The organism is Alkalispirillum mobile (genome assembly GCF_003664325.1).
GTDB classification, from domain to species: Bacteria; Pseudomonadota; Gammaproteobacteria; order Nitrococcales; family Halorhodospiraceae; genus Alkalilimnicola; species Alkalilimnicola mobilis.
In genome coordinates this window covers 280,992-509,396 of the sequence record NZ_RCDA01000001.1, presented here as the reverse complement: position 1 = coordinate 509,396, position 228,405 = coordinate 280,992, and the positions used below count along the sequence as shown (strand labels likewise).

Genomic DNA, 228,405 nt, shown 5'->3' with positions numbered 1-228,405 from the left:
TTCCTTCGTCCCTGACGCCCGAGCGGGTACAATGCCCGGCTTATTCCATTTCCCAATACAAGAAGCAAAGGCATGCTGGATACACGCAAACTGCGACAGGATATCGAGGCGGTGGCCGGGGCCCTGGCCCGGCGCGGCTACACGTTGGATGTGGCGCACTACCGCGACCTGGACGAGCGCCGGCGCGAGCTGCAGGTGCGCACCCAGGAGCTGCAGAACGAGCGCAATACCCGCTCCAAGTCCATTGGCCAGGCCAAGGCCCGCGGCGAGGACATAGAACCGTTGAAGGCCGAGGTGGCCGACCTGGGCGCGCAGCTGGAGGCGGCCAAGCGCGAACTCCAGGCGGTGCAGGACGAACTCCACGAGATCCACACCGGCATGCCGAACCTGCCGCACCCCGACGTGCCCGAGGGTGACGACGACAGCGAAAACATCGAGGTGCGCCGCTGGGGGACGCCGCGGGAGATGGCCTTCCGGCCCCGCGATCACGTGGAGCTAGGCGAGATCCTGGACGGGGGGCTGGACTTCGAGGCGGCAGCCAAGCTCACCGGTGCCCGCTTCGTGGTCATGCGGGGCAGGGTGGCCCGTCTGCACCGGGCGCTGATCCAGTTCATGCTCGATATCCACACCGCCGAGCACGGCTACCAGGAGATCTACGTCCCCTACATGGTGAACCGGGACAGCCTCTTCGGGACCGGGCAATTGCCCAAATTCGCCGAGGACCTTTTCCACCTGGACGCCGAGCAGGACTATTATCTCATTCCCACGGCCGAAGTACCGGTCACCAATATGGCCCGGGATGAAATCATTGACGCGGACCAATTGCCGCTGAAGTTCGCCTGTCATACCCCCTGTTTCCGCTCTGAAGCCGGCAGTCATGGCAAGGATACGCGGGGGATGATTCGCCAGCACCAGTTCGAAAAGGTGGAATTGGTCCAATTGGTGGAACCGGAGGCCTCCTGGGATGCGCTGGAAACCCTGACGGGTCACGCAGAGACCATTCTGCAGAAACTGGACCTGCCCTATCGGGTGGTTACCCTGTGTTCCGGCGATCTGGGCTTCTCCTCGGCCAAGACCTACGACATCGAGGTCTGGTTGCCCGCGCAGGAGACCTACCGGGAGATATCCTCCTGCAGCAACTTCCTGGACTTCCAGGCCCGGCGCATGCAGGCTCGCTGGCGCAACCCCGAGACGGGCAAGCCCGAGCCGCTGCACACGCTGAATGGTTCGGGGCTGGCCGTGGGGCGCTGCCTGGTGGCGATCCTGGAGAACTACCAGGAGGCCGATGGCCGCGTTACGGTGCCGGAGGCGTTGCGGCCCTATATGGGTGGTATTGATCGACTGTAAAAACGGTCTGAGTTAATAACCGAACGGCCCACTCAGGAACTGGCTATCCGGGTGGGCCGTTTCTATACTGGCCCCAGATGGAAAGCGCACGTTAACTGTTTAGGATAGTCAAAATACAATTAAATCTCCATTTTGGTTGACGTCGTGGGCGTATGACCCCCATCAGCGGTGGCGGAATGCCCCGGTTTGCTAACGTTTGCGCTGGGTAAGCAGGAGGAAATCATGGCTAAGCGCGAGACGACGGACATGGTGTCGGACCTGATGGAGATGGCCCACAGGAGTTGGCAGCAATGGATGGAGTTCGGGCAGCAGTGGGGGGTGCAGCCCGGACAGACCCCGGACAACCTGGACAAGGCGTGGCAGGACAACCTGGATTCCATGGAAAAGCTGGTGCAGGACGCGCTGCGGGTGCAGGGGGAGTGGATCAAGCTCTGCCGGCACGCCGGGTTGGGCGATGAAAACGCGCCGCGTCCGCTCAGTGATATGAACGAGACCAGCTGCAACCTGATGGAAAACTGGCTGGAAGCGCGCTCGGCCCTCTGGGAGCGCTGGTTCGAGCAGGCACGACGGCTCGATCTCAACCGCTCGGACCTGCCCTTGCAGGGCGACGAGGCCCGGGAACAGTTCTTCGATGTCTGGCGGAACATGGTCGACACCATGATGAAGAGCCAGCAGGCGTTGATGCATCAGGTAGAGGAGATTGCCGAAGAGCAAGGCGTTGCGCCGGCGGCCATCGGCGAGAAGTCGCAGGTCGCGGAATCAACCGCCACCCGCACTCGGCGTCGCGGTGGCGGCAACTCCGAGGGGGAGGGTGACGCAGCAGGTGGCAGTGAGGCCGCATCCGGCAGTGCGGCCAAGGGTGGCAGCAAGCCCACCGGCCAGGCCGCTCGACAAACTGCGAGCCGAAGGTCTACTTCGGCTAGTGGGTCGGCGGCCAGTGGGTCGGCCAGCCGGCAAAAGCCCGCCAGCCACTGACTGGGGTGGTGCCCATCCGGGGCGGCGCCGGTACGCCGGTTGCCTGCTCCGGCTTGTGGCCCGGGGTGGCTTACGCCTGCCGAATCAACGGCTGCAACTCGGTGAGAAAGGCCTCCCGTTCCTCAGCGGAGCGGGTCTGTATCGCCCGCTCCACCACCTCGCTGGTCAGGTGGGGGGCGAACAACTCCATGAACTCGTACATGTACCCCCGCAGGTAAGCCCCGCGCCGGAACCCGATGTTGGTGATGCTGTCCTGAAACAGGTGGCTGGCGTTCACGGCGACCAACCCCTCGTCCCGCTCCGGTTCGAAAGACATGCTGGCAATAATCCCCACGCCCAGGCCAAGTCTTACGTAGGTCTTGATGACCTCGGAGTCCGTGGCCGTGAACACCACGTTGGGCTCAAGCCCCTCGTTGTCGAAAGCCTCGTCCAGCTTGGATCGTCCGGTAAAGCCGAAGACGTACGTGACCAGGGGCCACTCGGCGATGGCCTCCAGGGTCAACGGCTTGACCTGGGTGAGTGGGTGGTCCTCGGGAACAATGACGCTGCGATTCCAGCGGTAGCAGGGCAGCATCACCAGGTCTTCGAACAACTCCAGCGCCTCGGTGGCGATGGCGAAATCCACTTGGCCGCGGGCCGCCATCTCCGCGATCTGCATGGGCGTGCCCTGATGGATGTGTAGGCTGACGTTGGGGTAGCGCTCCCGGAACTGGCCGACTACCCGCGGCAGCGCATGCCGTGCTTGCGTATGGGTGGTGGCTATACTGAGACTGCCGCGCTGTTCGTCCACGAAATCAGCGGCGATGGAACGGATGTTCTGAACCTCGCCCAGGATGCGTTCCGCAGACTCGAGGATGGCGCGCCCGGCCGGGGTGATGTGGGTGAGATGCTTGCCGCTACGGGCGAAAATCTGCACCCCAAGCTCATCCTCCAGCAGTCGGATCTGCTTGCTGACGCCGGGTTGAGAGGTGTACATGGCGTCGGCGGCCGCGGAGATGTTCAGGCCGCGTTTTGCCACCTCGGCGATGTAGCGTAACTGGTTCAGTTTCATGTGGGCACCTGCTAACGCTCAGCGTCATTATTAAATTAATGCATAAAAACTTGCAAACACTGTTGTCTAACGGTGTAAGCGGTTGCGCGCACAAACCTGACCCCGTCGCGGTACAATGAGCCTACCAATCGCTCTGGCTTGAGCTGAACAGCAAGGTGGTGAATGTCTGAGCAGGGTTCGAATATCGGCGTGGCGGACTACCAGGAGCGCCCTGGTACCAGCGGCCCGCGACGGGTACCGCCCACGGCGACCGTACTGGTCATCGACGATGAGCCGGGGGTCCGCAATTTCCTTGAGCGTGCCTTGGCCCGGCACTTCCGCAACGTGCGCGCCGCCGCCAACGTCAAAGAGGCGGAGCAGGCGCGGGCGGAGGGCCACTATGACCTCATCATCTCCGATATCCGGCTGCCCGGCGTGAGCGGGGTCGACTGGGTGGAGGCGGTGCGGACGCAGGGCGACCCTACCGACGTCATCTTCATCACCGCCTACGCGGACCTGGAGACGGCCATCGCCGCCCTGCGCGCGGGGGCGAGTGATTTCATCCTCAAGCCCTTCCGCATGGACCAGCTCTACACCGCCATCGACCGCTGTTTTGAGCGCCGGAGCATGCAGCGGGAGAACTACCTGTTGCACCGTCAGTTGGCGGCAGTGCGCCCGGACACCGGGCTGGTGGGCAAGAGCGAGCTGATGCAGCGCGTCTGCCAGGTGCTGCGGCGGCTGGCCGCTGCGCCCAGCACCGTGCTGATCCGTGGTGAGTCGGGCACCGGTAAAGAGCTTGCGGCCCGGGCCCTGCACCGCTGGAGCGGTCGCGAGGGCCCCTTCGTGCCGGTCAACTGCGGGGCCATCGCCCCGGAACTGATCGAGAGCGAGTTGTTCGGGCACGGCAAGGGGGCCTTCACCGGGGCCCAGGAGGCGCGGGAGGGGCTTTTCTCCCACGCCCGCGGCGGCACGCTCTTTCTGGACGAGATCAGTGAGATGCCCCTGGCCATGCAGGCAAAACTGCTCCGGGTGCTGGAGGACCACCGGGTGCGCCCGGTGGGGAGTGACCGCGAGGTACCGGTGGATGTCCGAGTGGTGGCGGCCAGCAACCGGGAGCTGGCAGAGGATGTGAACGAGGGGCGGTTCCGCAAGGACCTGTATTACCGCCTGGATGTGGTCAGCGTCGAACTGCCCCCGCTGCGCGAGCGCAGCGAGGATATCCAGCCCCTGGCCGAGTACCTCATCCAGACCCTGGCCACCGAGCTGGGCGTGCCGCCCATCGTCCTCGGCCGGGAGGACCTGGCGGCGTTGCACCGTTACCCCTGGCCCGGCAACGTGCGCGAGCTGCGCAACGTGATCGAGCGGGCCCTGTTGCTGGGCTGCCCGGCGGCGGATTGCATCAGCGGTTCGAACATCCCGGTGCCGGACAGTGCCGACACCGGGCCGGCGGTGCCGGACGCCCCGCCCGGTAACGCCTGGACGCCACTGGACGAGGTGGAGCGGGTCCATATCCTGCGTGTGCTCAATGCCTGCGACAACAATAAGTCGGAGGCGGCCCGGCGCTTGGGCGTGGCCCGCAAGACGCTGGATCGTAAGCTGGCCCGCTGGCAGGAGGAGGGCCGCCTGTAACCGGGGCGCCGAACGTCATGCGTTGGCAATTGCCCGCCCTCTCGGTCCGGCACAAGCTCCTCTTGCTGGTGCTCTTCCCGGTGTTGTTGCTGATGCCCGCGACCCTTTTCCTGGTGGGGTACTGGGTCCACAAGATCAGCGACGACCAACTGACCATGAAGGTCAGCACCGATCTCAGCGTGGCCAACGACGCCTTCCAGCGCCTGGCGGATGACCACCTGGACCGCATTGCCCGGCTTGGCGAATCCCACAGCTTTCGACTGGCATTGGAAGCCGAGGACACGGAGGCGCTGGGGGATGCGGTTCATGACTGGCAGTCGGAATACGGATTAACCTTCCTCAACCTGCGTGCGGCGGATGGCCAGGCCCTCTATCGCCAGACCCTGCCGGCGCCCGAAGAATCTCCGGCCCACCCACTGCTCCGCGCGGCACTGAGCGACGAGCCGCGGAGTGAGATTGAGATCTACGGCGAGGAGCGGCTTCGCGCGCACTCCGAGGACCTCGCCGAGCAGATGCGCCTGCCCATCCTGGAGACTGCCCGCGCCGAACCCACCGACCGGGAGCTGGAAACCCGGGCCATGATGCTGCGCGCGGTCTACCCGGTGCGCGGTCCGGATGGGGAGGTGCTGGCGCTGTTGGACGCCGGCCTGCTGCTCAACGGCAACTTCGACTTCGTGGACGCGATTCGGGAAGTGGCCTACCCGGAGGGCAGCCTGCCCGATAACCGGCCGGGCACGGTGACACTCTTTCTGGATGATGTGCGCATCAGTACCAACGTGCCTCTTGGCCCGGGGGAGCGCGCCCTGGGCACGCGCATCTCCCGGGAAGTGGGGGACAGTGTGCTGCGCGAGGGCGATGTCTGGATTGGCCGCGCGTTCGTGGTGAACGACTGGTACATGTCCAGCTACCAGCCGGTGGTGGATGTGCACGGAGAGCGGGTGGGGATGCTCTATGCCGGTTTTCTGGAGGCCCCGTTCCGGGCCGAGATCACTCGCGGGCTGCAGGCGCTGGGGGTGCTGTTCCTGGTGCTGATTCTGTTCGGCACGGCCATCGCCATCCGCGGCGCGCAGTCGGTGTTTAGTCCCATCGAGCGCATCGCGCGGGTGGTCCGGGCCACTGGTGCGGGGCAGGCGCAGCGGGTGGGCCCGATCAACAGCCGCGACGAGCTGGGGGAGTTGGCTCGGGAGTTCGATGGCATGCTCGACCTGCTGCAGGCGCGCAATGCCCAGATCCAGGAAGCCGCCGACCGGCTGGAGGAAAAAGTGCGGGAGCGCACCGCCGAGCTGACCGCCCGTAACGAGGAGTTGGAGCGCACCATCCGGCTGCTGCGCCGCACCCGCCAGCAACTGGTGGTGGCGGAAAAGCTGGCGGCGCTCGGTGAGTTGACCGCCGGCGTTGCCCACGAGATCAATAACCCCACCGCGGTCATTCTGGGCAACATGGATGTCCTGATCGAGGAGCTGGGCGAGGACGTCGCCCCGGTGCGCCACGAGGTGGAGCTGATCATCGAGCAGGTCTACCGGATCAGGGACATCGTGGACAACCTGCTGCAGTACTCCCGCCCCGGCGATTACGTGGGGACGCTGTCCGATACTGACGTCAATTCGCTGGCCCAGCAGTCCGTGGACCTGGTGGGCCACCTGTCCCGGCGCCGGGCGATCGAGGTCACAACGCGCCTGGATGCCGGGCGGACGGTGCGCATCAGCCCGCGGGAGTTGCAGCAGGTGCTGGTCAACCTTCTGCTCAACGCGTTGCACGCAGTGGCCGATGAAACCGGCCGGGTCACCGTGGAGACCGCCGACTGGGATGAGCGCGGGGTGGTCATTACCGTGACCGACAACGGGGTCGGCATCCCTCAGGAAGTGGTGGATCAGATCTTTAACCCCTTTTACAGTACCCGCGACGAGGGGGAGGGCACCGGCCTGGGCCTGTCGATCAGCTACGGTTTGATCCGCCGCTATGGCGGGCAGATCACCGTGGATTCCCGCGAGGGGGCAGGCAGCCGCTTCCGGGTCTGGCTGTTGAGTGAGCCGCGTCTGGCCGACGAGCGGGAGCTACTGGAGCAATTGGATGCAATCAGAGAGGGAGACTAGCGAGGGCACGCCAGGACCAGCGCTGCCAGCGCCGCGCCTCCAGGACAGCACCCTGACCACCTGGCACTGGCTGATGGGCGGTGCTGCGCTGGTAGTGCTGCTGGCCGGCCTGAAGGCCGCTGCCGGGGTGGTTACCCCGTTGCTGCTGGCCGCCTTCCTGGCGGTGGTGTGCGCGCCGCCGTTGAGCTGGATGCGCCGCCGTGGGGTGCCGGGGCCGTTGGCGGTGCTGGCGCTGTTCGTCGCCGTGGGCATGGGGTTTTTCCTGCTGTTCCTGGCGCTGCAGGGGGCGGTGGAGAGCATGGCGCGGCAGGCACCGCATTACCAGGTGCGCCTGCTCAGCATGTTCGACGAACTGATGGTCTGGGTTGTCGGGCTGGGGGTGCCGGAAGACCTGTTGCCGGAACAGCCGCCACTGCCGGAACTGGCGGACCTGACCGGCCTGGCCCGGGCGGTAGCCGGTGGCCTGGGGCAGTTCACCGCCACCACCTTCCTGGTGCTGCTGGCCTTCATGTTCCTGCTGCTGGAGGAGACCTATCTGCCCGGCAAGCTGCGCGCCGCTTTTCCCAGGAGCCGCCGCGGCGGAGTGCGTGCCCGCCGATTTCTCCGCTCCGTCTACCGCTACGTCCTGATCAAGAGCGCGACCAGTCTGGCCACCGGTGTGCTGGTGGGGGTAGGCCTGGCCGTGATCGGCGTGGACTTTCCGGTGCTCTGGGGCATCCTCGCCGGCTTGCTCAACTTCATCCCCACCGTGGGCTCCATCGTGGCGGCGGTGCCGGCGGTGATGATCGCGCTGCTCGGCCTCGGGCTGGTGGAGGGGCTGCTGACCCTGGCGCTTTACGTGGCGGTCAACGTGGTGATTGGCAGCGTGCTGGAGCCCCGCTTCATGGGCCACACGCTGGGCCTGTCGCCACTCGTGGTACTGGTGTCGTTGATGGCCTGGGGGTGGGTACTGGGCCCGGTGGGCATGTTACTCTCCATCCCGCTGACCATGATCGCCAAGCTGGCGCTGGAGGCGCAGCCCGGCACCCGCTGGCTCGCCATCATGATGAGCGACCGCGCCCGCGGCCACTGACCGCCGCGTCCGCTCAACCCACCTGCTTGCGCATGGCGGCGAGCCAGTCCTCCGGGCTCGCCGGGGTTTCCCCGTCCAGCACCTGGGCGGCGGCGCGGACGGCCGCCCGGTTGTCCACGTGTGCCAGGGCCGGTCCGGTCTCCAGTTCAACCAGGAAGGGGGAGAGCTCCGCCGCGCTCACTCCCTGACCGTCACCCCGGTCGATGCGGTCTGCGTGGTGGAGGGTGACCCGGTTCTGGCCCCGGGTGATGGCCACGTAGGCCAGGCGCCGCTCCTCCTCCAGGTTGTCCACCCGTCCGTCCCGGGCCAGCGGCATCAGCCCCTCCGTGAACCCGAAGATATGGACCTCCGACCACTCCAGGCCCTTGGCGCCATGCACCGAGCAGAGGGTGACGCAGGCCTGGTCGGCATTGCTGTCATCGGAGGCGCTGGCCGCAATCTCCAGGGCGCTCATCCAGCGCTGTGCCGGGGGTGGGTCGCCATCCATCGCGGCCAAGCGGCGGTTGACCGCCCGCTGGACGGCGCCCAGGCGGGCACGCGCCGGCTTCAGTGCCTTGTCCATGGCCTCCGGGGCGGGCCGCAGGCCGTCGCGCTTGAGGGCCGCCCGCGCGCGGTTGTTCAACCACTCCGCGAACTGCGGGGTCTGGAGACACCACTGGCTGAGGGCCTGCGGCCCGAGGCGGAACAGGTTGTCCAGTGCCTGGCGCAGGCGCTCCACCGCCTGGCCGGCCTGGGGCGGCAGTTGGTCGGTGGCGGCCAACGGGTCGTCGGCGCTGTTGATCAGGCGGCTGACCCCCCGCGCCCCCAGCCCCGGCACGAGGTCAGCGAGCCGGGACAGGGCGCGCACGTCCCGGCGGTTGGCGGCGAGCCGCCCGGCAGCCAGCATCATGCGCACATCGGCGTGGCCGAGCAGGTCCATCCCGGCCTTCACCCGGTAAGGGATGCCGTGGCGCAGCAGGGCACCCTCCAATGGGCGGGCGAGCCGGTTCTTGCGGTAGAGCACCGCCACGTCCTCGGCGCTGAGGCCGGCGCGCAGCCGGTCGCGGATATCCGTCACCACCGCCTCGGCCATCTCCTCCGCCTGGGTATGACGGACCAGGGTGATCGGGGCGGGCCGCTCCGGTTGGCGTACCGCCCAGGGGTTCTTCTCCAGCCGCTGGCGGTTGTGCCGGACCAGGCTGACGGCACCGTCCACGATGGGCGGGGTAGAGCGGTAATTGCGCTCCAGCCGGTAGACCGTGGCCCGCTGTTCGTCGATAAACTCCCTCAGGTTGGCCGGCCGGGCGTGCCGCCACTCGTAGATCGCCTGATCGTCGTCGCCCACCAGCATCACGCTGCGGTTTTCCGGGATCAGCAGCCGGAGCAGCCGGAACTGGGCACCATCGGTATCCTGGGCCTCGTCCACGGTGACATCCTGCAAACGGGCGCGCAGTCGCCGCTGCAACTCCGGGTTACGCCGCAGCAGCCGGGCGGGCAGCAGGATCAGGTCGGAGAAATCCATGATCGCCGCCCGGCGCTTTTCGCTGTCGTAGCGGCGCAGGCGCTGGACAAGCCGGGCGGTGGCGCCGGGACCGAACCCTTGCGCCTCCAACTCATCGCGCATGGCCTCGAGGTGATCGGGCTCGGTCGGATCCAGGCCGGCGGCGGCCATGGCATCCTGGGCGTCCATGGCCCGCTGTCGCCGGGCCCGGTCGGGGAACGGGCCGGCGAGCAGGGCGTCCAGCATGCGGCGGCTGTCCTCGGCGTCCATGAGGGTGGCGTTGCCGGGCACGCCGATGCGCTTGCCGTGGTCGCGGATCAGTCGGCTGCCGAAGCTGTGGAACGTTCCGATCCAGGGCAGGTCCACTCCCTCGGGCAGGCGGGCGGAGAGCCGCTCCCGCATCTCTGCGGCCGCCTTGTTGGTGAAGGTGAGCAGGACCATGGCGTGGCCGGGGACACCGCTCTCGGTGAGCCGGCGGGCCGCGCGCTCGGTGGTGCAGCGGGTCTTGCCGGAGCCGGCGCCGGCCAGTACCGCCGCCGGTCCCTCTTCGTGGGCCACTACCCGGGCCTGATCCTGATCCAGCATGGGCGCTTCCCTGGTGGAGACTGTTTGCAACCGGGCTGCGGATTGTACCCGGAATCGGGCTAGAATGCGGGGCAGGCGATCGATCCAGCGGTTGACGGAGATGCGGAACGGATGGTCAAGAAGGGAGGAAGAGTGCCGGCGGTGAGGCTGTGGCTGGTCACAGTGCTCGTGCTGCTGTTGCCGGGCATCGCGTCGGCGGACTCTCTGCCTGGCCCGGTGGCCCGCGTGGTCGACGGGCTGGGGGTGGACCGGAACCACGTTAGTGTCTGGGTGCAGCGCCTGGGTGACTCTGAGCCCCTGTTGGCGCACCAGCCCGATACCCCCCGCAACCCCGCCTCTGTGCTCAAGCTCGCCACCAGCCTGGCCGCCCTGGAGGGGCTGGGCCCGGACTACCGGTGGCGGACGGAACTCCACGCCCTGGGCCCGGTGCGCGACGGCGTACTGGAAGGCGACCTGTTGATTCGCGGTGGTGGCGACCCCTTCCTGGTCACGGAGGAGTTCTGGAAGCTGACCGGTGCCTTGCGACGCAAGGGCGTTTCACAGATCACCGGTGACCTGGTGCTGGATACCCGCTATTTCGACCTGCCGGCCGAGGATCCCGGCGCCTTTGACGGCCGGCCGCGGCGCGCCTACAACCAACCCCCCCATCCCTTGCTGGTCAACTTCAACGCGGTCAGTTTTGAAATCCAGCCCACCGGGGAGGGCAGCCCACGGGTGGCCGCGGATCCGCCTCTGCCCGGGCTGGCGTTGAGCAATCGCCTCGCATTGCAGCCGGGTGCCTGCGGCGGCTTCCAGCGCGGTGTGGCGTTCCACGTGCTCGAGAACCCTGGCGGGAGTCTGCCCGGGGTGCTGTTGGAGGGGCGTTACCCGTCCGGTTGCGATGACTGGCGTTTGGTGCGGACGGTGCTGCCCGTCGAGGACTATGTGCACCAGCTGTTCGGGTTGTTGTGGTCGCAGTGGGGCGGTGACTTTGACGGTGGCTGGCGCCTGGGCCAGCAGCCCGAGGACGATGCGGCGCCGCTGGTGGTGCACGAATCGCCGCCCTTGGGGCAGATACTGCGCCTGGTCAACAAATACAGCAATAATGTAATGACGCGTCACCTCAAGCTGACCCTGGGGGCGGAGCGGTTCGATGCACCGGCCACCTCCGAGAAGGGGCGCGTGGCGGTGCTGGAGGTGTTGCAGGAGCTCGGTATGGATACCGACGGTGTGGTGATGGATAACGGCGCGGGCCTGTCCCGTAACACCCGTATCACCGCCCGCCAGGTGGCCCAGCTGCTGGCGCTGGCCTGGGAGCATCCGTGGATGCCGGAATTTGTCTCGTCGCTGGCCATTGCGGGGCTGGACGGCACGCTTCAGCGCCGCTTCGACGAGGGGCCGGAGCGGGGGCGGATGCATCTCAAGACCGGCAGGCTTAATGACGTGGCAGCGGTCGCCGGCTATGTTCGTCCGGATGAGGGGGGCGAGCCGCTGCTGGCGGTGGTGCTGGTCAATCACCCCGGTGCCCATCAGGGGCCGGGCCAGGAGATTCAGGAGGCCGTGCTTCGATGGGCATTTCGGCAGTAGTCGGGCCACAAGCCGAGGCGCCTGGTATCGCCCTTGGCGAAGGGGGAATCGCTTGACGGTGCGCGGCGTGTCCCGTGGGCTGCGAGCAGCCCTGCTGCTGGTGTTATTGCCGTTATTGGTGGTGGCGATGCTGGCGGCCAATATCTGGTGGTTTGGTCATCGCGACGACAACGCCCCCGCCGATGCGGCGATCATTCTGGGGGCCGCGGCCTGGAACGGGCGCCCTTCTCCGGTTTTCCGCGAACGCATCCGGCACGCTGTCAGCCTGTACGAAGCGGGGCGGGTCGAACTGCTCATCTTCACCGGCGGACAGGCGCCGGGCGAGCCGCTGGCCGAATCGGTAGCCGGTGCCCGCTACGCCATCCACCACGGGGTGCCGGCAACGGATGTCCTCTGCGAACAGGCCTCGGCGGATACCCTGAATAACCTGCGGGGCGCGGCCGCGATTGTGGAATCGGAGGCCATCGGGCGGGTGCTGGTCGTCAGCGACCCGCTGCACCTGCGCCGCGCCGTGACCATGGCGCGGGACCTGGGCCTGGACGCCCATCCGTCGCCCACCGCCACCAGCCGCTTCCAGGGGATGCGTGCCAAGAGTGATTTTCTCTGGGCTGAGGTTCGCCAGTATGGGGGGTACCTGTTGCAGCGGCCTTTCCTCGACCCCAGCGCCAACCCCTCCGCTATCGGGCCGTGTGAGCCGTTGGATTAGGCCGGGCCACACCGGAATTCGCGGCGCGGCACAACAAAAAAAGCCCGGCCGGAGCCGGGCTTTTCAGAAGGGCCGGGTAGGCCGTTTCGGGCCGGTTAATCAGGCACCGAACTTGGCCTTGGCCTCCTGGCGGCGGCGGTGCAGGACCGGCTCGGTGTAGCCGCTGGGCTGTTCCTTGCCCTTGAGCACCAGCTCGCAGGCCGCCTGGAAGGCGACGCTGCCGTCGTAGTCGGCGGCCATGGGCCGGTAGCTGGGGTCACCGGCGTTCTGTTCGTCCACCACCTTGGCCATGCGCTTCATGGTCTCCATGATCTGCTCCTCGGAGCAGATACCGTGGTGCAGCCAGTTGGCCAGCAGCTGGCTGGCGATCCGCAGGGTGGCACGGTCCTCCATCAGGCCGACGTTGTTGATGTCCGGCACCTTGGAGCAGCCGATGCCCTGGTCGACCCAGCGGACCACGTAGCCGAGGATGCCCTGGCAGTTGTTGTCCAGCTCCTGCTGGATCTCCTCGGCGGACCAGCTGGGGTTGGCCTCCAGCGGGATGGTCAGCAGGTCATCCAGGGCGGCGCGCCGCTGACCGGCCAGCTGATCCTGCACCTCGGCCACGTTGACCTGGTGGTAGTGGATGGCGTGCAGCGCAGCCGCGGTGGGCGAGGGCACCCAGGCGCAGTTGGCACCGGCCTTCGGATGGCCGATCTTGGCCTCCATCATGCCCTTCATCAGGTCCGGCATGGTCCACATGCCCTTGCCGATCTGGGCGCGGCCGCGCAGCCCGCACTCCAGGCCGATATCCACGTTCCAGTCCTCGTAGGCGTTCAGCCAGCGGGAGCCCTTCATCTCGGCCTTGCGGATCATCGGGCCGGCCTCCATGGAGGTGTGCATCTCGTCGCCGGTGCGATCCAGGAAGCCGGTGTTGATGAAGATGATGCGCTCTTTGGCCTCGCGGATGCAGGCCTTGAGGTTGACGGTGGTGCGCCGCTCCTCGTCCATGACGCCGATCTTGAGGGTGTTGCGCTCCATGCCCAGCGCATCCTCGATGCGACCGAACAGCTCCACCGCAAAGGCCACCTCTTCCGGGCCGTGCATCTTCGGCTTCACGATGTACATGCTGCCGGTGCGGGAGTTGCGGTACTTGCCCAGGCCCTTCAGGTCGTACAGGGCGACCAGGGCGGTGACCATTCCATCGAGGATGCCCTCGGGGATCTCGTTGCCGTCGGCGTCCAGGACGGCCGGCGTGGTCATCAGGTGGCCGACGTTACGGATCAGCATCATGCTGCGGCCGGGCAGGGTGATGGCGCGGCCATCGGCGCCGATGTAGTCGCGGTCGGCGTTCAGCTTACGCTGGATGGTCTTGCCGCCCTTCTCCAGGCTGGTCTCCAGGTCGCCGTTCATCAGCCCCAGCCAGTTGCGGTAGACCTGGGTCTTGTCCTCGGCGTCCACCGCGGCCACGGAGTCCTCGCAGTCCATGATGGCGGTCACCGCCGCCTCCATGACCACGTCCTTGACGCCGGCCGGGTGGTCTTTGCCGATCAGGTGATCGCGGTCGATCTGGATTTCCACGTGCAGGTTATTGTGACGCAGCAGCAGGACGGTGGGATCGTCCTCGGCACCGTTGTAGCCGGCCAGGGCTTCGGGGTCGGCCAGCCCGGTTTCGCTGCCGTCGGCGAGCTTGGCCTGCAGGCGCTTCACGCCCGCCTCGTCAGCCAATTTGTAGGCGACCACATCGCCGTGCTTGCCCTGGGCCAGCGGGGCTACCTGGTCCAGCACCTGGCCGGCGTACTCCATGACCTTCTTGCCGCGCACCGGGTTGTAGCTGGTGCCTTTCTCCGCCCCGCCGTCCTCGGGCAGCACGTCGGAGCCGTACAGCGCGTCGTACAGGCTGCCCCAGCGGGCGTTGGCGGCGTTCAGGGCAAAGCGGGCGTTATTGATCGGCACCACCAGCTGGGGGCCGGCGATCTCGGCGATCTCCGGGTCAACGTTTTCCGTGGTGGCCTGGAAGTCCTCGCCCTCCGGCTGCAGGTAGCCGATCTCCTCGAGGAACGCCTTGTAGGCGTTCGCATCGTGGGCCTGGCCCTTGCGCTCCAGGTGCCACTTGTCGATGGCTTGCTGCATTTCGTCCCGCTTTTGCAGCAGCTCACGGTTGCGGGGGCCCAGATCGCGTACGATGGCGCCCAGGTGGGTCCAGAAACCATCCGCGTCCACGCCGGTGGCCGGAGCGATCTCCTTGGCAACCAGGTCGTAGAGTTCTTGGGCGACTTGCAGGCCGCCGACTTCGATACGTTGAGTCATGGGTCTCCTCGCTAGATTGGGCGTTACTCACCGGGGCTGCTGGGCACGGCCCCAGGGGACGTGCGACAGGTGGTGCAGCACCCATCGGAACACTGAAGTGTAGCGCGCCCGCTCCGTGGGCGCGCAACCATGAGCCTTAGTTTTAACCCGCATGTCGATGGGATGCAAGAAAATGGAATCGGTTTCCACAAAATAAAACCCGCCATTAGGCAGGGGCGTTCTGTGGTACCCTCGGCCACTCCACTATGGATTTATTCAAGCTCAAGAGAGGACGCCGCGAGCCCCGATCGGCTCACCGTGATATGTGGAGTCTGCGCAAGACCAAAGCCCTCTTGGGCTGGCAGCCCTTTTACCTCTCTGTCCTGGCCATCCTGCTGATCGCGGCTAGTGCAGTGTGGTACGTCTGGGCCGACTGGGACACCCGTCGCGACCTGCTGGTCGGCGAGCAGGTCGCTGCGCTGGAAACCGCCGTAGACGCGGCAACCGGGGGCAGCGCGCTGGCCAGCGAGTTGCTGCACGAGGGGGTGGTCCTGCAGCCTGACTTTACCGGGGCCGTAGCGGCCGCGAATGTTGCCGATGAGCAGGGCCGCCAGGCGCTGCGGGCCTGGATTCAGGCCGATCTGGAACCGATCTTCACCCAGTTGCAGGCCCGCGGCCTGGACCAGATGCAGGTGGTGCTGGCGGACGGCACCAGCCTGGTCCGCCTGCACGCCCCGGAGGCCCACGGGGATGAGCTGCTGCCTGAGCGGGTGGACATTGCCCGGGTGCTGGAGGAGCAGCGGCCGTTGCAGGCGGCGGGGCCGGGCCGCTATACCCAAGGCCTGCGTTACCTGAGCCCGATCGTGCACCAGGGCGAAGTGCGGGGTGTAGTGGAGACGGGCATGTCGATGGCCGCGCTCCACCACCGGCTCGACGAGCTGATGCCCGCCAGCGGCTTTCGTATCCTGCTCCGCCGGGATGCGGTCACTCCCGTTGTCCAGGAGGAGGTGCTGGCCGCTTACCAGACCAGCCCGCTGTCCCCGGATTTCCTGCTGGACCATCCCCACGACCCGGAGCACTGGTATCCCGCTAATGGCACGGCCTTCGCCGAGGTGGAGGCCGAGGTGGCGCAGCAGCCCGGGTTGGAGGAGAAGCTGGCCCGAGGTGAACCCTTCGGTTTTGCCGTGGAGGCGGGCGGCGGGGGCCACATCGTGGCATTTGTCCCGCTTACGGACGCCCGGGGGGAGCCCCTGGGTTACGTGGTCAGTCTGCGCGCCGTCAACGCGCTCGGCAGTCTCAACCAGCACTTTTACGTAGGGGCGGTTTTTGCGTTGTTGCTGGTGGGTGGCGCCGGGGGGCTGTGGTTGCGTTTCCTCGGCCTGCAGCGGGAGCGGCTGGAAGAGCGGGCCCAACTCCGGGCGATCTCGGACACCATGAACGAGGGCATGTACGTCTTCGATGGCGATGGCCTGATCACCCACGTCAACAGTTCCGCCGAGGAGATGCTCGGGTATTCGGCCCGCGAGCTGGTCGGTCAGCGCGCGCATGAACTGTTTCATGCCCACGGCGATGACCATTACCTGCCGGCTTCGGCGTGCCCCATCTACCATGCCGCCATGCGGGGCGAACACCTGCGATTGGACGACGAGTGGTTCTGTCGACGCGATGGCCAGCGCTTCCCCGTGCAGGTCTTTGGCGCGCCGATTGCCGAGTGGCGGGAGCTGGAGGCGGGTGATCGGCATCCGGTTTACGTGGTGACCTTCGCGGACGAGACCCACCGCCGGGCCGAGCGGGAGGCCTTGCGCAAGCTCTCCGCCGTGGTCGAGCAGGGGCCGAGCTCGGTGATGATCACCGACCGGCGGGGAGTGATCGAGTACGTCAATCCCGCCTTTGAGCGGACCACGGGGTACAGCGCCGACGAGGCGTTGGGCGCCACGCCGAAAATCATCCGCTCCGGGTTGATGCCGCAATCCTGGTACGAGGACCTCTGGGACACCCTGGAGGCGGGTGAACCCTGGTGGGGTGAGTTCCACAACCGGCGCAAGAACGGGGAGCTCTTCTGGGAGGCCGGCGTCGTCTTCCCGCTGCGGGATGACGACGGGACGGTCAGCCATTACATCGCCATCAAGCAGGACGTAACCGGGCGGAAGGACGCGGAGCGCCGGCTGGAGTACCACGCGACCCACGACACGGTGACCGGCCTGCCCAACCGGGCGCTGGCAATGGACCGCCTGGACAATGCGGCCCGGCGGCTGGCGCACCGGCGGGGGCGCGGCTCCGGGGCGGTACTGGTGCTGGACCTGGACCAGTTCCGAAAGGTCAACGAAAGCCTGGGCCATGAGCCCGGCGATGAGCTGCTCCGGGCGGTGGCCGCCCGTCTCAAGGCGGCGCTGGGGCCGCAGGACACCCTCTGTCGGCCGGGGGGCGACGAGTTCCTGGTGATCCTGCCGGAACTGCGCTCGGTGCGCCAGGCCGAGCAGGTGGCGGAACGACTCCTGGGGTCGCTGCAGGACCCGCTCTGGCTGCAGGGCCAGGAGGTGTTCATGGACGCGAGCATCGGCGTGACCCTGTTCCCGGATGACGGCACGGATAGCAGCGTGCTGCTGCGTAACGCCTACGCGGCATTGTCCCAGGCCAAGCAGGTGGAGCGGGGCGGCTTCCATTTCTTCAAGCCGGAAGTCAACGAGAAGGCGCACCGCTGGCTGGCGCTGGAGTCCCGACTGCGGCGGGCACTGGAGCAGGAGACCCTGCACCTGGCCTATCAACCGCTGGTGGATGGCGCCACGCTGAAACCGGTGGGTGTCGAGGTGCTGCTGCGGTGGACGCTGGAGGAGCACGGCCCGGTCTCGCCCGGTGAGTTCATTCCCATGGCCGAGGAGACGGGGCTGATCATTCCCATGGGCGAGTGGGTGCTGCGCAAGGCCTGCCAGCAGGGGGTGCAGTGGCACGCGCAGACTGGTCAGTGGCTGCGCATAGCGGTCAACGTCGCCCCGAACCAGCTGGTGCAGAGTGATTTCGTAGGTGCGGTAAGGCGGACGCTGGCACGGACCGGCTTGCCCCCGCGGTGCCTCGAACTGGAGATCACCGAGCGGATATTCCTGAGCGGTGAGAAAGGCGTGATGGAGAGCCTGCGGGCCCTGCGAGACCTGGGCGTGGGGCTGTCCCTGGACGATTTCGGCACCGGCTACTCGGCCCTGAGCTACCTTCGCCAGCTGCCTTTCTCGGTGCTGAAGATCGATCGCAGCTTCGTGGCGGACGGCAGCGCCAGTGAGCGGGGCGCTCAGCTGCTGCGGTCGATCATCGGCATGGCCCACGGGCTCGGCCTGGAGGTGGTCGCCGAGGGGCTCGAGACGGAGGCCCAGGTGGCCCTGGTGCGCGCCGAGGGGGCCGACCTGTTGCAGGGCTTCTACTATGGGCGTCCGATGCCTGCCGATGCGCTGACCGCGTGGCTGCCGGCGGTGGCTGAAAGGCCACAGGGCGACGGCGAGGCCTGAGGCGGATCCACCCCGTCAGCGGTGATCGATCCGGGACCAGTCCAGCACCGCGTCCATGGGGGGCAGCCAGTCCGGATCGTGGCTGACGATGATGGCGGTCCGCCCCCGTAGCCAGTGCTGCAGGCGGGCCGCGAGGGCCCGTGCACTGTCGCCGTCAAGGCCGGCGGCGGGTTCGTCCAGCAGCACGATGTCCGGGTCGTGGAGGATCACCCGGGCCAGCGCCAGGCGCCTGGCCTCGCCACCGGACACGGTGGCACCGGCCTCCCCCAACCAGGTCGCCAGCCCTTCCGGCATGGCCCGCACCCGTTCATCCAGGCCGGCGATCCGCAAGGCCTCCCACAGGCGCTCCTCGCCGGCGTCGGGCGCGGCCACGCGCAGGTTTCCCGCCACGCTGTCGCTGAACACCGGCGCGTGTTGCTCCAGCATGCCGATGCGTTGGTGCCAGTCGGTGAGGGCAAGCTCGCGGAGGTCAACGCCGTCGACCCGGATCGTGCCTGCCCACGGGTCATCGAGCCGGGCCAGCAGTTTCAGCAGCGTGGTCTTGCCCAGCCCGCTGGGGCCGGTGATAGCCAGCTGCCGGCCTTGCGTGATATGCAGGCTGTAGTTGCTCAGCACCGGCCGGCCGGCGTGGTAGCCGTAGGTGACCCGGCGCAGTTCGATGTCAAAGCGCTCGGGCATGCCCTGCGGGCTCCGCGGGCTGTGCACCTGCACCGGGTGTTCGGCCTGTTCCAGCAACCGGGTGGCCGCCGACCGGGTCCGGCCCAGGAACTGGAAGGCCAGGGGCAGGGGCGCCAGGGCCTCGGCCAACCCCATCAGGGCAAACAGGGTCAGGACCCACTGTGGCCCAGTGATAGCCTGCTGCTGGTGCAGCCACAGGCCCAGGATCAGGGCGGCAAACAGGGCCAGTTGCCCAGCCAGCCCGTTGAGCGCATTGCCCACGCCGGTCAGGTGCGCCATGCGCCGTTGCAACTGGGACCAGGCACGGCCGTGCTGGCCGATCAGGCGCCGCTGACGCTCGCCGCCGCCGTAGACCCGCAACTCGGCCAGGCCCCGCACGCCCTCGATGATCACGGCCCGGAAGCGTGGCTGCAGGTGGCTCATGCGCTGGCCGCTGCGCCGGCCCCGTCGCGCTGCGTCCCAGGTCAGCAGGGCACCGACGAGCAGCAACCCCAGGGCCACCAGCGCCATGCGGCCGTCCACCCAGCCGAGCAGGGCCATGGCCACCAGTCCGGCAAGCAGTGCCGCGATGGTCGGGCCGATGACCCGGATGTAGAGGTTGTCCAGCGCCTCGATATCCGCGGTCAGCCGGTTGAGCAGATCGCCGCCGCGGAGCCGACCGAGCGACAGCGGGTCCTGTTGCGCCAGCCGCCGGAAGAGCCAGCAGCGGATATCGGCCAGCAACCGGAACGTGGCCTCATGGGTGACCAGACGCTCGCCGTACCGAGAGAGCGTGCGGGCGAGGGCGAAAAACCGGATGCCGCCGCCCGGTACGTAGATGTCCAGCCCGACGATCAACCCCAGCCCGGCCAGTGCGGTGGCGGTGATGAACCAGCCGGAGAGGGACAGCAGCCCGATGTTGGCCAGCAGGGTGGCCAGGGTGAGCAGGGTGCCGGCCAGCATCCACGGCCAGCGGTGCAGAAAGAGCCGGGCGAAGTGGGTCAGCGGCCGTTGTAATGCCTTTGGGGCCTCGTGGTTCATGCCTGACACCCCCTCAGTCGGCCGTCGTGCATCTCCAGCACGCGGTCGGCCCAGGCCATGCCGGCCGGCCGGTGGGTGGTCATGATCACGGTGCGCCCGCGCGCGACCTCGGCCAGGGTGGCCAACAGGGCCTGCTCGTTCTCCGGGTCCAGGTGGGCGGTGGGTTCATCCAGCAGGAGCAGCGGGGTGCTGCGCAACAGGGCGCGAGCCAGGGCCACCCGCTGGGCCTCGCCGCCGGAGAGCCCTTCGCCCCGTTCCCCTACCCGGGTGTCCAGCCCCGACGGCAGCAGATCGCTGAAGGCGGTGACCCGGGCCCTGCGGGCAGCGGCCTCGACCTGGTCGCGGGGCGCACCCGGGTACCCCAGGGCGATGTTGTCGGCCAGCGTGCCGTGGAACAGTTGGGCCCGTTGCCCCACCCAGGCCACGTGCTCCCGCAGCCAGTCCGGGTCCAGTTCCCGCAGGGGGTGACCGTTCAGATGGATCTGCCCCTCGCCGGCCACTAGGCCGAGCAGCAGGTGGATCAGCGTGGACTTGCCACAGCCGCTGGGCCCTGCGATCACCACCCGCTCTCCAGGGGCGACACTGAGCGACAGCTCCCGCAGGGGCCGGGTGCCGCCGGGCAGTTCGACGGTCACCTTCTCCAGCTGCAGCGCGGGCGGGCCGTCTATCACCGGGCGTTGCTTCCCGTTTACCGGGCGGACCGGCGGCGTTTCGAGCAGTGCCATCAACTCGCCGGCGGCGCCGATGGCACCGGCGCGGTCGTGGTAGTGGGTGGCCAGGGTGCGCAGCGGCTGAAAGAACTCGGGCGCCAGCAACAGGATGAACAGCCCGGTGAACAGGGTGAGCTCCGCCGAGGGACCGTAGGTGATATAGCCCAGCAGACCCAGGCCGATGTAGATGGCCAGCATGGCGATGGCCACCGAGGCGAAGAACTCCAGCACCGCCGAGGAGAGGAAGCCCACCCGGAGCACCTTCATGGTGCGTGCTCGGAAATCGTCAGAGGCCTCGCGCAGGCGGTCCTGGTCATGCCGGGTATGACCGAACAGGCGGAGGGTAGTGAGGCCGGTGATGCGGTCGAGCATCCAGCCAGACAGCCGCCCGAGGGCGACCAACTGCTTTTGCTGCAACTGCTCCGCGCCAAACCCCACCAGCGCCATGAACAGCGGGATCAGGGGCGCGGAAAAGAGCAGCAGCAGGGCGGCTAGCCAGTCCATGGGAAAGACGGTGACCAGTATCAGCAGGGGCACCCCGAGCGCGATAATCATCTGCGGATGGAAGCGGGCATAGTAGCCCTCCAGTGCCTCCACCTGCTCCAGCATGGCGGTGGACACGGTGCCGCTCTGGCGCGTGCCCAGGCCGATGGGGCCGAGTGCCAGTAGGTGGGCGTAGAGCTCTTCGCGCAACCGGTCCTTGATGCGTGTTGCCGCCTGCATGCCCGCCACCTCCTGCCCCCAGGTGCAGACGGCCCGTGCCAGGAAGACCAGTGGGAGGGCGAGGATCACCGGCCACAAGGTCTGCAAGGGCGTGGACTCGATCACCGCGGCATGGACCACGTGGGCGATCAAGGCGGATTGCAGTATGATGAGCACACCCTGCGCCAATCCGGCCCCCGAGGCCAGCGCCAGCAGGCGCCGCGCGGGTTGCGCACGCCGGTTCAGCCACTGGCGGGCCTTTCTCTTGTCCAGGTTCTCACTCACGTCCGGGCAGGTCCTTCAGCTTCGTTCGCCAGCACAGCTCCTCATTTTCATTAGGATAGCGCTAGGTTATTTATGGCATCCTGTGGTGCTTTGTCGCGGAGGCAGGCGGTCCTGCTCATGAACCCGTTAGTATGCAGGTAAACAGACTCGTGATTGCCCGGATGCAGGACACACTCAGGTTCAAGCCTCAACAGGTGCTACGGATACTCATGTGGCTGCGGCTTTACGCCGTACTGGGCCAGGGTATCACGGTGCTGGGTGTCCACTACCTGATGGACATGGCTCTTCCGGTCACCGCGATGCTGGCCTGCGTGGGGTTGTTAGCGCTTTTCAACCTGGGCGTGTTCCTGCGGCTCCACCTGATCAAGGAGGCCAGTCACCTGGAGGTCTTCCTCCACTTGATGGTCGACTCGCTGGTGTTGACGGCCTTGCTGTTCCTCTCCGGCGGGCCCACCAACCCGTTTGTCTCCCTGTACCTGGTACCAATCGCATTGGCCGCCGTGGCCTTGCCCAGCGCCTACGCCTGGTCGGTGGGGATCGCCAGCGTCATTTTGTACGGGTTTCTGCTGGTCTGGTTCCTGCCCATGGATGATCCGCAGGAGGTGATGGCCGGCGATATCAACCTCCACCTGTTCGGAACCTGGATCAATTTCATCCTCAGCGTCATCCTGATCACGGTGTTCGTCAGCCTCATGGCCGCGACGCTGCGCCGGCAGGACATGAAACTGGCCGAAGCGCGCGAGAACACCTTGCGCAATGAGCAGATTGTCGCCATCGGAACCCTGGCGGCCGGGGCGGCCCATCAACTGGGCACCCCTTTGTCGTCCATGTCCATGGTGGTGGGTGAACTCCGGGACAACCGCCAGGAGGACGACGAGTTGCAGGAGGACCTGGACATCCTCGACTCGCAGATCCAGGTCTGTAAACAGACGCTCTCCGAGCTGATGGAGGCGGCTGGTAACGGGCGCGCCCAGAGCGGTGGGCAGGCGACGCTGCGCCAGTTCATCGGCCGGATCGTCAACACCTGGAGCCTCATGCGTCCGGAGGTGCGCCACCGGCTGCGCTTCCAGGAGCCGTTCGAAAACCCCTGCCTGTTCGCCGAACAAACCCTGATGCACGCCATCGTGAACCTGCTCAACAACGCGGCGGATGCATCGGTGGAGAACGGTAAGGACCGGGTGGACATCGACGTGACCTGTCGTAACGGCGAGATGACCCTGACCATCGTGGACGAGGGCCGCGGGCTGGACCCGGAGGCGATGGAGCGTGCAGGACGGGTTATTCACACCACCAAGCCTGATGGCATGGGGATTGGCCTGGTGCTGTCCAATGCCACCCTGGGCCGTTTCGGGGGCAGCGTTACACTGATGCCGGCGCAGAAAGGGGGGGTTGTCTCCTGTATCTGGCTGCCGCTGGACGATCTGCGGGTCGGTGATAAATTATGCAGTCATGGCGCGGGTGACGAGGATGTCGATGCCGGAAGTGCTGTTGATCCTTCCAGAGACAAGCAGGGGGTAGCTACGTGACCGACCAAGAAACCGGGACGCGAGTCCTGCTGGTTGACGATGACGAGGTCTTCTGCTCGGTCCTGGGGCGGGGGCTGACCCGTCGCGGGTACTCGGTGGAGAAGGCACACGATGCCGAGCGGGCGCTGGCGGTGGCGCGCTCGCACCAGCCCGAGCATATCGTGCTGGATCTCAAACTGGGGGATGACTCCGGGCTCAAGCTGATCCAGCCGATGCTGGAAACGGTGCCTGAAACCCGGATCATCGTGCTGACCGGCTATGCCAGCATTCCTACCGCCGTGGAGGCGGTGAAGCTGGGGGCGGCCAATTACCTGCCCAAGCCGGTAGATGTGAACACGGTGGTTGCCGCTTTCAGCGGCGAGCACGACGAGCAGGAGCCGGTGGCCGAACCGCCGACCCAGCCCATGTCGCTCAAGCGGCTGGAATGGGAGCAGATTCAACGGGTGCTTGCCGAGCACGATGGCAACATCTCGGCCGCGGCCCGCGCCCTGGGGATTCACCGCCGCACGCTGCAGCGTAAGCTGGGTAAGCGCCCGGTCAAGCGGTGAGTCCCGCTTCGCGGCCTAGAGGGTGATCCCCTCGGGAGCGCGCTCCCGGTGCCGGCGGTCGGGGATGTCGGTGGACAGCCGGGCGCGTTGCTCCTCACCCTCCTGCCACCAGAGCACTTCCACCTCCTCGCCGCGGGCGGTCCCGCGTACCTGGTTCAGGAAATCCATCGGCCGTTCCAGCGTCTCGCCGTTAACCTCAAGGATAAGGGCCCCGGCGCCGATTCCGGCCTCGGCGGCATCGCCAATGGCATCGCTGACCAGCACGCCGGGCTGGTCAGGCAGCCCCAACGCATCGCGCAGCTCGTCGGTGGCCTCTACCACCGTGATACCGAGTGCGGCGACCGCCTGGTCATCGTGCAGCGGCTCGTACTGCAGATCCTCGCCCGCCTGCAGGACATCAGGTGCCACGTGTATCGACGCCCCGGTGCGGGCCGCCAGCGCGATCGCGTCGCTGGGGCGGGCGTCCACGCGCACCGGATCGTCCTGGCCGGTCACCGAGAATTCCATCACGCCCATGTAGGTGCCGGCCAGCAAGCCGTCCACGTAGACCCGCTCCAGGGTGCCACCCAGGGCGGAGGTAATATGGCCCAGCAGATCGTGGGTCATGGGCCGTGGCGGCCGTTCGCCTCCCAGGGCCTGGAGGATGGCGCGGGCCTCGTTGGGCCCGATAAAGATGGGGACCACGTCGCCGGAGTCGGGTTCGCGCAATAGCACCACCGGTACGCCGCCGGGCTGGGCAATGCCCACGGTGGCCAGTTCCACCGCCACCAGTTCATCGCGGTCGGTTAGCAGATCCCTGGCCTGAGCGGAGGTGGTGGTCACCAGCAGGCAGAGGAGAACCAAAAGAACGGCGCCGGCCGGGTAGCGGCCTGTCGGGCTGTGCATGCGGGGCCTCACGCGATCGACTGTATCCATGTTCCAAGCATCGCACCTCGGCGGCGCGACTGCCACCTTGCCGACCCCGGCATACTGCGCCTGTTAGACTGTCCGGCTCCAACGGACCTGTCGAGAAGGCCGAACCCCTATATGACCACCGAGGAAATGCTGCGTGTGGGCCTCGGCCGCACGCTGTTCCGGATGACCTGGCCCATGCTCTTCGGCGTGCTGGCGCTGATGAGCTACCAGCTGGTGGACAGCGTGTTCATCAGTTACCTGGGCGTGGAGCCGCTGGCAGCGCTGGGCTTCACCCTGCCGGTGGCCCAGGTGATCATCGGGGTGCAGGTGGGGCTGGGGATCGCGACCACGGCGGTGATATCCCGGAGTCTGGGCGCGGCGCACCAGGAGCGCGCCCGGCAGCTCGGCGGGCTGGTGATCCTCGGTGGTGCCGGCATCATGGCGCTGCTGGCGGTGTTGCTCTGGCTGGTCCGGCATCCGCTGGTATTGCTGATGGGGGCGGATCCGGAGCTGCTGCCACTGATCGACGCCTACTGGGGGCCGTGGCTGCTGGCCACCTGGCTGGGGGCACAGCTTTATTTTGGCTACAGCGTCTGTCGCGCCCACGGTGATACACGTCTGCCCGGACTGCTGATGGTACTGAGCAGCCTCATCAATGTGGCCCTGGATCCGCTGTTCATCTTTGTCTTCGGTTGGGGGTTGCCGGGGGCAGCGTGGGCGACTGTGGTGGCCTTCGGGGTATCGCTGCTGATCGTGCACTGGGCGCTGCACCGTAAGGTCCGGCTGCGATTCCGGATGCGGGCGATGAATCCGCTGAGCGCGGCGAAGGAGCTGGGGGGCATTACCGGGCCGGCGACGGTCAGCCAATTGCTGCCGCCGGTCTCAGCCATGGCTGCCACGGCGCTGGTGGCCGGTTTCGGTTCCGCTGCGGTGGGGGCGTGGGCCATAGCCACCCGGCTGGAGTTCTTCTCCATTGTCGCGGTGCTGGCATTGACCATGGCGCTGCCGCCCATGGTGGGCCGGTTCCGCGGCGCCGGCGACCTGGACAGCATCCGCCGCGTGGTCGGTATCGCGGTGCGGTTTGTCCTGCTATGGCAGCTAGGCATCGCCGTGCTCTGGCTGCTGCTCTCCTTCTTCCTCCCGGGCCTGATCAGCCGTGATGCCGACGTGGCGGGGCTGCTCACGGATTACCTGCGGCTGGCACCCTGGAGCTATGCGGCGCTGGGGACCTGCATGCTGATGGTTTCGGTGTGTAACGCACTCGGCATGCCGTTGCGGGCACTCGTGATCGCGGTCCTGCGCCTGTTTGCCTGTTACCTGCCCGCACTCTGGCTGGGGGCGCAACTCGGCGGCATGATGGGTCTGTTCGTGGGCGTGCTGGTGGGTAATATCCTCGCAGGCGTCTCTGCCTGGCTGGCCTACCGTCAGGGCCTGGCGCGCCTGCAGGCCGAGGTGGCGGGGGCGGAAGAGGCCGCCCCCGCATAGGGCGTTACAGCAATACCTTCTCGACCCCGCCGGAGTTCGCCCGGTCGATGAAGTCCTTCTGCCAGCCCTCGCCCAGCAGGTGCTTGGCCAGCTCAATGACGATGTAGTCCGCGTCCACGTTGGTGTCGTCGCGGTAGCGGGACAACCCCTGCAGGCAGGCCGGGCAGGAGGTCAGCATCTTGACCTTGTCCTTTTCCGGCTTGGCATCGCTGCCGGTCAGCTCGCGGGTGCCGCCGACGATTTCCTCCTCCTTGCGGAAGCGGACCTGGGTGGCGATGTCCGGCCGGTCGATGGCGAAGGTGCCGGCCTCGCCGCAGCAGCGGTCGTTCAGCGGGACGTCCTTGCCCATCAGGGTGCTGGCCACCTTGGTGCTGTCGTAGGCCTTCATCGGCTCGTGGCAGGGGGAGTGGTACATGTACTGCACCCCGTCCACGCCCTCCAGCTTGTAGTCCTTCTCCATCAGGTACTCGTGGATGTCCAACAGGCGGCAACCGGGGAAGATCTGCTCGAACTCGTATTTCAGCAGCTGATCCATGCAGGTGCCGCAGGAGACCACCACGGTCTTGATATCCATGTAGTTCAGGGTGTTGGCTACCCGGTGGAACAGCACCCGGTTCTCGGTGGTGATCGCCTTGCCCTTGTCCACGTCGCCGCCTGCGGTCTGCGGGTAGCCACAGCAGAGGTACCCGGGCGGCAGCACCGTGCGGGCGCCCGCGTCGTAGAGCATGGCCAGGGTAGCCAGGCCGATCTGGCTGAACAGCCGTTCGGAGCCGCAACCGGGGAAGTAGAACACCGCATCGGAGTTCTCGTCCGCCTTTTGCGGGTCGCGGATGATCGGCACGTACTTGCTGTCCTCCACGCCGAGCAGGGCGCGGGCCGGCTTTCGGGGCACATCCGGCATCGGCTTGCGCATGAAGTGCACCACCTGTGCCGGGATGTCCTGCTTGCCGGTGGTCTTGGCCGGGCGGTCCTTCGGCGTGTTTTTGTTCCTTCCGCTCACGCCCAGCTTGCGCGCCACCGAGGTGGCCATCCGCTGGGCGCCGTAGCCCCACTTGATCATGCCTTCGCGCATGGCGTTGATGGTGCGCGGGTCCTTGGCGTTGAGGAATGCCATGGAGGCCATGCTGGTGGGCTTGAAGGTGCGCTGTCCCCGCTTCTTGAGGATGTGGCGCATCTTGATGGTCACATCGCCGAAGTCGATGTTCACCGGGCAGGGCTTCTCGCACCGGTGGCAGATGGTGCAGTGGTCGGCGATGTCGTTCGCCTCGGCGAAGTGTTCCAGCGAAATGCCGCGCCGGGTCTGCTCCTCGTACAGGAAGGCCTCGATCACCAGGCCGGTGGCCAGGATCTTGTTGCGGGGCGAGTAGTGCAGGTTGGCCCGCGGCACGTGGGTGGTGCAGACGGGCTTGCACTTGCCGCAGCGCAGGCAGTCCTTGATCTCGTCGTTGAGCTCGCCCAGCTCGCTCTGCTCCATGATCAGCGCTTCCTGCTGGACCAGGCGCAGGGATGGGGTGTAGGCCCGCTCCAGGTTGGTGCCCTTCATGAGCTTACCGCGGTTGAAGCGCTGTCGCGGGTCGACCCTTTGCTTGTACTCGGTGAAGCGCTCGATCTGCTCCTCGTCCAGGTACTGCATCTTCGTCAGGCCGATGCCGTGCTCGCCGGAGATGACCCCGTCGAGGCTGCGGGCCAGATCCATCACCTGGTCCACGATGCGCTCGGCCTCGTTCATCATCTCGTAGTCGTTGGAGTTGACCGGGATGTTGGTGTGCACGTTGCCGTCGCCGGCGTGCATGTGCAGCGCGACGAACAGCCGGCTGGTGAGCACCTGGTCGTGGATGGCGTCGATGCGCTCCACCACCGGCTCCATGCTGGCGCCGTGGAAGATCTCCTTTACCGGTTTCTCCACCTCGGCGCGCCAGGACACGCGCAGGCTGTGGCGCAGTATCAGCTGGACCAGCGGCTCATCGCCGCGGGCATCGGCCCGGGCCGCATCGTCCAGCAGGTCCATGTGCTGGCTGACCGGGTCATCCAGGTGCTCCAGTATGCCGGTCCAGCGGTCATGCACGGCCTGCACGTGCTCCCGGGCCAGCTTGACCTTGCCCGCCAGCATGGAATCCCCTTCGGCGCTCTCCTCGTAGTCGGGCAGGCGCTTGCGCTCGGGCATGTCGCCGTCCAGGTACTCCAGTGTGGCGGCGGTCATGGCCAGCTTGTTGCGAATGGACTGGACGATGTTGATCCGCTCGATGCCCTCGCTGTACTCCGCCAGCTTGTCCAGCGGAATGACCACGTCCTCGTTGATCTTGAAGGCGTTGGTGTGAGCGGCGATGGCGGCGGTGCGCGAGCGGTCCGCCCAGAAGGTGCGCCGGGCCTCGGGGCTGATGGCCACGTAACCTTCGGCATTGCGCGCATTGGCGATCCGGATCATGCGCGAGGCGGCATCGGCCACGGCCTGCTCGTCGTCGGAGACGATATCGCCGATCAATACCATCTTGGGCCGCTCGCGGCGGGTGCCCTTCGGGGTGTATTTGACCGCCCGGACGTAGCGCTCGTCCAGGTGTTCCAGGCCGGAGAGGAGCACCTGGTCATCCGCGTCCAGGTCGTCCTTGATCTCCACGATGGCCGGCACGGCCTCGCGCAGGTCCTTGCCGTAGAACTCCAGGCAGACCGTGCGGATGTGCTCGGGCATGCGGTGCAGCACGAACACCCCGGAGGTGATCAGGCCGTCGCAGCCCTCCTTCTGCACGCCAGGCAGGCCACCGAGGAACTTGTCGGTCACGTCCTTGCCCAGCCCCACGTGGCGGAACTTGCTGCCGGGGAATTCCAGCACCTCCGGCTCGCCGATCTGGGTCTTGTTGTCGGCGGCGTAGCGGGTGATCCGGAAGCGCACCGTCTCCTGGTCGTGGATCTTGCCCAGGTTGTGGTTCAGCCGCTCCACCTCCAGCCAGGTGGCATCCGGCGTCACCATGCGCCAGGAGACGAGGTTGTCCAGGGTGGTGCCCCAGAGCACGGCCTTCTTGCCGCCGGCGTTCATCGCGATGTTACCGCCGATGGTGGAGGCGTCCTGGGAGGTGGGGTCCACGGCGAAGACCAGGCCGTGTTTGCCGGCCAGGTCGGACACCCGGCGGGTGACCACGCCCGCCTCGGTGCGCACGGTGGGCACCTTGTCGCCGTCGCGATCCGGCAGCTCACGCCAAATGACGTCGCTGATGCCTTCCAGCTTCTCGGTGTTGATCACCGCCGAGTCCTCGCTCAGCGGGATGGCCCCGCCCGTGTAACCGGTGCCGCCGCCGCGCGGGATAACGGTGAGGTCCAGGTCGAAGCAGGCCTGCACCAGCCGCGCCATTTCCTCTTCGGTGTCGGGGCAGAGGACCACGAAGGGCAGTTCCACGCGCCAGTCGGTGGCGTCGGTGACGTGGGATACACGGGAGAGGCCGTCGAAGCAGATGTTGTCCCGCCGTGTGAGGCCGCGGAAGCGCTTCAGGGCGTCGGCCCGGCGCTGGCGCATGGTGGGGAACCAGTCCTCGAAGCGCTTGACCGCGGCGCGCGCCTCTTCGGCCAGTTTGAGTGCCTCCTGGTTGCCCTCGGCCCGCTGGACGATCTGGTCGAGCCGATGGTGCATGGCGTGGACCAGGTTGTCCAAGCGCTTGCGGTGCTTGAGCAGGTCATCCTGCAGATAGGGGTTGCGACACACCACCCAGAGATCCCCCAGCACTTCGAACAGCATCCGGGCGCTGATACCGGTGCGGCGCTCGCCACGCAGGCGGTTTAATCGCTCCCAGGCATCCTCGCCGAGAAAGCGGATCACGATCTCGCGATCGGAGTGGGACGTGTAGTTGTAGGGGATCTCGCGGATGCGGGTCATGCTCGTCATGGAGTGGTGGTCCGTGATCACTGCGAAAATGGCTGCTTATGATAACAGGCCTGAGCGGCTAGAAGCATAGTGATGGACTCAGGAAAGGGTGAAATGAGTCGCACAGGGATACGGTTGTCTCTAAGGGCATGGAGGGTAGGGCGGGACTGTTGACAGCCCCGGTCTGGATCTGGATAATGCGCCCCACTTGTCGAGAGGCAGGTTGCTAGTCCCCTTCGTCTAGAGGCCTAGGACACCGCCCTTTCACGGCGGCGACAGGGGTTCGAATCCCCTAGGGGACGCCAACACTGAAAAGCCCGGTTGCCGGCAGGCAGCCGGGCTTTTCTTTCATCTGTACCGGGAGTGTGGACAGGCGGGTTGGCGTTGCTCTGTTAGACTGCAGATTGTGTCTGCCAGCGACAGTGCGGAGCTTCACAGGGAATGAGCGAACAAGAGTTCAGGGCCTTCCTGCCTCCGGCCAGCCTCCACCGGCTAGGCCTTTTGGAACAACCCTTCGGGGACCGTCCCCACGGGCCAGCGATATTCGAGGATGCGGCCTACCGCACCCAGGTGAACGTCGCCCTCAACCTGCTGCAAACCGGCGAGCGGATGCTCCTCATCCGCGGCGAGCCCGGCCTGGGCAAGACCACCTTCATGCGCAAACTGCTGGACTCGGCCCAGCCCGGGCTCGACTTCGAGCCCTGCGTTGCCGACCCGGATCTGCTTTTCAGCGACATCTGGCTGGAGTACCTGGGCCGGCTCGATCCCAGCACCGACTACGGCGATCACATCCGCCATACCCAGCTGGTCAACCTCATCCAAGGGATGAACCGCCGGGGGCAACGGCCGGTACTGCTGATCGACGACGCCCACGACCTGGCGGACGACACCTCCGGCCAGTTGCTGGATTTCTGGCGTGAAATGGCCGAGGCCCGGGAGGCGTTCGGCCTGGTGGCGGCCGTGGACCCCGGGGTGGAAGGGAGCGAGGAGGGCTACCTGGCGGGTACCCGGCTGGACGCTTCCCGCACCTACAACATCACCCTCTACCCCTTCGACCTGGACCAGACAGAGCGTTACCTGCAGCACCGGTTGCAACTGGCGGGTGGTGAGAGCAGCCTGCTGACCCGCAAGGACGTGGAACGGATTTACGAACGCTCGGGTGGTCGCCCCGGGTTCATCAACCTGGCGGCCCGCGATGTGCTGCAGGAGAAGGCAGCGCGGGGGGGCAAGGGGTTCTCCCTGGCCCTGCCCGGCTTACCGGGTCTGCAGGCCCTCAAGGGTTTGCTGCCTGCAGGCCGGGCGCGGCACGCACTGGCCGGCGGTGTGGCCGTGGTTGTGGGTGGGCTGTTGGTGGTCAACCTGTTCCCCGGCTCTGGTGACGAGGATGCCGAGATCGTTGACGACGAACTGCAGCTGGAACTGCCGGCGTTGACGCAGGCGGAACCTGACGCCGACGAGCCTGAGTCCACGGACCATCTGCCCATGGGTATGACCCGCGACGAGCCCTCCGAGGAAGCCCCGGACGTGCCGGTGCCCGACGAAGCGGAAGCGGAGCCGGCGCCGGAACCGGAACCGGCACCTGAGCAGATACCGGACGTGGAGGCCGAGCCGGCACCCGAGCCGGAAGTGGAGCCCGCGCCTGAGCCCGAGCCCGAACCCGAGCCGGCGCCTGAGGACCCCGCCCCCGAGGAGGAGGTGTCCGAGCTAGAACCGGATGAGCCCGTCGATGCGGAGGCGGCCGAGCAGAGTCCTGTCCAGCAGTGGCTGGATGAGGCGCATACGTGGGTGCGCGAGCAGCCGGACGGTCATTACACCATTCAGGTGCTGGCCGCCGGCAGTCCCGACACGGTGCTGCAGTACATGCGGCAACATGACTTGGACGAGCAGGGCCACCTTGTACGAACCCAGCGGCAGGGTAATGACTGGTACCTGGTGCTGGTGGGAAGCCATGCCGATCGGGATGCCGCCCGGGATGCGATTGAGGACCTGCCCGACGCGGTCCGGGCAGCCGGGCCCTGGGTTCGCAGTATCGAATCCGTGGCCGAGTCCATGCCCTGAGCGGTGGCGGTGATCGTCCGTGGCGGTCATTAAGTCGCGGTCATTAAAAAGGCCCCGCACCGGCAACGGTGACGGGGCCCTTCTTTTACCGGCCGGCCGCGGCGGGCAGGCCGGTTCGCGTCACTCTAGTCGCTGTTCATCACGCCCAGGATGTTCAGCAGGCTGATGAACAGGTTATAGATGGCCACGAACAGCGTCACGGTGGCCATGATGTAGTTGGTCTCGCCACCGTGAATGATGTTGCTGGTCTCCCACAGGATCAGACCGGACATCAGGAGCACGAACATTACGCTGACCGCCAGCGAGAGCATGGGCATCTGGAAGAAGATGGCCGCCAGCCCCGCCAGGAACGCCACGATGATACCGGCGAACAGGAAGCCCCCCATGAAGCTGAAGTCCTTGCGCGAGGTGAGCGCGTAGGCCGACAGCGACAGGAAGATGGCCGCCGTGCCGCCAAAGGCCTGCATGACGATCTGACCGCCATTGGGCAAGGCCAGGTAGGCGCTGACGATCGGCCCCAGGGTAAAGCCCATGAACCCGGTGAGCGCGAACACCGCGGGCAGCGCCCAGATGCTGTTACGCAGGTAGCTCACCAGGAACAGCAGGCCGAAGTAACCCACCAGGGTGATGATCAGCCCGGGGTGGGGGACCTGCAGCACCATGGAGACGCCGGCCATGGCCGCGCTGAACAGCAGCGTCATGGACAGCAGCATGTAGGTGTTACGAATGACCTTGTTGGTGGCCAGCACCGACTCCGCCGGGCGGGCGGGTGCCGGGGCCTGGTAACGGTCTGTCATCGTCGTCCTTCCTCCTTGTTGCGTCACTTGCCGGCGCGGCAGCCCTGTTGCCTGCTCAACGCACGGTGGCAATCGCGGGGTTAACCCGATCCGGACACAGTCTAAACCAGGTCACGGCCAATGACATCAATGCGCGTTGCCCGTGCCCCGTGCGTGTGGATGGTGCGTTGCAGCGCGCAGTGCCGCCATTCCGGGAAGCTTGCGTCTGTCCGTCAAAATGAATAAGTTGGGCCCCGCCGCCGGCAGGGGTGGCGATTCCGCGTTGCAACACCAACAGAGGGTGCCGTCTTGAATATCGTCTGCCTGGATCTTGAAGGGGTGCTGGTGCCCGAAATCTGGATCGATTTCGCCGACCTCACCGGTATTGATGAACTGCGCGCGACCACCCGCGACGTGCCGGACTACGATGAGCTCATGCAGATGCGCCTTGCGGTGCTGGAAAAGCACAACCTCGGGCTGCCCGACATCGAACAGGTGATCGACCGCATGCAGCCTCTGGAGGGCGCCAGGGCCTTTCTGGACGGGCTGCGCGAGCGGTACCAGGTAGTCATCCTCTCCGACACCTTCTACGAGTTCGCCCGGCCGCTGATGCGGCAGCTGGGCTGGCCGACGCTCTTCTGCCACAAGCTGGGCGTGGAGCAGGACGGCCGTATCAGCAGCTACCATCTGCGCCTGCGCGACCACAAGCGCAAGGCGGTGGAGGCCTTCCGTGCGCTCAACTTCAACACGGTGGCCGCAGGCGATTCCTACAACGACACCACCATGCTGGGCGCGGCCCATGCGGGCATCCTGTTCCGGGCGCCGCAGAACGTGGTGGATGAATTCCCGCAGTTCCCCGTGGTGCACGGCTACACTGACCTGCGCGCCCGGGTGGACGAAGCCCTCGCCAGTATGGATGGATAACCCCATGGCCGAGCAGTCGCAAGGGCAGGACGCCCCGAAGACCGAGGACCAGGCCCGCACCCTGCGAGTTGCCATCGTGGCCGATACCCACGGCTTCCTCGACCCCCGTATCGGAGACGAGATCGCCGAGTGTGACCTGGCCGTGCACGCCGGGGATATCGGTGGCGCTGCCGTGCTCCTCGCCATGCAGCCGAAAGAGGAGCTGGTGGCGGTGAAGGGCAACGGCGATGTGCCGGAGACCTGGCCCTCCCACGAGGTTCACATGCTCGACACCTTGCCCGAGGAGGTGGTGCTGGACCTGCCCGGCGGGCAGCTGGCTGTTGTGCACGGGGAGCGCGCCGGCCGGCCAGAAGCGCGCCACCGGAACCTGCGGCGGGACTACCCCGATGTGCAGGCCATCGTCTACGGCCACAGCCACGAACTGGTGATCGACGACGCGGAAACGCCCTGGGTGTTGAACCCGGGAGCGGCCGGGCGGATCCGCACCAAGGCCGGCCCCTCCTGCCTGATCCTGGAATGCGGGGAGGCGGGCTGGAAGGTAGAGCCGTTGCAGCTGGAGCCGCGCAAGTACAAGGCGGTGTGACGTCGCCCGTGGCCCGCCCCGGACGGGGTCCGCCCCGGCGGGCTCCTACCGTGGCGGGTAGTGCCTTACAATGCGCCGCATGACTGCCAGAGCACGCCAGACCCGTAGTATTCCCGAGCCCCTGAAAGCCCTGCGCCCCCGGATCGACCAGGCCTTTGGTCCGGAGCGGCCCGGGCTGCGCAAGCGCCTCGCCGGCCTGGAGCGCCGGGCCCACGCCGGCAAGCCCTTCGACAAAGGGCTGGAGAAGCTCGAGCGCGATCTCGCCCTGGCCTGCCAGCGGGCGGAGGCGCGCGCCGTCAGCCTGCCCACGCCCACCTACGACCCCGACCTGCCCGTCAACCAGCGCCTGGATGACCTCCGCGAGGTGATCCGCGACAATCAGGTGGTGGTGATCTGCGGGGCCACCGGCTCCGGCAAGTCCACCCAGATCCCCAAGATCTGCGTGGAGCTGGGGCGTGGGGTGCACGGCTGGATCGGCCATACCCAGCCGCGGCGCCTGGCCGCCCGCACCCTGGCCCAGCGAATCAGCGACGAGTTGGGCACGCAACCGGGCGACGCCGTGGGCTACAAGGTGCGCTTCACCGATCGGGTAAGCGAACGTACTCACCTGAAGCTGCTCACCGACGGCATGCTGTTGGCTGAGATCCAGGGTGACCGCCATCTGGATGCCTACGACACCCTGATCATCGACGAGGCCCACGAGCGCAGCCTCAACATCGACTTCATCATGGGCTACCTGAAGCGGTTGCTGCCGCGGCGGCCCGACCTGAAGCTGATCATCACCTCAGCCACCATCGACCCCGAGCGCTTTTCGAAGCACTTCGACGACGCCCCCATCGTGGAGGTCAGCGGCCGCACCTATCCGGTGGAGGTCCGGTACCGCTCCATGGTGGACGACGAGGACGAGCGCGACGAAGACCTCCCCGGGGCGGTGGTGGATGCGGTGCAGGAGCTGGCCCGGGAGCCGGGGCAGGGGGATGTGCTGGTCTTCCTCTCCGGCGAGCGGGAGATCCGGGAATGCACCGAGGCGCTGCGCAAGAAACACCCGCCCCATACCGAGGTGCTGCCACTCTACGCCCGGCTCTCCGCCGCCGAGCAGCAGCGGGTGTTCAACCCCAAGGGGGGCGGGCGCCGGGTGGTGCTGGCCACCAACGTGGCGGAGACCTCCGTGACCGTACCGGGGATACGCTACGTGGTGGACTCCGGCTACGCGCGGATCAACCGCTACAGCTACCGGACCAAAGTCTCGCGCCTGCCGGTGGAGCCCATCAGCCGGGCGTCGGCCAATCAGCGGGCCGGCCGCTGCGGGCGGGAGGCGCCGGGTGTGGCCATCCGCTTGTACAGTGAGGAGGATTTCGCGGGGCGGCCGGAATTCACCGACCCGGAGATCCTGCGCACCAACCTGGCCGCGGTCATCTTGCAGATGAAGGCCCTGGGGCTCGGCGACATCCAGCGCTTCCCCTTCGTGGAACCGCCCGAGCACAAGTTTGTCAACGACGGCTTCAAGCTGCTGCACGAGTTGGGTGCGGTGGACAGCGGGCGGGAGCTCACCCCGCTGGGCCGCCAGCTGGCCCGCCTGCCGCTTGACCCACCGGTGGGCCGCATGCTGCTGGCGGCGCGCGACCAGGGGGTGCTGGACGAGGTGCTGGTCATTGCCGCTGCGCTCTCGGTGCAGGACCCCCGGGACCGGCCGCTGGACGCCCAGCAGGCGGCGGACAGCGCCCACGGCCAATGGCGGCACGAGAAGAGTGACTTTCTCTCCTTCCTGCTGCTCTGGCAGGCCTACCACCGGCAAAAACGAAAACTCAGCAACCGGCAACTGCGCCAGTGGTGCCGTGAGAACTTCCTGAGCCCCCACCGGATGCGGGAGTGGCTGGATATTCACCGCCAGATCCGCGAACTGGTGGCCGGGCTGGAGGGGGCCAGGGGCAAGCCGGGCGCGGACAAACCCCGGCCCCTCCAGGCACTGGACGATGCCCCGCTGCGCGAGCACCTGGATGCACAGTACCAGGCGATCCACGAGGCGCTGCTCACCGGGCTGATCAGCAACGTGGCCCACCACCAGGAGAACAAAGAGTACCTGGGCCCCCGCGGCGTGAAGCTGATGATCTTCCCCGGGTCGGGGCAGTTCAAGCGCAACCCGAAATGGATCGTGGCCGCCGAGTTCGTGGAGACCAGCCGCCTGTTTGCCCGGACGGTGGCCGAGGTCAAGCCGGACTGGATCGAGCGTATCGGCAGCCACCTGATCAGCCGCAGCTACTCCGAGCCCCACTGGGAGAAGAAACCGGCCCAGGTGGGTGCCTTCGAGAAGGTCACCCTCTACGGTCTGGTTCTGGCCAGCCAGCGTCGGGTGAACTACGGGCCCATCGATCCGCCGACCGCACGCGAGATCTTCATTCGGGAGGCACTGGTCCAGGGGGAGTACCGCACCCGCGCCCCGTTCTGGGCGCATAACCGCCGGTTGATCGAGGAGATCGAGCGGCTGGAGGCCAAGGCGCGCCGCCGCGATGTGCTGGTGGACGAGGAGGCGCGCTTTCGCTTCTACGAGCAGCGGATACCGGAAGGGATCTACAGCGGCGCCGCCTTTGAACGCTGGCTCAAGAAGATCGCCCGGGAGGACCCGAAACGGCTGCACATGAGTCGCGAGGCGCTGATGCGCGACGATGCCGACGTGGTGTCCGGTGAGGCCTATCCCGACCGGCTGCGCTTGCCCGGCGGGTTGGAGTTGCCGCTGGAGTACCACCTGGAGCCGGGCAGCGAACTGGACGGCGTGGTGGCCCGGGTGCCCGTGGCAGCGCTCAATCAGCTGCGCCCGGAGCCCTTTGAGTGGCTGGTCCCGGGGCTGCTGCAGGAGAAGGTGGTGGCGCTGATCCGTGCGCTGCCCAAGGCGGTCCGGCGTAACTTCGTGCCCGCACCGGACTACGCCCGGGCCGTGCTCGAGGCGATCCCCCACGGTGAGGGCTCCTTGACGGATGCCGTGGCCCGCCACCTGAAGCGCATCACCGGTGTGGACATCCCGCCCGGTGCGCTGGACGCGGTGGAACTGCCGGTGCACCTGCGGATGCACTACCGGGTGCTGGACGAACAAGGCAAGACCCTGCGCACCGGGTCCGACCTGGCCAGGCTGCAGGCGGGGCTGGGCGACGAGGCCAGTCAGCGCTTCGCCGAGACAGGCGGTGGCACGGAGGCGTGGTCGAGAGACGGCATAAAGACGTGGGATTTCGGCGACCTGCCCGAAACTGTTGAGATTGAACGTAATGGCCTCACCATTCGCGGTTATCCTGCCCTGATCGAGCAGGAGGACAGCGTGCGGCTGACCTTGTCGGATAGCCCGGACGAGGCCGAGCGGCAGAACCGAGCCGGTATCCGCCGTCTGTTCATGCTGGCGCTGCCGCAGCAGGTGCGGTACCTGCGCCGCGGGCTGCCGGGCCTGGACAGGCTGCGGCTCGCCTACCGCGGCTTGGGGTCGGACGAGGACCTCAAGCGGGAGCTGGTTCACGCAGCCATCGACCGGACCTTCCTCGGGGAAGCACTGCCGCGTACCGAGGCGGCATTCCGGGAGCGCCTGGAGCGGGGCCGGCCGCAACTGGTGGAGAACGCCCAGCGGCTGGTGGACGGGCTGGACGAGGTGCTGGGCCGCTACCAGGCGGTCCGCAAGGCGCTCAAGCAATTCAACGCGTTGGCCCTGATGGACAGCCTGAAGGACCTGCAGGAGCACCTGGACAGCCTGGTATATCCCGGTTTCCTGCGGGAGACACCACCGGAGTATCTGGCGGAGTTGCCCCGCTACCTGCGCGCCCTGGAGCGGCGGGTTGAAAAACTGCGTCAGGACCCGGGTAAGGACCGGACGCCCTTGCGCAGTGTGCGGCCATGGTGGGAGAAGTGGCGGGAGCGCCGCGAGCGTCGCGAGGCGCAGGGCAAGCCGGATCCCGCCCTGGAGCGCTTCCGCTGGCTGCTGGAGGAGTACCGGGTGTCGCTGTTCGCGCAGGACGTGGGGGCGAAGGAGAAGGTTTCGGAGAAGCGGCTCAAGGCGGCCTGGAAGGAGGTGGCCTGAGGCCGCGCCGGGTGAGGCTGGCGTGGCCCCGGCGCCCGGTCAGTGGGCCACCAGGCGGTCTCGCCCCTTCTGCTTGGCCTGGTACAGACGCCGGTCGGCCAGTTGCAGCAGGTTCTCCACGTTGCGTTGATCCTGCGGCAGCTCGGAGATGTCCGCCAGGCCGGCGCTGGCCGTCAGTGGCATCACGGTACCGTCATGGCTGAAGCTGAACTCGCGGGTGGCCTCGAGCACCCGGCTGGTGATGGCCCGGGCCTGCTCCATCTCCGTCTCCACCAGCACCACCACGAACTCCTCGCCGCCATACCGGGCCACAATGTCGAATACCCGGTGGTTCTCCCGCAGGATGCCGGCAAAATCCTGAAGGGCGCGATCGCCGGCCAGATGGCCGTGCTCGTCGTTCAACTGCTTGAAGTGGTCCAGGTCCAGCAGGCTCAGGCAGAAGTTGCGACCGGTCCGCTCGTACTCCTCGATCAGCGCCACGAGCCTTGCCCGCAGGAAGCGGCGGTTGAACAGCCCGGTCAACGGATCGGTGACGGAGAGGCCGCGCAACTCCTCCTCCAACGCCTTTCGTGCCAGGGCTGCGGCGAGCAGGTTGCCCAATACCACGAGCAGGTCCCCCTGGTCCCGGCGCCAGTCCCGCGGCGCCAGTGAGTCAAACCCGAGGAAGCCGATGACCCGGTCCGGGGTGGCCACCGGGACGCAGTACAGTGTGCGCACCCGTTGGTCACGTAACAGGGCCTGCTCGGCGGCGGCTTCCGGCGGTAGCGCGTCCACATCCTCGATGAAGACCACATCGTGGCGATTGCGCAGGGCCTCCATGCGCTGTCGCCACCAGGGGTAGCCGTCGAGCGACACCGCCTGGCTCTTCTGAATCATCGAGTCGACCCCGGGGGCGCACCATTCGTGGGTGTTGCACAGGGTGGTCCCATCATCCGAGAACATGTAGAAGTAGGTGCGGTCCACCCCGAAAAACCGCCCGGCCCGGGCCAGCATGTCGTTGATCACCGAGTCAATATCCTCGGCGTAGCTGCGCACGAAGCGAGTGGACAGGTCGGCGACCAATTCGGTGAAGCGCAATTGATAGAGCAGCTCGCCCTCCATGGACTTGCGATCCGTGACATCGCGGGCAATGCCCACGTAGGCCTCCACCCCGCCGTTGTCGCCATACAGCGGGGAGGCGTTGGAGGTGTGCCAGCGCCACGTCCCATTGGCGTGTTTGACCCGGTATTCAATCCCGCTCTGCTTCTTGCCCGTGAGATAAAGGCGTTCCAGGAATTCCATGCAGGCCGGCAGGTCGTCCGGGTGGACGAATTCGGCGATATTGCGTCCGGTGACGGTTTCCGCCTCGTGCCCGAGGAGTTCCGGCCAGTTGGGCGAGACGTAGGTGAGGACGCCTTCGGGTGAGACGGTGTAGATGATGTCGTTGACGTTCTCCACCAGCTGGCGGTATTTCGCCTCGCTGTGGCGGAGTGCCTGCTCGAGTTCGTAGCGCCGGTTGATATCGAAGAGGGTGCCGATAATCGCCGGGTGCCCATGGTGCTGCACCCGCCCCGCGCTCAATTCCACCCAACGGGGGCTGCCGTCCTGGCGGATGATCCGGATGGCATACCGCGCCGGCACCCGGTCCCCGCGCAGGCGAGCCGCCGCGCGGGCCTCCACGGTCGCTCGGTCTTGCGGGTGGACCAGCGCCCGCCAGTCCATGCCGATGAGGGTATCCTCGTTGCGCCCGAGGATCTCACAGAGCGCCGGGTTGACGGCCACCAGCTCGTGCAGCCGGGCGATGAAGATACCGGCGGCGGTGTTATGGGAGAGGGTGCGGAAAAGTTCGCGCTCGTCGTAAAGCTGCCGGGTGCGGCTTTGTACCTCGTCGGCTAACCGGTGCCGTTGTCGCAGTTGCAGGATCAGGGCCAGAACGGCTGCCATCAGCGTGGCAGGGATCAGGACAATAAAGAGCCAGTTTGGCAGCACGGCGATCTATGGCCTCCGGCTTCTCCCCGGGAGGGAAGCAACAGCGCACGTGCCTGCCATTCTAGGCGGGAAAACCCCACGCGCAAGCTTAAAATCAGTCGTGGGGGTCCCAGCTGAAGGCGTACGTCCCCCGGCCTGCGGCCTTGGCCCGGTACATGGCGTGGTCCGCGGTCTGAACCAGGCGGCCGGCGTGCACACCGTCTTGGGGGCATAGGGCGATGCCGACGCTGGCGCTCAGGTGCAGGGTTGTGTCGTCGAGCTGGAAGGGCGCCTCCAGCGCCTTGATCAGCTTTTCCGCCACATGGGCGGCGGCGTCGGCGCAGGTGATATTCTCCAGCACCAGCACGAACTCATCCCCGCCGATACGGGCCAGCAGGTCCCCGGCCCGGACCGAGGCATTCAGGCGGACGGCCACCTCGCGAAGCAACAGGTCACCGGTGGTATGGCCCAGGGTGTCGTTGACGACCTTGAAGCCGTCCAGGTCGAGGAACAGCACCGCTACCTTCGCGTTCCGCCGACTTGCCCGGGAGAGCGCCTTGCGCAGCTGGCGCTGCAGTTCGGACCGGTTGGGGAGTTCCGTCAGCGGGTCGAAGTGCGCCAGGTGATCCAGTCGGGAGAGGGTCTCGCGCCACTCGGTGATGTCCCTCAGCATGGCCAGGCGTGCCTGCTTTTTGCCCCACGGGATGCGGGAGGTCAGCATCTCGGCCACCACCAGGTCACCTTCGGGGCGGATGATGTCCACTTCGTTGCGTTCGCCCCCGGTGGGCAGCCCGAGTGGGCGGCCCAGGAGTTTTTCCACGCGGCGCCCGAAGAGCTTTGCCGCCGCGGGGTTCGCATAACGGACCAGGCCCTGGTCATCGGTCACCACGATGGCATCGCTGGAGTGGCGAACGATGATCTCGAACAGCTGGTCCTCCTCGGGGCCGTCCCCATTTCCGGAATGCCGAAAGGCGGCCAGCCGGCGGTTGCACACCGGGTGCGGGCGGTGGGGGCTCGGGGTGTTGTTCTTTTGCGATACGTTTTGCATGGTTTTCTTGATGGCGGGTGTCAGGATTTCGGACATCGTGCGCAAAAAGCTTTCCGAAGCGTAGCAAATACGCGCCGGACCTGATGCCTATTGCGGCTCAGTCCCGCCCTTTGGCGAGGATGGGCAGCAGCTCCAAGTCCTCCAGGACCTGCTCGTGATCGGCCAGGTCGCCGACGATACGCCTGACCGGGTGGGGTAACTCGCGTATCAGCGTGGGCGTGGCGAACACCTGCTCGCGGGCTGCCGCCTGGGGGTCGAGCAGGATATCCACGATCTCGAGTTCGTAACGGCCACCGAGCTCCTCGGCGCAGATCTGCTCCAGGTTTTCGAGGGCGCACCGGGACCGGTCGGTGTGATCGGAGATGAACAGCCGGAGGAGATAACGTTCGGTCATGGCGGTGCCCCCGTTTCGAGTGGGAATGCGCACGGCATTCCACAATTTGTCTACTAGTATACGGTGTCCGGATCACGGGCCCAAGCGGATGCAAAGCGGCGAAGGGTCGCGGTAGGCTAGGCGGGTGTTGCGGATAGCCACGATGCGATAACGAAACCGAAGGAGGCTGATATGGGTTTTGCACTATCCGATCTGAACCTGACCACCACTGCGTTTACCGACGGCGGCGCGATTCCTGCCCGCTATACCGGTGAGGGCGAGGACGTCTCGCCGGCGCTGGATTGGAGCCAGGCGCCCGAGGGCACCAAGGCCTTTGCGGTGATCTGCCACGACCCGGATGCGCCGCTGGTCAGCCCGGGTGGCACCTACGGCTTCGTGCACTGGGTGCTGTACAACATCCCGGGAGACGTCAACCAGTTGGAGGAGGGCACCCAGGCGTACACGCCAGGCAAGAACGATTTTGGCAACGTCGGTTATGGTGGCCCCATGCCGCCGGACGGCCACGGCGTGCACCGCTACTATTTTTGGGTGCTGGCCCTGGATACCGATGAGCAGTTGCCCTCCGGCCTGAGCCTCTGGCAGATGCTGGAGCGGCTGGAGCCGAACATCATCGGGATGAACCGGCTGGTCGGTACCTACCAGCGCGACTGATGGGACGGCGCGGGCTGGCACGGCCGGCGAGTGCCGGTTGTGCCAGCCTCCGCTCTGGTCTCCTTCAAACAGGGGTCAGATGCCCGCCAGCGCCTGCTCCAGGTCGGCGATCAGGTCCTTTGCGTTTTCGATGCCGGCCGAATAGCGGATCAGACTCTCCGGGATGCCCGCCGCCCGGCGCTCCTCGGCAGTCAGTTCCACGTGGCTGGTGACCCGAGGTGGGCCCACGAGGGTGGAGACCGAGCCCAGGCTGGCGGCCTTGTGGGCCAGACGCATCCGCGGCAGCAGCCGCTTGACCTGCTCGAAGTCGCCTTTCAGTGAGAAGCTGAGCATGCCGCCGTAGCCGTCCATCTGCGCCTTGGCGATGGTGTGGTTGTGGTGGTCCGGGAGCCCCGGGTAGAAAACGGCCTCCACCTTGTCGTGTTCATGCAGGTATTCGGCCACACGCTGGGCGTTCTCGTTGTGGCGCTGGATGCGCAATTCCAGGGTCTTCAACCCGCGCAGGATCATGTAGGCGCTGTTGGCGTGGAGGGTGGCGCCGTTGATCTCCCGGTAGTGGAAGACCCGGTCGACGATATCCTTCGGGCCACAGAGGATGCCCCCCATGGCGTCAGAGTGGCCGTTCAGGTACTTGGTCGCGCTGTAGAGGACCAGGTCAGCCCCCAGGTCCAGCGGCCGCTGATTCACCGGCGTGGCAAAGGTGTTGTCCACTACTACCAGCGCGTGGTGTTCGTGGGCCACCCGGGACAACCGTGCGATGTCCACCACCTTCAAGGTGGGGTTCGTGGGGGTCTCCAGGTAGAGCAGCTTGCAGCCCTTGCGGATCTCGGCCTCGATTGCGTCGAAATCCAGCGTATCGCACAGGGCCACGTCCACCCCGGCCCGGGGCAGGAACTCGGTAAAGATCTTGTTGGTGCCGCCGTAGGTGTCCTTGATACCCACCACCCGGTCGCCCGGGGCCAGGAGGGTAAAGAGCGTGTTGCTGATGGCGGCCATGCCGGTTGAGAAACTGACGGCCTCACCCGCGCCCTCCAGTGCGCGCATGGTCAGTTCCAGCGGACGCACGGTCGGGTTCTTGTTGCGCGAGTAGATGTAGCCGGGCCGTTGATCCAGGGCGACGTCGAACCACTCGTCCACATCCTCGTAGGAGAAGGTGACACTGTGGTGGACCGGTGTGGCCACATCCTTGCGGTGCAGGTCTTTCGGTTCGCCGGCCCAGATGGCCCGGGTGCTGAAATGGCGGTTGCTGTCCGTCATGGCTGCGCCTCCCCCTGCTGGTTTTTGTGATCTCGATAACGGGCAGGGTAGCCCGCCGGCACAGGGCTGATAAAGCACCCGCTACCCGGTCCCTGGCTGTCGGCCATCAAATGCGTTGATCCGCAGCAGCGATCGGTTTCCCCGGGGCGGGGCGTATCCAGTCGATGGGCGGGGAGAGAATGCTTAACGGGCCTCCATCGGGCTGTCGTTCGGGCGCGCGGGGACCCTGCGTGTCTGCCGGTCAGTAACCCGTTGCCTCGCGCTCCCGCGGCCAGCTGCCTAGGAGGTTTACGGCGTCACGGCCGTTTATGGGACGGCTGAAATAGTAGCCCTGCATATAGCCGCATTTCAGGCGCCGCAAATAGTTGAGCTGACGTTCGGTTTCGACCCCTTCCGCCACCACCCGCAGGTCCAGCCCCTGGGCCATGGCGATGATGGTTTCCACCAATGTGCCCTCGTCCTGGCCCTCTCGGATGGCCTGAATAAAGGACTGGTCGATCTTGAGGGTATGAATCGGCAGGCGCTGCAGGTAACTGAGCGATGAGTAACCGGTGCCGAAATCGTCGATGGCCACGGTGACGCCCAGCCGGCTGAGGGTGCGCAGTTTCTCCACTACCGAATCCACGTCGCGCATCAGCAGGTTTTCGGTGATCTCGAGATCCAGTCGCGAGAGCGGAAACCCCGTGTTCCCGCAGATTTCGCCTACTCGCTGCACGAAATCACGCTGGTTGAGTTGCAACGGCGACAGGTTGACCGCCAAACGCAGGTGCTCGGCGCCGGGCCAGCGCAGCATCTCTTCGCAGGCGGTGTGGAGCAGCCAGTCCCCGATGGGGATGATCAGGCCCGTCTGCTCGGCCACCGGGATGAATTCGCCGGGGCTGATCTCGCCGGCCTCCGGGTGTTGCCAGCGGATCAGGGCCTCCATGGCGGTGATCGCCCCGGTCTCCACGTCCACCTGGGGCTGATACACCACCCGGAATTCCTGGTTGTCCAGTGCCTGGCGCAGGCCGGTCTCGATGTTCAGGTGGCGATCGATGCGGTTGCTCATGGCCGCATCGAAGAAGCTGTAATGGCCCTTGTGCTCGTCCTTGACGTGGTACATCGCCACGTCCGCGTGCTTGATCAGCACCTCCTGGGTTTCGCCGTGCTCCGGGTAGACCGCGATGCCGATGCTCACACCCAGAAATAGCCGGTGGTCGTGGACAAGGAAGGGGGCCTCCAGGGCGCCGATGCATTTCTCTGCCACCCGCTCGGCGGCCCGCCGGTCGGGAATGGCTGGCAGCAACAGCGTGAATTCGTCGCCGCCCAGGCGCGCCAGGGTGTCACCTTCGCGCAGGCAGCCGCGCAGCCGGTGCGCAACCCGTTGCAGCAATTCATCGCCCACCGAGTGGCCGAGGCTGTCGTTGACCACCTTGAAGCGGTCCAGGTCCAGGAACAGCACCGCCACCTCGCTGTTGTCGCGACGCGCCTGCGCCAGGGCCTGGCCCAGACGGTCCTTCAGCAGTGCGCGGTTGGGCAGGCCGGTAAGCAGGTCGTGGTGGGCCTGATAGTGGACGATGGACTCCGCCTGCTTGCGTTCGGTGACGTCGCGGGCGATCCCGTAGGTACCCAGGTACTGACCGGGTTGGTCGCTGTCGGTGTCGGCGTAGATGCCCATGGCCGTGAGGTCCACGGTGCGCACCGGGTTGCGGGCTCCGCCCGGCTGCGCGCAAAGGCGCAGTTCCAGGTTGTGGGTGGCGCGATGGCCAGTGCGGCGTTCGTTGAAACGGAATTCCGCCACCTCGCGATCTTCGGCGAGCACCACCCTCTGGAAATGCTCGCCAACTAGGGCCTCGGGCCCGATGCCCAGAAGCTTTTCGGTGCTCCGGCTTGCGAACGTGAAGCGCCCCTGGGCATCGAGCACGTAGATAAAATCGGGGGAGTTCTCAACAATGAAGCGGTAAAGCCGTTCCGAGCGCTTCAGCCGGTGACGGATCTGTTCGTTCTGCCGATGCAGGCGCCGCCGTTCCAGGGTGTTCTCCAGGGTGGCGAGCAGGGCCTCCGGGGCATAGGGCTTGCGAATGAATTCACTGGCGCCGCGACGCAGCGCCTCTATCGGCGCCTTGCAGGTGGGGTCGGCGGTGAGCGCGATGACGTCCACGGCGCCGTGATGTTCGCGCAGCCACTCCATCAAACCCAGGCTGGTCTCGTCCCCGCCCTGCATCTCCACCAGCGCCAGGCCGTAGTCGGTATCCGCCAGCAGCGCCCGGGCCTCGTCCGGTGTCTCGGCCGTGTCGAGCGGGATACCCCGGGCGCTCGCGAGCAAGTCCAGGCTTTCCAGCAGGCGCGGATGGCGGTCTACTGCCAGGATACGTTCGCTCCGCTCGTAGGCCGGTGGCTGTAAGGGGTCGTCCTCGTTGGGCGTCGGCGGTATGGCTTTCATGGCGTTTTATCATTGTTGTAGGCGTGCGGCTTGCGAATCCATCAGAGCCCCGATGCGCGGTCGCATGGCGCTTCCCCCGTGGACTCTGCCTCCAGGCTTGATATCAGCTCCTTGATACGCTCGACTTCGTCCCTGAGGGCGGACAACCCGCCCTGACCGGGGTGATCCTGCTCCAGTTGCTGCTGCAGCACCCCCAGGTAGTTCTGCATGACGGTGATCGGGTTGGCGGCCTCAGTGACCAAACGTAATTGGCGCTCTTGCTGTTCGGCGCGCGCGGACTCGCGGCTGGCGCGCAGGGCGCGCGCCTCCTGCTGCTGGCGCGCCAGCAGGGCACCGGCCTGGTCGGCAAAGGCGCGGAGCAGCCCGGTTTCCTGCTGCAGCGCCGCCGTTTGCTCCCGGCGCAGGCCCAGGACCAGCAAGCCCACCGGTCTTCCGCTACTGAAGAGCGGCAACGCCAGAGCGGTCTCGCCATCCAGCCGGTCCAGCACCTGGCAGTCGGCCACCGGCAGGGTGCCGCCTTGCCTGGTGGCTTCCAGCGTGTCTATCCGGTTGTGCAACAGACAGCTCGCTATCGGGCTGGCTTCAGCATCCAGTGGCAGACTGAGGTCGGCGATACCGGGGTGGGCGGTGGGGGTGGCCGTGCCCCGCAGTTGCTCTTGGTCGTCATCGACCTGCAGCACCAGCAGGTGCCGAACGCCGAACAATAGGGCGACACACATGATGATGTTGTCGATGGTTTCACCCTCGGCCAGGGTCGCGCCCAGCCCCCCGGCCAGGGCCGCGGTCCGTGCCTGCTTTCCCAGCGCCCGTAGGGTCTGCTCGTTGGCCTCAGCCGGGTCGGCGTCGGCATCTTCACCGAACGCGGCCCGGGTTTCCGCCAGTTCCCGGTATGCCACGTCCAGCAAGGCCTGTGCATCGGCGCGGCCGAGGTCTAGCAGGCGGGCGGCGGCCTGGCGGCCGGTTACGTCCACTTCCGGATAGCGGCTGAGGAGGTTGGCCAGGGCCACGCATCGGACCAGTGGGTGGGCGTGTGCCAGGTCGGCTACGGGCTGGTGGTGGTACCGCACCGCATCGGTGATCAGCGCCGGGAAGCCCCAGTAGGCCAGCAGCTCCGCACCCACGCCGCTGTGGTCCAGGCCCCACTGACGGTGTTCCAACCCGTGCAGGCTGACGTCCGAGCACTCCGCCTTTTGCAGAAGCCGGTCGTAGGCATCCGGATAGGCCAGGGCGAGTACCGGCTTGCCCAGGTCGTGCAGCAGACCGGCCAGATAAGCAGCCTCAGGACAGGCGCCGCGGACACGGGCCAGTTCCCGTGACAGCACTGCACAGAGCAGGCCATGGTTCCAGAGGTTCGTCTGCCACGTGGGTTGGCCCTGGTCCAGGGCGCGGAAGTAACCGCGCACGGCAGCCGTGACCGCCAGCGTGTGGACACGGGTTAACCCCAGGCGCGAGATGGCCTCGCGCAGGTTCCCGGCAGGCGTCCCGCGCGTCAAGGCAGCGGCATTGGCAGCCCCGAGCAGCCGCGTCGTCAATGTACTGTCCCGCCTGATAATGGCCTCGACGTCCCGGGGTCCGGCATCCCCCCCTGACATCACCTCCAGAAGCGAGAGCACCACGGCCGGAAAGGCCGGCAGTTCGGTGACGCTGTGCTGATGAACGAACTCATTCACAGAATCAGTCATGTTGGTCAGTTTAGTTGACCCAGTAAATAGTCAAGTTATGCGCGCGCAGGGGTCCGGGTAACCAGAGGGGGGACACCTTCATGATGTGCCACGATCCACCGGTTTGCCGGCAAGAGATGTGCAAATCCCCGATAGCTGGTATAGTCCGTCCCGTTGATGCGCACCGGTCGGCGTCACGCTTTCGCGGTACCCCCCTTCAGGGCCCCCCGAATTCACCTCTTTATTCTGCCTGGACCGGGCCCCGCTGCAGCGGCTGATGGCCGTGCGGGTAGGCACCCCAGGAGTATTCCTATACATGTCTTTTGATTCTCTCGGTCTCTCGGCCGTGCTGCTCCGTGCTGTTTCCGAACAGGGTTACAGCGATCCCACTCCGGTTCAGGCCCAGGCCATTCCTGCCATTTTGCAGGGTGATGACGTCATGGCAGCTGCGCAGACAGGGACCGGCAAGACGGCCGGTTTTACCCTGCCCATGCTGGAACGGCTGACCCAGAGCCAACGTGAGGGGGGGCGCCGCCGCGTGCGGGCACTGATCCTGACCCCGACCCGCGAACTGGCTGCCCAGGTGCGCGACAGCGTTCGGACTTACGGGTCCAAGCTGCCCCTCAAGACCGCCGTCATCTTTGGCGGGGTGGGGATGAACCCCCAGATCCAGACCTTGCGCCGTGGAGTGGACATCGTGGTGGCCACGCCAGGCCGGCTCCTGGACCACCTGCGCCAGGGCACCGTCGACCTCTCCGGTGTTGAGATGCTGGTGCTGGACGAAGCCGACCGCATGCTGGACATGGGCTTCATTCGGGATATCCGCAAGGTTATCGCCGAGGTGCCGAAGCAGCGCCAGACGCTGATGTTCTCGGCCACGTTCTCCAAGGAGATCCGGCAGCTGGCCCAGGGCATGCTGCAGAACCCGACCCAGGTGGAAGTGGCGGCCCGCAATACGGCGGCCAAAACCGTCCGCCAACGAGTGCACCCGGTAAGCCGGGGCGAGAAACGGGCGCTGCTGAGCAATCTGATCCAGGACGGGGATTGGCAGCAGGTGCTGGTCTTTACCCGCACCAAGCATGGTGCCGACCGCCTGGCCCGGCAACTCGACCAGGACGGTCTGGCATCCGCGGCCATCCATGGCAACAAGAGCCAGAACGCCCGTACCAAGGCCTTGTCCCAGTTCAAGCAGGGTCGGGTCCGAGTGCTGGTGGCAACGGACATCGCCGCCCGCGGGCTGGATATCGACCAACTGCCGCACGTGGTCAACTTCGAGCTGCCGAACGTGCCGGAAGACTACGTCCACCGTATCGGCCGCACCGGGCGGGCGGGGCGTGGTGGTGAGGCCGTGTCCCTGGTCTGCGTGGATGAGCACAAGCTGCTGGACGGCATCCAGAAGCTGCTCAAAAACCCCATCGACCAGCACATCGTCCCGGGGTTCGAGCCGGACCCGAGCGAGCGGCCTCAGCCCCTGTTCAAGAAACCGGCCGGTCGCAAGGGCGGGGGCAGGCGCCCCAACGGCGGACATACCGCCAACCGGCCGCCGCAGGGTGGTCGTCGTCGTAACGGTCGCCCGGGGCAGGGCGCCCGTCAGGGCTGAGGACCATCGCTCGTGCGGGCGTTTTCGGGGCCCGACCCCGGGCAGCATAAGGGAGCCTGCCCATGACCATCTGGGTGGATGCCGACGCCTGTCCTGGCGTCATCAAGGAGATCCTGTTCCGGGCCGCGGAACGCACCCGTACGGCGCTGGTCCTGGTGGCCAACCAACCCGTCCGGGTACCGCCTTCGCGGTACATCCGGCGGGTGCAGGTCGCCCCCGGTTTCGACGTGGCCGACAATGAAATCGTCCGCTGCGTCGAACCGGAGGACCTGGTCATCACCGGCGACATCCCGCTGGCCGCGGAGGTCATCGAGAAGGGGTCGCACGCCCTCAACCCCCGCGGCGAGCGCTATACCGCCAGCAATATCAAGTCGCGTCTCAACATGCGGGACTTCATGGATACCCTCCGTGCCAGCGGTGTGGATACCGGCGGAGCACCTGCCATGAGCCAGCGGGACCGACAGGCCTTCGCCAACGAGCTGGACCGGTATCTGACCGCCAACCGTTGAACGCAATGCCGGCTCACGCGTGTTGGTTTTTACGCGGTATCTGACCCAAAACCGCAGTGCCCCCACCGCAGATTCACCCAATCCCCCTACCTATACTTTGAGCGGGAAACTGCCGCGGCAGGCGTGCCGACGCTCACGCGGATCCGCTCCCGTGTCGCTGTGATCGTGGCAAGCGCATTGCCGCAGCCCCCCAGCGGCGACGGCCGTCGCCGCTGCCCCGCGCCTGTGTGCGCCATCATTGGGAGGGCACCTGCCATGAGTCAGATCAGCGAGGGGGTTGCGGCCCCCACCGAGTACGTGGAATTCTGGAATGACACGTTGGCAGCGAAGTTTAACCGCTTTCGCCATATCCTCATGGACGGGCTGAGTTATCACAGCCGGGTACCGCTGGATGCGCTGCGGTTGGAACCCGGGACACGGGTGGTCGATGTCGGCTGCGGCTGGGGGGATACGGCCATCGCCCTGGCCCACAAGACCGGCCCGACCGGCTACGTTCTGGGCGTGGACTGCGTGGATGCGTTTCTCGATCGCGCCCGCGAGGAGGCGCGGAACCAGGACCTGGAGAACGTGGAGTTCGTGGCCGGGGATGTGGAGCGCTACCCCTTCGACAACGCATTCCATATGGCCTTCTCCCGGTTCGGGATGATGTTCTTTGAAAACCCCGTTGCGGCCATGCGAAATGTCCGTACCGCCCTGCGACCGGGTGGCGAGCTCATGTTCATCGTATGGCGTGAGGCGAAAGACAATCCCTGGTTGGGTATGGCCAAGGAGGTGGTCCTCGACTTCCTGCCACCCCCCGGGGGAGGACGCCCGGACGTGCGGGCCCGGGCCCTTCTCCATGGCGAACCCGGACGTGGTCAGCCGACAGCTGGAGATTGCCGGGTTCCGGGAGATCCAGTTCGATCGCATCGACGGGCCGGTCACGGTGGGCGACTCGCTGGAGGACGCCGTCAACTTCCAATTGGCCATCGGACCGGCCGGCGAGGTCTTTCGCGAGGCGGGGAAGGAGGCAGAGCAGAAACGCACGCAGATCGAAGCTGCCTTGAAGGAGGCACTGCACCCCTACTTGGAGCAGGGCAGGGTGGTGATGCCCTCCAGCTCCTGGTGCGTTACCGCACGACGGGATTGACCGGCCAGTCAAGGCGGGCACGGTCCGGTCCAGGTAGCAGGAGGCGTGGCCGGACCCGCTGGCCGGGAGCGGGTTTGTGGTGCTGCGGTCAGATGACCGATGATAGCGGGATGCTGAAGATCTCCAACGCCGTCGTGCTGGCCGACTGGGAAATCCAGTTGAGCCAGGTCCGGGCCCAGGGCGCCGGTGGCCAGAACGTGAACAAGGTCGCCACAGCGGTGCACCTGCGGTTCGATATCAACCGCTCGACACTGCCGCCGTTCTACAAAGAACGGCTTTTGAGCCTCTCCGACCAGCGCATCAGCAAGGACGGGGTGGTCATCATCAAGGCGCAGCAGCACCGCACCCTCGAGCAGAACCGCCAGGACGCCCTGGAACGCCTGCGCGAGCTGATCCAGGAAGCGGCACGCCCGGTGAAAAAGCGCCGTGCCACCCGGCCCACGCGGGGCGCCCGGAAACGGCGCATGGACAGTAAGAAACAACGTGGACGCCTGAAGCAGCTGCGCGGCAAGCCGAGTAAGGACCAGTAACGGGGCGGCGGGCGGTTAATGGCGGAAATGCACGAATAACCGCCCGGGGTTTTTCGTGTCCTTCTCCACCCGGTGATAGCGGGCCTTGATTTCCGGTTGTTCCAGGAACTTGAGCACGCGTTTTTTTAATTGCCCGCTGCCCCGGCCGTGGATGATCTCTACCTGTTTCACCCCCTTGCGGCAGGCCTGTTCCACCGCGTCGTTCAGCGCGCGGTCGATTTTTCTGCCGTCATTGAAGCAATCGTGTAAGTCGATTTTGATCTTGGCCATAAGCTGCACACCACATCCGGTTTTCAGTTATCCTATTGTTGCTCAATAGGAACACACCCGTCGGCAATCCGGAACAGCCATGGCAGAAGATCCCACCCGAACGCTCGTCATCCTGAAGACCGGTTCCACCTTCCCCAAGCTTGCGGCCGATCAGGGTGATTTCGAGGACTGGATACGCCGCGGTCTCGGACCGGTGAGCCTGCCGGTTGAGGTGCTGGACCCGCGCGATCGCGGCCGGCTGCCTGTCCCGGAGTGTTTGGCTGGGGTGGTCATTACCGGTTCTCACGGGATGGTGACAGAAGGAGAGCCGTGGACGCCGGCTGCCGAGACCTGGCTTCAGGAGTTGGTGGAACGAGAGGTGCCGGTGTTAGGCATCTGCTACGGCCACCAGTTGTTAGCCCAGGCTCTGGGCGGCGCGGTGGATTACCGTGACCAGGGCGTGGAAATCGGTACCACCACGGTGCACCGCACCGAGGCCGCCACCGCCGATCGTTTGTTCAATCGCTTGCCGCCCGCTTTTCCCGCGCAAGTGGTGCACAGGCAGTTCGTCCGCCACCTACCGCGAGGCGCTGTCGTACTCAGCCGCAGCCCGTTTGAGCCGCACCACGCCTTCCGCGTGGGCCAACGGGCCTGGGGAGTGCAGTTCCATCCGGAGTTTTCCCCGGCCGTGATGCGGGCCTATATCGGCCACCTGGACCCCCAGCTGCGGATGGAGGGACAGGACCCGGAGAAGCTGCTCCACGCCGTGCGTGGCACGCCCGCAGCTGCCCGGCTGCTGCGCCGGTTCGGGGCCCTGGCACAGCGCTGGGTTCATAACGGTGGTGAGCGGCCAGTGAGTGCGGCGATCCCCGCGTGAGGGAAGGCGGTGGCGCGAACGTGTGGTTGCTGTCGGCCTACCGGGCGGACAGCCATGCCGCTTGGGCAGACTGGGTGGTGGAGAGCCGACCCGACCTGAAATGGACTCGGCGGGAACTGCCCGGCCGTCACTTCAGCTGGCGAATCCGCGGGAATCCGCTTTCCTGGCTGGATGCTCTGCCCGAGCACACCCCGGACCTGATACTCGCCACGTCCATGGTGGACCTGGCCACCCTGCGGGGCCTCCACCCCCGGCTGGCGCAGGTGCCGGCCTGGTACTATTTTCACGAGAACCAATTTGCCTACCCGGTCAGTCCCCGCCAAGTCCGCAGCGTCGAACCGCAGATGGTGCAGCTTTACGGCGCACTGGCCGCCCAACGGTTGTTGTTCAACTCCGCATGGAACCGGGACAGCTTCCTGCAGGGCGTGGCGGCGCTACTGCGCAAAATGCCCGATGCGGTGCCCGCCGGCGTGACGGAGCGCCTGTCCCATGCCTGTGAAATCCTGCCTGTGCCCGTGCCACCCCTGGCGCCGGAGGCGCGGGATCCGCGCCTGATCCTGTGGAACCACCGCTGGGAGTACGACAAACAGCCGGAGCTTTTCACCCGGGCAATGCTGGCACTGGCCCGGCGTGGCGTGGACTTCCGGCTGGCCCTGCTGGGGCCGCGCCCCGAGCCGGTGCCCCGGGCGCTGGCCACCCTGCGGGCGGCGCTGCCGGGGCGGATCGTGGCGGACGGGCGGGTGGATCGGGCAGAATACCGGCGGCTGCTGGCGCGGGCCGGTGTGGTGGTCAGTACCACCCGGCACGAATTCCAGGGGGTCTCAATGCTGGAGGCGGTGAGCGCGGGGGCCTGTCCGCTGGTGCCGGACGCGCTCTGTTATCCGGAGCAGTACCCGGCTGCCTTCCGCTACCCCGTCGGCGATGAGGACGCGCTGGTCGGGCGGCTGGCCCATTGGCTGACGAACGGGCTGCCCATGGCCCCCGATGTCAGCGACTGGCTGGCACCCGCGCTTACATCGCGCTGGCAGGCCCTGTTGACACCGCCATTTTGAGGGAACCATGAGCAAAACACTGCCCGCCGATCATCCCTGGCAGGCGCTGCTGCCGGCCTCGGCCCGGGTGCCCGTTGTCGGCTTCGCCGGCTGGAGCGGGTCGGGCAAGACCACATTGCTGGAGGGGGTGATTGCCCACCTGAGCGCCGCCGGTCTCCGCGTGGCCCTGGTCAAGCATGCCCATCACCGGTTCGACGTGGACAAGCCGGGCAAGGACAGCCACCGCTTGCGCGAGGCCGGCGCCGGGCAGGTGCTGCTCACCTCCGGGCGCCGGTTCGCGCTGATGGTGGAGCGGCCGGCCGAACAGCCCGACCCGGTATTGCTGGAGGAACTCGCACGTCTGGATCAGGACAGCATTGACCTGATTCTGGTGGAGGGCTTCCGACACGAGTGTTTCCCTAAGATCGAGGTCTACCGCCCGGCGTACAGCGAACGTGCGCTCTACCCCGAGGATCCCGCGATCGTGGCGGTGGCGACGGATGCGCTCGGCAGGGTGCGAACCGACCGGCCCGTCCTGCCATTGAATGACCCGGCGGCAGTGGCCCGCTTTCTAATTCAGCAACTGGATGGCGGGGGTGGCCGGATAGAGCCACAGTGACAGTCGGGCCAGTCCGTAGCCGATGAGGGCGCCCACCAGTACATCCGAGGGGTAATGCAGGCCGAGCACCACCCGCGACAGGGCGACGAGCATCACGAACCCGAGGAGCGGCACGGCCAGTGCCGGGAACCAGGCCATGGCCACGGTGCTGAATAACACTGCCTGCAAGGTATGCCCGGAGGGAAAGCTGTAGCGGTCGAGCGGGGCGGCCGCGCATCGGATGCCACCATGACTAATGAAGGGGCGTTCCCGGACCAGCGTCCCCTTCAGTACCTTGTAAACCACCACCCCGACCAGCGCGGTGGTACCCATCTGAAGGGCGACAACACTGCCCTGCAGCCCTTCGAACAGCATTAACGTCCCCATGAGCGCATACCAGAATAGGCCGTCACCCAGTCGGCTGACCAGGGCAAAGGAATGGCGTACGGGGCGCCGCTGCGCCTGCTGGTTAAAAAAGCGGCAAACGGCGACCTCCATTCGGTCGAACCGTGCGAGGGGGCGAATGATGCGCATGGACTGTCCTCGGTGCGTGGGCTTGACGGCGAGCGTAGGGGGCCGATGCGCCGATCGGGTTACCGTCGGGTTGCAACGCGATGACAATCCTCGTGCCTGTGAGCCGGCGCTTGACGCTGTCATACCGCTGTCACCGGCGGATCTCGGTCCTGTCATGACGGGCTTGCACCCTTGCCGCCATGAAAATTGCTATCTGCACTGACGCCTGGGTGCCCCAGGTCAACGGCGTGGTCACCACGCTGACGCATACCGCGGAACATCTCCGCCGCCAGGGGCATGAGGTGAGGGTGGTCGCGCCCGATCACGAGGGCATGCGCACCATCCCGCTGCCCGGCTACCCTGAGATCCGGCTTGCCTGGCGGCCCCGGTCCCGGGTTAATGAACTGTTGGACGGGTTTGGGCCCGACTGCATTCATATCGCTACCGAGGGGCCTATGGGGCAGGCGGGACGGGGTTGGTGCCTGGCACACAACCGGCCTTTTACCACCTCGTATCACACCCGTTTTCCGGAATACCTCCGGGCGCGCCTGCCGGTGCCAGAGGGGGTCAGCTACGCTTGGTTGCGCCGTTTTCACGCCCCGGCCGAAGCCGTCCTGGTGCCGACACCTAGCGTCTGTTCCGCACTGGCGGAGCGCGGTTTTGGACGCTTGCAGCTTTGGTCCCGCGGGGTAGATACCGAACGCTTCCACCCGGACCAGAGGATGGATCTCGGGTTGCCCGGTCCCGTCTGGGTGTATGCGGGGCGGTTGTCGGTGGAGAAGAATCTGCCGGCGTTTCTGCGGCTCAACCTGCCCGGGACGAAGCTGGTGATTGGTGACGGGCCAGCCAGGGCCGGGCTGGTGCGGCAGTTCCCCGATGTGGTTTTTGTTGGGTACCGGCGGGGCGATGAATTGGCCCGTTACCTGGCGTCAGGGGATGTCTTTGTCTTCCCCAGCCGGACGGATACTTTTGGCCTGGTGATGCTTGAGGCAATGGCCAGCGGCTTGCCGGTGGCCGCATTCCCGGTCACCGGCCCGCTGGACGTGGTCAGGCCCGGCTTAACCGGCGTCCTGGACCATGACCTGCGTTCGGCGGCGCTGTGTGCTTTGCGGCTCGACCGGTCGGCGGTGCGCCAGGCGGCGCTGGGGTTCGGCTGGGATGCCTGCACCCGCCAGTTCGAGGCTCTGTTGCAGCCGGCCTGAGCGCGTTCACTCTGGCTCCGGCGCATCCGGACGTGGGAGTTCATCCCGGAGGTCCCAGCGCTCTATGGCTCGCGGGTCCTGCACCTCGGCGCCGTCCAGCAGGTTGTAGTCCAGCATGTAGCCGGTCACCGCATCACTCACCCCATTGATCACGAACTGGATGGCGAGCACCGCCAGGATCAGGCCGAAGATCTTGGTGAGGATCTCCTTGCCCGTCTCGCCGAGGAATTTCACGATGTAACGCGAGTAGATCATCGCGAAATAGCAGGTGATGGTGCAGGTGAGCACCGCCAGGTAGACCAACGCGGTGTGGTAGATCGTAGGGGCTTCGCTGGTCAGGATCATCACCGTTGCAATGGAGCCGGGCCCACTGATGAAGGGGATGGCCAGCGGGATGACCGAGACGTCATCGGTGATCCGCCCCTCGTCGCTGCGTGCCTGCTCGGCCGCCTCCGCCTCCTTGGGCAGGGTCTGTCGGATCATCGCCATGGCCACCCCGAAAAGGATCAGCCCGCCGGCGATGCGGAAGGCGGCCAGGGTGATCCCGAAGATCTGGAAGATCAGCCCGCCCAGGGTGGCGAACAGGAAAAACAGCGCTGTGGCGATGATTGTCGCCCGTCGGGCAATAGCCCGGCGCCGTTTGACCGATGCGGTGGGCAGCAAGGCCATGAAAACGAACGACGTCGTCAGCGGGTTGACGATCACGAACACCGCGACGAAGGTAATAATCAAGTATTCGAGCAGTACCAGCATGTTGTTCCTCCCGGGTGTTATTATCGGCGCCAGTGACGAAATTTGGGAGGCCCCATGCCGCTATTTGAAGTATTAGGCGACGGTGTGATTTTTATCCTGGCGCCGTTGGTCATTCTCTTTCTGGTCATGCTCGGCTATGCCATCAAGACCCTGTTCTTCGGTTGGAAGGATGACGACGAGTAGCTGAGCAGGCCCCTGTTGCCCGTCCGGGGAGGTGCCGATGAGCGCATCCACAGTGCCTGAACTGCTGTCCTTGCACGCCGCCGACGGAGTGGCTGCGGTTGCCGTCACCCGCGACGGTGTCGAGGAGTGCGGCCGCTCCGAGTTGCTGACCCGCGCTGGCCGCTTCGCCAGTGGCCTGACCGAACAGGGCCTGGGGAAGGGCGACCGGGTGGCCCTGGTGGCCCATAACAGCATCGACTGGGTGGTCGCCGCGCTGGGGGTGATGCAGGCGGGCGGAGTGCTGGTGCCGCTGGACACCCAGATGCCGCTCAAGGAGTTCCACTACGTCCTGCACGACGCCCAGCCGCGCTGGGTGCTGACCACCGAGGCATTAGTCGAGCGGGTCAAAGGTGCCGAGGTGGAGCCGGCGCCGGCGATCTACCGCATGGATGCGCCAGCGGAGGCGGAGGACTGCTGGCACAGGCTCTGGGGCGATGAACCGTTGGCCCCGGACGTCCAGCCGGAGGACCTGGCCACCATGTTTTATACCTCCGGTACCACCGGGGCGCCCAAGGGCGTGCCTCTGACCCACTATAACCTGGCCAGCAACGTGGCCTCCCTGGTGCGCCAGGACGTTGCTGGTAGCGAGGACCGGGTGCTGGTGCCCCTGCCGTTCCACCACGTCTACCCCTTCACGGTCGGTATCCTGGTGCCGCTGCGGTTGGGGGCGCCGCTCGTCCTGCCCTTCTCGCTGGTTGGCCCGCAGATCGTGCGGGCCATGCAGCTGTGTGCCCCCACTATCATGCTCGGCGTCCCCCGCCTCTACGACGCCGTCTGGGCGGCGCTGGAGGACCGGGTGGCGGGGCGCGGGGCGGTGGCTGCGCGCCTGTTCCACGGCATGCTGCGTCTCTCGATGTGGGCCCGGCAGAAGCTGGGCTGGCGGCTGGGCCGCAAGCTCTTCCGTAGCCTGCACCAACGCCTGGCGCCCTCCCTGCGGATGGTGGTCTCCGGTGGTGCCGCGCTCGATCCGGGGCTCGCCGAAAAGCTCCGTGCCCTGGGCTGGGAGGTGGCCACCGGCTACGGGCTTAGCGAGACCGCGCCGATTCTCACCTATAACCCGGCGGAGGCGCTTCGGGTAACCAGTGCCGGCAAAGCGCTGCCGGGTGTTTCCCTGCGCATCGATCCGCCGGGGGAGGTGGGCGAGGTACTGGCAAAGGGGGATAACGTCTTTCACGGCTATTGGAATCGTCCCGAGAAGAGTCGCGAGGTGCTGGAGGAGGACGGGTGGTTTCGTACCGGCGACCTGGGCGAGTTGGACGACGATGGGTTCCTCTACCTGCACGGTCGCCGCTCGGCGATGATCGTGCTGCCCGGGGGCGAGAACATCGACCCGGAGCGGGTAGAGGCGACTCTGGTGCAGGGTGAAGGCGTCCGCGAGGTGGGCGTGCTGGAGTATGGCGGGCGCCTGGTGGCGGTGGCCGTACCGGAGCCGTCATTGATGCGGGCCCACGAAGGGGAGGCGCTGCGCGAGCACCTGATCAGTGCGGTTCAGTCCGCCGGCCGGGGGCTGCCCAGCCACCATCGGCCCGGGAAGTTGCAAGTCTCCATGGACCCGCTGCCGCGCACCCGGCTGGGCAAGTTGCGGCGGCATGAACTGCAGGGCCTTTACGAGGCACTGGCCGAGCAGGGGGGGATGACGGCCGCCCGGGCCGAGCCCATGGCCCGCGAGGCGATGGCGCCGGAGGACCAGCAACTGCTCACCGACCCGTCCGCCGAGGCGACCTGGGAGTACCTGGTAAAGAAGTATCCCGATTTCCGCCTGACCCCGGATACCAGCCTGTCGCTGGACCTCGGGCTGGACTCCCTGGCCTGGGTCAACCTCAGCCTGACCCTCAGGGACCGGATCGGGATTGAACTGGATGACGAGGCCATCGGCCGCATCGAGACCGTCCGTGACTTGCTGCGCGAGGCGGCCGGGGTCGGCCAGCGGGACACCGCGGGCGAGGGCGCGGAGGATACCGCCTCCGCCAGCGATCTGGTCGGCGTGCTGAAGCGTCCGGATGAGCACCTGCCCGAGCACCTGCAGCAGTGGTTGCAACCGCGCAGTGCGGTCAGTAAGGGGTCGGCCCGTCTGCTCTGGTTGATCGCCCGGCTCTTCACCCGGTTGTGGGTGCGCGTGGAGGTGCGTGGTCGCTTTCCCACCGAGGGGCCGGTGCTGATTGCCCCGCGCCACCTCAGCGTCCTCGACCCCATCGTGCTGTCCCGTGGCATGGGCCTGCCCTTCATGCTGCGGCTGCGCTGGGCCGGTTGGACCGGGCTGCTGTTCCAGGGGCCGGTAAGCCGCTGGTTCAGCCGCGCCGCCGGGGTGCTGCCCGTGGATCCGGCGACCGCACCGCGCCGCAGTCTGGCCCTGGCGGCGGCCGCGCTCCAGCGACAGGACAGCCTGGTGTGGTTTCCGGAAGGTGCCCGATCGCCGGACGGCACCCTGCAGCCTTTTCAGCCCGGTGTGGGCTTGTTGCTTCGGGCCTGGCCGGTACCGGTAGTCCCGGTCTGGCTCGAAGGCACCCGCGAGCTGATGCCCCAGGGCCGGCGGTTTCCGCGGCCGGGCCGGGTGACACTGGTGGTGGGGGAGCCTATCAGTGTCGAGCGCCTGCAGTCGGCGGGTGACGACGAGCAGGCCATGGTGCGGCTGATCCAGGACGAGGTGGCCGCCCTGGCGCCACGACAGGACAAGCAGTGAACGGATCGCGCCTCTCCCGCGGCTGGCAACGGCTCATGGACGCGGTGATCAGACCGGAGCGTGCCGATTTGGATCAGGCGGAGATCGCGCGGCAGGCGCGGGAGCAGGCCCCGGTGCTCTGGCTGTTGGGCAAGGTCCAGTCCGGCAAGACGTCGATCGTGGGCGCCATCACCGGCGACAGTGCGGCGGCGATCGGCGAGGGGTTTCGCAGCTGCACCCGCAGCGCGCGGGTCTACGACTACCCGGCAGAGGCGCCGGTGCTGCGTTTTCTGGATACCCGCGGGTTGGGGGAGGTAGGCGGCGGTCCGGGTGACGACCTGGCCCGACTGACCGAACGCGCCCACATGGTCGTGGCCGTGGCCCGCGCCATGGACCTGCACCAGGACGAGGTCCTGGAAACCCTGCGCGCGGTCCGCCGCCGTCACCCCGACTGGCCCGTGCTGCTGGTGCAGACCTGCCTCCACGAGGGCTACCCGGACGACCGTGATCACCCGCCGTACCCGGCCCTGGACGCCGCCCCCGGCCTGGAGGACCTGGCCCGCTGCCGCCGGCAACAGGCCGATGCCTTTCGCGCCCTGCCGGGCAAGGGCCCGGTGGTTGTGGTGCCGGTGGACCTGACGCTGCCCGATGAGGACTATACGCCGGTGTTTTACGGCCTGCCCGCCCTGCTCGATGCGCTGGAGGCGCAGGCCCCGGGGCGGCTGGCCGCCATCCTGCAGGCATTGCGTCGCCCGGCGGACGACCCCCGGGCCCGGCGTGCCCGCCCACACATCCTCGGTTATGCCAGCGCGGCAGCGGCCAGCGATGTGGTGCCGGTGTTGGGCGTGGTCTCGGTGCCTGCGATGCAGGGCAAGTTGTTGCACAGCCTGGGTCGTATCTACGGGGTGCCCTGGGACGCCGGCAGCCTGAGGGCGTTCACTGCCGCCCTGGGCTCGGGCACGCTCGCCGGGCTGGGGTTAAGCCATGGCGCGCGGCAATTGGGGAAGCTCATCCCCGGTTACGGCCAGACCGCCGGAGCGGCAGCAGCAGCGGCCGCGACCTTCGCGGTCACCTACGCGCTGGGTATCGCGGCCTGCACCTATCTGTCGCGGACCCGCGACGGCCGTGATGCAACGGAGGGTGTGGAAGCGGCCTACCGGCAGGCCTTGCGGGAGGCGCTGGACCTCGCCCGGCGGCGGGCCGAAAGCCGGGGCGCAGCCGAATGAAGTCGGGGTTGCCCCGCCCGCAGGCACTGTTGCTGGTGCTGGCCGGTCTGTTGCTGGCAGCACCCTTCATCGCCGTCTTCTTGCTGGGCCTGCTCTGGCTCTACCAGCACGACCGGCTGTTACTCTGGATGGGGCTGACGGCGGGTGCCACCGGGTTGGTCTGGGTGGCGGCATGGTGGGTGCGGCGGGGGGTGACGGCGGAGTGGCGTGAGCAGGCCGAGCAGCCGGTCCGCCCGCCAGAGCCGGACTGGGCACCGCTGGAGCAGGCCGCTTGGACGGGGGTGGCGCGCCTGAGCGAGAATGTCACCGACGCATGCATCACCGACCGCGACCGCCTGCTGCAGGTGGCAGAGGAGACCCTGCGCCGGGTGGCTGCCCACTATCATCCCGCACAAGAGGACCCGCTCTGGGAGTTCACGCTGCCGGAGGCGCTCCTGCTCAGTGAGCGGATCAGCGCCCGCCTGCGTAAGCTGTTGCTGGAGGAGGTGCCACTCTCGCATCGCATCCGCGTCGGTCGGGTACTGCGGTTGTGGGGCTACAAGCCGGTGGTCAGCTCCGGACTGGCCTACGGGCGGCAGGCCTGGCGTGCCTATCGGCTGGCCCGTCTGGCCAACCCACTGCACGCTCTGGCGGCGGAGCTGCGGGAGCTGTTCATGCAGGAGTTGTCTTCCAGTGCCCGCGCCTACCTGCTGCGCCGGTTGGGGCGGATCTGGGTGGAGGAGGTGGGGCGGGCCGCCATCGAGCTCTACTCCGGGCGCCTGCAAAGGGATGCCGATGCCCTGGCCCGGCTTGCGGAGCAAGAGAGCGACGACGGCCATGCGGACAGGCCTTTGCCGGGCGTTCCCCGGGTGCTGGTGGTCGGACAGCCGCAGGTCGGGAAATCCAGCCTGGTAAACGCCCTGCTGGGGGAGCCCCTCGCCGGCGCGGACGCGCTGCCGCTCACCGCCGGGCAGACGGGCTATCGCCTGCAGCGCGAGGGCGTTGCCCCGGTGCTGCTGGTGGACACCCCCGGCCTGGGGACGGGCTGGGCACAGGAGGCACTGGTCGACGCGGCGGCCGGCGCCGACCTGGTGCTCTGGGTGTGCGCGGCGCACCGGGCCGACCGCGGCGTGGACCGGGCGGCGCTGGATGCGGTCCGCGGCTGGTTCGAGGCCCACCCGGAGCGTCGGCGCCCCCCTGTTCGGGTTGTGGCCAGCCACGTGGACCGGTTATCCCCCAAACGGGAGTGGCAGCCGCCGTATGATCTGGACCCTCTGGAAGAGCGGCCGAAGGCCAGGCGCATTGATGCCGCGGTCGGGGCCATTGCCGATGACCTGGCGGTGGAGCGGGGGCAGGTGATACCGCTCAGCCTGCGCGGCGATGCCCCCTGGAACCTGGAACGGCTGGTCTCGGAGGTGGCCGGCCTGCTGCCTGCCATGGAGCAGACCCGCAGGGTCCGGCTTGCGCGGCAGCCAATGGGGGGGTGGCGCCAGGTGGCAGGGCAGTTGGGCCGGGGCGGGCAGCGGCTCTGGCGAGGCCTGCGCCGGCGCTAGCACCCGCCGCCGCTGCCGGTGATCCGCCTCAGGAGCGCCGGGTCCGCTCCGCCACTTCGGCCCGCTCCTTGGCCTCGATGCTCAGCGTGGCGGTGGGCCGGGCCAGCAGCCTCGGAATGCCGATGGGTTCACCGGTCTCTTCGCAGTAGCCGTACTCGCCGGTATCAATGCGGTGCAGTGCCTCGTCGATCTTGCGCAACAGGCGGGTCTCCCGCTCTCGAATGCGCAGCTCCAGCTGGTACTCCTCCTCCAGCGAGGCGCGGTCGTGTTCGTCGGACTCCCGCGTGTTGTCGTTGCGCAGGTGGTTGGTGGTGCTCTCCAGACCCTCGAGGATCTCCTGGCGCTCCTGCTCCAGCAGGTTGCGGAAGTAGGCCAGCTGCGCCTCGTTCATGTAGTCTTCGGGCGGGCTGGCTAGCAATTGTTCCTTGGTCAGCATGGCCTGGGCCTCCTTTACGGCACAGTGCAAAGTTGTCGCGTTGAATCCAGCATACCGCACTTGGCGGGGGAGTACGCCAGCCCGGGCTGAGGGGCATTCCATCGTTGAATGGCGCGGACGATCGTATGGGTTATCTTCTTTTTGTCACCGCCCTGTGGGCGTTTTCCTTCAGCCTGATCGGTGAGTACCTGAGCGGCCAGGTCGACAGCGATTTCGCCGTGCTCACCCGGGTGCTGCTCGGTGGGTTGGTGTTCCTGCCTCTGCTCCGTCTCGCCGGGCTGCGGCGGAGCCTGATTGCCGGCATGCTCCTGGTGGGGGCGTTGCAGTTCGGCGTGACCTACCTCTGCCTGTACCGTTCCTTCGCCTACCTGACCGTGCCCGAGGTGCTGCTGTTCACGATCACCACGCCCCTGTACGTCACCCTGCTGGATGATGCGCTGCATCGGCGTTTCGCACCGGTCGCCCTGGTGGCGGCCGGCTTGGCGGTGGTGGGCGCGGGTATCATCCGGTACGAGGGGCTGAGCGAGGGGTACTGGCTGGGTTTCTTCCTGCTCCAGGTGGCCAACTGCGCGTTCGCGGCCGGGCAGGTGGGTTTCAAGCACCTGCTACAGCGTTATCCAACGGAGACGCCGGCTTACCGCTACTTCTTCCTGTTCTTTATCGGCGCCCTGGCCGTGACCCTGCCAGCGTGGCTGGTTTTCGGTGACCGGACCATGATGCCGGAGACCGCTGCGCAGTGGCTGGTCCTGCTGTGGCTGGGAGTGGCCGCCTCCGGACTCGGGCTCTACCTCTGGAACCGTGGGGGGTGTCTGGTGGATGCCGGAACGCTGGCGGTGATGAACAACGCCCTGGTGCCGGCCGGGCTGTTGGTGAATCTGCTGGTCTGGAACCGGGACGCCGACTTGTTGCGACTGGCCGCCGGGGGGCTGGTGATCGCCTTTTCACTCTGGGTGAATGCCCGCTTTTCCCGTTACGCGCGACTTGAGGTATTCGGGACAACGCGTTGAAATGATTGGCGGAGGAGGAGGGATTCGAACCCCCGGACCCTTGCGGGTCAACGGTTTTCAAGACCGCCGCTTTCGACCGCTCAGCCACTCCTCCGGGGGCGCCTATTGTCGGTGAAGCGGGCGCGCTTGACAAGGCGGCGGCGATGGGCCGGAATGGCGCACCATGAGTGCACTGGGACCCCGAAAAGTCGAGCCGGCCGCCTGGCAGGAGTGGATCGGCCAGGCGGCCGAGCTGATCCAGCGACGGCCGTTGGCGTGGGCGGGCTGGACGGTGGCCGTGGTGCTGCTCCATCTGGTCAGCCAGCAGGTTGCATGGGCGCCTTTGCGCACCCTGGGCACCCTCGCGGTGGTCCCGCTGGGCCTGGTCCTGTTCCTGCGCCTCGCCCTGGTGGCGGATTACAGCAAGCCGGCGCGTACCGGGTTGGTGCTGCCCGGCAACCGGGATTGCCTGGCGGCGTTGGCCCTGGCCGCCGTCCTCTCGGCTCTGCACGGGACGGCGCTCCTGGCGCTACAACCGGTTGTGGCCGGTTTCGAGCAGTTGGTTACCCAGGCCGGCTACTGGTCGCCGCAGCTGGAGAGCGGTGCGCCGGCGGATCCGCCGCTCAGCCATGCGCTACTGGGGCCGGTCTACGTCTTTGGTGGCCTGTTGGGGTTAACCGGTGGGGTACTGCTTCTGGTGCTCCTGGCCCTGGGGCAATGGTTCCTGTTGCCCATGCTGGTGCTGCACAACGCCCCCGTGCAACCGGCGGCCATTGTCAGTGCCCAGGGCTACAGCCTGAACCCGGTGCCGATGATGGGGGTCAGCGGGGCGCTTCTGATCGGTATTGCACTGGTGGCGGTGACGCTGGGCTGGGCGGGTGTGGCCGTGCTGCCAGCAGCGGCCGCCCTGATGTACGTCTCTTACCGGGATGTCTACCTGGGGGTTGACGCCAACCGGCCGGCGTCCGAGGTGCGCGAGGAGACCGAAGCCCGAAATGGGCAGTTGGGTTATGACGGTTGAGCGAACCGCCCCGCATCAGGGGGGCGGGGCGGATCGGGCTCACGCGGTCTGCGCGACGGGGGGCTGGTGCGTATGGGTCTGGTTGCGGTACAGACGGTCCAGCATCTCGTCCAGGGCACGGATGGCCTCCTGCCAGAGCGTATCCGGGTGCTGTCGGGCCATGACCTGGTAGCGCTCGCGCTCGGCCTCCAGCGAACGGATGACGTCGTCAGCGGCCAGCGGGATCACCTCTCCGGCTTCCGGCGGCTCTCCGGGAAGCAGTGCGAATACCCAATTGCTTGTTGCATCCGGTTGTGCCGGGTGGTGGGCCATCAGGCCGCGTGCAACAAAACCACCGTGGCGCTTGGCCTCCTGCTCTATACCGTCCGCGTAGCACGGGCAGATCAGCGCGGTATACATCTCTTCAACTCCCGGGGCCGTTTTGTGGCCCGTAACAGTTCAGCGGATTACTTGGTGGACTCCTCCCGCTGTTGTGGCCCGGACTGCTGCGGCCTTTTGCGGCTCTGAGGCCGGCCTTGTGCAATGTCCGGGTGGAGTTATTTTTGCAATGCAACATGATTATATCATCAGTTTTGCCATAGGTCAGACCAATTCCAAGGTGTGCACTGAGGCAAGATGCCGCAGCGCACCACGAGAAGTCGCGGGGCAGGGCAGAGGCGAAGGGAGGTGAGCGGGCCGCCGGCTTCGCCCGGTGGCCCGGCAGGGCTTACAAATCGAGGAGGGGGTTGGGCTGGTCTGCCCAGGGTGAGGCGAAGTGGTCTTCCAGCCAGCTTGGCGTGATATCGCTGAGCGCCGGCGGCTGCCAGCCGGGGTTCTGGTCCTTGTCCAGCAACAGGGCCCGCACGCCCTCAACGAAGTCATCACGCCGGCAGCACTGGATGGCCAGGACCAGATCCAGCTGGAAGCATTCCCGCAGGGCCAGGTGACGGGTGCGGCGAAACTGTTCGTGGAGCAGTGCCAGCGAGGAGGGCGCACCGCTTGCCATCCGCTCCGCGTTCTCCTCCAGCCAGGGGTCGTGGCGGGCGGAATCCCGCACCGCCGCCACCCGCTGCGCCAAAGTGGGCCAGGCCATGAGCTGCCGGATCCGCTCGGCCCTGGCCTGCATGGGGGAGTCCGAGAGCTCCGGGCGGGGCAGGGCCAGGGGGCGCACGGCGTTGTGCATCCGGCCCAGGTCCTCCTGGGCGCGCCCGGTCCAGGCCACCTGCTGCAGGGCCTGGATCAGTTGTTCCCGGTGGTCCTCGGGCAGGACCACGTCTCCCAGGCCCATGAACAGGGCATCGCTGGCGTTCAACCGGGTGCCGGTCAGGGCCGCATAGGCACCGGTGCCCGGGGGCGTGCGCTGGAGAAACCAGGAAGCCCCGACATCCGGGAACAGCCCGATGGTGATCTCGGGCATGGCGAGGGTGGAGGTGGGGGTAAGCACCCGGAGGTCACCCCCTTGGAACAGTCCCAAGCCGCCGCCCATGACCACGCCCTGACCCCGGACCAGCAACGGCTTGGGGTAAACATGCAGGCTGTGATCCAGCCGGTACTCCGCGCTGAAATACTGCTCGGCGAAGGCCAGCCCGGTGCTGCGGTTACCGCGCAGGGCTTCGACGACGGCGCGGACGTCACCGCCCGCGCAGAATGCCCGTTCCCCTTCACCCTCAAGCACCACACAGGCGATCTCGGGGTCGTGGGCCCAGGCCGCCAGCTGCCGGGTCAGGGCCTGGATCATCCCCAGATCCAGGGCGTTCAGCTTACGCGGTGCAGCCAGGGTGGCCACGGCAATGCCGGGGCCGCCCTGGGCACCCGGCAACACTTGGTGGTAAAAGTGCGCCTCGCTCTCGGGCATGGCTTGTCCTCGGTTTTATTCTGATCAGGCGGGGTTGGGGGCCGGGCCTGGCGGCCCGGCCCCGCGGGTTCAGCGTTGTGCCGTGTAGGCGGTCTGCAGGCGTTTGAGATCGGCGATCACCGCTGCCGCGGCCTCCAGCAGCACGTCGGGCAATTCGTCCTCGTCAATGTCATCGTCCGCCTCCAGTGGCTCGAGGCCGGCGGCCTTCCGCCGCTCGTTATGCAGTTCCAGGCGGACCTTCTCCACCTCGTCGCGCTCCTGCTGACGGGTCTGCTCGTTCAGAGAGACGTCGGTTTGCTTCCTGCGCTCGCGCAGGTGGTCGTATTCGCGCAGCAGTGCCTGGAAGCCCGGGTCGTCCTCGCTGCGCAGTTCATAGCGGCTGCGCAGGGAGGGGATGTGCTCCGCCAGACTGCTGTCGGCCCGGTAATCCGTCGCCTCAATGCTGTTCCAGGGCAGGGCGTTGTCTATGCCCCGTTCCCCGAACTCGGAAGCATCAACCGGGGAGGGCAGTTCGATATCCGGCTGCACCCCCTTTTTCTGGGTGGAGTCGCCGGTGACGCGGTAGAACTTCGCCACGGTCAGCTTGAGCCGCCCCGCGCCATCCTCGCCATTGCCCAGGCCGAAGCGGTCCAGGTTGATCATGGTCTGGACGGTGCCCTTGCCGAAGGTGTCCTTGCCCATGACCACCCCCCGGCCGTAATCCTGGATGGCGCCAGCCAGGATCTCGGAGGCGGAGGCGCTGAAACCGTCCACCATGACCCCCAGCGGGCCGTCGTAGACCGGTGCGGAGTTGGCCTCGTCACCCCCCCGCAATACCTCCAGGTCACCGCCGCTGCGGCGGACCTGCACGATGGGACCGCCGCCCATGAAGAGCCCGGAGAGGGAGGCCGCCTCCCGCAGGGAGCCGCCGGAATTGCCGCGCAGGTCGATCACCAGGCCGTCGATGCCGTCCTCCTGCAGCTCCTCGATCAGGCGGCGGACATCACGGGTGGTGCTGCGGTAATTCGGGTCGCCGGCCTCGGCCGCCTCGAAGTCCATGTAGAAGGCGGGGATGGTGATGATCCCGATCCGGTCCTTCTCGCTGTTGTCGCCCGGCACCTCGATCACCTGGCTGCTGGCCGCCTGGTCCTCCAGCTTGATCTCGTTACGCTCCAGCACCACCTCGCGGGGGCTGGTGTCGCTGGCGCCGGCCTCGGGCAGCACCTGCAGGCGGACGATGGAGCCCCGCGGGCCGCGGATCAGGTCCACCACGTCGGAAAGCCGCCAACCGACCACGTCCTCCATCTCACCGTCCTCGCCATCGGCTACGCCGATGATGCGGTCGCCCGGGGAGAGCTCGTCGCTCTGGGAGGCCGGCCCGCCGGCGACCAGCTCGACGATGGTGACGAAGTCGTGCTCGCTCTGGAGCATCGCGCCGATGCCCTCGAGCGAGAGGCTCATGTTGATGTCGAAATCTTCCGAGCGCCGCGGTGAGAGGTAACTGCTGTGCGGGTCGAAGGCGTGGGCCCAGGCATCCATGTAGCGCTGGAACACGTCCTCGCTGGTGTCCTGCTCGGTGGTGCGGCGGATGCGCTCGTAGCGCTGGCTGAGGGTTTCGATCACTTGCTCGTGATCGCGCCCGGCCAGCTTCTGGGTGAGGGCGTCGTGGGTCACCCGCTTGAGCCAGATCCGGTCCAGCTCCTCGCGGGATTCGGCCCAGTCGGCCTCGCTGCGATCCTGTTCAAAGCGCAGGTCGGTATCAAAATCCAGGCCGTCCTCGAGCAGCTCCAGTGCGTACTCGGTCCGCTCGGCCACGCGCTCCCGGTAGCGCTCAAACAACGCGTAGGGGACGCTGAGGTCGCCGTGGCGCAGCTGCTCGTGCAGCTCGACCCGGTGCTCCTCGAACTCCTCGATGTCCTCCTGCAGCAGGTAGAAGCGCTCACGGTCCAGCTGGTCCAGCCAGGCGTCGAACACCCGGTCAGAGAGCGCGGAGTCGAGCCCCTGCCCGCGGTAGTGATAACGGGTGAGCAGGTCGGCGATAACGCTGGCCGTCTCCCGTTGATCGGAGTCCGCTGCCAGGTCCGCGTTGGCAACGGCAGGCCCCGGACGACCGGGCCCGTCGTTGCCGCTGACCACCAGAACCAGCGCCAGCAGCAGGCCGGCGACAATCAGCGTGGGACGCATGAGTTGCGATTTCATAAATGTCAGTCCTGTCTGGGCCGCCGGTCCGGGCCGACGGTTGCGGGTGCGTCGGGTTCAGCCGGTGGCCTCAAGGCTGCGGGAGACCACCTCGTACACGTCGTTCGACAGCGAAGGCGCGTCAGCTATCCGTTGCAGTTCATTTTTCATCATCTTCTGCCTGCTCGCATCATAGCGCTGCCACTTGCTGAGTGGCAGCGCCATCCGGGCCGCGACCTGTGGGTTGATGGCGTCAAGCCGTATGACGTGGGCGGCCAGCAGTCGGTAGCCGGTCCCGCTGTCGTCGTGGAAGGCCGCGGGGTTGCCCTGCGCGAAGGCGCCAATGACCGCGCGCACGCGGTTGGGGTTGCGCAGGTCAAAGTCGGGGTGCTGAACCAGCGCCTGAACACGCTCGACCACCCTTGGGTGACGGGACATGGCCTGAACGCGGAACCATTTGTCCAGCACCAGCGGTGTCTGTCGCCAGCGCTGGTAGAAGTCATCCAGCGCGGTCACGGCGGCCTCGTCTTCCCGATCGGCCAGCAGCGCCAGGGCGGCGAGGCTGTCGGTCATGTTGTCGGCCCGGTGGTACTGCTGTTGTACCAGGCCGTTGTCCTCTGCGGCCCCCGTGGCCCCCAGGTAACCCAACGCCAGATTGGCGAGCCGGCGGCCGGCGATGTGATCGGCGTCGAGTCGCCAGGGTCCTTCTGGCCGGTAACGCCGGTAAGTGTCGCGCCATTGGCTGGCCAGGGCCTGCGCCAGTTCCGTGCGCAGTGCTTCGCGGGCGGCCCGGATGGCCACCGGGTCGGCCGGGTCCATGTGCTGGGCCAGGTAGGCCTCCTGCGGCAGCGCCAGGGCCTCGGCCGCCAGCGACGGATCCAGGTCGGGGGCCTCGAGCACCTGTTGAAAAGCCTGGATGACCTGTCTGCTGTCGTTGGGTGATGCCTGCCCCTGGACCCGGCGCAGAATCACTCGCAAGGCCAGCTGCTGGCCCGCTTCCCAGCGGGCGAAGGGGTCGTTGTCGTGGGCCAGCAGGAAGGCCAGATCATCGTCGTCGTAGTCGTACTCGAGAATGACCGGTGCGGAGAAACCGCGCAGCAGCGACGGTACCGGGCGCTCGGCGAGGCCCTCGAAAGTGAACTGCTGTTCCGACCCGGTCAACTCCAGCACCCGCGTGGTCCCTTCGGCCACGGACTCGCCGGAAAGGCGCAACGACAGCGCCTGCCCGTCGCGACCCAGCAGCCCCACGGCCACGGGGATGTGGAAGGGCTTTTTCTCGGCCTGATCCGGCGTGGGGGGGCAGGACTGGCTGATGTGCAGGGTGTAGCGGCCCCTTGCGGGGTCGAACTCGTCGCGCACGCGCACCCGCGGGGTGCCCGTCTGACTGTACCAGCGGCCGAATTGACCGAGGTCCCGACCCCCGGTCTCCGCCAGGGTCTGGCGAAAGTCCTCAATCGTGACCGCCTGACCGTCAAACCGCTCCAGGTAGCGCTTTACGCCCTGCCGGAACACCGCGTCCCCGAGCAGGGTGTGGTACATGCGGATCACCTCCGCGCCCTTGATATAGACCGTGGCGGTGTAAAAGTTGTTAATCTCCACGTAGGACTCGGGGCGCACCGGGTGCGCCATGGGGCTGGCGTCCTCGGGGAACTGGGCGGAGCGCAGCAGCCGGACCTGCTGGATGCGCTGGACCGCCGGCGATCCCATGTCCTCGCTGAACTGTTGCTCGCGGAACACGGTGAGCCCCTCTTTGAGGCTGAGTTGGAACCAGTCGCGGCAGGTGACCCGGTTGCCCGTGTAGTTGTGGAAGTACTCGTGGCCGATGACGGCCTCCACCGCCTCGAAGTCCGCGTCGGTGGCGGTCTCGGGGCTCGCGAGCACGTACTGAGTGTTGAAGATGTTCAGCCCCTTGTTCTCCATGGCACCCATGTTGAAGTCGCCTACGGCCACAACCATGTAGGTGTCCAGGTCGTACTCCAGGCCGTAGGTGTCCTCGTCCCAGCGCATGGCTTTCTTCAGGCTTTCCATGGCGTGGCCAGTGCGGTTGGCGTTCTCGTGCTCCACGTAGAACTCCAGTTGCACGTCGCGGCCGGAGCGGGTGCGGTAGGTATCCTGATGGCAGTGCAGGTCGCCGGCCACCAGCGCAAACAGGTAGCTGGGCTTGGGCCAGGGGTCGACCCACTTGACCCAGTGGCGACCCTCGCCGGCATCCCCGCTATCCACCAGATCGCCGTTGGAGAGTAGCACCGGGTAGCGCTGGCGATCGGCCTCAATAGTGGTGGTGAACCGGCTGAGCACATCGGGGCGGTCGGGGAAATAGGTGATGCGCCGGAAGCCCTCGGCTTCGCATTGGGTGCAGAAATTGCCGCCCGAGCGGTACAACCCGGAGAGCGAGGTGTTGTCCTGCGGGCGGAGGAGGGTGTGTACCTCCAGTTCAAAGCGGTCCGGCACCCGTTCGATGCTGAGCCCCTGACGGGTCAGCAGGAAGTCGTCCATGGCCAGAGGTTGGCCGTCCAGGTACAACGCCTCAAGTTCCAGCGCCTCGCCGTGCAGGTGCAGTGGCTCATGCAGGTCCACCCCGTCGGCCCGATGCAGGTGCATCCGGGTGCGCACCCGCGCGCAGTCCTCGGTCAGCTGGAAATGCAGGTCGACCGTCTCCACCTCGAAGGCGGGCGGCTCGTAATCACTGAGTTTTACCGCCTTCCGCTGTTTCTGGTCGGTCATGGGGGCCCCTGTGAACGTCGATGTGCGGATTATCCTAACACTCTAGCGCAGGCGGTCTTGCTTGGGCGCCACGGCTTCGGGCGGTTGCTGTTAGACTCTGTACAAACGTTGTATGCGAGGTGTTATGTACTCTATTTTCACCCCGACAACCGGCCTCTGGCCGGGGTCTGGCAACGATGTGGATCTGGAAGTGCTCCGTCGGGGCAGCCGGTCCACCACGCCGCCGCTGCTGTTCGTTCACGGGGCCTACGCCGGCGCCTGGTGTTGGGACGCCCATTTCCTGCCCTGGTTCGCGCGGCGAGGTTGGCGCGCTTGTGCCCCCAGCGTCCGGGGCCACGGCAAGAGCGGAGACCGGGAGCACCTGCACGGCGCCAGCATTGAGGATTACGTCGAGGATGTGCTCCGGGTGGCGAGCGAGTTGGAGCGGCCGCCGGTGCTGGTAGGGCACTCCATGGGTGGCCTGGTGGTGCAACGGTGTCTGCGGCACATGGAGCCGGCCGGGGTGGTCCTGATGGCCTCGGTGCCTCCGATGGGCCTGACCGCATCGGCGCTGCAGATGCTCTGCGCCGACCCGCCACTGCTCTGGGAGCTCTGGATGCTGCAGGGGCTGGGCCCGACACAAGTCAATTTGAGTGTGGCGCAGCGGGTATTGTTTTCGCGGCCGGTGGAGGACCGCCAGCTGCTGCACTACGCGCAGGGGTTGCAGCAGGAGTCGCAACTCGCGTTACTGGATATGAGCGTTCCGGCGACTCCGCCCCGGCCGCGTGACCCGGAGCTGCCCCTGCTCGTGCTGGGGGCGGCCCGGGATGCACTGTTCCCGCCCTGGATGGTGCATGCGACCGCGGAGGCATACGGGACCCAGGCGGAAATCCTGCCGGATATGGGGCACGGCATGATGCTTGACCATGGCTGGCAGCGGGCAGCCACGCGCATCGATGACTGGCTCCAGGAGCAGGTGCTGCCCCGGATCACCAGCGATGCCGGTCCCAGAGTTCAGGGTTTGCCCAGTAGTCAGGGTTGAGCCAGTCCGGGGTGGTCTTGTAAGTGTCGATATCGAACCCGTAAAGGGCGTGCGTTTTGTCCCAGTCCTGCAGGCGGGTGAGGCCCAGGGCGGTGATGTCCAGCTTGGTCCAGCCGCACTGGCCGTGGTCCACCAGCAGAATGATCCGGCGGGCGTGCAGGTCCCGTAAACGTGCGAGCAGTCCGGAGGCGTCCCGCTGGCCGAGCCCTTCCAGGACGCCGGAGAGCACGGCGACATCGAATACGCCATGCTGGCTGAGGGCCGCCAATGCCTCCCCGGGTGCAATGCTGACGCATTCCCCCAGAGTGTTGCCCGCCAGGGCCTCCCGCGCAACGTCGCCCACGGCCAGTGCCGTTTCCGGCCGGGCGTCCCCTAGTGCGTGTTGGATGGCCGTCAAAGCCTGCTGGTTCATCGGCGGCGGTCGGGTTGTGGCTTTGGATCTGCCCATGTTCGCACGGGTGAGGGGTCAGGGGAACTAGTAGCGCGCGCCAGCTCCGCTGGACGGTGCGTCGTCGGAGTGGCGCAGCGCGCTAGCCCGGACATCCGCGGCCAGCGCAGCCCGGGAGGTGCTTCGGGGCCAATCAAGCCAAAGCGTAACCGAACCGGGGTGCAGTCCCAGGTGGTCGGCAATCTGTTCGGCCGGCCAGCCGTCGCGGTGGAGGGCCAGGGCCATCTGGTAGAGCTGCAGCGGGGATTTGCGCGCCATGCTGATCTGCCTGTCTGTTGAATTAGATAGGCACAGGGTGTAGCGCTTGGATGGCAGTGGTGTGACAGGGTGGTGGCGACGGGATGAAGGGGGTTGACCGGATAGCGGCCGGGAGGGGCAAATGACAAGGCCCGCCGGGGCGGGCCTTGGACCATCAGCGGTTGACTACCAGGCGGTGTGAGCGCGGGGTGAGGGTCAGCCCTGCACCCAGGCGTTGCACCAGCCCTCGCGGGCGACCAGCTTGCCCGGAATGATCTGGCAAACACCCCATTCGTCGTCACCACCCCGCCACAGGGCGCAGTTACCGCAGATCTGGCCCTCCTGGTAACGACGGTGCTCAACCTGGGTGGCGTCGTGCTTGTAGTCCAGGCTGCGCGCGATGTCGTCATCCTCGCTCAGCCGGGGCAGGTCGGCACGGGCCACTTGCTGCTGCAGCATCAGCCCGGTGAACGGCACGGCGGCGGCGCCCAGGGCGGTGGTCTTCAGGAAACGGCGGCGGCCCTTATTGATTTGGTCAGCCATTCTCGGGTACTCCCTTGTTGAACCATATCGGATGGAAGCAACAAGCGGGCTGGAGGCGTTTCTTCTGCATATCTCAGAACGGCTTCCTGCCTGCCGGCTTCAACTACGCAAGCTATCCCTTCTTTAGAATCATTGCAAGGCGCACATTGTCGCACCCGCGATTGCGTTGGGCGGTTGGCCATAAAAAAGCCCGCCGAGTGGCGGGCTACGGTAAACATGCGTCAAGACGCAGTGTTTAGCCGGCCGGTACCCAGGCGTTGCACCAGCCGTCGGCGTTCACGTTGTGCCCCGGGATGATGTCGCAGCCACCCCACTGCTCATCGCCGCCCTGCCACAGGCTGCAGTTGGCGCAGGTGGAGCCGTCTTGGTACTGAGCGTGATCGGACGCATCAGCGGCGTCGTGCACGTAGTCCAGGCTCTGGGCGATATCGTCGTCCTCTTCCAGGCGGGGCATGTCTGCGCGGGCGACCTGGCTCTGCAGCATGGCACCGGCGAAGGGCACGGCGGCCACGCCCAGGGCGGTGGTCTTCAGGAAGCTGCGGCGCTTGGTATCGATGTCTTGGGACATGGTGCTTCTCCTTTGCCACTGATTATTTGGCTTTTGAAATGCCAACCAATAGCTGCATTGATCGACTGCTTTGAAGCTTAAATAACCTGGCAGGCGGGTGCAAGCTTTCGCATTCAAAGAATTGATTTTATGCAATCGCCTGCCGGGTCATGGAGATAGGACAGCCTTGTCTGCCCGAAGTTCAGTGGCCATTTTCAAAACGGACCAATAGGTCTTTTCTATCGCCGTTGCGACTAATTTTTATTGGTAATGCGAATCCTTTTCGGGCGTTGTTGAGAATGATTAGCAATGCGCTCTGCTGGTTCACCGGCTCTCCGCCAGCCTCCAGCAGGATATCGCCCGCCCGAATGCCAGCATCATCGGCCGCCGATCCATCACTGACCTGTGTTACCTCCAGCCCTGTCTCTGCCGACTCCACCATGATCCCGAGTCGCAGGGGGGCATCCGCGCTGCCGGTTCCCGGTTGGTAGCTGTAGGTGAAGTCGGCCAGTGCGGTGTCCGGCGGTTCGCAGTCCTCCTCGGTCGCATGGGGCAGCAGCACCAGGACGTCCCCGACCCCCAGGTCCGCCAGCTGCTCCGGCACGCCGTGACCGTATTCCACGTGGCCACGTCCCATGATTCCGACCACCGGGCCACCGTGCTTGTCCAGCGCTTCGTGCAGGCCTTCGGCCATGGCGCGGTCCCAGACCAGTTGCGCCCGAACGAACCGCTCCTGATCTGCCACTTCAGCGTGGGGGTGGCGCTCCAGGGCCTCGATCAGGCGGTCACGATAATCAGGGTGAGGGGTGGCGGGGCGCGAGATGATGCCCTCCAGGGCGCTTGCATCGTCGTCCCAGTCCGTGCCGGCCAGGCGGCCATGGGTTTCGCGGTCCAGGTTGAGGGCGCGGAGCGGGATCCGCTCCATCCTCGCCAGGTGGAGCAGGGGCAGGTAGCCCTCCGGCGGATGCCCCCAATGTTCATACCACTCGCTCTCGCGCAGGAATGCCGCCTCGTCCCGGTCACCGGCCAACCATTGGTCCAGGCTGGACTGGCGGTCCCGCGGGAGCATTTCCAGGCCCACGGCCCGGACGATTGTCTGCCCCTGCAACGCGCTCAGGGTGTGAAGTTGCCACCGGTGCTGATCCTGGTTGCCGTGTTCCTCGCCGAGCAGGATCACGTCGTAGTCGGCAGCGCGCTTGACCACTTCGGCGGTGGTCATCGTGGTGCCGTCCCGTTCAACCCATTGGCCCGGTGCCGGGCAGGCGGATTCGTCTCCCGCCGCTGGCAGGCCCTCCTGCGTGGTGGCGCAACCACTCAGGAACAGAACAGCTCCTGTGGTGATCAATAGGGGGGTGGAACGGCGATAGGGCGGGAAGTGAGGCATCATGCTGCACCGAGTCAATACGAGTAAGTGGGGTCAGTGTACAATAAGGGTATCGTCCGGCATGGACAGCAACCCATTCAGCATGCAGGGGGAATAATGCCCACGCTGAAAGGCATTCCGGTGGTCACCAGTGGCATGAAGTTCGAGCGCGACGGTGTGCGCGCCATCAAGGACGGGGTCAAGCACAATCCCGGTGCGCAGCAGGCGCCCCGCGGGCGCAAGCCCTCCTGGCTGCGGGCCCGGGTCCCGAGCGGCGAGGGGTATCAGGAGGTGCGCGACATCGTGCGTACCCACCGGCTGAGTACCGTCTGCGAAGAGTCCCACTGTCCGAACATCGGTGAATGCTGGAACGCCGGCACGGCCACGATCATGCTGATGGGCTCGGTCTGTACCCGGGCCTGCCGCTTCTGCGCGGTGGACACCGGCAACCCCAAGGGCCGGCTGGACCACGAAGAACCGGCCCACGCCGCCGAGTCGGTGCGTTTGATGGGCCTCAAGTACGTGGTGCTCACCTCGGTGGACCGCGACGACCTGGCGGATGCCGGGGCCGGGCACTACGCGGCCTGTGTGCAGGCGATCCGTGAGGTCAATCCGGAGACGGCCGTGGAGGTACTCACCCCGGATTTCAACGGCGTTCAGGCGCACGTGCACACGGTGGTCGACTCCGGGCCGGAGGTGTTCGCCCAGAACGTGGAGACGGTGCGCAGGCTCACACACCCGGTGCGGGACCCGCGAGCGGGCTACGACCAGACCCTTGAGGTATTGCGCATGGCCAAGGCGCGGCGCCCCGAGATGCTGACCAAGACCAGCCTGATGCTTGGGCTGGGTGAGACCGATGCGGAGATCCGTGAAACACTGCAGGATCTGCGTGCCGCCCAAGTGGATATCGTCACTTTCGGCCAATACCTGCAGCCGACGCGCAACCACCTGCCCGTGGAGCGTTATGTCTCGCCGGCAGAGTTTGCAGAGTACCGCCGGATGGGGCTGGAGATGGGCTTCCTTGAAGTGGTCGCAGGGCCGATGGTGCGGTCCAGTTACCGCGCAGACAAGGTGCTGGAGAAAAACAACGTGGGCCTGGAGTCCGCCTCTTGAGGGTGGGGTCATGAATCACCACCGGGAAACCGATCTGGCAGAGTGCCTCTGCCGCCGCCTGTCGGGGGCGGAGCTGCCGGAGACCGGCTTTCTGGAACTGCAGGGTAGGCGCACGCCCGCCGCGGTGCTTCTGCCCCTCATCCCGGGTGAAAGGGGGTACGATGTGCTTTTCACGCGCCGCAGTGAGCACCTTCGTGATCACGCCGGCCAGGTCAGTTTCCCCGGTGGTCGCAAGGAGCCCGGCGAGAGTTCTGAGCGTGCGGCGCTGCGGGAAGCCTGGGAGGAGATAGGGCTGGAGCCGTCACGGGTGACTGTGCTGGGTCGGCTGGGGCCTTACCATACCGGCACCGGGTACCGGGTACGCCCAATCGTGGCGCGTATCGACCCGCCGGCAGTCTGGCGCCCGGACCCGGATGAAGTGGCCGAGGTGTTCACCGTGCCGCTGGCCTTTCTGACCGATCCGGCCAACCACCGGCAATATGAAACCGAGCGCCACGGCCGACGCCTGCGCTATCATGCCCTGACCTGGCGAGAACACTTTATCTGGGGTGCAACAGCCGGCATCCTGATGCAGTTCTGCCAAGTGCTGTCACCCACCGCCGAAAACGCCTGAGGGCCCCCCGGCCCAAGCCCTGGACTGAACCCCCATGCAACGATCCCTGTGTGCCATGCCCAAGTTGTTCCCGTCGATTGCGGCCCTGGTTGTCGCGCTGTTCCTCTCGGCGGGCCCGGCTGCGGCCGCCGCCGATGACCTGCCTGTCGGCCACTACCTGCTGCCGGAGGAGGGCGACATTATCGGCCGGGTCCAGGTGGTGCGGGCCGAGCAGGAGGACACCGTCTTGGAAATTGGCCGCCGCCACGGGGTGGGTTTCGAGGAGATGCGCCTCGCCAACCCTGACATCAGTCTCTGGGTGCCGGGGGAGGGGACCGAGGTGGTGGTGCCCACGCGGTTCATCCTGCCCCCGGGACCGCGCGAGGGTGTGGTGGTCAACGTGGCGGAGATGCGCCTGTACTACTACCCGCCACAGGAAGGGGATGAGCCCCGGCGGGTGGAGACCTATCCGGTGAGTGTCGGTCGGATGGACTGGGATACCCCCGTCGGTGAGACGGAGATCACCGCCAAGGCCGAGGACCCGGCCTGGTATCCGCCGGAGTCCATTCGCGAGTTCTCCCGGCAGCAGGGCACAGAGTTGCCGCGGGTGGTGCCGCCCGGGCCTGATAACCCGCTGGGTCGCCACGCGATGCGGTTGGGTATCCCCGGCTATCTGATTCACGGGACCAACCGGCCCTGGGGGATCGGGATGCGCGTAACCGCGGGTTGCATCCGCATGTACCCGGAGGATATCGAGGACCTGTTCCCGCGCCTGCCCGTGGGGACATCGGTCAAGCTGGTGAATGCACCGTTCAAGGCGGGCTGGAAGGACGACACGCTTTACCTGCAGGCATACCCCCTGCTTGAAGAAGAGCGCGAAAACACCCCGATGAGCGAGCAGCTCGGCATGGCCGCGGACGCGGTTGCCGAGGCCCTGGGTGATCGGCGCCACCGGGTCGACTACAACCGGTTACGGCGCCTGGTGGAGAGCCCGACGGGGTTGCCGGTACCGATTTCCAGGGATGCCGATGTGCTGTTGCCAGGCCACCTGAGCGGTGATCTGTAGCGGGGGCGAGGCAAACCGCCGTTTTAGACACGCAGAAACAAAGAACCCCGCGCAAGGCGGGGTTCCGGAACGGTGCTCAGAAGCCGTGAATTACTTGTACATGGACTTCTGGAACATGCGGTCAATCTCTTCGCTGTTGCGCTGAGAGGCCTCGAGCGCGGCGTCAGCGTCGGCCTGAGCCTGGGCGGCCATGTCACGGGCCTCGTTCGCAGTGGCCAGGGCCTCATCGGCGGTGGCACGGGCATCGGAGGCCTCGGCGCGGGCCTCGTCCACCATGCTGCGCACATCTTCCTCGGCAACGGTGGCGCAACCGGCGAGCAGGGCCAGGGAAGCACCAATGGCAGAGTACTTCAGTGCGTTCTTGATCTTCACGGTCATGGGAGTCTCCTTGTACGGACGTAAAACCCTAGCTGGGCGATTAAATTTGCATCAGCTCACATGCGAATCCTAGCGGATCAGAACGCGAGTGCCAATGTTTACCCAGTCAGCCAGGCGCTCTATTTCTTCGTTCGTTACCGCAACGCAACCCTGGGTCCAGTGGAAGCGATCGTGAATGTCCGGATCCCCTCCGCCGATACCGTGAATCCCGATATGGCCACCCAGTCGGGTCTCCTGCGGCGGGGCGCGGTGCCGTCTGAGGTGATCGTGGTAGGCGCGGTATTCGGCCTCGTCGAACACCCCGGCCTCCAGCGCCTTGCGGGCGTGCCGCGGAGTGGGGTAATCGAGGCCCAGAAAGATGTGGAAGGGACTGTTCTGGTTGATCCGGTTGATGCGGAATTCGCCCGTCGGGGTGCGGTTGTCGCCCCGCTGCCGGAGCGCGGCGGTGCCTGCCCGACCCACCGAGATCTGCTGGAAGACCTCCACCGGCTCATGGCCCTGGTAGACCGTGAGCTCCGCCGCGTCCGGGTCCACTTTCACCCAGATCTCGCCGTCGTGATTCGGTGCCGCAGCCACAGACCCCGCCATCAGCATGAGGCCCGCGACCAGTAGTCTCGCCAGCACGCTCATCGGGCGGCTTCCAGGAACTGCAACAGGTCGGTGGCATCGAACGGCCAGCCGAGGCGGTGGCCGGCGTCATCAGCCAGCACTGGAATGTGACCACCGTAAGTGGCCATCCACTCCGGGTCTTCGACCACGTCGCGCGGCCGCCACTCCATCGACTGGTAGGCGGCGACGGTTTCGAGCAGACGCTCCGCCTCTTCGCAGAGGTGGCAGCAATCGGTCATGTACAGATAAAGCACGAACGCCCCCCGAGGCGCGAGAATACGCCCGCTATCATACGAAGGCGCACCGCGGCGGGCAATCGGTGCCCGGACAGCGAGCTAGACCTGTCCCCACCTGGTCAGCGGTGATCGGGCTGGCGGGCCACGACGGCCCCGGTCATCTCGGCTGCCGTGGTCTCGGGGTCACCGGCCGATTGGCTGATGATCCAGGTCTGCGCATCTCCAACCGCAGGCGGATGATCAGCGCCGGCCAGCACCACCAGGCCCGCATCCAGCAGCAGTGGAATGACCGCTTCGGGGTCATGAATGCCGTCGGGCAAGGGCTCCGGCAGTCGGTAGACGTGCAGCCCTTGGGCGAACAGATTCCCTTCGAGCCGGCGCACCGTGGCGCCGCGGGTGGCTTCAGCACCTCCGTAGACCCAGACCGCCAGAGCTTGCTGGCCTTTCTGGCGGGCGCGGGCGCGGGCATCCGGAACCGGGGCCGCAGCGGTGCTTTCATGGACACGATCAATCATGCCCGCGGCGACTGTGCCGTGATGGCTGCGGTCGACCAGGATAAAGGCGCCGGCGTCAGCGCAGGCGGCATAGGGTTCGCAGGGTAGCGGGGCGCCCAACGTGATCTCCACCCCCCCAATACTGTTTAATGCCAGTTGCCCCGGGGCTTCGCCGCGCTCCAGCCGATGGATGTCCAGGGAATGGGTCAGGCGGGATACCGTGGCCGGCACGCTGCAAGTGGCCAGCTTGAGCCAGAACTGCTGACCGGGGCGCAGGGGGCGCTCATGCATCCAGATCAGTTCCGCTGCCAGGGCGCGAGCGTTGGTCAGGCTGGGGGTGTCTGCATCCACCAGCCAGTCGCCGCGGGAGACATCCAACTCGTCGGCCAGGGTAACAGTAACCGCCTGGCCGGCGTGGGCCGCCGACGATACTGGGCAGCTGAATCCCGCCAAACTGTGGATGCGGCTTCGCTGACCGCTGGGGAGGACGCGCACCGCCTGACCGGGGTAGAGGGTACCGGTGGCCAGGGTACCGGCATACCCGCGGAAACCGGCGTGCGGACGGCTGACGTACTGTATAGGTAGTCGAACCGCCTCGAGTGGGCGCTGGTCGACTGCCGGTGCCACCGACTCCAGCCACTGCAACAGGGTGGGGCCCGCGTGCCAGGGCGCCACATCGTCAGCCGAGTGGACCACATTGCGCCCCTGCAGGGCAGAGAGCGGAATGCAGTCCACCCGCTCCAGGCCCAGGCGTTCGGCCAGCACCTGGTAGTCGTTCTCGATCGCCCTGAAGGTGGCTTCGTCCCAGTCCACCCGATCCATCTTGTTCACGGCGAGTACCACAGAACGGATACCCAGCAGGGCGCAGATGGCGCTATGCCGGCGGGTCTGGGGCAACAGCCCCTTGCTGGCATCCACCAGGATAATGGCCACGTCGGCAGTGGAGGCGCCGGTGGCCATGTTGCGGGTGTACTGCTCATGGCCCGGGGTGTCGGCAATGATGAACTTGCGCTTTTCGGTGGCGAAGTAGCGGTAGGCCACATCGATGGTGATGCCCTGTTCCCGCTCCGCCTCCAGGCCGTCCACCAGAAGGGCAAGATCCGGCGCGTCGCCGGTGGTTCCGTAGCGGGCACTGGCCTGGTTCAGCGCCGCCAGCTGGTCCTCCGGTATGGCCCCGGCATCGTGCAGCAGGCGCCCGATCAGCGTGCTCTTGCCGTCGTCCACGCTGCCGCAGGTGAGCAGGCGCAGCAGGTCGCGGGCCTCCAGCGCCTCCAGGCGCAGGTGCAGGTCGGTATGGCTGGTCATGGTCTCACTCGTCGCTTGGTGGATGGCTGATCAGAAATAGCCTTCACGTTTTTTCTTCTCCATGGAGCCGGCCTGGTCGTGGTCGATGGCACGGCCCTGGCGCTCGCTGCTGCGCGAGTCCAGCATCTCGGCGATGATCTCGGGCACGGTGGTGGCGCTCGAGCGGATTGCACCGGTCAGCGGGTAGCAGCCCAGCGTCCGGAAGCGCACGCGCTCCATGCGCGGGGTCTCACCCGGCTTCAGTGGCATGCGATCGTCGTCCACCATGATCAGTAGGCCGTCACGTTCCACCACTGGGCGTTCGGCGGCGAAATAGAGGGGCACCACCGGGATTTTCTCGCGGTGGATGTAGAGCCAGACATCCAGCTCCGTCCAGTTGGACAGGGGAAAGACCCGGATGCTCTCGCCCTTGTGAATGCGGCCGTTGTACAGGTTCCAAAGCTCCGGGCGTTGCCCTTTGGGATCCCAGCGATGGTGCGGGTCGCGGAAGGAGTAGACCCGTTCTTTGGCGCGACTGGCCTCTTCGTCCCGTCGGGCGCCCCCGAACGCGGCGTCGAAGCGGTGCTCATCCAGCGCCTGTTTGAGCGCCTGGGTCTTCATGACATCGGTGTGCACCGACGAGCCGTGGCTGAAGGGCCCGATGCCCTGTGCCACGCCATCGGGGTTGATGTGCACCCGCAGTTCCATGCCCACTTCCTCGGCCATGCGGTCGCGGAAGCTGATCATCTCCCGGAACTTCCAGGTGGTGTCCACGTGCAGCAGAGGGAAGGGCGGCTTGCCTGGGTGAAAGGCCTTGCGGGCCAGGTGCAGCATCACCGACGAGTCCTTGCCGATGGAGTAGAGCATCACCGGGTTCTCGAACTCCGCCGCCACCTCGCGGATGATGTGGATGCTCTCCGCCTCCAATCGGTCCAGATGACTGGTGGCAGGCAGGGGCTCGGACGCTCTGCTGTGTTCCAAAGCACTGGCGGCTTGGCTCATAGGGTACCTCCGGCGTGTTTCAGGGGCGCCCGCTGGGGGGGCGTATCAGGGCTTTCCGGGAGGGGGCTGAAGGCCGACTGCCCGGGGGTGGCACACTGGAACCAGTGCAGTTGCGTGTGCAGGCGCACCGTGTCCCCCACGATCAGCAGTGCCGGGGGCTTGATGCCCTCGGCAGCCACCCGGCGGGGCAGGGTCTCCAGGCTGCCGATCAGCACGCGCTGGCTGCGGGTGGTGCCCTGTTCCACCACCGCAGCGGGGTGGTGATTGGGCAGCCCGTGGCGGCGCAGGTTGGCGCAGACCTCCGGCAAGCGCCCGAGGGCCATGTAGAAGACCAATGTCTGCCCGGAACGGGCCAGGTCCGCCCAGTCGGTGTCGGTTTGATCGTCGGCCGGGTGGCCGGTCAACAGGCGGCAGCTGTGGGCATGGTCCCTGTGGGTCAGCGGAATGCCCGCGTAGGCGGCGCAGCCCTGCGCCGCCGTGATGCCCGGTATCACTTGAAAGGGGATGCCGGCGGCAGCCAGTTCCGCCACCTCTTCGCCGCCGCGGCCGAATATAAAGGGGTCACCCCCTTTAAGGCGCAACACCCGATAACCGGCGCGGGCCAATTCCACCAGACGGGCGCTGATCGCCTCCTGGGGCAGGGTGTGCCGGCCTGCGGCCTTGCCGACCGGAATGCGCTCGGCGCCGGAATGGATCAGTTCAAGGATCTCCGGTGCCACCAGCCGGTCATACAGCACCGCATCCGCCCGCTGCATCAGGCGCACGGCCTTCAGGGTGAGCAGTTCCGGGTCGCCGGGGCCTGCGCCAACCAGATAGACCTCGCCTTGGGTGGTTGCCCGGGTCATGGTCGTTTTCCTCCGCCGGCCCGCACGGATTCGGCGTGCGGTGCCCGGTGTAACCCGCATTCGCGGTGTTCCGGGTCCTCCCACCACCACCGGCCAGCGCGCGGGTCCTCACCGACGGTGATGGCTCGGGTGCAGGGTGCGCAGCCGATGCTGGGATAACCTTGGTCATGGAGCGCGTTGTAGGGCACCTGGTGGGCACGGATGTAATCCCAGACGTCCTGCTCGCCCCACTCAACCAGCGGGTTGAACTTGGTGAGCCCGTGGGCGTCGTCGTGCTCCTCCAGGGCAAGCGCCTGGCGGGTTACCGATTGGGCCCGCCGTTGCCCGGTGATCCATGCCTTGCGGCCGGCCAGGGCCCGCGCCAGGGGCTCCACCTTGCGGATGTGGCAGCACGCCTTGCGGGCACTACGGCTGTCGTAGAACCCGTTGATGCCGTGGCTGTGCACCCAATCCTGTACGGCCTCGGCCTGGGGGAACCAGGTCTCGATGGCGATGCCGTACTGACGCCTTGCCTGCTGGTGCAGGGCATGGGTCTCGGGGTTGAGTCGGCCGGTATCCAGGGTGAAGGGCGTGATACCCGGCGCATGCCGACAGACCATGTCCAGCAACACCATGTCTTCGGCACCGAAGCTCACCGCCAGGGCCGCGGGCCCGTGGCTGGCTTCGATCTCCCTGAGCAGGCGCACGGCGTCATCGGTCAGTGAGTTCAAGCGGTCGTGGTCGATGCCTTGATTGGTCATGGCTAAGCGCCTCCCTCGGCTATGGCTGGCAAGCTAGCAAAGCTCGTAAAGACCCCAAAGGAATGTTTATCAATTTGCTTAATCCCATAAAGAATTAATCAGGGATCGAATAACAGATATAGGGAATAAGCAATTCCCTAATCATTCTTTCTAGTAGTAAGCAGTTGGGTACTAAGCTGACGCCCGTCAAATCGCCGCACCGAAAGGTTTCGAAGGTTATGTACCAGTACAGCGATCACGATCATGCCCTGGTGCGAGCGCGCGTGGAGGAGTTCCGCGACCAGACGCGCCGCCACTTGGCAGGGCAGCTCAATGAAGACGATTTCCGCCCGCTGCGGCTGATGAATGGGCTGTATATCCAGCGGTTGGGCCCCATGCTGCGGATCGCCATTCCTTACGGCACGCTGTCATCTACGCAGCTGAGAGCCTTGTCGGAGGTGGCCCGCCGTTACGACCGGGGGCTTGGCCATTTCACCACCCGCCAGAACATGCAGCTACACCACCTGGAACTGGCTGATGTTCCGGAGGTGCTCGCCGATCTGGCCGAGGTGGAGATGCACGCCATGCAGACCAGCGGAAACTGCATACGTAATGTCACCAGTGACCAGTTGGCGGGTATCGCGGCGGATGAAGTGGATGATCCGAGGCCCTGGTGCGAGCTGATTCGCCAGTGGGGCACGCTTCACCCCGAATTCATTTACCTGCCGCGTAAATTCAAGATCGCCGTCAGCGGGGCACGGTATGACCGCGCCGCCGTGCAGGTGCATGACATCGGTTTGCGGCTGGTGGAGGGCAGCGGTCACGACGCCCGTTTCGAGGTCTGGGTGGGTGGTGGCCTGGGACGCACCCCCGTTATTGCCGAACGCTTGCGCCACGACTTGCCGGGCCGGGAGGTGCTGCCCTACCTCGAGGCTATCCTGCGGATCTATAACCGGTTCGGCCGGCGTGACAACAAGAACAAGGCGCGCATCAAGATCCTGGTGCGGCAGCTGGGGGTGGCCCGTTTCCGGGAACTCGTGGAGGCCGAGTACGCCACCATGGCCCGCGACCACCTGCTGATCACGGAGTCACGGTATGCCGAGGTGGCTCGGCACTTCCGACGCCCGGCGGTGGCCACCACGGCAGCGGACGAGGCAGAGCTGCAGGCAACGGCGGAAGGGGACGAGGCGTTCGCCAACTGGCTGCGCTGGAATACGGAACGCCAGCGTCAAACCGGCGTGCGTGCGGTGACTGTTTGCCTGAAACATGGTGACCGGCAACCGGGTGATATCAGCAGCGATGAGATGGATGTGGTCGCGGAACTGGCAGATCATGCAGGCCAGGGCGAGATCCGCAGTACCCACCACCAGAATCTGGTGCTGCCGGATATTCCGGCCAGCCGCCTTTACGCCGTCTGGCAGACGCTGGCTCGACTGGGCCTGGCTCACCCGGTGGTGGGCACGGTGGCCGACACTATCTGCTGTCCGGGTTGGAAGTACTGCAACCTGGCCAACGCTGAGTCGATTCCGGTTGCGTTGGCGGTGCAGGAGCAGTTAGAGGACCTGGATTATCTGCACGATCTGGGTGAGGTGCGGCTGAATATCTCGGGCTGCATGAACGCTTGCGGCCACCACCACGTGGGTCATATCGGCATTCTCGGTGTCGAGAAGCGGGGTGAGCCCTGGTACCAGATCCAGGTAGGCGGATCCTCTGCCGGTGAGGTCAGCCTCGGTAAGGTGCTGGGGCCTTCGGTGGCCCAGGACCAGGTGGCCCCGGTGGTGGCGTCCCTGATGGAGCGCTACGTGGCCCTCCGCGAAGGCGAGGAACGTTTCATCGATACGGTGCGCCGGGTCGGCCTGGCGCCGTTCAAGGAGGTGCTTCATGCTGCTGCTTGAGGAGGGTCGCACGGCTGCTGACAACTGGCAGCGGCTCGCGGCGGAGGGTCTCGCCAACCCGCTGCCGGCGGGCAACTGGCTGATCCCGCGGCAGGATTGGGAGGCCGCTGGGCGGCCCCGCCCGGCCAAAGGTGCCCGACTCGCCCTGGAACTGGAGGGTGACGATGATCCCGAGGGGCTGGCGGATCTATTGCCCCAGCTGCCGCTGGTAGCCGTGCGTTTTCCGGTTGCCACCGATGGCCGCGGATTCAGCCTGCTGCCCTGGTTGCGTCAGTTGGGGTACGTCGGCCCGGTGCGGGCAACCGGTGACCTGCGGGTTGATCAGCTGAGTGCGTTACGGCGCGCTGGGTTCGCGTCCATTGAATTATCCGACGACGTGGACCTGGAGACTGCGCAGCGTTGTCTGCAACGATTCGGACAACTCGGGACGACGCCAGTCCGGAGAGCCGAGCGATGACCGGGCTAAGTGATGTCGGGTACAGCACCGAAGCCATTGCCGCGGGTGAGGCAGTCGAAGCCGTGGTCGTGCGGTTCGCGGGTGATTCCGGCGACGGTATGCAGCTCACGGGCAGTCAGTTCACCCGCGCTACCGCGCTTGCCGGCAATGATCTCGCTACGCTTCCCAGCTTCCCTGCGGAGATCCGTGCCCCGGCCGGGACCACCTTTGGCGTATCGTCATTCCAGATCCAGTTCGGCGCGCGTTCCGTGGCCACGCCGGGTGATGCACCGGACGTGCTCGTGGCCATGAACCCCGCTGCCTTGCGTGTTCACTTGCCTGACGTCGTGGTGGCAGGGACACTGGTTATCAACAGCAGTGCATTCACGGACCGCAATCTCGCCAAGGCCGGCTACGAGGTCAGCCCCTTGGATGACGGAAGCCTGGACAACTATCAGGTCGTGGCCGTGGACATCGCCCAACGCACCGTGGAGGCGGTCAAGGAGTTCGGCTTGGGGCATGGTGATGCCCGGCGCTGCAAGAACCTCTGGGCGCTTGGGCTGATGTACTGGTTATACGGCCGCGATCCGGGCGCGACGCTGGAGTGGATTGCTCGAAAATTCGCCCACCGGGAAGATCTCGCTGCCGCGAACCGTGCGGCGCTGTTAGCGGGCCACGCCTACGGCGAGACAGCGGAGTTGGGTCCAGCCCTCCCACGTACTCATGTGCCCCCCGCCGAACGGGCACCCGGGCGCTATCGAACGGTGACCGGCGCGGATGGCCTGACCTGGGGGCTGCTTGCCGGGGCGGGCAAGGCAGAACTGCCCATGGTATTTGCCTCCTATCCCATCACACCGGCCTCCGGGCTGTTGCACACGTTGGCCGGGCTCCGTGAGCCTGGTTTGACCACATTGCAGGCTGAAGACGAAATTGCCGCGGCCTGTGCCGCGATCGGGGCCTCGTTCAGTGGCTCCCTTGGCGTGACCGCCAGCTCCGGTCCCGGCGTGGCCCTGAAGGGCGAGGCATTGGGGCTTGCGGTAAGTGCCGAGCTACCGCTTGTCGTCGTGAACTGCCAGCGCGGCGGCCCCTCCACCGGGCTGCCGACCAAAACGGAGCAGGCGGATCTCTACCAGGCTCTCTACGGGCGTAACGGGGACGCGCCCCTCTGCGTCCTGGCACCGGCTTCAGCGGCCGACTGCTTTAGCATGGCAATTGAAGCCGTCCGTTTGGCCGTGGGGTACATGACGCCGGTCCTGCTGCTGGCGGACGGCTATCTGGTTAATGCCGCGGAGCCCTGGCAGATCCCCGAGCTTTCGGACTGGGAAGATTTCCCCGTCCGTTTCCATACGGATCCGGACGGGTTTCACCCCTTCTTGCGGGAGGCCGCCACCGGCGCCCGCCCTTGGGTGAAGCCCGGGACGGCGGGTTTGGAGCATCGCATTGGTGGGCTGGAGAAAGACTTCGATAGCGGCCATATCTCTTATGAGCCGGGCAACCACCAGCGCATGACCGACGTGCGCGCCCAGAAGATCCGCGGCATGGCCGATGCCATACCTGAACAGGACGTGGCTGTTGGCGGGCTTTCGGGGGACTTGGCAGTGGTGAGCTGGGGGTCGACCTACGGGGCGGTTAACCAGGCGGTCCGGCGAAGTCGCATGAAAGGTCGTGAGGTGGCCCATATTCACCTGAGATACCTCAACCCGTTACCGCGCAACCTGGGGCCTTTGCTGCGGGGCTATGACCGGCTGCTGGTCCCGGAGCTCAATAACGGCCAATTGGTTAATGTTCTCCGGGCCAGCTTCGGGGTCCACGCCGAGGGACTCAGCCAGGTGACCGGGGAACCGTTCCGCATCGCCCATTTGGAACACGCATTCAAAGAGATTTTGGAAGCCTGATCATGACTGCAGCGACCGCTTCACCCAAACCCGTGGATTTCGCCTCGGATCAACAGATACGCTGGTGCCCGGGCTGCGGTGACTATGCGATTCTCAAGGGCATTCAGAAGACCCTCGCGGGGCTGGGTGTGCCGCAGGAAAACCTTGTGTTCGTTTCCGGTATCGGTTGTTCCTCGCGCCTTCCGTACTACCTCGAAACCTACGGTTTCCACACCATCCATGGCCGTGCCCCCGCGGTGGCAACGGGGGTGAAGCTCGGCAACCCGGCGTTGGACGTCTGGGTGATCACAGGCGACGGCGACGGTCTCAGCATTGGTGGCAACCATCTCATGCATGTCCTGCGACGCAACCTCGACATGCAGATTCTGCTGTTCAATAACGAAATCTACGGGTTGACCAAGGGGCAGCTGTCGCCGACATCGAAGCCCGGAACCCGTTCCCCCACGAGCCCACGGGGGGCTGTGGACACGCCGGTGATGCCGGCGCGGTTCGCCTTGGGCGCGGGTGCGCGCTTTGTGGCTCGGGCGGTGGACACGGACCCGAAGGCCTTGGGAGTGGTGCTGGAGCGTGCGCACGAGCATCGCGGTGCTTCACTGGTGGAGATCTACCAGAACTGCATCGTCTACAACGACCAGGCGTTTGCGGCTATCACCCAGCGGGGCCGCGCCGCAGACAATACCATCCGTTTGCGACACGGCGAGCCCATGCGTTTTGGTGCAAACGGTGACAGGGGATTGGTGCTGGATCCAGCCAGCTGCGCCCTTCGCGTGGTGGACGTGGGTGGCGAAAACGGGGTGCCGGAATCCGAGCTGCTGGTCCACGATGAGCGGAATGCCGCGCTGGCTGGCCTGCTGGCCAGCATGCAGCCACCGGACCTGCCGGTTGCCCTTGGCGTGCTCTACTGCGACCCCGAGGATCAGAGCGGGACGGACACCGAGCGAAGCCCCGTGCAACTGGCGGCGGTGGATCGGCTATTGAACGAAGGGCACGTCTGGCGTGTCGCAGGGTAGTGAGACCACCATAGTGCTGTCCGGAGGTCGGTGCCGCGCTGCGTCGGTCCCCCAGGACCTCGTGACAGCCGTCATTGGATGCTAACGGCAAGGGAGGCGCATGCCCACGGAGGTCCTGCTCGTCGACAATGGCTCGCTACGCGCGGCGTCCACTATCAGCCTGCGCCGCCTGGCGGAGGGCCTGAGCAACCGGGTAGGTCGGCCGGTGCAGCCAGTCTCTTTATTGCATTCGGACAGGGCGCCGATCGCCGCGCTCGGCGGCGTGCCCGCGCGGACGCTGGAGCCGGCGCTGCAAGCGCGCGCGGCTGCCGGCATCCGGCGGTTTCGCATTGTCCCGCTCTTCTTTGGTCCGAGCCGGGCACTGACCGACTATCTGCCTGAACGGGTAACGAAACTCTCGCAACAATTCCCCGACCTGGATGTACGGGTCGCACCGCCGTTGGTGGATCTGGAGCGGGGGCACGACCCCCGCGTCGCGCGGATCCTGGCGGACTTCGTCGAGTCGGTACGGGATGGGGCCGGTACCCGCGTCATTCTGGTGGACCATGGGAGCCCCGTGCCAGCCGTTGCCCAAGTCCGTGACTATGTGGCCGGGCAGCTCAGCATCATGCTGCAGGGGCGGGTGGACAGAGTGGTGCCTGCCTCGATGGAGCGCCGGCCGGGAACGGCCTACGCCTTCAACGAGCCACTTCTGGCCACGCTGCTGGAGCGGCCGGCGTTCACCAGCGGGCGGGTGGTAATTGCCATGATGTTCCTGCAACCGGGCCGGCACGCGGGCGCAGACGGGGACGTTGCCCGGATCTGCGCTGACGCGGAGGCCCGCCATCCCGCGCTTAGAACCGTTATGGCGCCGCTGGTGGGCGAACACCCACTGTTGCTGGAGATTCTGGCCGACCGCCTGGCCACCATCCACTCCCGGGCCGATGGATCGGATCCCGCACCGGTGTCGTGACTGGGGGTAGTGGTAAACTGCCCGCCCCTTGAAAGGTAATCTGCCCATCGCAGAAACTTGATGAGTCTGGAGCGGCAGATCATATCGCCGGACAATGCCGTGGAGGGCCCAGCTTTGTATAATCCGGAACAGGCGACATTCGTGCCGGACCGAACCCTGTCGGTCGCACCCATGATGGAGTGGACCGATTGTCATGCGCGCTATTTTCTGCGCCTGCTCGCCCCGCGCACGCTGCTGTTCACGGAGATGGTCCCGGCCCTGGCGGTCTGGCACAACGACCCGACCCGTTTTCTGGCCTACAGCCCGGAAGAGCACCCGCTGGCAGTCCAGTTCGGCGGTGCGGACCCGGAGCACCTGGCCCATTGCGCCCGGCTGGCGGAGGCCTGGGGTTACGATGAAGTGAACCTAAATGTCGGCTGCCCGAGCGACCGGGTGCAGGCCGGCGCCTTCGGCGCCTGCCTGATGGCCGAGCCGGACCGGGTTGCCGACTGCGTGGCGGCGATGCGGGAGAGCTGTCGATTGCCGGTGACGGTGAAACACCGGATCGGCGTGGACGACCTGGACAACTATGATTTCCTCGCCGGTTTTGTCGAGCGGGTCGCGGCGGCCGGCTGCCAAACCTTTTATGTGCATGCCCGCAAGGCCTGGTTGAAGGGCTTGAGCCCGAAGGAGAACCGCGAGATCCCGCCACTGGACTACGCCCGCGTCCACCGCCTGAAGCGCGATTTCCCGCAGTTGGAGGTGGTGCTCAACGGCGGCATCACCGCCCTGGAGGAGATCGAAACCGCGCTGCAGGAGGGACTGGACGGGGTAATGGTCGGCCGGGAGGCCTACGGCAACCCGTGGGCCCTGGCCGGTTGGGACCGGGCGCTGTACGGCGCGGCGGGCGCCGGGGTGCCGGACCGGCATGCAGCCGTGCGGGCATTCCTGCCTTACGTGGAGGCGCAACTGGCGGCGGGGGCGCGATTGCAGCACCTCGCCCGGCACATCCTCGGCCTGTTCAACGGCTGCCCGGGTGGCCGGCGCTGGCGGCGCCACATCAGCGAGCAGGCCCACAAGGACGGGGCCGGGCCCGAGGTGATCGAGCAGGCGCTGGCCCTGGTCCCCGAGGGCCGCGCTGTGGCCTGACGTCGGCTCAGATCCGGAAGAAACGCCGGGCGTTGGCGGTGGTGGCCCCGGCGATGGTCTCGCGGCTGTGCCCGGTCAGTTCCGCTACCTTGTCCAGCACGTAGGGCAGGTGGGCGGGCACGTTGCGCCGGGTCTTCGGGCGCGGCCGTATATTGCGAGGCATCAGGTAGGGGCAGTCGGTCTCGATCATCAGCCGGTCCAGGGGGATGTCCTTGACGCACGCTTGCAGGGCCTGCCCCCGCCGCTCGTCACACACCCAGCCCGTCACCCCGACGTGCAGGTCCATGTCCAGGTAGTCGTAAAGCATCCGCCGGTCGCCGGTGAAGCAGTGGGCGATGGCGTCTACCAGGTCGTCCCGGTAGGCCCGCACCATGTCCCGGAAGCGCTCATGGGCCTCCCGCTGGTGGAGGAACACCGGCAGCCCCAGCTCACAGGCCAGTTCCAGGTGGCGCTCGAAGACCTTCTCCTGCACCGAGCGCGGGGAGATATCCCGGTAGAAGTCCAGCCCCGTCTCGCCGATGGCCACCACCAGGTCATCAGCGGCCAGGTCCCGTAACAGGGCCTCGGACTCCCCGTGCCAATCGCCAGCGTGGTGGGGGTGAAAACCGGCGGTTGCCCTCATCCGTTCCGGGTGACGGCGGGCCAGTTCCAGGCCGTCCACCGCGCTCTTGGCGTCAGCGCCGGTGACGATAAACAGGTTGACGCCCACCGCAGCGGCTTCCTCCAGCACCTGGTCCATGTCCTTGCGAAAGGATGAGTGGCTGAGATTGGCGCCGATATCCACCAGTTCCAGTGCCGCGTCGCTCATGGGACCCTCTTGCTGCCGTTGGTTGGGGGCGGGATTATCGCCTTTCCCGGGCCTGCTGGCCAACCGCTTGCCCGGCAGGGCCCTTTGCCGTGAGACTGCAGTCAAACGTTCATCCCCTCGGGAGGCGCAAGCGCATGTCACAGGATTACGAGCAACTGCCCATGAACTGGGTGGGGGACTGGGCCGGGCGGCGCGCCGCGCTTACGCCGGACAAGCCCGCCATCTGTGACCCGGATGCCGGGCCGCCGCTCACCTATGCCGAAATGAATGAGCGAGCCGACCGCACCGGGCAATGGCTCATGGGGGCCCTGGGCCTGAAGCCGGGGGAGCGGGTGGCCGTGCTTTGTCGTAACCGACTGGAACTGGTGGACCTGTACCTGGCCTGTGGCAAGACCGGCGTGGTCCTGGCGCCGCTCAGCTTTCGCCTGGCCGCGCCGGAGCTGGAAGACCTGCTGGCGCGCATCGCGCCCCGCGCTTTCTTGCAAGAGGAGGCGCTGGATGAGCTGGCCGAGGCGCTGACACTCCCCGACAGCGTGGCGCACCGGCTCCGGCTGGACGACGCGGGTGGGGCCTGGCAGCGGGGCCCGTTGGCCGCGCCCGCCAAGCCGGCCAACCGCCCGCTGGCCATGCGTGACCCCTTCCTTTACATCCACACCGGCGGGACCACGGGCAAGCCGAAGATCTGCCCGATCAGCCACCGCCAAATGACCTGGAACGCGATCGACATCCTGGCCACATCCGGTGGGGCGCTGGGGCCGCAACGGGAACTGGTTACCTTCCCGTTCTTCCACGTGGGCGGCTGGAACACGCTCACCCCGGTGTACTATGCCGGCGGTTACAGCGTGATCCTGCGGCAGTTTGACCCGGGCCGGGCGCTGGCGCTGATCAGCGAGCAGGGTATCAGCCATTTCGGCGCGGTAGAGGCGATGCTGCAGATGATGAGCGCTCATCCCGATTTTGCCGCTGCCGATCTGCGCACGCTGGAGGGCATCACCACCGCTGGCGCCTCCTGCAGCGAGACGACCATGCGGCCCTGGGTGGCGCGCGACATTCCCGTGGCGCAGTCCTACGGGTTGACGGAGGGCGGGCCCTCCAACTTCATGCTGGTCACCGACGGCCTGGATGCCGATACCGTCTGGGCCCAGCGCCACAGCATCGGTCAAAGCATGTTCCACACCGACTACCGCATCACCGACCCGGAGGACGGGGCGCCCGTGAAGCCCGGCGATACCGGCGTGCTGGAAGTGCGCAGTCCCCACGCCTTTGACGGGTACCTGGACGACACGGGCCGCACGGCGAACGTACTCAAGCCCGACGGCTGGATCTGGACCGGTGATCTGGCGCGGGCCGATGCGCAGGGGCGGGTCACCCTGATGGGACGGGCTGACAACGTCTTTGTGTCCGGCGGAGAGAACATCGCCCCGGAGGAGGTGGAGCGGGTGCTGACTGATTACCCGGGGGTCAAGGCGGCGGCGGTGGCCGGGGTGGCCGATGCCCGCTGGGGTCAGGTGCCGGGGGCGCTGGTGGTGCGCACCGACCCGGGCGTGGATGCCCGAGCGCTGACCGAGCACGCCGAACAGCACCTGGCCCGTTATAAGCGGCCGCGCCATTGGCGGTTTGTCGATGCGATGCCGCTGACCGGGGCTGGAAAGATTGACCGCAAGCGCGTGGCCAATATATTGAAACAATCTGAATAATCTTTTGTAGGCGATTGAATGAACGACACAAAAAATCTGGATAAAAGCCCCGTCGTTGACCAGCGGCACGGCCACCGGCGCGAGGACCCCTGGGCCTGGCTGCGCGACCCGGATTGGCGTGAGGCCATGGCCGACCCTGGCCGGCTGCACCCGGAGATCCGGGCCTGGCTGGAGGCGGAGAACGCCGAGACGGACCGGGTGCTGACCCCGCTAAAACCGCTTCACGACAAGCTGGTCGGGGAACTGCGCGGCCGGCTGTGCGAGGATGACCGTGGCGTGCCCATGCCGGACGGCCCGTGGGCCTATTACTGGCGGTTCCGTCCCGGCGGTGAGCACCCGCTCATCTGCCGGCGGCCGCGCGATGACGAGGACGACCGGCGTGAGCAGGTGCTGCTGGACGCCGATGCCCGAGCCCGCGACTGCGATTACTACGACCTGGCCGCCTGGGGGCACAGCCCCGACCATCGCTACCTGGCCTTCAGCGAGGATCGGACCGGCTCCGAGAAGCTGCAGATCCGCTTCCTCGACACCGAGACCGGCGAATTGTTGCCCGACTGCCTCGAGGAGGTGCGGGGCGATTTCGAGTGGGCGGCCGACAGCCGAACCCTGCTCTGGATAGAGGGCGACGAGGAACACCGCCCGCGGCGGGTGCGCCGTCACAGGCTGGGCGAAGACCCGGGCGGGGCGCACCCCGGCCCGGTGCTCTACGAGGAAGCGGATCCCGGTTATTTCCTGGGCCTCGGCCGGACCCAGAGCGATCGCTTCCTGGTCATCGACTGCCACGGCCACGGCAGCAACGAGCAGTGGGTGATCCCCGCCGATGCCCCGGACACGCCACCGCGTTGCCTGATCCCCCGGGCCCCGGAGCAGGAGTACGCCGCCGTGGATCACGGGGAGCGCTGGATCCTGCTGACCAACCACCGGGCAGAGGATTTTCGCATCGTCTCCGCCCCGTTGGAGGCGCCCGGCGATACCGGCCAGTGGACCGATCTGGTCCCTCACCACCCCGGGCGATTGCTCCGGGATGTGCACGTGTTGCGGGACTGGCTCGTCTGGGCCGAAATGGAGGACGCCCAGCCGGCGATCCGCTACCGGGCTTGGGAGGGCGGCGAGACCCGCCGGATCGACTTTGGTGACGAGCCCTGCGACCTGGGCCTGGTCGCCGGCTACGAGTACGCTACCGACACACTGCGCACCGTCTGGAGCAGTCTGACCACGCCTGCGGAGGTACATGACCACGACCTCCGCGACGGGACACGGGTGCTGCGCAAGCGCCAGCAGATCCCCACCGGCCACGACCCGGCCGCCTATACCGCCACCCGCACCCACGCCACAGCCCCGGACGGCGAGCGCGTGCCCATTTCCGTGGTCCACCGCGCCGACCTGGACCCTGGCCCGCAGACGCCCTTGCTGCTCTACGCCTACGGAGCCTACGGCATCACCAGCGAGGCCGGATTCAGCCCGCACCGGCTCTCCCTCCTGGATCGCGGCTTTGTCTTCGCCATCGCCCACGTACGGGGCGGCAAGGAGCGGGGGCACCGCTGGTACCGCGAGGGCCGGCGGGAGCACAAGGCCAACACCTTCAGCGACACCATCGCCTGCGCCGAGGCCCTGATCGCGCAAGGCTACACCGGCAGCGGCCGGCTGGCCCTGTTTGGTGGCAGTGCCGGCGGGTTGCTGGTCGGGGCCGTGCTCAACCAGCGTCCGGAGCTTTTCCACGCCGCGGTGGCGGCCGTGCCCTTCGTCGACGTGCTCAACACCATGCTGGACGCCAGTCTGCCGTTGACTCCGCCGGAGTGGCCGGAATGGGGTAACCCGGTGGAGGACGAGGCGGCCTACCACCGCATCCGCAGCTGGTCGCCCTACGACAACGTGGCGGAGCGCCGCTACCCCCATTTGCTGGTGACCGCCGGAGTCAGCGACCCGCGGGTCACCTACTGGGAGCCGGCCAAGTGGGTGGCGAAGCTGCGCGAGGTCTGGCCGGCCGACCGGCTGTTGCTGCTGGACACGAACATGAGCGCCGGCCACGGCGGCCCGGGCGGGCGCTTCGAGTACCTGCACGAGGTGGCCCAGCGCTATGTTTTCCTGCTGCACGTGTACGGGCTCGCTGAAAGGGCGGATGCCGCCAATACTTGAGTCAGGATGACAGGCCTCGGATTGACGGGGCCGAACAGGAGGGTGGATGGCAGCAGAGCCGGTGTTCCAGGCCCGGGGGGTGACCCGCGTTTACCGTATGGGCGATGTGTCGGTGCACGCCCTGCGCGGGGTGGACCTGACACTGGAGCAGGGGGAGTTCGTGGTCCTGCTCGGGCCCTCGGGCAGTGGCAAGTCCACGCTGCTGAACATCCTCGGCGGGCTGGACCGGCCCACGGCCGGCGAGGTCCACTGCGCCGGCTTCGACCTGGCGCGGGCCAGCGAGGCGGACCTGACCCGCTTCCGGCGCCACGTGGTGGGGTTTGTCTTTCAGTTCTATAACCTCATCCCCAGCCTGACCGCCCGTGAGAACGTGGCCATTGTCACGGAGATCGCCCACGATCCCATTTCGCCGGAGGAGGCCCTGGAGCGGGTCGGGCTCGGCGAGCGGATGGATCACTTCCCCGCCCAACTGTCCGGCGGTGAGCAGCAGCGCGTCGCCATTGCCCGGGCCATCGCCAAGCGCCCGCGGGTCCTGCTCTGTGATGAGCCCACCGGGGCGCTGGACTCCAGCACCGGCATCAACGTGCTGCGCGTGCTGTTGGACATCAATCGCTCCTTCGGCACCACCACCGCCGTGATCACCCACAACGCCGACATTGCCCGCATGGCGCACCGGGTCGTGCACTTCGCCGACGGCCGTATCCGTGAGGTGGAACAAGTCGATGAGCCGGCGCCACCGGAGGCGCTGGCATGGTGAACCGGGCCGCGATCAGGCGCTGGGCGATCGCCCTCTTACTGGCGATGCCCCTGGGTGTTGTCGTGGCGGGGGACGATGGGGACGCGCAGGGCGAGGGCGACTACGTGCCGGATGACCCCGAAACCGAATGGCTGCCCGAGGAAGAGGAGGACCGCCCCTTTATCGAAAGGATGGACCGTGGCCAGGCAACGGTCTCCCGGGGGGTCTTCCTGCTTTCCCGGCAGCTGGACCGCATGCTCGGTACCGACGACACCCTCTACCCGGACGAGGACTACCGTTCCCTGGTCCGTGTGCGCGTGCAACAGCGGGTCAGCGACATCGGCAGTGACCGCACCGAGGCCGGCGTGTCCGGGCGGTTGCGGCTACCCGGGGCTCAGGACCGCCTCAGCCTGGTCTTCAGCAGCGAGGAGCCCGAGGACGAGATCGACGCCGAGCGGGGCACGCCGGTGGAGTTGGACGATGATCGGACCCAGAGCGTGGGGCTGGAATTCCTCCGGCCCAGCGAGAACTGGGAGAGCTCGCTGGATGCCCGGCTGCGCTCCGGCAGCCCCGTGGATCTGCTCACCCGCGGCCGGGTCTGGCGCGATTTCCAGCCCGGCCAATGGAGGATCCGACCGCGCCAGTCGCTGTTCTGGTACGACGCCCGCGGCACGGGGGCCACCACCGATATCCGCCTGGATCACCCGGTCACCGAGTACAGCGCCATGCGGCTGGAGGGTAGTGCCACCTGGTTCGACCGGGAATCGCAGTTCTACTACGACCAGCGCCTGTCCTATATCCAGGCGCTCAGTCCCCGCCGCTCGCTGGTCTGGCAGGCGGGGACACGGGGTGAGAGTGAGCCCAACAATCAGCTCACCCAATACTACGTGCAGGTGCGTTGGCGGTCCCGGATTCACCGTGACTGGCTCAGCCTGGAGGTCCGGCCGCAACTGCGCCGGGACCGGGACGACGATTTCAACACCGAGCGCCGCATTTTCGTCGGGTTGGAGGCGGCCTTCGGCCATCCGGGGGCGTACTGATGCGCCTGCCTGCGCTCTACCGCATGTTGCTCCGGGAGTTCTGGCAGATGCGGGGCCAGGCGGCGGCCATCGCGGTGGTGATAGCCGGCGGTGTGGCCACGCTGATCATGTCGTTGGCCATTATCGATACCCTGCAGCAGACGCGGGACGACTTCTACCGCGATTACCGGTTCGGCCACGTCTTTGCCAGCCTGGAGCGTGCCCCGGAGTCAGTGCTGGCGCGGTTGCAGGACCTGCCCGGCGTTCAGCTTGCGGAGAGCCGGGTGGTGGCCGCCGCGCACCTGGAGTTGCAGGATTTCCCGGACCCGGTGGCCGGGCGCCTGCAGTCCCTCCCGGACGGTCGGAACAGCGAGCTGAACCGGCTCTTCCTCCGGACGGGGCGGCTCCCGGAGGCCGGGCGGGACCGGGAGGTGGTGGTCAGCGAGGCCTTCGCCGAGGCGCATGGACTGGTCCCCGGGGATCGTTTGGTTGCGGTGATCCATGGCCGCCGACAGGCATTGGAGGTCGTCGGCGTCGCCCTCTCCCCGGAGCACATTTACCAGATCCAGCCCGGCACCATGCTGCCCGACTACGAGCGCTATGGCGTGCTCTGGATGAACCGCGAGGCGTTGGCTGCCGCCCGCGACATGGAGGGCGCTTTCAACGATGTGAGCCTGCGCCTGGAGCGCAAGGCGCGTGAAGGGGATGTGATCCAGGCGGTTGATTCGATACTCGATCGCTATGGCGGAAGGGGGGCCATCGGCCGGGGTGATCAGCTCTCCAACCGCTACCTGGAGGAGGAGCTGGGGGGGCTGGAGACCCTGGCGACGCTGTTTCCCGCCATCTTCCTCGGCGTGGCGGCCTTCCTGCTCAACGTGGTGGTGGGCCGGCTGATCAACACGCAGCGGGGGCAGATCGGGGTGCTCAAGGCCTTCGGGCGGAGCAACCTGGAGGTGGGCGGCCATTACGTGCGCCTGGTGTTGCTCATCGTCGCCCTGGGGCTGGTGCTGGGGACTGGCGTGGGGGTCTGGTTGGGGCGCGGCATGGCGGCCCTGTATGCGGAGTTCTTCCGGTTCCCTTACCTCAGCTTTCACCTGGGCCCCAGGGCCTTTGCCATCGCGGCGCTGGTCACCGTCGGCTCGGCCCTGCTGGCGGTGGCGTTGGCGGTTCGCCGGGCGGTGCGATTGCCGCCCGCGGTGGCGATGCAGCCGGAGCCACCGCCGGTTTTCCGGGCCACGGTGGTGGAGCGACTGGGGCTGCAGCGTTGGTTCAGCCAGCCGGTGCGAATGATCCTGCGTAGCCTGGAACGACGGCCGGTGCGCGCGCTGCTGGGGATCACCGGGGTGGCCTTTGCCTGTGCCATCCTCATGGTAGGGCGCTTTCAGGACGCCGCCATTCACCACATGGCCGGGGTGCAGTTCGGACTGGTGGAGCGCGACGACATCACCGTGACCTTCACCGAACCCACCTCGTACAAGGCCGTTCACGAGCTGCAGGCCTTGCCCGGGGTGGTGCGCGTGGAGCCCTGGCGCAGTGCCAGTGTGGAGTTGCGGTCGGGGCACCAGCGCTGGCGTCTGGCGGTGCAGGGCGAGGTGCCCGGCGGCGAGTTGCGCCGTCTCCTGGACGAGAACCTGCGCGAGCAGCCGATGCCGGAGCACGGTCTGCTGCTCACCGACTGGTTGGCCCAGGAGTTGGGTATCCGCCCCGGGGATACCGTGGAGCTCCGGTTCCTGGAGGGGCATCGCGAGACGCGGGAGATCGAGGTCGGGGGCCTGATCCGTGAGATCATGGGGGTATCGAGCTATCTGCCGCTGGAGACGGTGAACCGGCTTCTGGGTGAGGGCCGCGCCATATCCGGAGCGCGCCTCCAACTGGAGCCGGGCTACCGGGAGGCCGTGGTGGCGGCCCTGCGCGAGCGGCCACGGGTGGCGGGCATCAGCGAGCGCGATGCGGCCATCGACAGCTTTTACGAGAACCTGGCCGAGACGGTGCTGATGTTCACCTTCATCACGACCCTGCTGGCCGGCAGCATAGCCTTTGGTGTGATCTACAATGGCGCCCGGATCAGCCTCGCGGAGCGGGCGCGGGAACTGGCCAGCCTGCGAGTGCTCGGCTTCAGCCGGGCGGAGGTCGCCCGGATTCTGCTGGGGGAGCAGGCGGTGCTGATCCTGGCCGGGCTGGGCCCGGGGTTCCTGCTGGGTTGGCTGTTGTACGGCTGGGTGGCACGAGGCGTGGAGTCGGACCTCTACCGCGTGCCGGTTATCCTGACGCCCGCCGGCATGGCCTTCGCCGCCCTGGTGGTGGTGATCGCCGCGCTGCTCTCGGCCGGGGTGGTGCGCCGGCGCCTCGACCGTCTGGATCTGGTGGAAGTCCTGAAGACCAGGGAGTAAGGGCATGAATTGGAAGCGAATAGCCACCTGGTCCGGTGTGCTCCTGGTAGCGGTAGTCCTGCTCTTCCTCGGGTTTCGCCCCCAGCCCGTCTGGGTGGACACCAGCGAGGTGGACGAGGGCACCGTGCGGCTCACGGTGGAGGAGGAGGGCAAAACACGGGTCATGTACCGTTATGTGCTCTCTGCGCCGGTCACCGCCCACGCCCGGCGGGTCGAGCCGGAGGTCGGTGACCCGGTGGCCCCGGACGATGTGCTGGTCCGGCTGGACCCGTTGGTCCCGCCGGCCCTGGACCTGCGCAGTGAACGCCAGGCCCGTGCCCGGGTGGAGGGTGCGGAGTCCGCGCTGGAGACGGCCCGCGAGGAGCTGACGGCGGCCAGGGCGGCGGCCGATTTTGCCGATGAAACCTACCAGCGGCTGTCGCGCCTGGGAGAGCGGGGTGCGGTATCGGCCCACGAGGTGGACGGTGCGGCGGCACAGGCGCGGCAGACCGCGGCCGCGGTGGCCGCGGCCCGGTACCGGGTCAATACCGCCCGGGCCGACCTGGAGGACGCACGCCTGGCCCTGGCCTTTGCCGGGGAGCGGGACGCGGCGGCACCGGATGTCATCGAACTCACCGCGCCGGTCAGCGGCGAGGTCCTGGCCCGCCACTTTGAGAGCGCCCGGGTCGTGCAGCCGGGCGAGCCTATTCTGGAAGTAGCCGACACCCGCGCCCTGGAGGTGGAAGTGGAGGTGCTGTCCGCCGATGCCGTGCGAATCCGGCCTGGCATGCCGGTATCATTGCAGCGTTGGGGCGGGGAGCCGGCGCTGGCGGGGGTAGTGCGCCGCGTTGAGCCCCGCGGTTTCACCAAGTTCTCCGCCTTGGGGGTGGAAGAGCAGCGGGTGCTGGTCATTGTCGACTTCGTGACAGCGCCGGAGCAGTGGGCCGCACTCGGTGATGGGTACCGGGTAAACGCCGAATTCGAGCTGGACCGCCGGGAGGGTGTGACCCGGGTGCCTGTCAGTGCCCTGTTCCGTGATGGTGAGGACTGGGCGGTCTTCGTGGTCGACGCCGGTCGCGCCCGAGTGCGCGCCGTGGAGCGGGGCCTGCGGGGCGGTGGCGTCGTGGAGGTGCGCTCGGGGCTGGAGCCGGGGGAGCAGGTGATCGTGCATCCGGACCGGGAACTGTCCGAGGGGCATCGGGTTCGCGTGCGCCCAGCCCCCTGATCGACCCACCGGGAAACACATTGGGCAACCCGGGGTCTACAGTTCCAGTCAGCCAGACCGGGTGCTTCGTTTTCGCAACAGTTGCCCCGAGGTGTTCTACTCTGGATGATATGGCCCTTTGCAAACGCGGGAAATTTTATTCTCCATGACGAGCAACCCCGATAAGGGTTCAGACCTGTTCCAGTCCATGCAGCAGTCCATGTTCGATCGGCTTGCCGACAGCCTGCCCGGGGAGGTGCTCTTTTGCCGCCTGGACCTGGAAGGGCGGTTGACCTTTCAGGCGCGCGGCGGCGATTTAGCCCGCCTCCACCAGGTGGGTGACGGCGAAGGGCCCTGGACGGAGTCCCAGCTGTTTCGCTTTGTCCCGGAGGCGGACCGCAGGCGGCTGCAGGACGGCCTGTACCATTCTGCCAAGCACCTGACCCCGTGGCGGTGCGAATACGTGGTGAAGCCGGGCCACCGCGCCCGCGTTCACCTGGAACTCTCCGCCCGGCCCCTGCTGCTGGATGATGGCAGCGTGGAATGGGTGGGCTGTGTGTTGGACGTCTCGGAGCGCTACTACCTGGAGCAGGCGCTGTTGCGCGCCCAGGAGAAGTTCCGCTTTCTGGCGGAGAGCACCCGCGACCTGGTCACACTGCACGCGCCGGACGGGGAGTTCATGTACGTCTCCCAGTCCGTGCGGCACGTCCTCGGCCACTCCCCCGACCAACTCACGGGGGCCAGCCCGTTCGACTATGTGCATCCCGGCGACGTGGACCGGATGCGGGACATGTTCCGCAAGCTCGCGGACAAAGGAGAGAGCGCGCGCGACGTGCAGTACCGGATCCGGCGGCGCGATGGCAGCTACGCCTGGCTGGAGAGTCGTGCCACCGGCTACCTGGACGGGGATGGCGGGCTGATCGCACTCCAGTGCACTTCCCGTGACATCACCGAGCAGCGGGCTTTGATGAGCGCGCTGGTGGAGAGCGAGCAACGCGCCACCGGCCCCGTGGTCAGTCTGCCGATGGAGTTCTACTGGGAGGTGGATGATCACGGGCGCTACATGTGGGTTTCCTCCCAGGCCGAGGCGATCGCCGGTGTCCCGCCGGTGATCCTTGAGACCCTCAGCCCCTTCGACCTGATGCCCCCCGAAGAGCGCAGTCGGGTGTGGAACTGGTTTAATGCCCTGCTCAAGAGCGGGCGCGGCTTCTCCGAAATCGAGCACCGGGTACTGCGCAACGGTGAACTGCGCTGGTGGCGGGTGAGTGGCATGCCGCTGTTCAATGCCAGCGGCGCGCTGACCGGTTACCGCGGGGCGGTGCGTGATGTCACCGAGCAGAAGCAGGTGCAGGGCCGGTTGACCCAGCTGGCCGGGGCCGAACCGGTGGCCGGTCTGCCCGATGAACGAGTGCTGGGCGTGCACTTCGAGCGGGCCCAGACCCGCGCCAGCGTGAAGGACCTGAGCGTGGTCCTGATCCTGGTTGAGGTGGAACAGGGCGCTGCGCCGGTGAGCCGGGTTGAGGCCGCTGCGGTCGCGGCGCGCCACAGCCTGATCATCAAACGGCTCGAGGCGCTGCTACGGCCCTCCCAGACCCTGGCCTGTACACGCTCCGGCGAGTTCGTCATGCTGATCCCGGACCTGGTGCGGGGCGAGGCCCCGGCGGTAGCGGCCCGGATGCACCGGCGGGTCAAGGAAAGCCTGGCGCAGACGGCCACTGCAGAGGCCGGAGCACCCAGCCGGGCCCGGGTGGGTACGGCCGTCTACCCCCGGGAGGGGGAGTTGCTGACGGCCCTGCTGGGGCGGGCCAGGAAGCGGGCGGAGTCGATCGCGCTTGAGGCGGATGATGCCCCGTCGGATCACACTGGCAATGATACCAGGGGCAATGATACAGAGGGTGGCAGTGAAGGTCGCTGACGAGAACGATCTGGAACAGGCGTTGGTAAAGGCGCGGGGCACCCAGGTGCGCCGGCTCGGGGGGATCCTCATAGAGCGGGGCCTGATAGACCCGGAGACGCTGGAACAGGCGCTGTGCGATGAGCGGGGCAAGGGCCACCAGCAGTTAGGGCGTTGGTTGGTGGCCCACCGCATCATCACCGAAGAACAGCTGGAGGATGCGCTCTGCGAGCAGTTGGGCATCCCCCGGGTCGACCTTGCCGGGTTCGTGTCCAAGCCGGAGGTGGCCGGCCTGATCCCGTACGAGATGTGCCTTCGGCTGAACGTATTGCCGTTGTCGCGCCACCGATCCACGTTGCTGGTGGCCACGGCCCGGCCCACCGATGAAGATTTGGTCTCCACCCTGCGGTTTCACACCGGGCTCAACGTGGAACCGGTCCTCTCCCCGTCGCACCAGATCAGCAGCGCCATCAACCGCTCCTACAAGTCATTGGCCGTCGGTGGCAACGACAGCATGGATACCATGCTCACCACCGACGAGGACCAGGAGAAGCGGCAGGACCAGGAGATTGAAAGCCTGGCGAGCAGCCGGCCCGTCGTCCGCCTGGTCAATACCATCATCCTGCAGGCCATCAGTCGGGCCGCGTCCGACATCCACTTCATGCCCCGCGAGAATGACCTGGCGGTCATGTTCCGCATCGACGGTGCCATCCAGCGTGTCCGCTTGATCGACAAGGCGCAACTCGCTGCCGTGGTGGCGCGCATCAAGATCCTCGGCCGGATGAACATCGCCGAGAAGCGCCTGCCGCAGGATGGCCACGCCCGGGTGCGGGTGGGCGGTAAACCGGTGGACCTCCGCATTTCGGTCATGCCCACCTATACGGGCGAAAGCGTCGTCGTTCGTATCCTCAACAAGGCGCAGGGGCTCAAGCGCCTGGATGAGATCGGCTTTTCGGAGCGGGACGATCGCATCCTGCGCACCATGATCCGGCGCCCGCAAGGCATGCTGTTGGTTACCGGTCCTACCGGGTCGGGCAAATCCACCACGCTGTATTCCGTGCTCCAGGAGGTGCGGCGCGCGGAGCCGCACATCCTGACGGTGGAAGAGCCGGTGGAGTACGACATGGAGGGGGTGGAACAGATCCAGGTGAATGCCGGTATCGGCTACACCTTTGCCCGCGCCCTGCGCAATATCCTGCGCCACGATCCGGACGTGATCATGGTGGGGGAGATCCGCGATCTGGAGACGGCGGAGATCGCCACCAAGGCCGCCCTGACCGGCCACCTGGTGCTCTCCACCCTGCACACCAACGACGCCCCCAGTGCCGTGACGCGCCTGGTGGACATGGGGGTGGAGCCCTACCTGGTCAGTTCCACGGTGATGGGGGTGCTGGCGCAACGCCTAGTGCGGGTGATCTGCCCGCACTGCTGTGTCGAGCATTCGCCGGATGCGATGACCCGCGAAGTGATGGGCGTGGGAGAGGATGAGCTGTTCTGGACCGGGGCCGGGTGTGACCGGTGTGATAACACCGGCTTTCACGGCCGCGCCATGGCGTACGAACTGCTGGTGGTGGACCGCACCATGGCGACCCGCATCACCCAGGGGGTTACCACGGAAGAGTTGCGGGAGCTGGCCTCGGAAGGCGGTATGCGCAGCCTGACCCGGCACGCCCTCCACCTGGCGCGAAATGGAGCAACCACCCTCGAAGAGGCCTTCCGCGTCCGGCTGGAGGACCTGGGCGACGTGATGAAGGCGCTGGACCCTGGGGACTAGCCCCCGGGGCTGTCCCCGCTGATCAGGGGGCTTCCAGTGCCGCCCCCTGGCCCTGCCGCAGGGGGCCGTGCGTGAGGGCGTCCTCCAGTGCCTCCGCCACCAGCAGTATGCACCGGTGCCGGCTCGGGTAGTCGCGAAGGGGCGTCAGCGGGTCGAGCGGCCAGGGCAACGGTTGGTCGGCGGCGGCTAACGCCGCCGCAAGTTGGCGCACCCACTGCGTGAGCCCTTCGCTGGGGGTGCCGGGCAGGTGGTCGCATGCGAGCGAAGCGGCCGCCATACAGACCGCGCAACCGCGTCCGTGAAAGCCCATCGTCGCGACGCGGCCATCTTCAATGCTGATACCCAGGAGCAACTCGTCGCCGCAAAGCCGGTTATGGGCTTGCCCCTGCAGCGGATAGCCCGTGACCCGGCCGAAGTGGCGGGGGTGACGGTAATGGTCCAGGATGATGTTCCGGTAGATCTGCTCCACGAGCGTGACCCTCTTTTCAGTTCCGGGCGCCGGGCGTCGGCAAGGGCTTGACGTCGCGCAGCCGGCGTCCGCTGCCGCCGCGGCGCAAGGTGACGATCTCCGCCAGGATGGCCAGGGCGATCTCCTCCGGCTCACGTCCACCCAGGTCCAGGCCGGCCGGCGCCACCACGGCCGCCAGCCGTGCCTCGTCGTGGCCGTCCTCACGCAGGCCCTCCAGCACCAGCGCGGCGCGCTTGCGGCTCGCCACCAAGGCGATGTACTCCGCACCGCCGGCCAGGGCGCTGGCAATCGCGTGGTGATCGCCCTTGTGCTGGGTGGCTACCACGACGAAGTCGCCCGGGCGCAGGCGCAGGCCCCGGTAGTCCATGTCATCGGTCTGGATGGTGCGCGCGTCCGGGAAGCGTTCCCGGGTGGCCCGCGGGTCATTGACCACCACCTGGAAGCCGGTGGCCGTGGCAATTCGGCACAGGGTCTCGCTGAGCCGCCCGGCACCCAGCAGCCAGAGGGTCGGTCGGGGCAGGGCCGGCTCCACCCAGAGGCGCATCCGGCCGCCGCAGGGCACCCCGGTGCCCAGGATCTCATCGTCCATGTCAACGAGGATGACCTGCCCCTCGCCGGTCTCCAGACTCTGGCGGGCGGCCTGGGCGGTGGTGGCATCGGCGCAGCCGCCGCCGACCCAGCCGGCCAGCAGCCGCCCCTCGCCGTCGAACACCGCCTTTGAGCCAGTCTGCGCCGATACCGAGCCCTCGACCTCGATCACGGTGGCCAGGGCGTGGGGTGCGCCCCGATCCCGCAATTCCACCAGGACGTCGAGTACATCCCGTTCGCTCATGAGGCGGCCTCCAGCAGCAGCGCCCGGTCTTCCGGAGTGTCCATATCGATCACGAAGTTGGGGCTGGCCATCTCCACCGCCTTCACCCGCTCCGGATTGCGCTGGATCAGCCGTCGGCAGCCGATGTTGCTGCCACTGCCGAGGATCTCGTCCCGCTGCAGCGGATCGAGGGCGATGGGGTTGCCCCGTTGCCCCTGGTGGGTGGGTACGACGATGCCGTAGTGGCCTCGCTCCCGGTAGCAGCGGATCAGGCGTGCCACGTCGTGGGGCTGCAGCGTGGGCTGGTCGGCCAGGGCGATAAGGATGCCCTCGGGGTGGCCCCCCAGCGCCTGCAGCCCACAGTGCACCGAACTCATCTGGCCCTCGGTGTAGCGCAGGTTGATGGTGGTGCGTACCGGGAGGTGGTGCAGCAAGGGCAGGATGACCTGGGCCTCGTGCCCGAGCACCACCAGCAGGTCGTCCACGCCGCCCTCGAGCAACACCCGGGCGGTCCGGCAGACCAGGGGCTCGCCTGCCACCTCAAGGGCCAGTTTATTGGTGGCGCCCATGCGTCGGGACTCCCCGGCCGCCAGCAAAACCGCTGCCATGCCTCCGCTCATGCGTTACCTCCGCAGCAACTGTGGGTTTCAGGTTCTTTCGGCCGCTCCGCGTTATCCAGCGCCGGCGTGGCCGGGGCAAGTGCCGATGACCCGTCGGCGCTGCGCCGCCACTGCACCAGCTGCGCGGTGACCGAGAGGGCGATCTCTGCCGGGGTTCGGGCGCTGATCTCGATACCGGCCGGCGCGCGGATCCGCGACAGGTGGCCGTCACACAGGCCACGACCGCGTAATTCGTCGGCGAGCTTCCCGCACTTGCGCTCGCTGGCCACGAAGGCCACGGGATTGGCTTGGGTGGCCAGGGCCGCCTCCAGTGCGGGGCGGTCACCGCGCCCCTGGGTGGCCACCACGGCCCACCGCGGGGCCGGCCAGTCCTCCGGGGTGCTGAAGGCGTCGTGGTGGCGCGCGGCCTCGGGGAAGTCACCGGCCTCGGTGTCCGGTGCCAGCACCTGCACGCGGAAGTCCATCCGGGCGGCCAGGGCCACCAGGTGGCGGGCAACCGGCGATGCCCCGTAAACATTCACCACCGGGCTGGGCAGCATGGGATCGACGAAGATATCGAGCGTGCCGCCGCTGTGGCAGGCCATGTTGAAGTCAGTGATGCCCTCGACTTCGGGCTCGGCGTTCTTGCGCGGCGTGACCCGGATCAGTCGCGAGACGCCGTCCTCCACCGCTTCCCGCACCGTGCGCAGCACCGCGGGCTGGGCGCAGCCGCCGCCGATCCAGCCGTGTATCCGGCCATCAGCGGTCACCACTGCCTTCTCGCCGGGCTTGGCGGAGGTGGGGGAGACAGCGCGGACCACGGTGACCAGCGCGCAGGGGGTGCCGGTGCCGGTTAACTGCATCAGCTTTTCCAGTACGGCATTGTCATGTTCCATGGGGAGATGCTCCGACGCCTTAGAGGCGAATCAATTCGTGTTCCAGGGCCAGCAGGCTGTCCAGCGTGTGGGCCGGTGCCAGCCGGTCCAGATAGGGCAGGGCGCTGCGCATGCCCCGCGCATCGGGGGCGTAGCCGCTACGCCCCATCAGGGGGTTCAGCCAGACCAGACGCCCGGCCCGGGCCCGCAGCTCGCCCAGTGCGTCCGTGAGTGCCTCCGGGTCACCGGTATCCAGGCCGTCGCTGAACAGCAGCACGACACTGCGGCGCCGCACCGCCTCGCCATACTGGCGGTTGAAGTCGGTCAGGCAGGCGCCGATGCGGGTCCCGCCGGACCAACCGGTAGAGAGCAGGGCCAGTTTCTCGCGCAGACGCTCCGGGCTCTCGGCGGTCAGCGCATCGGTAATGCGGACCAACTGGGTGTGAAAAATGAAGGCCTCGCTGCGGGGGAAGACCGACAGGGCGCTACCCGCAAAGCGCAGGAAGCGGTAGCTGTAGAGCTCCATGGAGCGGCTGGCATCCACCAGCAGGATCAGCCGGGGCGGCACCCGTCTCGGCTGGAGCCACACCGGGTCCATCGGGATGCCGCCGCGGCTGAGGCTGCGGCGAAGTGTGGCCCGCGGGGCGAGCCGTCGGCCCTTGCTCATGGCGCGCCAGCGGCGGCGGAAGCGGCGTTGCCAGCGACGGGCCATCCGGTCCATCAGGGCATCCAGCGCGCGGGACTCCTCCGGATGCTGCAGGTGGCGGAAGTCCGTCCGTGCCAGGCTTTCCCGGGCACTGGCACCGGCGCGGGCGCCAAAGGGGTCGGCATCCGCCGCGCTGCCCTCCCCGGCGCGGTCGGGTTGCTGGGGCTCACCCTCATCGCCGGCCTGTCCGGGGGTGGGGTGCAGGCCACCGCCCGGCCCGGTGGCGCGACTGCGGACGCCGCGCCGCGGTCGCCACCAGCGCTCGAAGAGGTCGTCGAAGTGCTCCCACTGGGTCCGGGTGCCGCAGCAGATCGGACGCAGGGCAGCCGCCAATCGACGGGGGTCCTCCAGCCCGGCCTCTTCGGCAACCTGGAGGATGTCCTGTTGCTCGCGCAGGCCGACGGGCCACCCGCGAGCGCGGAGGCCGCGGGTGAAGGCCAGCAGCTGTTCCGCCGCGGGCAGGCTCATCCCGCACCTCCGGCGGCCAGTGCCTCCAGCCGTTCCCGGGTGAGGCTGTCCCGGTCCTGGCGGGTCTTGATCAGGCAGGCCAGTGTCTCCAGGAGCACCTCGGGGTCTTGGTCCAGCCGCTCCACGCCGAGGCCTGCGAGGGCCGCCGCCCAGTCCAGCGTTTCTGCCACCCCGGGCACCTTGCGCAACCCCTCGCGCCGCAACCGATGGACGAAGTCCACCGCCTGGCGGGCCAGGGCCTCAGGCAGGTCGGGCAGCCGGGCCCGGATGATCGCGATCTCCCGCGCCGGGCCGGGGAAATCCAGGTAGTGGTAGAGGCAGCGCCGGCGGAGGGCGTCCGACAATTCCCGTGTCGCGTTGGAGGTCAGGATGACCCGTGGCCGGCTGCTGGCCTGCAGGGTGCCCAGTTCCGGGACGGTCACCTGGAACTCGGCCAGAACCTCCAGCAGGTAGGCCTCGAACTCCTCGTCGGCCCGGTCGATCTCGTCCACCAGCAGTACCGGGGGTTCCGGTTGGCTGATGGCCTCCAGCAGAGGGCGACGGAGCAGGTAGCGTTCGGAGAAGATGGCCTGCTCGGCGTCCTCGCCGGCGCGGCCCTCCGCCTCCAGCAACCGGATGGCCAGCAGCTGGCGCTGATAGTCCCACTCGTAGACGGCGGATTGGGCATCGAGCCCCTCGTAGCACTGCAGCCGGATCAGGCGGCAGCAGTGGACCAGGGAAAGGGCCTTGGCGACTTCCGTCTTACCGACCCCGGCCTCCCCCTCGAGGAGCAGGGGGCGGCCCAGTCGATCGGCCAGGCTGAGCGTGGCCGCGAGGCCGGGGTCGGCGACGTAGCCCACCCCGGCCAGGGCCTCGCGGTAGGCCTCCGCACTCATCATGATCAGCGCCGGCCCCCGAACCAGCTCTTGATCATCTGCCAGAGTAGAGCCAGGCCATTCAGCTCCTTCGGCCCTTCCTCCAGCTTGCGGCGTGCGGCCTCCGCCTGGGCCCCCTCACCCTGGGCCGCCACCCGGTTCTCGAAGTTGGCGACGAACTGGGAGAGCAGGCGATCGGAGATGTTCTCCAGCATCCGGCCGCCAAAGCTGGCCATCTTGCCCTTGAGCTCGATGGTGCAGACCCCCTCCAGGCGGCAGCGCTCGGCGCCCTCGTCGACGATGCGGGCCTGCAGGGTCATGCTGGCGCTGGAGCTGCCCTTGGTGTCCCCCCCCTCGCCGCGCATGCGCAACTCCTGGCGTTCGGCATCCAACCCGAGCACTTCGATGTCGCCCTTGAAGGCGGAGCTGACCGGGCCCACCTTGAGGCGCATCTCGCCGACGTAGGTGGTCTCGCCGGTCTGTTCCACGATCGAGGCCCCCGGCATGCAGGCCGCTACCTCGCGGATATCCTGCATGAGCGTCCAGGCGGCATCGGCGGGCACGTCCAGACCGTAATCCCGTTCCAGCCGGACCTCCATGCCCTTGGCGGCCGCCTTCTTCTCGCCCGCGGCCGGCGCCGGTCGCTCCGCGGCGGGCTTGGGCTTCTCTTTGCGGGGCCGGGGCTTGAAGGGCGTCACCTTGTCCGCCTCGGGGTGGCGGTCGAGCTTCAGTTCGTGCAGGGTCTGCCAGACGCGGTAGGCGTTGTGCGGCATGTCCACGTGGGTGGTGCCAAACTGCGCCAGGGCGTCGTTGATGGCGTTGGAGAAGCAGGGGATGCCGCCCACGTGGGAGGACTCGCCGACCCCTTTGGCCCCGATGGGGTGGTGGGGCGAGGGCGTGACCGTGTGGTCCGTCTCCCAGTGCGGGCTCTCCACCATGGTGGGCAGGAAGTAGTCCATCAGCGAGGCGCCCTGGATGTTGCCGGCACCGTCGTAGGGCAGCTCCTGGCCCATGGCCACTGCAAAGGCCTCGGTGAGCCCGCCGTGGACCTGCCCCTCGATGACCATGGGGTTGATGCGGGTGCCGCAGTCGTCCAGCGCGTAAAAGCGGCGCACGCGGGTCTCGCCGGTGTAGCGGTCGATGTCCACCACGCACAGGTAGGCGCCGAAGGGGTAGGTCATGTTCGGCGGGTCGTAGTACTCCACCGCCTCCAGGCCCGGCTCCATGCCCTCCGGAGTGTTGTTGTAGGCCGCCCAGGCGATCTGCTGCATGCTGGTGCTCTGATCGGGCACGCCCTTGACCTGGAAGCCCTCGCCGGTCCAGTCCAGGTCCTCCTCGCTCACCTCCATCAGGTGGGCGGCGATCTTGCGCGCCTTGTCCCGGATCTTGCGGGCGGCGCGGGCAGTGGCGGCACCGCCCACCGGCGTGCTGCGGGAGCCGTAGGTGCCGAGCCCGTAGGGCGCGGTGTCGGTGTTGCCCTCTTCGATCTGGATGTCGTCGGAGTTCAGGCCGAGCTCGGTGGCGATGATCTGGGCGTAGGTGGTCTCGTGGGCCTGGCCCTGGGTCTTGGTGCCCATGCGGGCGATGACACTGCCCGTGGGGTGGACCCGGATCTCGGCGCTGTCGAACATGCCGACGCCGAGAATGTCGCACTTGCGACTGGGCCCGGCGCCAACGATTTCGGTGAAGGTGCACAGGCCGATGCCCATGATCTCCCCGCGTTCCCGTTTTTCCTTCTGCTCGCGCCGCAGGCCCTCGTAATCGCAGGCGTCCAGCACCTTCTGGAGGGCGCGGGCGTACTCGCCGCTGTCATACTCCCAGCCCAGGGCGGAGTGGTAGGGGAACTGTTCGGGGCGGATGAAGTTCTTGAAGCGGATCTCCGCCTTGTCCATGCCCAGCTTCTGGGCCAGCACGTCGATCATCCGCTCGATCAGGTAGCACGCCTCGGTGACCCGGAACGAGCAACGGTAGGCGACGCCACCAGGGCACTTGTTGGTGTAGACACCGTCCACCCGCGCGTAGGCGGTCTTGATGTCGTAGCTGCCGGTGCAGATGTTGAAGAAGCCGGCGGGCCATTTCGCCGGGTCGGCACAGGCGTCGAAGGCGCCGTGATCCGCCAGCACGTGGGTGCGCAGGCCGAGGATCTTGCCATCGCTGGTGGCGGCCAGCTCGCCGGTCATGTGGTAGTCGCGGGCAAAGGCGGTGGTGGAGAGGTTCTCGATCCGGTCCTCCACCCACTTGACCGGGCGGCCGAGCACGATGGAGGCCACCGTGGCCACCACGTAGCCCGGGTAGATTCCCACCTTGTTGCCGAAACCGCCGCCGATGTCCGGGGCGTTGATATGCACCTTGCTCTCGGCGATACCGGAGAGCTGGGAGAAGACCGTCCGCACCACGTGGGGGGCCTGGGAGGTGATGTGGACGGTGAGCTCGCCCTTCACCTTGTCAAAGTCGGCGACACAGCCGCAGGTCTCCAGCGGGCAAGGGTGGACCCGCTGGTAGAGCATCTTCTCGGTGACAGTGACCTCGGCCTCATCAAAGACCTTGTCGGTGGCGTCCTTGTCGCCCACATCCCAGGTAAAGATGTGGTTATGGTGTACGCGCTTGCTGTGGAAGCCCTCGGTCTGGCCCTCCAGGTCGTCACGGATAACAGGGGCGTCGTCGTCCATCGCCTGGTGGGGGTCGACCAGCACCTCCAGGGGTTCGTATTCCACCTCCACCAGTTCAGTGGCGTCGGCGGCGATGTAGCGGTCATCGGCGATGACCATGGCCACTTCCTGGTTCTGGAAGCAGACCTTGCCGTCGGCCAGCACCATCTGCTTGTCACCGGCCAGGGTGGGCATCCAGTGCAGGTTCAGCGGCGCCAGGTCCTCGGCGGTGAGCACGGCGTGCACGCCGGGGTGGGCCAGCGCCTTATCCTTGTGGATCGCCTTGATGCGGGCGTGGGCATGGGGGCTGCGGACGAAGTCGCCGACCAGCATGCCGGGCAGCTGGATGTCGTCCACGTAGTGGCCCTTGCCCTGGATGAAGCGCGGGTCCTCCTTGCGTTTCCGGGAGCAGCCGATGCCGCCCAGCTTTTCACTGCGTTCCAGCTCTTCTGCGGGGGTTGCCATGTCTCAGCTCCTGATCCTCGGTGCGGCGTTGCCGCTCTGTTTTGGTTATGCGCCGCCGATCTCAGGCCGGCTGGCCGCCCTTGGCCTGATCCTGCAGCTTGCGCGCTGCGTACTGAACGGCCTTGACGATGTTGTTGTAGCCGGTGCATCGGCAGAGATTGCCCGCCATGCCGTAGCGGATCTCCTCCTCCGTCGGGTTCGGGTTCTCCTGCAAAAAGCGGTAGGCGCGCATCAGCATCCCGGGGGTGCAGAACCCGCACTGCAGACCGTGCTCCTGCATGAATCCCTCCTGCACCGCGTGCAGGCCCTCGGGGGTGGCCAGGCCCTCCACCGTCTGAACCTCGGCGCCATCGCATTGCACGGCGAGGATGGTGCAGGACTTCACAGAGACGCCGTCGATGTCGACCGTGCAGGCACCGCAGTGGGAGGTCTCGCAGCCAATATGGGCCCCCGTGAGGCGCAGCTTTTCCCGCAGGGTGTGGATCAGCAACTCACGGGAATCAACAGCCACGTCGTGGGCCTGCCCGTTGATGTGCAGGGTGATCGCATGTTTTGCCATGGTGGAGACTCCCTTTAGCCGCGGGCGCGCTGCAACGCGAGGCGGATGGCCCGGCGGGTCATCTCGCCGGCGATATGGGTCTTGTAATCAGGGCTGCCGCGCAAGTCCTCGGCAGGCTCGCAAACGCTCATGGCCGCCTGGGCCGCCTGCTCGATCAGGCCGTCGTCCAGCGCCTGGCCGACGAGCAGCTCCTCCGCGTCCTCGGCGCGCAGTGCCGTGGGGCCAACGTTGGTGAGCGTGATGCGCGCGGACTGCACTTTGCCGTCCGCCAGGGTCAGCAGGACGCAGGCGGCCGCGGTAGCGTAGTCACCGGTCTTGCGCTTCATCTTGCAGTAGGCGTAGCCCTGGCCGGGCGGGCACTTGGGAATGCGGATGGCCGTGGCCAGCTCGTTGTCACCAAGTTGGGTCAGGTAGGGGCCGAGGTAGAAGCCGTTGGCCGGGGACTCGCGCTCGCCGTTGGGCCCACGGATCACGAAACGCGCGTCCAGGGCCATCAGTACCGCCGGGTGATCATTGCCGGGGTCCCCGTGCAGGGCGTCCCCGCCGATGGTCCCGCGGTTGCGGACCTGGGGGTCGGCGATAAGCGCCACCACCTCCTGCAGCACGGGACAGTGCCGTTGGACCAGGTCCGATTGCTGCAGCGCGGTCTCGGTGGTCATCGTGCCGATGAGCAGATCGTTGCCGTCTTCGCGTACGCCGCGCAGCTCTTCTATCGGGTTGAGGTCGATCAGGTGGGCCGGTTCGGCAAAGCGCAGTTTCATCATGGGCAGCAGGCTGTGACCGCCGGCCAGCAGCTTGCCCTCGTCACCGAACCGGGCGAGTAATTGCAAGGCCTCATCCACGCCGCGGGCGGCGTGATATTCGAAGTTACCCGGAATCATTTGTGGCACCTCTGCAGGTGTTGTTTTGTGCAGCCTGGAAACCAGAGCTGCTCTCCTCCTGGCTGGTGAGGTCAGGCCGACGGTGCGGCAAACCGCCTCACTTGCGATTCAGTAGAGGGCAGGGCGGCGGGGAGGGCAAGTGCCACTTCATCACTGGCGGGATGGGCGCCTGAACGGCGGATATGCTGCGGGAATGACGCCGGGGGGATTCAGCCCAGCCCGAAAAGGGCGCGGACCCGGGGGGCATTGCCGCGGCTGACCGGTACCCGGGTCTCGTGGTCGTCCTGCAGCACCAACTGGTATTGATCGCCGTCCCGTTCCAGCGCAGCGGCGAAGTCGAGATTGACCATGTGGGAGCGGTGGACCCGCATGAAGCGCTCCGGGTCCAGTCGGCCTTCAAGGTCCGCCAGTGACAGGTTGCAGAGGTAGGGGGCGCCGTTTTTGTAGACCTCGGTGTAATGGCCTTCGGCGCGCAGCCGGACGACCTCTTTCAGGTTGAGCAGCATGACGCGCTGATTCTTGTATACGGGCAGTTTCAGCAGCTGCCTGGGGCGGGCCGGGGCGGTCTCCTCGACGACCTCGGTCGAGGTCACCTCGGTGAGGTCGTAGAAGACCAGGCAGGCACCCGTGGGGCCGCCGTCCTGCCCATACATGCGGGAGAGTTTAATCAGCAGCACCCGGTCGGGGATGTTGATCATCATCGTCATGGGGGGCGGCGATTTCACCGGGCAGCCGTCCGCCTCATGGGTGGACTCCAGCAGCCAGGCGATTTTGCCCCGGCTCTTCTCTGGATGGAGTTGCAGGACTTCCTGTCCGAGCACGTCACCGGGCCTTACGCCCAGAATGCGGATGGCCACCGCGTTCATCGCCGTGACCTGGTTGGTGGTGTCCAGCCAGATGATGCCCGGGTCAAACTGCTGAAGTTTGTGTTCAAAGCTTTGCATCGATGAGCGAAATGCCTGCCGGGAAACCGGGTGATGCTGAATCATAGTCAAATCCTGGGGAAATTGCCTAGACTCAGGACGACCGGTGAATGATTACGGTAGACTCCCGGCCGAAAACTAGAAAACATCAAGGGGGCACCCGGGGGAGGACATGCCCAATTCCTCAGGACCAGGCATTACTCATAAAGAAAGGGACCCGTCGGTCACCGGTGCGAACCCGTCGGCCTCTGCAGCGCGGGCGTCCGCCTTGTTCCGGGAGAACACCTTGCTGCGGGTGCTGGCCAGGAGTAACCAGGCCGTCATCCGGGCTCGCGCCGAGCATGAACTGCTGGGCGAGGCCACCCGCCTGCTGGCGGAAGATGCCGGCTACGACCTGGTCTGCGTGCTTGGCCCGTTGCATTGGGGCGGACCGTTGGAATGCCTCGCCAGCTCGGGACACGACGAGGGCTACCTTGAGCAGCTCATGCGGGGTGGGGGCGTCAGTGTCCGTAGCCACGGGCCTGCCGGCGCCACGCTGCGCAGCGGCCAGCCGACGGTGTTGCACAACCTGGCCGCCCGGCAGTCGCCCCGACCGTGGCGGGTGGAGGCCGTCCGTCGGGGGTTCCAGTCAATTCTGGCCTTGCCGCTGCGCGAAGGACGGGGTCGGGACGGGGCCGTATTCGGCACGTTGGTCCTGCACGCCCGGGACGCCGGCTTACTCTGCCAGGATTCGGTCCGGCTGCTCGAGGACCTGGCCGCGAACCTTTCCCACGGTGTCTGGGCCCTGCGCATGCGCGAGCGTCAGCGGCGGATGAAGGCGGAACTGCGCAAGCATGCGCAGGCCACGGAGAACAGTCCGGTCTCAATCCTGATCACCGACTCGGACGCCCGCATCGAGTACGTCAATCCGTCCTTTACGCGGTTGACCGGCTACGCGCCCGAAGAGGTGGTCGGGCAAAACCCCCGGGTTCTGAGCTCTGGCCACACCCCACAGGAGGTCTTCCGGGAGCTGTGGACGACCCTGCGGGCCGGCCGGACGTGGCAGGGTACGGTGCAGAATCGGCGGAAAGACGGGCAGTTGATCTGGGAACGCCAGATCATCTCCCCGTTGAAGGGCAATGACGGCCGCATTAGCCATTTTGTCGCCGTGCGTGAGGACATTACCGAGAGCAAGCGTGCCGAATCCGCCATCCGGCTGCGGGAGCGGGCGCTGGAGTCCACTGCCAACGGCATTCTCATCTCGGACCTGCGGTTGCGGGATAACCCGATCATTTACGTCAATCCCGCATTCGAACGGATTACGGGCTACAGCAGGGACGAGGTGGTCGGGCGGAACGGGCGCTTCCTGGTCCGGGATGACAAGGACCAGCCCGGGCTGGAGGAGATCCGCAAGGCGCTCCGCGCCCGGCGGGAAGCACACGCGGTTATCCGCAATTACCGCAAGGATGGCACGCTGTTCTGGAACGAACTGTTCGTTGCGCCCGTGCTGGAGGACGACGGCTCGGTTCACTACATGGTCAGTGTCATCAATGACGTGACGGAACGGAAGCGGTACCAGGCCGAGCTGGAGCAACGGACGCACTACGATGCCCTGACCGGGCTGCCCAACCGCAACCTGCTGGCGGACCGCCTGCGCCAGGCGCTGCTCTATGCCCGCCGGTCGGGGCGCTTCGTGGCGCTGCTGAACGTGGACGTGGATCGCTTCCAGATTATCAACGAAAGCCTGGGCCACGCGGCCGGTGACCAGTTGCTGCGCTCTGTGGCGGACCGGCTCACCAGCGCCCTTCGCGGGTTCGATACCGTGGCCCGGATGAGCGGTGATGAATTCAACGTAGTGCTCACCGAGCTTCGAAACACGCGGGATGCGGAACTTCTGACCGCGGAGCTTCAGGACGCGCTGACGCCCTCCTTCTCCGTGACCGGCCAGGATGTCTTTCTCTCCGTGTCCATCGGGTACTCGGTGTTTCCCGACGACGGTGATGTGTCGGAGGACCTGGTCCGCCGTGCCGGTCTGGCCATGCACGAGGCCAAGCGCGCCGGCGGCGGCATGATCAAGCGTTACTCGGAGCGCTCCGAACCCCGGCACCTGGACCGGCTGACGCTGGAGTCCGACCTGCAGCATGCGCTTGAGCGGGAGGAACTGCGTCTGTTCCTGCAGCCCCAGGTGGACGTGGATACCGGTCGCCTGACCGGTGCCGAGGCCCTGCTGCGCTGGGAGCACCCCACCCGGGGGCTGGTCTCGCCCATGCACTTCATCCCCCTGGCCGAGGAAGTGGGCCTGATCATTCCGATGGGGCGGTGGGTGCTTCAGACCGTCGCCAGGCAGTTGGCGCACTGGCAGCAGCAGGGGCTACCCGTGGTGCCGGTCGCGGTGAACATCTCCGCACGCCAGTTTCTGCACCAGGAACTGGTGGAGGACGTGCGCAGCATGCTGGAGGAGCACGGGATCCTGCCCGGCTTGCTGGAGCTGGAACTCACCGAGAGTCTCATGGCGCACAACCCGGAGGTGGCCGTGCAGATACTGCGGGAGCTGAAGGCCATGGGCGTGCGCCTGGCGCTGGATGACTTTGGTACCGGGTACTCGAGCCTCGCCCACCTGAAGCGTTTCCCCATCGATACCCTGAAGGTGGATCAGTCCTTCATGCGCCAGGTGACGCGCGATGAAGATGATGCCGCGATTGTCACGGCGACTATCCGCATGGCGCACTCGTTGGGGCTGAACGTGGTGGCGGAAGGGGTGGAGCAGGAGAGTCAGCGGCAGTACCTTGCGCAGCAGCAGTGTGATTACGCCCAAGGCTATTATTTCGGCAAGCCGATGCCACTGGAGGCGTTCAGCGCACTGCTGGCCGGGCAGGGTGACGGGCCCAACCCGTGACCGGAGCGACCGGCCCGGGCGCCAGCCTCGGTAGGGCTATGCCATAATGACAGGTCAGACCTTTTTTCAACGAGGCCGGCATGGAAAGAATAAGCGATAAACCCCTGGCGCTGGATGCCCTGTTGGAGGAGACCGCGAACCCGGAGAGCGGCGCATTGGTGGTCTTTTCGGGGACCGTGCGCAATCACCACGAAGGGCGCGACGTCAAAGCGATCAGCTACACCGTCTACAAGCCGTTGGCCGAGCGGGTGCTGGCGGAGATAGAGCGGGAGGCGCTCTCCCGTTTTCCGATCCAGTCCTGCCGGATTATTCACCGCATCGGCGAGCTGGAGGTGGGTGAGGACAGCGTGCTGGTGGTGGTGCGCTCGGCCCATCGGGGCGACGCCTTTGATGCGGCGCGGTTTGCCATCGACACCCTGAAGCAACGGGCGCCGGTCTGGAAGAATGAGGTGTATCAGGACGGTAGTTCCCGGTACCAGGACGGGGTGCCGCTGGAAGGGCGGTAAGCGCGGGCGGGCCGGCCTCCAGAAAGGGGGCCGACCGGTCCAGCGGCCGCGTCTGCGCTGCCTATACTGTCACGGTCGCCACTGTTTGGACCGGGAGGGTATACGATGCGCAGACGAACCTTCATGCAGGCTTGTGCCCTCGGTGCCGGCTGTATGGCTGCGGGCGGTGTCGCCGGTGTCAGCGGACCGGTCACCCTGAGGCACTACGACCGCGCCCGTCTTCTGGACGAGGAAGGTTTTCCACTCCACGCCGCGGACCTGGCGTCCAAGGCCAACTACGTCTTCCATTACCCCTATATTGCGACGCCCTGTTTCCTGCTTCGGCTGGATCGGCCGATGCAACCGCAACAACTCCTGGATAAGGACGGTCGGCCGTACCTCTGGCAGGGCGGTGTCGGGCCGGACCGCACGCTAGTGGCCTATTCGGCAATTTGCGCGCACCGCATGGCCCACCCCACCCCAAGCGTGAGTTATATCAGTTACCGACCCGAGGTCACCGACATGGGCACGGGGGCCGGGGTAATTGCCTGTTGCGCTGAGCACAGCGTCTACGACCCCTGCGCCGGTGCCAATGTGCTGTCCGGACCGGCGGACCAGCCCCTGGCCGCGGTGCTGTTGGAGCATGACGAGTCGGAAGACGCCCTTTATGCCGTGGGCACACTCGGGGGTGAGATGTTCAACCGCTACTTCGATGAGTACTGGGAGCGGTTGAGGCTGGAGAACCGGGGTCGCGACCCGAATATCCGCGTCACCGACGACTGCCGGGTCCGTCGGCTCGAGGATTACTCCCGCAACATCATACGTTGCGCTGCAGCACAGCCCGATCCCTCCTGAGTGTATGGCTGCGTTATCATGGTCAGGCTGAAGCTGGCCAGAGGGCCGGCACCCTGGACAACGCCTGGAGGTTGAGTGATGAGTGATCTGCGTGCGCAGGTGGAAGCGGCGCTGCAGGAGGTGGTCGCCCCGGATCTGGAAATGGATCTGGTTGCCGCTGAATGCGTCAAGGAGATCGCCGTGGAGGGTGATCGGGTGCGGATTGACGTCCAGCTGGGCTACCCGGCGGACTCGGTGCGCCAGGCGCTGGCGGGGCAACTCAAGCAGGCCGCGGAGGCCGTGCCAGGCATCGGTACAGCGGACGTCACGGTCACCAGCAAAGTCGAGCCGCATACGGTGCAGCCCGGGATGAAGCTGCTGGACGAGGTCAAGAACATCATTGCCGTGGCCTCCGGCAAGGGCGGTGTCGGCAAATCCACCACGGCGGTCAACCTGGCGCTGGCCCTCTCCGCCGAGGGTGCCAAGGTGGGTATGCTGGATGCGGACATCTACGGCCCCAGCCAGCCACGCATGCTGGGGGTCTCGGCCCGGCCCGAATCCCGCGACGGCAAGAAGCTGGAGCCGGTGGTCAACTACGGCATCCAGGCCATGTCCTCCGGCTTCCTGATCGATGAGGAGACTCCCATGGTCTGGCGTGGCCCGATGGTTACCCAGGCGCTGGACCAACTCATCCGCGACACCCACTGGCAGGGACTCGATTACCTGATCGTGGATATGCCCCCGGGGACGGGGGATGTGCAGTTGACGCTGGCGCAGCGGGTGCCCGTAAGCGGTGCGGTGATCATCACCACACCGCAGGACATCGCCCTGCTGGACGCCCGCAAGGGCCTGAAGATGTTCGAGAAGGTCAATGTGCCGGTGCTTGGGGTGGTGGAGAACATGTCCATCCACATCTGCAGCGAATGCGGTCACGCGGAGCATATCTTCGGGGAAGGCGGTGGTCAGAGTATGGCGGAGCAGTACGGCGTGGATCTGCTCGGCTCGCTGCCGCTGGACATCAGCATTCGGGAAAACGCAGACTCAGGGCGCCCCTCCGTGGTGTCTGACCCGGACGGGAAGGTGGCGGAAAGCTACCGGCAGATCGCGCGCCGGGTGGCCGGCAAGCTCTCGCTGCAGCAGAAGCACTCCGGTAGCGCCTTCCCCAATATCAGCGTGTCCGAAACCTGAGCGCGTCAGAAACCTGGCAGGGATCCTAACAATTTCAGGGTCCTGACCATCAAAAAAGCCGGCGGGGTGCGCGATCTGAATGGCGCACCCCGCCGGCCTTTTTGTGCTTTGGGGAGGTGACCGCGGTGTGTAAGGGTCAGGCGACCTTGCGGCCGTGCACCGCTGGCTGGTCCGCGCTGTCACCACCACGCAACTGCTGCAGCACCGTCTCGGCGCGCGCGTGTGCGGTCTCTCGGGCCGTGCGAAACGCGTCGTTGTTCTCCAGGCCGCGCAACCTGACGCCCCCTGCCTTGATCGTCCAGCCGCCCCGACGGTCCTGGCACCAGGTGATGCCGCGGCAGTCGTCCTCGGACAGGGTGATCCGTCCCTCGCTCGGCGGCAGTCGCAACACCGCCATGGCGAACATCCACAGGGAGAGGGCGAGCCCGATAACGGCGGCCAGGCCCAGGGTGCTGGCCGTGGTTTCGCTGTTCAGTTCCAGCCGGGCGGCCCAGATCAGGGCGGCGAGACTGCCGAGCAGAGCCGTTAGCCAGAACGTGCGCTGAACCATTCCCCAAAAACGGGCCCGGGCGTGCAGGCGATAGGGGATGGTTACGCGACCGCTCCGGGTGTCGCGCATGGGCCCCATGGTGTCCATGTTGTGGTCCTTCATGTCCGCACCCCGCAAAACGTCTTAATACCTGTCCGCCGAGAGATGTTGCAGCGCAACAAGTCCAGAGTATAGCAAAAGGTCCCGGAAGCCCGGGTGGGTGCCCGGACCGTCCGGTCCAATAGAAAAAGGCGGTTACCGGGAGGGGGTAGCCGGGTCGGGCCGAGCCCTGTTTGGCGCCTCCGCTGAACTGCGAAGCGCATTCTAAGGCAATGGGATGGCAGACGGGTAGGGGGCGGAGCAGAGTGTTTTCTGATGGGGTAAAAGCGGGGGATAAGGGGGGCTTATCATTGGCGAACCGCTCGTGGCGGGCGGGCGCACCGGTTGAGGACCGAGTGCGCCCGAGAGCGGGTTCAGCCCTTCTTCTCGAGCAACTCGCGCACGTGGACCCCGAGCATCAGCGGCCAGATCACGAAGGCGAACAGCGACATGAAGAAACGCTCACCGCCGAAGAGCTTCATCTTGGGGTTATCGCCCCCTTCCCCCATGATCGCGAAGCCGATCGTGAAAAAGATGCCCGCCAGCCAGAAAACTAATACACCCATCGGGTCTCCTCCTGCTTTCAACTTCAGAATCAAATGTGTCAAATTCCTGAGCGCCGCTGCCCGGCGCTACGGTCTGGATGCAGCATAACCTGTCCGGCGACGCCGGCAAAGCGCTGGGCTGTTGTCGATCTCAAACTTGAAGTCCGGCCGGGGTGGTCGGGCACGAAGACGGGGGTATCGCGGGTTGCTGCGCAACGGCTCTGCGTCTCGGATAGACTGGACATAACCAACACCATCGGGTTTCAGGAGTATTTCATGGAAGCGCAGAACAATGATCTCACCCTCGACAAGGACACGGGGCGGGTGCTGGCCAGCGGCTTGGCCCCCATGTTGCTCTGTCTGCTGGGGTATTCCGCTGTCGTGGGCTTGATTATCGGGGTGCTGGCGTTGGGTAATCTGACCGCGGCGGGGGTCGTGCTTGCGGTCTCGGCGGTGGCGATCGCGGTATTGCTCCGTGACTGGTTGATGCCGCTGTTCTCCATACTGTCCCAGGCGGCGTTTGCCTGGTCGGTCTACATGGCGATCCGGCACGGGGAACTGGTGTTCTCCGGTCTTCGCATGACCGACAGCCTGACCCTGGTGGGTGCGGGGCTGCTCTTCTCCGGCTTTCTGATTGCATTGATGCTCCTGCTCAGTCGCGGGGGGAGTCGCAAGCTGTTGTTTTACTGGTCTCTGATGATCCCCCCGCTTCTGCTGTTCTCACCCCTTAGCGTGGCCTTGGTCGCACTGGCGGGGCTGCTGATCATGGCGGGCCGCCTGGGCGGTGACCTCCGCCCCGTGGTGCAATGTGCCGCGGTCATCCACCGCGTCAAGCGCACCGATTGGAGCCGCAAGACGCTGTTGGCCGCCGGACGGACACCGCGCGGGGAGTGACCTGGCGGCGTGATGGCGAGGCGCTGGTGCTCAAGGCTTTGCGGCCTCTGCCGATAGCTGCAAAGAGGTGTCGTCAACGCCGTCGGAGGCCCGGATGGACGCATTGAAACACGATGAGAATGGCCTGATCGCGCATTACCAGCACGCCGATCGACTCATGGCGGGCGTGCTGGGGGTTCACCTGGTTTACTGTTTGGGCATTGCGGTGGTGTTGGGGACGTCGGTGGGCCAGGCCCTAGGCTACGGGCTTGCCATTCTGCTGCTGTCCGGTGGCTTGATCCTCGCCCTGCCGGGCAGGCGGGTAACCCGCGTGATGGTGGCCGTTGCGTTCATGGCCTACTCGGCACTCGCCATCCACCTGGCTTACGGCATGATCGAGATGCACTTCGGCATCTTCGCGCTGCTGGCCCTGCTGCTTTATTACCGGGACTGGCTGGTCATCCTGGCCGGGGCCGTGGCGACGGCTTTGCACCATGTGGTCGGCCATGTCCTGCAGCACGGCGGCTTCCCGATCTATGTCTTCTCGCACGCCGACCACGGGTGGGGGGTGGTGTTCCTCCATGCCGGTTATGTCGTCTTTCAGGCCTCGCTGCTTATTTACATGGCCATCATCCTGCACCGGGATGCCGAGCAGGCCGCAGAGCTTGGGGAAGTGGGCGAGCGCCTTGCCGTGGAGGGCGAGCAGGTGGACCTCACCTGGCGCCACCCGGTGGCCCACGGCCGGGTCACCCAGGGTGTGAACACCTTCCTGGACAAGGTGCACGGCGGGGTGAGGAGCGCCCGCACCGCCGCAGAATCGGTTATGGCCACGGTAGAGCAGCTCCGTACGGATGCGCAGGGCACCGGGCAGCGGGTGCGGCAGCAACAGGAGGACACGGACGAGATCGCCGGTGCCATGAATCAGATGGCGGCCACGACCCAGGAGGTCGCCCGGAATGCCGCCGCGGCGGCGGAATCCGCCAGCGAGGCCCGCCAGGCCACGAAGGCGGGGCGCGGTGTGGTGAGCGACGCGCAGGACCGAATCACCACGCTTGCGCAAGCCGTGGAGCAGGCAGCGGGCGTAGTGGAGCGTCTGAACCAGGAGAGCGATCGGATCGGCACCGTGGTGGACGTGATCCGCGATGTCTCGGAGCAGACCAACCTTCTGGCGCTCAACGCGGCTATCGAGTCCGCCCGCGCCGGTGAACATGGACGCGGCTTCTCCGTGGTGGCTGACGAAGTCCGGCTGCTGGCCCAGCGTACCCGCGAGTCCACCGAGGAGATCGCGGGCATGATCGGGCGGCTCCGGGAGGAGGCTGGCGGGGTCTACCAGGTGGTTACCGCCGGCAATGAATCATCAGCGCAGGCGGTCGAGGCGGCCCGCGCCGCCGGTCAGCGGCTCTCCGACATCGACGATGCGGTGCAACGCATCAACGATATGAATGACCAGATCGCGAGCGCCTCTGAGCAGCAGAGTGCGGCGGCCGAGGAGATCAACCGGCGCTTGGTCTCGGTGCGGGAGGCCTCTGCCGACGCCACTGACGGGGCCCAGGCCACCAGCCAGGCCTGCGAGGAGCTCGAGCGGCGGGCCCGCCACCTGGACCAGTCGGTCCGCGCCTTCCAGACCTGAGGCGTGCCGGTCGTGCCTGTCCGGGCGCCGGTTCCTCCTGCTAAGCTTTGAACCTCCGGCCGCCGAAGCGTGTGGTCGGGGGTCCGCCCTATCCCGATCCATAGGGTCTACTCGGCAGGAGTGCATCTGATGAGCGATAACCGTCGTAGTCGTGTTGTCACCGCGGGCCTGCGTCGCACCCCCAACCGGGCCATGCTCCGCGCTACCGGCTTCCGCGATGAGGACTTCGAAAAGCCCATCATCGGCGTCGCCAACGCCCACAGCACCATCACCCCCTGCAACATGCACATCGCGGCGTTGACGCGGCGGGCCGTGGAGGCGCTGCATGAGGCGGGGGCCATGGCGCCGGAGTTCGGCGTGCCTACGGTGTCCGACGGCATCGCCATGGGTACGCCGGGCATGCGCTATTCGCTGGTGTCACGGGAAGTGATCGCCGACGCCATCGAGACCGTCTGCCAGGGCCAGAGCCTGGATGGTGTGCTGGCCACCGGGGGCTGCGACAAGAACATGCCGGGCGCGATGATCGCCATCGCGCGTATGAACATCCCCGCATTGTTCGTCTACGGCGGGACCATTCGCCCCGGCTACTACAAGGGCGAGCGCCTGGATATCGTCTCGGCCTTTGAGGCGGTCGGGCAAGCCTCGGCCGGGCGTATGAGTGATGAGGATCTGCTGGGGGTGGAGCGCAACGCCTGTCCGGGGGCCGGCTCCTGTGGCGGCATGTACACCGCCAATACCATGTCCAGCGCTTTCGAGGCCATGGGGATGAGCCTGCCCGCCAGCTCCACGCTGGCCGCCGAGGCGGACGAAAAGGGCGATGACGTCGCGGCCGCTGCCCGCGTGTTGATGGAGGCGGTCCGGGCGGATCGCAAGCCCCGGGACATCCTCACCCGGGAGGCCTTCGAGAACGCCTTTGCCCTGGTGATGGCGGTGGGGGGCTCTACCAACGCCGTGCTGCACCTGCTGGCCATCGCCGATGCGGCGGATGTCCCCTTCGACCTGGACGACGTGGAACGCATCCGGCACAAGGTGCCGGTGCTCTGTGACCTGCGCCCTTCGGGGCAGTATGTGACCACCGAATTCCACGAGGTGGGCGGTACGCCCCAGGTGTTGCGACTGCTGCTGGATGGCGGCCTGCTGCACGGCGATTGCCTGACCATCACCGGCAGAACGATGGCTGAAACCCTGGCCGACGTGCCAGCGCGTCCGTCCGCCGATCAGTCCATCATCCACACGCTGGACGATCCGCTATATCCGGTGGGGCATCTTGCGATCCTCCGCGGAAACCTGGCGGAGGAGGGGGCGGTGGCCAAGGTCTCCGGTCTGAAGCAGCGGCGTATCGTCGGGCCGGCCCGGGTCTTCGAATCCGAGGAGGACTGCCTGGAGGCTATCCTGGCCGGGCACATCCAAGCCGGTGACGTGGTCGTCATCCGGAATGAAGGGCCCAAGGGTGGTCCCGGAATGCGGGAAATGCTCTCACCCACCGCAGCCCTGATGGGGGCCGGGCTGGGTGAGAGCGTGGGGTTGATCACGGACGGACGGTTTTCGGGCGGCACACGCGGGCTGGTGGTTGGCCATGTGGCCCCCGAAGCAGCGGCAGGCGGGACCATCGCGCTGGTGGAGGAGGGCGATACCATCACCATGGACGCGGACGCCAACCTGCTGCGGCTGGATGTGGATGAAACCGAGCTGGCCGACCGCCGGGCCAACTGGCAGCCACGCCAACCGCGGGAAACCCGCGGCGTCCTGGGCAAGTACGCCCGCGTGGTCGGGTCGGCGGCGCGCGGGGCCGTCACGGACCGTTGGAGCGAGGCGCCGTGAGCTGCTGCGGGCGGCACAGGGCGCCGAACGCGGGTGGCCAGCAACCCGGCCACGCGACCAATGGCTGTCCGCCAGCCAGTGATGCCGAGTGTCTTGAGCAGCTGCGTGTCTGGACGGCCGAGGACTGGCGTGTGCTGGGTAGCCGCTGGCCGGCATTGGAAGGCGATGCCGTTCCGGCGGTCCGGCTTTACCATCGCGGGAGTGCACTGGGCCGGGCCTGGCTTCGGGAACACCGGATTGGCCTGAACGCGCCCTTGCTGCGCCGGGCGGATGGCTGGCAGGCGGCCCGTGAGACGGTGGCGCATGAGGTGGCCCATTTGGCCGCCTGGGCCGTGTACCGCGATCGAGGGCATGGCGCCGGCTGGCGCCAGGTCATGGCCGCACTGGGCGTGCCCGCCACCCGGACGCATTCGCTGGATGTCAGCGGTATTCCCGGCACCCAGCGGCGCTGGCGCTACCGCTGCGCGTGCAGCACCCACCGTATCACCACTACCCGGCACAACCGGATCCGTCAGGGGCGCATGCGCTACCACTGCCGCCGCTGTGGCGAGGCCCTGGCGCGAGAACTGGAAGGCGGCCCAGGGGTTGACACCTGAAGGGCGCCTCCCTATCATTTGCGCACGCTTTCGGGCGGTTAGCTCAGCGGGAGAGCACTGCCTTCACACGGCAGGGGTCGCTGGTTCAATCCCAGCACCGCCCACCATAAAACCGAAAGAAAAACAGCCGCCTACGGGAAACCGGGGCGGCTTTTTTCTTGCAGCCTGCGCGCAGATCCACGGGGGACCCCGCGCGGAACCGCTGCCGGAATCGCAACTCTATAAGCCTATGGATATCCCTCTGATTGTTCTCGGGGCACTGCTGTTTGCAACGGTGAGCGCGTATTTCGCGGGCGTGCTCCCGTATCCAATTGGCTGGATCATCCTGCTCATAGCTTTTGCCGCGCGCGTGCTATACCTCAGGGGCCGCTGACCAATGCAGCCCGGACCGACCGGCTTGATCTCTCCCCCAGCCGCCATCTCCGGTCCGCCTTCGCCGGCACGCTAACCGCAATGGTGGGCCATGGCGGGCCTGATCACGAGCGACTGCGGGACGCTTCTGACCGTGGCCACCGCGCGCAGCCTGATGGACGGCGGGGGCTACGCGCAGGCCTATTGCCAGGCGTTTAATAAGCCGCGCAGGCCGGTTCAGCGCAGGATGGTTACCGGACAGGTGGCGAGGTGCAGGACCTTTTCACTGACACTGCCCATCAGCAACTCCCGGAAGTGGGAGAGCCCACGGCGCCCCATCACAATCACGGCATCGTCCTGGCTTTCCAGGTATTCGAGAATTGCGTGCGCCGGGTCGCCAGAGCGGATGGCCTCTACCGGTGCCATGTCAGCAGGCAGCCGCTCTCTTGCTGCTGCGAGCACTTGCTCGCCTGCCTCTTGACGTAATTCCACGAAGTCGCCCATCGACGCATCGGCCAGACGCCGGAGCCGCTGCGAATACCCCATGGCCTTCATCAGCTCTGTTGGGGTGGGTGGGCTTACGTGGAGCAGGTGGAGCGCCATACCGTTCGCTTTGGCCAGGGCCGCAGCGTAGTCCAGGGCCCGCAGGGCATTCTCTGACCCATCCAGGGGAACAATCACGCTCTTGAAATGCTGCAGTGTCATGGAAGACCTCCCGGCCACCGGTGCGCGTCAATCTGGATCAACCCTCATGCTTGTAACTATGGGAGGCCCCAACCGGTTCAGCAAGTGGTGCCAAATGGTGGTCCTCGATGCCATGGTGGCTGGCTATTGCGATCGGCAGTAAGAACAGCAAACGCCGATCAAGCACTCAGCGGTGTTCGGGGGGCGGTGCCTTCGGGCCTTCAAAATGTTCAAGAGGCGAGACGGGATATTCCCGAGGTGGTTCGGACGCAGGGTGGGGTTGCTCTGGCCCGGAGATCAAAGGGGGTGCCGGGCAACAGGTACCGGGGCAGGGGTCCGATTCTGTTCTAGACGCTCTTACTATGGCACGTTGTTCTACCTCTGGGAATCGGGCCCGCCGTGCGGCCTATCGTATGGCTCCTGCGTTAATTGGGGGAGCATGGCTCAGGTCAGAGGGTAGACACCATCAGCATTATCGCAACGATTCGCCAACAACTCTGCAGCCCGGGGCTGTTCGCCCGCATGATTGGCTACGCCTTGGTCTGGTGGGTGTTGACCGGTGGGGATGCTGCCTCATGGGTGTGGGGGGTGCCGGCCGTGCTCGCTGCTGCATTGCTGAACCCCTTCCCCGCGAAGGGCCGGTTGCGCCTCAAGCCGTTGGTGCTGCTTCGCTTCTGCTCGGTCTTCGTCGTCTGGTCGGTGCGCGGTGCCGTGGATGTGGGGCGGCGCGTGCTGCGCCACGGGCGCCTGCTCACAACCACCTTGGTGGACCACCCCTGGGCGTTGCGCGCCCAGTCCGCGCGGATCTTTTTTGCCAACCTGATCAACCTCATGCCGGGGACGCTGTGCATCCAGATTACCGACTCGGTCATGACGGTACATGTCATCGGTGACCCGGAGCGAGCCCAGGCTGCGTTGGCGCATCTCGAGGCGATCGTGCTGCAAATGGTGGAGGCGGAGGACGATGACTGAACTGTTTGGGGTGCTGGCGGCGCTGTTGCTGTTGAACATCGTCGTCGGACTGGCGCGGGTGTTGCGCGGGCCATCGGCGGTGGACCGGATGCTGGCGTCCGAGATGTTCTCCACCTCTGCCGTGGCGATCCTGCTCCTGATGGCGTTCATCCTGGACAGGCGCGAGCTGCTCGATGTGGCGCTGGTTCTGGCGCTGCTGGCGGCCCTGGCGGTGGTGACCTTCGTGGGGCGCGTCTGGTCGGAACTGGCAGCGCCCACTTCTGATGACGACCAAGGGGGTAAGCAAGGATGAGTCTTAACCATTGGCTCGGTGCCCTGCTGGTCATCGCGGGCATGCCGTTTTTCTTCCTGGGCATGCTCGGGCTGCTGCGTTTCCCGGACGCCTATACCCGGCTTCATGCCCTGGCCAAGAGCGATAATGTCGCCTTGGGCCTGGTTTGTCTTGGGCTGGCGGTTTACTCGGGCAGCCTGATTACCGCCCTGAAACTGCTACTGATCTGGTTGCTGATGCTGGTGGCCTCGGCCGCCGGCGCCAGCCTGATCGGGCGCACGGCCCTGGCCCGGGGCATCAAGCCCTGGGGGGTGTAGTGGGCGCGCTGGTGCTGGTGTTTGACGGCCTGCTGGCCGCAGCCCTGATCTGGCTGGCCTGGCAGGCCACCCACACCCCGGGCCTCTTCCGCGCCGTCATCAGTTTCATCATCTTCGGTCTGCTGATGGCCTTGGCCTGGGTTCGCCTGGAGGCACCGGATATCGCTCTGGCCGAGGCGGCGATTGGTGCGGGTGCGACCGGGGCCCTGCTGCTCTCGGCACTCGGGCGCCTGGCGGTAACCGACGAGGCGGGCACACCCTGGCAGGAGCGCGGTGATCTCTACTTCTGGGTTCCCGCGGGGCTGGCCCTGCTGGGCCTGCTGACGCTCGCCGCCTGGCAGTTGCCCAGTCCCGGTCTCGGGGAGGAGGTGCAGGCATCCCTGGCAGAATCCGGGGTGGAAAACCCGGTTACGGCGGTGCTGCTGAATTTCCGGGCGTTCGACACGCTGCTCGAGATCGGCGTGCTGTTGCTGGCGACCGTTGCCATCTGGTCCTTGGGCCGCATGCCCGTCCCGGGCGTTCCCGCCATGACCTCCCCGGTGCTGCCCGCCCTGGGGCGGGTGCTCTTTCCCATGTTCGCATTGGTGAGCGTTTATCTGCTCTGGCGTGGCAGTCATGCGCCGGGGGGCGCCTTTTCCGCCGGTGCGGTCATGGGTGCGGGCGGCATCCTGACGATCCTGGCCGGCGCACAGCCCTGGCTGACCGGCAGCGCCTATGGTCCGTGGCGTATCCTCCTGTCCCTGGGGTTGGCTGCCATGCTCGCGGTGGCTTTGGGTGTGATCGCACTCGGGCAACCCTTTTTTGCTTACCCCACCGACCTGGCCGGGCCGATTGTGCTGCTGCTTGAGCTGGCCGCTGGGCTTTCGATCGCCATGTCGCTGGTGGCGCTCTACCTGGCCGGCCAGCCGCCTGCATCCTGTAACGGGGAGTCGATGCGCCGATGATCTACCTGGCGCTCGCCGGTGTGCTGTTCGTGATCGGTTTGCACGGGCTGTTCGTGGCCCGGCACCTGCTGCGCAAGATTCTCTCGCTGAACGTGCTCTCGGCGGCGGTATTCCTGCTGTTGGTGGCGCTCGCCCGTGAGGCCGACCCACTGGATGCGGTGCCCCACGCCATCGTGCTTACCGGCATCGTGGTCAGTGTCAGTGCGACGGCGGTGGCTTTGGTGCTGCTGGTACGCCTGTCGCTGCCACGGCGGGGGGAGGAAGAGGGCCCCGGGAAGGAGGGCAGGTGAGTCAGCCGGATATGCTGATGGTCTTGGTGGTGTGCCTGCCCCTGATCGGAGCGATCGCCACCTTCGTCTACCCGGTGCGTGCCGTCACCGTCACCGCGCTCTGTGCGGCCGGTGTGCTGGCGGCGAGCGCGGCGCTTGTCCATGCCGTCTGGCAGCAGGGCGCCTGGCGGCTGGACCTCGGGGGCTGGACCGCGCCGCTGGGCGTCGGCTGGCAGATCGATGGGGTGAGCGCGAGCCTGCTGCTGCTCACGGCGATGGTTTGTGCCGCCGGCGCCGCCCATCGCGCCGCGGAATCCGAGCAGTCACCGCTCTTCTGGCCGCTGTGGCTTTTTCTCTGGGGCGCGCTCAACGCGCTCTTCCTGTCGGTGGACCTGTTTAATCTTTACGTGGCCCTGGAGGTCTTGTCTCTCGCAGCCGTGGCGCTGATTGCCATGGCGGGCGGGGGGGCACTGCCGGCTGCGTGGCGCTATCTCTTGGCCTCGCTGCTGGGCTCGACGGTCTACCTGCTGGGCGTGGCGCTGCTCTACGGGCGCTACGGGATTCTGGACATCGGCCTGATTGCCGAGGCGTTGGTGCTGGATCTGCCATCGGCGCTGGCCGCCGCCCTGATCAGCCTCGGCCTGCTCCTCAAAGCCGCGGTGTTCCCTCTGCACTTCTGGCTGCCGTCGGCCCACGGGCGGGCACCGAGCGTGGTGAGCGCCGCACTCTCCGGTGTGGTGGTGGCCGCCGCCCTGTACCTGCTGGCAATGCTTTGGTTCGGCCCCTTTGCGGCCTTCCAGGGGACATGGCCTGGCGGTCTGTTCGGCCTCTTGGCCGTCGGCGCCATGCTCTGGGGCGGGACCATGGCGCTGATGCAGCGCCGCCTGAAAATGCTGATCGCCTATTCCACGGTCTCACAATTCGGCTTTGCCCTGTTGGTCCTGCCGTTGGCCGGGGGTGGGGCGGCCGACCTGGCCTGGCGCGGTGCGATGGTAATCATCCTGAGCCACGGTCTGGCCAAGGCCAGTCTGTTCCTGGCGGCCGGGTGTATCGCCCGCGCCTGCGGGCATGACCGCCTGGATGCCTTGGGCGGTATGGGGGCGGGCGTGGTGTTGCCCTGGTTGGCGCTGCTCCTGGCCGGTGCCAGCCTGCTGGGGTTGCCGCCCACCGGTGGGTTCGTGGGCAAGTGGTGGCTGCTGCAGAGCGCGCTAACGAACGGGGCCTGGCTATGGGTGGTTGCCATCCTGCTCGGGACAGTGCTCACCGCGGCCTATCTTTTCCGCATCTTGGCCGTATTGCTCCGCCCGGCGGGGCAGGGGCGGCAGGCCTTGGCGGGAGGGCGTTGGGCGGCACTGCCGGCACTTGTGCTGGCCCTGTCTGCGGTCGCTTTGGGAATGGCCCTGCCCGGCGGAGAGGCCCTCTCGCCGGCGTTGTCCATCGGCTTGGATGCGACCGCCCGCGGGTTCCTGTTGCCGGCGGTCCTGCTTTGGCTGCTGGCCGGCGCGTTCGCTGCTCGAACCCATGCGGTGCCGGCGCGCCGAGCCGCTTTCGCGGTCCTGTGGCTCGCAGCCCTGGGCGGGAATCTGCTGTTGATCCTGGCACAGGACCTGCTGACGTTTTACACCGGTCTGGCGATCATGAGTTTTGCCGCCTGGGGTCTGGTGGTGCATGAGCGCAGCCGGAAGGCGCTAAGGGCGGGCTGGCTGTATCTGGCCATGGCGATGGGGGCAGAGCTGGCGTTGCTGACGGCAGTGGCCTGGGCCGCCATCTTCCCCGGGTCGGGCGGGTCGCTCGCCTTCACCAGCGTGGCCGGTACCGCCCCACCGCTGTTGTTGCTCCTGCTCGGCTTGGGGTTCGGGGTGAAAATAGGGGTGCTCGGACTGCACGCCTGGTTGCCCCGGGCACACCCCGTGGCGCCCGTGCCAGCCAGTGCCGTGCTCAGCGGTGTGATGATCAAGGCCGGTCTGCTGGGGGCGTGGCGGCTGCTGGAACCGGGCACCGCCCAGGTCGCGGATCTGGCAGCGCCGTTGTTGGCGCTGGGTTTCGCCGGGGCAATCTACGGGGTCGTCATGGGCCTGAGAAGCGGCGCGCCCAAGGCCATGCTGGGCTGGTCCAGTGTCAGCCAGATGGGGTTGGCCACCGCAGCGCTGGGGCTCGTTGCCACGCCCGAGGTGAGCGCCGAGGCGGCCTGGCCGGTGTTGCTGTTATTCGTGGTCAACCATGGACTGTCCAAGGGGGCGTTGTTTCTGGGTGCCGGGTTGGTGCCGCAGTTGGGTGGGGCCTGGTGGTGGCGGGGGTGGTGGGTGCTCTGGCTGCCAGCACTGTCGTTGGCCGCCGCGCCGCTCACCGGCGGCGCGCTGGTCAAGGCGGCCTTCGAGATAACGGTGGAGGCGAGTGTTTATTCGGTTTGGGTGGTGCCGGCACTGGCTGTCACCAGTGTCGCAACCACCATGCTGATGTGGCGGTTCCTCTGGCGACTACATGCAGCCGGCCCGGGGCGGGGCGACACTGCGCACGAGGGCGGCCTCGGGCTTTTCCCGCCTTACCTGGCCCTGGTCGTGCTGGCGCTGGTGCTGCCCTGGTGGCATGCGGGGGCGGCGGAGCCGGGGCGGTATGCCCTGTCTGCCGGTGCGCTCCTGGAGGGGCTCTGGCCGCTGGCGGTGGGGGTTTTGCTGCTCGGCCTCTTGGCTCGACTCCCAAGTCGGACGCCTCGGGCGGGTGAGCCCGGCCGTACATTGGCCCGCCTTTTGCCGCCGGGCGGTCTGCAACGGGTTCGCGCATTGCGGCAGATCGTGATCGTCGAGCGCCGGCTGCATGGCTGGCCCGTGGTGGGCCGCATTGTCATGTGCTTGTTGTTGCCGTTAGCGTTTCTGCTCTGGCTGCAGGGCGGCGGGTAAGGGGCTGCAGGGACCGGGTTGGGAGGAGACCCGCGCCGATTTCAGCTCTACCGGACCAAGCATCGCGGTGGTTGAGTCAAGGAGGGCGACTACGAGAGAATCTGATTGTCCGCATCAATCAAAATCAGAAAATAAATATACGTGGACTATTGGTTCGAGAGAAAAAATATCTTTAACTACTAGGCGGGGGTTGATGTAAGGTCATCACAGACGGTTGGGCCGGAGACGCCGGCAGGAAGCCCGTCTTGATTCCATTCTGGAACCACAACATACCCTAGGACTGGAGGGTGAAATGGCAGAGCAACAGAGCAGCGGCAAGTGCCCGGTGATGCACGGTGCCTTGACCAAGGCTGGCGAAAGCAACATGGATTTTTGGCCGAACGCCTTGAATCTGGACATCCTGCACCAGCACGATCGCAAGACCGATCCGATGGGTGAGGACTTCGACTACCGCGAGGAGGTCAAGAAGCTGGACTTCGACGCGGTCAAGAAGGACGTCACCGAGCTGATGACTAACAGCCAGGAGTGGTGGCCGGCCGACTGGGGCCATTACGGCGGTCTGATGATCCGCATGACCTGGCACGCGGCCGGTTCCTACCGCGTGGCCGACGGCCGCGGTGGCGGCGGTACCGGTAACCAGCGCTTTGCCCCCATCAACAGCTGGCCGGACAACGCCAACCTGGACAAGGCGCGCCGCCTGCTGTGGCCGATCAAGAAGAAGTACGGCAACAAGCTGAGCTGGGCGGACCTGATCATCCTGGCCGGTAACGTGGCCTATGAATCCATGGGCTTCAAGACCTTCGGCTTCTCCTTCGGCCGCGAGGATATCTGGCACCCGGAGAAGGACACCTACTGGGGCTCCGAGAAGGAGTGGCTGGCGCCCACCGAAAACGAGAACAGCCGCTACGGCAAAGACCGCGAGTCCCTGGAGAACCCCCTCGCGGCGGTGATGATGGGGCTGATCTACGTCAACCCCGAGGGTGTGGACGGCAACCCCGACCCGCTGAAAACGGCCCAGGACGTGCGCGTCACCTTCGAGCGCATGGCCATGAATGACGAAGAGACCGTCGCTCTGACCGCTGGCGGTCACACCGTCGGCAAGTGCCACGGCAACGGCGACGCGGCCAATCTCGGCCCGGATCCGGAGGCGGCCGACGTAGAGGAACAGGGTCTGGGCTGGAACAACAAGGTGACCCGCGGCGTGGGTCGCGACACCGTTACCAGCGGCATCGAGGGTGCCTGGACCACCCATCCGACCCAGTGGGACAACGGCTACTTCCACCTGCTGCTCAACTACGAGTGGGAACTGGTCAAGAGCCCGGCCGGGGCCTGGCAGTGGGAGCCGAAGGACATCAAGGAAGAGGACAAGCCCGTTGATGTCGAGGATCCCTCCATCCGTCTGAACCCGATCATGACGGACGCCGACATGGCGATGAAGATGGATCCGGAGTATCGCAAGATCTCCGAGCGCTTCTACAATGACCCGGAGTACTTCAACGAGGTCTTCGCTCGCGCCTGGTTCAAGCTGATCCACCGCGACCTGGGCCCCAAGACCCGTTACATCGGTCCGGAAGCCCCGCAGGAAGATCTGATCTGGCAGGACCCGGTTCCGGCCGGCAAGTCCGACTACGATGTGGACGCGGTCAAGGCGAAGATCGCCGACAGCGGCCTGTCCATCAGCGAGATGGTTGCCACTGCCTGGGACAGCGCCCGCACCTTCCGCCAGTCCGACTACCGTGGCGGCGCCAACGGGGCCCGTATCCGCCTGGCGCCCCAGAAGGACTGGGAGGGTAACGAGCCCGAGCGTCTGAACAAGGTCCTGGGCGTGCTGGAGGGTATCGCGAAGGAAACCGGTGCCAGCATCGCGGACACCATCGTGCTGGCCGGTAACGTCGGGGTCGAGAAGGCCGCCAAGGCTGCCGGCGTCGATGTCACCGTACCGTTCGCACCGGGCCGTGGCGATGCCAGCCAGGAGATGACCGACGAGGACTCCTTCCAGTACCTGGAGCCGCTCTCCGATGGCTACCGCAACTGGGTGAAGAAGGACTACGCGGTTGCCCCCGAGGAGCTGATGCTGGACCGTACCCAGCTCATGGGCCTGACGGCCCCGGAGATGACCGTGCTGGTCGGCGGCATGCGGGTGCTGGGTACCAACCATGGCGGGACCAAGCACGGCGTGTTCACGGATCGCGAAGGGCAGTTGACCAACGACTTCTTCGTGAACCTGACGGACATGAACTATCGTTGGGTACCGGTTGCCGACAACCTGTACGAGATCCGCGATCGCAAGTCCGACGAGAAGAAGTGGACCGCCACCCGGGTGGACCTGGTCTTCGGTTCCAACTCGATCCTGCGCTCCTACGCGGAACTCTACGCCCAGGACGACAACAAGGAGAAGTTCGTCAAGGACTTCGTTGCCGCCTGGACGAAGATGATGAACGCGGACCGTTACGACCTGGAGGCGTAATCCGGGGCGCCCGACCCGGCGGGGCCGCCTTAGGCCCTGCCGGACCGGGGAAGCAGTACCGTGGTCGGGCCCGTTGCGGGCCCGATTGCGTTTCCCGCCTTGGTTTCCCCATCCATCGGTGTCCCCCGTACCCTGATCCGTGCCAAAGTAGGGCCATACGGTTCATTCAGGGACGTACTGCGGGATGCTCGGGTTTCTTCAGGGTTTTGCCTACGGCCTTTGGCTCTCCTGCCTGCCGTGGTTCATCGCCGGGTTGATCAACCCGCATATTGCCTTGCCCACGGCATCGCCCCGACGCTGGCAGCTCTTCCTGCGCTACTGGCTGGCTATCCCTTTTCTCGCCTTTCTGCTCTGGCTGACCTCGCTGTGGGGCGGCTTTGGGCCCAGCCTTGCCGGCTGGTTGACCGGTCTGGTAGCCATCCCGGCGGGTTTGTTCGTGGAGCGTCGCTGGCGCCGTTGGCAGGCCGCGTGGGTGGCCCGGCGGGCGGCGGTCGACCGACAGGCCGGGCAGGAGCAGGCGCGGGCCGAGGCAGAGCGCCGGGCCCGAGAGGCGCGCTTGCGCGTGCTGGACCCGGACCACCCCCCAGCCGGTGCCGATGACACCGTCCGGGCGCTGTGCCGGATCAAACGCGCGCTGCAGGAGCAGGGGCGTCGGGATCTGGCCGTGCAGGCGGACCGTCTTTACTCCCGCTATACCCACGTCATATCGGTACTGCACGGGCGGTTTGACGCCGAGGAGATGGCCTTCCGGCGGGCGCTCGGGCTGGTCCGGGAGGTGACCGGCTCCGCCATTGAACGCCTGGAGCGGGCCGTTTCACTGGTGGCGGGGGCGGCGCCCATTGATACCAACTTTGTGCGCCGACGCCTCGCCGAGACGAGTCTGGATGCCGGAGAGCGGCGGGCGCTGGAACGCCGACTCGCCCTGGCAGAGGATGCCGAACGCCAGGTGCGCGAGGCCGTGGCGGCCAACGAGGCGGCGCTGACCGCGCTGGATGATGCCGCCGTTTCGGTATCGCGCATCGACACCGGGCCAAGCCGACGGGCCCAGGCCGCCGAGGAAGCACTCAAGGAGTTGCATCGGTTTGCCGCTCGCGCGTCACAATACGAAGAACGCCCCTGAACCATCCGCCAACGCAGTGGAGCATGCCATGGCCAACGCCTCCGACGAAGACCAGACACAGGACTTCAGCCTGTCGCTACCTCCGGTGGATGAGATAGAGCGGGAGGTGGACCGGCAGACGGAGCAGGCGTCCGGAGCCGACCCGGAACTGATCCGCATGGCGGATCGTTTTGTTGAGGACGTGCTTGCGGCAACACCGGACGAGACCGCCGCGGGCCCGGGCGCACAACGCCAGCGCGCCGCCGTTGACAACATGGGCATCGAGGTCCAGCGCCAGGCCGCTCGCCGCAGCGAAATGCTGCAGGAACCTATCCGCAAGCTGGCCCACCAGGGCGAGGAGGGCGGTCCGGTGGCCCGTTCGCTGCTGGATCTACGGGAGCAGATGGCCGGCCTGGACCCCCGCGGGAAGGACCTGAGCCCCGGCCTGGTCGACCGCTTCCTCGGCCGTCTCCCCGGCGTGGGGACCCGCTTGCAGCGCTACTTCCGTAAGTTCGAAACCGCCCAGCAGGCGCTGGATGCGATCATCAGCAACCTGGAGGCCGGGGCGGCCATGCTGCGCCGGGACAATATCACGCTGGCCGATGACCAGGAGCAACTGCGCGAGATCCTCACCCAACTCGCCCGTCAGGTCGAGTTGGGCAAACTCATCGACGAGCGCTTGCAGGGGGAGGTCGGGAGCCTCTCGGCGGAAGCGCCCCGTCGGCGCTTCATCGAGGAAGAGCTACTCTTCCCGCTACGCCAGCGCATCGTGGACTTGCAACAACAACTGGCGGTCAGTCAGCAGGGTGTCCTGGCGCTGGAGGTGGTCATCCGGAACAACCGGGAGCTGATCCGGGGGGTGGACCGGGCGATAAACGTCACGGCGTCCGCGCTCAATGTGGCAGTGACCGTCGCCCTCGGACTGGCCAATCAGCGCCTGGTGCTGGACCGCGTGGAGGCACTCAACCGGACCACTTCCGAGATGATCTCCGGCACGGCGCGGGCGTTGCGCCAGCAGGGCGCGGAGATCCAGGGCCGCGCGGCGTCCGCCACCCTGGACATGGAGCAGCTGGAGTCCGCCTTCGGCGAGGTGCTGGGGGCGATTGATGCGCTCTCCCGCTACCGGCAGGAGGCCCTGCCCCGGCTGGATGAGCAGATTGATCGCATGGATCAGTTGGCGCGCAGGGGGCAGGCGGCCATCCATCGACTGGAGGCCGGCAACCAGGCTGATGCTACGGTGACCGCAGAGGCGGAGGGTGAAGCCCCGGCGCAGCGCCAGGAGCGCGCGGATTGAGCCGGATTGGCCGTGCCCCGCCAATACCGCAACGGGCGGGGAACCAGGCACTGCAGAACGGGAACAAGGAGCAGGCATGACATCGATTCAGCCCCTGAGCGCCGGGCAGCTTTACCGCTACTGCGACCCGGAAGCGCTGGGTTTCCGGACCACCGAGGAGTTGGAGCCGTTGGAGCTGCCCTGTGGCCAGCAGCGCGCCCTGGAGGCGTTGGATTTCGCCACCGGAATGCGCAACGACGGATTCAACCTCTTCGTGCTGGGACCGGCCGGCGTGGGCAAGCGCGAGTGGGTACAGCAATTCCTGGCCCACAAGGCCCTGGCGCGGGAGCAGCCCCGGGACTGGGCCTATCTCTATAATTTCGACGCCCCGGACCAGCCCCGCGCGCTGGCCCTGCCCACCGGGGTGGGGCGCCGGTTGAAGCGCGACCTGGAGGAGCTGACGGAGGAGCTGCGCAGTTCCATCCCGGCTACCTTCGAGAGCGACGAGTACCAGTCCCGGCTCCAGGAGCTGCAGCAGGCAGCCAACCGTCGCCATCGCGAGGCCATCGAGCAGATCCAGCGGGAGGCCGAAGAGGGGGGCATTGCGCTGCTCACGACGCCATCCGGCTTTACCTTCGCGCCCAAGAAGGACGGCGAGGTACTGAGCGCGGAGGAGTTTCAGAAACTGCCCGAGGAGGAGCGCAACGCCATCGAGAAGCGGGTGGAGCAACTGCAGGAAAAGCTGCAGTACTCCATCCAGCAACTGCCGCAAATCCAGCGGGAACTGCGTGAACAGGTCCGCCAGCTGAACGAGGAGATGGTGCTGGTGGCGGCGGGCGCGCCGATCGGCAACCTCAAGGATGCGTACAGCCACCTCGAACCGGTGGTGGCCCACCTGGACGCCGTGCGCAAGGACGTCATAGAGCACGTGGAGGCCCTGCAGGGGGACAAGCATGGGCGCCATTCCGCCATGGAGGCGGTGATGGAACGCTACCAGCTCAATCTGATCGTGGATAACGCCGAGCAGCAGGGGGCGCCGGTGGTCTACGAGGACCTGCCCCTGCATCAGCACCTGGTCGGGCGTATCGAACACTACGTCCACCAGGGCGCGTTGATGACCGATTTCACCCTGATCCGCGCCGGTGCCCTGCACCGGGCCAACGGCGGCTACCTGGTGCTGGATGCCCTGCGGGTGCTGCAGCAACCCATGGCCTGGGAGAGCCTGAAGCGGGCGCTCAGTGCTCACACCGTACGCATCCAGTCACTGGAGCGCCTGTATGGGCTGGCCAGCACGGTCAGCCTGGAGCCGGAGCCCATTCCGCTGGACGTGAAGGTGGCGCTGGTGGGGGACCGTTTCCTCTACTACCTGCTGGCCGCCTACGACCCCGATTTCCTCGACCTGTTCAAGGTGCAGGCCGACTTCGAGGACGAGGTGCCCAGGACCGACGAGAGCCAGCGTGCCTACGCCCGCATGCTGGCCACCATGGCCCGGCGCGACGCCTTGCGTCCGCTCACAGCGCCGGCGGTCGGGCGGATCATCGAACAGGCCGGGCGCCTGGCCGATGACCAGGAGAAGCTGACCGCGCAGGCGCGCATGCTGCGTGACCTGCTGATGGAGGCCGATTACTGGGCCGGGCGTGACGAGGCCGCGCAGATCGAGGCCGCGCACGTGGAGCGAACCATCGGGCAGCAGCGTTACCGGGGTGGCCGCATCCGTGAGCGCACGCTGGAGTTCATCGAGCGTGGCACGGTGATGATCGACACCACGGGCGAGGCGGTGGCCCAGGTCAACGGCTTGTCGGTGTTGCACCTGGGCGACCAGGCCTTCGGGCGGCCGACCCGAATCACCGCCACCGCCCGTGCCGGTCGCGGTCAGGTGCTGGATATTGAACGCGAGGCGAAGCTCGGCGGCAATATTCACTCCAAGGGGGTCATGATCCTCTCCCGCTACCTGGCGACCCGCTACGCCCGGGAGGGCGTATTGTCCCTGTCGGCCAGCCTGGCCTTCGAACAGTCCTACGGCGGTGTGGAGGGGGACAGCGCCTCCGTGGCCGAGTTGTGCGCCCTCGTCTCCGCTATCGCCGGGGTCCCGCTCCAGCAGTCGCTGGCTGTCACCGGTTCCGTCAACCAGCATGGCGAGGTGCAGGCTGTGGGGGGCGTCAATGAAAAGATTGAGGGCTTTTTCGAGGTCTGCGAGGCCCGCGGCGGGGTGGAGGGACAGGGGGTGTTACTGCCGGCCACCAATGTGCCGCACCTCATGCTGCACCGGCCGGTGCGCGAGGCCGTTGCGGCCGGCCGTTTCCACGTCTACCCCATCCGCCACGTGGACGAGGCGCTGGAGCTGATCACGGGCATGTCGGTGGGTGCACCGGATGAGGACGGCGTTTACCCGGAAGGCAGCCTGAACCGCCTTGTGGCCGACCGGCTGGCCGCTTTTGCCGAGTCGGTACAGCGTCACAGCGGCAAGGACAACGGTAACGAAGGCGACAGCGGGTCGGCGAAGCACCGGGAGGGTAACGGCAACGGCGGGGGCCGCGATGACTGAACGGCGGCGGCCTGAGGCACCCCCCCGCGCCAGGCTTTTCCGGCGCGCGCTGATTATGCTCGACGCCTCGCTGGCCAGCACCGAGGCACTGCGTGCTGCATTGACCCTGCTGCGGGACGGCGACGTGGAACTGCGGGGTCTGTATGTGGAAGATCGCGACCTGCTGCGTAGCGCCGGGCTGCCGTTCACGCGCGAGGTGGGTGCGTACACCGGCGTGGCGCGGCCCCTGGCCAGTGATACCCTGGAGGCGCGCCTGCAGGACCGGGCGCAGCTAGTGCGAGCGGCAATCCGCCGGGCGCTGGCCCACGAACGCCGGGAGGTCGCGTTACAGGTGTTGCGTGATCGGGTGGTGGCGGCCGCCCTGTCCGAAGCACGGGACAGCGACCTGCTGGTGCTTGGGCGCACCGGCTGGGCCAGTGGCCGGGCCCGCTCGCTGGGCTCCAACGCGCGGCAGTTGATTCACCTGGCGCCCTGCTCGCTGTTGCTGGGGACCTGGCCCGAACGCGCCGTCACCGGAATAGTGGTGCGGGCCGATGAGCACGCCGAACAGGCCCTGGACGCTGCCCTGCGGGTCGGTGGGGACGGACGCGAATACACGTTGCTCGTCTTGCCCCCGGAGACGGGTGAGCTCAAGGATCAGCGGTTGGCGGAGATTACCGACTGGCTGGAGACGCGAGGTGTCTCGGCCCGGCTGCGGGTGGTGTACCCGCCGGACGAGAACGGCCTGCTCAAGGCCCTATTGCAGGAGCAGATCGGTGCGTTGCTGATCAGTCGCACCCAGGACGGCAGCGAGGAAGAGCGAGGCATGATTACCCGGCTCCTGGAGCGGGTGGACCTGCCGTTCCTGCTACTGCGCGCGGGTGCCGTGGATCAGCCGGCAGAAGAAGCCGCGGGAGCACCCCCGGCGTCAGGCTGAACGTCGCGGGTGCCACACCGTGTCAGCAGCCACCAGATCGGCGCTTTCGGTGACCGGGCCGGGCCATCCGGCGCCTCGGGTTCAATGCCCCGGCTTCGGCACCAGTCGGCGACGGCATCGAACTCCGCCGCGCCGCCGGGGTGACCACGGTAGATCATCAGACTGATGACCCCGGCCGGGGCCAACGCTTCCCAGGCCGAATTCAGGGCGGCTAACGTGGTCTCCGGACGGGTGATAAGGGCGTGGTCACCCCCGGGCAGGTAGCCCAGGTTGAAAACCACCGCCTTCACCTGCCCCAGGGTCGTTGCGGGGAGGTGGCGGGACAAGGCCTGATGGCCGGCGTGTACCAGATTAACCCGGTCCGCCAGCCCGGCCTGCTGCAGGCGCTTCCGCGTTGCCATGAGGGCCTGCGACTGCACATCGAAGGCCCAGACCTGGCCCTGGCCGCCCACCTGCCGCGCCAGGAACAGGGTGTCGTGCCCGTTGCCGGCGGTGGCGTCCACCGCCCGGTCGCCGCCACGCAGGTGTGCGGCCAACCGGGCGTGGACCTGTTCCGTCAGCCGTGGACGACGGGACACCCTGCCAGCCCGCCTCAGGAGACGGCCTTCTCCGCCTCGGGCTGGGTCTCCCGGGGGAACTTCAGGAAGTGCACGTTGGACATGTGCTGCAGGATACGCACCACCTGGCAGCTGTAGCCGAACTCGTTGTCGTACCAGACGTAGAGCACGGCATTCTTGCCGCTGGCCAGAGTGGCCTTGGCGTCCACGATGCCCGCGTGGCGGTTGCCGACAAAGTCCGAGGAGGCCACCTCGGAGGAGTCCACGTAGTCCAGCTGCTTCTGCATGTAAGAGTTCAGCGACATGACCCGCAGGTAGTCGTTGAGCCCATCGGCGGAGACGTCCTCCAGCAGGCGCAGGTTCAGGATGGCCATGGAGACGTTCGGGATGGGCACCCGGATGGCGTTACCGGTGAGCTTGCCGGCCAGCTCCGGTACGGCCTTGGCCACCGCCTTGGCGGCGCCGGTCTCGGTGAGGACCATGTTCAGCGCGGCACTGCGGCCCCGGCGATCACCTTTGTGGTAGTTGTCGATCAGGTTCTGGTCGTTGGTGTAGGCATGCACCGTCTCCACGTGGCCGTGCTCGACGCCGTACTGGTCGTTCAGCGCCTTCAGGGCGGGCACGATGGCGTTGGTGGTGCAGGAGGCGGCGGAGACGATCCGGTCTTCGTCGCCGATGTCCTTGTGGTTGATGCCGAAGACGATGTTCTTGATATCGCCCTTGCCCGGGGCCGTCAGCAGCACCTTGGAGACGCCGTTGCACGCCAGGTGCTGAGAGAGGCCGTCCCGGTCCCGCCACTTACCGGTGTTGTCCACCACGATGGCGTTGTCGATGCCGTAGGTGGTGTAGTCGATCTCCGACGGGTCGTCGGCGTAGATGAAGCGCACCCGGTTGCCGTTAATGACCAGCGTGTTGTTGGCCTCGTCCACGGTGATGGAGCCCCCGAACGGGCCGTGCACGGAGTCGCGGCGGAGCAGGCTGGCACGCTTTTCCAGGTCGCCACCCTTGCCGCGGACCACCACCGCGCGCAGGCGCAGCAGGCTGCCACCGCCGGCCTTTTCCACCAGGATGCGGGCCAGCAGCCGACCGATGCGGCCGAAGCCGTAGAGCACCACGTCCTTGGGCTCGCCGGTGTTGCCCTCCGGATCGTGGCCGTCGACGATGTCGGCCAGCTCGCGGCGCAGGAAGGCCTCCACGTCGTCCTCGCCCGAGTTCTTGAAGGCCACGGCCAGCTTACCCACGTCCACGTGCGCCGGCGCCAGGTTCAGCGCGACCATTGTGCGCACGACGGGCAGCGTGTCGCAGACGGACAGCTCGGTGCCCTCGATTTTCTTGACGAAGCGGTGATCCTTCAGAATGCGTATCACGGACTGGTTAATCAGAGACCGGCCGTACAACGAGGTGACGATGTTGTACTTGCGGTAGAGGGTGCCGAGCAGGGGGATCATTTCCTCGGCACGGGCTTCGTTGTCCTGCCACTCCTGGAACACGGTATCGAGGTGTTGCTGGCTCACGGGTGACCTCTCTTGATTTTGATTGGTCTAGCGTCGGGTGACGGTTTAATGTCGCGCGCATTATGCTTTTTGCGGCCCCGGTCTGCAATTCCCGGGGCCCCGGCTGTGCACCAGGCCGCGGTCATGGGCGGCAGACCGGCTGGTTGCAGACTAAAATCAGGGTATTAGCCATACCTGAGGGGCCCATTGTGGTCAGACCAAATAGCCAGCTCACTGCGGAGGAGCGCGCCTTTCTGAGCGCCCTCTGGCAGGCACCGGCGGAGCGTGCCGAGAATTCCGATCTTCTTTGTCGGTTAATGCCGCAGGGAGATGCCTCGGCATTCTGGTCCTATTTTGCCGAGGACAGCCTGGAAATCATCGGGCGCCACGCCGCCTTCAGTTATCACTTTCCAGTGCGGATTCGTGGCGGTGGCCACGAACCGATGCACCTGGAAGTGGGGCCGCCCGAGATCCGCGATGAACGCCGGAAACCGCGGGCGTTGCGTATTCAGCCCCAGGGTGACGAGGTCTGCCTCCGGGGCAGGGCGGGGCAGCCGGGCTGTACCCCGGTGCTGGATATCTCCGCCAGCGGTATCGCGCTGCCGGAGGGGGTGTTACCGCGCCGGGGGCGGCCGGTGAACGTGCCCGAACTGGAATTGTTGCTGCCCGACGAGGTCCCGTTGCCGCTGCGGGTCAACCTGGCCCCCGGTCAGCGCCGTCGCCACCGCCTGGTGCTGAACCTGGACGCGCACGACAGTCGGGTGCAGAACGCGGTGCGCCGCTATATCTTCCGCGCCCATTTGCGCCAGGGTGGCGCCAGGGGCTGATTTCACGGGCATTCGGGGTATCAGGCATCCCGGTGATGCCCGGGCTTCCGGTCTTCGGGCGGGGCGCAACGACACGGCCCGGTGGTGCGGCCCTCGCTACCGGGTACCGGGTCGACGCCGTGCCCGCCCCAGGGGTGGCACCGCAGAAACCGCCGCAGGGCCAGCCACCCGCCGCGAAACGGGCCATGCAATTGCAGGGCCTCCACCGCATACGCCGAACAGGTGGGCCAATAGCGGCAACGCGGACCGATCATCGGGGAGATGACGTACTGGTAGAAGCGAACGATGCCGATCAGCAGGTAGGTTAGCGGATTTTTACGCATGGCGGTTGCGGTCCCATCGTCGGTCGGCTGGCCCGGCCCTTGGCCTGGCGGGGCTGTCATGTTAACGTCTTCGACCTGCCTGCCCAAGGCAGGGTCCGCACCAACCGGACCGCTACTATGGCGGTGGTGCCGGTCCCCTCGCGACGATAAACCGTGAATTCCGTCAGGCCCGGAAGGGAGCAGCGGCAGCGGTGGACTCGGGCGCCGGGGTGTGGCTGGTATCCGCCGCCTCCATCTATCCTCCCCCACGTCGGCTCACTGCCCTATCAGTGGCACTGTATCGCCGCCGCCCGTACACTTTGTAGCCTCGCTTCGCAGACAGCAGGAAACCATGGCTTACCAGGTACTCGCCCGTAAGTGGCGACCGCGCACCTTTGCCGAGATGGCCGGTCAGGAGCACGTGCTGCGCGCCCTGATCAACGCCCTGGAGCAGCAGCGCCTGCACCACGCCTACCTGTTCACGGGTACCCGCGGGGTGGGCAAGACCACGGTGGCCCGGATCCTGGCCAAGTGCCTGAACTGCGAGCAGGGCGTCGCGGCGGAGCCCTGCGGTAAGTGTGATGCCTGCCTCGAGCTGGACGCCGGCCGTTTCGTCGACCTGATCGAGGTGGATGCGGCATCGCGGACCAAAGTGGAAGATACCCGCGAGCTGCTGGACAACGTGCAGTACGCGCCCACCCGTGGCCGCTACAAGATCTATCTGATCGACGAAGTGCACATGCTCTCCGGGCACAGCTTCAATGCGCTGCTGAAGACCCTGGAAGAGCCGCCGCCGCACGTAAAGTTCCTGTTGGCCACCACTGACCCTCAGAAGCTGCCGGTCACCATCCTGTCACGCTGCCTGCAGTTCAATCTGAAGAACCTGCCCGGCAGCCTGATCGCGGAGTACCTGCGCACGGTCGTCGACCAGGAGCAGCTGGAAGCGGAGCCTGCCGCCCTGGCCCGGCTCGGTCAGGCCGCGCAGGGCAGCATGCGCGACGCCCTGTCACTGCTGGACCAGGCCATTGCCTTTGGCGCGGGCTGCGTGCGCGAAGGTGAGGTGTGCGCCATGCTCGGCACCATCGACCGGGGGTTCGTGCTGGAGGCGCTGGAAGCACTGGCCGACAGCGACGGTCAGGCCCTGCTCCAGGTGACCGCCCGGATGAGTGAGCGGGCACCGGACTTCGGTGATGCCCTCGACGAGATGCTCCACTGCCTGCACCAGGTGGCCCTCTGCCAGGTGGTGCCCGGCGCGGTACCCGAGGACCAGCCGGACGCGGAGCGGCTGAAGGCATTGGCAGCCCGCCTGCCTGCAGAGGATGTGCAGCTCTACTACCAACTGGCGCTTAACGGCCGGCGTGACCTGCCCCTGGCACCGGAAGCGCGGACCGGCTTCGAGATGGTTTTGCTCCGCATGCTGGCATTCCAGCCGGTGGGGGTGGTTGTCGAAGCCGAGCCGGGCGCCGCGGCCGAACCCGGCACGGCTCCGAAAGCGGCGGCGGGCGAGGCGGCTGCCCCGGCAACGCAACCGGCACGGCCGGAGAAGCCGGAAGTCGGCGGGGCAACGGCAAGCGGGGCCGACGCTCCCGACCAGCCCGCCTCGCCCCTGGACAGCCGGCGCGAGGCGTTGATGCGCGCGGCACGCGGCCAGATTGCGCCGGAGGCCACCGGCAGCGCGCAAGGGCCGGCCACCGGGCCAGCCCCGTCGGCTACCAAACCCCCCAAGGCGGGGCCCGCTGATGCCCAGCCGGCCCCGGAAGGGGTGGCGCCGGAGCCGGACGCCCCGGAGCCGCCGCCCTGGGCGGAGGGCCCGCCACCAACCGATGACGAGCCCCCACCCTGGGGAGAGCCGCTTGCGTCGCCGCAGGCCGATGCGCCCTTGGCCGCGGAACCTGCACGGCCGGACGATGCCGAAGGGGAGGACGGCACGACGGTCGCGCCGGTCACGTCAGCGCCGGGCCAGCCACTGGAGATCACCGCCGATAACTGGCCCTGGACGGCGCGCGCGCTGCCCTTGGAAGGCGCTCTCCGCCAGTTTGCGGCCCACTGCGAGTGGGTCGGCGAGGAGGAGGGCCGTGTTATCCTTCGGCTGGACGAACAGCACGAGATGCTGCGTACTCCGGGTCTGGAGTCCGAGTTCAGCGCCGTGCTTGGCGAAGCCCTGGGGCGGGCGGTCCGCCTGGACATCCGCCAGGGCGCGCCACAGCGTGAGACGCCGGCAGCGGTGGCTCGCCGGGAGCGGGCAGAGCGGCTGCGTGCCGCGCAGGCATCGCTGGAACAGGACCCGAACGTCGCCGGGCTGCGCCAGCGCTTCGGCGCGGAACTACTGCCGGACACTATCAGGCCCCACGACGGGGCCTGAGTCAGATTCAACTGCAACCCCCGATATGAGGATCAAGTGATGAGGGGCGGAATCGGTAACATGATGAAGCAGGCCCAGAAGCTCCAGCAGGAGCTTCAAAAGGCCCAGGAAGAGATCGCCAAGATGGAAGTCACCGGCGAGTCCGGTGGCGGCATGGTCTCCGTGACCATCAACGGCAAGCATGAGGCCCGTCGGGTCAACATCGACCCCAGTCTCTTCGAAGACGACCGCGAGATGGTCGAGGACCTGGTTGCCGCGGCCTTCAACGATGCCGTGCACAAGCTGCAGCAGGAGAGCCAGTCGCGCATGTCCGGGCTGAGCGAGGGCATGGGCCTGCCCCCGGGTTTCAAGATGCCTTTCTGAGGCGATGCGCTACTCGCCGCTGATCGACCAGCTCATCGAGAGCCTGCGCTGCCTACCCGGCGTGGGGCCGCGCTCGGCACAGCGCATGGCCTTCCACCTGTTGCAGCGGGAAAGGGACGGGGGGCGCCGCTTGGCCGGTGCCATCCGTGACGCGGTGGACCAGGTGGGGCAGTGCCGGCAATGCCGCGTCCTCACCGAGGAGCCGGTTTGCGGCCTTTGCAGCAGCGACAAACGTGATCGCGGGTTGCTCTGCATTGTGGAGGGCCCGGCGGATGTCTTTGCATTGGAGCAGGCTACCGGCTACCGCGGGCTTTATTTTGTGCTGATGGGGCGTCTTTCTCCGCTGGATGGCGTCGGCCCCGAGGCGCTGGGGCTGGACCTTCTTGAGGAGCGGCTGGCCGGGGGCGAGGTCCAGGAGGTGATCCTCGCCACCAGCCCCACTGTCGAGGGTGAGGCCACCTCCCACTACATCGCGGAACTGGCGCACGAGCACGGCGTACGCACCACCCGCATTGCCCATGGTGTGCCTATGGGTGGTGAACTGGAGTACGTGGACAGCGGCACGCTGTCCCACGCCTTCGCCGGCCGTCGGGATTACGATTGAGCCCGACGAACCCGGCGCGCCGAACGACCTGGATTCAGGAGCTGAATATGAGCGACTGCCTTTTCTGCCGCATGGTATCGGGCGAGCTGAAACCGGATGTGGTCCATGAAACCGACGACGTCCTGGCCTTCCGGGATATCAATCCGCAGGCGCCGCTGCACGTGCTGGTAATACCGAAAAAGCATATCGCCACGGTCAACGATATCCAGATCGAGGACGAAGCCCTCATTGGCCAGCTCTACCGGGCGGCCGCGCACGTGGCCCGGCAGGAGGGCGTGGCGGAGAAGGGGTACCGCACGGTGATGAATTGCAATGCGGATGCGGGTCAGGAGGTGTTCCATCTGCACTTGCACGTGGTGGGCGGGCGCAAGCTCAAGTGGCCTCCGGGCTGAAGCCACCGCCTCGCCAACTGGATGCGCATGGCCGCGCGGGCGCGGTCGTGTCAACTGAGGTGGTGCTTCTCTTCGGCGAGCGCCTGCAGGCGCTGGGAGCCCAACTCACAGATCCGGCGGAATTCCCGGGCGACCGCCGCGGTCAGCCGGCAATCGGGAAAGTGTCGGTCCGCGTATATCACGCCGGCGAGGCGCCCATGGACCGGGATGGCAGCCAACAGGCAGGGCTGGCCCCCATTGAAGGTCTGCAGCGCCCCCGGTAGGCGATCCTCCGCCCGTTCCGCCTGGCAGATGCGATAGGCGGGCGGGTTTGCGGTGATCTCCCGGAGCAGCGGCGAGGCCGCCGTCGACACGGTCAATTCATGGAGTCGGGGGTCGCCGAGCGCCCCTCGCTGCAGATAGAGCTGCAACTCGCCGCCCGTCCGGGAGGGGCGGAGAAAGAGTGTGCGGTTCAACCCCAAGCCGTCGTGCAGTCCCGTAAGGATGAGACTGATCATCACGGCTTCGCGGTTATCCAGTCGGTGACGGGTGAGCAGCTCCAGCCGGGCCCGGTCAAATTCGCTGTTTCGGAGTTCGTCCTCCACCCGCGCGCGGATATCCGGGCGGGGTGCCAGGCAAAACCCGGGGGTACCCGGTGGTGCAGTAGGGCGGTCATCCAGCCCCAGGGTCGGGCTCCAGCCCACCGGGTCCGGCGTCTGTGCGTGAATGGTGCGCGCGGTCTCCAGGGTCGTGGCGCGGGCGTGCCCGGGTTCGCCACCCAGGTAAGCATCCAGGGCGTCGAACATGGCCGGCAGCTGCGCCGAGGCCAGTTCGGTTTCTGCCACTCGCGCCAGGCGCAGCGCGAGGGAAAGCGCCTGAGTGCGTTGCGATAACGGGCGCACGCCGCTGAGATCCTCCAGCGCCAGATGGGGCAGTCGCCACCGGTTGCCCAGGCTGACCGCCAGGTCCTGCAGGGTGAAACCGAGCACTGCAGTCTCCGCCTCGGCATCCAGCCGTGGATCGGCGGCGAGGGCATCCACCTCCGCCATGGTCTGGGGCGCGTGCGCACGCAACATCAACTCCCCGACATGCCTCAGCAGGGTCGCGTCCGCCACTTCACTGGGGCGCAGGTCGTGGCGCTGCCGCACCCATTCCTGGGCCTGACGGGCGGCGTGCACGGCCCTGGCGTGGCAGCGGAAGTAACGCTCCAGCGCGGGGCCGGAGAGCAGTTCGTCCCCCCGGGGCAATTCGGACCAGCTGGCCTCAATGCCGTTTCGGCCCAGCATGATCAGCGCCTCCTCCGTACCCTCAAGGCGGGAATCCAGGTGCCGGTGGCGCACGCTGCTCGCCCGCCGTAGCAGGCCCAGTACCGCTGCCGGGTCCTGTTGCAACTGCCAGGTGAGCTGGGCGCTGGTGGCACCGAAGTCCGGGGCCAGGGCAGGGTGGCGGGGCAGGACCTCGCCGTCGAGGCGCTCCACCCAGTCCAGCAGTCGGTTCGGTGTGGTCATGCTCATTCGGCGGCGCTCCCGTCATTATCCCTAATAATTGGGGCGGATTGGCCGCTAGTATATACTGGCGCGCCACACATGCGCGGCAGAATCAGGTAAACGGACGGGACGGCCCCGAACCCATGAAGCTAATTCTCGGCATCATCATCGTTCTCGTCTCCGTCATGGTCGGTTATACCGCCCACGGGGGCAATCTGGCGGTACTCTGGCAACCCTTTGAAGTGCTGATTATCTTCGGGGCGGCGGGTGGGGCCTTCCTCATCGCCAACCCGATGAAGGTGATTAAGCACGTTGTGAGCAGCGTGCCGAAGATCATGGGTGGGCCGCCGTACCGAAAGCAGCACTACATGGACCTGCTGGCCCTGCTCTACGAGGTGTTCCAGAAGACCCAGCGGGACGGCCTGCTCTCCATCGAGCAGGACGTGGACGCACCCCACGAGAGCGAGCTTTTCCAGAGATACCCCTCCGTGCTGAAGGATCCTGACGCGCTGCACTTCCTGTGTGACTACCTGCGCCTGATGGTGGGGGGCAACATGAACCCCTTCGAGCTGGAAAACCTGATGGATGTGGAGTTGGAGACGCACCACGAGGAGGCGGAGCTGCCGGCGCACGCGGTGAACCGCGTGGCGGACGCCCTGCCGGGGTTCGGTATCATCGCTGCGCTGCTCGGCATCGTCATTGCCATGGGCGAGATCGACGGGCCGGTGCAGCAGATCGGCTCCCTGGTGGCGGCGGCGCTGATCGGTACCTTCATCGGTATCCTGGCCGGCTATTCCATCGTTGGGCCCCTGGGCGTGGCCATGGAACACCGTGCCCGGGAGAAGGCCAAGTACCTTGAGGTCATCAAGGTGACCATCATGGCCATCCTCAACGGTTACAAGCCGGTGGTGGCAGTGGAGTTCGGGCGCAAGGCGATGTACGAGGCGGAGCGGCCCAGCTTCGAGGAGCTCGAGAACCACGTGAAGGGGGAGAGCACCTAGGCCGATGGCGGGCTTTGAGGACAACCGGACCCGGCCGATCGTCGTCAAGCGGGTCAAGAAGGTGGTCGGCGGCCACCATGGGGGCTCGTGGAAGGTGGCCTTCGCCGACTTCATGACGGCGATGTTTGCCATGTTCCTGGTGTTGTGGATCGTTACCGCTATGGACGACCCCCAGCGGGCTGCAGTGGCGGACTACTTCCGCAACCCCACGTTGGTTGACGACGAGGGGGCGGAATCGGCGCCCTCCATGATCGACCTGGAGGGCGGCTCACCCACGCCTTTGGACCTCGGGGAAAGCCCTACCCCCATGGATCAGGCCCGGCAGGACGGGGCCTGGATCAGCGAAGGGGAGATGCGTGACCTGCTCCAGCAACTGGAGGACAAGGTGGCCGAGCAGGAGGCGTTGGCCGAGTACCGGGACCAGATCATCATGGACATGACCCCGGATGGCCTGCGGATCCAGCTGGTGGATGCGGAAAACCGGCCGATGTTCGACCTTGGCAGCGCCGAATTGCGCAGTTACGCGCGGGAGATCATCAGCGGCCTCACCGAGGTGCTCGAAGAGGTCCCAAACGCGTTGCGGATCTCCGGCCATACCGACGCCCGGCCCTTTATCGGGCGACGCGACTACAGCAACTGGGAGCTTTCCTCGGACCGGGCCAACGCGGCGCGCCGGGCGCTTACCGCGGATGGAATCCAGCCCTACCGCGTGTCCCAGGTGGTGGGGCTGGCGGAAACGCAGCCGTTCGACGAGGATGACCCACTGGACGCGATCAATCGCCGGATCAGCATCATCCTGCTCACCCGGGAGGCCGACCAGGCTTTGCGCCAGCCCGAGGCCGTCGCGCCGGAAGACCTGTAAGCACCGGCCTCAACCCGGGGATTCCGCCAGCAGTTGGTGCAGGGTGGCCAGCCGGTCGGGCGCGATCGCCCCCTCCTCAACGGCCGCGCGCACGGCACACCCGGGCTCCTTGCGGTGTTGGCAGTTGTGGAAGCGACAGCTGTCGGCCGCTTCGTCGATCTCCGGGAAGGCAGGTTGCAGCGCAGCGCGCGGGATGTTGCCCAGGCGCAGCGCCCGTATGCCGGGCGAGTCGATCAGATCGCCCCCCTCCGGCAGGTGATACAGGGTGGTCTCGGTGGTGGTGTGGCGCCCCAGGCCGCTATGGGCGGAAAGCTCACCGATGCGCAGTTCGCGATCGGGGAGCAGGGCCTTGATCAGTGACGATTTGCCCACCCCGGACAGCCCCACCAGCACGCTGGTACCGGACTGCAGCCGCGCCCGGAGCGCGGGCATGCCGTCGCCCTGGTACGGACTGCCGGCCAGCACGGTGACCCCACGCCGTCGATGCCCGTCGAACAGGGTGCTGAGCCATTCCTCGGCGCGCGCCGGTGCCAGGTCCGTCTTGTTCAGCCAGAGTAGGGGTTCGATGCCCAGGTAATGCGCGAGCACCAGGTAGCGATTGATCAGGTCCGGGTCCGGTGCGGGCTCCAGGGCCGAGACCACCACCATGCGGTCCACGTTAGCGGCGATAGCCTGCACCCGGCCGTTATAGGCCGTTCGCGCGATCACGCCGTGCCGGGGGTGAATGCGATCGATGACGCCGGTCTCGTCCGACTCCGGGTGCCAGTCCACCCGGTCCCCGCAGAGCGGGCGGCCCACGCGCCGCAGGCACAGGCAGCGGTAGAGCCGCCCGCCGCCGTCCTCGACCAGGCTTTCTCTGCCGTGGTGGCTGACCACCCGGCCCGTCCTCGGTGCCCCCTCGCTCACTGCTGTCTCGCCTCCGTCATGGTGTGATTCCGCTTAGGCTGCTCTCCGGTGTTGTCGGATTGTGCCACGGTGCCGGGCGCGCTGCAGGCGCGCGCATGGCCCTGGATTCGTTACACTGGCAGCCGGAACAAGCAGGGGAGTAAACATGGGTTTTTCTGAGCAGAACCTCATCTGGCTGGACCTGGAGATGACCGGACTGGACCCCGACGGGGACCGGATCATCGAGATCGCCACGCTGGTGACGGATAACGAACTGAATACATTAGCGGAAGGGCCGGTGCTGGCCATTCACCAATCCGAAGAGACATTGGCCGGGATGGATGAGTGGAACACCCGGACCCACGGCGAGTCGGGCCTTATCGAGCGCGTCCGAAACAGCGGCCTGGCGGAGGCCGACGCGGAGGAGGAGACCCTCGCCTTTCTGCGCCAGTGGGTCCCGGACCGGGCGTCGCCGATGTGCGGTAACAGCATCTGCCAAGACCGTCGGTTTCTCTACCGCTACATGCCCCGCCTGGAGGCGTTTTTCCACTACCGGAACCTGGACGTCAGCACCCTGAAGCTGCTGGCGAATCGCTGGCACCCGGAGGTGCTGCACGGGTTCAGCAAGCAGGCCACCCACCAGGCGATGGACGATATCCGGGAGTCCGTGGCCGAGTTGCGCCATTACCGGGCGCAATTTCTTTACCTGCCCGATCCGGCGTCTGAGGGTGCGGGACAATCGTGAACACGCGGACGAATGGGCAGCGGGTCCTGGTCCAGGGCGCCAGTCGCGGGATCGGGCTGGGTTTTGTCCGGGCGCTGCTGGAGCGGGCCGAGGTGGCGCAACTGCATGCAACCTGCCGGGCGCCGCAGGCCGCGGAGGCCCTGCAGGCACTCCAGCAGGCGCACCCGGGCCGCCTGTTCCTCCACCGCCTGGATGTCACCGAGCCTGCAACTATTGAGCAGGCGGCTGGTGCGGTGGCGGAGCAGACGGACCGGTTGCACCGGGTGGTGAACGCCAGTGGCATGCTCCATCAGCGCGAGGCGGGGGTCTGGCCTGAAAAGCACCTTAAAGACGTGAGCCTGGAGGCCCTGCAAGCGGTGTTCGCGGTCAACGCCCATGGGCCGCTCCTGGTAGCCCGCGCTTTCGATCGGTTGCTCTGCCATGACGAGCCGGCGGTATTCGCCTGCGTCTCCGCCCGCGTGGGCAGCATCGGTGATAACCGGCTGGGCGGCTGGTACGCCTACCGGGCCAGCAAGGCGGCCTTGAACCAGTACCTGCGCACGCTCGCCATCGAGTGGCGCCGGCGTGCGCCCCGGGTGACCGCCGTGGCGTTGCACCCCGGCACCACCGACACCGGCCTGTCGGAGCCGTTCCAGGCGCGGGTGCCAGAGGACAAACTGTTCCCGGTGGAGCGGACCGTTCGGCAGCTATTGGCGATCATCGATGACCTGGCGCCGGAGGACTCCGGTCGGTTCATCGCCTGGGATGGTCGGGATGTGCCCTGGTAATCGGCGTTGGCCGGCGCTCCGCTAACGGCGGGGCCGCCTCTGGCGGCAGGGGTGTGTCCGCCGCCAGGTGGCGGGCAAGCTGGTCGGCGTACCAGGGCGCTTGCAGTGTGCCCTTGGAGCCCAGGCCATTGAAGATATAAAGCGCGGTTTCCCGGGGGTGGCAACCCAAGAACGGGACATTGTGCCGGGAGCCGCAACGCACGCCCACACGGCGGTCCAACACCTCGAATTCGTCATGGCCCAGATGCTCTGCGGCCGCCGCCAGCAATGTGCCGTCGTCACCGGCCCGAAGGGCCGTGTCGCGGTCGGCGCGGTGGAAGGTGGCGCCCACCCGGAGCGTATGACTGTCCAGGGGCAGCACGCCCTTGCCACCGGCAATGATCGTCTGCGGCAGGGGGCGGGCCGAGCGCAGGGTGAGCACCTCGCCACGGGCGTAGCGGAAGGGCAGGTCGGCAAACCAGCGGTTCTCGAGCGCCCGGTGCCCCTCGCAGAACACCACGGCATCCCAGTCAGCCCCCGACCACCGGGCCCTGTTGCCGCGGGGCTGAAAGTCCGCGTGAGCCACGGTGGTCCGGTGCAGCAGCCCCTCGGCCTCAAGCCGGTCGCGGGTTGCGTCCAGCAACCCCGGCAGGTCCCACCAGCCCCCCTGCTGCAGTTGAAACCCACCGAGCGGGTCGCCGTACACGCCAGGCACCTCGCCGGCATTGAAGGCAGGGCCGAGCAGGGCGCTGAACCCCGGCCGCTCGCGACGCTCCGCCCAGCGCGCCCGCTCTTTCGCGCTATTGAAGAGCCGGGCGATGGGCAGGGGGTGAAAGATCCGCCGTGCCAGTTGCGCCTCCAGCTCGCGGATCAGACGGGCGTTTTCCGGCAGGATTCGGTCCGCCAGGGGGATACGGGCCAGGCGCGGCCCGGTGACCGGGCTGGTGATACCGGCAGCGGTACGGCTGGCCGCCCCCGCGCGGTCATCCTCAACCACGACCGGTCGGAGGCCCAGGGCCAGCAGCCGGAGGGCAAGCAGGCTGCCGGCAAGGCCCTGGCCGACGATGAGTACCCGTTTGTGGTTTCTTTGCGACATATGGGCAACCAGAGGGAACGGCTGTATTATCCGGGGCTATAGTATTGTCCACGGCCCAAGCGTTTCAGGCGCGTGGTTTACGTGCGACACTGCTATGCGCCGCCAGGGCCAGGCGCCGCCGGCCCCGGACAGTGTGCCAGACGATAGCTGACAAGGAGTGACTGATGAAGCAAGTGAATCTGAGGAATGGACTGTGCGCTGCCACCGCAGCTGCCGCCCTGCTGGCCGGCCCGTCCGTGGCAATGGCGAACAACACGTTCCATGGCGTCTACCTGGGGGGCCAGATTGGCTGGGCCAGTTATGACAACCAGCTGGAGCAGGACGGCGGCGTCGATCTCGATGGTCTGTCCGCCAGCGGCGTCAGCAGCGGCCTGATCCTGGGCACCGGGACCGTCAACGACGGCTGGTACTTCGGTTTTCAGGCCAACTACATGGTCAATAATGCAGATGGCAGCTTCGACGACGACGACCTGGACGTCGATGAGAGCTACGGCATCGATGCGCGGCTGGGGCGCGTGGTGAGCGAGAACGTGCTGCTCTACGGGCTGGCGGGCTGGCAGCGCACGAATATTGAAGTGGACTTTGCCGGATCCACCGATGACGAGGACCTTGATGGTTTCCGTTTCGGTGCGGGGGTGGAGTTTGCCACCGAGGACAACGTCTTTTTCCGGCTGGAGTACACCCAGACCATCTACAGCTCCGAGGACCTGAGCTACACGAATCAAGAAGATATCGAGGTTGATCCGCAGGCGCAGGCCTTCCACCTGGGCATCGGCTACCGCTTCTGATCCTCGCGCGTGCTGCCCGCCCACGCCTGGCGGGCAGCCCTATATTCCGGTTTGCGGCTTCCCCACGGACCGATTACCATCTCCTTCCCGGTAACACCGTTCTGGGCGCCCGCCCGTCAATCCCCATTCAGGTCACACCACCATGTCCGCAGTTGTTTCCAACGTTGCCCCCCGCGTCGGCTTTGTCAGCCTGGGCTGCCCCAAGGCGCTGGTCGACTCCGAGCGTATCCTTACCCAGCTCCGGGTGGAGGGGTATGAGATCGTCGGCGGTTATCAAGAGGCCGACGTGGTGGTGGTCAACACCTGTGCCTTTATCGAAGCGGCGCAGGAGGAATCCCTTGAGGCCATCGGTGAGGCACTGGATGAGAATGGCAAGGTGGTGGTCACCGGTTGCCTGGGCCGGAAGGGTGACCTGATCCGCGAGGCGCATCCGGACGTGCTGGCCATTACCGGCCCGCAGGACTACGAGGCGGTGATGTCGGCGGTCCACGCCCAGTGTCCGCCACCGGCCCGGGATGCCTTCACCGGTTTGCTGCCCGCCAGCGGGATCAAGCTCACGCCCCGGCACTACGCCTATTTGAAAATCTCCGAGGGGTGCAACCACAGCTGTACCTTCTGCATCATCCCGCAGCTCCGGGGCAAGCTGGCCAGCCGGCCGGTGGACCAGGTGCTGGCCGAAGCCGAGCGGCTGGTTAACGACGGGGTGCGGGAGCTGTTGGTGATCTCCCAGGACACCTCCGCTTACGGCGTGGACACCCGCTACGCGGAGGCAACGTGGCGCGGACAGACCCGCCGCACCCGCATGACCGAACTGGCTGAGGCCCTGTCCGAGCTGGGTGCCTGGGTGCGCCTGCACTACGTCTACCCCTACCCGCACGTGGATGAACTCATCCCGCTCATGGCGGATGGGAAGATTACGCCTTACCTGGACATGCCACTGCAGCACGCCAGCCCCCGGATCCTGAAGGCGATGAAACGCCCGGCCGGGGGTGAGGCAGTGCTCGGGCGTATCCAGCGGTGGCGGGCGGCGTGCCCGGATTTGACGCTGCGCTCCACCTTCATCGTCGGGTTTCCCGGCGAGACTGAGGACGACTTTCAGCAGTTGCTCGACTTCCTGGAGGCAGCGGAGCTGGACCGGGTGGGCTGCTTCACCTACTCACCGGTGGAGGGCGCTCCCGCCAATTCGCTGGGTGACCCGGTGCCGGTGAGCATCGCCGAAGAGCGGCAGGCGCGCCTGATGGCATTGCAGTCAGAAATCAGCGCCCGCCGCTTGGCGCGCCGCGTCGGCACGACCTGCACGGTGCTTCTGGACGCGGTGGAGGGGGATGCCGCCGTGGGCCGGTCTGCCCTCGAGGCGCCGGAGGTGGACGGCGTCATTCAACTCCGTGGTGCTGCAGGCCGAAAGCCGGGCGAGCTCGTCACCGTGCAGATCGAGGAGGCCGATGAGCACGACCTTTACGGGAGTGTGGAAGCTGGCTGTTGATGCGTGCTTAAGCGTGTTGGGCGGGCCCTTCGGACTCGTCACGACCCGCCGAACGCTCCAGTTGGTGGCAGAAGGCCTCGATCTGGATGCGCAGGTCGTCCGGGCGCTCCGTGGGGAGCCAGTGGTGGGCATCCAGCACCCGCACCTCGCAATCGGGCATCGCCTGCAGGTAACGACGGGTAACCGTCCAGTCTGCCAGTTCCGAGCCACTGGAGAGCAGGGCCAGGGTGGGCGCCTGGATGTCCCGCAGCGCCGCGCCGGATAGGGCCACCGTCGCCAGTAACGACTCCACGTAAACCGCCCACGGCATGCGTCGCAGGTCGTTGGTGGGTTTGCCGTGCGTCTTCTGGATGATTTCAGCGCCGTCCTGCGCCATTTGCTCACGGGCCGCCCGGTCCAACTCCTGCAGGTCAACGGTGGCGTACGTCCGGCGGTGCAGGCCCATGGCGTAGGCTGCATGGGTCGCTGCCAGCAACGGCCGGAGCAGGTGGCTCCACCGGTAATAGCGTTGCAAACGGGCAGGGAGGGCCTCGGGGAGCAGCGGCTCCACCAGGATCAGCGCTTCCACACGGTCCGGGTATCGGCGGGCGAATTCCGCGGCTACCGCCGCCCCCAGGCAGTGCCCCACCAGTACGGCCCGCTGATGGCCTTCCGTATCCAGGAGTGCGAGCAGATCGTCCGCCCAGCGCCCGAGGCTGGCCGGGCGCCAGTCCATGGAGTGCCCGTGACCCCGGAGATCGGGGCGGATAATCTCCCAATGCCGGCTGAGTCGGGTCTGGCTGGTGAACTCCGCCCAGCGACTCATGTTGCTGGCGAGCCCGTGAAGCGCCACCAGCACACCATACCTGCGCCCGCTCGTCGGCCGAATCTGGTAAGCAAGGCGGGTACCGTCACTCGCTACAAGCGTACAGCGGTGTTCGCCCTGGTTGGCGGGTGCAGTATCAAACAGCATCGGGTGTCCGGGCAGGAAACGACAGTGGGGGCGATGATCGCCTGTCGGAGGGCCAAGTACAAGAGAAAACGGGGAAGGGAGCAGAAGAACGCCCCGGGATGCGTGAGCACCCCGGGGCAGAAGATTGCTGCACGTTGCCGGTGCGCGCTCAGGTCTGGCCGACGGCAGCGGCAGCGCCCGCGGTGCTGGCGTTTGCTTCCTTCAGCCCCAGGAACAACAGCAGCGGCGGCAGGACCAGCAGCCCGAACAGCACACCGAAACCGATGCTGGACCCAATCAGCGACAGGTAGTCCAGTGCGCCACTCAGCATGGCGAAGCTGGAGTTTGTGAGCGACGGCAGGCTGATGAAGGCGAGGACCGCCACGACCACGCCCACACCGATCGATGCCTTGACCGGCAGGCCAAGGCGGACCGTACGGCCGCCCTTTTTAGCAAAGAACAGGCCCAAAAGGACCAGATCAATCGCCGCGATGACCAGCAGCAGAGGGATGGCGCCCCGGAATACCTCCAGAACGACCGAGATGATGCCCATCAATGAGAATGCCATGAGTCAATTCCTCCTAATGATTTGTCCGTTATCCGACCGCTGTTAGACGCGCCCACGCATCATCGCGTTGTAAGCGCCATGGAGCAGGCGGTCCTTCATCACCCACGGCACCCAGTGCTCGTCGTAGGGGCTGATGAAGGGGAAGGACGGCACCATGTCGAGGTCGTAGTCGAACTCCACCAGGATCGCCTTGCCGATACCCGTGATCAGCGGGCAGGAGGTGTACCCGTCGTAGGACTCGGTCATCTCCTGACCCTGAATGTGGGACAGCAGATTGTTGACCGCCACTGGCACCTGGGCCTTCACGCTGGCCGCCGTCTTGGCGATCGGGGTGCCCACGCAGTCACCGGCACCGAACACATTCTCGTAGCGCTGATGCTGCATGGTGTGACGATCTACCTCCAGCCAGCCGGCAAAGTCGCTGTCCTCGTCGGCGGCCAGCGGGCTCTGGCGCAGGGAATCAGGCGCGCTCATCGGGGGCACCAGGTGGAGGAAGTCATAGTCCTCGGTGTGCTCTCCGTCCGGGGTGTCGAAGACCACCTGCTTGGCGGAGGCGTCCACGCCCTTGACCGTGGTATCCCAGTTGAGGTTAATGCCCCGCTCCGGGAAGTGGTCCTTCAGGAACTCGTCGATGTCCGGCTGAGAGAAGAGGCCGCGCCCGGGTGCGTAATACTCCAATTGGGCGTCGTCGCGGGTCCCGCGCCGGCTCAGACGGTCTTCGGTGAGCATGGTGACCTTCAGCGGGGCACCGGCGCACTTGATTGCCCCGGGCGGGCGAATGAACAGGCCCTTGCCGCCCGTGCGGGTAAACTCGTCGATCATCCCCCAGGTGCGCGCCGCATGGTCCGCGTTGTCATACACGCAGCCAATACCGTTGCTGCCGATCATGTCGGGGGAGTACCCCTCGTAGGCGTCGTAGTTGACCTGAAGACCGGTGGTCACCAGCAGGTAGTCGTACTCAACGGACTCGCCCTCGTCGGTGATCACCCGGTTGTTGTCCGGGTCGTAGTCCTCGACCATCGCCTGGATCCAGTTCACCCCCGAGGGGAGGAAGTTGGCGTTTCGGTCGACGACTCTGTCCCGCTCCCAGACCCCGGTGGCGACCAGCGTCAGGCCAGGCTGATAATAGTGCTCCTCCCGACGGTCGATAACAGTGATATCGGCCCCGCGCAGCTGACGGCTGAGGCGGTTGGCACAGGAAATACCAGCGGCACCGGAACCGACGATAACGATGCGGGCGCTGGTGTCGACGGCCTGCACCTCGCCGGTGTGCAGCATGGCGCCGGTGCCCATCACGGCGCTGGCGCCAATGGCGCCCACACCGGAGTAGCGCAGGAAATCGCGGCGGCTCATGCCGGCTTCGTCCAGCGCTTTACGGATGGCACGGTCCGTTTTGATATTACGGTGGCTCATTGTCTCCTCCACGCCCTGGGGGCGCTTTCTGACTCTGTCTTTGGATTGTCCTTAAAGGATTGCCGGACAGCCCTCCTTAACTGCCGGACCTCCATATGCGGAATTGCTAAAATATATAGACCAAACCGGTGGAAATGCCCCACTGGTTGTCGCCCTCGGCCACGTCCAGCATGGCAGCGCGACTGCTTCCGGGCCCGGGAGGTGGGCCGTGAGCCTGGCCAGCGACGCTGCGGCCGGCCAGATCACCGTTGCTGACCCGCGCGTAATTGATGTAAACGCGGGCCCGAGGGTTCATGGCGTGCTCTACACCCACGCTATACAGGGTGGAGTCGTAGTCGCTGCCCCGGTCATCGTCGAGGTGTGCGACCTGGCCCATCAGTTCCAATACAGGCAGGACCTGGTAGCCGAGGCCCACCAAGCCGGCCCGGGCATCGCGGTCAGTACGTCCGGACAGCCGGCGGTGATCCTGGAAAATGCCGACCAGGTTGAGATCGCCCTGTTGGTACTGGGCCAGCACTTGTCGGGTTGTCTGGCTGCGGGACCCGTCCGCGAAATTGCCTTCCCGCCCGTGCACGCAGCCGGCGGCCAACTGAAAGGCCTGCTGTTGCCAGCGAATCATCCAGGCGCCGGTCTGATCACGGGAGGCCCCTTGTTCCGGCGTCCCCATCACGGTGGCGCTGAGTCCGTTCCATTCCGGCGTCGTGTAGTCCAGCGCGTTACTGTGCCGACGGAGGTGGACGGGGGCATTGGCGGCACCGAAACCGTCTTCCCAGGTAACGCCCGCGCCTGCGATGAGATTGCCGGGGTCACCCAGACGGGCGGTGAACAGCTGGGTGCGGTCGGTGAGTGCCTTGAGCGGGTCATCCAGGTGGCCGGCGCGCAAAGTCCCGTGGGGGCCAGTCAGGCCCAGATAGCTGGTCCGACTGCGCGCGAACAGCGCGTCACCGCCCTCGGTGACATTGACCTCGGTTTCGTACTGGAAGATGACTCGGGCGGTATCGGAGAGGGCGTGACCACCGCGCAGACCCAGGCGGGATTGGTTGGTGGCGAGAAACTGGCTGCTGCCGTTGCTGCCGTTGCTGCGGTTGTCGAGGTGATCAAGCGACAAGTGCGCCGCACCGTAGATATCAATGTCTGCGGATGCGTTTGTAACCATGGGGGCGGCGGCTGTTAGCGCAACAACCCCGGCAAACATTTTGTGTCTCATGAAAGCCCCGACGCGCCTGTACTGGAATCTTCAGTGGTTCGCTCAGATATTAGTTTTTCTTATAACCTGATAGCGTTTTTGAATATAACAAAAACGGAATATGCGCGTCAAGTTGTCGCACCCGACAAACTTGAGCCGCGGCAAATCGCCGCACAGTTAGCGGTCGCAGACGAGGGATTCGGCGTCGTCGGCCGAGTACAGGTGTCCGGAGGGGAGGGGAGGTGACGGTGAATCAGCCCAGGCCGCAATGTCATGGCGGACCACACTGCCGTTCAGGTCCCGGGTCAGCATGTGCCATCCGTCAGGATACCAAGCGAGGTGCCAGTCCAACGGCGGGGGCAGCCGTTGCACCAGGGCGCAAATGGCCCGGGGCGGGATGATCTCGTCGTTGGCGCCGTACAGCAAAAGGGTCGGCGTCTCGAGCAGGGCGGCCTCCTCAAGGGCGTGATCCATCAGGTTGGTCAGCCCGTAGAGGGTGTCCACGCGGGTTTCCTTGATGAACAGGGGGTCCCGGCCCAGCACCCGGAGCTCTTTGTCATTGTCGGTGGGGCGCACACCGAGGGATTCGCCGGTGAAAGTCCGGCCCGGCATGACACGTACCCCTACCCAGAGGGCCAGCCGTTGGTACCACGGCTGTGTGGCTCGCCCCCAGGTCGCGGGGGCCAGCAGGATGAGGGAATCCGCGGCCTCTGGTGCTTCCACGGCCGTCCGGATAGCCACTGCGCCCCCCATGCTCTCACCCGCCAGGTGCACGGTGCGGCCGGGGTAGCGCTGGCGCAGTGCCTCCAGTATTGCGACGGCGTCCTGGATCAGCGCGTCCTCGCCGGGCCAGCGGCCCTGGCGCGGACTGGCCCCGAAACTCCGCTGATCGAAGCTGTAGAGGGCGATACCCTCTTCCGCCAGGGTGGCCCCGAGGCTGTCAAAGGCTTCGGCCCGGTCGTTCAGCCCGTGCAGCGCAAGTACCACCGCCTTTGCGGTCTGCTCGGGCCCGTGCCGGAGCAGCCGCAGGTGCTCGCCATCGGCGGTGCGGATGTAGCCATCGCGCACCTCGGCGCCCCCCAAGGCCTGGCCCTCCTGGGCAGTGGCGCCCGTCACCTCACACCCCGTCAGCAGCAGGCTGGTCGTCAGCACGAAAAGGATGAATCCGACTGCGCTTCGCATGGGGTGTGGCCTGCACCGGGATGCCGGACCCAAGGTGGTGTGCCTAGCCGTCGCGCCTGCGCATGAAGAGCCGCACCTGGGCCTCCATGCTATCGGCAAAGGCCCGGGCCTCAAGCTCCGCGTCCACTTTCTTGGCGAGGGCCTTGAGTTCGTCCAGCGAGAGCCGCTTGAGATCGGACAGGGTGAGGCGGTCTTCTTTTCCCGTTTTCATTGACCGTATTGCGTGGATATTGAATGAAGTGGGGTCAGGCGGTCTGGGTCTGGGCGCCGGACAACTCGTGGATGCGCCCGACCATGGCATAAAAGCCGTCCCGCCGATTGGGGCTGAGGTTCTGCTCCAGACCGAGCTGGGAGAAGATATCCCGGATATTCGTGGAACTGATCTCCTCCTGCGTGCGCCCCGAGTAGGCCATCAACACGATGGCAATAAGCCCCTTGACGATGAAGGCGTCGCTGTCGGCTCGGAAAATGTGCCGTGGCGGCTCATCGTCGGTGGTTTCGTGAATCAGCCAGACGTTGCTGGTGCAGCCTTCCACCCGGTTGTCCTCCGTCCGGGCCTCGGCTGGGAACTCCGGCAGGCTGCGCCCCAGATCGATCAGGATCCGGTAACGCTCGTCCCATTGGTCCACGAGCTCGAAAGTCTCAAGCAGTTCCTGCAGGTCCATGATATTTCACTTTAATAAAGGCGGCGGGCGCCGCGCATGGGAATGTACGTTCACTTGATGATAACGCGCCTGAAAGCCGCCGTCTAACTGCCTGCCTGGCGGTCAGCCAGGGCAGGCCAGGACCGTGATCTCTTCCCGGTCGTGGTAGAGCTGGGCAGCCCGCCAGGCCAGGGGCGTCGGGCCGGCCTCCATCAGGTCGCGGCACTCAGCAACGCACTGCCAGCGCTGTTTCATGGGCAGCTTCAGGTTGAACAGGGCACGCCGGCAGATCCCGTCCTCGAGCCATTCGCTCATCAGGCGGGCGACCCGGTGCGGTTTTTCCACCATATCGCAAACCAACCAGTCCACCGGCTGCGGCGGGCGGAAGCGAAACCCGTCCTGCCGGTGGTGACGTACCGCCCGGTCGGCAGCCAGGCTTTCCGCCAGTGGGCCGTTGTCCACGGCGTGCACGTGCAGGCCGGCCTGCCGTAGCACCCAGGTCCAGCCCCCTGGGGCGGCACCCAGGTCTACGGCGCTCATGCCGGGGCGCAGCCACTGGTCGCGCTCACCCGGTGCCATCAAGGTCAGAAGGGCCTCCTCCAGCTTGAGCGCGGAGCGGCTCGGGGCGCTGCGGGGCAGACGCAAACGCGGGATGCCCATGGGCCACGGTCGGCCGTGCCCGGCTGGTAGCAGCCCGGCGACGACCTGGCTGGAGTCGCTGAACCACAGCATCAGCCGGGCCGCCCTGGGCACGTCCAGGCGCACGCCCCGGGCGCGCAGGCCCCGTTCCAGGTGGGGCCGGAACTTGCGGCAGAACCGGCCCAGCGCCTTGCCTTCGTTGGTATCCGGATGCTCCATCCAGACTGCGGAGAGGTGCAAGGGCAGGTAATCGTGCAGCGCATCGAGCAAGGCACCGACCCGGTCGCGCTCCGGCAGGTCGGTACATGCGGCGCTCACCGGCCACGCCTGGCGCGCAAAGGTGAAGGCGGGCGGCAGGGGGAGGCATTCACCGTCGGCGCTGTGAAAATCTACCCGACCCTGCGCATTGTCCACCCGCGACCACCCGGCAACGCCGGTGCCAGCACTCCAGTCCGCCAGTTCAGCGGCCAGGTCACTGCCGAACCCGTGGCGGCACTGCAGGAGCCAGCGCGGGCTGCTGGCCGTGTCAGTAACGATGTGGTCAGTCATGGCGCCATTCTACCGTGCCGGGTCGCTCGGTCATCCGCTTGTGTTCCGCGGCACTGGATGGCAGGTTGGCGACGGGTCTATTCTTTAGGCTGAGTGCTGTACGGACCTGTTCAGCCAATCGGGCATACTGAAGGAGTGCCTCATGGAGACAACACTGATTGTCGTTCTTGCTCTGGTCGTCGCCATTATCGCGTCGGCGATCCGGATTCTCCGCGAGTACGAGCGGGGCGTCATCTTCCAGCTTGGTCGCTTCTACAAGGTGAAAGGGCCCGGCCTGATCCTGGTGATCCCCGTGATCCAACAGATGGTGCGCGTGGACTTGCGCACAGTCACCATGGACGTGCCCAGCCAGGACGTCATCTCGAAGGACAACGTGTCGGTGAGCGTCAACGCCGTCATCTACTTCCGCGTGGTGGACCCTGAACGGGCCGTCATTAACGTGGAAGACTACTTCGCCGCCACCAGCCAGCTGTCGCAGACCACGCTGCGCTCGGTACTCGGCCAGCACGAGCTGGATGAGATGCTGGCCCAGCGGGACCGGCTCAACGAGGATATCCAGAGCATTCTCGACTCACAGACCGATGCTTGGGGTATCAAGGTGTCCAACGTGGAGATCAAGCATGTGGACATCGACGAGAGCATGATCCGCGCCATCGCGCAGCAGGCGGAGGCTGAGCGTAGCCGCCGCGCCAAGATCATCCATGCCGAGGGTGAGCGCCAGGCCTCCGAGAAGCTCACCGAGGCGGCTGGCATCCTGTCGCGGAATCCGCAGGCCCTGCAACTGCGCTACCTGCAGACCTTGAGCAACATCGCCGGTGAGCAGAACTCCACCATCATCTTCCCCGTGCCGTTGGAAATGATGAATGCGTTCAGACATATGGCGTCTGCTTTTGATGTGAAGGATGAGCAGGGTGGTGGTAGCGACGAAGCGCGCTGAGCCCGTAGCACCTGCGGCCCTCGATGACTTTCTCGATGCCCTGTGGATGGAGCAGGGCCTGGGGGAACGCACCCTGTCGGCGTACCGCAGCGACCTGCTGGGCTTTCAGCGCTGGCTGGTCGCCGACGGGGAGGAACTCATGGACGCCCGGCGCGACCAGGTGCTGGCCTTTGTCGGCCAACGCGTCGGGCGGGGGGCCAAGCCACGGAGCGTGGCCCGTCTGTTAACGAGCCTCCGCCGGTTCTACCGGTACCAGGTCAGGGAGGGGCGTCTGGCGGAGGATCCGACCCGGGACGTGGAGAGCCCACGCCTGGGGCGCCCGCTGCCGGGATCGCTCTCCGAGGCCGAGGTCAGCCGCTTGCTGGCTGCCCCCGACCCGGATACCGCCCTCGGCCAGCGGGATCGCTGCATGCTGGAGGTGCTTTACGCGACGGGGCTGCGGGTGTCGGAACTCGTCGGCCTGAGCTTATCCGAGGTCTCACTCCAGCAGGGACTGGTCCGGGTGCTGGGCAAAGGTGGCCGGGAGCGCCTGGTGCCGCTCGGAGAGGAGGCACTGGCCTGGCTGCAGGCATGGCTGCGTGAGGGCCGTCCGGCCCTGCTGGGCCGACGCGTATGTGACGCCGTATTCGTGACCAGCCGGGGCGAAGGGCTGACCCGCCAGGCCTTCTGGTACCGGATCAAAAAGCACGCACAGGCGGTCGGGATCACCCGGTCGATTTCGCCCCACACCCTGCGCCATGCGTTCGCTACCCATCTGTTGAACCACGGTGCGGATCTGCGCGTGGTGCAGTTGTTGCTCGGCCATGGTGACCTGTCCACCACCCAGATCTACACCCACGTGGCGCGCCAGCGCCTGCAGCAGATGCATGCGCAGCACCATCCTCGTGGCTAAACAGAATCCGGGGCCACCTCGGGAACCCGATGCCCGTTTGCCCATCCAATAGGGCATCCATCAACCAAAGGAGCTGTATAACGATGAGAAGAACCCTACCCGTATGCCTGGCGCCCATTGTCACGGCGCTGTTCGCACTGCTGCCTGCCCAGGTGTTGGCCGACAGCGTGAAGGAGCGCGTCGATGAGGCTCTGAAGGGTCTGAGCCCGGACCTGAGTGCCGATGAGGTCAATGAGACGCCGATTGACGGGTTGTACGAGGTAATCGTCTCCGGGGACGTGGTCTACATGACCGGTGATGGGCGCTACCTGTTTCAGGGCGAACTGGTGGACATGAGCACCCGGCAGTCGCTCACGGAGCAGCGTCGGGGCCAGCAGCGCGCGGATCGCATCGCGGAGCTGGGTGAGGACAGCCTGCTCATCTACCCCGCGGAGGGTGAGACCCGCTACGTCGTGAACGTGTTCACGGATATTGAATGCCCCTACTGCCAGCGTATGCACCAGGAGATTGAGGACTATGCGGCCAAGGGGATCGAGATCCGCTATATCTTCATGCCCCGGGCCGGGGAGGGGAGCAGCAGTTATGAGCAGTCGGTGAATGTCTGGTGTGCGGATGACCGCCATGCCGCGCTGGATAAGGCCAAGGCTGGCGAGGATCTGAACGGTGCCACTGCCTGTGATAACCCGATCGAGGACCACCTTGCGCTGGCCCGTGAACTGCGGGTGCGGGGGACGCCCACCATGATCAGTACTGAGGGCGTGATGCAACAGGGCTATGCTTCACCGGAGGACCTGCTGCGGGTGCTGGAGGCGGCAGATAACGGGCAGTAAGCGGCGGCCGGTGACGACGACCGACCGGTCCGGCGAATAAAAGCGGGGGGCATCGGGTTAACCCGGTGCCCCCCTGTTGTTGCTCGGTTGGCTGCTAATGAGACGGCTTAGCGTTCGAGCTGGTCCAGCTTGTTCGGCTTGCCATCCCAGTCGTCCGCATCTTCCGGTGGCTCCTTCTTCTCGGTGATCACCGGCCATTCCTGCGACAGCTCCGCGTTGAGGGCGAGGAACTCCTCCTGGCCGGCAGGCAGGTCATCCTCCGAGTAGATGGCCTCGGCCGGGCATTCCGGCTCGCAGAGCGTGCAGTCGATGCATTCGTCGGGGTCGATGACCAGGAAATTCGGCCCCTCGTGGAAGCAGTCCACCGGGCAGACTTCCACGCAATCCGTGTACTTGCACTTGATGCAATTTTCCGTGACGACGTAGGTCATTGCGTCGCTCCCCTGTAGCAAAAATGGGCTGCATGTCGGGGCGGTGCCGCCCGCCATGCTGGGTGTCTGGTTGAGTGGCAAAGCGTGCCCGCTCGCCGGGTCGCGGGCTATTCTAGCGATTCCCGGTCGATACTGCACCGCCCTGTGCGGTTTTGACCTGGTCGTCGGTCAATATTTGTTTCATCTGATAGAGCGATTCCAGGGCCTCCCGTGGGGTCATGCCGTCGGGGTCCAGCTCGGCCAGCGCGGTCTCGACAGGGCTGGGCGAAGGCGGCTCCGGCTCCGGCGTCGGGGTGCTATTGCCGGCTGGCTCGTCGAACAGCGACAGCTGATCCGGCTCTTCCCGTTGGCGGGAGCTCTCCTCTTCCAGGGCGCGCAGCTTTTCCCGTGCGGCCTCCAGGACAGGCTCCGGTACACCGGCGAGCGCGGCCACCTGTAAGCCGTAGCTCTGACTGGCAGGGCCGTCCTTCACGGCGTGCAGAAAGACAATGCGTTCGCCATGCTCCACCGCGTCCAGGTGTACGTTGCAAGCGGTGGAGCACTGCCCCGGCAGGGCGGTCATCTCAAAGTAGTGGGTGGCGAACAGGGTGTAGGCCCGCTGCTCCCGGGCCAGGCGCTCGGCGGCCGCCCAGGCGAGGGCCAGGCCGTCAAAGGTGCTGGTGCCCCGGCCGATTTCGTCCATCAGGACCAGGCTTTGTCCGGTGGCGTTATGCAGGATGTTCGCGGTCTCGGTCATCTCCACCATGAAGGTGGAGCGGCCGCCGGCCAGGTCGTCGGAGGCGCCGATCCGGGTGAAGATGCGGTCTACTGGCCCGAGCCGCGCCTGGCGGGCGGGCACGAAGCTGCCGATATGCGCCATCAGGGTAATCAACGCGACCTGGCGCATGTAGGTGGATTTGCCGCCCATGTTCGGGCCGGTGATGATCAGCATGCGGCGGCGCTCATCCAGCGCCAGGTCGTTGGGCACAAAGGGCCCGTCCAGGCTGTGTTCCACCACCGGGTGGCGACCGGCCTCGATTCGCAGGCCCGGCCCGGTCTGCAGCTCCGGCTGACAGTAATCGAGGGTGCGGGCGCGCTCGGCGAAGGCCGCGAGGGTATCCAGTTCCGCCAGCGCGCTTGCGGTGTCCTGCAGCGGGGCCAGGTCCTCGGCCAGCTGCTGCAGCAGTGCCTCATAAAGGGCCTTTTCCCGGGCCAGTGCCTTCTCGCGGGCAGACAGCACCTTGTCCTCAAAGGCCTTGAGTTCCGGGAGGATATAGCGCTCGACGCTCTTCAGGGTCTGCCGCCGGATGTACTCGTCGGGCACCAGTTCGGCCTGGGCCCGGGTAACCTCGATGTAGTAGCCGTGGACCCGGTTGTAGCCCACCTTCAGAGTGCTGATGCCTGTCCGTTCCCGCTCTCGGACTTCGAGATCCACCAGGTAGTTATCGGCGTTTTCTGAAAGCCCTCTGAGCTCGTCGAGGGCCTCGTCGTAGCCATCGGCGATCACCCCGCCGTCACGGATCACCACCGGCGGCTGCTCCACCACCGCACGGCGCAACAAGGTGAGCGTCTGCGGGTGCTCGCCGATCTGTCCGGCCAGCGCCTGCAGCCGGGGTGCAGATGCCGGGGCGAGCACGCCCTGGATGGCAGGTAGGCGGCCCAGCGATTCCCGCAGACCGGTCAGGTCCCGCGGCCGGGCACTGCCCAGGGCAACCCGGGCGAGGATGCGTTCCATGTCGGCAATCCCTTTCAGCGGGGCCCGGACTTCATCCACAAGCCGATCGTCGAGTAGTGCCGCAACGGCTTGGTGGCGGCCGGAGAGGGTAGCCCGGTCGCGCAGCGGGCGATTGAGCCAGCGCCGTAGCAGGCGACTGCCCATCGCGCTGACCGTGCTGTCCAGTACCCAGGCGAGGGTGTGCTCGGTACCGCCCCCGAGGTTGCGCTCCAGTTCCAGGTTTCTGCGGCTGGCCGCGTCAATGACAATGGCCTGATCGCCATGCTCCACCTGCAACCCACGGATATGGGGGAGGGCAGAGCGCTGGGTTTCCTGTACGTATTGCAGCAGGGCCCCGGCTGCAGCGATGCCCGCCGGATGCTCCTGGCAGCCGAACCCGGTGAGGTCGCGCGTCCCGAACTGGTCGGTGAGCAGGCCCTCTGCGGTCTCCGGGTCGAAGTGCCAGGGCGGACGGCGGGCCAGGCCGGCCCGCCCGACAATCCCAGCCGGCGGTTCCAGGCTCTCATCCAGGAGCAGTTCCGCCGGGTGCAGCCGTTCCAGGTCAGCGGTAAGTCCCTGTTCATCCGCCGGTTCGGTGACGCTGAACCGGCCGCTGGAAAGCTCCAGGCTGGCCAGGCCCCAGCGCCCCTCCAGCCGGGTCACCGCAGCCAGGATGTTGCTCTGCCGTTCGTCCAGCAGCGCCTCGTCGGTGAGGGTGCCCGGGGTGACGATGCGCACCACCTGGCGCTCCACCGGGCCTTTACTGGTGTTGGGGTCGCCGATCTGTTCGCAGATCGCCACCGACTCGCCGCGGCGCACCAGGCGCGCCAGGTAGCCCTCGACGGCGTGTACCGGCACCCCGGCCATGGGTATCGGCGCGCCGCCGGACTCTCCCCGGGTGGTCAGGGTGATGTCCAGCAATTGCGCGGCCCGCTGGGCATCCTCGTAGAATAGCTCGTAGAAGTCGCCCATCCGGTAAAAGAGCAGGATGTCCGGGTACTCGGCCTTGATGCGGAGGAACTGACGCATCATCGGGGTGTGCCGTTTTTCCTGGGGGCTGGACTGGGCCATGTCGGGTGATCCGCTCCATTCGTTTCTGGGGACTCGGGAGGGCGTTCATGCTAAACGATGACGCGGCGCTGGCGGAACGGGCAAAGTGCCTGGGCGAGCGCTTGCTGGCCGCGGGCTGCCGCCTGGCGACGGCTGAATCCTGCACCGGCGGTTGGATTGCGAAGGTGATTACGGATTTGCAGGGAAGCTCTCGGTGGTTTGAACGGGGCTGGGTGGTCTATTCCAACGCGGCGAAGGCATCAGAGCTGGCGGTGCCGGAGGTGCTGCTGGCCGACCATGGCGCGGTGAGCGCGGAAGTGGTCGAGGCGCTGGCCGCCGGCGCGCAGCAGCGCTCCGGGGCCGAGTGCTCCTTGGCCGTCAGTGGCGTCGCTGGCCCGGACGGCGGCACCGCGGAAAAACCGGTGGGGCTGGTCTGGTTGGCCTGGGGGCTGCCCGGCGGGCGCATTGAAGCACAACGCTGGCACTTCAAGGGGGACCGCGAAGCGGTCCGTCGGCAAGCGGTTGCCGTGGCCCTGGAGGGGCTGCTCGAGCGCCTGGATGAGGGCCCATAGCACCGCCCCGCGGGTGGGATTTCCCGAGGGCAAGGGTGCGGACCCGGTGCCATATATGGAATAATGATCGGCCTTTACGTCCGGCGCTGGTTGCGGCGGGCACCTGTTTTGTGAACCGGTTCACGAGGTCGGTACATGGACGAAAATCGCAAGAAGGCACTGGGTGCAGCCCTGGGCCAGATTGAGCGGCAGTTCGGCAAGGGCGCGGTAATGCGCATGGGCGATGCGCGCGCCGTGCGGGGCGACGTGGAGGCCATCTCCACCGGCTCGCTGCAGCTGGACATCGCGCTTGGCGTGGGCGGTCTCCCGAAAGGACGCGTGGTGGAGATCTACGGCCCGGAGTCATCCGGCAAGACCACTCTGACGTTGCATGCCATCGCCGAGGCGCAGAAGGCGGGCGGCACCGCGGCCTTCGTGGACGCCGAGCACGCGTTGGACCCCGATTACGCGGAGAAGTTGGGGGTCAACCTGGACGACCTGTTGGTCTCCCAGCCGGACACCGGTGAGCAGGCGCTGGAAATCGCCGATATGCTGGTCCGCTCCGGGGCGGTGGACGTGGTGGTGGTGGACTCCGTCGCCGCGCTGACACCCAAGGCGGAGATCGAAGGCGAAATGGGCGACTCCCATGTGGGGCTGCAGGCCCGACTGATGTCGCAGGCCCTGCGGAAACTCACCGCGAACATCAAGCGCTCCAACACGCTGGTCATCTTCATCAACCAGATCCGCATGAAGATCGGCGTGATGTTCGGCAGCCCCGAGACCACCACCGGTGGCAACGCGCTCAAGTTCTACAGCTCCGTGCGCATGGACATCCGCCGCCTGGGCGCGATCAAGAAGGGGGACGAGGTGCTCGGTAACGAGACCCGCGTCAAGGTGGTCAAGAACAAGATGGCCCCGCCCTTCAAGCAGGCGGAGTTCGAGATCCTCTATGGCCAAGGCATCTCCCGCGAGGGTGAGCTGATCGACCTGGGCGTCAAGGAAGGCCTGATCGAGAAGGCCGGGGCCTGGTACAGCTACAACGGCGACCGTATCGGCCAGGGCAAGGACAACGTCCGCAACTACCTGAAGGAGCACCCGGAGCTGTCGGCGGAGTTGGAAAAGAAAATTCGCGACAAGCTACTGCCCGGCCGTGCTCAGCAGACCGAGAGCGCGGGGGCCGATAGCGGTCAGGAGGCCTGAGCTCGGCCGTGGAGACGGAGGCAGACGTCCGGGACCAGGCGATTCGCCTGCTCGCGCGGCGGGAGCATGCGGCGCGGGAGCTACGTTTTAAACTGACGCAGAGGGGCGCCGCAGAGGCCTTGGCGGATGCGGTCATCGCTGAGTTGGCCCGCGAGGGCCTGCAAAGCGATGCCCGGTACGCCGAAAGCTGGGTGCGCCACCGGGTGGAGCAGGGTTTTGGCCCGGTTCGTATCCGCGCAGAGCTGCGCGAGCGGGGTGTGGCGGATGAACTCGCCGGGCCGGCGCTCGCGGATGCGGAACGCACCATTGATTGGGGCGAGCAGGCGTACCGGGCCTGGGCCCGCAGGTTCAGCGTGCCACCGGAAGACATGAAGGAACGCGCCCGTCAGCAGCGCTACCTGGAACGGAGGGGGTTCGCGGCCGGACATATCCGACAGGCGATGTCGACGGCTCAGCAGCCCGATTAGGTAACCACCGGCCCCGGGCCGGCCCAACGGATAACGGCAAGTACATGCAGAGCAGCGCAGACATCCGCAAAGCCTTCCTGGATTTCTTCGAGCAAAGGGGGCACACCGTTGTGCCCAGTAGCCCCCTGGTGCCCGGCAATGATCCGACGCTGCTGTTCACCAACGCCGGCATGGTGCCCTTTAAAGAGCTTTTCCTGGGTAAGGAGCAGCGCGGCTACACGCGGGCTTGTAGCAGCCAGCGTTGTGTCCGCGCCGGGGGTAAGCATAACGACCTCGACAACGTCGGTTACACCGCCCGGCACCATACCTTTTTCGAGATGCTGGGCAACTTCAGCTTCGGCGATTACTTTAAGCGCGAAGCCATTGAATACGCTTGGGAATTCCTCACCAAGACCATCGGTCTGCCGCCCGAAAAGCTGTGGGTGACCGTGTACGAGGAAGACGACGAGGCGGCGGACATCTGGCTGAACGAGATCGGTGTGGACCCGGAGCGTTTCGGCCGGATTGGTGCCGCCGACAACTTCTGGTCCATGGGGGACACCGGCCCCTGTGGCCCGTGCTCCGAGATCTTCTACGATCACGGCCCCGAGGTCCCGGGCGGCCCACCCGGCAGTCCGGACGAGGACGGGGACCGCTACGTGGAGATCTGGAACCTGGTCTTCATGCAGTACGACCGGGATGCCGATGGCAATTTCGCGCCGCTACCCATGCCCTGTGTAGACACCGGTATGGGGCTGGAGCGCCTCGCAGCGGTGGTGCAGGGGGTGCACTCGAACTTTCAGATCGACCTCTTCCAGCGCCTGATAGACGCGGCCGCCGAGTTGGCCGGTATGCCGGAGTCGCGGGACCATGCCTCCCTCAAGGTGATCGCCGATCACATCCGCGCCTGCGCCTTCCTGATCACTGATGGCGTTGTGCCCGCCAACGACGGACGGGGCTACGTGCTCCGGCGGATCATTCGTCGGGCCGTCCGTCACGGCTACAAGCTGGGCATCGAAGAGCCGTTCTTCCACCGGTTGGTGCAACCCTTGGCCAACGAGATGGGCGAGGCTTTCCCGGAACTGCCCGAGCGCCAGGCGCTGGTGGAGCGGTTGCTGCTTCAGGAGGAGCAGCGCTTCCGCGAGACCCTGGAACAGGGCCTTAAGCTGCTCGAGGAGGACCTCAAACAGCTGAAAGGGAAAGAGATTCCAGGGGAAACGGTGTTCAAGCTGTCCGATACCTACGGCTTCCCGGTGGACCTCACCGCCGATATCGCCCGCGAGCGGGATCTCACCCTGGATATGGCGGGCTTTGAGGCCTGCATGGCGGCACAAAGGGAGCGCGCACGCGCCCACAGCCAGTTCAAGGCGCAGCAGGGCGAAGGGGAAGCGTTTGAAGGTAAGTCGCACTTTATAGGCTACGATCATTTAGAGGGCCACGGGAAAGTGCTGGCCTTGTTCAAGGATGGCCGGAGCGTGCAGACACTGGTGGCGGGCGACGAAGGCATGGTCATTCTGGACCAGACCCCGTTTTATGCGGAATCGGGTGGTCAGGTGGGCGATCAAGGCGTCCTGATCACGGCCGACGGCAACGGCTTCGAGGTGCGCGATACTTTGAAGCAGGGGGAGGGGCATGGCCACCTGGGTGTATTAAAGGACGGCCAAATCCGTGTCGGTGAAACGCTGCAGGCCCGGGTGGACGCGGAGACCCGTTGGTCCACCGCACTCAACCACTCGGCCACCCACTTGCTGCACGCAGCGCTGCGCCGGGTGCTCGGCACCCACGTGCAACAGAAGGGCTCCCTGGTTGCACCCGACCGGCTGCGGTTCGACTTCTCGCATTACGAGGCGCCCTCCCAGGAGCAGCTGGAGGATATTGAGCGCATCATCAACGACGAGGTCCGTGCCAACCGTAAGGCCGATATAGCGCACATGGCCTACGATGAGGCCATCGAGTCCGGCGCTATGGCGCTGTTCGGAGAGAAATACGGCGACGAAGTCCGTGTGCTCAGCTTCGGTGACTTCTCCGTCGAGCTTTGTGGCGGAACGCATGTGGGCCGTACCGGCGATATCGGCTTCTGCAAGATAACCAGTGAGACCGGCGTAGCAGGCGGGGTGCGGCGGGTCGAGGCCATCACCGGCGATCGCGCCGTGATGGCGGTCCAGAAGCAGGAGCAACGCCTTCAGCATATTGCCGATGCCGTGAAGTCCAGCCCGGAAAATGCCGAAGTCCGTGTCGCCCAGCTTGTGGACCGGCTCAAGAGCCAGGAGAAGGAACTCGAGAGGCTCAAGCAGAAGCTGGCAAGCCAGGCCGGTAGCGACCTCGCCGGGCAGGCGGTAGACGTGGACGGGATCAAAGTGGTGGCCGCCCGCGTGGACGCAGACAACAAGGCGCTGCGTGACACCGTGGACCAGCTGCGCAATAAGCTGGGGAGTGCGGTGATCGTGCTGGGCGCGGTAGCCGGTGACAAGGTGCGGCTGGTCGCTGGCGTAAGCAAGGACTGCACGAACCGTATCAAGGCCGGTGACCTGGTGCGCCAGGTGGCGGAGCAGGTTGGCGGTAAAGGTGGCGGGCGCCCCGATTTCGCGCAGGCGGGCGGTGAGCAGCCGGAGCACTTGGAACAAGCACTTAGCAACGTTGAGCCCCTGGTCCGCAAGGAGCTTGGCCTCGATTGACGGTTGTGGTCAGGTTTTCAAACCAGGTAGTTTTGTAGTTTAATTACCCTTTTGCGAAAACCGAGAATATGGCACTGATCGTACAAAAATACGGTGGGACCTCCGTAGGGACCACCGAACGCATCAAGAACGTAGCCCGCAAGGTCAAGGCGTCGCGGGATAAAGGGGACGACGTGGTGGTCGTGGTCTCCGCCATGAGCGGCGAGACGAACCGACTACTGGCGTTGGCCGAAGAACTCGCGCCGAACCCGCCGGCCCGCGAGGTGGATGTGCTGGTCTCCACCGGCGAGCAGGTGACCATCGCGCTGCTGACCATGGCGTTGGAGCAACTGGGCGCCCCGGCGCGCTGCTACACCGGGCCGCAGGTACGCATCCTGACCGACAGCGCCCACAGCCGCGCCCGAATCCTCGACATCGACGCGAAGCAGATTAATGAGGATCTGCAACTCGGACGGGTCGTCGTGGTAGCCGGCTTCCAGGGCGTCGACGAGTCCGGCGCGATCACTACCTTGGGGCGCGGTGGTTCAGACACCACGGCTGTTGCCATTGCCGCCGCGCTGAAGGCCGATGAATGTCAGATCTACACTGACGTGGACGGCGTTTACACGACCGACCCGCGGGTCGTGCCGAAGGCGCGCCGGCTGGAACGCATCACCGTCGAGGAGATGCTGGAACTGGCCAGCCTGGGCTCGAAGGTCTTGCAAATCCGTTCAGTCGAGTTTGCGGGTAAATACAAGGTGCCGCTGCGCGTGCTTTCCAGTTTCAAGGAAGGCCCTGGCACGCTGATCACCTACGAGGAAAATCCGATGGAAGAACCGCTGATCTCCGGCATTGCCTTTAACCGTGACGAAGCCAAGCTGACCGTGCTTGGAGCGCCGGACGTCCCCGGCATTGCCGCCAGCATCCTGGGCCCGATCTCCGAGGCGGGGATCGAGGTGGACATGATTATCCAGAACGTCAGCACCTCCGGCGCCACGGACTTCACCTTCACCGTACACAAGCGCGATTACGAGAAGGCGCTGGGGATCCTGGAGGGGAACAAGGAAAAGCTCGGCGCCCGCGAGATCTACGGCGACCCGAAGATCGTCAAGCTGTCGCTGGTGGGCGTGGGGATGCGCTCTCACGCTGGTGTGGCAAGCACCATGTTCAAGGCGTTGTCTGCCGAGGGGATCAACATCCAGATGATCTCCACCTCCGAGATCAAGATCTCCACGGTGGTGGATGAAAAATACCTTGAGCTTGGTGTGCGTACGCTCCACACCGCGTTCGGCCTGGATGACGAGAACGCCCCGGTGGAAGCCGAGGACGAGAAGGCCTGAACTTTCTGGGCATATAGCACTCACAAGTGTGAGCACATTGGTGAACTCCGCGGGCAAATGGCCCCCGGGAAACTAGACTACAAAAGGGAAGGGGCGGGTTGCTGTGCCGCCCCACACCCGAATTGCCCATGAACGGGCAGAGATTGCTGCGAGGGTAAGCACATGTTGATTCTCACTCGGCGCGTTGGTGAGACGCTGATGATTGGCGACGACGTCAGCGTCACCGTGCTCGGTGTCAAGGGCAACCAGGTGCGTATTGGCGTGAATGCGCCGCGTGATGTGTCGGTGCATCGTGAAGAGATTTACGACCGTATTCGGCACGAGAAAGAGGAAGGGCAGGAGGGCAAAGGCGGTTCTGAATAATCCGGCGTTTGCCCTTTACGTTACCCACTCTTTCACGTAGAGTATGCACCCGTTGCGGCGGCTAGGTTAAGTCGCCCAGCACGAGTTCCGGAGAGATGGCCGAGTGGCTGAAGGCGCTCCCCTGCTAAGGGAGTATGGGCTTAAACGCCCATCGAGGGTTCGAATCCCTCTCTCTCCGCCAGGCATTGACAAGGCCTTTAGCGGTAGGCAAAATACGCGCTCTTTCAGCGCCCGTAGCTCAACTGGATAGAGCACCTGACTACGGATCAGGAGGTTGGGAGTTCGAATCTTCCCGGGCGCGCCATACAAACAAGGGGTTAGGTCATTTGGCCTAACCCCTTTGTTTTTGGGGGGGCCTGCAAGGCCCTTCGCGACACCAGGGCAGGTTGCTTGCCTATCCCCTCCAAACGCTTACGTCACCGAGCCTCCCCCCAATCCAGCCTCTCTGTTAACAGGCTCGAACACCGACCAGCCGTCTGGCGGCGTCCTCTGACTCGACCCCCGGCCTGCTAGAGCGGCGCAAATCACCGTATCATTAAGGACTCGCCAATGAGCAGGCGCGGGGTTGGCGGCACTGAACTTTTGGAAGGAGGATGGACATGGAGTTTCTGTCAGAGGTGGCCGCATGGCAGGTCTGGGTTGCACTGGCCCTATTAATACTGGCCGGCGATCTGCTGTTGTTCGGTGGGGCGCTGTCGGCCGGGGGCGGTATTTTGCCGATTCTCGCCGGGGGTGCGGTTGGCGCCTTTGTGGCCACGCTGCTAGGCCTTGGTTTTGTCGGCCAGCTCGCCGGGGTATCAATCGGCATGGGGGTGGCGGCGGGGTTGTTCCTTTGGCTCGGCCGCGCCTGGACAGGGCGGTCGGAGCGGAATGCCCCCGCGGACGATCGCATCACTGGTAAGGCTCACCAAGTAATTGAGCACAATGGGCAACTGGGCGTGCGGCTGCTGGGCGACTTTTTCCCAATAGAGACCCAGGGAACGGAGGTGTCTGAAGGGGACACGGTAGAAGTGATCGAGTTTCAGGGTATCCGGGCGGTAGTGCGCCGCACGGATCCCGAGGCCTGATCGGACCACTTTCAACATAGACACGCAGAAGGGAGCATTCCATGGAAGACATCGCTGGCATTGTTATCGTCGCCATCGTAGTGGCGCTCGTCGGGATCTTTCTCAAGCTGGGCATTGTTTTGGTGCCGCAGCGGCGGAGCATGGTCATCGAGCGGTTGGGCAAGTACCACCGAATGCTCACGCCGGGGCTGAACCTCATCATCCCGTTCATTGACCAGCCGCGGGCGATCACGATCCTGCGTTACCAGAACGGTCAGCCCATCGTGACCACTGAGCGGCGAATCGACATGCGCGAGATTGTGCTCGACTTTCCCTCGCAGGCGGCGATCACCCAGGACAATGTGGGTGTACAGATCGACGGGGTACTCTACTACCAGATCGTGGACCCGCAGGCGGCCGTGTACGGCACCGAGAACCTGGTGCTCGCAATCCAGACTCTGGCGCAGACCTCGCTGCGCTCCGAGATCGGCACCATGGAGTTGGACAAGATCTTCGAGTCCCGCCAGGAGATCAATGACCGGCTGCAGGTCACCATGGACGAGGCCGGCAACAAGTGGGGGCTGAAGGTGAACCGGGTCGAGATCCGGGACATTGACATGCCCAATGACATCCGCCAGGCCATGAACCAGCAGATGGTCGCCGAGCGCAACCGCCGCGCCACCGTCCGTGAGGCCGAGGGATACAAGCAGGCGGAGATCCTCAAGGCCGAGGGCGACAAGGAGTCCGCCATCCTCAACGCGCAGGGTGAGCGGGACGCTGCTATCGCCAACGCCGAGGGGGAAAAGCAGGCGGCTATTCTCACCGCACAGGGCGAGGCGCAGGCGATCCAGAACGTTATGGAGGCCATTGCCGACAAGGCCGCCCCGCAGAAGGCCATCGAGTACCTGATTGCCCAGCGCTACATCGAGATGTTGCCGGATATGGCCAAGCAGGGTGACCGGGTGTTCGTCCCGATGGAAGGCACCGCACTGATGAGTTCGGTGGGCGGTATGCGCGAGTTGTTCGGCCCGGCTGCTGTCGGGGCAATGGACGCGCAGGGCACCGCCAAATCATCCTGATAGGCGCCTGAAAGTGGGGCCGGTACCGACGAGCGCCACTCTCACGCGGTATGCGGCGCTGGCCCATCTTCAGTGATGGGCCAGCGGCAGTAGGGCGTTACCGGAAGCGGTTCATCGCGTTTCGGAATGCCTCTGAAACGTCATCCCAGGCTTTCTCCATTCCGGCGCGCATCTCCCGCCAGGCCTCCTCACTGGAGGCCTGGACCTCCTTGAGCTTCTCCTCCGCGTGATCGCGCTGCTTCCGCAGCTCCCGCAATTGCTCTTCGTACCGGATCTTCGCGTCCGCCTCGGCCTGTCGCGCCTTGGCCTGCAATTTACTGATGTCGGCGTTCCACTCATCAAGCCGGGCTTTCATCTTCTCGACGTATTCATTTTTGTCGCTCATCAGCAGCTCCGCTCAAGGGTTTCACTTCATGCTGGCAGGTTTAGCACGACTTGCAACGGCCGGCCAGCACGCCGCGCCACGACCCATAGCCGCTTAAGCAGGATGCTTACGGATGGCGGGGTGGGGTACCCGCTGGAGGACTGCTACGCCGGGTTTGCCTGCAGGCCACCGCCCTGCAGGCGGTCGGCCCCCCAACTGCGCAGCAGGTAGCCGGTGACCTCGTCCAGCTCCTCCTGCGTGATTCGGGCCAACTCCCCCCGCTCCAGCGGGTCGTAATGGAAGATATAAAGCCGCGACGCAAACTGGGCGAAGGGCAGGGAGGCCTCGCCGTAGAACTCGCCATTGCCGGAGGTGCTGACGGCCACGCCGTCACCCCAATCCTGCCCGCTGTCATTGTTGGGGTTGTAGAAGTACACGCGCATTACGTTGAATGGGTCCAGCGCCACCCTGAGAATGGTGATGGCATGCCAGCCAATGAATCGCGCGGCGCTGTCGGTTACCGCGATGCCGGCCGGTTGCGGATGGATAATGGGCTGATTGCCGTTGTAGTAGGGGTGATAGGCCGCATAAAAGTGGCGCAGAAAGTCCTCCAGTTCCACGATATGGCCAGAAGCCACGTCCACGTTTATGCGGAAGCCGCGGCCCGCCCACCAACCGTGGAACTCCGGGTTGACCCAGCGGTGGGGATCACCCTCTCGACTGGCGCAGCGGCGGCCCATCTCCGCGTAAATGCGGTCCAGGTGGGGCACTACCAGTAGCGAGACCGGGTCCAGATCCATGGGCAGTTCCCCGGCCAGCCCGGCGACGCTTTCGCGCGAGGAGATCGGTTGCCCCTCGAAGTGCATGATGATCTCGTCGTCACGCGCCGCCCAGGCCACCATCTGCAGCAGGTAGTCCGGGTCGTTGTAAGCCCACATGGACAATGCCCGGGCCGACTGACAAGTCGGGTTGTTGCCCTGACCCACGCCCAACGGCTGCCCGAGCAGGCACAGCACGCCTTCCAATAGCCGGGCGGATGGCGCCACTGCGTCCCCGGTGGCCAAGCGGAGCCGTTCCTCCGACCAGGGGGAGAGCCGCAGCGCCAGTTGCCGCCATAGCGCCGGCGCTACTGGTGGTTGGTAGAGGATGCCCCGTTCCAGCATCAGCGCCAAGCCATAGACCGCCTGTGCGGTTTCTGCATGCACGGCCTCATCGATCAGGTGCCGGACCAGGTCGGAGTAGCAGAGCATGCAGTCCCGGCCGGTCGAGGAGAGCCCCAGGGCCTCGGCCACCAGGTGGTCACCCTGGGCGAGCAGATGGCGCATCAGTACGGTGTGGTAGGGCGAAACCAGCCCGGTGTCGTGCATGGCCCGTGCAAAGCCAATGGCCTCGGATTGGAGGGTGCTGCCATCCATGCTCAGAAGACGCTGCCGGTACACCTCCAGCCCCGGGTCCTCGCGACAGCCCTGGGTTGGCCCGTAGAGGCTGCTGACCAGTCGCTCCGTGCCTTGACCCGCCACTCCCAGGTCAATCTCGGGGTTGGCGCGACAGACCGCGATCTGAGTGACCATGCGCTTGACGGCCGCTGTCTGTATTGGGCGCTGTTGTAATATCCGCCAGATCTCATCGATGAGCTGGTCAATGACATGCTCGTAGCCGATACGGTCTGCCAGGTGGGCCAGCAACGCACGCGGGATTTCTGCTAGCCGCCCTTGGTTCACCCGCTCGCTTTCACTCGGGGCCGTGAACAGGTAGTTCAGGTTCAGGGCTAGCACCTGGGTCAGAAAGTGGTGCGCCTGTTCGGCGGAAAGAGTGGGATGCACATAGGCACCAACGGCAACGGCAGCCATCCGCAACTCGCTCAGTGCTTCTATAACCACCGTGGTCGCATCGGCGCTGCCCAGCGCATAGGTCGAAAGAGTGGGCAACAGGATTTCCGGCGTGGCCCAATCTGAGCCCTGGAATACCCCGGCCATCTCCAGTGGCGCGCTGCGGGCCTCGATGGCCGCACAACCGCCCAAATGGAGCATCATCCTTCGGCAAATGTCGACCACCTGGGGCAGGTGCGCGGCCTTGGTCGCCTCCGGGGAGTCCGCCAGGGCTGCCACCGCCTCGTCCAGCTGCTGTGACAATGTTTCCAGTCGTTGTTCTGATGTCATGCCGGTCCCATCACGCTCGCTCACACCCACTTCCTGTCTGTCCCATTGGTCACTGATGCCTGAAGGTAACCGATTTGATAGCACCCGCCGACGGCACCGTCGCCCCGAAGCGCGGGATGGCAATGGTCGCACTTTTTGATCGGCTCGATGGCACTCATGCTCCACCCCAGCAGGGCTGCAAAGCCGTTTGTCGGCCCGGCTTCCATAGGGGGCAGTCTCCTAGGCGGCGCGGGTTAGGGGAGGCCGTAGCGGCAGAAAGTGAGTTAATGCACGTCTCCATGACTATACCTTAGTAGAGACCGCTGTGACGCTATTTACCGTGCAAGGAATGGGGAGGGACCGAAGGTCAGCCCGCGCCGACACAAACTGTCGCATATATGCGTTTTTATTGCTGTGTGGCACATTATGCGAAAGGCATGGCGCAGCGTGAGGTTTTACCTTTTGCGTGGTCTAACCTGAAGACCAGAGCGCCTGTTGTGGTTTTTGCGGAGGAGCTGGATGTCGGACACAAGTATTCGCCACCTCCAGACCCTGAGTCTGATTCCCAGGGAGCCTCGCCGGATCTCCAGTACGGAGATCCGGCGCCAGTTGGCGGAGTTGGGCTACGGGGTCACACACCGGACCGTGCAGCGCGATCTGCAACGGCTGTCAACGGTTTTCCCGCTGGTCTGTGATGACCGGGAATTGCCTCACGGCTGGTCATGGAAAAGGGATGGGGCGGCCATTCAACTGCCCCACATGGACCCGGCGACAGCCCTCACTTTTTGCCTGGTGGACGAGCACCTCAAAGAGATGCTGCCCCGAGGGGTGATAACACGGCTGGCGCCCCATTTTGACCAGGCGCAGGCAGCCCTGGAAAAGTCGGGAAGCAAGTTGGCCCACTGGCGGGACCGGATCCGGCGTCTGCCGCGATACCAGCCGTTACAGCCGCCGGAGGTGGCGCAGGACGTGGTGGAAGTGCTCTACGAGGGCCTGCTGGAGGGGCGTTGCCTGGAAGTGGCCTACCAGCCCCGACACGGGGAAGAGCGGGTCTACCGTGTGCACCCGCTTGGTCTGGCATTTCGTGACGCGGTCGCGTACCTGGTCTCGTCGTTATGGGATTACGAGGATGTGGTGCCGTTGGCCCTGCATCGATTCAAATGCGCCAATCTGCTGGACGAGCAGGCGCGCGTCCCCGCCGGGTTCTCTCTGGATGATTGGGTCCAGAAAGGGGGCTTCGATTACCAGCCGACAGCCGAACCGGTTGAACTGGAGGCGCGTTTTGCGCCGGAGGCGGGTTACCACCTGCAGGAAACGCCGCTGGCCACGGATCAGCGCCTGGAGTACGAACCCGGTAATTCCGGGTGGTTGCGGGTCCGGGCGGAGGTGGAGAACACTCACCAACTGCGCTGGTGGTTACTGGGGTTCGGTGACAAGGTGGAGGTGCTCCGGCCCAGCACATTGCGCCGGGAGATGGCATCCGTGGCAGAGGGGCTGTCCCAGCTTTACGGCTGACCGGCAGCCTGGATGCCTGCCCGGCAACGTCATGCCCCCGGGCGCTCAGCGCACCTCCACCACCCGGCTGGCCCGCTGGTACTTCACCCGCCAGCCAGGCCAGGCGGGCAGCTCCCAACGCTGAGGGTCCTTTTTGCGGCTGCCGCTGACTTTCTCGATGGTCACTGTCTTGCGGCGCACGTGGTAGTGCACCCGGAGCAGCAGGTCGGGCAATTGGATCTGCCGCGGGAAATGCTCATCGAAACGCGCCCGCTCCCATTCCGGCACGCCTTCGAACGCCAGGTCCTCCGGCTCGATCAGCGCCAGGTCGTCCTGTGACGCCACACCTAACGCCTCCAGACGGGCCTCCAGCCAGGGGCGAGCCTCGGGGGTCTCCCCCTCGCCATGGCCCAGGGCGACGTACAGGGCCCAGGCGGCCAGGTCCTCCTGCAGGCGGGCTCCGGCGGGCTTCAGCAGGCGGTTATCCAGGATGAGTCGGGCCATGGCCTCGCGGGCGGGGGCGCCCTCCGGCACCACCGCCTCGCTGTGGATGATCCGCCCGGCGTATCGCCAGGTGCGGCGGGCCAGCAGCCGGCCCTCTTCCAGGGTGGGGGCCTCCAGCATCGGTTCGCCCAATCCCGCGTCCAGCAGGCCCTGCAGCGGCACCGGGGCCAGGCAGGTGCCCAGGGTGACCGTTTGGCGCGTGCCCTTGCCCGGGACACTGTGCTCATCCAGGCAGAGTGCCGCCTCGGCCTCCGCATCCAGCCGTGACTGCTCGCTGACGAGGATCTCGTCGCCGCCGTTGCCCATGGCCTGGCGGCGCTTCTCCCGCCGGATGTAGGTGCGGTGGGGGAGCGCCGCCACGGCGGCGGCAAAGGCCGGCTCCAGGTCTTCCCCGAGGGTGTCGGGTAGCCTCGCAAGGCCCATCAGCTCCCGCAGTTGTGCGGCCAGCTTACGGGCCTCCTTGCGGCTGGCCCGGTCCACCCGCACGCCGGGCAGGTCGGCGGTACGCAGGGCTGCAACCAGCAGCGTTGCATCGCAGCGCCGGGGCAGGGTGCGCGACAGCATTTCCTCTTCCGCCGGATCGGCGGGCGCGTGCACCCAACGGCGACCGGTGCTCAGGGCGGCGGCCAGATCGGCCATGAAGCCGGCACTTTCGCGGTCGGGCATGGCCACGGCCAGGTGCGCCAGTTCGGTGTCCACCGGTAGATGGAAGAGGCGCCGGCCGCGCTCGGTGACCCGGCCTTCCGCGTCCAGGGCCCCAAGGCGGGTGAGCCGCGCAGTGGCCTGCACCAGGGCGGGCTCAGGGAGCGCCTCGGGGAAGGGCAGGTTATCGGCCCGCCGGCCCGCGCAGGCAGCGGCCAGTACCAGTTCGCTCAGGTCCTCTCGGTGTATCTCCGGCGGCGTCAGCTCGGCAAGCGGGGCCTGTCGGCCCCAGAGTCGCAGGCAGCGGCCGGGCTGCACACGGCCGGCGCGGCCGGCGCGTTGATCAGCGCTGGCCCGGGAGATGGCGTGCAGGCTAAGCACCGTCCGCCCGTTGCGGCGGTGGGTGCGCCGCTCCAGGCCGCTGTCGATTACGGTGGTGACGCCGGGGACGGTGAGCGAGGTTTCCGCCACGTTGGTGGAAAGGATGACCCGCGGCGGGCGTGCCGGGTCGCGTGGCGCCAGGGCATCGGCCTGGTCGGCGGCCGGCGCACTGGCGTGCAGCCGGACCACCGTGGCGGGTGCCCCCTTAAGCGCCTGGTAACAGGCCTGGATCTCGCCCTTGCCGGGCAGGAAGACCAGCACATCCCCGCCGTCACCATTGCCCAGTGCATCACGGACTGCCTCGGCAACCCGGCGCGCGATGTCGCGCGATTCCGGCATCCGCCGGGGCTCATCGGCGCGGTGGGCGATGTCCACCGGGTAACTGCGCCCGTCCGAGCGAAGGTGGTGTGCGCCCAGGTGCTGGGCCAGTTGCTCCCCGGCGATGGTGGCCGAGGTGACGACCAGGTGATGGCCGCGTCCGGCCTGCAGCAGTGCAAGCAAGAGGTCCGTGTCCCAGCGTCGCTCGTGGAACTCATCCAGCACCACGGTACTGAAACGGCGCAACCGGTCTTCCCCGTACCAGCGCAGGGCGATGCCGGGAGTGACGAAGACCACCTCGGTGTCGGGTCCGTGGCGGGCGTCCAGGCGGACGGCGTAACCTACCCCGTCGCCCACCGTACTGCCTAGGCCCTGAGCGACGAACCGGGCCAGGCTGGTCGCCGCCAGCCGCCTGGGCTCAATGACCAGAACCCGCCCCCGGGCCCGCGACCAGACCGGCAGTCGCGTGGACTTACCGGAGCCCGTGGCGGCGGTAACCACCACGTGGCCGTTGGTCAGGGCCCGCTCAAAGTCTGGCCGCAGGCGCTCGATGGGTAGCCCGTCGGTGCTCATTGCCCCTTTTTCAGGGCCGCCAGTGCCTCGGCCATGGCACCCATGGGTTTGTCCTCCTTGCGTGGCTTCTGCCCGCCGCGCGCACCCTTGCGGGCCTTGCCGCGGGCGCCGGCATTGTCGTCGCGCTGCCGGCCCCGCTGCCGGCCCCGCTGCCGGCCCCGGGGACGCGCCTCGCCCGGCTCATCGTCCAGGCGCATGGACAGACCGATGCGTTTGCGCTCCAGGTCCACCTCCATGACTTTGACCTTGACGATCTCGCCTGCCTTCACCACCTCGTGGGGGTCGCGCACGAAACGCTCGGCCAGCGCCGAGATGTGTACCAGGCCGTCCTGGTGTACGCCGATGTCGATGAAGGCGCCGAAGTTGGTGACGTTGGTAACGGTACCCTCCAGCACCATACCCGGGGTCAGGTCCTGCAGGGTGTTCACCCCCTCGCGAAAGCGGGCGGTGCGGAATTCCGGGCGGGGGTCGCGGCCAGGCTTGTCCAATTCCGAGAGGATGTCGCGCACCGTCGGCTCGCCGAACTGCTCATCGGTGTAGCGAGCCGGGTCGAGCCGCCGCAGGAACTGGCTGTCGCCGATCAACTGGTCGATGGATTTGTTGCTGTCGCTGATGATGCGCTCCACCACCGGGTAGGCCTCGGGGTGCACGGCGCTGGCATCCAGCGGGTTGCTGCCATCCCGGATGCGCAGGAACCCGGCGCACTGCTCGTAGGCCTTGGGGCCGAGCCGCTGTACCTTCAGCAGCGTCTTGCGGTCGGGGAAGGGGCCGTGCTCATCACGGTGGCGGACGACGTTTTCCGCCAGGGCCGGGGTCAGGCCGGCCACCCGGGCCAGCAGCGGAGCAGAGGCGGTGTTCACATCCACGCCGACGGCGTTGACGCAGTCCTCCACCACGTTGTCCAGCGTGCGGGCCAGCTTCACCTGGCTGACGTCATGCTGGTACTGGCCCACGCCGATGGCCTTGGGCTCGATCTTGACCAGTTCGGCCAGCGGATCCTGCAACCGCCGGGCGATGGAGACGGCGCCGCGCAGGGCCACGTCCATATCCGGCATCTCGCGGGAGGCGTATTCCGAGGCGGAGTAGACCGAGGCCCCCGCTTCGGAGACGGTCACGCGGGTGAGGTTCAGATCCGGCATGGCCTGCATCAGCTCGGCGACGAGCTGATCGGTCTCCCGTGAGTGCGTGCCGTTGCCGATGGCCACCAGGCGAACGCCGTGGGCCTTGGCCAGCCGCGCCAGAGTCGCCAAGGCCCCGTTGCGGTCGTTGCGCGGGGCAAAGGGGTGGACGGTGGCCGTATCCAGCACCTTGCCGGTGCCGTCCACCACGGCCACCTTCACCCCGGTGCGGATGCCCGGGTCCAGCCCCATAGTGGTGACGGCGCCGGCGGGTGCGGCCAGCAGCAGGTCGTTGAGGTTGCGGCCGAAGACGCGGATGGCCTCCTCCTCGGCGGCCTCGCGTAGCCGGCGTTTCAGGGCCAGTTCCAGTTGCAGTGACAGCTTGACCCGCCAGGTCATGCGTACGGTGCGGGCCAGCCAGTCGTCGGCCGCCCGCCCGTCGTGGCGAATGCCGAAGCGGCGGGCGATGGTGCCCTCGGCGGTCGGGCTCTCGCCATCCTCCTGCTCCCAGACCAGGGTCAGTTGCAGCACGTCCTCGCTCTGGCCGCGGAACAGGGCCAGGGCACGGTGCGAGGGGATGCGGGCCAGCGGCTCCTCGTGCTCAAAGTAGTCCCGGAACTTGGCACCGCTCTTCTCTTTGCCCTCCGCAACGCGGCTGCGCAACCGGGCGTTCTCCCAGGCCCACTCGCGCAGCTTGCCGACCAGCTCGGCATCCTCGGCAAAACGCTCCATGAGAATCTGGCGTGCACCATCCAGGGCAGCCTGGGCGTCAGAGACACCGCCCTTGCCTTCGTCGTCCGCCGGAACCAGGTAGTCCGCCGCCACGCGCTCCGGGGCCTGGGTGGGGTCGTCGAGGAGCGTGTCGGCCAGCGGCTCCAGGCCCAACTCCCGGGCGATCTGCGCCTTGGTGCGCCGCTTCGGCTGGTAGGGACGGTAGAGGTCCTCCAGCCGCGTCTTGCTGTCGGCGGCGCGGATGTCCGCTTCCAGTTGGGGCGTCAGTTTGCCCTGGTCGCGGATGGTCTTGAGAACGGTGTCACGCCGGTCCTCCAATTCGCGCAGGTAGGTTAGGCGCTCCTCCACGCGGCGCAGCTGGGCATCGTCCAGCCCGCCGGTGGCCTCCTTGCGGTAGCGGGCGATGAAGGGGACCGTGGCCCCGCCGTCCAGCAGTTCGACACTGGCCTGTACCTGGCGGGGTTGGACGCCGAGCTCCCCGGCAATCTGTTTCGGGATATCCGTCATGTGAGTGGTTCCGTTTTGCACCAGCCTGAATCAAGTCCGGCATGATACCGGAGGAAGCGGGGCTTGCCAGCGGGCAGGCGAGGCCGCCACAACATGTGGGGGTATTGGTTTGCGCGAGGCACATGAGGGAGGCGGCGCCCAGATCTTGCCAGACCACAACCACTGGGCTAGGATGGCCCCCATTAAGCACAACATCTGGTGTCCCTGGTGGATACGCGGTGGAGATGTTGTGGACAAGTGCCACAAGCCGTTGACGGCGTTGCAGATTAGACTTCTATAGGAGGACGCGGTCCATGACCACAGCAGCCAAGGTGCGCGCCTTGCCGAATGCCACGGCCGACATTCCGCTACAGAGTGCGTCCGAGGACATCTGGGACAAGAAATACCGCCTGAAGTCCAAGGACGGTCAGGTGATCGACGAGAGTGTCGACCACACCTGGCAGCGGGTCGCCCGCGCCCTGGCCGAGGTGGAAAAAACCAAGAAACTGCGCGAGCACTGGTACGAGCGCTTCCTCTGGGCGCTGCGCCGGGGCGCCATTCCGGCCGGCCGGATCACCTCCAATGCCGGCGCCTGGGAGCACAAGCCCGCCACCTCCACCATCAACTGCACGGTCTCCGGCACTGTCCAGGACTCGATGGACGACATCCTGCAAAAGGTGCACGAGGCGGGCCTGACCCTGAAGGCCGGCTGCGGGATCGGCTACGAGTTCTCCACCCTGCGCCCGCGCGGGGCCTACGTCTCCGGGGCAGGGGCCTACACCTCCGGGTCGCTGTCCTTCATGGATATCTATGACCGGATGTGCTTCACCGTCTCCTCCGCCGGTGGCCGCCGGGGCGCGCAGATGGCCACCTTCGACGTGGGCCACCCGGACGTGCTCGACTTCATCCGCGCCAAGCGCGAGGACGGGCGCCTGCGCCAGTTCAATCTCAGCCTGCTGATCACCGAGGAGTTCATGCAGGCGGTTGAGGAAGACGCCAACTGGCCGCTGGCCTTCCCGCTCACCGAACGTGAGGCCGAGACCGACAACATCGACCTGAAGGACAGCGAGCAGGTCATCTGGCGGGAATGGCCCACCACCGAGCCCTACATCAACGACGAGAAGGGCCTGGTGGCCTGCCGCATCTACCGCACTGTCAGGGCGCGGCGGTTGTGGGACATGATCATGACCTCCACCTACGACTTCGCGGAGCCCGGGTTCATCCTGATCGACCGGGTCAACGAGATGAACAACAACTGGTTCTGCGAAGACATCCGGGCCACCAACCCCTGCGGCGAGCAGCCGTTGCCCCCCTACGGCGCCTGCCTGCTGGGTTCGGTCAACCTGACCAAGTTCGTGCGCGACCCCTTCACCGAAAAAGCGCGCTTCGACTGGCAGGAGTACGCCGAGGTGGTCTCAGTGTTTACCCGGATGCTCGACAACGTCGTGGAGATCAACGGCCTGCCGCTGGACGAGCAGCGCCGCGAGATCGAGCGCAAGCGCCGGCACGGCATGGGCTTCCTGGGCCTCGGCTCCACCCTCACCATGCTGCGCATGAAGTACGGTGACGAGGACTCCCTGGCCTTCACCGAGAAGGTTTCCCGGGAGATGGCCCTGGCCGGCTGGCGCACCGGCGTCGAACTGGCCGAAGAGAAGGGCCCGGCGCCGATCATGGACGAGACCTTCATCGTGGACCAGGCCATGCTGGCGAAGCGCCCGGAGATGGCTGTGGACGGCTACAAGGTGGGCGACGAGGTGCAGGGCCGGGTGCTGCTGGCCAAGTACAGCCACTACATGCAGAAGGTCGCCGAGGTGGACGGCGAGCTGGTCGAGCAGATCGCGGAGAAGGGCGCGCGGTTCTCACACCACACCTCCATTGCCCCCACCGGCACCATCTCGCTGTCCCTGGCCAACAACGCCAGCAACGGCATCGAGCCCAGCTTCGCGCACCATTACTTCCGCAACGTGATCCGCGAGGGGCGCAAGTCGAAAGAGAAGGTGGACGTCTTCTCCTTCGAGCTGCTGGCTTACCGGCACTTCGTGGACCCGGACGCGGTGCCCTCCACCGACCCGGAAACCCGTAATCTGCCGGAGTACTTCATCACCGCCGACTCGGTCACGCCGAAGCAGCACGTGGACATCCAGGCCGCGGCGCAGAAGTGGGTGGACTCCTCCATCTCGAAGACCGCCAACGTGCCCACGGACTATCCTTACGAGGATTTCAAGGACATCTACCGCTACGCCTACGAGCAGGGGCTGAAGGGCTGCACCACCTTCCGCTTCAATCCGGAGGCGTTCCAGGGAGTGCTGGTCACCGAGAAGGACCTGACCAACACGTTCTACAAGTTCAAGCTGGAAGACGGTAGCGAGGTGGAACTGCGCGGTGACGAGGAAGTGGAGTACGACGGCGAAGTGCACACCGCCGCCAACCTCTACGACGCGCTGAAAGAAGGCTACTACGGCAAGTTCTGAACAACCCCGACGGACAAGTAACCATTGCCCCGCCGGGGCGGGAGAGACCCATGGCCAAAAAGATTGAAGCGAAGATCGTCGATTACGGCGTGGTCAAGCCGGAGGATGAACGACCGACCGAGGCCCGTAACGAGATCGACATCGAACACATGCACGAACGTATCCAGCGCCCCGAGGCGCTGGAGGGGCAGACGTACAAAATCAAGACCCCGCTCTCCGAGCACGCCCTGTACGTCACCATCAACGACGTCGTACTGAACCCGGGCACCGAGCACGAGGTGCGCCGCCCCTTCGAGATCTTCATCAACTCGAAGAACATGGACCACTTCCAGTGGATTGTGGCCCTGACGCGTATCATCTCCGCGGTGTTCCGCAAGGGTGGCGACTGCACGTTCCTGGCCGAGGAGTTGCGCTCGGTGTTCGACCCGCGGGGCGGCTACTTCAAGCGGGGCGGCCGGTTCATGCCCTCGCTGGTGGCCGAGATCGGCGATGTCATCGAGACCCACCTGAAGGCCATCGGCATGCTTGAGGCGGACGAACTGGACGAGCACCAGAAGCGTTTTATCGAGCAGAAGCGGGCCGAAGTTGAGGGCGGTGGCGCGCCGGCCAATGACGGTGACGGTGAGCGCGGCGGGTTTCCGGAGAACTCCGAACTCTGCATCAAGTGCAACACCAAGGCCATGGTGCAGATGGACGGTTGCCTGACCTGCCTGAACTGCGGCGAGTCGAAGTGTGGTTAAGCAGCCATGGCCGGCGCACAACGCCGTAGCATGAAGATCGGCCTGGCGCTGGGCAGTGGGGCGGCCCGGGGCTGGGCCCATATCGGGGTCATCAAGGCCCTGCGTGAGCTGGGTATCGAGCCCGATGTGGTGGCCGGCACCTCCATCGGCGCCATCGTCGGCGCTTACTACGCTGCCGGGCGGATCGACGGCTTTCATGATTGGGTGCAGCAACTGGGCCGGCGCGAGATCATGGGGCTGGCGGATATCACCGTGGGCAGCGGCCTGGTGGACGGCCAGAAGCTGCGTAACCTCTACGCTCGCCACTTGGACGATGCCACTATTGAAAACCTGGCCATCCCCTTCGCCGCCGTTGCGACCGAAGTGGAAAATGGCACCGAAGTCTGGTTGCAGGAGGGGCCGATAGCCGATGCGCTGCGCGCGTCCTCCGCGGTGCCGGGGCTTTTTTCGCCCGTGCTGATGGGGGGTCGCTGGCTGGCGGATGGGGGCCTGGTCAATCCGGTACCGGTATCCGTTTGCCGCGCCTTGGGGGCCGAGCGGATCATTGCCGTCAATCTGAATGGCGATCTTCTGGGGCGCCACGCGCGACAACCGCATGATCACCCGAAAACCCCCCGCCAGCGCGGTCCGTCCGGGTGGATCACATACCTGCCGGACGGGGTCAAGGAGCGGACCGCGTCACTGATCAAGCAGTGGTTGCCGGTGGCAACCACTGCAAAGCGTGGGGGTGCGGAGGCGGACCCGGACCGGCCGGGTATACTGGATGTGGCCGCCTCGGCAATCAACGTCATGCAGGACCGAATCACCCGCAGCCGTATGGCCGGTGATCCGCCGGATGTCATCATCACGCCGCGCCTGGCCCATCTGGGCCTGCTCGAGTTTGACCGCGGGCAGGAGGCGATTGCCAAGGGTTATGACGCTACAATGGAGTTTCAGGCCTCCCTCAAGAGCCTGGAGCCGACAAGGAGATAGTGCATGGAAGTCACCCTCATTCTACTGCTGGTTTTTCTCGCGCTGGTCGTCATCGGCGGGGTGGTCATCTACAACCGGCTGGTCAAGCTGCGCAACCGGTTCAAGAACGCCTTTGCCCAGATCGATGTGCAACTCACACGCCGCCACGACCTGATCCCCAACCTGGTGGAGACCGCCCGGGCCTACATGAGCCATGAGCGGGAAACACTGGAAGCCGTGGTCCAGGCCAGGAACCAGGCGGAGCAAGGCCTCCGAAACGCCGCATCGGACCCGACCGACCCGGGCCGCATGCAGCAGCTCTCAAGCGCGGAGTCGGGGCTCAGTGGTGCACTGGGCCGCCTGTTCGCGGTGGTGGAGAATTACCCCGACCTCAAGGCCAACCAGAACATGATGCAACTCTCCGAGGAGTTGACCTCCACGGAAAATCGCGTCGCGTTCGCCCGTCAGGCATACAACGATGCGGTGATGAACTACAACACGGCGCGTGAGGTGTTCCCCAACAGCGTCATAGCCGGGACCTTCAACTTCCTGCCTGCAGCGTTGCTGGAGATCGAAGACCCCACCAAGCGTGAAGTCCCCCAGGTCTCCTTCTGATCCACCCCTTCCGGCCTGATAATCCACAGGCCGGAAGGGGTGGGGGCGGTAAGGCGGGGTAGGGTCCCATGGCATCCGATTTTTTCCGGCGGCAGGAGGCAGCGCGGCGCAGCACGCGCTGGCTGCTGGTGCTTTTCCTGCTGGCGGTGCTGGCGATCGTATCCATTGTCAACCTGTTGCTGCTGTGGGGGTTCCATGGCGGCGCGTGGACGACGCTCTGGGCCGGTGACCGCCCCATGGTGGAGCGCCTGTCCCAGGTCTGGTCGCTGGCGGGCGGCACGATTGGCTGGGCCAGTGCGATTCTGCTGGGTACCATCGGCTTTTTCAGCCTCGCCATGACCCTGAAACTGCGGCGGGGCGGTGCCGTGGTGGCCCGCGAGCTGGATGCCCGGCCGGTGCCACCTGCCACCGAGGACGCCCAGGAGCGGCTGCTCCGCAATGTGGTCGAGGAGATGGCGCTGGCCTCCGGGTTGCCCGTGCCTGGCGTTTACGTGATGGATCGGGAACCCGGGATCAATGCCTTCGCAGCCGGTTTCGGCCCGGAGGACGCGGTGGTGGCGGTCACCCGGGGAGCACTGGAAAAGCTCGATCGCGACGAATTACAGGCAGTGGTCGCCCATGAGTTCAGCCACATCTTCAATGGTGACACGCGGCTGAACATGCACTTGCTCGGCGTGCTCCACGGCCTGGAGGCCTTTGCTGTGCTCGGCCGGGTCCTGATGAGACGGAGTGTCTGGGCGGCGCCATCCCGGCGCAATCCGGCGCCAGCGGGCGAGGGCAATCCGGCAGACGGCGCCGCAGTCTCCTTCCTGCTCGGGGCCTTCGTGTTCCTGTTCGGCCAGCTCGGCGCCTTCTTCGGTGCGCTGATCAAGGCGGCCATCTGCCGACAGCGCGAGCGGCTTGCCGATGCCTCGGCGGTCCAGTATACCCGGCAACCGGAGGGCCTCGCCGGGGCGTTGAGCAAGATCGCTGTTGGCCGGGAACTGGGCTCTGCCCTGGTTGCCGGCCGGCGCCAGGAGGTCAGCCACATGCTGTTCGCCCACGGGCTGGGTTTCGGCGGCCCGTGGCTGCACTGGTTGGCGACCCACCCGCCGGTGGAAGAGCGGCTGCGGGCGCTGGACCCACGCTGGTCCCGCGCCAGCCTGGAGTCGATCCGCAGGCAACTGGAGCGCCGCCGGGTGGCACGCCGGGAGGCGGAGCGCCGGCAGCAGTCGCAGCGCCGTGAAACGGAGCGAACCCCCGGCTCACCCTTCAACGCGTTGCCGCTGGCCGCGGACGCGGGGCTCCCCGGCGTCGCGCTGTGGGGCGCCCTGGCAGCCAGCGGCGAGTTGGAAGAGCGCCGCCTGGCACAGGCCCGGGCGCTGCTGGAAAGCCTCCCGGCCCATGCCCGTTCCGCGGCCCAGGACCCGCAGCGTGCGCCCGCGCTGGCCCTGGCCCTGTTACTGAGTGACCAGGCAGAGGTCCGTCAGAAGCAGCAGGCCCTGGTCGGCGAGACGCTTGGCGACGAGGTCTTGAACGCGCTGCAAACGATCCAGGCCGAGCGAGACGCGGCGCCCTGGTCACCCGGCCACCGGCTACCGTTACTGGAGTTGGCGTTACCAGCACTCAACCACCAGCCGGAGACCTTCCTGCAGCGCTGGTTGCTGGCCCTGTCGCGGGTGATCGGGGCCGATGGTCGGGTGGCCTTTCACGAATACGCCCTGGGGCGCATGGCGCGGGTTCAGGTACAACGTGCGGTGCGCCCCCGTGAGCACCGTGCCGGCCGCCTGGCGCTGCACCAGGTCATGTCGGCAACGGGCCGTCTGTTCGCCGGGTTCACCTGGGCCGGCCATCCCGGCAACCCCGAGGGCGCGCGGGCTGCCTACCAGGCTGCAATGACCAGGATGCTCATACCGGCGCCGCCCGAGTGGGAAGCGCCGGAAGACTGGGTGTCCGGTATGGACGAAGCGCTACGGCAGTTGGACGGCCTGCGCGGTGAGATGAAACAGACGTTACTCGAGGGCCTGGCCCAGGCTGCCATCCACGCCGGGCGGGTCACCGTGGACGAGGCGGAGCTGGTGCGGGCCATCGCCCTGCTGCTGGGGGTGCCGGTGCCCTTGCTCCTTCCCTTTGACTCGGAGGCGGCCGGGGACCGGACCAACGGCCCGGGTGGCGCTGACGAGAATCCGGTACCCGACCTCGGTTAACGGGGCCGGGTGGAGGTAGAGCACCACGCCAATGCGTATAATCCGGCAACAGAGTTGATCTTCATCCCGGATGCTACCCAGGAGCAGCAGCCATGCCTGTCCGAAACCTGGTTTTACTGATGATGGCGGCCTTGGTGCTCGCCGCCTGCGCACCCGCCTCACAGACCGTGCGCCTCGACCCGCGCCCTGATGTCGCACAAAGCGAGGAAGGGCAGGGGATTACCGTGGCGCTCGCCGTGACCGATGCGCGCGAGGAACACGTCATCGGGTTCCGCGACGGTGACCGTGGCGGCTCCGCGCGGATTGAGCCCTACGAGGATCCTGCGCTGGGGATCCGGCGCGGGGTGGAGCGCGCCCTGGTCCGCCGGGGTTTTGAGGTGGTCGATGCAGATGCCGCTGCCGACCGTCGCCTGCGGGTGGAACTGGAAGACCTTTACTATGAGCGCAGCCCCGGCGTCGTCACCCGCGGGATCCACCTCGAGGGCCGCATGTCTGCCCGCGCAGAGCAGGACGGCCGGAGCTACACCGGTGTGGCGCGTGCCCGCTCGGAGCGCCGGATGGTGCACTCGCCGGGCGAGACCGAGAACGAACAGATGATCAACGAGGTGGTCACACGGATGCTGGAGCGGCTTCTGGATGAGGCCCCACTGCGCGAGATGCTCCGCGCGGATGAACACTGAGGATGGAAGGAAGGGACCCGATGCGTAAGGACAACCGCGATATCCGCGACCGGCTGATGTGGCGCCTGGTGGCGCTGATGCTGATCGTGCTGGTGGCCTGGCTGGTCATCCTGCTTTTCCAGCAGGTCGGCGAGCGGGAAGCGGCCGAGGAGGAACTGGCAAGCCTGCAGGCAGAGCTGGAGGCGAGGCCCGATACGCCGGAGACTCCGGCGCGTCCGGTCGGGCTGGGCTTGAGCACGTTCGGTCTGCGGCAGTTGGAGCAGGCGGGGCTGGATGACCCGGAGACCGCCCTGATCGAAGACCTGAAAGCGCGCCCGGAGCTAGTGCCGGAGGAAGGCGTGCTGGGCGGCACCCATTATTTCGTGGCCGAGGAAATGGCGGTGCTCAACGACCACTGGGTCTACGCGGTCTTCGAGGATGGTCATGTCCGCGGCGCCGCCATCTTCGCCTTCGAGGTGGACGCCGACGGCACCATCGAGTGGGAGCCGGTGCTCAGTCGGATCGACGACTAGCGCATCAGCCGTCGCCACGGGCCCGCACCGCCTCCAGCACGCGGGGTGACGGGTGGCCGTCCGCCGGCAGGCCGGTATCCTGCTGGAAGCCACGGATGGCCTGCCGGGTCTGGGGGCCGGGCTGGCCGTCCACCGGTCCGGCGTCGTAACCGAGGGCGTTAAGCGCTTCCTGCAGCGCTTTAACGTCATCGATCCGCATAGCCTCCGGGGGCTCCGCCGGGAGGGCGGCGAGATCACCCGCGCCGGCGATCCGGTCAGCCAGGACACCGACCGCCAGTGCGTAGGATGTTGAGGCGTTCCAGCGCATGATCTTGCGGAAGTTCTCGTAGACCAGGAACGCCGGGCCCTGGTAGCCGGAAGGCAGCATCAGTTCCGCCTCGACCCCGCTGTAAGGCACCCGTTGGCCATCGGTCTGGAGGACCCCGAGCGCCCGCCACTCACTGACGGCCCGCCGCTCGTCCGGGGCGGCCAGGGCGTAGTCGAAGCCCTCGGGCAGAATGACCTCGCGCCCCCAGCGCTGACCGTCCACCCAGCCGAGCGACTGCAGGTAGTTGGCGGAGGAGGCAAAGGCGTCCGGCAGGCTGTTCCAGAGGTCGATCCGCCCGCTGCCATCGTAGTCCACCGCGTAGGCCGTGAAGGTGGAGGGCATGAACTGCGTGTGGCCCATGGCACCGGCCCAGGAGCCCACCATGCCCTCACGGTCCATGTGCCCCTCGTCCAGGATGCGGACGGCCTCCACCACCTGGGTGCGGAAGAAATCGCTGCGCCGCGTGTCGCAGGCCAGAGTGGCCAGGGCGTCGATGACCGGTACGTCACCAAAGTAGCCGCCGAAGTTGGTCTCCATGCCCCAGAGGGCGACCAGGTATTGCGGGCGCACGCCGTAGTCGGCGTGGATGCGCCAAAGCAGGTCTTCGTGCTCCTCCAGCAACTCCCGGCCCCGTTCCACCCGTCGATCCGTGACCCGCTGATCCAGGTACTGCCAGAAGGTCTGGACGAACTCGGGCTGGCTCCGGTCACTGCTGATGACCCGCTCCAGCCGGGTCACATCCGATAGTGCTTTCTCGATTGCGCTCTCGGACAGGCCCGCCTCCCGGGCCTGATCGCCGAGCGTGGCAATACACTGCTGAAACTCATCATCGCTGGCCTGCGCATAGGCCGGGGCGGCTAGCAGCAGGGTCAGGGCACTCAGCGGGGCCAGGCGTTTCAGCATCGGGGGGCTCTCCAGTGCGATTCGGCTGTTCAGTCAGTCGGGTGTAGCAGGTCGTACAGCGCCTCGAATTCCGCGGTCAGCTTGTGCTTCGGGGCGAGGTGCAGCAGCGGCCGGGCCTGTTGGTGCGATTCGCGCACCTTCACCGAGGAGGACAGGTAGGCATCCAGGACCGGCAAGTCCTCGGCGACCAGTTCGTCCACCACCTGCCGGGGTAAGCTGGCCCGGGCCTGGAACTGGTTGACGATAATCCCTTCGACAGCGAGATCGGCGTTGTGATCCTCCTGGATCTCGCGGACGTTAAACAGCAACTCGTAGAGCGCCCGACGGGAGAAATCGTCGCAATCGAACGGGATGAGGCAGCGGTCGGCGGCTATCAGGGCGGAGCGGGTAAAGAAGTTGAGGGCCGGAGGCGTATCGATCCAGATGCTGTCGTACTGCTCGCCCAGAGCGGCGAGGGCCTCACGCAGCTTGTAGATCTTGTATCGGCTCTCCAGCTTGCCCATCAATTCGGTCAGCTCCCTGTGGGCTGGCATGACCGCGAGGTTCTCGTGGGGCGTCTGATGAATAAACTCTGAACTGTCGCGAGGATACAGGCGAAAGCTCAACATCTGGTCGAAAAACCCGGCCAGGGTGTCCTCCATGGCTTCGGTGTCCTCTCCCAGCAGGTACTGGCTGGTATTGCCCTGCGGGTCCAGGTCCACTACCAGGGTGGACAACCCGCGCGCGGCAGCGATGGCCGCCAGGTTGCAGGTAATGGTGGATTTGCCGACCCCGCCCTTCTGGTTGAAAACGACTCGACGCATGCGACTCCCTCGTCCGGCCTGTTCCATTGCACAAGCTCTGGAGTGTAAAGCAGGGCGGGTACCGGGTCGAGAAACCGAAAACGCCGCGAGCACACGCACCGGGCGCTGCGCGTTACAATTCACCTTTTCCTGCAAGCCGGCCTGCGGGGCCGACTCAAAGGCAGATCGGGGGTTGAGACCTTGTATTCACTGTTACGACCGCTGTTGATGCGCATGGATGCGGAGCGCAGCCACGAGTTCGCGCTCGCGTGGATGAACCGGGTGGACCGTGCCGGGCTGGGCCGCTTGCTGCGCGGGCACCACCTGCCGGACAACCCGCGCCGGGTGATGGGACTGACCTTCCCGAACCCCGTCGGGCTGGCCGCCGGCCTGGACAAGAATGCCGAATACCTGGAGGCACTCGGGCGGGTGGGTTTCGGGTTCATTGAGGTGGGCACCGTCACACCACGCCCGCAACCGGGCAACCCGGAGCCCAGGTTGTTCCGCCTGCCCGAGCACCGGGCCATCATCAACCGGATGGGTTTCAACAACCAGGGCGTGGACGCCATGGTTCAACGCCTGCGCACCACGCGTTACCAAGGGGTGCTAGGGGTGAATATCGGGAAGAACAAGGACACCCCTACCGAGCGGGCCGCCGACGATTACCTCGAGTGCCTGCAAAAGGTCTATCCTTACGCTGACTATGTCACCGTCAATGTCTCCTCGCCCAACACGCCGGGTTTGCGTGAGCTGCAGGGGGGAGAACTGTTAGAGACCCTGCTGGGCCGACTGGTGCACCTAAGGGATGTTTTGGCGGGGGAGTACCGCCGCTATGTGCCGTTGGTGGTCAAGATCGCCCCCGACATGGACGAGACGCAACGGGCCTGGTTCTGCGAACAGGTCCTGGCGCACGGCATCGACGGGGTGGCGGCCACCAATACCACGCTCTCTCGCGACGGTGTGGGGAGCCACCCGCTGGCAGCGGAGACCGGTGGCTTGTCCGGCGAACCCCTGCGGGACCGGGCCCAGGCTGTGCTGGAGGACCTCTCCGCGCGGTTGGGGGGGCGGGTGCCGCTGATTGGCATCGGCGGGATCATGAACGGCGCGGATGCACGGGACCGCATGGAGGCGGGCGCGGATCTGCTGCAGGTCTATTCCGGGTTCATCTACAAGGGGCCGAAGCTTCTCGAGGACGTGCTGAGCGCCCTCCGCAACGGTACCTGACCGGGCCGGCGGCATCGGGGGGTTCTGTTTTATTCGATCACCGTGATATGTTGGCCGAGCTGCAAAAGTTTCTTTCCTTGTGACTCCAGAGGAGTGAGTGCAATGCGCAACATCAAACGCCTGCTGATCGCTATGACCTTCGCCCTGGTCCTGGCGCCGCTGACCCTGCCTGCCGCCTCCCACGGTGACGAGGAGAAAGCGGACCGCGTGCTGGTAACGGTTACCTCCGATCGCCCCCAGGCCCAGGCGATGGCCATGATCCTGACCCGCCAGCTGGTGGAGAGGGGCTCCGAGGTCCGGATCCTGCTGTGCTGCGATGGGGGTGTCATGGGCACCAACGCCTTCGACGGCCCGACCCTGACCGGGCCTGACGCCAATGCCCAGCAGATCATGCAGGGCCTGATGGAGGCCGGCGCCCAGGTGGACGTCTGTGCGATCTTCCTGCCCAACACCGACTTCACCGAAGACGACCTGATCGACGGTGTCGGTGTCGCCGACCCGGATGATGTGGGTGAGTTCATGGAGGGCGATACCCGCTTCTTCAGCTACTGATCGGCCCGGATGGCCCGGCGCGGGTATGACGCCGGGGCTGTTCGGCAAAACGCCCGGCCTTCCTTCGTGGAGGCCGGGCGTTTTTTATCGGGTACCACGCCGGTGTCGCGGTGCGGCCGCGCCCCGTCTTAACCGCTTTCGGCTTGATCCTGGCCGAAGCGGCGAGCGATGTAGTCCTCGACAATCGCCTGGAATTCCTCGGCGATGTGGTCGCCCTTGAGGGTAACGGTCTTCTCTCCGTCCACGTAGACCGGTGCAACCGGCTTCTCGCCGGTACCGGGCAGGCTGATGCCAATGTCGGCGTTCCGGCTCTCGCCGGGGCCATTGACCACGCAGCCCATCACGGCCAGGGAGAGATTCTCCACGCCCGGGTATTGCTGCCGCCACTCTGGCATGCGCTCGCGCACGTGGGCCTGGATATCCCGTGCCAACTCCTGGAAGTAGCTGCTGGTGGTGCGCCCGCAGCCCGGGCAGGCTGTGACCATGGGCGTGAAGGCCCGCAGGCCCATGGTCTGCAGGATTTGCTGCGCCACGACCACCTCGTCGGTGCGGGACTGGCCGGGCTCCGGCGTCAGCGAGATGCGGATGGTATCGCCGATCCCCTCCTGCAGCAGTACGGCCAGTGCCGCGGTGGACGCGACGATGCCCTTCGACCCCATGCCCGCCTCGGTCAGTCCGAGGTGCAGGGCGTAGTCGCAACGGCGGGCCAGGTCGCGATAGACCTCAATCAGGTCCTGCACGCCGCTCATCTTGCAGGAGAGCACAATGCGCGCTCGCGGCAGACCCAGGCTCTCGGCCTTCTCGGCACTCTGCAGGGCGGATTCGATGACCACCTGCTTCATCACCTGCTCCGGGCTACGCGGTTCGGGCAGGGCAGCGTTCTCGTCCATCATGCTGGCCAGCAGGTCCTGGTCGAGGCTGCCCCAGTTGACCCCGATCCGGACCGGCTTGTCGTAGCGGCAGGCGAACTCGATCATCTCCGCAAACTGCGGGTCGCGGCGCTTGCCCTTGCCCACGTTCCCCGGGTTGATGCGGTACTTCGCCAGCGCCTCGGCACACGCCGGGTGTTTCGCCAACAGCTTGTGGCCGTTAAAGTGAAAGTCGCCGACCAGCGGCACGTCGAGCCCCATGGCGTCCAGCCGCTCGCGTATGCGCGGCACCGCCGCGGCGGCCTCATCGTTGTTCACCGTCAGGCGCACGATTTCCGAGCCCGCCCGGGCCAACTCCGCGACCTGCACCACGGTGCGGATCTCGTCGGCCGTGTCGGTGTTGGTCATGGATTGGACCACGATGGGATGATCACCACCGACGGTGACGGGACCCACCGGAACCGCTACGCTGCGGCGTCTTGGCTGCTGGCTGCTCGAATCGGACATGATTATCCACTCGGGGTGTAAAACGGAATGCGGGGACAAGGGATGATAAAGCATTGGCGTGGATTGCGCAGCGTCCTCTGTGCGTTGGGCGTTGCGGTTGCCCTCAGTGGCTGCGCAATGACCACGCCAACGGACCGCGTAACCGCGCCATCCGGCCATTCAGGTGCAGTGCCCGACGCGGCGGATGAGGCACCATTCTGGTACCGCCTGGGCAACCACCGGGTGCATCGGGGCGACTGGGAGGCAGCGCGCATGGCCTACGAGCAGGCGCTTGTGGCGGACCCGAAGCATTATCGCGCCCGGCATAACCTCGGGCTGGTGCATGCTCGGCTCTCGGCGCAGGCACTGGAGAAAGCCGCTGCGGCGGGCGATACGCGTGCACCCGATCCGGGCCCGCTGCTCCGCGCGCTCTACCAGCCTTGGCTTGAGGCATCGGAGAGCCCCGATGGTTAATGGCTGCCTCGCATTTGGCGATCGCCTTTCGTGGTCCTTTCACCCGCATCGGGCCGGGGCGCTGGCGACAGGGCGGTGGCGATGAAGTCCTCCATCGTGGCCATGAAGTCCTCCGGCGGTTCCCGCTCTTCCCAGACCGGGAAGCGCATGCCCATGAAATACGCCACACCTATCAATGCCCAGGCCTGGGCACACGGGTCGCCGGCCCGAATCTCGCCGCGCTGCTGGGCCTTGGACAGGTGTTCGGCATAGCGGTCCGCCAGTGTCTGGTAGTAAGAGCGGTGGATCTCCGGATCGACAAACTGGGACTCCATGACCACCCGGTACAACGAGCGGTGCTCCAGGGCGAAACGCATAAAGTGCCTCAGCCCGGCCACCTCCGCATCCACCCGGTGGTTGGCGTTCTGCACCGCCTCACTCTGGGCCCGCCGCATGCTGCGGTTCATGTGATCCACCAGGGCACGAAGGATCTCTTCTTTCGAGCGGTAGTAGAGGTAGAACGTGCCCTGGGCCACACCGGCGCGGCGGGTGATGCTGCTGATGGATGCGTTGTAGAATCCCTTGGAGCCGAACTCCTCGCAGGCGGCATCCAGCAGGGCCTGACGGGTCTTTTGCCCTCTGGCCGTGACAGGGCCTTCTCGCTGATTCATGGTGTTTCCTCCTGGCGGCAGCCTGACACGTGACTCAGTTTTTACTTATCAGTTAACAGGGAAGCTAGGCGGACCGCTGCCGGGTGTCAATGCTGCACTACGGAAACGGCTCGGGCCGCACCGGCCGGCCACCCCACTCAGTCGCAACGACAGGCAGAGGAATTGAACAGTGGAACAGGTGCATCGATTGCTGGGTATCATGGCGGCCTTACGCGACCCGGATGGGGGCTGCCCCTGGGACCTGGCGCAGACGTTCGCAACCATCGCCCCCTACACGCTGGAAGAGGCGTACGAGGTCGCCGAGGCGATCCGACGCGGCGACATGGCGGACCTCCAGGATGAGTTGGGTGACCTGCTGCTGCAGGTGGTCTTCCATGCACGGATGGCCGAGGAGGAGGGCTTCTTCACCTTCGATGACGTGGCACGGAGCATCAGTGACAAACTGATCCGGCGCCATCCCCACGTGTTCGGTGAGGGGGATGCCGACGACGCCGAGTCGGTGCGCCGCTCCTGGGAGGCCATCAAGGCGGAGGAGCGGGCGGCAAAGGGGGAGGCCGAGCATGAGAGCGTGCTTGATGGCATCACCTCCGGTCTGCCCGGCCTGGTCCGGGCGCGCAAGCTACAGTCCCGCGCCGCCCGGGTGGGGTTCGATTGGGACGACCCGGCGGGGCCGCTGGAAAAGGTGCGCGAGGAGGTGGAGGAACTCGCGGGCGAAATGGTTGAGGCGGCCGAGCCGGCACGGCTGGAAGATGAACTGGGCGACCTGATGTTCGCGGTGGTGAACCTGGCGCGCCACCTGGGCGTGGACCCGGAGACCGCGGTACAGAAGGCCGGGGACAAGTTCGAAGGCCGTTTCCGCCACTTGGAGGAGGCCCTGGGCGCCGAACACGATGACCTGTCCAGCCTGGGCCTGGACCGGCTCGAAGCGGGTTGGCAGGCGGCGAAGTCCGCGGAGCGCAAGCCCCAATAGCGCAGGCCGGTTCAGGGCTCAAACAACTGTCGGAACTCGGGCGGGGCGGCGCGCACCTTCCGCCGGCCGTAGTCGAAGAAGACAATCCCGGTCTTGGCGCGCGCCACTTCGCGGCCATCCTCCACGTTACTGACCCGGTACACCAGGTCGCCCCCCACCCGGGAGAAGTCCTGTCCGCCGATCTCCACGCGCAGGCGGTCTGCGAAAAAGGCCTCAGCGCGGTAGCTGATAGCGGCATCGGCAATAATAATGCCGGCACCGCCGAGTTCCATCTCGCTGAAGCCGTGGTGGCGCAACATGCGGGCCCGGGCCTCGTGTAACAACGAGACCAGGCTGTCGTTGCCCAGGTGGCCGCCGTAGTTGATATCGGTGATCCGCACGGCCAGTTCCGTGCTGAATGGCAGATGTGCGGGCAGGTCAATGTGAACGCGTGCCATCAAGGCCCCCTGGTGGTGGCTGGTCCGGCCTTAGTACTCGGTGTGAACCTCCACCCGCCGGTTCGCCGCCTCACCGTAAACGTCATCCTCGTCCATCAACGGGGCCCGTTGGCCCTCGCTCCGGACCTGGACGCGGTCTTCGCTCACGCCAAGTCGCTGCAATTCGGCTTTTACGGCCTCGGCACGGCGGGTGCCCAACCGCTCATTATATTCAGCGTCCCCGGTACTGTCTGTATGCCCGGTGGACACGATCACCTGTAGGTGGGGGTCGTCCGCTTGCCGGGCAAAGGCGGCCAGCCGGTCCTTGGCTGTTCGGGTCAGGCCGTCGTCATCAAAGGCGAAATAGACGGTGCTTTGCGGTGCCTCCGGCAACGGCACGCCGTCCTCGTCCGGCGTATCCAGGCTGGCAGTCTCCTGGCCCTGTTGCAGCCAGGCGGGCAGCGCGCCGGCTTCTTCATGCCCCGCGGCGGCGCCCGCCTCGCCGGTCGGCGTGCTGCCGTTGGCGGCACGGTGTTCCTTGCAGGCCAGGAAATCGCGGTAGGCGGCGCGAAATGCCACCGGGGAGATCGCTACGTTTACCGGCTCCGCGGCGTACCAGCCCACCAACTCCAACGTCGGTTGCCGCCCTTGCTCCAGCCGGGTCAGCAGGTGCTGGGTATCGTAATGACCGAGGCTGATGGCCCTGCGCCCGGACTCCAGCACCACATCGGACAGGTGCTCATCGTCACCCTCCTTCCAGTGCGGGTGTTCTACCCGCAGTTCACCCCGCCGCGACTCGGTCAGCGGGCGGTGCAGGTAGAGGCTGAACACCAATCGCTCATCGGCGACCTGGCTGACCAGGACGGTGGCAAAGCGGGGGATCTCGTGGGCCAGGTGGCAACCGTGGGCCGCGGAGACAGCGCTCCAGCGGGATTGGTGGGGTGTCGCCACATAGCCGGCGCCGGCCTGGGCGACGGCAGCGAGGAGCAGAACCAAGCCCAGCAGCACGCGCAGGCGCGATTGCGACCGGTTAAACAGCGGTAGCGTCTTCATACCCGCTGTATCGGCAGGGGTCGCGACAGGTTTAGCCGCGAAAAAAAACGGGGCCCAGTGCGGGCCCCGGTCTCAGCAAAGCGGCGGGCCCAGGAGGCCACCCACCGCGGTAACGCCTCTCAGGCCGCCTTGTCGGCCAACTGCCGCAACACGTAGTGCAGGATGCCACCGTTGCGGAAGTACTCCCACTCCTTCGGCGTATCGATGCGGACCAGCGCCTCGAAGGTGGTGGTGCCGTTTGGCCCCTCGGCCTTGACCTCGACCGTTTCCGGGTCGCCGTCCAGGGAACTCACAGTGAACGCCTCCTGACCGGTCAGGCCAAGCGCCTCCGCACTGTCGCCCTCCTTGAACTGCAGCGGCAGGACCCCGAAGCCCACCAGGTTGGAACGGTGGATACGCTCGAAGCTTTCGGCGATAACCGCCCGGATACCCAGCAGGTTTGTCCCTTTGGCCGCCCAGTCGCGAGAGGAGCCGGTGCCGTATTCCTTGCCGGCCAGAACCACCAGCGGGGTGCCTTCCTCCTTGTACTTCATCGCAGCGTCGTAAATGAACATCTGCTCACCACCGGGCACAAAGGTGGTCCAACCGCCCTCGGTGCCGGGGGCCATCTTGTTGCGCAGCCGCACGTTGGCAAAGGTGCCGCGCATCATGATCTCGTGGTTACCCCGGCGCGAGCCGTAGGAGTTGAAGTCCTTGGGCTCCACACCTTGCTCACGCAGGTAATGGCCGGCCGGACTTTCCGGATGGATGGCACCGGCAGGGCTGATGTGGTCGGTGGTGATGGAGTCACCCACGTAGACCAGGCAACGGGCCCCCTGGATCTCCGGCGCGCCCGGTGCATCGGCCCCCATGCCCTCAAAGTAGGGCGGGTTCTTGACGTAGGTGGACGGACCCCAGTCGTAGATCTCGCCACCGCTGACCTTGATCGCCTGCCAGGTCTCGTCGCCCTGGAAGACGTCCGCATACTTCTCGCGGTACATCTCGGAGGTGATGTGCTGCTGGGCGAGTTCCGCAACCTCATTTTGGGTTGGCCAGATATCCTTCAGGTAGACCGGATTGCCATCTTGGTCTTCGCCCAGCGGTTCCTTGTAGAGGTCCTTCGCCATGCTGCCGGCGAGCGCATAGGCGACCACCAGGGGCGGCGAGGCCAGGTAGTTGGTCCGCACGTCACCGTGGATACGACCCTCGAAGTTCCGGTTGCCGGAAAGCACCGAGGAGACGCAAAGGTCGCCTTCACGAACCGCGTTCTGAATCGGCTCGGGCAGGGGGCCGGCGTTACCGATGCAGGTGGTGCAACCAAAGCCGACCACGTGGAAGCCGAGTGACTCCAGCGGCTTCAGCAGACCGGCTCGCTCCAGATAGGCGGGCACCACCTGGGACCCCGGTGCCAGGCTGGTCTTGACCCAGGGTTTGGGCTTCAGGCCTTTCTCCGCCGCCTTTTTTGCCACCAAGCCAGCCGCCAGCAGCACCGCTGGGTTGGAGGTGTTAGTGCAGGAGGTGATGGCGGCGATGACCACGGCCCCATGTTTGAGCATGTGCTTTTCGCCGTTCATCTCATATTCGACGGCGCCTTTCTCATGGGCATCGTCTACACCCGGTGCGGCGTGGCCGCCTTCACCCTCGAAGCGTTCCTCATCATTATCCGCCGGGGAAGAGTGATGCTGCTGGAGGTACTCATCCAGAGTCGCCAAGAAAGCGGGTTTGGCGTTATCCAGTGCGACTCGGTCTTGCGGGCGCTTCGGACCGGCCAGGCTGGGTACGACAGACCCCAGATCGAGCTCCAGTACCGCGGAGTACTCCGCCTCCCGCGCTCCGGTCTCGCGCCAGAGCCCGACGCGCTTGGCGTAAGCCTCTACCAGTTCGATCTGTTCGGCATCCCGGCCGGAGAGCTCCAGGTAATTCAGGGTCTCGCGATCGATCGGGAAGATGCCGCAGGTGGCCCCGTACTCCGGCGCCATGTTGCCGATGGTGGCCCGGTCGGCCAGGGGCAGGTGATCCAGACCGTCGCCAAAGAACTCGACGAACTTGCCCACGACCCCGTGTTTGCGCAGCATCTCCGTGACGGTGAGCACGAGGTCAGTAGCGGTTGCCCCCTCGGCCAGCTTGCCGTTCAGGCGCACGCCCACCACCTCGGGGATCAGCATGGAGATGGGCTGGCCAAGCATAGCGGCCTCGGCCTCGATACCACCGACACCCCAGCCCAGCACACCCAGGCCGTTGATCATGGTGGTGTGGGAGTCGGTGCCCACCAGCGTGTCGGGGTAGGCGCGCAGGACCCCGTCGTCCTCCTCTCGGGTGAATACCACCTGGCCCAGGTACTCCAGGTTGACCTGGTGCACGATACCGGTGCCCGGCGGCACCACGCGGAAGTTGGAGAAGGCCTTCTGCCCCCAGCGCAGGAACTCGTAGCGCTCCCCGTTACGCTCAAACTCGATCTCGGTGTTGAGCTTGAGTGCATCCGAACTGCCGAAGTGATCGACCATGACCGAGTGGTCGATGACCAGGTCGACCGGGGAAAGCGGATTGATGAGGTTGGGGTCATGCCCCATGGACTTCATGGCATCGCGCATGGCTGCCAGGTCCACCACTGCCGGCACGCCGGTGAAGTCCTGCAGGACGACCCGGGCCGGGGTGAAGCCGATCTGATCCTTCGGCTTGCTTTTCGGGTCCCAGTTGGCCAGCGCCTCGATATGTTCGCGGGTGACATTGACGCCATCTTCCTTGCGCAGCAGGTTCTCCATCAGAACCTTCAGCGAGTAAGGGAGGCGATCTATGTCGTAGCGCTCCCTCAGACCATCGAAGTGGTAGATCTCGTAAGTTTTACCACCAGCTTTCAATGTGCCGCGGGCATTGAATGAGTCGCTCATCGTACCTCCCTTCCTTTGTGTTGGGATGGTTATATCTGACTTGATCAGTATGGCATGAGTGCCCTGTTTTTTCAGTCAATCTAATGGGATTGAAAGTTTCGGATCGCGCAACGCGCTTAACTTTTCTTATCCCTTCCCATAGAATAGCGCCGCCTTAAAAAGATGAAACAACCCGACAAGTTCCCGTAGGGGTCGTCGCCCGGCGACCTGTCGGAACATCAACAGCGAGGGTGAACACAAGTGCTTGAAGCCTACCGTAAGCATGTAGAGGAGCGTGCCGCCGAGGGCGTGCCGCCCAAGCCCCTGGATGCGGAGATGACCGCCCAACTGGTCGAGCTGCTGAAAAACCCGCCGGCCGGCGAGGAGCAGACCCTACTTGATCTCATTACCTACCGTGTGCCCCCGGGCGTGGACGAGGCCGCCTACGTGAAGGCCGCGTTCCTGTCCGACGTGGCGAAGGGCGAGACCGAATGCCCGCTGATCGACCGCAAGCACGCGGTGGAGCTGCTGGGCACCATGCAGGGCGGCTATAACATCGCCACCCTGGTGGACCTGCTGGACGACGCCGAGCTGGCCCCGGTGGCGGCTGAGAAGCTGAAGCACACCCTGCTGATGTTCGACGCCTTCCACGACGTGGAAGAGAAGGCCAAGGCGGGTAACGAGCACGCCAAGGCCGTGGTACAGAGCTGGGCCGACGCCGAGTGGTTCCTGGCCAAGCCGGACGTGCCCGAGAAGATGACCGTCACCGTCTACAAGGTGCCCGGCGAGACCAACACCGATGATCTGTCCCCGGCCCCCGACGCATGGAGCCGCCCGGACATCCCCCTGCACGCCAAGGCCATGTACAAGATGCCCCGCGAGGGCGTCACCAACGCCGAGGAGCAGATCAACGAGCTGAAGGAGAAGGGTCACCCGGTCGCCCTGGTCGGCGACGTGGTGGGTACCGGCTCCTCCCGCAAGTCCGCCACCAACTCCGTGCTCTGGTACATCGGCGACGACATCCCCTACGTCCCGAACAAGCGCGCCGGCGGCGTCTGCATCGGCGGCAAGATCGCGCCCATCTTCTTCAACACCATGGAAGACTCCGGTGCGCTGCCTATCGAGATGGACGTAGAGAAGTTCGAGACCGGCGATGTCATCGACATCTACCCCTACGAGGGCAAGGTCTGCAAGCACGGCACCGACGAGGTGCTGAGCACCTTCGAGCTGCGCTCCCCGGTGCTGCTCGACGAGGTGCGTGCCGGTGGCCGTATCCCGCTGATCGTCGGCCGCGGCCTCACCGACAAGGCCCGCGAGAGCCTGGGCCTCGAGGCCTCCGACGTCTTCCGCCGTCCGCAGGCCCCGACCGACTCCGGCAAGGGCTTCAGCCTGGCCCAGAAGATGGTGGGCAAGGCCTGCGGTGTCGAGGGCGTGCGCCCCGGCACCTACTGCGAGCCCAAGATGACCACCGTGGGCTCCCAGGACACCACCGGCCCGATGACCCGGGACGAGCTGAAGGACCTGGCCTGCCTGGGCTTCCAGGCCGACCTGGTGATGCAGTCCTTCTGCCACACCGCCGCCTACCCGAAGCCGGTGGACGTGAACACCCACCACACCCTGCCGGACTTCATCATGACCCGCGGCGGCGTCTCCCTGCGTCCGGGTGACGGCATCATCCACTCCTGGCTGAACCGCATGCTGCTGCCCGACACCGTGGGTACCGGCGGCGACAGCCACACCCGCTTCCCCATGGGTATCTCCTTCCCGGCGGGCTCCGGCCTGGTGGCCTTCGCCGCCGCCACCGGCGTCATGCCGCTGGACATGCCCGAGTCGGTGCTGGTGCGCTTCAAGGGCACCCGGCAGCCGGGCGTCACTCTGCGTGATCTGGTACACGCCATTCCGTACCAAGCCATTCAGGACGGGCTGCTCACCGTGGAGAAGAAGGGCAAGAAGAACTGCTTCTCCGGCCGCATCCTGGAGATCGAGGGTCTGGAAGACCTGACCGTGGAGCAGGCCTTCGAGCTCTCCGACGCCTCCGCCGAGCGTTCCGCCGCCGGCTGCACCATCACCCTGTCCGAGGACTCGGTGGCGGAGTACCTGCGCTCCAACATCACCATGCTGCGCTGGATGATCGAGAACGGTTACGGCGACGAGCGGACCCTCGAGCGCCGGGCCCGCGCCATGGAGGACTGGCTGGAGAACCCGAGCCTGATGCGCGCCGACAAGGACGCGGAGTACGCCCACGTCATCGAGATCGATCTGGATCAGATCAAGGAGCCCATCCTCTGCGCTCCCAATGACCCCGACGACGCGCGCCTGCTCTCCGACGTGGCCGGCCGGGACATCGACGAGGTGTTCATCGGCTCCTGCATGACCAACATTGGCCACTTCCGGGCCGCCGGCAAGCTGCTGGAGAAGTTCCAGGGCAACCTGCCGACCCGCCTGTGGCTGTCGCCGCCCACCCGGATGGACCAGGCGCAGCTCACCGAAGAGGGCTACTACAGCATCTACGGCAAGGCCGGTGCCCGCACCGAGATGCCAGGTTGCTCGCTCTGCATGGGCAACCAGGCCCGTGTGGCGCCCAACAGCACCGTGGTGTCCACCTCCACCCGGAACTTCCCCAACCGTCTGGGTGACGGTGCCGACGTGTTCCTGGCGTCTGCGGAGCTGGCCGCGGTGGTGGCCATCAAGGGCAACCTGCCGACTCCGGACGAGTACCTGGAGTATGCCGGTGAGCTGAACACCATGGCTGGTGAGATCTACCGGTACATGAACTTCGATCGGATCGAAGAGTACCGTGAGGCGGCCCGCAAGGCGGCGGAGAAGCTCTCCGCGGCCTGATCGGTCGCTGCCGGAGCATGGGCGGTCCTCCGCGGGCCGTCCACCGGCATTACCCGGGCCTGGTTACCAGGTTGCGGGTAAACAAAAACCCCCGGGATCGGCCGATCCCGGGGGTTTTTGTTATTCAGCTTGTTCGATTTGGCGCGCTGCCGGTTCAGTTGACCCGGTCCAGCAGGGCCTGGGCCGCCTGGGTGACGCGCTGGCGCCGCAGGATGAGTGACAGCTTGCCCCCGCCGTTCTCGCGCCAGAGGCTGGCAGCACGGATTGCGGCCAGCAACATGGCACGGATGCTGGCCGCAATGCGCTCGTCCTGCAGGTGGCCCGGGTCGCCGCGGACCATGATGCGCGGGCCGAGCTGGCTGATGGTATCGCCATACAGCGCCCCAAGGTTCCGCAGGACATTCTCGTGCAGGGGGTGGAAGTAATCGGCCTGCCGGCGGGCGGCGTCCAGCCCCTCACCCAGTGCGCCCAGCATCGCCTTGTTCTTGGAGAGTTTTTTCTCCAGGTGCATGACGCCCGCCAGGTATCGGGTGGACTCCATGTTTTCCGGGTTCGTGAGCTGGGTGATCAGGCGCCTCAGCCCCGGCGCCAGCGGGGCCACCCCACCGTAAAGTCCAGCCAGGTCGCCGTTATAGGCCTGAGTGAGGCTGCCCATCAATGGGGCGGCCTGCTCCTCGTCAAGGCGGCCGTGGGTTGCCAGCTCCCGCACCAGCCCCAGGGCCTGCATGGCGGCCGCCAGGGCGAGTGCCTGTGCCTCGAATCGATCCTGCATCGGTGGTGCTTGTCCTTTATTCCACGGGGGTACGTGTCTGGATGATGCCGCCGCCCAGGCACTCGCGGCCGTCATAGAAGACCACGGACTGACCGGGGGTCACCGCCCTTTGCGGGGCATCGAAGATGACGGTGACGCTGCTGGCAGTGGGTCCAGTCGCAAGGGTACAGGGCTGATCGGTCTGACGGTAGCGCGTCTTGACGGTGCACCTCAGGGGCAGGGCAGGGCGTTCCCCGGCGACCCAGGTCAGCTCATCCGCGGTCAGCCCGGTGGACTGCAGCCGCGGATGGTCATGGCCCTGGACGACGATAAGGGCGTTGCCCGCCATGTCCTTGTCGGCGACGTACCAGGCCCCCTCGCCATGGTGGCGGAACCCGCCAAGCCCCAGCCCGCGGCGCTGGCCCAGGGTGTAAAAGGCAAGCCCCTGGTGCTCTCCCACCACCTCGCCCTCGGGCGTTTTCATCGGCCCGGGTTCCCGCTGGATGTAGCGGCTGAGAAAGGCCCGGAAATCGCGCTCGCCGATAAAACAGATGCCGGTGCTGTCCTTGCGATCGAAGTTGGGCAGGCCCGCAGCCTCGGCCAACTTGCGGACCTCGGGCTTGGGCAGTTCGCTCAAGGGGAAAAGGCTGTATCGGAGCTGCGCCTGCCCCAGAGTGTAGAGGAAGTAGCTCTGGTCCTTGTTGCTATCCAGCCCGCGGAGCAGCGTGTACCGGCCATCGCGTTCACCAACACCGGCGTAGTGGCCGGTAGCCACTTTGTCCGCCCCCAGCGCCAGGGCGTGTTCAAGAAAGGCCCGGAATTTGATGCGCTGGTTGCAGAGAATATCGGGGTTCGGGGTCCGGCCCGCCCGGTACTCCCGCAGGCAGACCTCGAAGACCTGCTCCCGGTAACTGGCCGCGAAGTTTGCCCGGTGCAACGGGATGCCCAGGTGCTCGGCCACCGCCTGGGCATCGGCCAGGTCCTCCTCGGCTGCGCAGTAGGTGAGGGTGTCGTCGTCCTCCCAGTTCTTCATGAACAGACCCTCGACGGCGTAGCCCGCCTCGAGCAGGCGCAGCGCCGCCACCGCCGAGTCAACGCCACCGGATAGCCCCACCAGTACCTTTTCAACTGCGGCCATCAATCACCCGTAACCCCCTAAAAAGGGAAAGTTTATCACGGGCACCCCGGGGGCAGCAGGTGGCTGAGCAACTCCAGCGGGTAGCGGCGGTCGGCCTGGTAGTCCCAGATGCACTGCATCACCAGGGGGCTACGCAGTTGGCCACCGGCACGGTTCAGGGTCTCCGGGGTGTGCCAGGCCGCGCGGACGATCTCCTCGTCTAGGGGCTGGTCGGGGTCGTGGTCGGTCAGCCGCCCCGAGAAGGCGACCCGGAGGAAGCTGCGCTCGGCGTCCTCCGCCCGGGGCTGCCATAGGTAGACGCCCACGACGGCCTCGGGCTCAAACCCCCAGCCCGTCTCCTCGCGCGTCTCCCGCACCACGGCGTGCAGCAGGCTTTCGTTGGGATCCAGGTGCCCGGCGGGCTGGTTGTAGACCAGGGCATCACCGTCCGGGCGCTCTTCTACCATCAGGAAGCGGCCCCGGTCCTCGACCACGGCCGCCACGGTGACATGGGGTTTCCAGACCATGCTCAGCCCCTCAGTCCTGCGGATCAGCGTTGGCCCGGGGGACAAACACCGACTCGCTGGCACCGTGTTGCCGCCGCTGGCCGTCAAGATCGGCCTCCCCCGAGAAGATATCGGGCGCCATGACCTCCAGAAAGCGCTTGGCCTGCGGGGAGAGATAGCGTCCGCGACGGAGCATCACCCCGTAGGTCCGCTGCGGGAAGCAGTCCGGCAGGGGGCGGACATGCAGCTTTTCCTCGCCGCTGAGGCAGATGCTGCTGGCAATACCGATCCCGAAACCCAGCTCCACGTAGCGCTTGATGATCTCCCAGCCGCCCACCTCCAGGCGCACCTCGTAGGGGATGTTGTTCTGCTGGAAGACCAGGTTCACCAACCGCCAGGTGGTGAGGTGGCGGGGCGGGAGGATCAGCTCGCCCGAGGCCAGATCCTCAAGCGTCAGCGCCGGCTTCTCGGCCAGCGGATGCCCCAGCGGCAGGATCAGCCGGAGGTCGTAGGTGTATATGGCGCGGTAGCTCAGGTCCTCGGGCAGGTCGAGCGTGGAGCCCACCGCCAGGTCCACCTCATCGTGCTGCAGGGCAGCGATCATGTCCCGTCCGATCAGGTTGTGCAGTTTGACGTGCACCCCCGGATACCGGGCCATGAACTGCTTGAGCAGATCGGGGAGGATGTACAGGGTGGTGGATTCCCCTGCGGCAATGTCCAACCGGCCGGTCTGCAGCCGCTCATGGCGGGCCGCGAAGCGCTCGGGCAGGCCGTCCACCCCTTCAACCAGGGGCTGGGCCAATTCGTAGAGGGTTTCACCGTCCGGGGTCAGGCGGATGCGAGGCCCGCGGCGCTCGAACAGTGTGATCCCCAGCTCCCGCTCCAGGGCCTGGATCTGCAGTGACACGGAAGGCTGGCTCAGCTCCAGGCGCTGGGCCGCGCGCGAAATGCTGCCCTCCTGTGCCGCATGACAAAAGGCCCGTAACTGCTTGAGCCGGTTGTGTTTGTAGTAAAGTCTTCCGCCGCCAGCCACGATCCGTCCATCTGCACAGTATCAAACTATTGACGATGCCAATGGTCGTATTGGCCACACAGGTTGTCAATCAGTCGCTCCCCCGTGGCCAATTGACCACGGCCCGCCATGCGCCATTGGCCGGAGGAGCGCTTCGGCCTAAAATAGGGGCAAGAAACCCACCTGAATCAAGCAGGGCGCAGAGCGACCATGAGTGACAAGGCAGGAGACTGGCAGGAGCAGGGCCCCCAGGTGCAAGAGGCGCCCCCGGAGGTCAAGAAGCCGCCGCTCTACAAGGTCATCATACTGAACGACGATTACACCCCGATGGACTTCGTCGTTGAGGTTCTGGAGCGCTTTTTCTACATGGATCGCGCCCGCGCCACCCAGGTGATGCTGCACGTCCACACCCGGGGCGAGGGTGTCTGCGGCGTCTTCAGCCGCGACGTGGCGGAGACTAAAGTCAATCAGGTGAATGACTGGTCCCGCCAGCACGAACACCCGCTGATGTGTACGCTGAAGGAGGCTTGAGCGCTGGGTCGGCCTTGAATCCGCCGCCAGGAGGACCCAGTTACGCTACTATAGAGCGAAAGGGAGTAGCCCAGCCGGGGAACCCGGCCCGCTCCCTCCCGGTCTGATTCATCAGACGTAACCGGGGCGTCAGACCATTGAGGACCAGGGCATGCTGAGTAAAGAGCTGGAGTTCACGCTGAACATGGCATTCAAGGATGCCAGGGAGAAACGCCACGAGTTTCTCACCGTGGAGCACCTGCTGCTGGCCCTCACCGACAACCCCGCCGCGGTAGCCGTACTCAAAGGGTGCGGCGTCAAGCTGGAGAAGCTGCGGCGCGACTTGGAGGGGTTCCTGGCCGAGACCACGCCGTTGCTGCCCGCCAACGACACCCGCGAGACACAGCCGACGCTCGGCTTCCAGCGGGTGCTGCAGCGAGCGATTCTCCACGTGCAGTCCTCCGGCAAGCGCGAGGTGACCGGGGCTAACGTGCTGGTGGCCATTTTCAGCGAGCAGGAGTCCCAGGCGGTCTATTTCCTGCACCGGCAAAACGTCTCCCGCCTGGACGTGGTCAACTACCTGTCCCACGGGACCTCCAACGTCTCCCCTGAGAGCGAGGAGGCCGAGGATCCGAGCAGCGCTCCGAGCGTCGAGGAAGACGGCGAGCCGCAGCAGGGTAGTTCCCCGCTGGACCAGTACGCGACCAACCTCAACGCCAAGGCGCGCAAGCGCCAGATCGACCCGCTGATCGGCCGCGCCCACGAGGTGGAGCGCACCATCCAGGTGCTGTGCCGCCGGCGCAAGAACAACCCGCTGTACGTGGGCGAGGCCGGGGTCGGCAAGACGGCGATTGCCGAGGGTCTGGCCAAGCTGATCGAGGACGGCGAAGTCCCCGAGGTACTGGCCGATGCCACCATCTATGCCCTGGACCTGGGCGCACTGGTGGCGGGCACCAAGTACCGCGGTGACTTCGAGAAGCGGCTCAAGGCCTTGCTGCAGCAGCTTCGCAAGGATCGGAACTCGGTGCTCTTCATCGACGAGATCCACACCATTATCGGTGCCGGTTCGGCCTCGGGCGGGGTGATGGACGCCTCCAACCTGATCAAGCCCATGCTGGCCAGTGGCGAGCTGAAATGCATCGGCTCCACCACCTACCAGGAGTACCGCGGCATTTTCGAGAAGGACCGGGCGCTGGCGCGCCGGTTCCAGAAGATCGACGTGGGCGAGCCCAGCGTCAACGAAACGGTGCAGATCCTCAAGGGGCTGAAGAGCCGCTTCGAGGCCCACCACGGCGTACGTTTCACCGAACCGGCGCTCAATGCGGCCGCGGAGTTGTCGGCCCGCTACATCAACGACCGGCGGCTACCGGACAAGGCCATCGACGTGATCGACGAGGCGGGCGCGCGGCTGCGGCTGCGGCCGAAGTCCCGTCGGCGCAAGACGGTCGGCGTGCAGGATATTGAAAGCATCGTCGCCAAGATCGCCCGCATCCCCTCCAAGCGGGTCTCCTCCACCGACATGCAGGTGCTGGAGAACCTGGAGGGCGATCTGAAAGGGCTGATCTTCGGGCAGGACGAGGCCATCGATACGCTGGCCTCCACCATCAAGCTGTCCCGGGCGGGCCTGGGGCAGCCGGAGAAGCCCGTGGGCTGCTTTCTTTTCTCCGGCCCCACCGGCGTGGGCAAGACGGAGGTATCGCGCCGCCTGGCCGAGCTGTTGGGCGTCAAGCTTATTCGCTTCGACATGTCCGAGTACATGGAGCGGCACACGGTCTCGCGGCTCATCGGCGCGCCTCCGGGCTACGTCGGCTACGACCAGGGGGGACTGCTCACCGAGGAGGTGATCAAGCACCCGCACTCGGTGGTGCTGCTCGATGAGCTCGAGAAAGCGCACCCGGATGTCTTCAACCTGCTGCTGCAGGTGATGGACCATGGCACGCTCACCGACAACAACGGGCGTGAGGCGGACTTCCGCAACATCATCCTGATCATGACCACCAACGCCGGTGCTGAGATGATGAGCCGGCGCTCCATTGGCTTCATGCCGCAGGATCACAGCACCGACGGCATGGAGGCGATCAAACGCCAGTTCACGCCGGAGTTCCGCAACCGCCTGGATGCGGTGGTGCAGTTCAACCCGTTGGACGAGGAGAACGTGCAGCGGGTGGTGGACAAGTTCGTCCGCGAACTCTCGGTGCAGCTGGCCGAAAAGCGGGTGACCCTGATGGTGAACGGGGCTGCGCGGCGGTGGCTGGGCGAGAAGGGCTACGACCCGAGCATGGGTGCCCGCCCGATGGCGCGCATTATTCAGCAGCACGTGAAGAAGCCGCTGGCCGAAAAGTTGCTCTTTGGCGAACTGGCCGACGGTGGCGAGGTAGAGGTCAGCGTCGAGGATGGCGAGCTGAAGATCAACGTCAGGGAGGCTGACGCGGCGGGCGCCTGAGAAAGGCGCCTGCCCGTTTTACCGCTCGCGGGCCGTGCGCGTAGCCGGCCTTAACGGGCGCGGTAGGTGATGCGGCCCTTGCTCAGATCGTAGGGCGTCAGCTCCACGGTGACCTTGTCGCCGGTCAGGATGCGGATGTAGTGCTTGCGCATCTTGCCGGAGATGTGAGCCGTGACCACGTGGCCGTTTTCCAGCTCCACGCGAAACATGGTATTTGGCAGGGTCTCAATGACCGTGCCATTCATCTTGATGGAATCTTCCTTTGCCATTCAGCCTCTCTCTGCGTTGCCGGACAAGTCGCCCCGGTCGCGCCCAATCATTGCTCAGGGCGGCGCCGGGTTCAGTGCGATGCGCATTTTAACCGGAATGCCCGTGGAATGACACAGGCGAACGCCCCCCGGCCGGCGGCTGTATACCGGGCCGGGGGTCCAGGCGTTGCGCCGTTTACCGCTTGCTGTTGTGCTCCGCGTGGAAGGCACGGGCCAGGTCACGGCGCCGCTCATAGGTCTCGCGGGCGAGTCGTACGTCTTCAAGGAACCAGGGCAGTTCCTCCAGCCGGAGGGCCTGGGGCCCGTCGACCAAAGCCTTGTTGGGAGCGGGGTGGATGTCGAGCAGGATCATGTTGGCGCCGGCGATCACGCCCTGGGCCGTGGTGTGCATCATGTCCATGATCCCGTCCGGCGACCCCGCGCGGGAGCCCACGGAGTGGGACGGATCGATGCACACCGGCATTCGGGTCAGCCGCTTCACCACGGGCACGTGGGCAAAGTCCACAAAGTTACGGTGCGGATCCCCCAAGTGGGTCTTCATGCCGCGCAGACAGAAAATGACCCGGCTGTTCCCCTCGCTGGCCAGGTACTCGGCGGCGTTGAGGGATTCCTCCAACGTGATCCCGAACCCGCGCTTGAGCAACACCGGGTAGTCCTTCTGCCGGCCCACGTGCTTGAGCAACTCGAAGTTCTGCGTGTTCCGAGTCCCGATCTGGAGCATCACCCCGGTGGGGTGGCCGGCGGCCTCCAGCGCCTCGTGGATCTCATCGACGTGCTGGTCGTGGGTTACCTCCATGGCGACCACCTTGATGCCATGGTGGCCGGCCGATTCGAACACCCAAGGCAGGCAATCCTTGCCGTGCCCCTGGAAGGCGTAGGGGTTGGTGCGCGGCTTGTAGGCGCCCATGCGGGTACAGGTCAGCCCGGCGTCCGCGACCGCCTTCATGGCCATGTCCACGTGCTCCGGCGTATCCACCGCGCACAGCCCCGCGAAGACGTGCAGGCTGTCCTGCGAGAAGTCCACGCCGTTGTAGGTGAAGTGCGCCGCTCTGCGGTCGTCTTTGTGGCGACCCAGAATGCGGTAGTCAGAGGAGACGCGCACCACCCGCTCAACGCAGGGCAGTGCGGCCATGTCCCCCTCGTCCAGTGCTGCGGTGTTGCCGATAAGGTAGACCTCGGTCAGGGTCTGCTCCCGCCCGTGAACCTGGTGGACCCGCGCCGTGACCCCGGGCAGTTGGCCCAAGTGGTCGAGCATTTCCTGGTATTCAGTGCTCTTTGCGTCAACATCTGGAGAGAGGATCAAGATCATTTGCTTAGTCCCTGAATCTTCTTGTGAGTTCGCCGTAAGCATCGATGCGCCGGTCACGCAGGAAGGGCCAGATCCGGCGAACGGCCTCGGTTCGGGCGGAATCCACATCGACCACCAGGACCGCCTCTTCATCGCGGGGCGCCTGGCCCAGCAATTCGCCTTGAGGCCCGCAGACGAAACTGCTGCCCCAAAACCGGATGCCCCGGCCCGCAGCCGCCGGATCGGGCTCAAACCCGGTCCGGTTACAGGCCAGCACCGGTAAGCCGTTGCACACCGCGTGTCCGCGCTGCGCGAGCATCCAGGCCTGGTGCTGGCGCGCCTGCTCCGCCGGGTCATCATCCGGCTCGAAGCCTATCGCGGTAGGGTAGAGCAGTAGCTCGGCACCGGCCAGGGCCATCAGGCGCGCTGCCTCCGGGAACCACTGATCCCAGCAGACCAGCACCCCCAGGCGGCCGACACTGGTATCCACCGGCTCAAAACCCAGGTCACCGGGCGTGAAGTAGAACTTCTCGTAGTATCCCGGATCATCGGGGATGTGCATCTTGCGGTAGACCCCGACCAGGCCCCTGTCGCTATCCAGAACCACTGCCGTGTTGTGGTAGAGCCCAGGCGCCCGCCGCTCGAAGACCGAACCGACGATCACGATACCGTGGCGCTGCGCAGCCGCAGCCAGCAACTCGGTGGTCGGCCCCGGTACCGGCTCGGCTTCATCAAAGCGGGCGGTGTCCTCCTGCTGGCAGAAGTAGCGCCCGCGGTGGAGCTCCTGCAACAAGACCAGCTGGGCGCCCTGCTCAGCTGCATGGGCGATATCGGCCAGGCTCCGCGTCAGGTTTGCGTCCGGGTCAGGGCCACAACGGTGCTGCACCAGGGCCACACGCAGGGGATCCATGTCATCTCCTCAGGGTAAGCGCACCGGGCCCGGAAAGCCGGCCGGGCGGTGGGCGTTCAGTTGTCCGCAGACAATTGTACGCCGGCAGGCAGTTGCATGGTGGCGCAATGGACACTGCCGTGCTGGTGGATCAGGGGAAGGGCCGGGATGCCGATGATCTCCCGGTCGGGGAAGAGGGCGCCGAGCACCGCCAGGGCCTGCTCGTCGGCAGGGTCCTGATACTGGGGGACCAGGACGGCGCCGTTGATCACCAGGAAATTGGCGTAACTGGCCGGCATCCGCTGCCCCTCTTCATCCCGCTTGATCCCGGGCCAGGGCAGCGGGACCAGGCGGTAGGGCGTGCCGCGCAGGGTCCGGAACTGGCGGAGCTCCTGCTCCATGGCCTGCAGTTCCGCGTAGTCTTCGTCGTCCGGATCGGGGCAGGCGGTATAGGTGATGGTCTCCGGATCGGTGAACCGCGCCAGCATGTCCACGTGGCTATCGGTGTCGTCACCGGTCAGGGCGCCATGCCGCAGCCAGAAAACGCGGGATGCGCCAAGCCGGGCGCAGAGCTGCTGCTCCACCTGTTCCCGGGTCGCACCGGGATTACGATTGTCGTTGAGCAGGCAGCGCTCGGTGGTGAGAATGGTGCCGGCGCCATCGGTGTCGATACTGCCGCCCTCCAGCACCCATTCCACCCGTCGGAAAGCGGTATCGCCAAACAAGCCCTGCTGGACCAGATGCTGGGTGATGACATCGTCCCGGTCGGCGCGGAAACGCTGTCCCCACCCGTTGAAGGCAAAGTCCTGAATCAGGGGCCGCCCGTCGCCCTGCAGGATAGTGATCGGCCCGTGGTCGCGGGCCCAGATATCGTTGGAGGGGGCGACCGCCAGGGTGCGCACGTCCGCCGCCACCCCGGCGCGCTCCAGCAGCCGGTCCACGCGGTCGCGCAGTGCTTCGTCGTGGCAGACCACCAGCAGGGGCTGGTTGGCCGCGATAGCGGTTGCCATGGCAACGAAACACCCCTCCACGGCGGGGAAGTGGTCTCCCCAAAGCCCTTCGGTGTCGTGGGGCCAGGTCAACTGCACGGCCGCCTGGCGCTCCCATTCTGCAGGCAGGCGGGGGCGCTGGGCCCAGGGTGATAGCGGTCGAATCACGGAGGTCCTGACAGGTCAGTAGCGGTCAGCGCCGCGTCACGGCGCGGATCACGTGGTCGTGCTCAAAGTAGACGACAAAGTCCTCGTACTCCCATCGGGTGATGGGCGGATCCCCCACCGGGTCGTGGCGGCTCTCGGGCTCCCCGAAGCGCTGTTCCACCTGGCCGCGCGTCATCCCCCGGCTCGGACGCTGCGCCTCGAACTCTCGGTCCTGCTCCAGTGCTTCAATGAGCAGGATGGTGCCGGAGGTCAACTCGCGCTCATGCTCGCCGGCGAAGCCCGCCGAGGGGATGATCAGCAGCCCGCTGAGGGCCAGAACACCGATAATGCGATTCATTCTGGTAGGGTCCTTCCTGACAGGTTTCGGCGAATATATCATCCCGTACCCCCCGGTAAAACGGGTACACTCCAGCGCGGCACCACAACAGCCCACCGGACAATACAGAAATCATGAAGTTTGACGAGTTACTGCAGGCAGGCACCCTCCATCGCCGGTATAAGCGTTTCCTCGCGGATATCACCCTGGACAATGGCGAGAGCATCACGGCCCATTGCCCGAACACCGGGTCCATGATGGGCTGTTGCGAGCCCGGGGCCCGCGTCTGGGTGTCCCGGTCGAACAATCCGCGGCGGAAATACGCCCACACCTGGGAGTTGGTGGAGGTTTCGCCCGGCGTGGTGGTTGGCGTGCACACCGGGCGCGCCAACGCGCTGGTGGAGGAGGCCGTACTGGCGCAGCGCCTGCCGGAACTGTCCGGGTACCGCCGGGTGCGCCGTGAGGTGCGCGTCCAGGAGCGGCCCATGCGGGCCGACCTGCTGCTAATGGATCACGTGGATGGTGAACCGGACTGCCTTGTGGAGGTCAAGAATGTAACCGCCGCCGTGGAGGGCGGTGTTGCCCTGTTTCCCGACGCCGTCAGCGCCCGCGGCACCCGGCACCTTGAGGTGCTGGCCGCAGAGGCGCGTGAGGGCCGACGCACGGCGCTGGTATTCTGCGTTCAGCGCACTGATGCCCGCGAGGTGCGGCCCGCCGACCGGATTGACCCGGCTTACGGTCGCGCCCTCCGTGCAGCCCGGGCCGACGGGATGGCCGCATACGCCCTGCAGGGCACGCCGACCCCGGAGGGTATCGAGCTGACCCGCACGCTGCCCGTCCACTGCCCCTGAGAACGCCAAAGAGACTGCCTTGATGTTCAAACCACTGGAGTGCTGGATCGGGTTGCGCTACACCGGCGCCCGCCGCCGCAACCACTTCATCTCCTTCATCTCCCTGAGTTCGATGATCGGCATCATGCTCGGCGTCACCGCGCTGATCGTGGTGCTGTCGGTCATGAACGGTTTCGAGCGGGAACTGCGGGAGCGCATCCTGGGTATGATCTCCCACGCCACTATCTCCTCATGGGGTGAACCCATGGAAGACTGGCAGTCGGTGCGCGATGCGGCCCTGACCCACCCCCGCGTGCTCGGTGCCGCCCCATTTGTGGAGGGCGAGGCCATGATCACCCGCGGCGGCGAGGTCAGCGGGCTGTTGGTGCAGGGGGTGGACCCCGAGCTCGAGGGGGAGGTCTCTGAGGTCGCCAATCAGTTGATCGACGGCAGCCTGGGCGACCTGGCGCCCGGTGAGTTCGGCATTGTCCTGGGGTCGGAGCTGGCCCGCTCGCTGGGCGTGCGCAAGGGCGACCGGGTGACCATCGTGGCACCGGAGGCGCGGGTCTCGGTGGCGGGCATTACGCCGCGCATGCGGCGTTTCACCGTGGTCGGGCTGTTCGAGGTCGGCATGTACCAGTACGACAAGGGCATCGCCCTGGTACACATGGAGGACGCCGCACGGCTGTTCCGGGCCGGGGAGGGTGCCAGCGGTATCCGCCTGAAGTTCGACGAGCTGTTGGCCGCCCCGCGACTGGCCAACGAGGTGGCGGACGTACTCCCTGGCGTCTATAGCGTGCGCGACTGGACCCGGCACCACGAAAACTTCTTCCGCGCGGTGCAGACCGAGAAGACGGTGATGTTCGTCATCCTGACGCTGATCGTGGCGGTGGCCGCATTCAATATCGTCTCCACGCTGGTCATGGTGGTGCGCGACAAGCAGGCGGACATCGCCATCCTCCGCACCCTGGGGCTCAGCCCCGGGAGCGTGATGGGCGTATTCATCATCCAGGGCACGATTATCGGGGTGATCGGCACCGCGCTGGGGGTCGCGGGCGGCGTCGCACTTGCCCTGAACGTGGAGAACATCGTGCCGGCGATCGAGCAGGCCCTGCAGGTGGAGTTCCTGCCCGCGGATGTCTACTACATCAGTGACCTGCCCTCCGATCTGGACTGGGGCGATGTGGGGCGGATTACCGGACTGGCATTCTTCCTGTCCTTCCTCGCAACGCTCTATCCCGCCTGGCGGGGGGCGCGTACGGCACCGGCGGAGGCACTGCGCTATGAGTAACGGTGACGTCACCGCGGCACAGCACGAAAGCACCGACACCCGCGAGCAGGTCCTGGCCTGCGAGGGGCTGCACATGCGCTTCCAGGAAGGGCCGCTGGATGTCCATGTGCTTCGTGGCATCGACCTGGCGGTCTATCCGAGCGAACAGCTGGCCATCGTTGGCCGGTCCGGCTCCGGGAAAAGCACCCTGTTGCACCTGCTGGGGGGGCTGGACAAGCCCACCGAAGGCCAGGTCTGGCTCGCCGGGCAGGCCCTGGCTGGCCTGTCCGAGCGCAAACGGGGCCAGTTGCGCAACCGTAATCTCGGTTTCGTCTACCAGTTCCACCACCTGTTACCGGAGTTCACTGCACTGGAGAACGTGGCCATGCCTGGGCTGATCGGTGGCCTGAAGCCCGCCGAGGCGCGGGAACAGGCCGCCGGCATCCTGGAAAGGGTGGGGCTCGCCGACCGCGTCCGGCACAAGCCCGGTGAGCTCTCTGGCGGCGAGCGTCAGCGGGTGGCCATCGCCCGCGCGCTGGTCACGCGACCGCGCTGCATCCTGGCGGATGAACCCACGGGGAATCTGGACAGCTATACCGCGGAGCGGATCTTTGAGCTGTTAAGCGAGTTGAACGAGGAACAGGGCACCAGCCTGGTGATGGTGACCCATGATGCGGCGCTCGCCCGCCGCATGGACCGAACCCTCGAGCTGGTCGACGGCCGGTTTGTGGACGAGCGGTAGCGCGCCGCGGTGGCTTGGGGGCACTGGCAGTGCTGGGGGGGGTCAGGGCCGGCGCCTGCCAGCCGCCGATCCCTTTCCCGACGGTTTGCCCACTTGCAACGCCCGCTCCCGTCGGATCCGGCGGTCGCGCAGGTGCCGGTAGACGTATACCCGCCAGAGCAGGTGGACTAGCCCATAACTGGCCAGCCCGGCGATGGCACCGACCAGGACACTGCCCAGCAGCAGCGGCTGCCAGACGGTGGCCATATTCGCCCAGAACCACTCCAGCCGGAGTTCGAACGGCGCGCGCTCCTCGCGGCTGCCGAGGATCGCGGCCCCGACCCGGTAGCAGAAGTAGAGCATCGGCGGCATGGTCACCGGGTTGCTGATCCAGACGGTGGCCACCGCGATCAGGATGTTCACGCGGGTCACGATCGCAATGCCCCCCGCCAGAATCATCTGCATCGGGATGGGCATGAAGGCGACGAACACCCCCACCCCCAGGCCGCCGGAGATCGAGCGCCGGTTCAGGTGCAGCAGAAACGGGTCCTCCAGCAGGCGCCCGAAGACCCGCAGCCAGCGATTCTCCTGCAGCACCCGCTTGTCGGGTAGCCAACGTTTCAATAGGCGCCGGGGCATAGCACGTTTCCACCGAATGGAGTCTTTGGAGCAGTTCGAACCTGTCCGGTGACAGGCGCCCAGATCTTACGTAGTCTGGCCCTGTTTTTCATCTCCGGCACTGATCAGGGAGGATCAGCCATGCATGCCGGCTTGCCGGGCTTTGCGCTCGGCATTATCGGATGGCAACACGCCAGCAGTCTGCCCGACTGGCCCTGGTGGATCGGGATCGCACTGGGTTCGGGCCTGTTACTGTTGGCCAACCCCGTGGCCCGGCTGCTGGGCGGTATCGCCCTCGGCGTGTGCTGGGCGGGTTTGCACGCCCAGATCGGCCTGGACCATCGCCTCCCTGTCGCCCTGGACGGGGAGGACCTGGTGATCACCGGCAGGGTGGTGGGACTGCCGGAGCACCACGGCCACCGGACGCGCTTCCTCCTGGCGCCCGACACGGCCGAGGACCTCTCCGGCCAGCCGCTGGAGGGGCCGCTCCCCCGACGTATCCGTCTAAGTGGTTACGGCCTCGCCAAGCCGCCCGGGGCAGGGGAGCGTTGGCAGTTGACCGTCCGACTGCGGCCACCCGGTGGCACCCTCAACCCCGGAGGCTTTGATTTCGAGCGTTGGCTCCACCAGCAGCGGCTGGACGCCACGGGGTACGTGCGGGACGCGCCGCCCCCGGCGCGGTTGCAGTCGGGGCAGGGGTTGCACGCCTGGCGGGAGCAAGTCGCAGAGCGCGTCCGTGCCCAGCTGCCCGGGGATGAAACGGCGGCGTTGCTTCCCGCCCTGGCGGTCGCCGACCGCTCGGACATGACCACCCGACAGTGGGAGGTAGTCAGTGCCACCGGGACCGGCCACCTGCTGGCCATCTCCGGCCTGCATATCGGGCTGGTGGCCGGGTTCGGCTTCCTGCTGGGCGGCCTGGCCTGGTGCGCTGTGCCTGGGCTCACTGCCCGGATTCCGGCGCGACTGGCCGGTGCGGTGGTGGCATCGCTGCTGGCAACCAGCTACGCCGCTCTGGCGGGCTTCACGCTGCCCACGCGGCGCGCACTGATCATGTTGTGCGTAGGCTTGGGTGCGCTCTGGCTCAGGCGCCGGCCGGGGTCCTGGCATGCACTGCTGATCGCACTGGCTGCGGTGCTGGCGCTGGACCCGCTGGCGCCGCTGGGCCCCGGGTTCTGGCTCTCTTTCGGGGCTGTGGCGATCATTCTCGTTCTCGTCGCCCAGCGGGGGCGCACGGCAGGCTGGCTGGGCGCGCTGCGCATGCACGCCCTGATCAGTCTGGCCATCCTGCCCGTGATCGGCGTCTGGTTCGGGGAACTGCCCCTGGTCTCCGCGCCGGCGAACATGCTGGCGATCCCCGTGGTCGCCATGCTGGTGGTCCCCCCGTTGCTGCTCAGCCTGCCGCTGCTTTGGCCGGCACCCTGGCTGGCCGGGTTACTGCTTAGCTGGAGCCACGGGGTGCTGGATGGATTGATGGGCGTGCTGGTCTGGATGGCAGACCACGGCCAGTTGGGCGCGTCGGCAATAGCTGCGACTGGGCTGTGGGTGGCCGGCCTCGGGGCGGCGTTACTATTGCTGCCCCGGGGTTGGCCGGGGCGCTGGCTCGGCGTGCCGCTGCTGGCCTTGCCGGTCCTCGCCACGCCGGTGACGCCCCAAGTGGTGGACGACCCTCAAGTCACCATTCTGGATGCCGGACAGGGGCTGGTGAGTGTGGTCACCGTCGGTGATCAGGCGCTGGTCTACGGCACGGGGGCGCGCCTGGGGCCGCGGACAGTTGTGGCGGAGCGTACCCTGATCCCCTGGTTGGAGACCCAGGGGCTTTCACCCCGATACCTGGTCCCGGGCGGGGAGGGCGGTGCCTGGACCGGCGGGCTGTCCACCTTGCAGCAGCACTTCCCCGGGGCCGAAACCATCACCACGTGTGACACCCCCGTGCCAGACATGCCCGGCGTGGTGCTGGCCCCGGCAGGGCAGGGCTGTGATCTGCAGATCACCCTCGGGGACCGGCGCGCGCTGCTCACCGCCCGGGAGGAGCCGGCCGGAGAGCAGGCCGGCGCGCCATGGGCCGCCATCGTGGCGCCGGAAGGGTATTTCTCCGCGGCCGATGGCGACGGTGCTGCACCGCCGCCTTTGACGGTGGTCTATCCCGTCACCCGTGAGCAGGCCCGGCTCAATCATGTCCGCGAGGCCGCCCGGCACCACCACCACCCTGGCGTTGCCGGTGCCCTTACGCTCAGCGCAGCAGGCCGCAAGGGATTGGCGCTGACCTGCTTTATAGCCGGAGAGGGCCGCCATTATCACCGGCCCTGGGCCACCAGCCGCCAGTCAGACGTGCCTGCACGTCACCCGGTAAATCCATTATCATCCCGACCATGCCACCCTGGGCAGTGATGCCGGGTCCACCCCTACAGGGAACAAGGAGATTGTCCACCGTGCTGGAACACCTACAGGCCGGCGGCCTGCTCATGATTCCGATCGTTTTCTGCTCCATCTTGGCGCTGGCCATCATCGTCGAGCGTGCGATCGCACTGCGGAAGACGCGGGTGGTGCCCCCGGGGCTGCTGCCGGAGACCTGGCGTCGGGTCAAGGCCGGCCGGATGGATGACAACGGCCTGCGGGAGCTGCGGCAGCACTCCCCCCTTGGGCGTGTGCTGGGGGCGGGGCTTGCCAACGCCGCCCACAGCCGGGAGGTGATGGCCGAGGCCATCGAGGATGTCGGGCGGCACGAAGCCCACCGGCTCGAACGCTTTCTGAACACCCTGGGCACCATCGCCGCGATTACCCCGTTACTGGGGCTGCTTGGCACCGTGATCGGCATGATCAAGGTGTTCACCGTGATCAGCCTGCAGGGGCTGGGTGATACCCCGGCCATGGCCGGGGGCATCTCCGAGGCCCTGATCACCACCGCAGCCGGCCTTTCCGTGGCCATTCCCACGCTGATGGCCTATCGCTACTTCCGGGGTCGAGTGGACGAACTGGTCATCGAGATCGAGCAGGAGGCGTTGAAGCTGGTCGAGGTGCTGCAAGGGCAGCGTACCAATGATCTGGTCGGCGACGCGGCCACCGAGAACGGCCGGGAGGGCCGTTGACGTGCGCCTGCGCAACCGTCGGAACGAGGACCCGGAGATCAATCTCACGCCACTGATCGATGTGGTCTTCCTTTTGCTGATTTTCTTCATGGTGACCACCACCTTCATGCGCGAGAGCAGTCTCGAGATCACATTGCCACAGGCCTCGCCGGAGGCAGCGGAGCAGCAGCCCGAGGTCCTGGACCTGGTGGTCAACGCCGATGGCGAGTACGCCGTGGACGGCCGTACCCTGGTCAACCGCCAGGCCGGCACGCTGCGCCGGGCGCTGGAGGAGGCCATTGCTGAAGGCGACCGGCCGCTCGTGATCCGCGCCGATGCGAACGCGCCGCACCAGGCCGTCGTCACAGCACTCGATGTGGCCGGCCAGATGGGGATCGAGCGGGTTTCCATCGGGACCATGCGGGAGGGTGATTAGCGTGTGGCCCCCAACGGAAGCGCCCGGTCCACGGATCTACTGATGGGCGGGCTACCCGAGTTCTGGTTGCGTCACCCGCCCGGTTGGCAGGCCCGGGTATTGTGGCCGCTGGGGGCGCTCTATGGGCTAATCGCGCGGCTTCGCCGGCATGCCTATCACTCCGGCTGGCTCCGCCGGGGCGATGTGCGCGTGCCGGTGGTCGTGGTGGGCAATATCTTCGTCGGCGGCACTGGTAAGACCCCGATGGTGGCCTGGGTGGTCCGGCGACTGCAGGCGAGCGGCTGGCAACCAGGCATCGTTAGCCGCGGCTACGGCGGGCGGGCGACATCCTGGCCGCAGACTGTCCATCCGGACAGCGACCCCGCACTGGTCGGTGACGAACCCCTGCTGCTGGCCCGGCAAACCGGTTGTCCGGTAGCCGTGGGGCCGGATCGGGTGGCGGCCGCACGGCGTGTGGTGGCGGCCGGCTGCGATGTGATCGTGAGTGATGACGGCCTACAACACTACCGCTTGCCAAGGGCGGTGGAACTGGTCATCTGCGACGGGGCCCGGAAATTGGGTAATGGCCTTTGTCTACCCGCCGGTCCCCTCCGTGAGGCGCCCGGCCGGCTGGCCACCGTCGACCTGGTCCTCAGCAAT

The 228,405-nt window shown here is 66.4% G+C and carries 196 protein-coding genes, 5 tRNA genes, 1 other RNA gene and 1 pseudogene (2 of these 203 running past the window's edge); 117 read left to right on the top strand and 86 right to left on the bottom strand.

What is annotated here, in order from left to right; genetic code table 11:
• From DFR31_RS02410 to DFR31_RS02400, 3 genes are all read left to right on the top strand, one after another.
• Window positions 1-15: the 3' portion of a COG3650 family protein gene (locus DFR31_RS02410; RefSeq protein WP_121441062.1), read on the top strand. Its footprint begins 672 nt before the window's first position; 15 of the gene's 687 nt are visible here — the last part of the coding sequence; its start codon lies off the left edge, out of view; the stop codon is at window positions 13-15.
• A gap of 57 nt (window positions 16-72) precedes the next feature.
• The gene (gene serS, locus DFR31_RS02405; RefSeq protein WP_121441061.1) at window positions 73-1,347 is read left to right on the top strand and encodes a serine--tRNA ligase; all 1,275 of its coding nucleotides are present in this window, start codon (window positions 73-75) and stop codon (window positions 1,345-1,347) included.
• Window positions 1,348-1,569: 222 nt separating this feature from the next.
• Complete coding sequence (locus DFR31_RS02400) at window positions 1,570-2,322, top strand: hypothetical protein (RefSeq protein WP_121441060.1); 753 nt, start codon at window positions 1,570-1,572, stop codon at window positions 2,320-2,322.
• A gap of 70 nt (window positions 2,323-2,392) precedes the next feature.
• Here the strand turns inward: DFR31_RS02400 and cysB are convergent, their stop codons facing one another.
• The gene (gene cysB / locus DFR31_RS02395) at window positions 2,393-3,373 is read right to left on the bottom strand and encodes an HTH-type transcriptional regulator CysB (protein WP_121441059.1); all 981 of its coding nucleotides are present in this window, start codon (window positions 3,371-3,373) and stop codon (window positions 2,393-2,395) included.
• Window positions 3,374-3,535: 162 nt separating this feature from the next.
• Between cysB and DFR31_RS02390 the strand changes: the two genes are divergently transcribed.
• From DFR31_RS02390 to DFR31_RS02380, 3 genes are read left to right on the top strand one after another with little or no spacing between them, the layout of a single operon-like run.
• A complete protein-coding gene (locus DFR31_RS02390) occupies window positions 3,536-4,981 on the top strand; it encodes a sigma-54-dependent transcriptional regulator (protein ID WP_121441058.1) in 1,446 nt (481 codons plus the stop codon).
• Between the two features lie 17 nt (window positions 4,982-4,998).
• Window positions 4,999-7,074 carry a sensor histidine kinase gene (locus DFR31_RS02385; RefSeq protein ID WP_121441057.1) on the top strand — a complete coding sequence of 692 codons (2,076 nt, stop codon included), beginning with the start codon at window positions 4,999-5,001 and terminating at the stop codon, window positions 7,072-7,074.
• Entirely contained in the window at window positions 7,052-8,146 is a 1,095-nt protein-coding gene (locus DFR31_RS02380; RefSeq protein WP_121441056.1) for an AI-2E family transporter, read from the top strand. The genes DFR31_RS02385 and DFR31_RS02380 overlap by 23 nt, the downstream gene beginning before the upstream one ends.
• Before the next feature lie 13 nt (window positions 8,147-8,159).
• Here the strand turns inward: DFR31_RS02380 and DFR31_RS02375 are convergent, their stop codons facing one another.
• Entirely contained in the window at window positions 8,160-10,211 is a 2,052-nt protein-coding gene (locus DFR31_RS02375) for an ATP-dependent helicase (protein ID WP_121441055.1), read from the bottom strand.
• 111 nt (window positions 10,212-10,322) lie between these two features.
• On the opposite strand from DFR31_RS02375, the gene dacB reads away from it, so the two are divergent.
• The gene (gene dacB / locus DFR31_RS02370) at window positions 10,323-11,777 is read left to right on the top strand and encodes a D-alanyl-D-alanine carboxypeptidase/D-alanyl-D-alanine endopeptidase (RefSeq protein WP_121441054.1); all 1,455 of its coding nucleotides are present in this window, start codon (window positions 10,323-10,325) and stop codon (window positions 11,775-11,777) included.
• 67 nt (window positions 11,778-11,844) lie between these two features.
• The gene (locus DFR31_RS02365; protein ID WP_170153576.1) at window positions 11,845-12,483 is read left to right on the top strand and encodes a YdcF family protein; all 639 of its coding nucleotides are present in this window, start codon (window positions 11,845-11,847) and stop codon (window positions 12,481-12,483) included.
• A 99-nt stretch (window positions 12,484-12,582) separates the two neighbouring features.
• Here the strand turns inward: DFR31_RS02365 and DFR31_RS02360 are convergent, their stop codons facing one another.
• Complete coding sequence (locus tag DFR31_RS02360) at window positions 12,583-14,772, bottom strand: malate synthase G (RefSeq protein WP_121441052.1); 2,190 nt, start codon at window positions 14,770-14,772, stop codon at window positions 12,583-12,585.
• A gap of 302 nt (window positions 14,773-15,074) precedes the next feature.
• On the opposite strand from DFR31_RS02360, the gene DFR31_RS02355 reads away from it, so the two are divergent.
• The gene (locus DFR31_RS02355) at window positions 15,075-18,245 is read left to right on the top strand and encodes an EAL domain-containing protein (RefSeq protein WP_170153575.1); all 3,171 of its coding nucleotides are present in this window, start codon (window positions 15,075-15,077) and stop codon (window positions 18,243-18,245) included.
• A 15-nt stretch (window positions 18,246-18,260) separates the two neighbouring features.
• On the opposite strand, the gene cydC is transcribed toward DFR31_RS02355, so the two are convergent.
• Together cydC and cydD are read right to left on the bottom strand one after the other, a co-directional pair.
• Entirely contained in the window at window positions 18,261-19,943 is a 1,683-nt protein-coding gene (gene cydC / locus DFR31_RS02350; protein WP_121441050.1) for a thiol reductant ABC exporter subunit CydC, read from the bottom strand.
• Window positions 19,940-21,640 (bottom strand): thiol reductant ABC exporter subunit CydD, encoded by a 1,701-nt coding sequence (gene cydD, locus DFR31_RS02345; RefSeq protein ID WP_121441049.1) that lies wholly within the window; start codon window positions 21,638-21,640, stop codon window positions 19,940-19,942. Before cydD ends, cydC begins: the two co-directional genes overlap by 4 nt.
• A 209-nt stretch (window positions 21,641-21,849) precedes the next feature.
• Between cydD and DFR31_RS02340 the strand changes: the two genes are divergently transcribed.
• Window positions 21,850-23,166, top strand: coding sequence for an ATP-binding protein (locus DFR31_RS02340; RefSeq protein ID WP_245971061.1), 1,317 nt, complete (start codon window positions 21,850-21,852; stop codon window positions 23,164-23,166).
• Window positions 23,163-23,714, top strand: a complete 552-nt coding sequence (locus tag DFR31_RS02335; protein WP_121441047.1) for a response regulator transcription factor — start codon at window positions 23,163-23,165, stop codon at window positions 23,712-23,714. Before DFR31_RS02340 ends, DFR31_RS02335 begins: the two co-directional genes overlap by 4 nt.
• A gap of 15 nt (window positions 23,715-23,729) precedes the next feature.
• Here the strand turns inward: DFR31_RS02335 and DFR31_RS02330 are convergent, their stop codons facing one another.
• Window positions 23,730-24,599: a bifunctional nuclease domain-containing protein gene (locus tag DFR31_RS02330; RefSeq protein WP_121441046.1), complete on the bottom strand. Its 870-nt coding sequence runs from the start codon at window positions 24,597-24,599 to the stop codon at window positions 23,730-23,732.
• A 141-nt stretch (window positions 24,600-24,740) separates the two neighbouring features.
• On the opposite strand from DFR31_RS02330, the gene DFR31_RS02325 reads away from it, so the two are divergent.
• Entirely contained in the window at window positions 24,741-26,093 is a 1,353-nt protein-coding gene (locus DFR31_RS02325; protein WP_121441045.1) for an MATE family efflux transporter, read from the top strand.
• 4 nt (window positions 26,094-26,097) lie between these two features.
• Here DFR31_RS02325 and DFR31_RS02320 read toward each other — a convergent pair whose 3' ends face one another.
• Window positions 26,098-29,964, bottom strand: a complete 3,867-nt coding sequence (locus DFR31_RS02320) for a DUF3683 domain-containing protein (RefSeq protein ID WP_121442135.1) — start codon at window positions 29,962-29,964, stop codon at window positions 26,098-26,100.
• Between the two features lie 208 nt (window positions 29,965-30,172).
• Between DFR31_RS02320 and DFR31_RS02315 the strand changes: the two genes are divergently transcribed.
• Together DFR31_RS02315 and DFR31_RS02310 are read left to right on the top strand one after the other, a co-directional pair.
• Window positions 30,173-30,248: transfer RNA gene (locus DFR31_RS02315), tRNA-Glu, on the top strand.
• Window positions 30,249-30,384: 136 nt separating this feature from the next.
• Window positions 30,385-32,001 (top strand): SPOR domain-containing protein, encoded by a 1,617-nt coding sequence (locus DFR31_RS02310; protein WP_121441044.1) that lies wholly within the window; start codon window positions 30,385-30,387, stop codon window positions 31,999-32,001.
• 125 nt (window positions 32,002-32,126) lie between these two features.
• Here DFR31_RS02310 and DFR31_RS02305 read toward each other — a convergent pair whose 3' ends face one another.
• Window positions 32,127-32,798 carry a Bax inhibitor-1/YccA family protein gene (locus DFR31_RS02305; RefSeq protein WP_121441043.1) on the bottom strand — a complete coding sequence of 224 codons (672 nt, stop codon included), beginning with the start codon at window positions 32,796-32,798 and terminating at the stop codon, window positions 32,127-32,129.
• 288 nt (window positions 32,799-33,086) lie between these two features.
• On the opposite strand from DFR31_RS02305, the gene thrH reads away from it, so the two are divergent.
• The 3 genes from thrH (at window position 33,087) to hrpA (ending at window position 38,338) form a co-directional block, all read left to right on the top strand.
• Window positions 33,087-33,701, top strand: a complete 615-nt coding sequence (thrH, locus tag DFR31_RS02300; protein WP_121441042.1) for a bifunctional phosphoserine phosphatase/homoserine phosphotransferase ThrH — start codon at window positions 33,087-33,089, stop codon at window positions 33,699-33,701.
• Between the two features lie 4 nt (window positions 33,702-33,705).
• On the top strand, window positions 33,706-34,284 hold the full coding sequence (locus DFR31_RS02295) for a metallophosphoesterase family protein (RefSeq protein ID WP_121441041.1): 579 nt from the start codon (window positions 33,706-33,708) through the stop codon (window positions 34,282-34,284).
• Between the two features lie 79 nt (window positions 34,285-34,363).
• Window positions 34,364-38,338, top strand: a complete 3,975-nt coding sequence (hrpA, locus tag DFR31_RS02290; protein ID WP_121442134.1) for an ATP-dependent RNA helicase HrpA — start codon at window positions 34,364-34,366, stop codon at window positions 38,336-38,338.
• A 39-nt stretch (window positions 38,339-38,377) separates the two neighbouring features.
• Here hrpA and DFR31_RS02285 read toward each other — a convergent pair whose 3' ends face one another.
• The 3 genes from DFR31_RS02285 to DFR31_RS02275 form a co-directional block, all read right to left on the bottom strand.
• Window positions 38,378-40,306, bottom strand: a complete 1,929-nt coding sequence (locus DFR31_RS02285) for a sensor domain-containing diguanylate cyclase (RefSeq protein ID WP_121441040.1) — start codon at window positions 40,304-40,306, stop codon at window positions 38,378-38,380.
• A gap of 94 nt (window positions 40,307-40,400) precedes the next feature.
• Entirely contained in the window at window positions 40,401-41,333 is a 933-nt protein-coding gene (locus DFR31_RS02280) for a sensor domain-containing diguanylate cyclase (protein WP_170153574.1), read from the bottom strand.
• A gap of 97 nt (window positions 41,334-41,430) precedes the next feature.
• Window positions 41,431-41,727, bottom strand: a complete 297-nt coding sequence (locus tag DFR31_RS02275) for a circadian clock KaiB family protein (protein ID WP_121441038.1) — start codon at window positions 41,725-41,727, stop codon at window positions 41,431-41,433.
• A gap of 171 nt (window positions 41,728-41,898) precedes the next feature.
• Here DFR31_RS02275 and DFR31_RS02270 point away from each other — a divergent pair, with 171 nt between their 5' ends.
• Window positions 41,899-42,378: a YbhB/YbcL family Raf kinase inhibitor-like protein gene (locus tag DFR31_RS02270; RefSeq protein WP_121441037.1), complete on the top strand. Its 480-nt coding sequence runs from the start codon at window positions 41,899-41,901 to the stop codon at window positions 42,376-42,378.
• A gap of 75 nt (window positions 42,379-42,453) precedes the next feature.
• Here the strand turns inward: DFR31_RS02270 and DFR31_RS02265 are convergent, their stop codons facing one another.
• The 3 genes from DFR31_RS02265 to DFR31_RS02255 all read right to left on the bottom strand — a co-directional run bounded on the left by DFR31_RS02265 (window position 42,454) and on the right by DFR31_RS02255 (window position 47,739).
• Window positions 42,454-43,635 carry a cystathionine gamma-synthase family protein gene (locus DFR31_RS02265; RefSeq protein WP_121441036.1) on the bottom strand — a complete coding sequence of 394 codons (1,182 nt, stop codon included), beginning with the start codon at window positions 43,633-43,635 and terminating at the stop codon, window positions 42,454-42,456.
• Between the two features lie 241 nt (window positions 43,636-43,876).
• Window positions 43,877-46,057: a putative bifunctional diguanylate cyclase/phosphodiesterase gene (locus DFR31_RS02260; protein WP_121441035.1), complete on the bottom strand. Its 2,181-nt coding sequence runs from the start codon at window positions 46,055-46,057 to the stop codon at window positions 43,877-43,879.
• A 41-nt stretch (window positions 46,058-46,098) separates the two neighbouring features.
• Window positions 46,099-47,739, bottom strand: a complete 1,641-nt coding sequence (locus DFR31_RS02255) for an HDOD domain-containing protein (RefSeq protein ID WP_121441034.1) — start codon at window positions 47,737-47,739, stop codon at window positions 46,099-46,101.
• 295 nt (window positions 47,740-48,034) lie between these two features.
• Here DFR31_RS02255 and DFR31_RS02250 point away from each other — a divergent pair, with 295 nt between their 5' ends.
• The 5 genes and pseudogenes from DFR31_RS02250 to arfB all read left to right on the top strand — a co-directional run bounded on the left by DFR31_RS02250 (window position 48,035) and on the right by arfB (window position 51,486).
• Window positions 48,035-49,318, top strand: coding sequence for a DEAD/DEAH box helicase (locus DFR31_RS02250; RefSeq protein ID WP_121441033.1), 1,284 nt, complete (start codon window positions 48,035-48,037; stop codon window positions 49,316-49,318).
• A gap of 62 nt (window positions 49,319-49,380) precedes the next feature.
• Window positions 49,381-49,827, top strand: coding sequence for a YaiI/YqxD family protein (locus DFR31_RS02245; RefSeq protein ID WP_121441032.1), 447 nt, complete (start codon window positions 49,381-49,383; stop codon window positions 49,825-49,827).
• A 255-nt stretch (window positions 49,828-50,082) separates the two neighbouring features.
• Window positions 50,083-50,505, top strand: a pseudogene (locus DFR31_RS14100) (class I SAM-dependent methyltransferase); the annotation flags it as partial.
• A gap of 160 nt (window positions 50,506-50,665) precedes the next feature.
• Window positions 50,666-50,956: a hypothetical protein gene (locus tag DFR31_RS13940; protein WP_245971060.1), complete on the top strand. Its 291-nt coding sequence runs from the start codon at window positions 50,666-50,668 to the stop codon at window positions 50,954-50,956.
• A gap of 110 nt (window positions 50,957-51,066) precedes the next feature.
• Entirely contained in the window at window positions 51,067-51,486 is a 420-nt protein-coding gene (gene arfB / locus DFR31_RS13935; RefSeq protein WP_245971118.1) for an alternative ribosome rescue aminoacyl-tRNA hydrolase ArfB, read from the top strand.
• A 15-nt stretch (window positions 51,487-51,501) separates the two neighbouring features.
• On the opposite strand, the gene DFR31_RS02235 is transcribed toward arfB, so the two are convergent.
• Window positions 51,502-51,756 carry a Smr/MutS family protein gene (locus DFR31_RS02235; RefSeq protein WP_121441030.1) on the bottom strand — a complete coding sequence of 85 codons (255 nt, stop codon included), beginning with the start codon at window positions 51,754-51,756 and terminating at the stop codon, window positions 51,502-51,504.
• A gap of 79 nt (window positions 51,757-51,835) precedes the next feature.
• Between DFR31_RS02235 and DFR31_RS02230 the strand changes: the two genes are divergently transcribed.
• Genes DFR31_RS02230 through mobB form a run of 3 tightly spaced genes read left to right on the top strand, consistent with a single transcriptional unit; the run spans window position 51,836 to window position 54,262 of the window.
• The gene (locus DFR31_RS02230) at window positions 51,836-52,612 is read left to right on the top strand and encodes a glutamine amidotransferase (RefSeq protein ID WP_121441029.1); all 777 of its coding nucleotides are present in this window, start codon (window positions 51,836-51,838) and stop codon (window positions 52,610-52,612) included.
• A gap of 20 nt (window positions 52,613-52,632) precedes the next feature.
• Entirely contained in the window at window positions 52,633-53,664 is a 1,032-nt protein-coding gene (locus DFR31_RS02225) for a tRNA-queuosine alpha-mannosyltransferase domain-containing protein (RefSeq protein ID WP_121441028.1), read from the top strand.
• Between the two features lie 7 nt (window positions 53,665-53,671).
• The gene (mobB, locus tag DFR31_RS02220; protein ID WP_121441027.1) at window positions 53,672-54,262 is read left to right on the top strand and encodes a molybdopterin-guanine dinucleotide biosynthesis protein B; all 591 of its coding nucleotides are present in this window, start codon (window positions 53,672-53,674) and stop codon (window positions 54,260-54,262) included.
• Here mobB and DFR31_RS02215 read toward each other — a convergent pair.
• A complete protein-coding gene (locus DFR31_RS02215) occupies window positions 54,215-54,775 on the bottom strand; it encodes a phosphatase PAP2 family protein (protein ID WP_121441026.1) in 561 nt (186 codons plus the stop codon). The two genes, mobB and DFR31_RS02215, sit on opposite strands and share 48 nt — an antisense overlap.
• A 179-nt stretch (window positions 54,776-54,954) precedes the next feature.
• Between DFR31_RS02215 and DFR31_RS02210 the strand changes: the two genes are divergently transcribed.
• Window positions 54,955-55,956: a glycosyltransferase family 4 protein gene (locus DFR31_RS02210; RefSeq protein ID WP_121441025.1), complete on the top strand. Its 1,002-nt coding sequence runs from the start codon at window positions 54,955-54,957 to the stop codon at window positions 55,954-55,956.
• A gap of 6 nt (window positions 55,957-55,962) precedes the next feature.
• Here the strand turns inward: DFR31_RS02210 and DFR31_RS02205 are convergent, their stop codons facing one another.
• Window positions 55,963-56,709 carry a MarC family protein gene (locus tag DFR31_RS02205; RefSeq protein WP_121441024.1) on the bottom strand — a complete coding sequence of 249 codons (747 nt, stop codon included), beginning with the start codon at window positions 56,707-56,709 and terminating at the stop codon, window positions 55,963-55,965.
• 220 nt (window positions 56,710-56,929) lie between these two features.
• Here DFR31_RS02205 and DFR31_RS02200 point away from each other — a divergent pair, with 220 nt between their 5' ends.
• From DFR31_RS02200 to DFR31_RS02190, 3 genes are read left to right on the top strand one after another with little or no spacing between them, the layout of a single operon-like run.
• Complete coding sequence (locus DFR31_RS02200) at window positions 56,930-59,611, top strand: AMP-binding protein (protein WP_121441023.1); 2,682 nt, start codon at window positions 56,930-56,932, stop codon at window positions 59,609-59,611.
• 35 nt (window positions 59,612-59,646) lie between these two features.
• Window positions 59,647-60,816, top strand: coding sequence for a GTPase family protein (locus tag DFR31_RS02195; RefSeq protein ID WP_121442133.1), 1,170 nt, complete (start codon window positions 59,647-59,649; stop codon window positions 60,814-60,816).
• Window positions 60,813-62,348, top strand: a complete 1,536-nt coding sequence (locus tag DFR31_RS02190) for a GTPase family protein (protein WP_121441022.1) — start codon at window positions 60,813-60,815, stop codon at window positions 62,346-62,348. The genes DFR31_RS02195 and DFR31_RS02190 overlap by 4 nt, the downstream gene beginning before the upstream one ends.
• Window positions 62,349-62,376: 28 nt before the next feature.
• Here the strand turns inward: DFR31_RS02190 and dksA are convergent, their stop codons facing one another.
• A complete protein-coding gene (dksA, locus tag DFR31_RS02185; protein WP_121442132.1) occupies window positions 62,377-62,781 on the bottom strand; it encodes an RNA polymerase-binding protein DksA in 405 nt (134 codons plus the stop codon).
• 128 nt (window positions 62,782-62,909) lie between these two features.
• On the opposite strand from dksA, the gene DFR31_RS02180 reads away from it, so the two are divergent.
• Complete coding sequence (locus tag DFR31_RS02180; RefSeq protein WP_121441021.1) at window positions 62,910-63,791, top strand: EamA family transporter; 882 nt, start codon at window positions 62,910-62,912, stop codon at window positions 63,789-63,791.
• Window positions 63,792-63,797: 6 nt separating this feature from the next.
• Here the strand turns inward: DFR31_RS02180 and DFR31_RS02175 are convergent.
• A tRNA-Ser gene (locus DFR31_RS02175) sits at window positions 63,798-63,885 on the bottom strand.
• Between the two features lie 69 nt (window positions 63,886-63,954).
• On the opposite strand from DFR31_RS02175, the gene DFR31_RS02170 reads away from it, so the two are divergent.
• Window positions 63,955-64,791, top strand: a complete 837-nt coding sequence (locus DFR31_RS02170) for a hypothetical protein (RefSeq protein ID WP_121441020.1) — start codon at window positions 63,955-63,957, stop codon at window positions 64,789-64,791.
• Between the two features lie 39 nt (window positions 64,792-64,830).
• Here the strand turns inward: DFR31_RS02170 and DFR31_RS02165 are convergent, their stop codons facing one another.
• From DFR31_RS02165 to pepN, 4 genes are all read right to left on the bottom strand, one after another.
• Window positions 64,831-65,190 (bottom strand): hypothetical protein, encoded by a 360-nt coding sequence (locus DFR31_RS02165; protein ID WP_121441019.1) that lies wholly within the window; start codon window positions 65,188-65,190, stop codon window positions 64,831-64,833.
• A gap of 307 nt (window positions 65,191-65,497) precedes the next feature.
• Window positions 65,498-66,625, bottom strand: coding sequence for an enoyl-CoA hydratase/isomerase family protein (locus DFR31_RS02160; protein WP_121441018.1), 1,128 nt, complete (start codon window positions 66,623-66,625; stop codon window positions 65,498-65,500).
• Between the two features lie 69 nt (window positions 66,626-66,694).
• Entirely contained in the window at window positions 66,695-68,803 is a 2,109-nt protein-coding gene (locus DFR31_RS02155; RefSeq protein WP_121441017.1) for a carboxy terminal-processing peptidase, read from the bottom strand.
• A gap of 57 nt (window positions 68,804-68,860) precedes the next feature.
• The gene (gene pepN, locus DFR31_RS02150; protein WP_121441016.1) at window positions 68,861-71,506 is read right to left on the bottom strand and encodes an aminopeptidase N; all 2,646 of its coding nucleotides are present in this window, start codon (window positions 71,504-71,506) and stop codon (window positions 68,861-68,863) included.
• 124 nt (window positions 71,507-71,630) lie between these two features.
• Between pepN and DFR31_RS02145 the strand changes: the two genes are divergently transcribed.
• On the top strand, window positions 71,631-72,527 hold the full coding sequence (locus tag DFR31_RS02145) for an alpha/beta hydrolase (RefSeq protein ID WP_170153572.1): 897 nt from the start codon (window positions 71,631-71,633) through the stop codon (window positions 72,525-72,527).
• On the opposite strand, the gene DFR31_RS02140 is transcribed toward DFR31_RS02145, so the two are convergent.
• The 5 genes from DFR31_RS02140 to DFR31_RS02120 form a co-directional block, all read right to left on the bottom strand.
• Entirely contained in the window at window positions 72,475-72,939 is a 465-nt protein-coding gene (locus DFR31_RS02140; RefSeq protein ID WP_121441014.1) for a DUF6231 family protein, read from the bottom strand. The two genes, DFR31_RS02145 and DFR31_RS02140, sit on opposite strands and share 53 nt — an antisense overlap.
• 63 nt (window positions 72,940-73,002) lie before the next feature.
• Window positions 73,003-73,233: a helix-turn-helix domain-containing protein gene (locus DFR31_RS02135; protein ID WP_121441013.1), complete on the bottom strand. Its 231-nt coding sequence runs from the start codon at window positions 73,231-73,233 to the stop codon at window positions 73,003-73,005.
• Between the two features lie 195 nt (window positions 73,234-73,428).
• A complete protein-coding gene (locus DFR31_RS02130) occupies window positions 73,429-73,755 on the bottom strand; it encodes a high-potential iron-sulfur protein (RefSeq protein ID WP_121441012.1) in 327 nt (108 codons plus the stop codon).
• 235 nt (window positions 73,756-73,990) lie between these two features.
• Window positions 73,991-74,323 (bottom strand): high-potential iron-sulfur protein, encoded by a 333-nt coding sequence (locus DFR31_RS02125; RefSeq protein ID WP_121441011.1) that lies wholly within the window; start codon window positions 74,321-74,323, stop codon window positions 73,991-73,993.
• Between the two features lie 181 nt (window positions 74,324-74,504).
• On the bottom strand, window positions 74,505-75,521 hold the full coding sequence (locus tag DFR31_RS02120) for a ChaN family lipoprotein (protein ID WP_170153571.1): 1,017 nt from the start codon (window positions 75,519-75,521) through the stop codon (window positions 74,505-74,507).
• Between the two features lie 261 nt (window positions 75,522-75,782).
• On the opposite strand from DFR31_RS02120, the gene lipA reads away from it, so the two are divergent.
• The 3 genes from lipA to DFR31_RS02105 are packed head-to-tail and all read left to right on the top strand — an operon-like array spanning window position 75,783 to window position 78,436.
• A complete protein-coding gene (gene lipA, locus DFR31_RS02115) occupies window positions 75,783-76,778 on the top strand; it encodes a lipoyl synthase (RefSeq protein WP_121441009.1) in 996 nt (331 codons plus the stop codon).
• A 10-nt stretch (window positions 76,779-76,788) separates the two neighbouring features.
• Complete coding sequence (locus DFR31_RS02110; protein WP_121441008.1) at window positions 76,789-77,391, top strand: CoA pyrophosphatase; 603 nt, start codon at window positions 76,789-76,791, stop codon at window positions 77,389-77,391.
• 34 nt (window positions 77,392-77,425) lie between these two features.
• On the top strand, window positions 77,426-78,436 hold the full coding sequence (locus DFR31_RS02105) for a L,D-transpeptidase family protein (protein WP_245971059.1): 1,011 nt from the start codon (window positions 77,426-77,428) through the stop codon (window positions 78,434-78,436).
• A gap of 90 nt (window positions 78,437-78,526) precedes the next feature.
• Here the strand turns inward: DFR31_RS02105 and DFR31_RS02100 are convergent, their stop codons facing one another.
• The 7 genes from DFR31_RS02100 to DFR31_RS02070 all read right to left on the bottom strand — a co-directional run bounded on the left by DFR31_RS02100 (window position 78,527) and on the right by DFR31_RS02070 (window position 84,024).
• Window positions 78,527-78,814 carry an Lpp/OprI family alanine-zipper lipoprotein gene (locus DFR31_RS02100; RefSeq protein ID WP_211328220.1) on the bottom strand — a complete coding sequence of 96 codons (288 nt, stop codon included), beginning with the start codon at window positions 78,812-78,814 and terminating at the stop codon, window positions 78,527-78,529.
• 69 nt (window positions 78,815-78,883) lie between these two features.
• On the bottom strand, window positions 78,884-79,444 hold the full coding sequence (locus tag DFR31_RS02095; protein WP_121441006.1) for a L,D-transpeptidase family protein: 561 nt from the start codon (window positions 79,442-79,444) through the stop codon (window positions 78,884-78,886).
• Window positions 79,441-79,677 (bottom strand): glutaredoxin family protein, encoded by a 237-nt coding sequence (locus tag DFR31_RS02090; RefSeq protein ID WP_121441005.1) that lies wholly within the window; start codon window positions 79,675-79,677, stop codon window positions 79,441-79,443. Before DFR31_RS02090 ends, DFR31_RS02095 begins: the two co-directional genes overlap by 4 nt.
• Before the next feature lie 101 nt (window positions 79,678-79,778).
• Window positions 79,779-81,458: a sulfate adenylyltransferase subunit 1 gene (locus DFR31_RS02085; protein ID WP_121441004.1), complete on the bottom strand. Its 1,680-nt coding sequence runs from the start codon at window positions 81,456-81,458 to the stop codon at window positions 79,779-79,781.
• A 30-nt stretch (window positions 81,459-81,488) separates the two neighbouring features.
• The gene (gene cysD, locus DFR31_RS02080) at window positions 81,489-82,439 is read right to left on the bottom strand and encodes a sulfate adenylyltransferase subunit CysD (protein ID WP_121441003.1); all 951 of its coding nucleotides are present in this window, start codon (window positions 82,437-82,439) and stop codon (window positions 81,489-81,491) included.
• The gene (cobA, locus tag DFR31_RS02075) at window positions 82,436-83,284 is read right to left on the bottom strand and encodes a uroporphyrinogen-III C-methyltransferase (protein ID WP_121441002.1); all 849 of its coding nucleotides are present in this window, start codon (window positions 83,282-83,284) and stop codon (window positions 82,436-82,438) included. Before cobA ends, cysD begins: the two co-directional genes overlap by 4 nt.
• Window positions 83,281-84,024, bottom strand: coding sequence for a phosphoadenylyl-sulfate reductase (locus DFR31_RS02070; RefSeq protein ID WP_121441001.1), 744 nt, complete (start codon window positions 84,022-84,024; stop codon window positions 83,281-83,283). Before DFR31_RS02070 ends, cobA begins: the two co-directional genes overlap by 4 nt.
• Before the next feature lie 218 nt (window positions 84,025-84,242).
• Between DFR31_RS02070 and DFR31_RS02065 the strand changes: the two genes are divergently transcribed.
• From DFR31_RS02065 to dusA, 6 genes are all read left to right on the top strand, one after another.
• A complete protein-coding gene (locus DFR31_RS02065; protein WP_121441000.1) occupies window positions 84,243-85,898 on the top strand; it encodes a nitrite/sulfite reductase in 1,656 nt (551 codons plus the stop codon).
• Window positions 85,885-86,355 carry a DUF934 domain-containing protein gene (locus tag DFR31_RS02060; RefSeq protein ID WP_121440999.1) on the top strand — a complete coding sequence of 157 codons (471 nt, stop codon included), beginning with the start codon at window positions 85,885-85,887 and terminating at the stop codon, window positions 86,353-86,355. Before DFR31_RS02065 ends, DFR31_RS02060 begins: the two co-directional genes overlap by 14 nt.
• Entirely contained in the window at window positions 86,352-88,229 is a 1,878-nt protein-coding gene (locus tag DFR31_RS02055; protein WP_121440998.1) for a 2-oxoacid:acceptor oxidoreductase subunit alpha, read from the top strand. The genes DFR31_RS02060 and DFR31_RS02055 overlap by 4 nt, the downstream gene beginning before the upstream one ends.
• A 2-nt stretch (window positions 88,230-88,231) precedes the next feature.
• Window positions 88,232-89,239, top strand: a complete 1,008-nt coding sequence (locus DFR31_RS02050; protein WP_121440997.1) for a 2-oxoacid:ferredoxin oxidoreductase subunit beta — start codon at window positions 88,232-88,234, stop codon at window positions 89,237-89,239.
• Window positions 89,240-89,339: 100 nt separating this feature from the next.
• On the top strand, window positions 89,340-90,191 hold the full coding sequence (locus DFR31_RS02045) for a sirohydrochlorin chelatase (RefSeq protein WP_121440996.1): 852 nt from the start codon (window positions 89,340-89,342) through the stop codon (window positions 90,189-90,191).
• Window positions 90,192-90,251: 60 nt separating this feature from the next.
• Entirely contained in the window at window positions 90,252-91,319 is a 1,068-nt protein-coding gene (gene dusA, locus DFR31_RS02040; protein WP_121440995.1) for a tRNA dihydrouridine(20/20a) synthase DusA, read from the top strand.
• A gap of 7 nt (window positions 91,320-91,326) precedes the next feature.
• Here the strand turns inward: dusA and DFR31_RS02035 are convergent, their stop codons facing one another.
• On the bottom strand, window positions 91,327-92,112 hold the full coding sequence (locus DFR31_RS02035) for a TatD family hydrolase (RefSeq protein WP_211328252.1): 786 nt from the start codon (window positions 92,110-92,112) through the stop codon (window positions 91,327-91,329).
• A 149-nt stretch (window positions 92,113-92,261) separates the two neighbouring features.
• Here DFR31_RS02035 and DFR31_RS02030 point away from each other — a divergent pair, with 149 nt between their 5' ends.
• The 8 genes from DFR31_RS02030 (at window position 92,262) to DFR31_RS01995 (ending at window position 104,956) form a co-directional block, all read left to right on the top strand.
• On the top strand, window positions 92,262-93,824 hold the full coding sequence (locus DFR31_RS02030) for a class I adenylate-forming enzyme family protein (RefSeq protein WP_121440993.1): 1,563 nt from the start codon (window positions 92,262-92,264) through the stop codon (window positions 93,822-93,824).
• 18 nt (window positions 93,825-93,842) lie between these two features.
• Window positions 93,843-95,960 (top strand): S9 family peptidase, encoded by a 2,118-nt coding sequence (locus DFR31_RS02025; protein WP_121440992.1) that lies wholly within the window; start codon window positions 93,843-93,845, stop codon window positions 95,958-95,960.
• 46 nt (window positions 95,961-96,006) lie between these two features.
• A complete protein-coding gene (locus tag DFR31_RS02020; RefSeq protein WP_121440991.1) occupies window positions 96,007-96,717 on the top strand; it encodes an ABC transporter ATP-binding protein in 711 nt (236 codons plus the stop codon).
• A complete protein-coding gene (locus DFR31_RS02015; protein WP_121440990.1) occupies window positions 96,711-97,736 on the top strand; it encodes a hypothetical protein in 1,026 nt (341 codons plus the stop codon). Before DFR31_RS02020 ends, DFR31_RS02015 begins: the two co-directional genes overlap by 7 nt.
• Window positions 97,736-100,105 (top strand): ABC transporter permease, encoded by a 2,370-nt coding sequence (locus DFR31_RS02010; RefSeq protein WP_211328219.1) that lies wholly within the window; start codon window positions 97,736-97,738, stop codon window positions 100,103-100,105. The genes DFR31_RS02015 and DFR31_RS02010 overlap by 1 nt, the downstream gene beginning before the upstream one ends.
• Before the next feature lie 4 nt (window positions 100,106-100,109).
• Window positions 100,110-101,309 carry an efflux RND transporter periplasmic adaptor subunit gene (locus DFR31_RS02005; RefSeq protein WP_121440989.1) on the top strand — a complete coding sequence of 400 codons (1,200 nt, stop codon included), beginning with the start codon at window positions 100,110-100,112 and terminating at the stop codon, window positions 101,307-101,309.
• A gap of 145 nt (window positions 101,310-101,454) precedes the next feature.
• On the top strand, window positions 101,455-103,203 hold the full coding sequence (locus DFR31_RS02000; RefSeq protein ID WP_121440988.1) for a PAS domain S-box protein: 1,749 nt from the start codon (window positions 101,455-101,457) through the stop codon (window positions 103,201-103,203).
• On the top strand, window positions 103,184-104,956 hold the full coding sequence (locus DFR31_RS01995) for a GspE/PulE family protein (protein WP_170153570.1): 1,773 nt from the start codon (window positions 103,184-103,186) through the stop codon (window positions 104,954-104,956). The genes DFR31_RS02000 and DFR31_RS01995 overlap by 20 nt, the downstream gene beginning before the upstream one ends.
• Before the next feature lie 22 nt (window positions 104,957-104,978).
• Here DFR31_RS01995 and DFR31_RS01990 read toward each other — a convergent pair whose 3' ends face one another.
• From DFR31_RS01990 to DFR31_RS01945, 10 genes are all read right to left on the bottom strand, one after another.
• Complete coding sequence (locus tag DFR31_RS01990; protein ID WP_170153569.1) at window positions 104,979-105,425, bottom strand: iron-sulfur cluster assembly scaffold protein; 447 nt, start codon at window positions 105,423-105,425, stop codon at window positions 104,979-104,981.
• A gap of 16 nt (window positions 105,426-105,441) precedes the next feature.
• Entirely contained in the window at window positions 105,442-106,257 is an 816-nt protein-coding gene (locus tag DFR31_RS01985; protein WP_121440985.1) for an XdhC family protein, read from the bottom strand.
• Complete coding sequence (locus DFR31_RS01980; RefSeq protein ID WP_170153568.1) at window positions 106,254-106,844, bottom strand: nucleotidyltransferase family protein; 591 nt, start codon at window positions 106,842-106,844, stop codon at window positions 106,254-106,256. The genes DFR31_RS01985 and DFR31_RS01980 overlap by 4 nt, the downstream gene beginning before the upstream one ends.
• An 8-nt stretch (window positions 106,845-106,852) precedes the next feature.
• Window positions 106,853-107,731 (bottom strand): XdhC family protein, encoded by an 879-nt coding sequence (locus DFR31_RS01975; RefSeq protein WP_121440983.1) that lies wholly within the window; start codon window positions 107,729-107,731, stop codon window positions 106,853-106,855.
• Between the two features lie 19 nt (window positions 107,732-107,750).
• Window positions 107,751-108,884, bottom strand: a complete 1,134-nt coding sequence (locus DFR31_RS01970) for a vWA domain-containing protein (RefSeq protein ID WP_121440982.1) — start codon at window positions 108,882-108,884, stop codon at window positions 107,751-107,753.
• Window positions 108,881-109,762: an AAA family ATPase gene (locus tag DFR31_RS01965; protein WP_121440981.1), complete on the bottom strand. Its 882-nt coding sequence runs from the start codon at window positions 109,760-109,762 to the stop codon at window positions 108,881-108,883. The genes DFR31_RS01970 and DFR31_RS01965 overlap by 4 nt, the downstream gene beginning before the upstream one ends.
• 2 nt (window positions 109,763-109,764) lie before the next feature.
• The gene (locus tag DFR31_RS01960) at window positions 109,765-112,851 is read right to left on the bottom strand and encodes an aerobic carbon-monoxide dehydrogenase large subunit (RefSeq protein WP_121440980.1); all 3,087 of its coding nucleotides are present in this window, start codon (window positions 112,849-112,851) and stop codon (window positions 109,765-109,767) included.
• A 61-nt stretch (window positions 112,852-112,912) separates the two neighbouring features.
• Complete coding sequence (locus tag DFR31_RS01955) at window positions 112,913-113,410, bottom strand: (2Fe-2S)-binding protein (RefSeq protein ID WP_121440979.1); 498 nt, start codon at window positions 113,408-113,410, stop codon at window positions 112,913-112,915.
• Window positions 113,411-113,424: 14 nt separating this feature from the next.
• Complete coding sequence (locus tag DFR31_RS01950) at window positions 113,425-114,291, bottom strand: FAD binding domain-containing protein (RefSeq protein WP_121440978.1); 867 nt, start codon at window positions 114,289-114,291, stop codon at window positions 113,425-113,427.
• A gap of 209 nt (window positions 114,292-114,500) precedes the next feature.
• The gene (locus tag DFR31_RS01945; protein ID WP_121442129.1) at window positions 114,501-115,235 is read right to left on the bottom strand and encodes a LytTR family DNA-binding domain-containing protein; all 735 of its coding nucleotides are present in this window, start codon (window positions 115,233-115,235) and stop codon (window positions 114,501-114,503) included.
• Between the two features lie 274 nt (window positions 115,236-115,509).
• On the opposite strand from DFR31_RS01945, the gene DFR31_RS01940 reads away from it, so the two are divergent.
• The 4 genes from DFR31_RS01940 (at window position 115,510) to apbC (ending at window position 120,596) form a co-directional block, all read left to right on the top strand.
• Window positions 115,510-118,089, top strand: a complete 2,580-nt coding sequence (locus DFR31_RS01940) for a bifunctional diguanylate cyclase/phosphodiesterase (protein WP_245971116.1) — start codon at window positions 115,510-115,512, stop codon at window positions 118,087-118,089.
• Between the two features lie 80 nt (window positions 118,090-118,169).
• Window positions 118,170-118,595 carry a molybdenum cofactor biosynthesis protein MoaE gene (locus DFR31_RS01935; RefSeq protein WP_121440976.1) on the top strand — a complete coding sequence of 142 codons (426 nt, stop codon included), beginning with the start codon at window positions 118,170-118,172 and terminating at the stop codon, window positions 118,593-118,595.
• A gap of 105 nt (window positions 118,596-118,700) precedes the next feature.
• Window positions 118,701-119,429 (top strand): twin-arginine translocation signal domain-containing protein, encoded by a 729-nt coding sequence (locus tag DFR31_RS01930; RefSeq protein ID WP_121440975.1) that lies wholly within the window; start codon window positions 118,701-118,703, stop codon window positions 119,427-119,429.
• Between the two features lie 78 nt (window positions 119,430-119,507).
• Window positions 119,508-120,596, top strand: coding sequence for an iron-sulfur cluster carrier protein ApbC (apbC, locus tag DFR31_RS01925; RefSeq protein WP_121440974.1), 1,089 nt, complete (start codon window positions 119,508-119,510; stop codon window positions 120,594-120,596).
• 136 nt (window positions 120,597-120,732) lie between these two features.
• On the opposite strand, the gene DFR31_RS01920 is transcribed toward apbC, so the two are convergent.
• Together DFR31_RS01920 and DFR31_RS01915 are read right to left on the bottom strand one after the other, a co-directional pair.
• The gene (locus DFR31_RS01920; RefSeq protein WP_121440973.1) at window positions 120,733-121,248 is read right to left on the bottom strand and encodes a hypothetical protein; all 516 of its coding nucleotides are present in this window, start codon (window positions 121,246-121,248) and stop codon (window positions 120,733-120,735) included.
• Between the two features lie 350 nt (window positions 121,249-121,598).
• The gene (locus DFR31_RS01915; RefSeq protein ID WP_121440972.1) at window positions 121,599-121,790 is read right to left on the bottom strand and encodes a hypothetical protein; all 192 of its coding nucleotides are present in this window, start codon (window positions 121,788-121,790) and stop codon (window positions 121,599-121,601) included.
• Window positions 121,791-122,045: 255 nt separating this feature from the next.
• On the opposite strand from DFR31_RS01915, the gene DFR31_RS01910 reads away from it, so the two are divergent.
• From DFR31_RS01910 to DFR31_RS01890, 5 genes are all read left to right on the top strand, one after another.
• The gene (locus DFR31_RS01910) at window positions 122,046-122,663 is read left to right on the top strand and encodes a hypothetical protein (RefSeq protein WP_121440971.1); all 618 of its coding nucleotides are present in this window, start codon (window positions 122,046-122,048) and stop codon (window positions 122,661-122,663) included.
• Between the two features lie 94 nt (window positions 122,664-122,757).
• Window positions 122,758-124,272 carry a methyl-accepting chemotaxis protein gene (locus tag DFR31_RS13835; protein WP_121440970.1) on the top strand — a complete coding sequence of 505 codons (1,515 nt, stop codon included), beginning with the start codon at window positions 122,758-122,760 and terminating at the stop codon, window positions 124,270-124,272.
• A 126-nt stretch (window positions 124,273-124,398) separates the two neighbouring features.
• Complete coding sequence (gene ilvD / locus DFR31_RS01900) at window positions 124,399-126,093, top strand: dihydroxy-acid dehydratase (RefSeq protein WP_121442128.1); 1,695 nt, start codon at window positions 124,399-124,401, stop codon at window positions 126,091-126,093.
• Window positions 126,090-126,689, top strand: coding sequence for a SprT family zinc-dependent metalloprotease (locus DFR31_RS01895; protein ID WP_170153565.1), 600 nt, complete (start codon window positions 126,090-126,092; stop codon window positions 126,687-126,689). The genes ilvD and DFR31_RS01895 overlap by 4 nt, the downstream gene beginning before the upstream one ends.
• A gap of 32 nt (window positions 126,690-126,721) precedes the next feature.
• A tRNA-Val gene (locus DFR31_RS01890) sits at window positions 126,722-126,796 on the top strand.
• Between the two features lie 481 nt (window positions 126,797-127,277).
• On the opposite strand, the gene DFR31_RS01885 is transcribed toward DFR31_RS01890, so the two are convergent.
• A complete protein-coding gene (locus tag DFR31_RS01885) occupies window positions 127,278-127,745 on the bottom strand; it encodes a universal stress protein (protein ID WP_121440968.1) in 468 nt (155 codons plus the stop codon).
• Window positions 127,746-128,246: 501 nt separating this feature from the next.
• Here DFR31_RS01885 and DFR31_RS01880 point away from each other — a divergent pair.
• The 11 genes from DFR31_RS01880 to DFR31_RS01830 all read left to right on the top strand — a co-directional run bounded on the left by DFR31_RS01880 (window position 128,247) and on the right by DFR31_RS01830 (window position 141,694).
• A complete protein-coding gene (locus tag DFR31_RS01880; protein ID WP_121440967.1) occupies window positions 128,247-128,696 on the top strand; it encodes a Na+/H+ antiporter subunit E in 450 nt (149 codons plus the stop codon).
• Entirely contained in the window at window positions 128,689-128,988 is a 300-nt protein-coding gene (locus DFR31_RS01875; protein ID WP_121440966.1) for an MrpF/PhaF family protein, read from the top strand. Before DFR31_RS01880 ends, DFR31_RS01875 begins: the two co-directional genes overlap by 8 nt.
• On the top strand, window positions 128,985-129,284 hold the full coding sequence (gene mnhG, locus DFR31_RS01870; protein WP_121440965.1) for a monovalent cation/H(+) antiporter subunit G: 300 nt from the start codon (window positions 128,985-128,987) through the stop codon (window positions 129,282-129,284). Before DFR31_RS01875 ends, mnhG begins: the two co-directional genes overlap by 4 nt.
• A complete protein-coding gene (mbhE, locus tag DFR31_RS01865; protein ID WP_121440964.1) occupies window positions 129,284-130,228 on the top strand; it encodes a hydrogen gas-evolving membrane-bound hydrogenase subunit E in 945 nt (314 codons plus the stop codon). The genes mnhG and mbhE overlap by 1 nt, the downstream gene beginning before the upstream one ends.
• A complete protein-coding gene (locus DFR31_RS01860; protein WP_121440963.1) occupies window positions 130,225-130,518 on the top strand; it encodes an NADH-quinone oxidoreductase subunit K in 294 nt (97 codons plus the stop codon). The genes mbhE and DFR31_RS01860 overlap by 4 nt, the downstream gene beginning before the upstream one ends.
• Entirely contained in the window at window positions 130,515-133,394 is a 2,880-nt protein-coding gene (locus DFR31_RS14080; RefSeq protein WP_342767645.1) for a proton-conducting transporter transmembrane domain-containing protein, read from the top strand. The genes DFR31_RS01860 and DFR31_RS14080 overlap by 4 nt, the downstream gene beginning before the upstream one ends.
• 292 nt (window positions 133,395-133,686) lie before the next feature.
• Entirely contained in the window at window positions 133,687-135,861 is a 2,175-nt protein-coding gene (gene katG, locus DFR31_RS01850; RefSeq protein WP_121440962.1) for a catalase/peroxidase HPI, read from the top strand.
• Between the two features lie 184 nt (window positions 135,862-136,045).
• Entirely contained in the window at window positions 136,046-136,981 is a 936-nt protein-coding gene (locus DFR31_RS01845) for an AfsR/SARP family transcriptional regulator (RefSeq protein ID WP_121440961.1), read from the top strand.
• A gap of 28 nt (window positions 136,982-137,009) precedes the next feature.
• Entirely contained in the window at window positions 137,010-138,254 is a 1,245-nt protein-coding gene (locus tag DFR31_RS01840; RefSeq protein ID WP_121440960.1) for a toxic anion resistance protein, read from the top strand.
• Between the two features lie 76 nt (window positions 138,255-138,330).
• Window positions 138,331-140,778: an ATP-binding protein gene (locus DFR31_RS01835; protein ID WP_121440959.1), complete on the top strand. Its 2,448-nt coding sequence runs from the start codon at window positions 138,331-138,333 to the stop codon at window positions 140,776-140,778.
• The gene (locus tag DFR31_RS01830; protein WP_121440958.1) at window positions 140,771-141,694 is read left to right on the top strand and encodes a universal stress protein; all 924 of its coding nucleotides are present in this window, start codon (window positions 140,771-140,773) and stop codon (window positions 141,692-141,694) included. Before DFR31_RS01835 ends, DFR31_RS01830 begins: the two co-directional genes overlap by 8 nt.
• Here the strand turns inward: DFR31_RS01830 and mnmM are convergent.
• On the bottom strand, window positions 141,649-142,272 hold the full coding sequence (gene mnmM, locus DFR31_RS01825) for a tRNA 5-(aminomethyl)-2-thiouridylate-methyltransferase MnmM (protein WP_121440957.1): 624 nt from the start codon (window positions 142,270-142,272) through the stop codon (window positions 141,649-141,651). The genes DFR31_RS01830 and mnmM overlap by 46 nt on opposite strands.
• Before the next feature lie 14 nt (window positions 142,273-142,286).
• Window positions 142,287-143,765 carry a glyceraldehyde-3-phosphate dehydrogenase gene (locus tag DFR31_RS01820; protein ID WP_121440956.1) on the bottom strand — a complete coding sequence of 493 codons (1,479 nt, stop codon included), beginning with the start codon at window positions 143,763-143,765 and terminating at the stop codon, window positions 142,287-142,289.
• Between the two features lie 188 nt (window positions 143,766-143,953).
• Here DFR31_RS01820 and DFR31_RS01815 point away from each other — a divergent pair, with 188 nt between their 5' ends.
• On the top strand, window positions 143,954-144,571 hold the full coding sequence (locus DFR31_RS01815) for a PilZ domain-containing protein (RefSeq protein WP_147436918.1): 618 nt from the start codon (window positions 143,954-143,956) through the stop codon (window positions 144,569-144,571).
• Between the two features lie 20 nt (window positions 144,572-144,591).
• Here DFR31_RS01815 and yidD read toward each other — a convergent pair whose 3' ends face one another.
• Window positions 144,592-144,894 carry a membrane protein insertion efficiency factor YidD gene (yidD, locus tag DFR31_RS01810; protein WP_121440954.1) on the bottom strand — a complete coding sequence of 101 codons (303 nt, stop codon included), beginning with the start codon at window positions 144,892-144,894 and terminating at the stop codon, window positions 144,592-144,594.
• 127 nt (window positions 144,895-145,021) lie between these two features.
• On the opposite strand from yidD, the gene ffs reads away from it, so the two are divergent.
• The 5 genes from ffs to DFR31_RS01785 all read left to right on the top strand — a co-directional run bounded on the left by ffs (window position 145,022) and on the right by DFR31_RS01785 (window position 148,594).
• Window positions 145,022-145,118, top strand: an RNA gene (gene ffs, locus DFR31_RS01805) — signal recognition particle sRNA small type.
• A gap of 107 nt (window positions 145,119-145,225) precedes the next feature.
• Complete coding sequence (dnaX, locus tag DFR31_RS01800) at window positions 145,226-147,235, top strand: DNA polymerase III subunit gamma/tau (RefSeq protein ID WP_121440953.1); 2,010 nt, start codon at window positions 145,226-145,228, stop codon at window positions 147,233-147,235.
• Window positions 147,236-147,274: 39 nt separating this feature from the next.
• The gene (locus tag DFR31_RS01795) at window positions 147,275-147,598 is read left to right on the top strand and encodes a YbaB/EbfC family nucleoid-associated protein (protein WP_342767644.1); all 324 of its coding nucleotides are present in this window, start codon (window positions 147,275-147,277) and stop codon (window positions 147,596-147,598) included.
• Window positions 147,599-147,602: 4 nt separating this feature from the next.
• Complete coding sequence (recR, locus tag DFR31_RS01790; protein WP_121440951.1) at window positions 147,603-148,202, top strand: recombination mediator RecR; 600 nt, start codon at window positions 147,603-147,605, stop codon at window positions 148,200-148,202.
• Between the two features lie 47 nt (window positions 148,203-148,249).
• Entirely contained in the window at window positions 148,250-148,594 is a 345-nt protein-coding gene (locus DFR31_RS01785) for a histidine triad nucleotide-binding protein (RefSeq protein WP_121440950.1), read from the top strand.
• 50 nt (window positions 148,595-148,644) lie between these two features.
• On the opposite strand, the gene DFR31_RS01780 is transcribed toward DFR31_RS01785, so the two are convergent.
• A complete protein-coding gene (locus DFR31_RS01780) occupies window positions 148,645-150,087 on the bottom strand; it encodes an HDOD domain-containing protein (RefSeq protein ID WP_121440949.1) in 1,443 nt (480 codons plus the stop codon).
• A gap of 116 nt (window positions 150,088-150,203) precedes the next feature.
• Here DFR31_RS01780 and motA point away from each other — a divergent pair, with 116 nt between their 5' ends.
• Both motA and motB read left to right on the top strand, forming a co-directional pair.
• A complete protein-coding gene (gene motA / locus DFR31_RS01775) occupies window positions 150,204-151,061 on the top strand; it encodes a flagellar motor stator protein MotA (protein WP_121440948.1) in 858 nt (285 codons plus the stop codon).
• A 4-nt stretch (window positions 151,062-151,065) separates the two neighbouring features.
• On the top strand, window positions 151,066-151,923 hold the full coding sequence (motB, locus tag DFR31_RS01770; protein WP_121440947.1) for a flagellar motor protein MotB: 858 nt from the start codon (window positions 151,066-151,068) through the stop codon (window positions 151,921-151,923).
• A gap of 9 nt (window positions 151,924-151,932) precedes the next feature.
• Here motB and rsgA read toward each other — a convergent pair whose 3' ends face one another.
• Window positions 151,933-152,829: a ribosome small subunit-dependent GTPase A gene (gene rsgA, locus DFR31_RS01765; RefSeq protein WP_121440946.1), complete on the bottom strand. Its 897-nt coding sequence runs from the start codon at window positions 152,827-152,829 to the stop codon at window positions 151,933-151,935.
• 145 nt (window positions 152,830-152,974) lie between these two features.
• Between rsgA and orn the strand changes: the two genes are divergently transcribed.
• The gene (gene orn, locus DFR31_RS01760) at window positions 152,975-153,553 is read left to right on the top strand and encodes an oligoribonuclease (RefSeq protein WP_121440945.1); all 579 of its coding nucleotides are present in this window, start codon (window positions 152,975-152,977) and stop codon (window positions 153,551-153,553) included.
• On the top strand, window positions 153,550-154,320 hold the full coding sequence (locus DFR31_RS01755; protein WP_121440944.1) for an SDR family NAD(P)-dependent oxidoreductase: 771 nt from the start codon (window positions 153,550-153,552) through the stop codon (window positions 154,318-154,320). Before orn ends, DFR31_RS01755 begins: the two co-directional genes overlap by 4 nt.
• Here DFR31_RS01755 and DFR31_RS01750 read toward each other — a convergent pair.
• On the bottom strand, window positions 154,286-155,395 hold the full coding sequence (locus DFR31_RS01750) for an NAD(P)/FAD-dependent oxidoreductase (RefSeq protein ID WP_121440943.1): 1,110 nt from the start codon (window positions 155,393-155,395) through the stop codon (window positions 154,286-154,288). The genes DFR31_RS01755 and DFR31_RS01750 overlap by 35 nt on opposite strands.
• A gap of 164 nt (window positions 155,396-155,559) precedes the next feature.
• Between DFR31_RS01750 and DFR31_RS01745 the strand changes: the two genes are divergently transcribed.
• Both DFR31_RS01745 and rimO read left to right on the top strand, forming a co-directional pair.
• The gene (locus tag DFR31_RS01745) at window positions 155,560-156,183 is read left to right on the top strand and encodes an outer membrane protein (RefSeq protein ID WP_121440942.1); all 624 of its coding nucleotides are present in this window, start codon (window positions 155,560-155,562) and stop codon (window positions 156,181-156,183) included.
• Between the two features lie 142 nt (window positions 156,184-156,325).
• A complete protein-coding gene (rimO, locus tag DFR31_RS01740; RefSeq protein ID WP_121440941.1) occupies window positions 156,326-157,666 on the top strand; it encodes a 30S ribosomal protein S12 methylthiotransferase RimO in 1,341 nt (446 codons plus the stop codon).
• 7 nt (window positions 157,667-157,673) lie between these two features.
• Here rimO and DFR31_RS01735 read toward each other — a convergent pair whose 3' ends face one another.
• The 8 genes from DFR31_RS01735 to rlmM form a co-directional block, all read right to left on the bottom strand.
• Entirely contained in the window at window positions 157,674-158,498 is an 825-nt protein-coding gene (locus DFR31_RS01735; protein ID WP_211328218.1) for an alpha/beta fold hydrolase, read from the bottom strand.
• 268 nt (window positions 158,499-158,766) lie between these two features.
• Window positions 158,767-159,165 (bottom strand): hypothetical protein, encoded by a 399-nt coding sequence (locus DFR31_RS01730; protein ID WP_121440939.1) that lies wholly within the window; start codon window positions 159,163-159,165, stop codon window positions 158,767-158,769.
• Window positions 159,166-159,207: 42 nt separating this feature from the next.
• Window positions 159,208-160,578 carry an NAD(P)/FAD-dependent oxidoreductase gene (locus tag DFR31_RS01725; RefSeq protein WP_121440938.1) on the bottom strand — a complete coding sequence of 457 codons (1,371 nt, stop codon included), beginning with the start codon at window positions 160,576-160,578 and terminating at the stop codon, window positions 159,208-159,210.
• A 106-nt stretch (window positions 160,579-160,684) separates the two neighbouring features.
• The gene (locus DFR31_RS01720) at window positions 160,685-161,773 is read right to left on the bottom strand and encodes a porin (protein WP_281273353.1); all 1,089 of its coding nucleotides are present in this window, start codon (window positions 161,771-161,773) and stop codon (window positions 160,685-160,687) included.
• Window positions 161,774-161,941: 168 nt separating this feature from the next.
• The gene (locus DFR31_RS01715) at window positions 161,942-162,946 is read right to left on the bottom strand and encodes an alpha/beta hydrolase (protein ID WP_121440936.1); all 1,005 of its coding nucleotides are present in this window, start codon (window positions 162,944-162,946) and stop codon (window positions 161,942-161,944) included.
• Window positions 162,947-162,989: 43 nt separating this feature from the next.
• Complete coding sequence (locus tag DFR31_RS13830; protein ID WP_170153562.1) at window positions 162,990-163,157, bottom strand: hypothetical protein; 168 nt, start codon at window positions 163,155-163,157, stop codon at window positions 162,990-162,992.
• Between the two features lie 34 nt (window positions 163,158-163,191).
• The gene (locus DFR31_RS01710; RefSeq protein ID WP_121440935.1) at window positions 163,192-163,611 is read right to left on the bottom strand and encodes a SufE family protein; all 420 of its coding nucleotides are present in this window, start codon (window positions 163,609-163,611) and stop codon (window positions 163,192-163,194) included.
• A 102-nt stretch (window positions 163,612-163,713) separates the two neighbouring features.
• On the bottom strand, window positions 163,714-164,778 hold the full coding sequence (rlmM, locus tag DFR31_RS01705) for a 23S rRNA (cytidine(2498)-2'-O)-methyltransferase RlmM (RefSeq protein WP_121440934.1): 1,065 nt from the start codon (window positions 164,776-164,778) through the stop codon (window positions 163,714-163,716).
• Between the two features lie 142 nt (window positions 164,779-164,920).
• On the opposite strand from rlmM, the gene DFR31_RS01700 reads away from it, so the two are divergent.
• From DFR31_RS01700 to DFR31_RS01690, 3 genes are all read left to right on the top strand, one after another.
• Window positions 164,921-165,715 (top strand): slipin family protein, encoded by a 795-nt coding sequence (locus tag DFR31_RS01700; RefSeq protein ID WP_121440933.1) that lies wholly within the window; start codon window positions 164,921-164,923, stop codon window positions 165,713-165,715.
• On the top strand, window positions 165,681-166,607 hold the full coding sequence (gene xerD / locus DFR31_RS01695) for a site-specific tyrosine recombinase XerD (protein WP_121440932.1): 927 nt from the start codon (window positions 165,681-165,683) through the stop codon (window positions 166,605-166,607). The genes DFR31_RS01700 and xerD overlap by 35 nt, the downstream gene beginning before the upstream one ends.
• 83 nt (window positions 166,608-166,690) lie before the next feature.
• A complete protein-coding gene (locus DFR31_RS01690; RefSeq protein ID WP_170153561.1) occupies window positions 166,691-167,437 on the top strand; it encodes a DsbC family protein in 747 nt (248 codons plus the stop codon).
• Between the two features lie 107 nt (window positions 167,438-167,544).
• Here the strand turns inward: DFR31_RS01690 and fdxA are convergent, their stop codons facing one another.
• Both fdxA and mutS read right to left on the bottom strand, forming a co-directional pair.
• A complete protein-coding gene (gene fdxA / locus DFR31_RS01685; protein WP_121440930.1) occupies window positions 167,545-167,868 on the bottom strand; it encodes a ferredoxin FdxA in 324 nt (107 codons plus the stop codon).
• A gap of 112 nt (window positions 167,869-167,980) precedes the next feature.
• Window positions 167,981-170,632: a DNA mismatch repair protein MutS gene (gene mutS / locus DFR31_RS01680; RefSeq protein WP_121440929.1), complete on the bottom strand. Its 2,652-nt coding sequence runs from the start codon at window positions 170,630-170,632 to the stop codon at window positions 167,981-167,983.
• A gap of 47 nt (window positions 170,633-170,679) precedes the next feature.
• On the opposite strand from mutS, the gene DFR31_RS01675 reads away from it, so the two are divergent.
• The 10 genes from DFR31_RS01675 to DFR31_RS01630 all read left to right on the top strand — a co-directional run bounded on the left by DFR31_RS01675 (window position 170,680) and on the right by DFR31_RS01630 (window position 179,290).
• Window positions 170,680-171,183 (top strand): CinA family protein, encoded by a 504-nt coding sequence (locus DFR31_RS01675; protein WP_121440928.1) that lies wholly within the window; start codon window positions 170,680-170,682, stop codon window positions 171,181-171,183.
• A gap of 135 nt (window positions 171,184-171,318) precedes the next feature.
• Window positions 171,319-172,362: a recombinase RecA gene (recA, locus tag DFR31_RS01670; RefSeq protein WP_121440927.1), complete on the top strand. Its 1,044-nt coding sequence runs from the start codon at window positions 171,319-171,321 to the stop codon at window positions 172,360-172,362.
• A gap of 8 nt (window positions 172,363-172,370) precedes the next feature.
• Window positions 172,371-172,829 (top strand): recombination regulator RecX, encoded by a 459-nt coding sequence (gene recX, locus DFR31_RS01665; protein ID WP_121440926.1) that lies wholly within the window; start codon window positions 172,371-172,373, stop codon window positions 172,827-172,829.
• Between the two features lie 44 nt (window positions 172,830-172,873).
• Window positions 172,874-175,483 (top strand): alanine--tRNA ligase, encoded by a 2,610-nt coding sequence (gene alaS / locus DFR31_RS01660; protein ID WP_121440925.1) that lies wholly within the window; start codon window positions 172,874-172,876, stop codon window positions 175,481-175,483.
• Window positions 175,484-175,551: 68 nt separating this feature from the next.
• Window positions 175,552-176,802 (top strand): aspartate kinase, encoded by a 1,251-nt coding sequence (locus DFR31_RS01655; RefSeq protein WP_121440924.1) that lies wholly within the window; start codon window positions 175,552-175,554, stop codon window positions 176,800-176,802.
• Window positions 176,803-176,964: 162 nt separating this feature from the next.
• Window positions 176,965-177,165: a carbon storage regulator CsrA gene (gene csrA / locus DFR31_RS01650; RefSeq protein WP_121440923.1), complete on the top strand. Its 201-nt coding sequence runs from the start codon at window positions 176,965-176,967 to the stop codon at window positions 177,163-177,165.
• Window positions 177,166-177,254: 89 nt separating this feature from the next.
• A tRNA-Ser gene (locus tag DFR31_RS01645) sits at window positions 177,255-177,346 on the top strand.
• A 46-nt stretch (window positions 177,347-177,392) separates the two neighbouring features.
• A tRNA-Arg gene (locus DFR31_RS01640) sits at window positions 177,393-177,469 on the top strand.
• Window positions 177,470-177,764: 295 nt separating this feature from the next.
• Window positions 177,765-178,232 (top strand): NfeD family protein, encoded by a 468-nt coding sequence (locus DFR31_RS01635; protein WP_170153560.1) that lies wholly within the window; start codon window positions 177,765-177,767, stop codon window positions 178,230-178,232.
• A gap of 41 nt (window positions 178,233-178,273) precedes the next feature.
• Entirely contained in the window at window positions 178,274-179,290 is a 1,017-nt protein-coding gene (locus tag DFR31_RS01630) for an SPFH domain-containing protein (protein ID WP_121440921.1), read from the top strand.
• Between the two features lie 97 nt (window positions 179,291-179,387).
• Here DFR31_RS01630 and DFR31_RS01625 read toward each other — a convergent pair whose 3' ends face one another.
• Together DFR31_RS01625 and DFR31_RS01620 are read right to left on the bottom strand one after the other, a co-directional pair.
• Complete coding sequence (locus tag DFR31_RS01625) at window positions 179,388-179,675, bottom strand: sll1863 family stress response protein (RefSeq protein ID WP_121440920.1); 288 nt, start codon at window positions 179,673-179,675, stop codon at window positions 179,388-179,390.
• Window positions 179,676-179,818: 143 nt separating this feature from the next.
• Window positions 179,819-181,837, bottom strand: coding sequence for a hypothetical protein (locus DFR31_RS01620; protein ID WP_211328217.1), 2,019 nt, complete (start codon window positions 181,835-181,837; stop codon window positions 179,819-179,821).
• Between the two features lie 474 nt (window positions 181,838-182,311).
• On the opposite strand from DFR31_RS01620, the gene DFR31_RS01610 reads away from it, so the two are divergent.
• The gene (locus DFR31_RS01610; protein WP_121440918.1) at window positions 182,312-183,307 is read left to right on the top strand and encodes a helix-turn-helix transcriptional regulator; all 996 of its coding nucleotides are present in this window, start codon (window positions 182,312-182,314) and stop codon (window positions 183,305-183,307) included.
• Window positions 183,308-183,352: 45 nt separating this feature from the next.
• Here the strand turns inward: DFR31_RS01610 and DFR31_RS01605 are convergent, their stop codons facing one another.
• Together DFR31_RS01605 and DFR31_RS01600 are read right to left on the bottom strand one after the other, a co-directional pair.
• Window positions 183,353-185,704, bottom strand: a complete 2,352-nt coding sequence (locus DFR31_RS01605; RefSeq protein WP_121440917.1) for a helicase-related protein — start codon at window positions 185,702-185,704, stop codon at window positions 183,353-183,355.
• Complete coding sequence (locus tag DFR31_RS01600; RefSeq protein WP_121440916.1) at window positions 185,701-188,061, bottom strand: Tex family protein; 2,361 nt, start codon at window positions 188,059-188,061, stop codon at window positions 185,701-185,703. Before DFR31_RS01600 ends, DFR31_RS01605 begins: the two co-directional genes overlap by 4 nt.
• Before the next feature lie 293 nt (window positions 188,062-188,354).
• Here DFR31_RS01600 and DFR31_RS01595 point away from each other — a divergent pair, with 293 nt between their 5' ends.
• The 7 genes from DFR31_RS01595 (at window position 188,355) to DFR31_RS01565 (ending at window position 196,195) form a co-directional block, all read left to right on the top strand.
• Window positions 188,355-190,511 (top strand): adenosylcobalamin-dependent ribonucleoside-diphosphate reductase, encoded by a 2,157-nt coding sequence (locus tag DFR31_RS01595; protein WP_121440915.1) that lies wholly within the window; start codon window positions 188,355-188,357, stop codon window positions 190,509-190,511.
• A gap of 50 nt (window positions 190,512-190,561) precedes the next feature.
• Window positions 190,562-191,251, top strand: a complete 690-nt coding sequence (locus tag DFR31_RS01590) for a TSCPD domain-containing protein (protein ID WP_121440914.1) — start codon at window positions 190,562-190,564, stop codon at window positions 191,249-191,251.
• A 6-nt stretch (window positions 191,252-191,257) separates the two neighbouring features.
• The gene (locus tag DFR31_RS01585; RefSeq protein WP_121440913.1) at window positions 191,258-192,223 is read left to right on the top strand and encodes a patatin-like phospholipase family protein; all 966 of its coding nucleotides are present in this window, start codon (window positions 191,258-191,260) and stop codon (window positions 192,221-192,223) included.
• Between the two features lie 3 nt (window positions 192,224-192,226).
• Window positions 192,227-192,817 (top strand): LemA family protein, encoded by a 591-nt coding sequence (locus tag DFR31_RS01580; protein ID WP_121440912.1) that lies wholly within the window; start codon window positions 192,227-192,229, stop codon window positions 192,815-192,817.
• 68 nt (window positions 192,818-192,885) lie between these two features.
• Window positions 192,886-195,003 (top strand): M48 family metallopeptidase, encoded by a 2,118-nt coding sequence (locus DFR31_RS01575; protein WP_121440911.1) that lies wholly within the window; start codon window positions 192,886-192,888, stop codon window positions 195,001-195,003.
• Between the two features lie 92 nt (window positions 195,004-195,095).
• Window positions 195,096-195,683: a YajG family lipoprotein gene (locus DFR31_RS01570; protein ID WP_121440910.1), complete on the top strand. Its 588-nt coding sequence runs from the start codon at window positions 195,096-195,098 to the stop codon at window positions 195,681-195,683.
• Window positions 195,684-195,703: 20 nt separating this feature from the next.
• On the top strand, window positions 195,704-196,195 hold the full coding sequence (locus tag DFR31_RS01565; RefSeq protein WP_121440909.1) for a hypothetical protein: 492 nt from the start codon (window positions 195,704-195,706) through the stop codon (window positions 196,193-196,195).
• A 4-nt stretch (window positions 196,196-196,199) separates the two neighbouring features.
• Here the strand turns inward: DFR31_RS01565 and DFR31_RS01560 are convergent, their stop codons facing one another.
• Window positions 196,200-197,405 (bottom strand): lytic murein transglycosylase, encoded by a 1,206-nt coding sequence (locus tag DFR31_RS01560; RefSeq protein WP_121440908.1) that lies wholly within the window; start codon window positions 197,403-197,405, stop codon window positions 196,200-196,202.
• 29 nt (window positions 197,406-197,434) lie between these two features.
• Window positions 197,435-198,208, bottom strand: a complete 774-nt coding sequence (locus DFR31_RS01555; RefSeq protein ID WP_121440907.1) for a ParA family protein — start codon at window positions 198,206-198,208, stop codon at window positions 197,435-197,437.
• A 180-nt stretch (window positions 198,209-198,388) separates the two neighbouring features.
• Here DFR31_RS01555 and DFR31_RS01550 point away from each other — a divergent pair, with 180 nt between their 5' ends.
• Together DFR31_RS01550 and DFR31_RS01545 are read left to right on the top strand one after the other, a co-directional pair.
• A complete protein-coding gene (locus tag DFR31_RS01550; protein WP_121440906.1) occupies window positions 198,389-199,411 on the top strand; it encodes a quinone-dependent dihydroorotate dehydrogenase in 1,023 nt (340 codons plus the stop codon).
• Window positions 199,412-199,513: 102 nt separating this feature from the next.
• Window positions 199,514-199,963 carry a DsrE family protein gene (locus tag DFR31_RS01545; protein WP_121440905.1) on the top strand — a complete coding sequence of 150 codons (450 nt, stop codon included), beginning with the start codon at window positions 199,514-199,516 and terminating at the stop codon, window positions 199,961-199,963.
• A gap of 128 nt (window positions 199,964-200,091) precedes the next feature.
• On the opposite strand, the gene ispG is transcribed toward DFR31_RS01545, so the two are convergent.
• Window positions 200,092-201,339: a flavodoxin-dependent (E)-4-hydroxy-3-methylbut-2-enyl-diphosphate synthase gene (gene ispG / locus DFR31_RS01540; protein ID WP_121440904.1), complete on the bottom strand. Its 1,248-nt coding sequence runs from the start codon at window positions 201,337-201,339 to the stop codon at window positions 200,092-200,094.
• A 117-nt stretch (window positions 201,340-201,456) separates the two neighbouring features.
• Between ispG and DFR31_RS01535 the strand changes: the two genes are divergently transcribed.
• Complete coding sequence (locus DFR31_RS01535; protein ID WP_211328216.1) at window positions 201,457-201,792, top strand: tetratricopeptide repeat protein; 336 nt, start codon at window positions 201,457-201,459, stop codon at window positions 201,790-201,792.
• Here DFR31_RS01535 and DFR31_RS01530 read toward each other — a convergent pair.
• Window positions 201,789-202,442: a TetR/AcrR family transcriptional regulator gene (locus tag DFR31_RS01530; protein WP_121440902.1), complete on the bottom strand. Its 654-nt coding sequence runs from the start codon at window positions 202,440-202,442 to the stop codon at window positions 201,789-201,791. The two genes, DFR31_RS01535 and DFR31_RS01530, sit on opposite strands and share 4 nt — an antisense overlap.
• 169 nt (window positions 202,443-202,611) lie before the next feature.
• On the opposite strand from DFR31_RS01530, the gene mazG reads away from it, so the two are divergent.
• A complete protein-coding gene (mazG, locus tag DFR31_RS01525; RefSeq protein ID WP_121440901.1) occupies window positions 202,612-203,412 on the top strand; it encodes a nucleoside triphosphate pyrophosphohydrolase in 801 nt (266 codons plus the stop codon).
• 11 nt (window positions 203,413-203,423) lie between these two features.
• Here the strand turns inward: mazG and DFR31_RS01520 are convergent, their stop codons facing one another.
• From DFR31_RS01520 to acnA, 3 genes are all read right to left on the bottom strand, one after another.
• Window positions 203,424-203,849, bottom strand: coding sequence for an acyl-CoA thioesterase (locus DFR31_RS01520; RefSeq protein ID WP_121440900.1), 426 nt, complete (start codon window positions 203,847-203,849; stop codon window positions 203,424-203,426).
• Between the two features lie 30 nt (window positions 203,850-203,879).
• A complete protein-coding gene (locus tag DFR31_RS01515) occupies window positions 203,880-204,881 on the bottom strand; it encodes a MotY family protein (RefSeq protein WP_121440899.1) in 1,002 nt (333 codons plus the stop codon).
• Window positions 204,882-205,000: 119 nt separating this feature from the next.
• Complete coding sequence (gene acnA, locus DFR31_RS01510; protein WP_121440898.1) at window positions 205,001-207,748, bottom strand: aconitate hydratase AcnA; 2,748 nt, start codon at window positions 207,746-207,748, stop codon at window positions 205,001-205,003.
• Between the two features lie 240 nt (window positions 207,749-207,988).
• Here acnA and acnB point away from each other — a divergent pair, with 240 nt between their 5' ends.
• Window positions 207,989-210,568, top strand: a complete 2,580-nt coding sequence (gene acnB, locus DFR31_RS01505) for a bifunctional aconitate hydratase 2/2-methylisocitrate dehydratase (protein ID WP_121440897.1) — start codon at window positions 207,989-207,991, stop codon at window positions 210,566-210,568.
• Window positions 210,569-210,722: 154 nt separating this feature from the next.
• Here the strand turns inward: acnB and hflD are convergent, their stop codons facing one another.
• Genes hflD through DFR31_RS01485 form a run of 4 tightly spaced genes read right to left on the bottom strand, consistent with a single transcriptional unit; the run spans window position 210,723 to window position 213,975 of the window.
• Window positions 210,723-211,340, bottom strand: a complete 618-nt coding sequence (gene hflD, locus DFR31_RS01500) for a high frequency lysogenization protein HflD (protein WP_121440896.1) — start codon at window positions 211,338-211,340, stop codon at window positions 210,723-210,725.
• A gap of 16 nt (window positions 211,341-211,356) precedes the next feature.
• Window positions 211,357-212,457 (bottom strand): tRNA 2-thiouridine(34) synthase MnmA, encoded by a 1,101-nt coding sequence (gene mnmA, locus DFR31_RS01495; RefSeq protein ID WP_121440895.1) that lies wholly within the window; start codon window positions 212,455-212,457, stop codon window positions 211,357-211,359.
• A gap of 35 nt (window positions 212,458-212,492) precedes the next feature.
• Window positions 212,493-212,963 carry an NUDIX hydrolase gene (locus DFR31_RS01490; protein WP_121440894.1) on the bottom strand — a complete coding sequence of 157 codons (471 nt, stop codon included), beginning with the start codon at window positions 212,961-212,963 and terminating at the stop codon, window positions 212,493-212,495.
• Window positions 212,964-212,973: 10 nt separating this feature from the next.
• On the bottom strand, window positions 212,974-213,975 hold the full coding sequence (locus tag DFR31_RS01485) for a LysR family transcriptional regulator (RefSeq protein WP_121440893.1): 1,002 nt from the start codon (window positions 213,973-213,975) through the stop codon (window positions 212,974-212,976).
• A 189-nt stretch (window positions 213,976-214,164) separates the two neighbouring features.
• Between DFR31_RS01485 and clpS the strand changes: the two genes are divergently transcribed.
• Together clpS and clpA are read left to right on the top strand one after the other, a co-directional pair.
• Window positions 214,165-214,485, top strand: coding sequence for an ATP-dependent Clp protease adapter ClpS (gene clpS / locus DFR31_RS01480; protein WP_121440892.1), 321 nt, complete (start codon window positions 214,165-214,167; stop codon window positions 214,483-214,485).
• Between the two features lie 151 nt (window positions 214,486-214,636).
• Entirely contained in the window at window positions 214,637-216,907 is a 2,271-nt protein-coding gene (gene clpA, locus DFR31_RS01475; RefSeq protein WP_121440891.1) for an ATP-dependent Clp protease ATP-binding subunit ClpA, read from the top strand.
• Between the two features lie 50 nt (window positions 216,908-216,957).
• Here clpA and infA read toward each other — a convergent pair whose 3' ends face one another.
• The 5 genes from infA to DFR31_RS01450 all read right to left on the bottom strand — a co-directional run bounded on the left by infA (window position 216,958) and on the right by DFR31_RS01450 (window position 220,847).
• Window positions 216,958-217,176, bottom strand: coding sequence for a translation initiation factor IF-1 (gene infA / locus DFR31_RS01470; protein WP_121440890.1), 219 nt, complete (start codon window positions 217,174-217,176; stop codon window positions 216,958-216,960).
• A 175-nt stretch (window positions 217,177-217,351) separates the two neighbouring features.
• Window positions 217,352-218,485 carry a 3-deoxy-7-phosphoheptulonate synthase gene (locus tag DFR31_RS01465; RefSeq protein ID WP_121440889.1) on the bottom strand — a complete coding sequence of 378 codons (1,134 nt, stop codon included), beginning with the start codon at window positions 218,483-218,485 and terminating at the stop codon, window positions 217,352-217,354.
• 4 nt (window positions 218,486-218,489) lie between these two features.
• Complete coding sequence (locus DFR31_RS01460) at window positions 218,490-219,365, bottom strand: carbon-nitrogen hydrolase (RefSeq protein ID WP_147436960.1); 876 nt, start codon at window positions 219,363-219,365, stop codon at window positions 218,490-218,492.
• 65 nt (window positions 219,366-219,430) lie between these two features.
• Window positions 219,431-220,510: an agmatine deiminase family protein gene (locus DFR31_RS01455; protein WP_121440887.1), complete on the bottom strand. Its 1,080-nt coding sequence runs from the start codon at window positions 220,508-220,510 to the stop codon at window positions 219,431-219,433.
• 25 nt (window positions 220,511-220,535) lie between these two features.
• Window positions 220,536-220,847, bottom strand: coding sequence for a hypothetical protein (locus DFR31_RS01450; protein WP_121440886.1), 312 nt, complete (start codon window positions 220,845-220,847; stop codon window positions 220,536-220,538).
• Between the two features lie 113 nt (window positions 220,848-220,960).
• On the opposite strand from DFR31_RS01450, the gene sfsA reads away from it, so the two are divergent.
• Genes sfsA through lolD form a run of 3 tightly spaced genes read left to right on the top strand, consistent with a single transcriptional unit; the run spans window position 220,961 to window position 223,668 of the window.
• Window positions 220,961-221,677: a DNA/RNA nuclease SfsA gene (gene sfsA / locus DFR31_RS01445; protein WP_121440885.1), complete on the top strand. Its 717-nt coding sequence runs from the start codon at window positions 220,961-220,963 to the stop codon at window positions 221,675-221,677.
• Between the two features lie 22 nt (window positions 221,678-221,699).
• A complete protein-coding gene (locus DFR31_RS01440) occupies window positions 221,700-222,947 on the top strand; it encodes a lipoprotein-releasing ABC transporter permease subunit (RefSeq protein WP_121440884.1) in 1,248 nt (415 codons plus the stop codon).
• Complete coding sequence (gene lolD / locus DFR31_RS01435) at window positions 222,940-223,668, top strand: lipoprotein-releasing ABC transporter ATP-binding protein LolD (RefSeq protein WP_121440883.1); 729 nt, start codon at window positions 222,940-222,942, stop codon at window positions 223,666-223,668. The genes DFR31_RS01440 and lolD overlap by 8 nt, the downstream gene beginning before the upstream one ends.
• A gap of 42 nt (window positions 223,669-223,710) precedes the next feature.
• Here the strand turns inward: lolD and DFR31_RS01430 are convergent, their stop codons facing one another.
• A complete protein-coding gene (locus tag DFR31_RS01430) occupies window positions 223,711-224,286 on the bottom strand; it encodes a DUF2062 domain-containing protein (protein WP_121440882.1) in 576 nt (191 codons plus the stop codon).
• Window positions 224,287-224,406: 120 nt separating this feature from the next.
• On the opposite strand from DFR31_RS01430, the gene DFR31_RS01425 reads away from it, so the two are divergent.
• The 4 genes in view from DFR31_RS01425 to lpxK are tightly spaced (at most 41 nt apart) and all read left to right on the top strand, a layout consistent with a single transcriptional unit that may run on beyond the window.
• Window positions 224,407-226,653 carry a ComEC/Rec2 family competence protein gene (locus DFR31_RS01425; protein WP_121440881.1) on the top strand — a complete coding sequence of 749 codons (2,247 nt, stop codon included), beginning with the start codon at window positions 224,407-224,409 and terminating at the stop codon, window positions 226,651-226,653.
• Between the two features lie 41 nt (window positions 226,654-226,694).
• Window positions 226,695-227,351, top strand: coding sequence for a MotA/TolQ/ExbB proton channel family protein (locus DFR31_RS01420; RefSeq protein WP_211328215.1), 657 nt, complete (start codon window positions 226,695-226,697; stop codon window positions 227,349-227,351).
• 1 nt (window position 227,352) lies between these two features.
• A complete protein-coding gene (locus DFR31_RS01415; RefSeq protein WP_245971058.1) occupies window positions 227,353-227,766 on the top strand; it encodes an ExbD/TolR family protein in 414 nt (137 codons plus the stop codon).
• A 3-nt stretch (window positions 227,767-227,769) separates the two neighbouring features.
• A protein-coding gene (gene lpxK, locus DFR31_RS01410) for a tetraacyldisaccharide 4'-kinase (protein ID WP_245971057.1) crosses the window boundary here: on the top strand, window positions 227,770-228,405 show its 5' portion. Its footprint extends 399 nt past the window's final position; the window shows 636 of its 1,035 coding nt (coding positions 1-636); its start codon is at window positions 227,770-227,772; its stop codon lies beyond the right edge, outside the window.

Excerpts from the sequence above, each read along its gene's own strand:
- serS (WP_121441061.1), top strand. The coding sequence starts at position 73 with ATGCTGGATACACGCAAACTGCGACAGGATATCGAGGCGGTGGCCGGG.
- DFR31_RS02400 (WP_121441060.1), top strand. The coding sequence starts at position 1,570 with ATGGCTAAGCGCGAGACGACGGACATGGTGTCGGACCTGATGGAGATG.
- cysB (WP_121441059.1), bottom strand. The coding sequence starts at position 3,373 with ATGAAACTGAACCAGTTACGCTACATCGCCGAGGTGGCAAAACGCGGC.
- DFR31_RS02390 (WP_121441058.1), top strand. The coding sequence starts at position 3,536 with ATGTCTGAGCAGGGTTCGAATATCGGCGTGGCGGACTACCAGGAGCGC.
- DFR31_RS02385 (WP_121441057.1), top strand. The coding sequence starts at position 4,999 with ATGCGTTGGCAATTGCCCGCCCTCTCGGTCCGGCACAAGCTCCTCTTG.
- DFR31_RS02380 (WP_121441056.1), top strand. The coding sequence starts at position 7,052 with ATGCAATCAGAGAGGGAGACTAGCGAGGGCACGCCAGGACCAGCGCTG.
- DFR31_RS02375 (WP_121441055.1), bottom strand. The coding sequence starts at position 10,211 with ATGCTGGATCAGGATCAGGCCCGGGTAGTGGCCCACGAAGAGGGACCG.
- dacB (WP_121441054.1), top strand. The coding sequence starts at position 10,323 with ATGGTCAAGAAGGGAGGAAGAGTGCCGGCGGTGAGGCTGTGGCTGGTC.
- DFR31_RS02360 (WP_121441052.1), bottom strand. The coding sequence starts at position 14,772 with ATGACTCAACGTATCGAAGTCGGCGGCCTGCAAGTCGCCCAAGAACTC.
- DFR31_RS02355 (WP_170153575.1), top strand. The coding sequence starts at position 15,075 with ATGTGGAGTCTGCGCAAGACCAAAGCCCTCTTGGGCTGGCAGCCCTTT.
- cydC (WP_121441050.1), bottom strand. The coding sequence starts at position 19,943 with ATGAACCACGAGGCCCCAAAGGCATTACAACGGCCGCTGACCCACTTC.
- DFR31_RS02340 (WP_245971061.1), top strand. The coding sequence starts at position 21,850 with ATGTGGCTGCGGCTTTACGCCGTACTGGGCCAGGGTATCACGGTGCTG.
- DFR31_RS02330 (WP_121441046.1), bottom strand. The coding sequence starts at position 24,599 with ATGCACAGCCCGACAGGCCGCTACCCGGCCGGCGCCGTTCTTTTGGTT.
- DFR31_RS02325 (WP_121441045.1), top strand. The coding sequence starts at position 24,741 with ATGACCACCGAGGAAATGCTGCGTGTGGGCCTCGGCCGCACGCTGTTC.
- DFR31_RS02320 (WP_121442135.1), bottom strand. The coding sequence starts at position 29,964 with ATGACGAGCATGACCCGCATCCGCGAGATCCCCTACAACTACACGTCC.
- DFR31_RS02310 (WP_121441044.1), top strand. The coding sequence starts at position 30,385 with ATGAGCGAACAAGAGTTCAGGGCCTTCCTGCCTCCGGCCAGCCTCCAC.
- DFR31_RS02305 (WP_121441043.1), bottom strand. The coding sequence starts at position 32,798 with ATGACAGACCGTTACCAGGCCCCGGCACCCGCCCGCCCGGCGGAGTCG.
- DFR31_RS02295 (WP_121441041.1), top strand. The coding sequence starts at position 33,706 with ATGGCCGAGCAGTCGCAAGGGCAGGACGCCCCGAAGACCGAGGACCAG.
- hrpA (WP_121442134.1), top strand. The coding sequence starts at position 34,364 with ATGACTGCCAGAGCACGCCAGACCCGTAGTATTCCCGAGCCCCTGAAA.
- DFR31_RS02280 (WP_170153574.1), bottom strand. The coding sequence starts at position 41,333 with ATGCAAAACGTATCGCAAAAGAACAACACCCCGAGCCCCCACCGCCCG.
- DFR31_RS02275 (WP_121441038.1), bottom strand. The coding sequence starts at position 41,727 with ATGACCGAACGTTATCTCCTCCGGCTGTTCATCTCCGATCACACCGAC.
- DFR31_RS02270 (WP_121441037.1), top strand. The coding sequence starts at position 41,899 with ATGGGTTTTGCACTATCCGATCTGAACCTGACCACCACTGCGTTTACC.
- DFR31_RS02265 (WP_121441036.1), bottom strand. The coding sequence starts at position 43,635 with ATGACGGACAGCAACCGCCATTTCAGCACCCGGGCCATCTGGGCCGGC.
- DFR31_RS02260 (WP_121441035.1), bottom strand. The coding sequence starts at position 46,057 with ATGAAAGCCATACCGCCGACGCCCAACGAGGACGACCCCTTACAGCCA.
- DFR31_RS02255 (WP_121441034.1), bottom strand. The coding sequence starts at position 47,739 with ATGACTGATTCTGTGAATGAGTTCGTTCATCAGCACAGCGTCACCGAA.
- DFR31_RS02250 (WP_121441033.1), top strand. The coding sequence starts at position 48,035 with ATGTCTTTTGATTCTCTCGGTCTCTCGGCCGTGCTGCTCCGTGCTGTT.
- DFR31_RS02245 (WP_121441032.1), top strand. The coding sequence starts at position 49,381 with ATGACCATCTGGGTGGATGCCGACGCCTGTCCTGGCGTCATCAAGGAG.
- DFR31_RS13940 (WP_245971060.1), top strand. The coding sequence starts at position 50,666 with ATGGCGAACCCGGACGTGGTCAGCCGACAGCTGGAGATTGCCGGGTTC.
- arfB (WP_245971118.1), top strand. The coding sequence starts at position 51,067 with ATGCTGAAGATCTCCAACGCCGTCGTGCTGGCCGACTGGGAAATCCAG.
- DFR31_RS02235 (WP_121441030.1), bottom strand. The coding sequence starts at position 51,756 with ATGGCCAAGATCAAAATCGACTTACACGATTGCTTCAATGACGGCAGA.
- DFR31_RS02230 (WP_121441029.1), top strand. The coding sequence starts at position 51,836 with ATGGCAGAAGATCCCACCCGAACGCTCGTCATCCTGAAGACCGGTTCC.
- mobB (WP_121441027.1), top strand. The coding sequence starts at position 53,672 with ATGAGCAAAACACTGCCCGCCGATCATCCCTGGCAGGCGCTGCTGCCG.
- DFR31_RS02215 (WP_121441026.1), bottom strand. The coding sequence starts at position 54,775 with ATGCGCATCATTCGCCCCCTCGCACGGTTCGACCGAATGGAGGTCGCC.
- DFR31_RS02210 (WP_121441025.1), top strand. The coding sequence starts at position 54,955 with ATGAAAATTGCTATCTGCACTGACGCCTGGGTGCCCCAGGTCAACGGC.
- DFR31_RS02205 (WP_121441024.1), bottom strand. The coding sequence starts at position 56,709 with ATGCTGGTACTGCTCGAATACTTGATTATTACCTTCGTCGCGGTGTTC.
- DFR31_RS02200 (WP_121441023.1), top strand. The coding sequence starts at position 56,930 with ATGAGCGCATCCACAGTGCCTGAACTGCTGTCCTTGCACGCCGCCGAC.
- DFR31_RS02195 (WP_121442133.1), top strand. The coding sequence starts at position 59,647 with ATGGACGCGGTGATCAGACCGGAGCGTGCCGATTTGGATCAGGCGGAG.
- DFR31_RS02190 (WP_121441022.1), top strand. The coding sequence starts at position 60,813 with ATGAAGTCGGGGTTGCCCCGCCCGCAGGCACTGTTGCTGGTGCTGGCC.
- DFR31_RS02180 (WP_121441021.1), top strand. The coding sequence starts at position 62,910 with ATGGGTTATCTTCTTTTTGTCACCGCCCTGTGGGCGTTTTCCTTCAGC.
- DFR31_RS02170 (WP_121441020.1), top strand. The coding sequence starts at position 63,955 with ATGAGTGCACTGGGACCCCGAAAAGTCGAGCCGGCCGCCTGGCAGGAG.
- DFR31_RS02165 (WP_121441019.1), bottom strand. The coding sequence starts at position 65,190 with ATGTATACCGCGCTGATCTGCCCGTGCTACGCGGACGGTATAGAGCAG.
- DFR31_RS02160 (WP_121441018.1), bottom strand. The coding sequence starts at position 66,625 with ATGCCCGAGAGCGAGGCGCACTTTTACCACCAAGTGTTGCCGGGTGCC.
- DFR31_RS02155 (WP_121441017.1), bottom strand. The coding sequence starts at position 68,803 with ATGAAATCGCAACTCATGCGTCCCACGCTGATTGTCGCCGGCCTGCTG.
- pepN (WP_121441016.1), bottom strand. The coding sequence starts at position 71,506 with ATGACCGACCAGAAACAGCGGAAGGCGGTAAAACTCAGTGATTACGAG.
- DFR31_RS02145 (WP_170153572.1), top strand. The coding sequence starts at position 71,631 with ATGTACTCTATTTTCACCCCGACAACCGGCCTCTGGCCGGGGTCTGGC.
- DFR31_RS02140 (WP_121441014.1), bottom strand. The coding sequence starts at position 72,939 with ATGAACCAGCAGGCTTTGACGGCCATCCAACACGCACTAGGGGACGCC.
- DFR31_RS02135 (WP_121441013.1), bottom strand. The coding sequence starts at position 73,233 with ATGGCGCGCAAATCCCCGCTGCAGCTCTACCAGATGGCCCTGGCCCTC.
- DFR31_RS02130 (WP_121441012.1), bottom strand. The coding sequence starts at position 73,755 with ATGGCTGACCAAATCAATAAGGGCCGCCGCCGTTTCCTGAAGACCACC.
- DFR31_RS02125 (WP_121441011.1), bottom strand. The coding sequence starts at position 74,323 with ATGTCCCAAGACATCGATACCAAGCGCCGCAGCTTCCTGAAGACCACC.
- DFR31_RS02120 (WP_170153571.1), bottom strand. The coding sequence starts at position 75,521 with ATGACCACCGCCGAAGTGGTCAAGCGCGCTGCCGACTACGACGTGATC.
- lipA (WP_121441009.1), top strand. The coding sequence starts at position 75,783 with ATGCCCACGCTGAAAGGCATTCCGGTGGTCACCAGTGGCATGAAGTTC.
- DFR31_RS02110 (WP_121441008.1), top strand. The coding sequence starts at position 76,789 with ATGAATCACCACCGGGAAACCGATCTGGCAGAGTGCCTCTGCCGCCGC.
- DFR31_RS02105 (WP_245971059.1), top strand. The coding sequence starts at position 77,426 with ATGCAACGATCCCTGTGTGCCATGCCCAAGTTGTTCCCGTCGATTGCG.
- DFR31_RS02100 (WP_211328220.1), bottom strand. The coding sequence starts at position 78,814 with ATGACCGTGAAGATCAAGAACGCACTGAAGTACTCTGCCATTGGTGCT.
- DFR31_RS02095 (WP_121441006.1), bottom strand. The coding sequence starts at position 79,444 with ATGAGCGTGCTGGCGAGACTACTGGTCGCGGGCCTCATGCTGATGGCG.
- DFR31_RS02085 (WP_121441004.1), bottom strand. The coding sequence starts at position 81,458 with ATGACCAGCCATACCGACCTGCACCTGCGCCTGGAGGCGCTGGAGGCC.
- cysD (WP_121441003.1), bottom strand. The coding sequence starts at position 82,439 with ATGAGCCAAGCCGCCAGTGCTTTGGAACACAGCAGAGCGTCCGAGCCC.
- cobA (WP_121441002.1), bottom strand. The coding sequence starts at position 83,284 with ATGACCCGGGCAACCACCCAAGGCGAGGTCTATCTGGTTGGCGCAGGC.
- DFR31_RS02070 (WP_121441001.1), bottom strand. The coding sequence starts at position 84,024 with ATGACCAATCAAGGCATCGACCACGACCGCTTGAACTCACTGACCGAT.
- DFR31_RS02065 (WP_121441000.1), top strand. The coding sequence starts at position 84,243 with ATGTACCAGTACAGCGATCACGATCATGCCCTGGTGCGAGCGCGCGTG.
- DFR31_RS02060 (WP_121440999.1), top strand. The coding sequence starts at position 85,885 with ATGCTGCTGCTTGAGGAGGGTCGCACGGCTGCTGACAACTGGCAGCGG.
- DFR31_RS02055 (WP_121440998.1), top strand. The coding sequence starts at position 86,352 with ATGACCGGGCTAAGTGATGTCGGGTACAGCACCGAAGCCATTGCCGCG.
- DFR31_RS02050 (WP_121440997.1), top strand. The coding sequence starts at position 88,232 with ATGACTGCAGCGACCGCTTCACCCAAACCCGTGGATTTCGCCTCGGAT.
- DFR31_RS02045 (WP_121440996.1), top strand. The coding sequence starts at position 89,340 with ATGCCCACGGAGGTCCTGCTCGTCGACAATGGCTCGCTACGCGCGGCG.
- dusA (WP_121440995.1), top strand. The coding sequence starts at position 90,252 with ATGAGTCTGGAGCGGCAGATCATATCGCCGGACAATGCCGTGGAGGGC.
- DFR31_RS02030 (WP_121440993.1), top strand. The coding sequence starts at position 92,262 with ATGTCACAGGATTACGAGCAACTGCCCATGAACTGGGTGGGGGACTGG.
- DFR31_RS02025 (WP_121440992.1), top strand. The coding sequence starts at position 93,843 with ATGAACGACACAAAAAATCTGGATAAAAGCCCCGTCGTTGACCAGCGG.
- DFR31_RS02020 (WP_121440991.1), top strand. The coding sequence starts at position 96,007 with ATGGCAGCAGAGCCGGTGTTCCAGGCCCGGGGGGTGACCCGCGTTTAC.
- DFR31_RS02015 (WP_121440990.1), top strand. The coding sequence starts at position 96,711 with ATGGTGAACCGGGCCGCGATCAGGCGCTGGGCGATCGCCCTCTTACTG.
- DFR31_RS02010 (WP_211328219.1), top strand. The coding sequence starts at position 97,736 with ATGCGCCTGCCTGCGCTCTACCGCATGTTGCTCCGGGAGTTCTGGCAG.
- DFR31_RS02005 (WP_121440989.1), top strand. The coding sequence starts at position 100,110 with ATGAATTGGAAGCGAATAGCCACCTGGTCCGGTGTGCTCCTGGTAGCG.
- DFR31_RS02000 (WP_121440988.1), top strand. The coding sequence starts at position 101,455 with ATGACGAGCAACCCCGATAAGGGTTCAGACCTGTTCCAGTCCATGCAG.
- DFR31_RS01985 (WP_121440985.1), bottom strand. The coding sequence starts at position 106,257 with ATGAGCGAACGGGATGTACTCGACGTCCTGGTGGAATTGCGGGATCGG.
- DFR31_RS01980 (WP_170153568.1), bottom strand. The coding sequence starts at position 106,844 with ATGGCAGCGGTTTTGCTGGCGGCCGGGGAGTCCCGACGCATGGGCGCC.
- DFR31_RS01975 (WP_121440983.1), bottom strand. The coding sequence starts at position 107,731 with ATGGAACATGACAATGCCGTACTGGAAAAGCTGATGCAGTTAACCGGC.
- DFR31_RS01970 (WP_121440982.1), bottom strand. The coding sequence starts at position 108,884 with ATGAGCCTGCCCGCGGCGGAACAGCTGCTGGCCTTCACCCGCGGCCTC.
- DFR31_RS01965 (WP_121440981.1), bottom strand. The coding sequence starts at position 109,762 with ATGATGAGTGCGGAGGCCTACCGCGAGGCCCTGGCCGGGGTGGGCTAC.
- DFR31_RS01960 (WP_121440980.1), bottom strand. The coding sequence starts at position 112,851 with ATGGCAACCCCCGCAGAAGAGCTGGAACGCAGTGAAAAGCTGGGCGGC.
- DFR31_RS01955 (WP_121440979.1), bottom strand. The coding sequence starts at position 113,410 with ATGGCAAAACATGCGATCACCCTGCACATCAACGGGCAGGCCCACGAC.
- DFR31_RS01950 (WP_121440978.1), bottom strand. The coding sequence starts at position 114,291 with ATGATTCCGGGTAACTTCGAATATCACGCCGCCCGCGGCGTGGATGAG.
- DFR31_RS01945 (WP_121442129.1), bottom strand. The coding sequence starts at position 115,235 with ATGCAAAGCTTTGAACACAAACTTCAGCAGTTTGACCCGGGCATCATC.
- DFR31_RS01935 (WP_121440976.1), top strand. The coding sequence starts at position 118,170 with ATGGAAAGAATAAGCGATAAACCCCTGGCGCTGGATGCCCTGTTGGAG.
- DFR31_RS01930 (WP_121440975.1), top strand. The coding sequence starts at position 118,701 with ATGCGCAGACGAACCTTCATGCAGGCTTGTGCCCTCGGTGCCGGCTGT.
- apbC (WP_121440974.1), top strand. The coding sequence starts at position 119,508 with ATGAGTGATCTGCGTGCGCAGGTGGAAGCGGCGCTGCAGGAGGTGGTC.
- DFR31_RS01920 (WP_121440973.1), bottom strand. The coding sequence starts at position 121,248 with ATGAAGGACCACAACATGGACACCATGGGGCCCATGCGCGACACCCGG.
- DFR31_RS01915 (WP_121440972.1), bottom strand. The coding sequence starts at position 121,790 with ATGGGTGTATTAGTTTTCTGGCTGGCGGGCATCTTTTTCACGATCGGC.
- DFR31_RS01910 (WP_121440971.1), top strand. The coding sequence starts at position 122,046 with ATGGAAGCGCAGAACAATGATCTCACCCTCGACAAGGACACGGGGCGG.
- DFR31_RS13835 (WP_121440970.1), top strand. The coding sequence starts at position 122,758 with ATGGACGCATTGAAACACGATGAGAATGGCCTGATCGCGCATTACCAG.
- DFR31_RS01885 (WP_121440968.1), bottom strand. The coding sequence starts at position 127,745 with ATGACACTGCAGCATTTCAAGAGCGTGATTGTTCCCCTGGATGGGTCA.
- DFR31_RS01880 (WP_121440967.1), top strand. The coding sequence starts at position 128,247 with ATGATTGGCTACGCCTTGGTCTGGTGGGTGTTGACCGGTGGGGATGCT.
- DFR31_RS01875 (WP_121440966.1), top strand. The coding sequence starts at position 128,689 with ATGACTGAACTGTTTGGGGTGCTGGCGGCGCTGTTGCTGTTGAACATC.
- mnhG (WP_121440965.1), top strand. The coding sequence starts at position 128,985 with ATGAGTCTTAACCATTGGCTCGGTGCCCTGCTGGTCATCGCGGGCATG.
- DFR31_RS01860 (WP_121440963.1), top strand. The coding sequence starts at position 130,225 with ATGATCTACCTGGCGCTCGCCGGTGTGCTGTTCGTGATCGGTTTGCAC.
- katG (WP_121440962.1), top strand. The coding sequence starts at position 133,687 with ATGGCAGAGCAACAGAGCAGCGGCAAGTGCCCGGTGATGCACGGTGCC.
- DFR31_RS01845 (WP_121440961.1), top strand. The coding sequence starts at position 136,046 with ATGCTCGGGTTTCTTCAGGGTTTTGCCTACGGCCTTTGGCTCTCCTGC.
- DFR31_RS01840 (WP_121440960.1), top strand. The coding sequence starts at position 137,010 with ATGGCCAACGCCTCCGACGAAGACCAGACACAGGACTTCAGCCTGTCG.
- DFR31_RS01835 (WP_121440959.1), top strand. The coding sequence starts at position 138,331 with ATGACATCGATTCAGCCCCTGAGCGCCGGGCAGCTTTACCGCTACTGC.
- DFR31_RS01830 (WP_121440958.1), top strand. The coding sequence starts at position 140,771 with ATGACTGAACGGCGGCGGCCTGAGGCACCCCCCCGCGCCAGGCTTTTC.
- yidD (WP_121440954.1), bottom strand. The coding sequence starts at position 144,894 with ATGCGTAAAAATCCGCTAACCTACCTGCTGATCGGCATCGTTCGCTTC.
- dnaX (WP_121440953.1), top strand. The coding sequence starts at position 145,226 with ATGGCTTACCAGGTACTCGCCCGTAAGTGGCGACCGCGCACCTTTGCC.
- DFR31_RS01795 (WP_342767644.1), top strand. The coding sequence starts at position 147,275 with ATGAGGGGCGGAATCGGTAACATGATGAAGCAGGCCCAGAAGCTCCAG.
- recR (WP_121440951.1), top strand. The coding sequence starts at position 147,603 with ATGCGCTACTCGCCGCTGATCGACCAGCTCATCGAGAGCCTGCGCTGC.
- DFR31_RS01785 (WP_121440950.1), top strand. The coding sequence starts at position 148,250 with ATGAGCGACTGCCTTTTCTGCCGCATGGTATCGGGCGAGCTGAAACCG.
- DFR31_RS01780 (WP_121440949.1), bottom strand. The coding sequence starts at position 150,087 with ATGAGCATGACCACACCGAACCGACTGCTGGACTGGGTGGAGCGCCTC.
- motA (WP_121440948.1), top strand. The coding sequence starts at position 150,204 with ATGAAGCTAATTCTCGGCATCATCATCGTTCTCGTCTCCGTCATGGTC.
- motB (WP_121440947.1), top strand. The coding sequence starts at position 151,066 with ATGGCGGGCTTTGAGGACAACCGGACCCGGCCGATCGTCGTCAAGCGG.
- orn (WP_121440945.1), top strand. The coding sequence starts at position 152,975 with ATGGGTTTTTCTGAGCAGAACCTCATCTGGCTGGACCTGGAGATGACC.
- DFR31_RS01750 (WP_121440943.1), bottom strand. The coding sequence starts at position 155,395 with ATGTCGCAAAGAAACCACAAACGGGTACTCATCGTCGGCCAGGGCCTT.
- DFR31_RS01745 (WP_121440942.1), top strand. The coding sequence starts at position 155,560 with ATGAAGCAAGTGAATCTGAGGAATGGACTGTGCGCTGCCACCGCAGCT.
- rimO (WP_121440941.1), top strand. The coding sequence starts at position 156,326 with ATGTCCGCAGTTGTTTCCAACGTTGCCCCCCGCGTCGGCTTTGTCAGC.
- DFR31_RS01730 (WP_121440939.1), bottom strand. The coding sequence starts at position 159,165 with ATGGCATTCTCATTGATGGGCATCATCTCGGTCGTTCTGGAGGTATTC.
- DFR31_RS01725 (WP_121440938.1), bottom strand. The coding sequence starts at position 160,578 with ATGAGCCACCGTAATATCAAAACGGACCGTGCCATCCGTAAAGCGCTG.
- DFR31_RS01720 (WP_281273353.1), bottom strand. The coding sequence starts at position 161,773 with ATGTTTGCCGGGGTTGTTGCGCTAACAGCCGCCGCCCCCATGGTTACA.
- DFR31_RS01715 (WP_121440936.1), bottom strand. The coding sequence starts at position 162,946 with ATGCGAAGCGCAGTCGGATTCATCCTTTTCGTGCTGACGACCAGCCTG.
- DFR31_RS13830 (WP_170153562.1), bottom strand. The coding sequence starts at position 163,157 with ATGAAAACGGGAAAAGAAGACCGCCTCACCCTGTCCGATCTCAAGCGG.
- DFR31_RS01710 (WP_121440935.1), bottom strand. The coding sequence starts at position 163,611 with ATGGACCTGCAGGAACTGCTTGAGACTTTCGAGCTCGTGGACCAATGG.
- rlmM (WP_121440934.1), bottom strand. The coding sequence starts at position 164,778 with ATGACTGACCACATCGTTACTGACACGGCCAGCAGCCCGCGCTGGCTC.
- DFR31_RS01700 (WP_121440933.1), top strand. The coding sequence starts at position 164,921 with ATGGAGACAACACTGATTGTCGTTCTTGCTCTGGTCGTCGCCATTATC.
- xerD (WP_121440932.1), top strand. The coding sequence starts at position 165,681 with ATGAGCAGGGTGGTGGTAGCGACGAAGCGCGCTGAGCCCGTAGCACCT.
- DFR31_RS01690 (WP_170153561.1), top strand. The coding sequence starts at position 166,691 with ATGAGAAGAACCCTACCCGTATGCCTGGCGCCCATTGTCACGGCGCTG.
- fdxA (WP_121440930.1), bottom strand. The coding sequence starts at position 167,868 with ATGACCTACGTCGTCACGGAAAATTGCATCAAGTGCAAGTACACGGAT.
- mutS (WP_121440929.1), bottom strand. The coding sequence starts at position 170,632 with ATGGCCCAGTCCAGCCCCCAGGAAAAACGGCACACCCCGATGATGCGT.
- DFR31_RS01675 (WP_121440928.1), top strand. The coding sequence starts at position 170,680 with ATGCTAAACGATGACGCGGCGCTGGCGGAACGGGCAAAGTGCCTGGGC.
- recA (WP_121440927.1), top strand. The coding sequence starts at position 171,319 with ATGGACGAAAATCGCAAGAAGGCACTGGGTGCAGCCCTGGGCCAGATT.
- alaS (WP_121440925.1), top strand. The coding sequence starts at position 172,874 with ATGCAGAGCAGCGCAGACATCCGCAAAGCCTTCCTGGATTTCTTCGAG.
- DFR31_RS01655 (WP_121440924.1), top strand. The coding sequence starts at position 175,552 with ATGGCACTGATCGTACAAAAATACGGTGGGACCTCCGTAGGGACCACC.
- csrA (WP_121440923.1), top strand. The coding sequence starts at position 176,965 with ATGTTGATTCTCACTCGGCGCGTTGGTGAGACGCTGATGATTGGCGAC.
- DFR31_RS01635 (WP_170153560.1), top strand. The coding sequence starts at position 177,765 with ATGGAGTTTCTGTCAGAGGTGGCCGCATGGCAGGTCTGGGTTGCACTG.
- DFR31_RS01630 (WP_121440921.1), top strand. The coding sequence starts at position 178,274 with ATGGAAGACATCGCTGGCATTGTTATCGTCGCCATCGTAGTGGCGCTC.
- DFR31_RS01625 (WP_121440920.1), bottom strand. The coding sequence starts at position 179,675 with ATGAGCGACAAAAATGAATACGTCGAGAAGATGAAAGCCCGGCTTGAT.
- DFR31_RS01610 (WP_121440918.1), top strand. The coding sequence starts at position 182,312 with ATGTCGGACACAAGTATTCGCCACCTCCAGACCCTGAGTCTGATTCCC.
- DFR31_RS01605 (WP_121440917.1), bottom strand. The coding sequence starts at position 185,704 with ATGAGCACCGACGGGCTACCCATCGAGCGCCTGCGGCCAGACTTTGAG.
- DFR31_RS01600 (WP_121440916.1), bottom strand. The coding sequence starts at position 188,061 with ATGACGGATATCCCGAAACAGATTGCCGGGGAGCTCGGCGTCCAACCC.
- DFR31_RS01595 (WP_121440915.1), top strand. The coding sequence starts at position 188,355 with ATGACCACAGCAGCCAAGGTGCGCGCCTTGCCGAATGCCACGGCCGAC.
- DFR31_RS01590 (WP_121440914.1), top strand. The coding sequence starts at position 190,562 with ATGGCCAAAAAGATTGAAGCGAAGATCGTCGATTACGGCGTGGTCAAG.
- DFR31_RS01585 (WP_121440913.1), top strand. The coding sequence starts at position 191,258 with ATGGCCGGCGCACAACGCCGTAGCATGAAGATCGGCCTGGCGCTGGGC.
- DFR31_RS01580 (WP_121440912.1), top strand. The coding sequence starts at position 192,227 with ATGGAAGTCACCCTCATTCTACTGCTGGTTTTTCTCGCGCTGGTCGTC.
- DFR31_RS01575 (WP_121440911.1), top strand. The coding sequence starts at position 192,886 with ATGGCATCCGATTTTTTCCGGCGGCAGGAGGCAGCGCGGCGCAGCACG.
- DFR31_RS01570 (WP_121440910.1), top strand. The coding sequence starts at position 195,096 with ATGCCTGTCCGAAACCTGGTTTTACTGATGATGGCGGCCTTGGTGCTC.
- DFR31_RS01565 (WP_121440909.1), top strand. The coding sequence starts at position 195,704 with ATGCGTAAGGACAACCGCGATATCCGCGACCGGCTGATGTGGCGCCTG.
- DFR31_RS01560 (WP_121440908.1), bottom strand. The coding sequence starts at position 197,405 with ATGCTGAAACGCCTGGCCCCGCTGAGTGCCCTGACCCTGCTGCTAGCC.
- DFR31_RS01555 (WP_121440907.1), bottom strand. The coding sequence starts at position 198,208 with ATGCGTCGAGTCGTTTTCAACCAGAAGGGCGGGGTCGGCAAATCCACC.
- DFR31_RS01545 (WP_121440905.1), top strand. The coding sequence starts at position 199,514 with ATGCGCAACATCAAACGCCTGCTGATCGCTATGACCTTCGCCCTGGTC.
- ispG (WP_121440904.1), bottom strand. The coding sequence starts at position 201,339 with ATGTCCGATTCGAGCAGCCAGCAGCCAAGACGCCGCAGCGTAGCGGTT.
- DFR31_RS01535 (WP_211328216.1), top strand. The coding sequence starts at position 201,457 with ATGACCACGCCAACGGACCGCGTAACCGCGCCATCCGGCCATTCAGGT.
- DFR31_RS01530 (WP_121440902.1), bottom strand. The coding sequence starts at position 202,442 with ATGAATCAGCGAGAAGGCCCTGTCACGGCCAGAGGGCAAAAGACCCGT.
- DFR31_RS01520 (WP_121440900.1), bottom strand. The coding sequence starts at position 203,849 with ATGGCACGCGTTCACATTGACCTGCCCGCACATCTGCCATTCAGCACG.
- DFR31_RS01515 (WP_121440899.1), bottom strand. The coding sequence starts at position 204,881 with ATGAAGACGCTACCGCTGTTTAACCGGTCGCAATCGCGCCTGCGCGTG.
- acnA (WP_121440898.1), bottom strand. The coding sequence starts at position 207,748 with ATGAGCGACTCATTCAATGCCCGCGGCACATTGAAAGCTGGTGGTAAA.
- hflD (WP_121440896.1), bottom strand. The coding sequence starts at position 211,340 with ATGCAGGATCGATTCGAGGCACAGGCACTCGCCCTGGCGGCCGCCATG.
- mnmA (WP_121440895.1), bottom strand. The coding sequence starts at position 212,457 with ATGGCCGCAGTTGAAAAGGTACTGGTGGGGCTATCCGGTGGCGTTGAC.
- DFR31_RS01490 (WP_121440894.1), bottom strand. The coding sequence starts at position 212,963 with ATGGTCTGGAAACCCCATGTCACCGTGGCGGCCGTGGTCGAGGACCGG.
- clpS (WP_121440892.1), top strand. The coding sequence starts at position 214,165 with ATGAGTGACAAGGCAGGAGACTGGCAGGAGCAGGGCCCCCAGGTGCAA.
- clpA (WP_121440891.1), top strand. The coding sequence starts at position 214,637 with ATGCTGAGTAAAGAGCTGGAGTTCACGCTGAACATGGCATTCAAGGAT.
- infA (WP_121440890.1), bottom strand. The coding sequence starts at position 217,176 with ATGGCAAAGGAAGATTCCATCAAGATGAATGGCACGGTCATTGAGACC.
- DFR31_RS01465 (WP_121440889.1), bottom strand. The coding sequence starts at position 218,485 with ATGATCTTGATCCTCTCTCCAGATGTTGACGCAAAGAGCACTGAATAC.
- DFR31_RS01450 (WP_121440886.1), bottom strand. The coding sequence starts at position 220,847 with ATGAATCGCATTATCGGTGTTCTGGCCCTCAGCGGGCTGCTGATCATC.
- sfsA (WP_121440885.1), top strand. The coding sequence starts at position 220,961 with ATGAAGTTTGACGAGTTACTGCAGGCAGGCACCCTCCATCGCCGGTAT.
- DFR31_RS01440 (WP_121440884.1), top strand. The coding sequence starts at position 221,700 with ATGTTCAAACCACTGGAGTGCTGGATCGGGTTGCGCTACACCGGCGCC.
- lolD (WP_121440883.1), top strand. The coding sequence starts at position 222,940 with ATGAGTAACGGTGACGTCACCGCGGCACAGCACGAAAGCACCGACACC.
- DFR31_RS01430 (WP_121440882.1), bottom strand. The coding sequence starts at position 224,286 with ATGCCCCGGCGCCTATTGAAACGTTGGCTACCCGACAAGCGGGTGCTG.
- DFR31_RS01425 (WP_121440881.1), top strand. The coding sequence starts at position 224,407 with ATGCATGCCGGCTTGCCGGGCTTTGCGCTCGGCATTATCGGATGGCAA.